The organism is Halomonas sp. HNIBRBA4712 (assembly GCF_043558675.1).
Classification (GTDB): domain Bacteria; phylum Pseudomonadota; class Gammaproteobacteria; order Pseudomonadales; family Halomonadaceae; genus Vreelandella.
In genome coordinates this window covers 57,433-255,207 of the sequence record NZ_JBIFXR010000006.1, presented here as the reverse complement: position 1 = coordinate 255,207, position 197,775 = coordinate 57,433, and the positions used below count along the sequence as shown (strand labels likewise).

The window sequence follows — 197,775 nt, the reverse complement described above, 5'->3', positions numbered from 1 at the left end:
TGCGAAAAGTTTGATCAGCCGAACGAAAGGCTATAAGCCGCCGATGAAAACGAAAACCGGCAGCTCGAACTGCCGGTCGTAAGGTTAGCGGTAGCGTAGCGCTTGGGCTTAGATCTCGAAGCCCAGGCCGAAGTCGTCGCTCGAGATCGCCATCAGGCTCGAAGCGCCGGCCTGGATCATTTGGGCGTGCGCTCGGGTGCGCGGCAAGAGACGCTGATAGTAGAAACGCGCGGTATCGATCTTCGCCTGGTAGAACGCCTTGTCGTCACCTTCGAGCCCGGCTGCCGCAGTTTTGGCGGCGCGGGCGAAGAGGTACGCCAGCGCCACGTAGCCCGAGTACATCAGATAATCCACGCTGGCAGCCCCCACCTCTTCACGGTCCTGCATCGCCTTCATGCCCACGCCCATGGTGAGCTCGCCCCACTCAGCGTTGAGTTTGGCAAGCGGCTCGATGAATTCCGCAAGCGCCGGGTTGTCCGCCTCGGTTTTGCAGAACCTGTGAATCTCTTTAGTGAAGACCTTAAGCGACTCGCCCTGGCTCATCAGCACCTTGCGGCCCAGCAGATCGAGGGCCTGGATACCGGTGGTGCCTTCGTAGAGCCGCGTGATGCGCGCATCGCGCACCAGTTGCTCCATGCCCCACTCTCTGATAAAACCGTGGCCACCAAAGATTTGCACGCCTTCGTTGGTGCTTTCGAACCCTACCTCGGTGAGAAACGCCTTGACGATAGGGGTCAAAAGCCCAAGCAGCGTATCGGCGCGCTCACGCTCTTCACCCGCTGCCCCGTGCTCCACCTGGTCGAGCAGCTGGGCAGCGTAAAGCACCAGCATACGCCCGCCTTCGGCGAAGGCCTTCTGGGTCAGCAGCATGCGGCGTACATCCGGGTGCACGATGATCGGGTCGGCGGGCTTTTCCGGCGCTTTCTTGCCGGAGAGCCCGCGCATCTGCAGCCGGTCACGAGCGTAGGCCAGCGAGTTCTGAAAGCTCGCCTCGATCAATCCAAGGCCCTGAATGCCGACGCCGAGGCGCGCGGCGTTCATCATCGTGAACATGCAGGCAAGGCCCTTGTGGGGCGGGCCGACCAAATAACCCGTGGCATCGTCGAAGTTCATTACGCAGGTGGCGTTGCCGTGAATGCCCATCTTGTGTTCGAGCGAGCCGCAGACCACGCCGTTGCGCTCGCCGGCGTTGCCTTCGGCGTTCGGCAGGAACTTCGGCACCACGAACAGCGAAATGCCCTTCGAGCCTTCCGGAGCGTCCGGCAGCTTCGCCAGCACCAGGTGCACGATGTTCTCGGCAAGATCGTGCTCGCCTGCGGAAATGAAGATCTTGGTGCCGGTGATGCGGTAGGCGTTTTCTACCGCCGGCACGGCGCGGGTCTTGATCAGGCCAAGATCCGTGCCGCAGTGGGGCTCGGTCAAACACATGGTGCCGGTCCACACGCCTTCGACCAGTTTGGAGAGATACGTCGCCTTCTGCTCGTCGGTACCATGATGGCGCAGCGCATCGACGGCGCCGTGAGAGAGCCCGGGGTACATCCCCCAGGCCAGGTTACCGGCGCAGATCATCTCGGAAAGCGCCATCCCCAACGAATGCGGAAGACCCTGACCGCCGTGCTCGACCTCGGCAGATAGCCCGGGCCAGCCGCCTTCGACGTACTGCAGGTAGGCTTCGCGAAAACCGTCCGGCGCCTTGACGTCGCCGTTCTCCAGCCGCGTACAGCCCTGGGCGTCGCCAGTCTGATTGAGCGGCAAAAGCACCTCACGAGCGAAGCGCCCGCCCTCCTCCAGAATGGCGCCCACCACGTCCGGCGAGGCGTCGTCGCCCTTGCCGATCGCGGCGTAGTGCGCCGGGTAGTCGAGCATTTCGTCCATGACGAAACGCAAATCACGCAGGGGGGCTTGATAGCTTGGCATCGCGGGTCTCCTCAACCGTGATCGAAAGCCGCAGAGACAGGGCTTTCAAACGATTGTTTGAAATTAACGCCCAGGCACACGCGCGTCAAGCGGACGTTTGAATTTCCTCGAGCGTCAGAGGTTCTCTTTAGTCGAAGGCTTTATAAAGGGTAAAAGCGGCAGGCAGTAAAAAGCCCGCGGCGAAGGCCGCGGGCTCAGGCAGGTTCGCCTTCACTGCATACGGATTCCGCCATCGAGTCGAATCACCTCACCGTTGAGCATCGGGTTGGTGATGATCTGCTCGGCGAGCCGAGCGAACTCCTCGGCGCGGCCAAGGCGTTTGGGAAACGGCACGGCGGCGACCAGGGCGTCATAAGCATCGCGCGGAATCTCGCTCATCATTGGCGTTTCGAATACGCCCGGGGCGATGGCCATGACCCGCACCGCGTGGCGCGAAAGCTCGCGGGCGGCGGGCAGGCTCATGCCGACCACGCCGGCTTTCGAGGCGCTGTAAGCGCACTGCCCTATCTGGCCGTCGAAGGCGGCCACGGAGGCGGTATTGACGATCACCCCGCGCTCACCGGACTCAGCGGGCGCATTCTTCGCCATCGCCGCGGCGGCCAGGCGCATTACGTTGAAGGTGCCGACCAGGTTGATCTGAACCGTTCGCGCGTAGGCGTCGAGATCCGCCGGGTTGCCCTCGCGGTCGACGAGCTTGGCAACGCTCACCACGCCGGCGCAGTGAACCACCCCCGCAAGCCCCCGCTCGCCGCCGAGGGCAACGGCGGCCTCGACCACGCTTGCCATCTCCTCGCTCGAGGTAATATCCGCGGTCAAGGCGCGGGCGCGCTCGCCAAGCACTTTCGCCTGCTCGACCACGCGCTCGCTGACGTCGCACAAAAGCACGCTCGCCCCCAAGCCAATGAGACGCTCGGCGGTCGCCGCCCCCAGCCCGGAGGCGGCGCCGGTGACCAGAAACGTGCGCTGTTTGATCTCCATTTCACTGATCCTTCTTGAGGTTATCGCTCGCGCCATCCGCCTGGGCGCGCAGCTTGAAGCGCTGAATCTTGCCGCTGGGCGTTTTCGGCAGCTCATCGACGAATTCGATCTCGCGCGGGAAGGCGTGGGTCGACAGACGCTCGCGCACCAGCGTGCGAATTTCATCGGCCAGCGCTTCGCTCGGCTCGAACCCTTCCCGTAGCACCACGAAGGATTTGATGATCTCGCCGCGAATCTCGTCAGGCTTACCCACCGCCGCGGATTCTGCCACGCCCGGATGGGTCATGACGCTATTTTCAACGTCGGTCGGGCCGACCCGGTAGCCTGCGGTGGTAATGATATCGTCGTCACGCCCGGCGAACTGGAAGGTACCGTCCTTATTGCGGATGACCACATCCCCGGTCAGGTAGTAACCCTCAACGAAGGGGTCCTTCTCCTGCCAGGTGTAGCCCTGGAAAAAGTGCGCCGGCGAATGGGCGATATCCACCGCCAGCACGCCAGGCTCGCCTGGAGGGAGTTCGTTGTACTCGGCGTCGAGGATCGCCAGCCGGTAGCCCGGTAGTGGAACGCCCATGCCGCCGGCGTGCTTCGGATGCTCGAGCGCGTGGTGGCAGTTGCAGGTCATGCCGGTTTCGGTCTGGCCGTAGTGGTCCATCACCACGCAGCCCAGCGACTTTTTCACCCAGTTGACCACTTCGGTGTTGAGCGGCTCCCCCGCCGAGCTCGCCGCGCGCAGATTGAGCGTCTGGTGAGCATCGTCAAACAGGCCAGACGCCTTCATCAGGCGGTAGGCGGTGGGCGCGGCGGCGAAGTTGGTAATGTCGTGGCGCTTCATGAACGCAAGCGCGCCCTCGGCGCTAAAGCCCGCCTCGCAGAAGTGCGTGGTCGTGCCGAGCAGTAGCGGCCCGGCGATGGCGTAGTAAAGCCCGTAGGCCCAGCCCGGGTCGGCCATGTTCCAGAAGCGGTCCTCACGCTTCAAATCGACGGCGAGCTCCATGTAGAGCGCAAACGCCGTCATCGCCTTCAGCGGCACCGCCACGCCCTTGGGCTTGCCCACGGTGCCCGAGGTGAACATCTGTAGAAACGGCGCCTCAGGCTCGAGCCTCGGCGGCTCGCCATGCACCGGCGCATGCTCGAGCGCGGCCGCCCAGTCGTGATCGCTTTCGTGGTGCTTGCTCGGCCCGCCCACCGCCAGCACCGGCGGACAGTAGTTGAGCCCCTCGAACTTGTGACGATTGGCGTGATCGGTGACCACCAGCCGAGTGTCGGCGCGAGCCAACCGGTAGTCCACCGCGTCGGCACCGAAGGCGGTAAAAAGCGGCTGATACACTGCCCCCAGCCGCCAGCAGGCGAGCACGGTGATCAGAAGCGCCGCGGATCGCGGCAGCATGCAGGCGATACGATCGCCAGGCGCGATGCCCTGTTCGCTCAGCCAGCCGGCAAGCCTTGCGCTTTGTTCGTCGAGCTCACGATAGGTGAGCGTATGGGTCTGCCCGCGGGTGTCTTCATGAATCAGGGCGAGCGACTCGCCGCGCCCTTCCCTCAGGTGGCGCGCGCAGCACGCTTCGAACGCGTTGAGCTTGCCGTCCTGGTGGGTATCGAGTCCGGCGCTCACCTCACTGGTCGAGAAGCGTTCGAGATAGTCGGTGTAGGCGGGAAGCGAAGATGAAACGGTCATGGCGGCTCTCTTTTGTTATTGGAAGGAGCATTGGTTTACGTTAACGTAAACCCGACGTTTCAAGAGCGCAAGCGGGCAGCGAAGCCGCGAGCTTAGACGATGGTCGAGCGCGGCGCAGCGGCCAGAACGCCATCATCGGAACCGATAGCCAGTCTCCATAACAACGAACGCGCCAAACGCGTGAGGAGCCTTATCATGAGTAGCGCAAGCGACATCGTCTTTCTATCCGCCACCCGGACCCCCATGGGGGCGATGACCGGCTCCCTTGCAAGCCAGAGCGCCCCCGAGCTTGCCGCGGTGGCGATTCGCGCCGCCCTCGAGCGCGCCCATCTCGCGCCCGAGGAGATCGAAGAGGGTATTCTCGGCTGCGTGCTGCCCGCCGGGGTCAAACAGGGCCCCGCCCGCCAGGCGATGCGCCAGGCCGGTATTCCCGACGCGATCGGCGCCACCACCATCAACAAGCTCTGCGGCTCAGGGATGAAAGCGGCGATGCTGTGTCATGATCTGATCAAGGCGGGGACGAACTCGGTGATGCTCGCCGGCGGCATGGAGTCGATGTCCAATGCCCCGCACCTTTTGACCAAAGCGCGCAGCGGCTACCGGCTGGGTCACGGCGAGCTCAAGGACCACATGTTTTACGACGGCCTGGAGGACGCGGAGACCGGCAAGCTGATGGGCGTGTTCGCCCAGGAGATCGCCACCGAGCGCGGCTATACCCGCGAGCGCCTCGACGACTTCGCCATCGCCTCGCTCGAGCGGGCGATGAAGGCCAATGAGGACGGCTCCTTGAGTGCCGAAATGGCGCCGGTCACGGTCACTACCCGCCAGGGCGAACAGGTCGTCGACAAGGATGAGCAGCCCTTCCAGGCCAACCTCGACAAGATTCGCACCCTGCGCCCGGCCTTTACCAGGGACGGTACCATCACCGCCGCGAACGCCAGCTCCATCTCCGACGGCGCCTCGGCGCTGATCATCGCAAGCCGGGAAGCCGCCGATCGCTTGGGCGCAAAACCGCTGGCACGCATGCTCGGCCACGCCACCCACTCGCGCCATCCGAGCGAGTTCACCATCGCCCCAGTGGGCGCGATCGAGTCGCTTCTGAAAAAGGTCGGCTGGAGCGTGAACGACGTCGATCTGTTCGAGATCAACGAGGCCTTCGCCGTGGTCACGCTGATGGCCATCGACGATCTGGGTCTCGATCACGCCAAAGTGAACGTCTTCGGCGGCGCCTGCGCCCAGGGGCACCCGGTGGGCTCGACGGGTTCTCGCATCATCGCCACACTGATTCACGCGCTGCGTACCACCGGCGGCAAGCGCGGCGTGGCGAGTCTGTGTATCGGCGGCGGCGAGGCCACGGCGGTAGCGGTCGAGCTGATCGACTAGCCGAAACGCCCGGTGATGTAGTCGTGGGTGCGCTGATCCTGCGGGTTGGTGAAGATGTTGTCGGTGGTGTCGACCTCGGCGAGATCGCCCATGTGGAAAAACGCAGTGCGATCAGCCACGCGGGCGGCCTGCTGCATGTTGTGGGTCACCATGACGATGGTGTAGCTCTCGCTGAGCTCGTCGATCAGCTGCTCCACCTTCGCCGTGGCGATCGGGTCGAGCGCCGAGCAGGGCTCGTCCATCAGGATCACGTCCGGGCTCACCGCCACGGTGCGCGCGATGCAAAGCCGCTGCTGCTGACCGCCGGATAAGCCGGTACCGGGCTTGTCCAGGCGATCCTTGACCTCGTCCCAGAGCCCGGCGCGGCGCAGGCTGCTCTCGACGATGTCATCGAGCTCCGCCTTGCGCCGGGCAAGGCCGTGCAGGCGCGGCCCGTAGGCGATGTTTTCGTAGATCGACTTCGGGAACGGGTTGGGCTTTTGAAACACGATGCCCACCTGGGCGCGCAGCAGCACCACGTCGCGCTCCGGCGCATAGATATCCTTGTCGTCGAGGGTGATCCTGCCCTCGACCCGGCAGATGTCGATGGTGTCGTTCATGCGGTTCAGGCAGCGCAGAAACGTCGACTTGCCGCAGCCCGAGGGGCCGATGAAGGCCAGCACTTCGTTCTCGAAAATATCCAGATCGATCCCCTTGATCGCTTGGGTGTCGCCGTAGAAGACGTTGACCCCTTCGGCCTTGAGCTTGACCTTGTCTTTCGCCTTGCTGACCCGGCTTTCGCCGTTACCGACGCTGACGCTGGGTACGGCGGTGGCGCTGGTGCGCTCGGAGGAGTGTGTCGACGTATCCATTTACCACCTCGTTTCGAATTTTTTACGCAGCCAGATGGCCAGCGCGTTCAGGCTGAGCATCAGGCCCAATAGCACGATGATCGCGGCGGACGTGCGCGCCTCGAAGAAGTTGCGCAGCTCATTGCCCTGCCACAGGTAGATCTGGACCGGCAGCGCCGTGGATTGATCCATGGGCGTGGCCGGCACGTTGGCCACGAACGCGTTCATGCCGATCAAGAGAAGCGGCGCGGTTTCACCCAGCGCCTGGGCCACGCCCAGAATCGAGCCGGTCAGAATGCCCGGCAGCGCCAGCGGCAGCACGTGGTGGAACACGGTCTGCACGCGGGAGGCGCCGATACCCAGCGCGGCTTGGCGAATCGACGGGGGAATCGAGCGCAGTGAGGCGCGCGTGGCGATGATGATAGTGGGCAGCGTCATCAGCGTCAGCACCAGCCCCCCGACCAGCGGCGCCGACAGCGGCAGGCGCAGGTAGCCGATGAAGATCGAGGCACCCAGCAGGCCGAAGACGATCGACGGCACCGCGGCCAGGTTGTTGATGTTGATCTCTATGAGATCGGTCAGGCGATTTTTCGGCGCGAACTCCTCAAGATAGATAGCGCTCGACACGCCGATCGGTACCGACAGCGCGATCACCACCATCATCATGAACAGCGACCCCATGAAGGCGCCGGCCAGCCCCGCCGAGGCCAGCGAGCTTCGTGAGTCGGTATTGGTGAAAAGCGACGTGCTGAAGGATTGGCGCAGCACGTCCTGTTCTTGCAGCACGTCGATCCAGGCGCGGGACTGGGGGCTCAACTGCAGGCGCGCGTCCGGCAGATCGCGGTCGATGTTGCCTTTCACCCAGACATCGACATCGGCGCTGGCGAGCATTTTGAGCGACATCGTCTGGCCCAGAAGCGAGGGGTCTTCGGTGAAGCGGTCGCGCAGCGCGTAGCGCTCGCCGGAGGCGACCAGCGCGCGCAGATCGCGAAGCGCTCGTGGCTCGACTTCTTCGCCCAGCGCCTGTTCGAGCGAATAGTCGATCAGCGACTGCCAGTTCACCAGCCCCGCCTGGGTCAGCCACTGGGTCATGCGCTCGTCAAAAGCGAACTGGCTTTCGCCCGCTTCGCGCTCGGGTTTGGGCGGCAGGTCGATCACCTCCGGGTCAAACGTGACCTCGGTGTAGAGCGTGGCCTGCCAGAACGCCGGTATCCCCTTGCTCAGAATGCTGGCGAACAGGATGGCGACCAGTGTCAGTCCGGTCAGTACCGCCACCAGGCCCAGGCGGCGAAAACCGTTCTCCTTGCGGTGGCGTTTGGAGAGCGACTTCTCGATCGTCTCGAGGCGATGCTGGCGGCGCTGCTCAATCGTTGAGGACATGGTCACTTACTCGTATTGCTGACGATATTTGCGCACCACGATCAGTGCGATGACGTTGAGCCCCAGCGTGATCACGAACAGCGTCAAGCCCAGCGCAAAGGCGACCAGCGACTGCGGGCTGGCGAAATCCATGTCGCCGGTGAGCTGGTTGACGATGGTCACGGTGATCGTGGAGACCGCTTCGAAGGGATTGGCGTGCAGCACCGGGTTGTTGCCCGCCGCCAGCACCACGATCATGGTCTCGCCGATCGCCCGGCTCGCCGCGAGCAAAAACGCACCCACGATGCCGGGGAGTGCGGCGGGCAGCACCACCTGGCGCACGGTTTCCGATTTGGTCGCACCGAGCCCCAGTGCCCCATCGCGCAGCGATTTCGGCACCTGGGTGATGATATCGTCGGACAGCGACGAGACGAACGGGATGATCATGATGCCCATGGCGATGCCCGCGGTCATGGCGCTGGTGGTGCGAATGTTGATCCCCACCAGATCGCCGAGCATCGACAGAAACGGGCCGATTACCGTCAGCGCGAAAAAGCCGTACACGATGGTCGGAATCCCGGCCAGAATCTCGATGATCGGCTTGGCGATGCTTCGAAGCCAGGGCGAGGCGTACTCGGCCATGTAGATCGCGGTCATCAGCCCCACGGGGATAGCGACCAGAAGCGCAATAGCGCTGACCATCAGCGTGCCCCATAAAAGCGGCAGCAGGCCGAACTCGCCCTGGGCGCTGGATCCTGCGGTGCTGAATCGCGGATTCCACACCGTGCCGAAGAAGAAATCCGCCGGATGGATGAAGCTGAAAAAGCGCAGCGCTTCGCCGAGCATCGAGAGCACGATGCCGATGGTGGTGAAGATCGCCACCGCGGAGCTTGCGGCCAGGGCAAAGGTGATCACCCGCTCGACCTGGTTGCGCGCCCGCCAGGTCGGCGAAATGCGCCGGCGGGCCAGCACCAGCCCCGCCACGGCCAATACCGCCATCACGGCGATCAGCGCGACATGCTGCAGCGTTTGCAGCCGCGCCATGTGATCCGCTGCGGCCAGCTCCTCGGGGCTTGGGCCGCCGGCCACGCCGCGCCCGTCGGCCAGTGCCGCGATACGGCGCATCAGGGTTTGCATTTCCCGGTCGCCGAGCCCGCTGACCAGTTCCGGCGGCAGCTGCGAGCTGACCAGGGTATCGATCAGCTGCGGAGCAAGAAACGACCAGAGAAGAAAAATGGCCAGCGCGGGTAGACCGCACCAGAGGGCGACCAGGCTGCCGTAGTAGCCGGGGCGCGAGTGCAGCCGCACATCGTGGCTTGCCGCCACCGCGCGACTGCGCGTGAGTCCGAGGTGATATGCCAGGGCCATCAGCATCAAGAGCGTGGCTATCAAGGCAAAATTGCTCATTGGTTCGTCGCCTTTAACTTTCTACGTTTAAGCGCCGACATCGAAGCTTCGATGTCGGCGCCATCCGTTACTGCATCACCGCGGCAACCAGGCGGTGGTTACTCAGCGCTTACCACGGTGCGAGCTTCGAACGCATCGAGCTGCTCCTGACGCTCGCCTTCGTCCATCGGAATCAGGCCTGCGTCTTCCAGCGGGCTGCCGTAGCCGGAGGTCATGTCGTTGAGGAAGAACTCGGTGTACTCGGCCAGACCCGGAATGACGTCCAGGTGCTCGCCTTTCACGTAGAAGTAGAGCGGGCGTGATACCGGGTACTCGCCGGAACCGATGGTCTCGAGGCTCGGCTCGATGCCGTCCATGGTCGCCACCTGCAGACGGTCACGGTTCTGGTCGTAGAAGCTCAGGCCAAACACGCCCACAGCATTCTGCTGGGCGTCCAGGCGCGCCAGAGTTTCGGTGTAGTCACCGGCGATTTCGACGATACGGCCGTCGCCGCGAAGATTGTTACAGGCGTCCTCTTCCACTTCGGCGACCGCTTCGCAGCCGGCGTGCAGAACGCGCTCTTCGAACACTTCACGGGTACCGTGGTTGGAGGCCGGGATCACCAGCGTGATCTCCTGATCCGGCAGGCTATCGTCGATGTCGGACCAGTTGGTGTAGGGGTTGTCGACCAGCTCGCCGTCTTGCGGCACCTGGGCGGCGGCGGCCTTGAAGACGAACTCCGGCGTCAGCTCGAAGGCGTTCTGATCGAGACGCGAGGCGAAGACGATACCGTCGTAGCCGAATTTCACCTCGAGGATTTCATTGACGCCGTTCTGGCCACAGCTTTCGACTTCGCCTTGACGGATCGGGCGCGAGGCGTTGGCGATGTCGATGGTGTTTTCACCCACGCCCTGGCAGAACTGGCGCAGACCGCCGCTGGAGCCGCCGGAGCCGACGACCGGAGTGTTGAACTGGGAGTAAGTGTTACCGAACTCCTCCGCGACGATACTGGCAAACGGCAGTACGGTGGAAGAACCCGCAATCTGGATGGTATCGCGGGCCATGGCCGCGGTGGCTACGCCGGCACTCAGAGCGGCTACTACGGCAACACTTAGCGTCTTTCTGGTTACGTTCATCGTCGCGTTCCCCTTGGTGTGACATCCAGCGTGGCGCTGGAAAAATGGCTCTTGGCCTTCAACACCGAGGAGTCTGACGCGCTTTCATTGCAGTTATATGACAATAATGTCTTCTCGCGATCTTTTTGATTTTTTGAGCGCTTTAGCCCTTCCCCGCCTGGGCGGCGGGCTGTTTGGAAGGACGTGAGGTGAGCACGCGCACGCCCACGTTACCCAGGAGCGCCGCCGCCAGCATGGTCAGCACCATGGGCCAGAGATGGGCGACTTCGAAAAGCCCCACCATGACCCCGGCCAGCGCCCCGCAGGTAAACTGGATACCGCCCAGCAGCGCCGTCGCGGTGGCGCTGATATGGCCGAAGTGATCCAGCACCGAGGTGATCGCGTTGGGCGCGATCAACCCGATCATGCCGGTGAAGACCATGACCAGCGCCACGACCACCCAGAGCGACCCAAGCCCCAGCGCGTTGGCCAGCACCAACGCAAGCGCCGCCGCCAGCTGAACGGCCAGCCCCAGGCGCAGGTTCTGCTGCGGCGTGCGGTAGCGCAGTAGATGAATATTGACCCGGTTGGAGAGCGCGATGACCACCACGTTGACGCCGAACACCAGAGGATAAACGCTCGGCGACAGCGAAAAGTACTCCAGATAAACGAACGGCGAAGCGGTCACAAACGCAAAGAGCCCGGCGAAGGAGGCCGCCACGGCGAAGATGTAGCCCATCGCCTCGCGGTGGCACAGCACGCTCTTGTAGTTGTCGAGCACCTGACGCGGCGACGCCGCCGGCAGGCTCATATCTCGGGTCTCCGGCAGCTTCGTGCCCAGCAGCCAGAGCAAAAACCCGGCGTAGACGGCCAGAAACACGAAGATCAGCCACCAGTCGGCCACATGCAGCAGAAGGCTCCCCACCGCCGGTGCCACCAGCGGCGCCAGCATCATGATCATCGCCATGGTCGACATCACCTTCGCCGCCTCGCGCCCGCTGAAGCAGTCGCGCACGATCGCCGCCGAGTTCACCACGCACGCCCCACCGCCCAGCGCCTGCACGAAACGCCAGCCGAGCAGCGCTGTCAGGCTATCGACGGTGGTGATCAGAAGGCTCGAGAGTAAAAAGATCACCAGCCCGCCCATCAGCACCGGCTTGCGCCCGACCCGATCGGAAAGCGGCCCGAAGCAGAGCTGGCCGAAGGCAAAGCCGAACAGAAAGACGCTGATCGAAAGCTCGGTGCGGTGAATGCTCTCGTCGATCGCCTCGGCCAGCGTGCCGATCGCCGGCAGGTAGGCGTCGATGGCAAACGGCGCAAGCGCGGTGTTGGCGGCGACCAGAAGCGCCACCCGGCGTGAGTCGAGTTGCATAAAACTCCCGGAAAAAACGAAGAATCGATGACCCATGATACTGCACGCGCTCGCCCGCCGGCGTCGAAAAACCGTAACAAACCTTGCTTAAGCTGGGCGCCACTACCCCCGCGTTCGGAACTCTCATGACCCTAAAGGCGCTCAACCACCTTTCGCTACGCACGCTGGCGCTCGCCGCGCTCTCGCTCATCACGCTTTGCGTTCTGGCATTAGCGCTGCTGGCCTGGAGCGTGATCAAACAGGGCCAGAGCGACCTGGCACTGCTCGAACGGCTTAACGTTCAGCAGGCCTCATCGCTCAATCGCCTTCACATTGCCGGGCTCGAAGGGCTTCACCGCTTGGACCGGGCGCTGGAGCGCCAGCTCAGACCTTCGCTGGGCGACCCGGTCGCCGCACTCGAGGCGGTCGAGGGCGAAATCGACGTGATGGAGAGCGCCCGCACTGCGTTCGTCGCCGCCAGCGCCGATGTCACCGTGCGGGCGGCGCTGGATGAGGCCGCTCAAGCGCTGATTCAGGCAATGAACCAGCAGCTCGACGCGGTGCGCGCGGGCGATCGCGGCGGCTACCGCCAGCTTACCCTTGAGGCGCTTTCCCTGAGCGAAGCGTTCAGCGAGCAGGCACGCGCCTTCTACGCGCAGGTCGACCGCCAGGGAACGGCGCTCTTGAATCACGCCGAGCAGCGCGCCGCCACCCTGGGGCGAGCGCTTCTGATCGGGGCGGCGGTTACGCTGGCCATACTGATGGTGATCGCCGCCATCGGCCAGCACTACTGTCTTTCGCCGATCAAACAGCTCGTGGCCTACCTGCGCAGGCTCGCCGAGGGCGACCTGAGCGGCGAGATCGAGCGCCGGGGGCGCAACGAAATCGGCCAGCTCTACCGCGAGCTTGACGTCATGCGCCGGGCGTTCATCGATACCGTCGCCGAGCTGCATACCCAGAGCCGCTCGATGTTCGAAAGCGCCCAACGCCTGGCGCTCGGTAGCGAGGCGCTTGCGGTACGTAGCCGCCAGCAGCGCGCCTTTCACGATACCACCACCGCCAATCTCGGTGAGCTGACCACCCATACCGCCGCCACCGTGGAGTTTGCCTTCGAGGCAGAGCGCCTGACCGCCTCGACCCAATCGCACACCGCCAACGGCAGCGAGGTGATGCGCGACTTTCTAGGCGCCATGGAGAGCATCCAGACCCGCGCCCGCGAAGTCGACGGCATCGTTGCAACGATCGACGCCATCGCCTTCCAAACCCGCCTGTTGGCGCTGAACGCCTCGGTCGAGGCGGCGCGCGCCGGCGCAGAAGGCAAGGGCTTTGCGGTGGTGGCGGACGAGGTGCGCACGCTTGCCACCAAAAGCGCCGATGCCGCCCGGGAGATCAGCACCCTGCTGGCGGACTCATCCCGGCAGATCGACCAGGGCCATGCGCTTTCTCGCCGGGCGGGCGATACCCTGCGCGACGCCGCCGCCACTAGCGAGCAGGCCAACCGCTTGATGGCCCAAATCACCGACGCGGCCAAACAGCAGCACCGACATATCGAAACGCTCAACGAGGCGCTTTTTGAGCAGAGCCAGGTGACCCGGGCGAACGCCGAGCAGGTCGAGCAAGGCGCCAGGGATGCGCTGACCCTCGAGAGCATCGCCGATGCGCTGCGCGACGCCGCCGCCGGCTTCACGATTGCCACGGACCATCCGCAAAGGCTTGCCTTTGCGCCGCAGGAGAACCGCCTACACCCAGCGAACAATATTCACAGCCCCGAAGCCTTGCTAGAGTAGAGCTCATTCAACGAGAAGGAGCCTTACATGAATAACAGCTTACTGGCGCAGCTCAAGGAGATGACCAAGGTGGTCGCTGACACCGGCGATCTCGAGGCGATCCGCCGCTTTCGTCCGGAAGACGCCACCACCAACCCGTCGCTGATTCTGCAGGCGGCGCAGCAGGAGGACCGCCGCGAGCGGCTGGCCGTGATCGCCCGTGAAAGTGCCGACATCGACGAAGCGGTGGACCGGGTAGCGGTGGAGATCGGCACGGAGATCAGCGAGCTGGTGCCCGGTTTTGTCTCCACCGAGGTGAGCTCACGACTCTCCTTCGATCGCGACGCCACGATCAAAAAGGCGCATTCACTGATCGAGCGCTACGCCCGTAACGGCGTAGGCGCCGAGCGCATCCTGATCAAGACCGCCTCCACCTGGGAGGGCATTCAAGCCGCGCGGCAGCTCGAGCGTGATGGCATCCGCACCAACCTGACGCTACTCTTTGGCTTCGCCCAGGCGCGCGCCTGCGCCGACGCCGGCGCTACCCTGATCTCGCCTTTCGTCGGGCGCATTCTCGACTGGCATAAGGCGCAAAACCCGGACGGCGATTTCAGCGGCGAAAACGACCCGGGCGTGGCCTCGGTCAAGCGTATTTTCGAGTACTACAAGGCGCACGGCTACGCCACCATTGTCATGGGCGCGAGCTTTCGAAACCTCGACGAAATCAAGCATCTTGCCGGCTGCGACCGCCTGACCATTTCACCGGCGCTGCTCAACGAGCTCGACGAGCAGCAAGGCCATCTCGAGCGCCAGCTGAATGCGGCCGCGGCCAGCGAAAGCGCGGCTTCGCCGCTTGGTGAGCCGGATTTCCGCTGGGCGATGAACGACGACGAGATGGCCAATGACAAGCTCGCCGAAGGGATCCGCAAGTTCATGGCCGATCAGAAGAAGCTCGAGGAGCTTTTGGGCAAACTACGCCAGCAGTGATCGGCACGCGTCGGGTAATCCGGCGGCCATGAAAAAACCCCGCCGCGTTCATCGACGCGGTGGGGTTTTTCATGTTCGATCGCGCTGGCTCAGTGAACCGGCGTGCCCTGGGATTCGAGCATCTCGACCAGCGACTGGAACTGTTCGCGGTTGTGCTCGCTCATGTGCATGAGCAGGCGGTGCGCTTCGAGAATCCGGTCGCGCAGGCCCTCTTCGTCGGACGGCACTTCGGGAAGCTCGGTGAGTACCGCGTCGAGCGCATCGGCATCCTTTAACGGCGCGCCGACCAGGGTAAAAAAGCGCTCGAAACCCATGACGTCGAGCATCTTCTGGATATCCGGGTTATCGACGACGATGGTCGGCGGATGCTCCAGGCGCCCTTTTACCGCCATTGCCACCTTGGCCAGAAACCCCAGCGCGCTCGAATCGACGTTGGTCGCCTCGCGCAGGTCGATGATCACCGAGCGAAGCCCCGGCGTGTCGGCCAGCCGCTTCGCCTGGACATCGAGCGTGGCGCAGAGCGTCAAGCGCACGTCGCCGCAGAGTTTTAGAATAAAAACCCCGGAATCGAACGCCGCCTTGATGCGGCCTTCCTCAATCAGCATGACCAAATCCGCTCACCATCATGATTGTCAGATCGTCGGGTAACGCGCTGCGCTCATCGTCTGACGCCTGTGCCGCTTCGCCCGCCATCATCGGGGCGGCGCAGCGCACCAGCCGCTCGCGCAACTGCTCGAGTGTGTCACTGTCGCTTACTAATTGCTCAAGCTCCGTGAGCCGCGTGTCGAGCGTCTTACCCGGCAAGCATTCCAATACGCCGTCTGAACAGAGCCACAGGCGAAAGTCAGGCGGTAGTTCACAGCGAAGCGACGGGTAGTCGATATCGGGGAAAAGTCCGACCGGCATGCCCTCCCCCTCGAGGCGGGAAAGCGTATTTCCCGCCACCAGAATCGGCATTGGCAGCTGTGCACCGAGCGAATAGTGAAGCGTCCGGGTCTCGTGGTCAATCACTCCGACGAAAAGCGTCGCGTGCTTGCCGATATCGGTATCCTGAAGCTCACGGTTGAGTGCCTTGAGCGATTTGGCCGCCCAACGTTCCGGGTGGGTGCCGTCCCACTCGTTGAGCCAGCGGTTGAACAGGTACTTCAAGAGCACCGTGACGAACGCCGAGGAAGCGCCGTGGCCGGCGACATCGGCGAAGTAGAACGCGCTGAAGCGCGCGCTGTAGCGCTGATAGTCGAGAAAGTCGCCGGAAAGATAGAGCGATGGCGCAAACAAGTAGTCGAACCGAACATCATTGAGCGTGCGCGGGTGCGCCGGCAGCAGGCGCCGCTGGATATGGCCCCCGCTTTGCTGGTCCATGCGCAGAAGCGCCAGATGGGTCTCGAGACTCTCGTTGAGCTCCTCGAGACGCACCCGGTCGCGCTCGCGCTCGCGGGCCAGCGCATTGAGCTCTACCGCCTTGCGGATCATGCGGCGCAAGAGCTCGGCGTGGCGCAGCGGATCGATGATGTGATCGAGCAAGCCGCTGTCGACCGCCTGGATCAGCGCCGCATCTTCGCGCGAGTTAGTGACCACCAGGGTCGGCACGCGCGCGGCAAGCTCGGCCCAGAGCGTGCGCGGCACCACCCCGGCGCGTGCCACCACCAGCGCGGTACTTTCCGGCAGCTGCTCGATATCCGTGGCCGCCAGAACCGCCATGTCATGGCAGGTGATCGCCCGGGTGAGCGCGTCGCGCTCCTGCCCCGGCGCATCGATGACCGCGATCAGGTGTTTTTTGGCCTTCATGTCAGGGCTCAATCGGCGACGCGGTCGTCGCTAAAGTCGTCGTCGTTGAAGTCGTCGTCGCTGAAGTCGTCATCGCTGAAATCGTCGTCGCCAAAGTCCGCGTCATCGAACTCGAAGCTGTCCATGGCGAAGGGGTCGTCGCCGAGCTCGCCGTCATTGATCAGGAACTGGCGGCGCTGCAGGTAGGCATCGCGAATGAACTGGTAGCGGTCACCGCTGATCAGCGACTCCTGATCCAGAAGCCCTGCGCGGGTATCGACGATGTTGAGCGCCGTCAAACCGATGCGCCAGGCATCGTCCTCGACATAGGTATTCGGATGCGCGGCAATATCCGCCGGCAGGCCGGCAGAGTCGCGCAGCGTGCTCGGCCCCAGAAGCGGCAGCACCAGATAGCGCGAATCGGTCCAGCCCCAGGTCGCGAGCGTCTGGCCGAAGTCCTCCTCGTCGGCGGTGATCTGCATGTGCGTGGCGTAGTCCAGAAGTCCGCCAATGCCCACCGTCGAGTTGATCAGAAAGCGCGAGGTGGCAAGGCCCGCGTTGGCCGGCTTGCCCTGCAAAAGGCTATTGATCGCGGTGCGAATCTCGGTCAGGTTGGAGAAAAAATTGCCCACGCCGGTCTGTACCGGGCCGGGCGTCACGGTGCGATAGCCGGTGGCAACGGGCTTGAGCGCATAGCGGTCGAGCACGTCGTTGAAGGCGAACACGCGCCGGTTGAAGGTCTCCCAGGGGTCGTCCGGATTCGTGGGCTGGGATGTCTGCGTGCTGGCACAGCCGGACATGGCAAGCGTCGCCAGCAGTACGACCGGCACCGCGCGCTTGAGTCCACAGGCGTTGAAAGTGTTTGCCCTGGACGCAGTTGATAACCCTGACATGATGATTCCCTCGATTACAGGTCTGTCCCGCTTTTGATGTTTTGGTACCGCGCTTATTGGCAGCGTCGTTACTGGCAACCGGTTACTGGCAACCCGTTATTGACAACGTAGTACGACGCTACCGGCGCTATAGCCCGCTCCGAAAGAGCAGATCAGGCCAATCTCTCCCGCCTTGAGATCGTTGCGATGCAGATGGAACGCGATGATCGAACCGGCGGAGCTTGTATTAGCGTAGCGATCAAGAATGATTGGTGCCTGGGTTTCGCTCGGTTCATGGCCCAGCACCTTGCGCGCGATCAGGTCATTCATGTGCTGATTGGCCTGATGCAGCCACATCCGCGACAGATCCTCGCCAGCAAGCTGAAGCGACTCAAGGTGCGCGGTAATGAGGCTTGCCACCATCGGGCACACCTCCTTGAACACCTGGCGCCCCTGCTGAACGAAAAGTTTGTCGACCCCCAACGGGTCGCTGTCGGTCACGCGGTTCAAGAAGCCGGAGTTGTTGCGAATGGCGTTGGAGAACCGGGTGACCAGCCGCGTGCCCAGCACTTCGAAGCGCTGCTCTGCTACGGCGAGATCGGCGCGTTCGAGCACCATCGCGGTACAGGCATCGCCGAAGATGAAGTGGCTGTCGCGGTCGGTGAAATTCAGATGCGCCGAACAGATCTCGGGGCTGACGACCAGCGCCCGCGATACGCGGCCAGCGGCGATGGCGTTGGCCGCGGTTTCGATGGCAAAGGTCGCCGAGCTGCAGGCCACGTTCATGTCGAAGCCGTAACCGGCGGTGCCCAGCGCGTCTTGAATTTCCACCGCGACCGCCGGGTAGGCGCGCTCCAGATTCGAGCAGGCGACGATCACAAGCTCGATGTCGCTGGCAGCGACGCGAGCGCGCTCCAGTGCCTCACCAGCGGCCTGTACGGCCATTTCGCACTGGATCGAGGGCTCGTCATTGGCGCGCGCGGGCAGCTTCGGGCGCATCCGCTCCGGGTCGAGAATGCCGTCTGCGTTGAGCACGTAGCGGCTCTTGATGCCCGAGGCCTTCTCGATGAACTCCCGGCTCGAGTGGCCCAGCGCCTGGCGGCTGCCCGCTTCGATCTCGGCACTGTGGCGCGCATTAAAACGGTCCACGTAGGTGTTGAAGGCCTTCACCAGCGCTTCGTTGTCGATGGCGTGCGGCGGCGTGTAGAGGCCGGTGCCGGTAATCACCACGTTGTTCATGCGGGTTCTCCTGTTGGCGGCGCCTGAAGGCTTCATTGTCGGCCGTTTTAGTCTGAATTGGCTCAGGGGCGCGTGATTTCTTCCCAGTGCTTCTCGAGCCGCTTGACCGAGACAGGCATCTGCGTGCCGAGCTGCTGGGCAAAAAGAGATACGCGAAGCTCCTGAATCCACCAGCCGAAGCCGACCAGCGCCGGATCCTCGACCCGACCGCGGCGCTCGCTTTCGCGCCTTGAGTCGAACTTCGCCTCCAGCGCCTGGAGGTCGTTCATCATCATCTGGTCGCGGCCACGCTCGCGCCCGGCCTTCTCCAGGCGGATCAGCGCGGCCTCGAAATAGCGAGGGTACTCCGAAAGCCACGCCCCCGCATCCCGGATGAAACCGGGGTAGACCAGCCGCTGCATCTGGGCGCGCACGTCGCTATAGACCAGCGCCTGGGAGAAGTCGAGGTTGCCCTTGAGCCGCTTGGCAAGCTCCAGATGCCCCTTGAGCGCGGCTTCCACGTCCTTGAGCAGCGCCTGAGCGTGCGTTACGAGCTCGCCTTTGACCTGCGCCAGGCGCGTTTCGAGCTCCCCCGCCGAGCGCGGCAGTGGATCGATCGCCACTATCTGGGTAAACACCGCCAGCAATACGTCGTTGATGAAAGCGGACTTCGCGCCGACGTTGGTAAACAGCAGCGCGCTCTTCTCGAGCGCGGGCAGCTCGCGAATCGCCTTCACCTGCTCGCCGGACTTGGTGATTGCAAGGCGCGCCACGCCCTCGCGGTGCGCCGCCTCGGCCTTCGCCGGGTGATCGAAAAGCGCCACCTTGAAGGCGTCACTTTCGCTGGTCAGCGCCGGGTACGCCTCGACGCGGATGCCCGCTTGAGTCGTCACCCGGGACTCGGGCAGCGGCGTTTCGGGCAGCTCGTCGAGGCTCGGCGCCTGGGTCGCCTCCTTCGCCAGCGCCTGGGCCCCGAGACTGGCCGCCTGTTCGAAGCGCTTTTCCAGCGCGCGCACGTCGCGCCCCTGGCCCAGGGTCTTGCCGGCGTGGTCGACCACGCGCACGTTCATGATCAGGTGCGCCTCGAGCTGGTCGAGGCGCCAGTCATCCGGGTGTACCCGCGTGCCGGTGCGCTGGCGCAAAAACTCGCCCAGCGCCTCAGTGAGCGGGCGCTCGTCCGGGTGCAGCGTTTGCAGCGCGGCGTCGACCCAGTCCGGAATCGGCACCACCTGGCGGCGAAGGCTCTTGGGCAGCGACTTCAAAAGCGCGATGCACTTCTCGCGCAGAAGCCCTGGCACCAGCCAGTCGAGGGCGTGCACCGGCAGCTGCGAGAGCATCGCCGCGGGCACGGTCAGGGTGACGCCGTCATTCTCGGCGCGCGGCTCGAAATGGTAGCTCACCGGGTAGGCCACGCCGCCCAACGTCAAATAATCCGGGTACTGAGCGCGGGTGACGTCCTCGGTGTCGCGCGCCTTGAGCGAGGCGATATCGAACTTCAAGAGCTCAGGCGTTTCGCGCTCGGCCTGCTTTCGCCAGTGCTCGAAGCCCTTGCCGTTGACCACGTCACCCGGGATGCGCTCGTCGTAGAAGGCGTAAAGCGTCTCTTCGTCGACCAGAATGTCGCGGCGCCGGGCGCGATCCTCGAGCGCCTCGACCTCCTCGATCAGCGCGCGATTATGGGCAAAAAACGCGCCCTGGGTCTGAAACTCGCCTTCGACCAGCGCGCGGCGGATGAATATCTCGCGCGACTCTTTTGGCTCGATAGCGCCATAGTTGACCCGGCGCCGGGCAACGATCGGCAGGCCGAACAGCGTCACCTGCTCGAAGGCCACCACCTGAGCGCGCTTTTTCTCCCAGTGAGGCTCGCTGTAGCTGCGCTTGACCAGGTGCTCGGCCAGGGGCTCGATCCAGGTCGGGTCGATTTTGGCCACGGTGCGGGCATAGAGTTTGGTGGTCTCAACCAGCTCAAACGCCATCACCCACTTGGGGCTCTTTTTGGCCAGCCCCGAACCCGGGTGAATGAAGAACTTGCGGTTGCGCGCGCCGAGATACTCGCGATTCTCGAGCAAATTACCCAGATTCGACAAAAGCCCCGAAAGCAGCGACTGGTGCAGGCGCCCGGAGGTCTTGCGCCGCGCCTGGCGCGCCTGCTCTTCGCTCTGCTCCTCGTTGTCAGGCTGCGGCCCGGGCACCTCGATCTCCATATCGCGCAGAAGCTGGCGAAGCTGGCGGAAGGTGTCGTGCCACTCGCGCATGCGAAGGTAGTTGATGTAGTGCTCGCGACACCAGCGGCGCAATTGATTGCCCGAGAGCGCGCCGCGGGCGTTTTCGATGCCGTGCCACAAATTCAAAAGCGCCACGAAGTCGGAGTCCGGGTCGTGCCAGCGTTGATGGGCCTGGTCGGCAGCCTGGCGTTTGTCCGCCGGGCGCTCGCGCGGATCCTGAATCGCCAGCGCCGAGACCACCACAAGCACGTCGCGAAGGCACTGGCGGCTGGCGCCTTCGAGCACCATGCGGGCCAGGCGCGGATCGATGGGAAGCCTTGCGAGCTTGCGACCGAGCCCGCTGATCTGCTCCTTGTGATCCACCGCGCCAAGCTCGAACAGCAGCCGAAAGCCATCCTTGACGAAGCGGCTATCCGGCGGGTCGACGAAGGGAAACGCCTCGATGTTGCCAAGTTTCAGGGAGAGCATCGAGAGGATCACCGAGGCGAGATTGGTGCGCTGGATCTCCGGGTCGGTGAACGCCGGCCGGGCGAGAAAATCTTCCTCGTCGTAAAGGCGGATGCACACGCCTTCGGCGACGCGCCCACAGCGGCCCTTGCGCTGGTTGGCGCTGGCCTGGCTGATCGGCTCGATGGGCAGGCGCTGAATTTTCGCCCGGTAGCTGTAGCGGCTGATGCGCACAAGCCCTGGATCGATCACGTAGCGAATACCGGGCACGGTGAGCGAGGTTTCCGCCACGTTGGTGGCCAGCACGATACGCCGCCCGCGGTGCGGGGCGAACACGCGGTTCTGCTCCTCGTTGGAGAGCCTGGCGTAGAGCGGCAGCACCTCGGTGCCCTTGAAATCGGCGCGGCGCAGGGTATCCGCGGTTTCACGGATCTCCCGCTCGCCGGGTAGAAAGATCAGCACGTCTCGCGGGCCGTGCAGCCAGCCGCGCTGGCGCTCGAGCGTTTCGATCTCGGCCACCGCCTGAAGGATGCCCTCCTGGAGGGTGCGATCCTCTTCGTCGTCGTCGTTTCTGACCAGCGGGCGGTAGAGCACGTCGACATCAAACGCCCGCCCGGAGACCTCGACCACCGGCGCGGGGGTTGCCCCATCACTGAAGTGGGCGGCGAAGCGCTCAACGTCGATGGTCGCCGAGGTGATGATGACCTTGAGGTCCGGGCGTTTGGGTAAAAGGCGCTTCAAATAGCCGAGCAGAAAGTCGATGTTGAGGCTGCGCTCGTGGGCCTCGTCGATGATGATCGTATCGTAGCGCCAGAGCATCGGGTCGTGCTGGGTTTCGGCCAGCAGAATACCGTCGGTCATCAGTTTGACCAGCGTGGTCGGCGCGCTTTGATCAAAAAAGCGGACCTGGTAGCCCACCTGCTCGCCCAGGGTCACCCCGAGCTCTTCGGAGATGCGGGTGGCGACGCTGCGCGCGGCGAGCCGCCGCGGCTGGGTATGGCCAATCAGGCCGCGGCGCCCGCGCCCCAGCTCCAGGCAGATCTTGGGCAGCTGGGTGGTCTTGCCCGAGCCGGTTTCACCGGCCACCACTACGACCTGATGATCGCGTATCGCCTCCAGAATGTCCTCGCGGCGCTCGACCACGGGCAGCCCCGCCGGATAGTCGATCGCAACCGGCGTGGCGGCCCGGCGCTCGGCGTGGCGGCGCGCCTTGTCGATCTCGCCGGCCAGTTCGTCCACGCCGCGATCGATCGGCTTACCCTCTTTCAAACGCCGCTTGAGCCCGCCCACTCTTCGCGCCAGCCGGTGGCTATCGCGAAGGGTCAACTCGTCGAGCGTGCGCTCGAACTGCGTCACCTGTTGGGCCGGGGTCAAGGGGGGCGTCTGGCTGGTCACGTTAGGCTCGGCTTCCATCTGGAGAAACAAAAAATCGGCCCGCCTGAAAAAGCGGGCCGAACAGTATAGCGCTTTCAATTGCGACAGGGCTAACCCGGCGGGCCGTCAGCGGCTAGCCCTCAGGCGTTCTCTTTCGAGGCGTCGGACTTCTCCTCGTCGCGCAGCTCGCGGCGCAGCACCTTGCCGACGTTGGTCTTGGGCAGCTCGTCACGAAACTCGATGTACTTGGGCACCTTGTAAGCGGTCAGCTCCTTCTTGCACCAGGCGCGCAGCGTTTCGGCGTCGAGATTGGCGTTTTTGGCCACCACGAAAAGTTTGATCGCCTCGCCGGCGTTGTCGTCGGGCACGCCGACCGCTGCCGCTTCGACGATATCCGGGTGGCCGGCCACCACGTCCTCGATCTCGTTGGGATACACGTTGAAGCCCGAAATCAGGATCATGTCCTTCTTACGATCGACGATGCGAATGTAGCCGTCCTCCTCGAGCACGGCGATGTCGCCGGTGTGGAACCAGCCGCCGTCGTCGATGGACTTTTTCGTCTCCTCGTCCTGATTCCAGTAGCCCTTCATCACCTGAGGGCCCTTGACGCAGAGCTCACCGGGCTCGCCGAGTGCCACGTCGTTACCGTCGGCGTCGACGGTCTTCACCGCGGTACCGGCCACCGGCTTGCCGATGGTACCCAGGCGGATGTCGTCGGTGGGGTTGAAGCTCACCACCGGCGAGGTTTCGGTCAGCCCGTACCCTTCCGCTACCGGGCAGCCGGTCACCTCTTCCCAGCGCTTGGCCACGGGTTTGGTCAACGCCATGCCGCCAGAGATGGTGAGCTTGAGATGCGAGAAGTCGAGCGCCTTGAAATCATCGCGCTGGCAAAGGGCGTTGAACAGCGTGTTGAGCCCGATGAACGCCGAAAACTTGAGCTTCGAAAGCTCCTTGACGAAGGCGGGCAGATCCCGCGGGTTGGTGATCAGCACCGAATGGTTGCCGGTCTCCATCAGAAACAGGCAGTTCACCGTAAACGTATAGATGTGATAGACCGGCAGCGGTGCGATGACGGTTTCGCTGCCGTTTTCCAGATGCGTGCCGATCGCCGCCCGCGCCTGGAGCATGTTGGCGATCAGGTTGGTATGGGTCAGCATCGCGCCCTTGGGCCGGCCGGTGGTGCCGCCGGTGTACTGCAGGGCGGCAACGTCGTCCGGCGCGCGCGTGACCGGCGTGAAGCCATCTTCGCTTGCTTTCATCACCAGGCGAAAGCCAACTGCCCCGGGCAGCCGATAGGTGGGCACCATCTTCTTGACGTACTTGACCACGGCGTTGATCAGCCAGCGCTTGGGAGCGCCGTGGAGATCGGCAAGTTCGGTGACCACGACGTGCTCGATATCGGTTTGCCCCAGCACCTTGTCGAGCTTGTGCGCCATGTTGGCCAGAATCAGGATCGCTTTGGCGCCGGAGTCCTTGAACTGGTGCGCCATTTCACGCTCGGTGTAGAGCGGATTGGTGTTGACCACTACAAGCCCCGCGCGCAGCGCGCCAAACACCGCCACCGGAAACTGCAGCACGTTGGGCAACTGGATGGCGATGCGATCGCCGGGCTCGAGATTCGTCTCGTTCTGAACCCAGCTGGCGAACCGGGCGGCGTGGCGGTCGAGCTCGGCAAAGCTCAGGGTCTGCCCCATGCAGCTGAACGCGGGCCTGTCGGGGTAGCGCTTGACCGCCTGATTAAAGACGTCGACGACCGAATCGTACTGATCCAACCCTTCAAGCTCCGGGCCGTTGAGAATGTAAGCATCGGCGTGTTCGCTCATGGTGCTATCTCCGCTATCCGTGTCGATAAGTGAACCGACCTTGTTATTGTGAACCTTGTTATTGTGGACCTTGCGATTTTGAAACGTGCCATTGTGGGTCTGACTAACCAGGCCCAGGGTGCGTTTTTCCACACAGTGACTGATCGCCACGATATACGAGGGGGTCAAGGCTGTAAAACGCTCGCTTGAAACTACTGTTTCAACGCTGCCCGCCAACTCCGGGAACACGCCCCGTCGATCTGACACTCTTGAGTATGAGGCCCCGGGCTTCATTATGGTTCGTAACGCGCCATTATGCTGCCCCGCTGCCAGACCAGAAGCTCGCCCGGCACCATCGGGGTCCACACTTCGTTGTGGGTCAGCGGCGCGGTGGCGATCACCGACACCACGTCAAGCTCGGTGGTGTGCTCGCGAAAGTTCACCGTCATGTCCGCGTCGGAAAGCTCCGCCTCGCCAAACGGCGCCTTACGCGTGATATGAGCCAGTTTGGTCGAGCAGTAGCAGAAAAGCGACTCGCCGTCGGATAGCAGCAGGTTGAAAACGCCAAGACACCGCAGGCGTTCGCAGAGCGTGTGCAAAAGCTCGCCCACCGGCTCGAAAGAGTCTGGCGGGGTAGGAAAGGCGCGGCGAAGCTCGCCGAGTAGCCAGCAAAAGGCGTGCTCGCTATCGGTGCTACCCACTGGGGTGTAGACATCCAGCGGCAGCGTTTGCCACCCCTCGAGCTGGCCGTTATGGGCGTAGCACCAGGGGCGGCCCCACATTTCGCGGGTGAACGGATGGGTGTTGGAAAGACGCACGCCGCCGACATTGGCCTGGCGAATATGGCTGATAACCACGTGGGACTTGATCGGATAGTCGCAGATCAGCCGCGCGATAGGAGAATCCACCGACGGGTGCGGGTCGCGAAACTCGCGGTACCCGCCCTGCTCGTAGAAGGCGATGCCCCAGCCGTCGCGGTGGGGCCCGGTGCCGCCGCCGCGGTGCAGAAAGCCCGAAAAGCTGAAGCAGATATCCGTCGGCACGTTGGCGCTCATGCCCAGAAGCTCGCACATGGGGCTCTCCTTGCCAGTGACCTGCTAGTTGATCACCGGCTCGCGGCGGCGCGGCTCGCCGCTCGCGCCGCGCGATGCCCCACGCCGGGCCGTGGCACTACGCTTGTCGCGCGGCGGGCGCGGTGCATCGTCGCCGCCGCGGTCGCCGTCATCACGGCGCGCGGTGGCGCGCCTGGCCGGCGCGCGCTCGACCGGGCGGCGCAGCCGCCACAGCGCCACGCCCGCCAGCGCCCCCAGCGCCATGCCGATCAGAAGCCACACCAGTCCGCCCCACATGGCCGAGGCGCTACGCTCGAGAAAGCCCACCGCCGAGACCATCGCCGCCGGTGCCCAGCCGGTGTAGAACTCGTTCTCTTCGATCAGCGGCAGACTAAAGCGCGCCGGCGCCCACATCGCCCCGGCGATCGCCAACGTCAGCACCAGCCGTGGCAGGCGCGGCAAAAACATAAGCGCGAAGTAAACCGCCACCAGTACGACCAGCGAAACCCCGTAATAACTCAGCCATAGAAGTGACATCGAGCCTGTAAACAGCATAATACCCTCGTGTGGGTGAACGCACCCGCGGTTGATTTCCCGTTATGGTACCTGTCAATTTATGAAAGCACAGCCTGGCTTGCGCAAAGACTCGCCCGTGGCGCGCCACTACCTCGCCGACGACCCCCACTGGCACTGGCTCGAGCAGCGCGACGCTCACGCGGTCGAAGCCTTTCTCGAGGATGCCAACGAGGAGCACGCCCGCTGGTTTGCCCCGCTCGCCCCGCTTGCCGAGTCGCTCTACCAGGAGAACCTCGAGCGGCGCGAGCTGGCCGTCAAGAGTCTTGAGACAGCGCTCGACGTGTTTACGTTCTGGAGTGAAACCGGCGCCGACGACGACTACCCGCGCTGGTGGCGCGCGGCGCTGGACGCCTCGAGCGAGCCGGAGTGCTTTTTCGACGTCGTAGAAAGAGCCCGCGGGCACGCCTTTTTCGAGATCGGCGACATGGCCCTCACCCCGGACGAACAGTGGCTCGCCTGGAGCGAGGACACCCAGGGCGACGAGCGCTACACGCTGTGGCTGAAGGCATTGCCCAACGGCGAGCCGCGAAAGCTTGCAAGCGACGTCGGCCCGGCGCTGTGCTGGGCCGAGGATCAGACGCTCAAAGGCGCAACGCTTCTGTTCACCCGTTTTGACGCCACCCAGCGTCCGGACAGCCTGTGGCGCTGCGAAGTGGATTTCGCCCACCCGCAAGAGGACGCGCTGGCGACGCTGGTGCTGCGCGAAGAGGACCCGGAGTTTTGGCTCGGGGTGGGCAAGACCCGCTCGAAGGCGTGGCTTCTGATCGAAACCAGCGCCAAGGACACTAGCGAGATTCTCGCCCTGCCCGCCGACGCCCCGGCCACGGCGCCGCGCGTACTGCACCGCCGGGTGAAAGGCGTGGAGGCGAGTATCGACCACCGCCCGGGCACCTTCTACCGGCTACAAAATCAGGCCGGGCCCCACTTCGCCCTCGACGCGCTGGCAGAAGACGCCGACGAAGGCGCCGAGTGGCAAACGCTGATCCCCCACCGCGACGAGCAGACGCTTGAAGGCATCGACGCCTTCGCCTGGGGGCTGATGATCGCCGAGCGCAGCCACTTTGAAGCGCAAACGAGGCTCCGGCGGTTAGTGCTCGACGATAGCGGTGCCATTGAGCGCGATGACCCGATTGCGCTTACGCAAACGCCCTCCTCCCAGCTGATGGAGGACGCGCCGCACTTCGATACCACCGTGGTGACGCTGCGCGAGGAGTCGTTCACGCGCCCGGTGAGCTGGTACGAGTTGAACCTTGAGACCGGCGAACGTCGGCTCTTGAAGCGCTTGCCGGTACATGGACGCCTGGCACCCGAACAGCTCGCCAGCCGGCGCATCTGGGCGACCGCCTCGGACGGCACGCGCGTGCCGGTGTCGATCGTCGCCCGGGCGGATCTGATCGACCAACCGCTGCCGACGCTGCTGTATGGCTACGGCGCCTATGGCGAGCCGCTCGATCCCTGGTTTTCGATCGCCAGGCTTTCGCTTTTAGAGCGCGGGGTGGCGTTCGCCGTAGCCCACGTGCGCGGCGGCGGCGAGCGCGGCGAGCCCTGGTATCTGGAGGGTAAGATGGCGCACAAGGAGAATAGCTTCGGCGATTTTCTCGCCGCCCGCCAGGCGCTGGTCGACCAGGGCGCGAGCCTTGCCGATAAAATCGTCGCCTGCGGCGCCAGCGCCGGCGGGCTATTGGTGGGCGCCTGCGTCAACCGCGCCCCGGAGGCGTTCTGCGCTGCGGTCCTCGACGTGCCGTTTCTCGACGTGCTGCGCACCATGCAGAACCCGGACCTGCCGCTGACCACCGCGGAGTACAGCGAGTGGGGCAACCCGGAGGCGCCCGAGGTGTACGCCCGCATTCAGGCCTACTCGCCGGTGGACAACATCACGCCCCAGGCCTACCCGGCGCTCTGGATCGAGGGGAGCTGGTTCGACACCCGGGTAAGCTACTGGGAGCCCGCCAAGTTCTATGCCGGCGTTCGCCAGTGCCAGACCAACGACGCCCCGGTGCTGCTCTACACCGACATGGACAGCGGCCACGGCGGCGCCTCCGGGCGCTTCAAGGCGTGGAAGGATGCCGCCCGCCAGGACGCCTTCATTCTATGGGCGCTGGGGCTCACCGAGCGAACCGACTGAACACTGCTCTTGAATGCATTGATATCCAACGCAGACAGCACCCGCGGGCCGCCGCAGGGTGCTTTTTTAATTTTGAAAAGGCAGTGAATGGACGTGCGCAATATAATTTAATGAAAAAGGTTTCCACAAAACCTTTTCAACGCGTCGCGCCTGGATCATAATAGCCGTTAGTCGTATAGACGAACGTCTAATCCATGATCGCGCGAAAGCGCAGGAGACCGCATGAAATATCAGGAACAGTTCTTGACGATTTGGGACACCCCGACACTGGCCGGCGAAAAAAACGCCAAAAAGCGCACCTCGCTTTTCAAGAGCCTTGCACTGATGCTGGTGGCGCTCAAGCGTTAAGCTCAGCGAATGGGCAGCACGGCAATGATGTGCTCGTCCCATTCGCGCTCGGGCACGTCGTCCTGAGAGACGGCGAAGCCCCGCACGCTCACCCCTTTTCGGTGCACGCGCTCGGCGTCGTTGCTCAACAGCGGGTGCCAGCCGGCGAGCTTTCGCCTCTCCGCCACCCGGCGATAGCCGCAGGTCGCAGGCAGCCAGGTGAACTCACGCACCAGCGCCGGCGTTAGCTGGGTACAATCCGGCACGCTATCGAAGCGGTGTTCATAATCGCTGCACTGGCAGCTGTGGGTGTCCAGCAGCCGGCATGCTACGTTCAAAACGGCGAGCTCGTTGGTGTCGTCGTCATGAAATTTCAAAAGGCAGCACTGGCCGCAGCCGTCGCACAGCGCCTCCCACTCCTCGGCGGTCAGCTCCTCGAGGGGGTATCGTTCCCAGAAGCGTTCGCGCATATCAACCTCGTCGTTCATCAAATCCTGCCGCGACTTTGTAGCGCGCCGAGACAGTCGGGCCACAGGCCATCGAAATTTTCCGCGAGCCATTCGTAGTCGCGGGCAAGCCAGGGCGTAAGCTCCGCCAACCGATTGGGGCCGGAGAGGCGCTGGCCAAGCCCCGCGATCGCCCGGCAGGTAAAGTCGAAGTTGGCGTAGCCGCGCAGCCAATCGTGCTCGATCATCGAAGGCACCATCCGCCCGAGCCGGTTCGGCGCACCCTCGCTAGCCAGCAGTGCGTAAACGCGGGGCACCAGGGTTTCGAACGCCTCGGTGCGGCCAAGCCGCCGGGCCAGAAAGTGATCCCACAGAATATCCAGCGCGATACCGGCGAAGCGGCGCTGGCCCATCGGCGCGCGCGCTTTGGCGGCAAGCGCCAGCGGATGAGCGTCGACGAAGGCGTCTACCCGGCGGTGGTGGCGAATACCCGCCGCGACCAATGCAGGCCAGGCGGAAAGGTCGCTCCCCTTGACGCCGTCGGCGATGACGTTACCGAGCAGAAAGCCGTCGGCGGCCTCCCTGACAAGCCAGGCGTGGGCGAGAAAGTTCACGCCTGGCGGTCGAGCTGGGCGCGGTGAATGTCGAGCAGGTAGTCCTCTTTGGCCGGCGGCATCTGCAGGTAGAAGCCCTGCTCCTCGATCGCCGCGAGCACGTCGGCGACGTTGACCCGGGCGAGCTTCTTGTCTTCTGTCAGAATCATGGTCAGCACCGACACGGGTTTGCCGAAGGTCGCCATCAGCGCCTCGGGCACCGGCGCCAGGCCCTGGCGCTTGTCCACGTAGAGATACATTTCGTCCTTGCGCGAGCTCTTGAAGATCTCGCACACCAGCTTGTCGCTCATGATCCACTCTCCTCGAGGGCGTGACGCAGCGCCTCAGCTAAACACTCACCGCGCCAGCCGCCTGGCAGCGTCGGGGTTTCACCGGCCTGGGCCTGCATCACCAGCGCTTCGATATCGCGCCGGCGCATCAGCATTTCCGGGGCCATTTCAAGCGCTTCGGCCCTGGCGGTGACCGCTTTCTTGAGCGCCTTGAAGCGGCGCTTGAAGCCGGCTTCCATCGGGTCCGGCCAGGTGCTAGGCAGCGCCTCTTCCGGGCAGGCCCGGGCCTCTTTCACCAGCGCCAGCAGCGTATCGCCCTCCCTCTTGACCAGCGCCGGCTTGATGCCATCGACCGCGGCGAGTTCAAAGCGGTTTTTTGGCATCGCTTCGGCCACGGCGAATAGCAGCTTGTCGGCGGCGAGCCAGTTGCGCGGCAGATCGCGCCGGCGGGTTTCGCCTTCACGCCAGATGGTCATGCGCCGATAGGCTTCGAGCTTTCGCGCATCGAGCCGCCAGAGCTGGCGCTGGCGCGTGTACCAGAGGGCATCGCTTTCGCTGCCGCGCTCGGTCTGGGCAAGCTGTGCGGCGCACTCCTCGGCAAGCCACTCCCGGCGCCCGAGCGTTTCAAGACGGCCCGCCTGCAACGCCCAGACCCGCAGCAGGTAAATCACATCGAGCGCGGCGTAGTCGCACTGGCTCGGCGTCAGCGGCCGGGTCAGCCAGTTCGAACGCGTCTCTTCCTTGGGCAGCGTCTCCCCGACCCAGTGCTCGACGAGCTTCTGATAGCCCATCGCCGGCACCTCGCCCAGAAACGCCTGGGCGATCTGGGTGTCGATCAATGGCGCGGGCAGCACGCCGGCCCAGAGCTGAAACACTTCGAGATCTTCGCTACAGGCGTGCAGAAGTTTCAGCGCCTGATTTTGTAAAAGCGTTCGGAACGCCTCGGTACAGGGTACCGCTAGCGGGTCGATCAGGTAGGCCAGATCACCAGCGGCGAACTGGATCAGCGCCGGCACCGGAAAGAAGGTGTTCTCGCGGAAAAACTCCGTATCCAGGGCGATGACGCTCGCGCCTTCGACGTCGCGGCAGGCGGCGTCGAGCTGCTCGGCGGTCTCGATCCAGCGGTAAGAGGGGGAGGTTAAAGCGGACACGGTAGACTTCCCTGTAAAACCGCAGCGCTGGGCTGCGGCGATGGTGGTGAAACGTGAGGCAACGAAATGCGGCGCGGCTAATCGAGCCCGAAAGGCAGGCGGCCGTTGAAGGCGCGGCTCAGGGTGCCGCCGTCGACGTACTCGAGCTCGCCGCCCATGGGTACGCCGTAGGCAAGCCGCGAAAACGCGACGCCGTACTGCGAAAGCTGCGAGGCGATGTAGTGCGCGGTGGCCTCTCCTTCGACGGTCGGATTGGTCGCCAGCACGATCTCGCGGACCTGACCGTCGCTAACGCGGCTTTCAAGCAGATCGAGTCCGATCGCTTCCGGGCCGATGCCGTCGAGCGGCGAAAGGTGGCCGTGCAGCACGAAGTAGCGCCCGTTGAAGCCCCCCGCCTCCTCGATGGCGAGCTGGTCGGCGGGCGACTCCACCACGCACAGCAAGGAGTCGTCACGCCGCGGGCTTTCACAAAGCGCGCACACCTCGGCTTCGGTCAGCGTACGGCAGCTGCGACAGTAGCCGACCTCGTCGATGGCGCGCTCGATCACCTCGGAAAGGCGCTTTCCACCGTCGCGCTCGCGCTCGAGCAGGTGCATGGCCATGCGCTGGGCCGTCTTGGGCCCCACGCCTGGCAACACGCGAAACGCCTCGATGAGCTGTTCGATCAGCGGAGAGAAGCGCATCGCTTAAAACGGCATCTTGAAGCCGGGCGGCAGGTTCAGCCCCTGAGTGGCTTCTTCCATTTTCGCTTTGGAGTTGGCCTCTACCTTGCGCACCGCGTCGTTGACCGCCGCAGCCAGCAGGTCTTCCAAAAGCTCCTTGTCCTCTTCGAGCACGCTCGGGTCGATGGTGACGTCGCTGACGTCGTGACGGCCGTTCATGGTGATCTTGACCATACCGGCACCGGCTTCACCAAACACCTCGGCCTTGGCCACCTCTTCCTGGACCTGCTGCATCTTTTCCTGCATTTCCTGGGCCTGCTTCATCAGGTTGCCCATTCCGCCTTTAAACATGCTCTTCACTCCCGGGTATAGGTGGTGCGACTTTTCGATGGTACGACTTTAGGTGGTACGACGTTGAAGCGTCAGCCGCGAACGTGCGGCTATCGTGACGCATTCGTGGGGGTCGGCTTGACGCTCTCTTCATTGAGCGTAGCGCCAAACGCCCGCTGTAGCTTCTGTATATTGGGGTCGCGCTTGAGTAGATCAACGGCTTGGGCGTGGCGCTCGCGCTGAAAACGCAGCTCCTGGTCGCGCGGGGTCTCGCGCGAGGTGTCGAGCTCGCCGACTTCGAAACGCACCGTGCGCGAAAGCCCCTGCTCGCCCAGCGCCTTCTCGATGCGCACGTTGTGCACCTCGGCCTGCATGGCCGATTGGCTGGGATCCAGTTTGAGTACCAGCACGCGGCTATCGTCGCTTTCGAGCTGACAGTGCGCCGCCAGACTGCGGGTCAACCCGCCAAGCCCCAGGGCGTCGAAGATCGCAAGCCAGCGGGCGTGATCGAGACGCTCGCCTGGTGCAAGCGCGGCGGTCTCGCCGGGCGCATCGGCGGCGCTCGGCGCCGGCTCGTTCGGCGCGGCTTCCGGCACGCTTTCGGGAATGGCCACCACGGGAGCATCATCGGGCTCGGGCTCGGGCTGGTCAGCGTAGCGCGGTGCATCGATAGGCGCCGCCGGGATATCCTCTTCTGCCCAGGGCGGCGGCTCCGGCGCGGGGCTCTCCTGCACCGGCGCGGGCGCAGCCGGTGCAGGCTCAGGCTTTTTTGCCGGCGCCGCCGGTTCAGATGGCGCCTGGGCCGGCTCGGCGTTTGCTTCAGCGTTTGACTGAGCGGGCTCCGGGCGCAGCGGCAGCGGCGTTTTCGGCGGTTTTGGCACCCCCTGGGGGCGAAACGCCAGCATGCGCAAAAGCGTCATTTCCAGCGCGCTGCGCAAATCCGGCGCGTGCTCCATGTCACCGCGGCCCTGAATACCGATCTGGTAGTAGAGCTGGATGTCCTCGGCGGTAAAACGCCCGGCGAGTTCGAGAATGGCGTCGCGGTCGCCGTGACTGTTGTCTACCGCACCAGGCACCATCTGCGCGACGGCAAGGCGATGAAGAATGCCGGCCAGCTCGTCGAGCACCGCAGCGAAGTCCGGCCCCTGCTCGGCGAGCGTGGCGACCTCGGCGAGCAGCGCCTGAACGTCGACGTCGGCGAGTGCCTGGGCCAGCGCCATGATATGGCGGTGATCGAGGGTGCCCAGCATCGCGGCCACGTCGGCGTGACGCACCGCGCCCTGGCCGAAGGCGATCGCCTGGTCGGTCAGGCTCATGGCGTCGCGCATCGAGCCTTCGGCGGCCTTGCCCAGAAGCCACAGCGCGCTTTCGTCGAACTCGACGTTCTCTTCGCCCAGCACATACGTGAGATGCTCGACCACCCGCTCCGGCGGCATGTGCTTGAGCGTGAACTGCAAGCAGCGAGAAAGCACCGTGGGCGGCAGCTTTTGCGGGTCGGTGGTAGCGAGCAGGAACTTGACGTGGGGCGGCGGCTCTTCGAGGGTTTTCAGCAGCGCATTGAAACTGCTGGTCGAGAGCATGTGTACTTCGTCGATCAGATAGACCTTGTAGCGCCCCTGGGTAGGCGCGTACTGGACGTTGTCCAGAAGCTCGCGCGTATCCTCGACCTTGGTGCGCGAGGCGGCGTCGACCTCGATCAGGTCAACGAAGCGGCCCTCGTCGATGGCGCGGCAGCTGTCGCACTGCCCGCAGGGTGTAGAAGTAATGCCCTCGTCGCCCGTACCCCTGGCGGTGCAGTTCAGGCACTTGGCGAGTATACGCGCAAGCGTCGTTTTACCCACACCGCGGGTACCGGTGAACAGATAAGCGTGGTGAAGCCGCCCCTGGTCGAGGGCGTTGACCAGCGCGCGCTGAACATGGGTCTGCCCCACCAGCTCGTGAAACGTGCGCGGGCGCCATTTGCGGGCCAGAACCTGATAGCTCATTGAGCGGAATTTCCTTTGGCGGGCCAGCACCCCCGGCGCGCGCCGGGGGTGCAAACGTCGTACTGCCTTGATCGAAAAGGCGTCATTCTAGCGGCTGGGTCGCTGCCCGCCAACCGCGGGCCGGGCTTACTCGCTCGGCGCGTCGCTACCTTCAGCGGCGCTGGCGCGCTGACCGGCATCCTTGATCAGCTTTTCGAGCTCGCCGTTTTGATGCATCTCCATCACGATGTCGCAGCCGCCGACCAGCTCGCCTTCGACCCACAGCTGGGGAAAGGTCGGCCAGTTGGCGACCTTGGGCAGCTCGCTTCTGATATCCGGGTTGTCCAGCACGTTGACGAAGGCGAAGCGCTCGCCGCAGCTCATCAGCGCCTGAACGGTCTGGGCGGAGAAGCCACACTGCGGCAGCTGGGGCGTGCCTTTCATGTAGATGAGGATCGGGTTTTCGCTGATCTGGCGCTGGATGTTCTCAACCGTGGTGCTCATGATTTGCTCCTTCAATCGGGGTGCGGTCGTCAAAGGTAAGTGTACGCCACTCGTCAAGGCTTAAACTCGTCAAGGCTTAAAAAGAGTGCCGTTTCAAGGCGTACCGCAACCGAGGCGATACCCGAGCAAACCACTCGGGCTTTTTCGAACCCACCATTCTACGCGTGCCGGTGGCGTTGCGCATCCCCTGCGCCGTCGCTAGGATGGTGTATTTAAGAGGAGAGACATTGCCATGGCGACCCGCCATTTTCTGACCCTGCTGGACTTGAGCCCGGACGAGCTCGCCTACCTGATCGACCGCGCCATCACCATCAAGACCGAGCTCAAGGCCCAGGGCCCGGTCTATACGCCGTTCAAGAACCGCACATTGGCGATGATTTTCGAAAAATCCTCGACCCGCACCCGCGTCTCTTTCGAAACCGGCATGACCCAGTTTGGCGGCCACGCTCTGTTTCTCTCGCCCCGCGACAGCCAGCTTGGCCGCGGTGAGCCGATCGAGGACACCGCGCGGGTGCTCTCGGAAATGGTCGACGCGGTGATGATCCGCACCTTCTCTCACGCGGGGCTGGAAACCTTCGCCGGGGCCAGCACCGTGCCGGTGATTAACGCACTCAGCGACGACTACCATCCCTGCCAGCTACTCGCCGACGTGATGACGTGGACCGAGCAGCGCGGTAGCGTCAAGGGTCGCACGGCGGTCTGGGTAGGCGACGGCAACAACATGTGCCACTCCTGGATCAACGCCGCGCGCCAGTTCGGCTTCAATCTGCACGTCTGCTGCCCCGAAGGGTACGAGCCGCGGGCGGACATTCTCGAAGCCGCGGGCGAGTGCGTGACACTGTTCCACGACCCGATCGAGGCGACGCGCGGCGTCGATTTGATCACTACCGACGTTTGGGCCTCGATGGGTCAGGAAGAGGAGCAGGCCAAGCGCGAAGCGGACTTTGCCGGCTTTCAGGTCACTGAGGCGATGCTGGACAACGCCAAAGCTGATGCGCTGTTTCTACACTGCCTGCCCGCCCACCGCGGTGAAGAGATCAGCGAAACGCTGCTCGACGACCCGCGCGCGGTGGTTTGGCAGGAAGCCGGCAACCGGCTGCACGCCCAAAAGGCGCTGATGGAGTTTCTGCTGCTCGGGCGCGTCGAGTAGCGCCACCGGCGCCCAGGCTAAGCCAGGGCGCCGTCGCTTTGGTCGCAGTAAATCCCGTGATGGCGGGATAAACACAAGGCATAAAAAAAGCTCCGTGGTCGACGGAGCTTTTTTTGAAATTGGTGGAGCCTAGCGGGATCGAACCGCTGACCTCAACACTGCCAGTGTTGCGCTCTCCCAGCTGAGCTAAGGCCCCTGACCCGGCAATGTCTGCCTGAGTGAGGGGCGAATACTAAGTCAGAAATTGAGCCGGGTCAAGCCCAGACCTCAATTTGAAGCTACTAATTCTCCTTTGGCCTGAGCTATGGCACTCTAGGCGACATGCAGCCGATGCCCACGCATGTGTGCGCATGTTTACAGGAGCAACTCGCATGATCAACGTTCTCATCGCCGATGACCATCACCTGGTACGGACCAGTATCGCGCACTTTCTGGGCGAAGAGCACGACATCACCATCGTCGGCGAAGCCACCGACGGCGAGAATGCGGTGGCGCTTTGTCGTCAGCACAAGCCGAACCTGGTGCTCATGGACATCCGCATGCCCGGCATCGGCGGGCTCGAGGCGACACGGCGCATCTGCCGCAGCATGAAAAGCGTGCACGTGCTGATTCTGACCGCCTACATGGAAGACAGCATTCTGCGCCGCCTGCTCGACGCCGGCGCCTCCGGCTTTTTGAGCAAGAGCGCTGACGCTTACGAGATGATCGAGGCGATCCGCCAGGTCGCCGACGGGCGGCGCTACGTCAGCCAGGAGATCGCCCAACGCCTGGCGCTGGCTCATTTCACCGAGGAAGAGAATCCCTTTAGCCAGCTCTCCGCCCGAGAGCTTCAGATCGCGCTGATGATCGTCAACTGCCAGCGCGTTCAGGATATCTCCGATCGTCTGCACCTGAGCCCCAAAACGGTGAACACCTACCGCTATCGGCTGTTCGACAAACTGGCGGTGGCAAGTGACGTGGAGCTGACCCATTTGGCGCTTCGCTACGGGCTGGTCGATGGTTTTGACGCGCGCCTGGGATCGGCCTAACATCCTCTTCCCGCCCACGCAGAACCAAGCGCTTTATGACTTTCGACGCCAAGCAGTTTTTAAGCTCGGTGAGCACCTCGCCCGGTGTTTATCGCATGCTCGACGACCAGCAAAACACGCTCTACGTTGGCAAGGCGAAGCGGCTCAAGGCGCGCCTGGCGAGCTATTTTCGCGGCCAGTTGAACGCCAAGACCCAGGCGATGGTGGCACGTATCGCCGATGTGCAAGTCACCGTTACCCGCACCGAAACCGAGGCGCTGCTGCTCGAACAGACGCTGATCAAGGAGCTGCGCCCGCCCTACAACACTCTGCTGCGCGACGATAAATCCTACCCGTTCGTGTTCGTTACCGACCGCCACGCCTACCCGGCGCTGGAGTACAAGCGCGCGCGCCAGCGCCGCGAAGGCGGGCGCTACCTGGGCCCCTACCCGAGCAGCGGCGCGGTCAAGGAGAGCCTGGCGCTGATGCAGAAGATCTTTCGCATTCGCAACTGCGAGGACAGCGTGTTCGCCCACCGCACCCGGCCCTGCCTGCAGTACCAGATCGACCGCTGCAGCGCGCCCTGCGTGGGCTACATCTCCCAGGAGGAATACCACCGCGATGTCGAGCACGCGGTGATGTGTCTTGAGGGCAAGAGCGACAGCGTCACCGAGGCGCTCAGCCGCGATATGGAAACGGCGAGCCAGGCGCTCGACTTCGAGGAAGCCGGGCGGCTTCGCGACCAGATCTCGAGGCTCAGACAGCTTCAGCAGCGCCAATTCGTCGACAACGAAAGCGGCGACGCCGACATCTTCGCCCTCGCCCACCGCCCCGGCGCCCAGGGCGTGTCGATCATGAGCATTCGCGACGGCCGGCTTTTGGGCGCGCGCCACCACACGCCGAAAAACGACCTGGAGCTTTCCGATGAAATGCTGCTGACCGAGGTCGTCAGCCAGTACTACTTCGGCCAGCCGCACAACGTACCCGCCGAAGTCATCACCAGCCACGCGCTGGACGACAGCCAGCTGATCGCTAACGCCCTCAGCGAAAAGGCGGGAAAAAAAGTGCGGGTGGCCCACCAGGTACGCGGCCACCGGGCCCAGTGGCAAAAGCTCGCCATGACCAACGCCGAACAGCAGCTCGCCGCGCAGCTGGCCAGCAAGACGCAGCTCATGGCGCGCTTCGAGTCGCTGCAGAAGGCGCTGGGGCTCGAGCACCCGCCCGAACGGCTCGAGTGTTTCGACATCAGCCACAGCCAGGGCGAGGCGACCGTCGCGTCCTGCGTAGTATTCGACCAGCAAGGACCGCGCAAGGGCGACTACCGTCATTTCAAGATCGAGGGAGTGGCGGCTGGAGACGATTACGCTGCCATGCAGCAGGCGCTGACCCGACGCTTGAAGCGGGTCAAAAGCGGCGAGGCGCGCGCACCGGACATCCTGATCGTCGACGGCGGCAAGGGGCAGCTCAATATGGCCCGCGGCGTGATCGCAGAACTCGAGGTCGAAGGCATCGCCTTATTGGGCGTGGCCAAGGGCACCACGCGCAAAGCGGGGCTTGAAACGTTGTTTCTTGAAACCAGCGACAACCCACTGCCGTTGGACCCGGCCTCGCCGGCGCTACACCTGATCCAGCACATTCGCGACGAGTCGCACCGCTTCGCTATCGCCGGCCACCGCGCTCAGCGCGACAAGGCCCGTCGCACATCGACCCTGCAGGATATTCCCGGCGTAGGCCCCAAACGTCGCCGCGAGCTTTTGCGCTTTTTCGGCGGACTTCAGGGCGTATTGAAAGCGAGCCAGGACGAGCTTGCGCGCGTACCGGGGATCAGCGCCACCATGGCTGCCACGATTCATCAGGCGCTCAATGGATAAAGGCGTTTGCGGCATGGATGCCGCGCCTCAAGGCGGATAGAATAGTCCCGCACACGTTTGACTTTCTGATTCTCCGGCAAGGATCGCGCCCTGCGATGAATATACCCAACATATTGACTCTGGCTAGAATCGTGTTCATTCCGCTTCTGGTGCTCCTTTTCTACCTGCCCTATAGCTGGAGCATGCCGCTGGCGGCGGGGCTTTTCGCGCTGGCGTCGATCACCGACTGGTTGGACGGCTACCTGGCGCGTCTGTGGAACCAGTCGACGCCCTTCGGCGCCTTTCTCGACCCGGTGGCGGACAAGCTGATGGTGGCGGTGGCGCTGGCGCTTCTGATCGAGCGCTTCGATACCGCCCTGCTAACGCTGCCGGCGCTGGTGATCATCGGGCGCGAGATCGTGATTTCGGCGCTGCGTGAGTGGATGGCGGAAATGGGCAAGCGGGGCATGGTCGCGGTCTCCTGGATCGGTAAGCTCAAGACCACGCTGCAGATGGTGGCCCTTCTGGTACTGCTCGCCTTTCCTCCGGGTAACGCGGCGTCGCTCATTGGTGTGGTGATTCTCTATGTAGCGGCGATTCTGACGCTCTGGTCGATGTTTCAGTACCTGCGCGCCGCTTGGCCGCACCTTAGCCGGTCGATGTAAGCCTGTGTCGGGTACCGTTTGAGCAATTGAGGTATCTTATTGTACGCGCTGGCCATTTCGTCATTGACAAGCCCGCGCCAGTGCGTATAATTCGGCCTCGAGTCAAGCGGGAATAGCTCAGTGGTAGAGCATCGCCTTGCCAAGGCGAGGGTCGGGAGTTCGAATCTCCTTTCCCGCTCCATTATGACTTGTGAGATAGGCAGCAGGATCAGTCAGTGGGTCGTGAGCTGGAACGCCAGTCCGATCAAATCTCCTTTCCCGCTCCATCGACTCTTAGGCTGGATGGCAGAGTGGTTATGCAGCGGACTGCAACTCCGTGTACGCCGGTTCGATTCCGACTCCAGCCTCCATATTTCAAGGCCGCGCTCAATGCACTTCCTCTCGAGCGCCGCTTTTTGCCCGGATGGCGAAATCGGTAGACGCAAGAGACTTAAAATCTCTCGGGGGTAACCCCGTGCCGGTTCAAGTCCGGCTCCGGGCACCATTCGTTTCCCTCGCTTCTCCCCTGCCAGGCACTCAGGCCGAATTTCTCGAGCTCACGATGCCACCGTTCAATTTTTCCAATTCCTCGTGATTTGCTTAGCGGCCCGGCCGGTGTAGCCGTCGGCGCAGCTCGCGGTGCATCTCGTCCGGCAGGCTATCCGGCCAGAGCCAGACTCTTCTCGACCCGATCTCGAGCCCCAGAAGCCAAGGGCCCAGGTAGTGACAGCGCACCGGCAATTCATCCCCCGGATCACTCATAGGGTGCTGCCAGCGCGCGAAAAGCGCTTCTCCTTTTTGCTGTACCACGAGCGTGCCCGTGGGCTGGCGCCAACACTGCCGCGCGATCAGCAAAAGCGCGGCGGGTAACAGCACCAAGAGCCACCCCGCTGCCAGAAAGGAGAGACTGACCAGTATCAGCCCCGCCGCCAACAGGGCCTGGATCACGCAGGGGTAGCTAGAGCGTGCGATAGGCACTGTTATCGGTGGTTTCGGCATGCTCGACGATCATCTTGACCAGACGACGAAGGTCCGGGTCACTGGGCCACTCGCGGTGCATCAGCCACACGAACAGATCCTGGTCCTCCTCCTCGATCAGGCGTTGATAGAGCACCTGATCTTCTTGTGAGAGCGTATCGAAGCGCTGCTCCAGAAAAGGAATCAAGAGCAGATCCAGCTCCCACATGCCGCGGCGTGAGTGCCAGTAAAGCCGTTTACGGAGTATGGCCTCCGGGGAAGTGTCGTCGCGCAACGTGAACCTCGGGAAATTCGTAAATGAAAAGTCAGTATACCTGAGCGAAACAGTCGCGCCACAGCCCCGCTTCGCCTATGCTGTTATTCGTGCTAGGACCTTGTTTTCTATAAATTGTTTTATCACGCAATGCGCAGTATGCTGACGTGGATGTTATTTCGGCCGTTAGCCCACACGACCTTTAACGTTTGCAGGGAGCCAACCGATGACCAAATCTGAATTAATCGAACAAATCGCGATGCGTCAACCGGAGCTGTCCGCCAAGGAAGTCGAAACGGCGGTGCGCATTATCCTGGACGATATGACCGACGCTCTCTCCAGCGGCGGGCGGGTCGAGATCCGCGGCTTCGGCAGCTTTTCGCTGCACTACCGCGAGCCGCGCGTAGGGCGCAATCCCAAGACCGGCGACCCGGTGGATCTCGAGGGCAAGTACGTGCCCCACTTCAAGCCGGGCAAGGAGCTTCGCGAGCAGGTCGACGCCAGCCGGGCGCTGGGATATTGATCGAGCCGAAACGAACACCGGGCGCGGTAACCGATTGATCGCGCGACGCCGGGGGTGACGTCGCGGCCCGACTCATACACAATAGAGCCATCTTTTACGTCACGAATCGGGACATGCTCATGCGTTGGATCAAAGGGCTTTTACTAGCCATTGTGTTACTGGTGGTGCTGCTGGTCGGTATCCTGTTCGCCGTGAACAACCAGCAGGCCGTGGCCCTGAATCTGATCTGGACCGAACTGCCGCCGGTGTCGCTCTCGGTATGGCTGCTGGCCACGCTGACCTTCGGCGTGATTCTGGGGATGCTGGCGATGCTGGGAGTGTACATCCGATTGAAAACGCGCCTGGCGCGTAGCGAGCGCCATAACCGGCATCAGCAAAAAGAGCTCGATCGGCTACGCACCCAGGAGTTCAAGGAACTGGCGTAAATGCACGACGCCGCGCTGCTGCTGGGACTACTGCTGGCCGCTGTCGTTATCGGTTTCGGGCTGGGCGTGCGCTATCGCGCCAAACGCTGGCCCTACCGCCCCGCCGCCAAAGCGCCGGCGCTCTCCAAAGAGTACTTCGTCGGGCTCAACTACCTGCTCAACGAGCAGCCCGATGAAGCGATCAACACCTTCATCAACGCCCTCGACGTCAACAGCGATACCGTCGAGACGCATATTGCGCTAGGCAAGCTCTTTCGCGCCCGCGGCGAGGCCACCAAGGCCGTCAGCATCCATCAGAACCTGCTCGCCCGCCCTGCACTCTCTACTGCGATCAACGAACACATCCAGCTCGAACTCGCTCAGGATTTCATCGCCCTCGGCGTTCACGACCGCGCCCAGCGGCTGTTGAAAACCCTGCTGGCTCAAAGTTCGGACGAAGCTCGTCGACTGGCCGCCAAGCGCCTGCTGCTCGATCTGCTCGACCGCGAGCGCGAGTGGCAGGAGGCGCTGGATATCGTCGGCCCGTTCATCAAGCAGCAGCCCGCCATGCGCCACCCCGCCGCCCACTGGCTGTGCGAACTCGCCGCCGAGGAGATTGCGCAGTCGAGCCGGCCGCTGGCTAGGCGCCATTTGAAAAAAGCGCTGCAGATGGACGAGAGCTGCGTTCGCGCCACGCTGATGCTGGCCGAACTCGAGATGGAAAACGGCCACTACCCCCGCGCCATCGAGTGGTTGGAGCGCATTCCCGGGCAGGATATCGCCCATATCCCGACCATGCTTTCGGCGCTCAGGCGCGCCTTCGAGCGCTCGGACAATCCGGACGCTTTCGAGGCCCATCTCGAACGGCTTCTCTTTCAGGCACCCTACACCAGCGTGATCATCGCGCTGGGCGAGGTGATTCACCGCCGCGACGGCGTCGATCGCGCCATCGAGCGCACCGGGCATTGGCTTCGCGAAGCCCCGAGTCTGGGCGGGCTCGACTACCTGGTCGATCTGTACCTGCAAAGCGAACGCCTGACGGGCAAGACCACGCCGGATACCCGCCTTTTACTGCTCAAGCACCATACCGGTGCCCTGCTGGAGGGGCGCCCGCGCCACCGCTGCCGCCACTGCGGCTTCACCAGCGACCAATTGGTGTGGCAGTGCCCCAGCTGCCGCCGCTGGGGCACGGTCAAGCCGATCACCGGCGTCGAGGGCGAGTAGCCTCGGCGATCTCCGCTTCGATTTTCGCCAGCGCGTCCATCGGGTCCTGTGCCTGAGTCACCGGGCGTCCGATGACCAGGTGCGTGCTGCCCGACTCCAATGCCTTGCGCGGCGTCATGATGCGCTGCTGGTCGTTACTCGCGGCAAAGTGCGGGCGGATACCCGGTGTCACTTTCAGAAACGCCTCGCCCAGCGACTCTTCGAGTGTCGAGGCTTCGCGCGCCGAGCACACCACGCCGCTCAAACCGCTCTCTTGCGTCAGCGTGGCCAGTCGCAGCACCTGCTCATCGAGCTCGCCGATCACACCGGTACGGGTAAGCGCCTCCTGGGTCATGCTGGTCAGCACTGTGACTGCGATCAGGTGGGTGGCAAGACGGTGCTCCTCGAGGCGTGCCTTGGCGGCGCGCATCATCTCGCCTCCACCCGAAGCGTGAACGTTGACCATCCACACCCCCTGCTCGGCAGCGGCCTGCACGGCGCTGGCCACGGTGTTGGGGATGTCGTGGAATTTGAGATCGAGAAACACCTCGAAGCCGCGCCCGTGAAGTGCTTCGAGCACCGCCGGGCCGCTGCGGGTGAAAAGCTCCTTGCCCACCTTGACCCGGCAGCGGGTTGGGTCGAGCTGGTCCGCCATGCAGAGCGCCTGGTCGAGCGAAGGGTAGTCGAGGGCGATGATAAGGGGGGAATCTGTGGCCACGAGCGCGCTCCTTGTTTGAACCGCGCCATTATATCAGCCTTGCAACGCGCTTTCGTGTAAGCGATCTCTGCGCCCAACCTGAGTCATCTCATACGACCCATGTCGCCGTAGGCGCACGGCAGCCGCTCTTTTGGCCCACTAGCTTGAGAAGTACCGGAGGAAAACCAGGCATTCTTCGGCAGGCATCAGCAATAACGACTCCATATCAATAACGACTCATATTGAAAAGAGGTTTGACTATGCAGCGGATGGTAAAAGGGATACTGACGGCAGCGCTATTGAGCATCGGTTTGAGCCTTGGCGGCGGCGCGCTTGCCCAATCGATGGCGCCGATCAACGTCAACACCGCCGACGAGGAGCTGCTCGCGGAGCTTCCGGGTGTGGGGCCCAGCCGGGCGGCAGCGATCGTCGAAGAGCGCAACGCCAACGGCGAATTCACGAGCGCCGACGACCTGACGCGCGTCAGCGGTATCGGCTCGGCCACGGTCGAAGGCATGGAAGATCAGATCATCTTCGAAGATTGATCCGCTGCCCCTCGGCTTCGCCACCGAGGGGCATAATGCCGTTCAGTTAAGGCATGTACTTACCAAAAGGGGCCACAAATCTCATGTGGGAGGCCGCTTCAGCGGGCGAATGGCGCCGTCAGGTGCCTTGGCTTGGCCGCCCGTCGCGAGCTGAAGCTCCCTCCCACAACCCCCAACCAAGCCTAACTGAACGGCATTAACCGAGGGGCACGCTTTTTATATCGTTGCGTTCTACCGCTGCGACGCTCTACGGCTCCAACGGCACGAACACCCGCCCTTCCATCAATACCCGCGCGCTGCGGCTCATCACCGCCCGGTCGATCTGCCAGCGCCCTTCCACTAAACTCGCCCTGGCGCCCACCTGCAGCGTACCCGACGGGTGGCCGAAGGTCACCGACTCACGCTCTGCCCCGCCGCCGGCAGCCAGGTTGACCAGCGTGCCTTCGATGGCCGCCGCTGAGGCGATCGCTACCGCCGCAGTGCCCATCATGGCGTGGTGCAGCTTGCCCATGGAAAGCGCCCGCACCAGCAGATCGATTTGCTGCGCCTCGACCGGCCGACCGCTCGAGGCGGTATAGCCCGCCGGCGGCGCCACGAAGGCCACTTTTGGCGTGTGCTGGCGCGCGCTGGCCGACTCGATGTTTTCGGCAAGGCCCATCCTGATCGAGGCGTGAACGCGGATCGCTTCGAAGCGGGCCAGCGCCTCGGCGTCCGCGTTGATCGCCGCCTGAAGCTCGGTGCCGGTATAGCCGATATCCTTTGCGTTGATGAACACCGTGGGGATGCCCGCGTTGATCATTGTCGCCTCGAGCGTACCCACGCCCGGCACCTCGAGCGAATCGACCCGATTTCCGGTGGGGAAGATCGCGCCCTCGCCGTCGGCGGGGTCGACGAAGGCAACGGGAATCTCGGCGGCGGGAAAGGTCACGCCGTCGAGCTCGAAGTCGCCGGTCTCCTGCACCCGACCGGCGCTGATCGGCACCCGGGCGATGATCGTCTTTTCGATATTCGCCTGCCAGATGCGCACCTCGACCGCGCCGTTCTCGGGAATTCGTGCGGGGTCGATCAGCCCGGCGCGAATCGCGAACGGGCCGACCGCGGCGGAGAGGTTGCCGCAGTTGCCGCTCCAGTCGACGAAGGGTCGGTCGATGGCGACCTGACCGAAGAGATAATCGACGTCGTGCTCGGGGGACGCACTTTTCGAAAGAATCACCGCCTTGCTGGTGCTCGATGTCGCCCCGCCCATGCCGTCGATCTGTTTCTCGTACGGGTCCGGGCTTCCCATCAGGCGCAGCAGCAATTGGTCGCGGGCGGGGCCCGGCGCACGCGCCGCCTCGGGCAAGTCATCGAGCGTGAAGAACACGCCCTTGCTGGTGCCGCCACGCATGTAGGTGGCGGGAATCTCGATTTGCGGGCTCATGATGGGATCGCTCCTGAAACGCCCGGCGTTGGGCCGGGCGTGAGTGATGAGGGTATATACGCCAAATCAGGCCGGCGTTGCCTCGAGAAAGTCCTTGGCAAAGCGCTGCAGCACGCCACCGGCGGAGTAAATGGAAACCTCCTCGGCGGTATCGAGCCGGCAGATCACCGGCACCCGATCGGTGCCCCCGGCGCGGTGGATCACAAGCGAAAGCGTCGCCCCCGGGGCGGCCTCGCCCTTCACGTCGTACACTTCGGTGCCGTCGAGTGCCAGGGTCTTGCGCGTGGTGCCGGGCTCGAACTGCAGCGGCATCACCCCCATGCCCACCAGGTTGGTGCGGTGGATGCGCTCGAAGCCCTCGGCGACGATCGCCTCGACCCCGGCGAGCGCCACGCCCTTGGCCGCCCAGTCCCGCGAGGAGCCCTGGCCGTAGTCGTTACCGGCGATGATGATCAAGGGCTGCCTGCGCGCCATGTAGGTCTCGATCGCCTCCCACATGCGTACCACCTTGCCCTCGGGCTCCAGACGAGCAAGCGAGCCCTGCCGCACGTGGCCTTCATCATCAAGGGCCATTTCGTTGTAGAGCTTGGGGTTGGCGAAGGTCGCCCGCTGGGCGGTCAAATGATCACCCCGGTGGGTGGCGTAGGAGTTGAAGTCCTCCTCCGGCAGGCCCATGTGCAAAAGATACTCGCCCGCCGCGCTATCCGGCAGGATGGCATTCGACGGCGACAGGTGGTCGGTGGTGATGTTGTCCGGCAGGATCGCCAGCGGCCGCATGCCCTTGAGCGCCCGGGCCGCTGCCATATTACCCTCCCAGTAGGGAGGCCGGCGGATATAGGTACTCTGCGGGCGCCACTCGTAGAGCGGGTCGACCGGGGCACGGCCACTCTTGTCGAGATCGAACATCGGGATGTAGGTTTGACGAAACTGCTCCGGCTTGACCGATGCCTTGACGATGGCGTCGATCTCGCTGTCGTCGGGCCAGATATCCTTGAGCGTGATCGGGTGGCCGCGGTCGTCCACCCCGAGCACGTCCTTCTCGATATCGAAGCGGATGGTGCCGGCGATGGCGTAGGCCACCACCAGCGGCGGCGAGGCCAGAAACGCCTGCTTGGCGTAGGGGTGAATACGCCCGTCGAAGTTGCGATTGCCGGAGAGCACCGCCGTGGCGTACAGATCGCGCTCGACGACCTCCTGCTGAATGGCCGGATCAAGAGAGCCGGACATGCCGTTGCAGGTGGTGCAGGCGTAGCCCACCACGCCAAAACCCAGCGCCTCGAGCTCCGCCATCAGCCCGGCGTCCTCTAGATACATCTTCACCGTTTTCGAGCCCGGCGCCAGCGACGATTTCACCCAGGGCTTGCGTAGTAGCCCCAGCCGGTTGGCGTTGCGGGCGATCAGCCCCGCCGCCACCATATTGCGCGGGTTGGAGGTGTTGGTGCAGCTGGTGATCGCGGCGATGATCACCGCGCCGTCGGGCAGTCTTCCCGCCTGCTCATCTTCCTGAGCCGCTTTGTAGTCCACCGCGATACCGCGGCTGGCAAGCTCCGAGGTCGGCAGGTGTGCGTGGGGGTTAGACGGCCCGGCAAGCGTCCGGGTCACGCTCGAGAGATCGAAGCGCAGCGTCCGCTCGTACTCGGCGCTTTTGAGATCATCGGCCCAAAGGCCGGTGTGCTTGGCGTAGGCCTCCACCAGCGCTACCTGCTCATCGTCGCGGCCGGTGAGTTTCAAGTACTCGATGGTCTGGTCGTCGATGTAGAACATCGCCGCGCTTGCCCCGTACTCCGGCGTCATGTTGGAAATCGTCGCCCGGTCGCCGATGCTGAGTGCGTCCGCCCCTTCGCCGAAGAACTCGAGATACGCCCCGACCACCCGCTCGCGGCGCAGAAATTCGGTAATCGCCAGCACCATGTCGGTGCCGGTGACGCCGGGAGCAAGCCGGCCTGACAGCTCGACGCCGACGATATCCGGCAAGCGCATCATCGAGGCACGCCCGAGCATCACGCTCTCCGCCTCGAGCCCGCCTACACCCACCGAGATCACCCCGAGGGCATCGACCATCGGCGTGTGGCTGTCGGTGCCCACGCAGGTATCCGGAAAGGCCACCTTTGCGCCGGAATCGATTTGGCGACACTGCACCACCGGCGACATCTTCTCCAGATTGATCTGGTGCATGATGCCGTTGCCCGGCGGAATCACATCGACGTTTTCGAAGGCGAGCTTCGTCCAGTTGATGAAGTGAAAGCGGTCGTCGTTTCGCCGCTCTTCGACCTCGCGGTTCTTCTCGAAGGCGTTAGCGTCGTCGCCGTTATGCTCCACGGCGAGCGAGTGATCGACGATCAATTGGGTCGGCACCACCGGGTTGACCTGGGCCGGGTCGCCGCCGCGCTCGGCGATGGCATCCCGTAGCCCGGCGAGATCGACCAGGGCGGTCTGGCCGAGAATGTCGTGGCATACCACCCGCGCCGGGTACCAGGGAAAGTCGAGATCGCGCCGGCGCTCGATGAGCTGGGAAAGCGCATCAACCAGAAGCGCCGGCTCGCAGCGGCGTACCAGCTGCTCGGCGAGTACGCGGGAGGTATAGGGCAGTTTTTCGTAGGCGCCGGGCGTTATATCCTCGATTGCCTGACGGGCGTCGAAGAAATCGACCGGCTCGCCTCCCATCGAGGCGTCGGGCAGTGCCTTGCGATAGTCGCTGTTCATGAAAGCCTCCTACGCGCGCTTCTCGATCGGCACCCACTCGCTCTTCTCCGGGCCGGTGTAGTCGGCGCTCGGGCGAATGATGCGGTTGTTGGCGCGCTGTTCGAATACGTGGGCCGCCCAGCCGGTCAGCCGCGACATGACGAAGATCGGCGTGAACAGCTTGGTCGGAATATCCATGAAGTGGTAGGCGCTGGCGTGGAAGAAGTCCGCATTGCAGAAGAGCTTCTTCTCCCGCCACATGACCTCCTCGCAGCGCTCGGAGACCGCGTAGAGCCGAGTGTCGCCGACGTCCTCGGAGAGCTTCTTCGACCACTTTTTAATGATCGCGTTGCGCGGGTCCGACTCGCGGTAGATCGCGTGGCCAAAGCCCATGATCTTCTCCTTGCGCTCGAGCTTGCCCAGCATCTCGCGCTCCGCCTCGTCAGGGGAGGACCAGTTTTCGATCATCGCCATCGCCGCCTCGTTGGCGCCGCCGTGCAGCGGGCCTCGCAGCGAGCCGATGGCCCCGGTGATGCAGGAGTGCATGTCGGAGAGCGTCGAAGCGCAGACCCGAGCGGTGAAGGTCGAAGCGTTGAACTCGTGCTCGGCGTAGAGGATGAGCGAGACGTTCATCACCCGGGCGTGCAGATCGGATGCCGGCTCGCCGCGCAGCATGTTGAGAAAGTGCCCGCCGATGGAGTCGTCGTCGGTTTCAGTATCGATACGCACGCCGTCGTGGCTGAAGCAGTACCAGTAGCAGATGATCGACGGCAGCACCGCAAGCAGCCGGTCCGCCACGTCCTGCTGCTCGTCGAAGCTCTCCTCGGTTTCGAGATTACCCAGCATCGAGGTGCCGGTGCGCATCACGTCCATCGGGTGAGCGTCCGCCGGGATCTCCTCGAGCACGGTCTTGAGCGCCGAGGGCAAGCCGCGCAGGCTTTTCAGCGTTTCGATGTAGTGGTCGAGCTCGGCCTGGTTGGGCAGCTTGCCTTTCAACAGTAGATAAGCGACCTCCTCGAACTTCGCCTTTTCAGCCAGTTCCTTGATGTCGAAGCCCCGGTAGGTGAGCCCGGAGCCGGTTTTGCCAACGGTGCAAAGGGCGGTGCTGCCCGCGCTCTGCCCGCGAAGTCCAGCGCCTGCCAGCGGTTTGTCAGCCATGGTGTGTCTCCTTCACATTGTTATAGATATTTTTATGAATCGGTGTCGCGGTGATGAAAAAGCGTCTTCGGCTCAGCGTGGCGTCTGCTCGCTGAACAGCGCGTCGAGCTTCTGCTCGAAGTCGTGGTAGTTGAGAAAGTCGTAGAGCTCGTCGCGGGTCTGCATGGTATCGACGACCTCCTTCTGATGGCCGTTATCCAGAATACTCTGATAGACCTTGAGCGCCGCGGCGTTCATGGCGCGAAACGCCGAGAGCGGGTAGAGCACCATCGCGCAGCCCGCCTCACCCAGCTCGGCCTGGGTGAACAAGGGCGTGGCGCCGAACTCGGTGATATTGGCCAGAATCGGCGCGTCGATGCGCGAGCAGAACGCCCGGTAGTCGTCGAGGCTATGTACGGCCTCGGCGAAGATGGCGTCGGCGCCGGCCTCGATACAGGCGTTGGCACGCTCGATGGCGGCGTCCAGCCCCTCTTTCTGGAAGGCATCGGTGCGCGCGATCAGGTAGAAATCCGGGTCACGCTTGGCGTCCGCCGCCGCCTTGATACGATCGACCATCTCGCCTTGCGAGACGATCGCCTTGTTCGGCCGGTGGCCACAGCGCTTCTGGGCGATCTGATCCTCAATATGCACCGCAGCAACGCCTGCGCGCTCCATCTCCCTGATCGTGCGAGCGATGTTGAACGCCCCGCCCCAGCCGGTATCGATATCCACCAGCAGCGGAAGGTCAGTGGCGCCGCAGATGCGGTGGGCGTCCTCGACTACGTCGTTCATGGTGGTCATGCCCAGATCCGGCAGCCCGAAGGAGGCGTTGGCCACTCCGCCGCCGGAAAGATAGATCGCCTGGTGCCCCACCCGCTCGGCCATCAGCGCGGTATAAGCGTTAATGGTGCCGAGAATCGGCAGCGGCGAGTGGGACTTCAGCGCCTGGCGAAAGCGGGCGCCGGGAGTGAGCGAGGAAGCGGCGTGCGTGGCCATGGTTTCTCCTGTAAATCCTGTCATGAGTCGGGCTGGTCGTGTGCCAGCATCGCGGCGTAGCGGTCGGCGACGTTCTCGCGGGAGGCGCTGACGTGGCGGCGCATCAAGAGCTCGGAGAGCTCGGCGTCTCCCGCCTCGATGGCATCGACGATGCGGTGGTGCTCCACGAAGGCACGCTGGGGCCGGGCCCCGCTGGCGCTGAACTGGGTGCGGTAGAGCCGAACCAGATAGTAAAGATCGTCGCAAAGCAGGTTCATCAGCATCCTGTTGTGGCTGCCCTGCACGATCAGGTAGTGAAAGTCGAGATCGCCTTCGCGCTGGTAGTAGGCCTCGCCGCGCTGTAGATCGCTTTGGCCCTCGTGCACCGCGAGCACGTCGCGCAGCCCCTGGATTTCCTTTGGCCCCATGTGCTCGGCGGCGAGCCGCGCGGCCATGCTCTCGAGCGCCTCGCGCACGTCGAAAAGCTCCAGAAGCTCCTTCATCGAGAGCTTGACCACCCGGGCGCCGACGTGGGGGACGCGCTCGATCAGCCGGTGCGCCTCGAGCCGGCGCATCGCTTCTCTCAGCGGCCCCCGGGAGATACCGTAGGTTTTCGAAAGCCCGGGCTCGGTGATCTTGCTACCCGGCGCCAGCTCGCCGCGCACGATGGCGCTCTGCAGCTGGTGGAATACCCGCTCGGCGAGGGTGCGCACTTCCGGCGCGGCTGGCTCGGCCGGGCGCTCGAGCGGATGGGAAGCGGCTGGGGTGATTGAACGCATGGCTAATTGTCGACAATGAAAAGGGGATAACGGCACTTTAGCCCGCAGGCTATTGTGCGTCAACCGCTCCACTTTGCCATTTCCCTGGCGCTTTAGTGGAAGCGCTTTAGTGCAAGTTCCGATGAGGATTCCTGACGACTGTCTACAATCAGCGCAAACGACCTGATACCTGCGATGCGCCCAGCGTGGAAAAGATGTTGAGTCGCCGCTGGCCTCTCACGAACGCGCTCACTAGAATGTTCGCCCCACCCGGCAAGGCATGGATTCATGAGCACGGCGATCACCGCAACCGCCCTTCCCTACGTCCAGGACCCGCTGGCGCTCTTCGAAGCGCTGAAACACCGCCCGGGCGCGACGCTTCTCGACAGCGGACGCCCGCGCGCCGTTAGCGGGCGCTTCGACATTCTAACCAGCGACCCGGTTGCGACACTCGAGATCGACACAAACGGCGCGGTGCGCTTTGACTCCGCCACGCTCACCCCGCCCGCCGACCTGCTCGACGACCCCTTCGCGCTGAAACGGTGGCTGCTCGAGCAGCTGTCCCGGCCTGCGTGGGAAAGCGAACTCCCTTTTCTCGGCGGGCTTATGGGCTACTGGAGCTACGAGTTCGGCCGCGACCAGCTGGGCATCGAGAGCCGCCACCCAAGCGCCACCGGGCTTCCCGCTGCGCGCCTGGGGCTCTTCGACTGGTGCATCACGCTCGATCATCACACCCAAACGGCCTGGCTCGTGGCAGGCGAGGCTCGGCGCGCAGAGGCCCAGCGCTGGCTCGAGGCAGCGCCGAATGAAACAAGCGCCTTTCGCCTGACCGGCGCCTTCGAGGCCGAGCTCGATCAGGCGGCCTACACCGAACGTTTTGATGCGGTGCAGCGCTATATTCGCGCCGGCGACTGCTATCAGATCAACCTGGCCCAGCGCCTGCGCGCGCCCTTCGAAGGTGACCCCTGGCAGGCCTACCGGCGCCTGCGCGACGCCACCCCGACCCCGTTTGCCGGATACATGGCCTGGGGCGAGCAGGCGGTACTGTCGCTTTCGCCGGAGCGCTTTATTCAGGTGCGCAGTGGCGAGGTCGAAACCCGCCCGATCAAGGGCACGCGAGCCCGGGGCGAAACGCCCGAAGAGGACGCGCGACTTGCCAGGGCGCTTCAGGCAAGCCTCAAGGATCGCGCCGAGAACGTGATGATCGTGGATCTTTTGCGCAACGACCTGGGCCGCGTCTGCCGGCCCGGTAGCATTCACGTGCCCGCGCTCTGCGCGCTCGAAAGCTACCCCAACGTGCACCATCTGGTGAGCGTGGTCCAGGGCACGCTAGCCGAGGGGCATTCGGCGCTGTCGCTGTTGGCGGCGGCGTTTCCCGGCGGCTCGATCACCGGTGCGCCGAAGATTCGCGCCATGCAGATCATCGACGAGCTCGAGCCCTGCCAGCGCAGCGTCTACTGCGGAAGCCTTGGCTATGTCGACGTACGCGGCCACATGGACACCTCGATCGCCATTCGCTCGATGGTGGCAGACCGGGGCGAGCTTCACGTCTGGGGCGGCGGCGGCCTGGTGGCGGACTCTGAAGCCTTCGAGGAGTACACCGAAACGCTCGACAAGATCCGCCATCTGATCAAGGCGCTGGCGTGATCCGAGCAGAAACGCCCCAAAAGCAGCATATAAGTCAAACCAAACGGTATTGGGGCCAGGCCCTCACGGTTTGGTATGTTGGGCCCAGAACTCATCCACCCGGGAGACGGCATGACCAGCAAACTGGAAGAGATCAATCGCGCTAACGCCAACGACCCGAAGGCGCTGATCGAGTGGGCGTTCGGCCAGGGCGAGCGGCCGATCTGCACCACCAACTTTCGCCCCTTCGAGGCGGTCATTCTGCACATGGTGACCCAGGTGCGCCCGGACATCCCGATCGTCTGGATGGACAGCGGCTACAACACCGAGGCGACCTATCGCTGCGCCGACGAGATCATCACGCGGCTCGATCTGAATATCGTGAGCTTTCTGCCCAGGCGTACCCGCGCCCACCGCGAGGCGCTCGAAGGCCCCGTGCCGGGCATCGACGACCCGCGCCACGCAGCGTTCACCCAGGAAGTGAAGATCGAACCCTTCGAGCGAGCGCTTGCCGAAATGCGCCCGGATGTCTGGTTCACCGCGCTTCGCGCGGAGGACACGCCGGAGCGCGCCAAAATGCAGCCGCTGAGCCAAAGCGCCGACGGCCTGCTGAAAGTGGCGCCGCTTCTGCACTGGAGCGCCAAGCAGATGTACGAGTACCTGCAAGCGCATGACCTGCCCAACAACTTCGACTACTTCGACCCCACCAAGGTGGAAGAGAAACGCGAGTGCGGGCTGCACCTGCAGCACTAGCGCAAGCGGCAGAGACATGGCGGATACGAAAAAGGCGCCGCGGTCGGCGTAATGCCAGTCAGCTAAGGAATCTGACTGCCCATTGAGCTTGGTTAGTCTACCGTGGGAGGCCGCTCCAGCGGGCGAATGGCACCGTCAGGTGCCTTGGCTTGGCCACCCGTCGCGAGCTGAAGCTCCCTCCCACAAGCACTATCCATGGTTAACTGAACGGCATTACGCGGTCGGCGCCTTTTGGCTTTGCGGGGGCCTAATACTCGGGAAGTTCGACGCCGTCGAACAGTACCTGCTCCTGGCGCGGGCCGATGATCAGCGCCTCGTCGACCCGCTCCCGGGTCAGATGCGGCGCGAAGCGGGCGAGAAAATCGTACATGTAGCCGCGCATGAAGGTGCCCCGGCGGATGCCGATCTTGGTGGTAGAGCTTTCGAATAGATGGCTTGCATCGAGCGCGACCAGGTCGCTGTCGAGCTCGGGGTCCACCGCCATGTGCGCGACGATGCCCACGCCCATGCCAAGACGCACGTAGGTCTTGATCACGTCGGCGTCGGCGGCGGTGAGCACCACGTTGGGCACAAGCCCCTGGGCCTTGAAAGCGTCGTCGAGCTGGGAGCGGCCGGTGAATCCGAACACGTAGGTCACCAGCGGGTGTTCAGCCAACGTCTCGAGGGTCAGCGGCCCCTCGAGTTCGGCCAGCGGGTGCGCTTTGGGCACCAGCACGCAGCGGTTCCAGCGGTAGCACGGCAGCAGAATCAAATCAGTGAAAAGCTCAAGCGACTCGGTAGCGATGGCGAAATCCGCCTGCCCCTCGCTGACCATCTGGGCGATCTGCTTGGGCGTGCCCTGCTGCATGTGAAGCGCGACTTCCGGGTATTTCTGGGTGAACGCACCGATCACCGGCGGCAGCGCGTAGCGCGCCTGGGTGTGGGTGGTAGCGATCGAAAGACTGCCGCGGCGCTCGTCGCTATGCTCCTGGGCGACCTGTTTGATGTTGTCGGTCAGCTTCAAGACCTGGCCTGCGAGGGCAATGATCGACTCCCCCGCCGGCGTGACCCGGGTCAGGTGCTTGCCGCTTCGCGCAAAGATCTCCACGCCCAGCTCGTCCTCGAGCAGACGAATTTGTTTGGAGATGCCGGGCTGAGACGTGAAGAGGCTTTGAGCCGTGGCCGAGACGTTGAGGTTGTGCCGGTTCACTTCCCAGATATAACGAAGTTGCTGTAGCTTCATGGTTCCACCTTCCGTCTCGAAGAGACCGCTCGGGGCGCCTCTTCCTGTGATACATGAGCGCTAACATCCCTGTGCGCTGCAAAGGGTATTGCGTATTAATTGAATAAAAAAACCATCTATAATACCCATATAGTATAAGAAAGCGGGAGGTGAGGCACCCTATTATTTCGCTCACGCCGTGCACAAGTACCTGGACGAATTTGCCAGCTCACGCCGCGAGCGCTAACATCGGGCCACCTGGCGCGATGAAAATGCGCTATTATATCGCGTAATAGCCGTTGCTCAGTCAAAGGCAACGAATTCGCAAGAGCAACGTAATCAGGAGATGTAAATGGCTAGCAATGTGGATGTCACCAACGCCAATTTCGAGCAGGAAGTTCTCAACGCCGAGCAGCCCGTACTGCTGAAATTCTGGGCACCCTGGTGCGGTCCGTGCAAGGTCATGGCCCCGGTGGTCGACGAAGTGGCCGCCGAGCGCGGTGACGGGCTCAAGGTGGTCAGCGTCAACGTCGACGACGCGCCGGAAATCGCCGCCGAGCAGGGCGTGCGCGGTGTGCCCACCGTGATGCTTTTCAAATCCGGTACCAAGGTCGCCTCGCTGGTAGGCGCCCAGTCCAAGTCCCAGCTGACGCAGTTCATCGACCAGAACGCCTGAAGCGTTTCTCGCAGTTCCCGATGGGCAAATCAACAACGGGGCGGCCGCGCAAGCGGTCGCCCCGTTCTATTATCAGACGCCCGAGTATTGGCTCTACTCGGGCTGTTCCGGCTTCTTGATCAGCGGCTCTGCCTCGGGCTTCTTTCGCCGCCAGGGCGGCATTCTCGGGTTGCCGCCGTGATTGGCGCTTCGCCTTAGCTGGCGCCTGCCCGGCCCCAGCAGATGAGCGATCCAACGCGTCTGCGGGTGGCTATCGAGAGCGATCTTGAGCGTCATGGTCAGCACTACCGAGAGCAGCATGCCCGCCGCGCCGAATATCCAGCCCCATACCACCAGCGATAAAAACGCCACAAAGGTCGAAAGCCCCAGCGCCTGGCCCATGACCCTCGGCTCGATCAAATTCCCCATGACGAAGTTGATCACCAGGTACGCAGAAGCCAGCAATAGCGCCTGAAGCACCCCGCCATCCTGAGCGACCAATAGAAGCAAAACCGGAGGTACCGCCGCCAGCGCCGAGCCGATGTTGGGTATGAAGTTGAGCGCAAACGCCAGCACCCCCCACAACAGCGGGAACTCCACGCCGACCATCAAACACGCCAGCCACACAAGTACACCGGTCGCCAAACTGATCACGGTTTTCACCGCCAAGTAGCGTTTGAGCGTCAGGCTGAACTCGCCAAAGCGCTTGAGACTCGGCGCCGGATTTTCCAGCGCGCGAGACACCTTGGCGCGAAAGTTGAGCGTTTCGAACAGCATGAACACGACCAGCAGCGATACGATACTGCCCTGCATCACGATCGCCCCGATTTCGCTGAGCAGCATCGCCACCCATGAGCCGTCATCTTCCATGTCGAAAGCGCTCGAAAGCTGATCCGGGTCGATGGCGAAGCCCTGGGCCGCAAGGCTATTGAGCAGGCTCCAGTAGTGCTCGTAAAGCCGCGCTTCGATATCCGGCAGCGCGTCGATGAAGGTACTGAAGCTGTTGACCACCAGTACCCCGAGCAGCAGGAAAAACACCACCAGCACGAGAATCGTGATGAACGCCGCCATGCGCATGCCAACCCCGTGGCGATGCAGCCACTGCACCGGCGACGTGCATACCACGGCGATGAACACCGCCAGCAAAAGCGGCACCAGTAAATCCGAACCAAGCTTCATGCCCGTGACGATGATCACCAGCGCGGCGATCGCGAGCGTCGCGTTCATGGGAATACTGCGATAATCCTTATCCGACAACTTCTGCATGATTCGATCCTTGGTAAATCATCACTACATAATGGTCGTTTGCAGCGTAATTCACAAACGATGCAAACAATAAGCAACTGTTTTACGACTACTCTTGATAAGTGAACTTATTGTTGAAACGGTCTTCAAAATCGTGTTCGTCTCGCGGCCTTCGAACAGCACCTCAAAGGCCCTTTCTGCTCAGCGTCAAAACAAGGAATCGTTCAATGAATCTAAACCCTTACGCTCGTTCGATGATGAAGCTGCGCACCCACGCCGCCGCCACGGCGCTGGCCGCCCTGCTCTGCGCCGGCACCGCCCAGGCGGCCTCGCCGATGCCCACCCCGGCGCCAGGGCTCAGCGTGCAGGCGCAATCCTTCGTTGAGGTCGAGCCGGACAAGGCGAGTCTCTCCGCGCGGCTCTGGGAGAATACCCCGGCGGTATCGTCACTCGATGATAGCGAACAGGGCGCGCTTCGCGAGGCGCGTCAGCGCCTTGAGGAGCGTTCGCGCCAGCTGATCGAGGCGATGGAAGCGGCCGGCGTCGACGAGCGCGCGATCAGCGCCGGCTCGCTCAACGTCTATCAGGAGCAGATGAACCAGCCGCAAGGCCAGGGCGGTGAGCAGGAGATGATGGTGCGCACGCGGGTCGAGCGCCCCTTCAACGTGGAGCTGACCGACATCGACCGGCTCAACGACGTGCTCGACGCGCTGGTCGAGGCCGGGGTCAACGCCCTCGACGGCGTCCAGTTCGACCTACAGGACCGCGAAGCGGCCGCCGACGAAGCGCTCGTAATGGCGCTGGAGAAAGCGCAGCGTAAGGCCGAGCTGATGGCCCAGACGCTCGGCACCGAGCTTGGCGAGGTACAGCATATCGCCGAAACCCAGGCGCCGGTCTTCCAACCGCGCATGATGGCCATGCGCGCCGCCGAAAGCGGCTCCGCTTCCAGCGATGAAGCCAGTGCCGAGTACCGTCCCGGCATCATTCGCATCGATGCCGGGGTGAACGTCGAGTGGGCGCTGGACGGTCAAAATGACGGCGAGCGCGGCAGTGAGCAGCAAGACGCTAGAGCGCGAGACGCTCAAGACCGCCCAGATACGAACGCAGCGGCGCGGGAACAGTGATCGACCCATCCGCCTGCTGATGATTTTCGAGCACCGCTAGAAGACAACGCCCCACTGCCAGCCCCGAGCCGTTCAGGGTATGCAGCAGCTGGGGCTTTTTCATCTCCGGCTTGCGGTAGCGCGCCTGCATGCGCCGAGCCTGAAACTCTTCGCAGTTGGAGACCGACGAAATTTCCCGGTAGGTTGCCTGGCTTGGCAGCCACACTTCAAGGTCATAGGTCTTCGCCGCGCCAAAGCCCATGTCGCCGGTGCATAGCGTCACCACGCGATACGGCAGCTCCAGCGCCTGAAGAAGCGCCTCGGCGTGGCCGCGCATCTCTTCGAGCGCCTCGTAACTCTTCTCCGGCTCGACGATCTGCACCATCTCGACCTTGTCGAACTGGTGCTGGCGAATCATGCCGCGGGTATCGCGCCCGTGAGAGCCCGCCTCGCTACGAAAGCACGGCGTGTGCGCGGTCAGCTTCATGGGAAGCGCGTCGTGCTCGACGATTTCATCGCGCACGAAGTTGGTCAGCGGCACTTCCGAAGTGGGGATCAGGTGGTACTCGCGCTCGTCGTCGAGTTTGAACAGATCCTCGCCGAACTTCGGCAGCTGCCCGGTGCCCATCAGCGACTCCCGGTTGACCATGTAGGGCACGTAGCACTCTTCGTAGCCGTGCTGCTCGGTCTGGGTATCGAGCATGAACTGCGCCAGCGCCCGGTGAAGCCGCGCAATCGGCCCGCGCATCACCGCAAAACGCGCGCCGGTGATTTTGGAGGCGAGCTCGAAATCGAGATAACCGGACTTCTTGCCCAGATCGACGTGATCGAGCACATCGAAGTCGAACTCCCGCGGCGTGCCCCATCGGTGCAGTTCGACATTGTCGTCTTCACTTTTACCCTCCGGCACGCTCTCGTGGGGTAGGTTGGGAATGCCGCTGACCGCGTCGTCCCACTCGGCCTGCACCGTCGCAAGCGTTTGCTTGGCGGCGTTGAGCCGCTCGCCCAGGTCGTCGACCTCGGCCAGCAGCGGCGTTATATCCTCGCCCTGGGCCTTGGCCTTGCCGATCGCTTTCGAGCGCGTATTGCGCTCGCTTTGCAGCTGCTCGGTCTGGCTCTGCAGCTCGCGGCGGCGTGACTCGAGCGCCTGCAGCGCCTGCGTGTCCAGCACAAAGCCCCGCCGGGCCAGCGTTTGCGCCACCGCGTCCAGATCGGTGCGCAGCAGTTTCGGATCGAGCATGAGGACTCCCTTGACTGATTTCTATCGTGACGGCTTGGAACCGTGGAAAGCGCTCTATTGTAGGCAAAAGCGCGGCGAGGGGCTATGACGCTAGCTCTGGATCCCTTGAAACCACCTGCCCGAACGGGGCTTGCCTGAAAAGTGGTAAAGTAGCCGCCGGTCCGAGCCCCCAGGGCGCGTTTCAGATTTCACGAGAGGAGCGACACACCGTGCAGAAGAAGGTCACTCAAGGAGCGCTCGCCGGATGGCGGCGCATTGCTTTATGGAAAAAGATTCTTTCCGGTCTGGCGCTGGGCATCCTGGCGGGCGCCTTGCTGGGCGAGACTGCCAGCATTTTCAAGCCGTTGGGCGATATCTTCATCAACGCCATCATGATGCTCATCGTGCCGCTGGTATTCTCGACGCTGATCGTGGGCATCACGTCCATGCGCGACCCACAGAAAATGGGGCGTATCGGGGTTCGCACCATCACGCTCTACCTGTTCAGTACGGCCTTTGCCATTACGATAGGGCTGGTGCTCTCCACGCTGCTGCAGCCGGGCGTGGGCGTAGAGCTCAGCTTCGATGGCGAGGTGGCGCCCAACGAGGCGCCGTCGCTGGTCTCCATCCTCGTGGATCTGGTGCCGCGCAATCCGCTCGATGCTTTGGCCAATGGCAACATCATGCAGATCATCGTTTTCGCCATCGGTCTGGGCATTTCGCTGACCCTGATCGGTGACAAGGGCGAGCCCGTGATGCGAGTGTTCGACAGCTTCGCCGAAGCGATGTACAAGCTCACCGCGATCGTGATGGCGTTTGCACCGTTCGGTGTGTTCGGGTTGATTGCCCACGTGTCAGGGCAATATGGGTTGGAGATACTGCTGCCATTGGCCAAGCTCATCGGTGTGGTTTACCTGGCTTGCCTCGTTCACGTGCTGGTGATCTATTCAGGTTTCATTTCGCTGCTGGGCCGACTGAACCCGATGCGCTACCTGCAGGGTAGTCTGGATGCCATCGTAGTGGCGTTCTCCTCGGCCTCCTCAGCAGGCACTTTGCCGGTTTCCATTCGCTGTGCTCAGAAGAATCTGGGTATTTCCGAAGGGGTTTCCGGCTTCGTGCTGCCGGTGGGTGCGACCATCAACATGGACGGCACGGCCCTTTACCAGGGCGTGGTGGTGCTGTTCATCGCCCAGATGACCGGGGTCGAACTCGGCATGACGGAGTACGCCATGATCATCGCCACCGGCACTCTGGCGTCGATCGGCACCGCGGGCGTTCCCGGGGCCGGGCTGATCATGCTGTCGATCGTGATGGCGCAGATCGGCCTGCCGCTTGAAGCAATCGCCGTGGTCGCGGGTATCGATCGCCTCTTGGACATGGCGCGCACCAGCGTCAACGTGGCGGGAGACCTGATGGTGACCACCCTGGTCGGCAAGAGCGAGGGCGAGCTCGATGAGACCATCTACGACGGCGCGAACCGCGCCAAGACTGTCCGGGCCTAGCGGTGCAAACCAGGCGGCAAGGTTGTGATTCGCCTCATCTCTGGGCACTCTGATGAATACCGTTCATCCGCTACCGAGATCCGCCACCATGCCCGATGCCTCTAACCGCACGCTAAGTGCCATCGACGCCCTGCACGCCCAGGATCCACGCTCGGCGCGTCAGGCCGATGGCACCGCCCTGCCCCAGGAGCTCGCCTACGCCGAGCGCATGAGCGCGTGGCTTTTGAAACTCGAGCGCGCGCCGAGCGCGCTTTTGCAGCTGGCGGTGCGCGCCCAGCACCTGCAGCGTTGGAAAGTGCCGCGGGGCGACTACCCGGAGGGGCGGGTGGGCTATTTGACCTGGCGGCGCGATCAGGGGCTGCGCGCCGGGGGCACCGTGGCGTCGCTGATGCGCGAGGCGGGCTTCGATGACGCAAGCGCCGAGCGGGTCTCCGACATGATCGCCAAGAAGGGGCTTGGGCGCGACCCCGAGGTGCAGACGCTGGAGGACTGCGCGTGCCTGGTGTTTCTGGAAAACTACTTCGCCGACTTTTCGCGTAAGGTCGAGCACGATCATCTGGTGCGCATCGTGCAGAAAACCTGGCGCAAGATGTCGGCGCAGGCGCAGACGCTGGCGCTGTCGATTCCCATGTCGCCGGCAAGCGCCGCCATCGTCGAGGAGGCGCTGGCCGCCGGTCAGTCCTGAGCCCGCTGGAAGATGCAGTCGGGCCGCCGCTCGGGTAAAGTAGAGCGCCTTTCAATTGCTTTGCAGTGATGGCTCGACCGACCATGATAGCTTCGCTTGATACGCGCAGAATTGCGCTTTCCGGCCTTGCCGGGCGCTACGTCCGCTTTCTCGAGGCGCTCAGGGCGCGCGGCTTCGAAGGTGAGATCGCCCCGGACTACGCCAGCCGAACGGTGCTCGCCACCGACAACTCGATCTACCAGCGCCTGCCTCAGGCCGCGGTATTCCCCCGCCACGCCGAGGATCTCGAACGCCTGGCGCGGCTTGCCGCCGAGATGCCCCACCGCGACGTGGTGCTGGCCCCGCGCGGCGGTGGCACCGGCACCAACGGTCAGTCGCTGACCGACGGGCTGGTGGTCGACGTCTCGCGCCACATGAACCGGATTCTCGAGATCGACGTCGAAAACCGGCGGGTGCGCGTTCAGGCCGGCGTGGTGAAGGATCAGCTCAACGCCGCGCTCAAGCCCCACGGGCTTTTCTTCGCGCCCGAGCTTTCGACCTCGAATCGTGCCACGATCGGCGGCATGATCGCCACCGATGCCAGTGGCCAGGGCAGCTGCGTTTACGGCAAGACCCGCGATCACGTGCTCGAGCTCGATACCGTGCTGATCGGCGGCGCCCACCTGCATAGCCGCCCGCTCGGCGTCGATGAAGAAGCCCTTGCGCGCGAAGAACCCGGCGTACTGGGCCGCGTCCACCGCGAAGCCACCGCGATCATCGACGAGCAGCGCGACCTGATCGAAGCGACCTTCCCGCCGCTCAACCGCTGCCTGACCGGTTATGACCTCGCCCATTTACGCGATGAGCAAGGAAGACTGAACCTCAACAGCCTGCTCTGCGGTGCCGAAGGCTCTCTTGGTCTGGTCAGCGAGGCAGTGCTCAACGTGCTGCCGATCCCCAAGTACTCCACACTGGTGAACGTGCGCTACCCGGGCTTCATGGAGGCGCTGCGCGACGCCAAGGCGCTGATGGCCAGCGCCCAGCCGACCTCCATCGAAACCATCGACGACACGGTATTGAAGCTCGCCATGGAGGATTTCGTCTGGGACGGCGTGGCCACCTTCTTTCCGGAAAGCGATACGCCCACCGGTGGCATCAACCTGGTCGAGTTCAGCGACGACGACGAGGACGCACTGGCCAGCCGCGTGGCGGCGTTCACCGAGCACCTCGGCCGCGACAAGACCGTCACGCGACTGGGCTATACCGAGGCGCGCGGCCGCGCGCAGATTACGTCGGTCTACGGTATGCGCAAGCGCTCGGTGGGCCTTCTGGGCAACGTACAGGGCGAAAAGCGCCCGCTGCCCTTCGTGGAGGATACCGCGGTGCCGCCGGAGCACCTGGCGGACTACATCGCCGAGTTTCGCGCCGCGCTCGACGCCCGCGGGCTCGATTACGGCATGTTCGGCCACGTCGATGCCGGCGTTTTGCACGTGCGCCCGGCGCTGGACATGAAAGACCCGGCCCAGCAGGCGCTGGTGCGCGAGCTCTCCGACGAGGTCGCTGCGCTCACGCAAAAGTACGGCGGCCTGTTCTGGGGCGAGCACGGTAAGGGCATCCGCTCGGAGTACTCGCCCAAATTCTTCGGCGAGCTCTACCCGAGCCTGCAACGGGTCAAGGCGGCTTTCGATCCGCACAACCAGCTCAACCCCGGCAAGATCGCCACGCCCTTGAGCGACACCAAACGAGCGGATCAGCTGATCGCCGTCGACCGCGACCCGGATCTTTTAAGCATTGACGGCGTAACGTTTCGCGGCGCGCTCGATCGTACCATCGACGAGCGCGCCTGGCAGGCGTTTGAGGCCGCGGTCTACTGCAACGGCAACGGCGCCTGCTACAACTACGACGTCGACGACCCCATGTGCCCCTCCTGGAAGGCGACCCGCGATCGCGTTCACTCGCCCAAGGGCCGGGCGAGTTTGATTCGCGAGTGGCTGCGCCTGCAGTCCCACGCCGGCATCGACGTGGTCGAGGAGTCGCGCAAGAAAAAGGCCGAAACGGGCTTTGGCTTCGTCAAGAGCCTGCCCAAGCGCATCATGAACTCGCTCAGCCGCGAGCAGCACCACGACTTTTCACACCAGGTGTATGACGCCATGGCCGGGTGCCTGTCGTGCAAGTCCTGCGCCGGGCAGTGCCCGGTGAAGGTCAACGTGCCGCAGTTTCGTTCGCAGTTTCTCGAGGTCTACCACGGGCGCTACCTGCGCCCGCTGCGCGACTACGTGATCGGCGCCACCGAGTGGACCCTGCCCTGGCTTGCCAAAGCAGCGCCGCTTTACAACGCGGTGATCGAAAAGCGCTGGATGGAGCGCCTGATGCGCCGTGGCATCGGCATGAGCGATTCGCCGACGCTTTCAAGGGCGAGCGTGAAAAAGCAGCTGCGCGCCTGGGGCGTGGCCGAGGCCACGCCCACCGCGCTGGCCCTTTTGACCGAGCGCCAGCGGGCAAAAAGCGTGATTCTGGTGCAGGACGCCTTCACCACCCACATGGAGGCGGACCTGGTGCTCGATGTGGTCGAGCTACTGACCCGGCTCGAGTACCGGGTGTTCGTGCTGCCCTATGCCGCCAACGGCAAGCCGCTGCAGGTGCAGGGGTTTCTCGGCGCCTTCGAGCGTACCGCCGAGAAGCAGGCCAGCCGCCTGCGCGCGCTGACGGAGTTCGGTATCGCGATGGTCGGCATCGACCCGGCGATGACGCTGACCTACCGCCAGGAGTACGTAAAGGCGCTCGGCCCGGACGCGGTGCCCCAGGTGCTGATGCTGCAGGAGTGGCTCGCCACCCAGTCCCACGCGCTTTCGCCGTTCAAGGGCCGGCTGACGGATCCGGGTTACCGGCTGCTCTCACACTGCACCGAGCAGACCAACGCACCGGGCAGCCCCAAAGCCTGGCAGCAGGTGTTCGCCGCCCTGGGTCTCGAGCTCGAATTAGTCGCCACCGGCTGCTGCGGCATGTCCGGCACGTACGGTCACGAAACCCGCAACGTCGCCACTTCGAAAGCGATCTACGCCCAGTCCTGGCAGCCCGAAGTCGAAGCACCCGAGAACAGCGCACGGCTGCTGGCCACCGGCTATTCGTGTCGAAGCCAGGTCAAGCGCTACTCGCGCGAGACGCTCGCCCACCCGCTGCAGGCGCTGCTCGACCGGCTCAAGAGCGCGCCACCGGCCTGATGGCGCTCTTAAAATGACAAGGCCCCGGGCGATGTACGCCCGGGGCCCTAATGCCGTTCAGTTAGGCTTGTTGGGGGTTGTGGGAGGGAGCTTCAGCTCGCGACGGGTGGCCAAGCCAAGGCACCTGACGGCGCCATTCGCCCGCTGAAGCGGCCTCCCACATGAGATTTGTGGACTCTCTTGGTACGAATATGTCTTAACTGAACTGCATTACGCCCGGGGCCCTATCATTTTCTTGCACGAACGCGTCCGCGTTAGAAGAAGAGCTCGGAGAGCGCCCTTCCCGGCTCGGGCTGGCGCATGAACGCCTCGCCCACCAGAAAACCGTTGATGCGGTTGTCGCGCATGCGGGCAACGTTCTCGCGGGTCAGAATGCCGGACTCGGTGATCACCGTGACGCCCTGCGGGATGCGCGGCAAGAGCGAAAGCGTCGTTTCAAGATCGGTCTCGAAGGTGTGCAGGTTGCGGTTGTTGATGCCCACCAGCTTGAGATCCAGCGCCAGCGCCCGGTCGAGCTCGGCGGCGTCGTGTACTTCCACCAGCACGTCCATGCCGAGCTCCGTTGCCCTGGCGTGAAGCGCCTTGAGCGTGGCGTCATCCAGCGCCGCCACGATCAGAAGGATACAGTCCGCACCGATCGCGCGGGCTTCAATCACCTGGTAGGGGTGGGTGATAAAATCCTTGCGAATCACCGGAAGCTGGCAGGCGTTTCTCGCCGCGATCAGGTCGTCCTCGTGGCCCTGGAAGAAGTCGGCATCGGTAAGTACCGACAGGCACGCCGCGCCGCCGGCTTCGTAGCTTTGGGCGATGGCCGCCGGGTCGAAGGCCTCCCGGATCACCCCGCGCGAGGGCGAGGCCTTCTTGACCTCGGCGATGACCGCCGGGTCGCCAGCGGCGATGCGCCGGTCGAGCGCTGCGATGAAGCCGCGCGGCGCGCTCTGCTGCTCGGCAAGGGCGAGCAGGTCGCGCTCGGGCACCGCCTTTTCGCGCGTGGCGACCTCCTCCTCCTTGCGCGCCAGAATGCGGGTCAGGATGGTCGGAGTGGCTTGGCTTGGCATGGCGGTTATCCCTTGAACACGCTGGTGAAGTGCGAAAGCTCACGGAGCTTTTCGAGCGGAAGTTTGGACGCCTGAGCGTCCTGGGCGACGGCAACGCCCTCCTCGAGCGTGTCCGCCACGCCGGAGCAGTAAAGCGCAGCGCCGGCGTTGAGCGCGACGATATCCGCCTCCGGGCCGTCGCCGACGAGCGCGGCCTTGACCAGCCGCAGGCTCTCCTCGGCGGTCGCCGCCTTCAAGGCGGAGAGGCTCTGGCGCTCGATGCCGAGCGCTTCCGGGGTCACGGTGTACTCGGTGATCTCGCCCTCCTTGAGCTCGGCGACCTTCGTCGGCGCGGCCAGGGATATCTCATCCAGCCCGTCTTCGGAGTGGACCACCATGGCGTGGCGGCTGCCGAGCTTTCTGAGCGCCTCGGCCATCAACGGCACCAGCTCTGGCGCGTAGACGCCCAGCACCTGGTTCGGGGCGCTGGCCGGGTTGGTCAGAGGCCCCAGAATGTTGAACAGCGTACGTACGCCCATTTCGCGGCGCGGGCCGATGGCGTAGCGCATCGCCGGGTGGTGGTTGGGGGCGAACATGAAGCCGACGCCGACCTGCTCGATGCAGCGCGCTACCTGCTCCGGGGTGAGGTCGAGATAAATCCCGGCAATATCGAAAAGATCGGCGCTGCCCGACGACGACGATACGCTGCGGTTACCGTGCTTGGCCACGTGAGCGCCAGCGGCGGCGGCGACGAAGCTCGAGGCAGTGGAGACGTTGAACAGGTTCGCGCCGTCGCCACCGGTACCGACGATATCCACCACGTTCTCGGCGTGGAGGGTGACCGGGCGCATCAGATCGCGCATCGCCTGAGCGGCGGCGCTGATCTCGACGGCGCTTTCGCCTTTCATCGAGAGCCCGACCAGTAAACCGCCGATCTGGGCGTCGGAGGCTTCGCCGGTCATGATCTGGTGCATCAGGGCGCGCATGGTGTCGAAGGATAGATCGTCGCGGCGCATGACCGCGTTGATGGCGTCTCGCATTTGCATGAACCCAAAAGCCTCTATACGTGAAAAGTCAGCGGTCAGCCGCGCTCGGTCAGCCGCCCTGTAAAAAATTGGCCAACAGCGCGTGGCCATGGCGGGTCAGAATCGATTCAGGATGAAACTGCACGCCCTCGAGATCAAGGCTTCGGTGGCGAATGCCCATGATCAGCCCCGGCGTCTCGTCGCTCTCCGACGTCCAGGCGGTGACCTCGAAGCATTCGGGCAGCGTCTCGCGCTCGAGCACCAGCGAGTGGTAGCGGGTCACCTCGAGCGGCGCCTCGAGCGCCTGAAACGCGCCCAACCCCGCGTGCTCGATACGTGACGTCTTGCCGTGCATCACCTTCGGCGCGCGCACCACCCGCGCGCCGAAGGCCTGGCCGATCGCCTGGTGGCCAAGGCACACGCCGAGCACAGGCAACTCACCAGCGAAGTGCTCGATAGCGGCCAGTGAAATCCCCGCCTCGTTGGGGGTGCACGGCCCTGGCGAAATCATTAGATGCGTCGGCGCGAGCGCGCGCATACGCTCGAGGCTGATGGCATCGTGGCGATAGGTCATCACCTCGGCGCCCAGCTCGAGAAGGTACTGCACCAGGTTGAACGTGAAGCTGTCGTAGTTATCGATCATCAGCACGCGCGGTTTCTGCTGCGCAATTGTCACGCTTACCCCATCCCACTGATCAAACGGCTAAAAACGATGATACCCTAACCCGGCGGCGCGTTGCAGTGGCGCGGCGGTCGAGACCGCCGCAAAACGGGCAAGCCCTGCGCGTACTCCTTAATTCGGCGTTTTAACGAGGTACCCAGCAATGAAGCAGCGAGTCACCCTCTGGAGCCTTTTGCTGGTCGGTTTACTCACGCTGGCGCTGCCCGTACAGGCCGCGCCTTCGTACAAGGTGATCGCCTCGTTTTCGGTACTGGGGGATCTTGTGCGCCGTATCGCCGGTGATGACGTCAGCGTGGTGACCATCGTGCCACGCGGCCAGGACGTTCACCGCTGGGAGCTGACGCCACCCAATGTGCTGGCGATCGAAGAGGCGGATATCGTGTTCTACAACGGCTACGGGCTCGAGCCCTGGCTTCGGCACGTCGAGGCGATGGCCGACCACGAGCTGCGCTTGAAGGCCGTGGCCGAGCGCGCCGACTTCGATACGCTGCCACTCACCGCTGGGCTTTTTGAAGGCAACGTCAATCCGCACCTGTGGATGGACCCGGCCGGCGCCAGCGCCTACGTCGATGTCATCGCGCGCACGCTATCAGAGCACTACCCGGAAAAGCGGGCGCTGTTCGAGGCCCGCGCCGATAAGAGCCGCGAGTCGCTGGCGCTTTTGAGCGCGCGCTTGCAGGAGCGCCTTCAAGGGGTTCCGCGCATCAACCGCGTGCTCTACACCAGCGAAGCCGGTATGGCCTATTTCGCCCGGGCTTTCGATTTCGACGACGCCGCCATCTGGGGCAACAACAGTGAGCGTCTGGGCAGCGCCTTCGATATGGCCATCATGAGCGAACGGCTGACCGAAACCCGCCCGCCGGCGCTTTTTTATGAAAGCACCACGCCCTGGATTCACATGGACGCGCTCTCACGCGAGAGCAACATCGCCCTGGCCGGGCCGCTCTACGTCGATACCCTGAGCGATTCGGACAAACCCGCCTACAACTATCCGGGCATGCTCAACTACAACGCCGAACTCATTCATCGAGCGCTCGGCGGCGCCAGACCCTGACCCGGCGCGCTACTCGATGAGCGCGCTGAGCCTTTCCAGGCACACGTCCGGGCGGCTCGCTTCGATCGGCTCGCCGTGGTTGTAGCCGTAAGGCAGCGCCACGGTGGCAAACCCCGCCGCCCGCCCCGCCTCGATGTCATGGCGCGAGTCTCCCACCATCACGCAGCGCGAAGGCGCAAGATCGAAGGCGCCAGCGGCGTGCAGAAGCGGCGCCGGGCTTGGTTTTTTCTCGGCCAGCGTATCGCCGCCCAGACACAGCGCGAAGTGCCGATACAGGTCGAAGTGCTCGAGAATCGGCGCGATGAAGCGCTCGGGCTTGTTGGTGATCAGCACAAGCGTGAACCCCGCCGCTTCCAGCGCCGCCAAAGTGTCGGCCGCGCCCTCGAAGAGCCGGGTTCGATCGAACGGCGCCTGGCCGTAGTGGTGTAGAAAGGCCTCGAAGGCGCGCTCCAGAAGCGCCTCATCAGGCGGTGCATCGAGCGCCCAGCCCAGCGCGCGCTCGACCAGCACCCGCGCGCCGTTGCCGACCCAGTCGCGCACCAACACCTCACTGGGTGAGCGCACGCCAACCTCCTCGAGCGCGTTGGCGACCGCCACGGCGAGATCCGGCACGGAGTCGATCAGCGTGCCGTCGAGATCGAAAGCGATCAGCCGCTTACCGGTTAATACGTCATGCATCGCTTGTCTTCCTTTTTGGGAGTGTTGAAGCTCAGAAACGTCATCGCGCCTGGTAAAATGCACCTGTGGCTTAAGGTTACGGTAACGAACCAGGCCGACAATAGCGCTGGGGGCATTCGTCATATCCCCCGTTACCCTCTATGCTGAAGCGAATTTTATACACAAGCGAAATTTGCCAAGGAGAAGCCAGTGACTGTACCAAGGATTGTCATCGTCGGCGGCGGCGCGGGGGGCCTGGCGCTGGCCACGCGCCTGGGACGCACGCTTGGCAAGAAAAAGCGCGCTGAAATCGTGTTACTGGACCGAAACGCCACTCACGTCTGGAAGCCGCTTTTACACGAGCTTGCCACCGGTGTCCTCAACTCCACCATGGACGAAGTCGACTTTCGCGGCCACTCAAGCGCCCACGGCTACCGCTATCAGCGCGGCTCACTATGCGGGCTCGACCGCGAAAGCAAGACGCTTAATCTGGCGCCGATCCTCGACGAGGACGGCCGCCAGGTACTGCCCGAGCGCACGCTCACCTACGACTACCTGGTACTGTCGCTCGGCAGCGTTTCCAACGACTTTGGCACCCCGGGTGTGGCCGAGCACTGCCACTTCATCGACTCGCCGGGCCAGGCGAAGATGTTCCAGCGCGACATGATCAATACCTTTCTACGCTACACCGACCCGGCGCTTCGAACCCACACAACGCTGAGCGTGGGCATCGTGGGCGGCGGCGCCACCGGGGTCGAGCTCGCCGCCGAGCTTCTCGACGTCACTCGCCTGCTCAACGCCTACGGCGTGACCAACGTCGATGACAACCAGGTCAGCGTGCATCTGATCGAAGCCGCGCCACGCATTCTGCCCGCACTCTCCGAGCGCATCAGCCAGACCGTTCACAAGGAGCTCGAAAGCCTGGGAGTCAACGTTCACGTCAATACCGCGATCAAGGAGGCCAGGGAGGATGCGCTGGTCACCGGCGACGACGAGGTGATCGAAACCGATCTGAACGTCTGGGCCGCGGGGATCAAGGCGCCGGATTTCCTCGCCGAGCTGGGGCTGACGGTCAACAAGAAAAACCAGGTGTGCCTCGAGCAGACCATGCAGAGTGTCGACGACCCGAGCATCTTCGCCATGGGCGACTGCGCCAGCTGCCCGCAAGGCGAGAATTCGACGGTGCCGCCCCGGGCCCAAGCGGTGCGCCAGCAGGCCGGCGTGCTGGCCGACAACCTGGGCCGGGCGCTCGAGGGCAAGGAACTCAAGCCTTTCAAATACAAGGACAACGGTTCGCTCGTGTCGCTCGCCCGCTACGACGCGGTGGGTAACCTGATGCGCGGCGGCGCCTCGCGCGGGCTGTTTCTGGAAGGCTGGATGGCGCGCAACGCTTACGCCTCGCTCTACCGCATGCACCAGGTCTCCATTCACGGTGTGCCCAAGACCGGGCTCACTTGGGTAGTAGACAAGCTCAACCGCTACCTGAAACCGCGCATGAAGCTGCACTGATCACCTCACGCCGTAAAAGCGATCAGCGACCCGCCAGCGCCTCACGCAGCGAACCGATCACGCTGTCGTAGCCGTTGGGGTCGCGTTGGCTGTGCGCGTTGAAGATCGCCGAGCCGGCCACGAAGGTGTCAGCGCCGGCGTCCTTGATCGCCTTGATATTGTCCGCCTTGACGCCGCCGTCGACCTCCAGGCGAATGGGGTGCGGCGCGGCGTCGATGCGCGCGCGCGCCTCTTTCAGCTTGTCGAGCGTGGCCGGGATGAACGACTGACCGCCAAAGCCCGGGTTGACGCTCATCAACAGCACCATGTCGATCCTGTCCATCACGTAGTCGAGATATGAAAGCGGCGTGGCCGGGTTGAACACCAGCCCCGCCTTACAGCCGCCGTCGCGGATCAGCTGCAGCGAGCGGTCGATGTGCTCCGAGGCTTCCGGATGGAAGGTGATGTAGCTGGCACCGGCCTCGATGAAATCACCGATCATGCGATCCACCGGCTTGACCATAAGATGCACATCGATCGGCGCGGTGACGCCGTGATTCCTGAGCGCCTTGCAGACCATCGGGCCGATGGTCAGGTTCGGCACGTAGTGGTTGTCCATCACATCGAAGTGAACGATATCGGCGCCGGAGGCGAGGACGTTGTCGACCTCCTCTCCCAGGCGGGCGAAGTTGGCGGACAGAATCGAGGGGGCGATGAGGAAATCTTGCGCGGCGGTCATGAAACGCTCCAGAACGAGGCGGGCTCTGCGCCCGAGGCGGACGCTGCTAGCGGCGTATGGTAACAGAGCGGGCGGTTGAGCTCAGGTATTCCAGACACCAGTATTCCAGACACGTGGTTGAATCCAGCATATTCCTCAATTGAATATCAGACACGATTGTAATTCCCTAAATGGAGGGCTACTCTAGGGCCATACACTCAAGGTCTGGCCTACGCGATGTCGCTTCTGACGTTCGTCCTGGTTCGGCCGGCCCCAATTTCGATGAGGAAGACTCGATGCGTTTGACCTCTGTTGTAGCCGCTCCCGTTACCCGCACCGCGCTGGCCCTGGCACTCGGCACCGCTGCCGCCGGAGCAACCGGCACCGCCATGGCCCAGGAGCGCGAGCTTCTGAACTCCTCCTACGATATTGCTCGCGAGCTGTTCGTCGCCATCAATCCGGATTTCATCGCCTGGTGGCAGGAAGAGCACGACGAAACCGTCAGCGTCAGCCAGTCCCACGGTGGCTCTTCTGCCCAGGCGCGCGCCATCATGCAGGGCCTGCGCGCGGATGTAGTCACCTTCAACCAGGTGACCGACGTGGACGTGCTGGCAGACGCCGGCCTGGTCGACGAAGACTGGCAGAACGCGTTCGAGAACAACGCCTCGCCCTACTACTCCACCACCGCGTTTCTGGTGCGCAAGGATAACCCCAAGGGCATCGAAAGCTGGGACGACCTGGTGCAGGACGATGTCGAGCTGGTCTTCCCCAATCCCAAGACCTCGGGCAACGCGCGCTACACCTATCTCGCCGCCTGGGGCTTCGCTGACCGTGAGTTCGACGGCGACGAAGAGCAGATTCAGGACTTCATGCGCAAACTGTTGGCCAACGTGGCGGTGTTCGATACCGGCGGCCGCGGTGCGACCACGAGCTTTATCGAGCGCGGCATCGGCGACGTGTTGATCAGCTTCGAGTCCGAAGTCAACAACATCCGCCGCGAGTACGGCAGCGACGACTACGAAGTCGTGGTGCCGCCGATGAGCGTGCTGGCAGAGTTCCCCGTGGCGGTGGTGTCCGAAAACGCCGAGCGTAACGGCAACGAAGACCTTGCCCAGGGGTATCTCGAGTACCTCTACACCGAAGAAGCCCAGCGCACGCTCGCCGGCTTCAACTACCGCGTTCATAATGACACCGTGGTGGAGGAGTTCGCCGACGACTTCCCGGAAACCGAGCTGTTCAACGTTGACGATGTGTTCGGCAGCTGGGACGAGATCATGGAAACCCATTTCGAGAGCGGCGCCATGCTCGACCAGCTCCAGCGTCGCTAACGGCAAGCCATGCGTTCGCTAACCTTACGCCGATCCGGCAGCACCCGCGTGCTGCCGGGTTTTGGTTTGTCCATGGGAATCAGCGTCACTTTCATTTCGCTGGTGCTGCTTTTGCCTATTACCGGCCTTTTCGGCCAGCTGGCAGGGTTGAGCCTCGCCCAGTACTGGTCGATCATCACTGAAGGCCGGGTAGTGGCAAGCTACATGGTCACGGTGGGCGCGGCAGCGGTAGCGGCGCTAGTCAATGCCGTGTTCGGCCTGCTGCTGGCTTGGGTGCTGGTGCGCTACGAGTTTCCCGGCAAGCGTCTGCTCGATGCATTGATGGACCTGCCCTTCGCGCTGCCCACCGCCGTGGCGGGCATAACGCTTGCCACGCTCTACGCTGGCAACGGCTGGATGGGCGAGCTTCTGGCGCCGCTCGGCATTCAGGTCGCCTACACCTGGGTCGGGATTGCGCTGGCCATGGCGTTCACCAGTATTCCCTTCGTGGTGCGCACGGTGCAGCCGGTGCTCGAGGATCTGCCCGGCGAGATCGACGAAGCGGCGATGTCGCTTGGCGCCACCGACGCCGTGGCCTTTCGCCGGGTGATCATGCCGCACCTGTGGCCGGCGCTGGTGACCGGCACCGGACTTGCCTTCGTGCGCTCGCTCGGGGAGTTCGGCGCGATCATCTTCATTGCCGGCAACATGCCCTACGAAACCGAGATCACCGCGCTGATGATCTTCGTGCGCCTGCAGGAGTACGACTACGCCGGCGCCTCGGCGATCGCCTCGGTGGTGCTGTTCACCTCGCTTGCACTACTGCTGGCGATCAACGTCTGGCAAGGGCGCTTTGTGCGCCGCCTGCATGGAGGGTCCAGCTAATGCGTCGTGTCGGAGACGCGCCGGCCGTTCGGCGCCTTCTCATTACCGCTGCGGTGCTGCTGTCGGCGCTTTTTCTACTGCTGCCGCTGGTCGCCATCTTCGCCCAGGCGTTTAGCCAGGGTGTAGCGGTGTTCTGGGCCAACGTCAGTAACGTCTACACCCTGCACGCCATTGGGCTCACGCTTGTAATCGCGCTAATGACCATTCCGGTGTGTCTGGTGTTCGGCGTGGCGCTGGCCTGGCTGGTCACCCGCTTTCGCTTTCCCGGGCGGCGTATCCTGCAAACGCTGATCGATATTCCGTTTGCGGTATCGCCGGTGGTGGCGGGTCTGGTGTACCTGCTGCTTTACGGGCGTAACGGCTGGATTGGAAGCTTTCTCGACGGCTACGACATTCAGCTGATGTTCGCCTGGCCGGGCATCCTGATGGTGACGATCTTCGTTACCTGCCCCTTCGTTGCCCGCGAGCTGATTCCGCTGATGCAGGCCCAGGGCACCCGCGAGGAGGAAGCGGCGGTGACCCTCGGCGCTTCGGGGTTTACCACCTTTCGGCGGGTGACGCTGCCCAATATCAAGTGGGCGCTGTTGTACGGAGTGATTCTGACCAACGCTCGGGCGGTCGGCGAGTTCGGCGCGGTGTCGGTGGTGTCCGGCGCCATTCGCGGCCAGACCAACACGCTGCCGCTTCACCTTGAACAGCTTTACCAGGATTACAATGCGGTCGGGGCGTTTTCGAGCGCGGCGCTTTTAGCGCTGATCGCGCTTCTGACGCTGGCGGCCAAGGCCGCACTTCAATGGCGCGCCACCCGCCGCGAGGCCTTCTCATGAGCATTCAACTGCACCATATCGCCAAACACTTCGGCAAGACCCAGGCGCTCGAGCCGATCGACTTGGACATTCACGACGGTGAACTGGTGGGCCTTTTGGGGCCCTCCGGCTCCGGCAAGACGACGCTCTTGCGCATCATCGCCGGGCTCGAAAGCGCCGATACTGCCCCCAAAGCGGGCCGAATCCTGTTCGGCGAGCGTGACGTGACCCAGGTGCACGTGCGTGACCGGCGGATCGGCTTCGTGTTTCAGCACTACGCGCTGTTTCGCCACATGAGCGTCTTCGATAACGTCGCCTTTGGCCTGACGGTGATGCCGCGCAGCCAGCGCCCATCGAAAAGCGAGATTCGCGCCCGGGTGTATCGGCTTCTGGAAATGGTCAAGCTCGAGGCGTTCGCCAATCGCCTGCCCGCCCAGCTCTCCGGCGGCCAGCAGCAGCGCGTGTCGCTGGCCCGGGCACTTGCGGTCGAGCCGGACGTGCTGCTGCTCGACGAACCCTTTGGCGCGCTCGACGCCAAGGTGCGCCAGGATTTGCGCCGCTGGCTGCGCCGGCTGCACGAGGAGCTCGGCTTCACCAGCGTGTTCGTCACCCACGACCAGGAGGAAGCGCTGGAGCTTTCCGACCGAGTGGTGGTGATGAGCAACGGCCGTATCGAGCAGATCGACACGCCCGAGGCGCTCTACCGTGCGCCGAAGAACCGCTTCGTGTTCGAGTTTCTCGGCGACGTCAATCATCTCGAAGGGCGCGTGCGAAACGGCGTACTGACCTGCGGCGACGCCCAGCTCAAGATCGATTTGCCCAACGGCGACGAGGAGCTTCTGCTGCGCCCCCATGAGGTGCGCCTGGCGGAAACCTTCGAGTCCGGCGTTCACCTGCCGATGACCGTCACCGCGTTCTCGCTGGTCGGCGCCGAGGTGCGGGTCGAACTCGAAGCCGACTGGCTCGCCGAGCCCTGGCTTGCCACGGTGCGCCACGCCGATTTCGAGCGCCTGAAGATTCACCGCGGCCAGCGTCTTTACGCTCACCCCCGCCGCTGGCACCGCTTCAAGGACGAAGCGCAGAAGAGCCACCAGCCCCACTGACGCACCGCGCCGCTTGAAAGCGGCGCGTGTGTTTCATGTACCCTCGTTTGAGTCACGGCGCAGCTGACGAAAGGTAAGATTCACCCGTGGAGCGACCCGTTTTCTGGTTTTGGGCAGACTGTGCCACCAGTGGGTCTGGGTCGCGCCCTGCATGACCAGCAGGCTACCGTGGTCGAGCAAAAGCGACACCCGTTCGCCGCTGCCCTTGTGCTTGAACGAAAAGCGCCGCTCGCCGCCCAGGCTCAGCGAGGCGATCACGCCGTCAGGAGCAAGTTCGCGCTCGTCGTCGCTGTGCCAGCCCATGCCTTCATCGCCGCCGTGGTAGAGATTGCACAGGCACGAATCGAAGCGCGCGCCGCAGGCGCTTTCCACTCGCTCCTTCAAATCACTCAATAGCGCCGGCCAGGCGCGTGCTTGCTTCGTCTGGCCAGAGTAGGTGTAGGTCGCCGGCGTATCCGCGTACCAGGCGACCTTGCGCCGAGTGACGATCTCGCGGCCGAACATCGTCACCCGCTCGTGCGCCCAGCCGAGTTCCTCGAGACAGCGACCCAGGTAGCGGGCCGCGTCGTCGCGTTCCAGCACGCGTTTGATGTAAAACGCCTCGCCGTCAAAAGGCAGCAAATTGGCAGGGTTAGCGAAGTCGTCGAATAGCGGTGTCTGATTCACTTGCCTTCCCTTGTAGCGGCGCTGGTAGGCGTGGCGGCGTCCATATACCCGATGGCAAATCGCAGGCTATACTGGCGTTTTTCAATCACCTCGGAGAATTCCCATGCTTCGGCGTTCCTTTCTGACGCTCTCTACGGCGCTCGTTGCAAGCGTTTGGCTTGCCGGCTGCGCCAGCCCTCAATATCTACAGCTGAGCCCGGAGCGCACCGCCGAGGTGCCCCAGGCGGGGTCGGGTCAGCAGGTCAGCGTGGCGGCGGTCGACGCCCGCGAAAGCGAAGTGATCGGCACCCGCGCTGGCGGCAGCATGTCCACCGCCCAGATCACCGTGAACAGTCACGAAGTCATCCCGCGCCTTCAGGCCGAAGCCGAGCGCGCCGTGCGCGAAATGGGCTTCAATCCGACCAGCGGCCCCGGCCAGGGCGGCCCGAGCCTGACGCTGGAGCTTGCAAGCTTGAACTACACCCAGGGCGACAGCGGCCAGCCGCTGGTGGACGAAGCGCGCATCGAAGCGGTCTTTCGCGCCATCGCGCAAAACCGCGGCACCACCTACACCGGCACCTACACATCACGGCGCACTCAGGGCTACGCCATCAAGCCCGGCGAGGCGACCAACACGCGCATGATCAACGACCTTCTCAGCGACGGCCTGAACCGCGTGTTCAGCGACCCGGAGCTTGCCCGCCTGCTGGCACGCTGATCAAACGGCGCGGGTCACGCCGGCCCGCGCCGCTTGAGCGCGTACACCTGTTCGCGCACGCCGCGTTCATCACTCTCCCCGCTTTCCAGACGCTCGAGGGCAAAATTGGGCGTGAAAAGCGCCCGAATCTCCGCCTCGTCGACGCTATAGGGCGGGCCGTCGGCGCCGTTATCGTGGGTAGTGCCGACCAGCAGCCCGCGGGCGCCGGGCGGCATCAGCTGGGCCAGATGAAATGCGTAGCGCGCCCGGGTGGCCGGCGGCAGCGCGATCAGCGCGGCGCGGTCGTAAAAGGCGTCGAGCTCGAAAGCCTGGCGGATGGTCAGATGAAAAAAATCGCCGCACCAGAGCTCTATACTGCCCTGGCGAGCGATCTCGAACACCCCCTGACGATAGCGTGACACCCCGACCGGGCGCTGAGCGACGAACTGCGCGATCGCCTCCGGCGCCAGCTCCACCCCCAGCACCGCATGGCCCTGCCCTGCCAGCCAGCGCATATCGAGGCTCTTGCCACATAGCGGTACGAGCACCTTGGCGCCCGGCGCCACGCCGATGCGCGGCCAGTACTCGTCAAGCGCCGGGTGCGTCTGCGCCTGGTGAAAGCCGATCCGCCCTTCCTGCCAGCGCTTGCGCCACGCGTTTTCCATCGCCACCTCGTCGACTGGGGGTAAAACGCCGCCTAGAACCAGCGGTCGCGCTTTTTACGCCGACGCGGCAGGTGCGGCACGATCAGCCCGACCAGAAGCCCGGCACCGGCGACGCCGCCGCCATACATGAAGTAGCGCATCAACAGATCTTCCTCCTGGGTGTCCAGACGCGCCTGTAGCGCCCGTACCTGCTGGCGGGAGTGATCGGTTTCGCTGTCGAGCTCACGATTACGCGCCTCGAGCTCGGCGATACGCTGTTCGCGCACTTCGAGCGTCTCGCGCATGGAGGCGACGCGCTCCTCCCAGGTATCGTTGATGCCATCGAGCTCATCGGTCAGCGCCTCGACCTGCTCTTCGAGCTCGGGAAGCTGCTCGCGAGCGCTCTGGGTCTGCTGTAGTTCGCTGCTTAGCACCCAAACGGCGTCGCCGCCGCTACCGCGAACGCGGGTGTAGTTGCCGCTCTCTTCGAGCACTTCGACCTGTTCGCCGGCATCGAGCGTGCCAACGATGCGGTACCCATCGGTGGGACCGCTGCGCACGTATGTGCTCAGCTCTTCGCTGACCCAGGCCTGACTATCGCTCTGGGCGAGCGCTGGAACGCTTGCCGTACTCATGAGTAAGGCCGTCGCCACATACCCCGTAAGACGCGTTTTTTTTACTTGCATGACTCAATCCTGATCATAAACACAAACGCCCAGCGCCGCTTTCGCCAGCGCTTGAACGTTTACCCTTCGCCGCGTGGTGGTAGCGGGAAGGGACGAGTGAATTCCGTAACACGGCTTTCGCTTTTGACGACCTTCAGCGGGCCTTCGCGCTCGACTTCGTCGATCCGCACGATCGCGTTCAGCGGCAGGTAGCTGCGCTTCACCCCCTCGAACGTGCGCTGCAGTTTTTCCGCGCCGGGATCCACCACCACGCGTGAAACATCGTCAAAGACAAACTCCTCGACTTCAAGAAACCCCCAGAGTTCGCTTTGAAAGATCTCTCTGACGTATAAATCCCACACTTCACCCTGCTGGTGAACCACTACGCGGTAGATCGGCCTGGCCGCCATTCTGGGCTCGTCCTCTTGGCTCTGAAGGTCAAAAACTCGATCCTAGACTATCATACCTGTGGGCCTGCCCTTTACTGCCGCGTGCACGTTTCGCTCTTTGAAGCCCTGAAAACGGGCCGTCGGCTCGGCTTTTTTCCGGGTGACCGAGGGGTGTATGGTGGCGTCATCGCAGGCAATTTGTACCCCACAGGAGTAACCGGCATGGATAAGGACAAGAGCAAAGGTTATATCGCCCTTCTGGGCTGGAGCCTCAACGCCATCGAAGCGGCGGAGAAGTTCGACCGTCGCTATATCGTCGTGGCGCCGGACTGGGCCGAAGAGTACTGCCAACAGCACAATATTCCTCACGTCGCCTGGAATTTCGAGCGTTTGAACGACCGCTCGCTGGAAATCGCCGAAACGCTCAAGGAGAAAGGCGTCGATGTAGCCATTCCACTGTTCGAGGAGACCGTGGAGTGGGCCGGTGCCATCAACTCGCTGCTGCTCGACAATCCACGCCTGTACGGTCAGTCGCTACTGCTGCGTGACAAGGCGCTGATGAAGCGCCGCGCGCAGCTCGGCGGTATTCGTGTGGGTATCTTCGAGGAAGCCCATGACCGCGACGACGTGATTCGCTTTCTCAAACGCGTCAACCAGACCCTGCTCAAGCTCGACGGCGACCCCAACGACCCGATTCACTTGAAGGCCTTCGACAAGGCCGGGTGCCTTGGCCACCGCGTGATTCGAACCCCGGACGAGGTCGATACCATCCCGGAAGAGGAGTTTCCGGTATTGATGGAGTCGCACCTGGACGGCTGGGAATTCGCCGTCGAGGCGTGGATCCATAACGGCAAGATCGCCTTTCTGAACATCTCCGAGTACGTGACCTTGGGCTATTCGGTGTTCGTGCCCGCATCGCCGGAGCTCGAGAAGTACCGTCCCCAGATCACCGCCCAGATCGAAAAGCTGATCAAGACCTTCGATATCGAATTCGGTCTGATTCACCCGGAATACTTCGTCACCAGCGACGGTGAGATGTACTTCGGCGAAGTCGCCTACCGCCCGCCGGGCTTCAAGGTGTTCGAGCTGCTCGAGCGGGTCTACGGCTTCAACGCCTATCAGGCCTCGATGCTGGTCTTCGACCCGAAAAGCACCGCAGAGGAAGTCGCCGCATTCTTCCCGAAGGAAGTGGTCGACGCCGACGGTTTTGCCGGCTGCTTCGGGGTCTACCCGCGCCGCCGCGTGGTCAGCCGTCTGGAGATCCCGGAAGAGACCGAGGATCACCCCTACTTCGAGTCCCACGAGCTCACCTCGCCGCTCGAGGAAACCGTCACCAAACGCACCGCCTTCGGCACCCACTGGGGGCTTATCTACTTTCGCGGCGACGACGCGCACAAGCTGCGCGATCTGCTAAAACATCAGGAAGACCTCGACTTCTATGTATAATCCCCGCGACTGCAGGGAAAAGGAGTCGTTGTGACGATTGGCCGTGAAGCATCACCGCCCCCGCTCGAGGGGCTTTTGAAAAAATTGGACGACGCGCTGGAGCGCTTGAAGCAAGCGCCCGCGTTCGCCCGCCCGACCAAGCTACCTCGCGTACTGGACACGGCCCGCCGTGTCCTCCTTCAGGAGGGGGGCTGTCAGGCCATCGAAGCCCGCGCCGCGGATCTTGAATCCGCCGCGGTATTCGAAGGCTCCGACTGGCACACCCCGCAGCACCTGCAGCCCTGCCTGGCCGCTTTTTCGCTAAAAAGCGCAGACCCCAACACCCTGGTGATCGAAGCGCTCAGCGAGCTGCGGCTTCTGGCCGTCGCCCGCGGCGAGATCACGCACCCATCGATCTCGGCGCAGGGCGCCCACGACTACCTCACCCAGGTCATGGCGCTCAACCTGACGCTGCTGTTCAGCGCGCCCACCGAGGCCGAGCGCGAAACCCAGGGGCGGATGGCCGCCCTGCCCCGCACGCTCTTTGCGCACCTGGCAAGCCGTATCGGGTTCGAACACATCATCGACCAGCTGATCGATGAAATCTGGCGCATCCTGCAGCAGCGCCCGGTGCAGGTCGACGGTATCAAGCAGATGATCGGCCATATCGCCCAGTGTCAGGCCAACCCGGCGATCGACCTGGGTGCCAGCGGCCAGGGCGCCGACCGGCTGGTCAGCTCGCTGTTCGGCCCCACCCAGGGCTGCCGCGAGGACCCGGGCGTCGAGACCTACCAGACGCGCCTGGCGGGAATGGATAGCGCCGCACTTCAGGCCGAAGCCACCGGTTTCGCCCGCGCCATGCACGACACCGGCCTGGTCTCGCCCTATCACGCGGTGCTGCTGCGCTTTTGTCTTGATGACAGCGACCACGTGCTGAGCGAGGCGCTGGGGCTCTCCTCGACCGGGCGCGACTGCCTGCTCTGCTACCGCGAGCTGGTCCACAGCCTGATTCGCCAAAGCGTCTACCCGGCTACCGCCCAGGCCGCCTACGGTCTTGCGCTGATGCTCGAGCGCGGCATTCTTTACCAGCCGCCGGTAGCGCCGGCGATGTGGCGCCAGCTCAACCTGGCGCTGTCGCCCTGGGCCATCGCGCGTCTTGAAAGCGCCTACGGCCGGGAGGTCCCGCCCCAGGCGCGGCTGATGGAGGGCGTGCTCTGCCTTCTGGGGCTGCCGCTGGGCGTGGGCCAGGGCAACAACCCCACCTGTCAGTCGGCGCGAGCGCTTTCGATGTGGGCTTACAACGACCCGGACTACCTGCTGCAGATGGTCGCCTGGGCGACCCGCGATGATGAGATCATCATGCACTTCGAGGGCCAGCCGATCTCCTCTCGTGAGAGCGGCGCGGGCGTGGCCGCCACGCTTCCCATGGATCTCGACCCGGTATCGCTGATCGTGGTGCCGCATCTGGATCGCATCTACGCCGAAATGGGGCGGCGCTGCATCGAGCGCGACGGCGACCCGCACCGCTGGGTCAACCCGGAGTTTCACGGCTGGTGGTCCGGGCGCGGCTTTCGGATCAACGTCGACGTGCCGACCGGCAAACTGACCGATGTCGAGCACTTCATTCGCCACTTCTACGCCAGCTACCACCCGTACTACAACGGCAACCAGCCCCTGATTCACCCGCAGCCGGCGGGGATCGCGGTGACCGATAGCGCCGGGCGCTTCGTGGGCTGGCACGCGATCACCATTCTGCGCGCCTCTTTAGACCCGACCGATACCATGCGCCTTTACTTCTTCAATCCCAACAACGACAGTGGTCAGGACTGGGGCAAGGGGGTCAAGGTCAGTACCGCCGGCTGCGGCGAGCGCTTCGGCGAGTCGTCGCTGCCCTTCGATCAGTTCGTCTCGCGCCTTTACATCTACCACTACGATCCGCTGGAGCGCGGCGAGCCGGCGAACGTCTCTTTGGAGGAGCTCGAGCGCGTGCAGGAGTATCTGTACCAAAGCTGGGGGGCGGCGCGCCTGCCGGCCATCAACTCGACCCGTTCACCAAACGCCTGACGCCCCTTCAACAAGCCATTCCGATTTCACATGATTCGACTCGACCAACTGCTGGCAAGCCAGGGGCTTGCCAGCTCCCGCACCCGCGCCCAGCGCCTGATCAGAAACGCCCGGGTAAAACTTGAAGACGGCACCGTACTCACGCGCGCCTCGGAGAAGTGGCCGCAAGAGACACGCTTTGTGATCGACGACGACCCGGAGGAGCGTTACGTTTCTCGCGCCGGGCTCAAGCTCGAAAGCGTGCTCGAAACGCTCGCACTTCGCCTGGACGACCTGAACGTGCTCGATATCGGCCAGTCCACCGGCGGCTTCACCGACTGCGCGCTGCGCTTCGGCGCGCGCCACGTGATCGGCGTCGAGGTTGGCCACGGCCAGCTCGACTCGAGCCTTCGAACGGATCCCCGCGTGACCTGCCTGGAAGGGTTGAACGCCCGCGCAATGAGCCAATCGAGCGCGCTTCAAGAGGCGCTTTCTGCGCACCCGGCAAACCTTGCGGTAATGGACGTGTCGTTCATTTCCCAGACGCTGATCCTGCCCGAGATCGCTTCGCTGCTGCCGACCGGGGGGCGGCTGCTGTCACTGGTGAAGCCGCAGTTCGAGCTCGACCCGGGGGCGTTGGACAAGCGCGGGATGGTCCGCGACGCGGCGCGCTTCGAGGATGTGAAAGCGCGCATACTCGCGTGCTGTACCGAGCACGGCCTGACGGTCAGCCACTGGCAGCCAAGCCCGATCACCGGCGGCGACGGCAATCGGGAGTTTCTGCTGCTGGCGAGCAGGGCATGAACTAGCCCAGCGTAGGCGGCGGCAAGGCACTGGCCGACTGCACCTTGACCGGCTCGGACTCATCGCGGTGAAGCCACACGTCCATCTGTTCGAAGGCCACTCGAATGCCCGCCTCGCGAAACAGCGCGTCGACCCGGCAGTTGACCTCGTCGGCGGCGAAGAGCCGGTCAACCAGGTCGTTGACGAAAATCCGCAGCTCGAAGTTGAGGCTATGCGGGCCATAGCTTATGCAGAACACCTGAGGCTCCGGGTCGGTCAGGATGCGCGCGTTCTCATCGGCGGCCTGGCGCAAAAGCTTATGCACCTGATCGAGATCCGAGCCGTGGGAGACGCCGAAGGTAAGCACTACCCGGGTCACGTTGTCGGACAGCGACCAGTTGATCAGCTGGTCGGTAACGAAGGTCTTGTTGGGAATGATGATCTCCTTACGATCGAAATCCGTGACCGTGGTGGCGCGAATACGGATACGGCTGACGGTGCCGTGCAGGTTCCCAAGCGTAATGGTGTCGCCGATACGAATCGGGCGCTCGAAGAGAATGATCAACCCCGAGATGAAGTTGGCGAATATCTCCTGTAGGCCAAAGCCCAACCCCACGCTGAGCGCGGCCACCAGCCACTGCAGCTTGTCCCAGGAGACACCGAGCGTGGCGAGCCCCATGACGATCCCGGTACCCACGATGGTATAGGAGAGAAGCGAGGTGATGGCGTAGGCGCTGCCCTGCTTGAGCGACAGCCGCGAGAGCACCATCACCTCTAAAAGCCCGGGCAGGTTGCCCGCCATGATGACCGTGATCGCCACCACTAAAAGCGCGGTAAAGAGATCGGCGATCGACAGCGTATCGCCGACCAGATCGTCTTCGCCGGCATCCCAGAGCGACACCTGATCGAGATAGCCCAGCACCTCGAGCAGATCCGACCAGACCAGGTAAAGAAGTGCTAGAAAGCCGATCAGCAGAATCAGCTTCGAAAGGCGCAGCGACTGGCTGTTGATCTGGTGCATGTCCAGCGGCGGCTCCTCGACCACCTCGAGCCCGCCTTCGGCGCCCTCCTGCACTTGGGCGCGGCGACGCGCCAGCGCCCGGCGGTAGGCAAGCCTGCGCGCCGCTACGGCCAGGCTTCGCACCACCGTGGCCTCGACGATGATCCAGAGCCCGAGAATATAGAGCGACATGGCGAAACGCCCGACCAGACGCAGCGCGGTGTACTCATAGCCCCAGGCCACCAGGCCGAACAGCACCAGCGGCACCGCTGCGATGCCGAGCCCCAACAGAAGGCGGAACAAGCGCACGCCGAAAAACGGCACGTGGGCGAGAATCAGCTGGGCGAGCCACCAACTCATGGTGGCCAGCGCCACGAACATCAGCCCCAGCGCGATCGGGCGCTGGGCGAGCGGGGTCTGCATGGGCTCGGAGAGCGTGGCGATCACCAGTACCATCGACAGCGCCACGCCCAGCCCACCGAGCAGCCGACGCAGCCTGGCGCTGTAGCCCGCCGACCAGGTGAAGTGGCGCTCGGCAACTCCATCGGGAACCAGAAGCCGCCGCCCCCAGGCGATCGCCCCCCAGCTCAGCGCCAGCTGCAGGAATGCCCAAGCCAGGCTCTGCATCGCCGGCGCCTGCATGGTCTTGATCCCCAGACTGATACCGGCGAGCACCAGCGGCCCTGGGATAGCGAGCAGCGCGTTGAGCAGCACCGCCTTGGGCGTATGGCCCTGGGTGTCGCTCTTGAGCCGGCCGATCTGCGAATGAATCAGCGCCAGGCGAGCCTTGATGCGCGGCCTGAGCGCCGCCAGCAGCAGGCTGATCGCGACCAGCGGTGCGCCGACGAGCAGCTGCCAGGAGAGCCCTTCCCAGCGGGTCGGCAGCAGGTTTCGCCACTCGCCTTCGCGCCACTCGGTGCGAAGGTTCTGAGGCAGTTGCCGGAGCCAGGCGATATCCAGCGGGCGGCTGCTGGCGACCCAGAAAAGCTGCTCGTCGATGGTAGCGCGAAGGCTGCCACCGATCTCCAGAAGCTGCTGCTGGTTGAGCTGCAGCTCGATCGCCGCGCTCAAGAGCTCGCCGTAGGCCTGCTCCAACTGGTCGACCAGCTCGCGCCGGGACTGGTAGAGCCTGGAGAGCGAATCGACCAGCCCCGGTGTCACCTCGACGCCGGCCTCCTCCAGCCGCTGGTTGGCCAGCCGCTCGCCCTGGCGGAGCTGGTCGCGCTGGCGCACCAGGTCGAACTGCTTCAGGCGCAGATCGGCGATCTCGTCCTGCAGGTCACGCCGCGGAGTGATTGCTGGCAGCGACTGGCGCTGCTCGACGAGAATGCGCGACAGAAGCTGGCTTCCGCGAATGGCGTCGAGCTGCTCGTTGAGACTGCGCTGCATCTGGCGGACGTGATCGAGCTGGCGCTGCGCCTCGATGTTCTCCCGCACGACGCCGTTGGTCCGATCGGTCGCTCGCAGAAGCTCGAGGCTCAGGTTCTGATTGATCTGCTGGGCGCGCAGCACCACCGGGTGCCCCTCGGCCACCAGCGGGTCGTCGCGGGCGGCGTCGGCGATCGCCTGCTCCGAGGCGAGTCGGCGCTGGCGGTCGATCACGCCCTGGAGCAGATTGAGCTGCTGCTCCTGTTCGTCGATCTGCATCGAGAGCAGGTCGCGGCGCTGCTGGGCAAGTTCGCGCAGCCGGCTATTGGCGCTGAGTTCGCGCTGATTCAGGCTTATCTCGCGCTCGGCCAGCGCGCGATTGATGCGTAGCTGAATCAAGGCGGGGTCGCTTTGGGCGGAAAGCTGGCGGTCATCGAGCAGCGCTTCGCGCTCGTCGATGTCACGGCGCAGGCGCTCACTGCGGGTGAGCGCATCGGAAATCGCCTGCTGGGCCCGCTCGGGCAGGGTTTGCGCTGCCAGAAGCTGCGAGCTCGCTTCGGCGAGCTGGCTTTGCAGCTGCTGAAGCGCGGCCACCGCATCGGCCTGGCGGCTCTCGAGCGTGGTCAGCGCCACGTCACTCAAATCCTCGGCGCTGAGCTGCTCGCGGGCGCGCTCGGCCTGTTCGAGCTCGCGCTCGAGGCGCGAGAGCGTAGCCGGCGCATCGTCCATACGCTGCTCGAGCGTCGTCAGGCGCTCCTCCATCGAAGAGAGCCGGTCGAGGCCATCGAGTGCCGCCTCCAGCGCCTGCTGTTCATCCTGCTGCACAGCACTGAGCTCGCCTTCGGTGTTCTCTAGCGCCGTTAGCCGTTCTTCGATCTCTTCTCTGGGCGGTACGCCCTCGAGTTCGACGGCCACGGCGCCGCTTATGCCCCAAAGCCCTAAAAGCGTCGCTAGCAGAGCGCCGCTTGCCCACCTGATCACCGCCCGTTTCACCACGTTGTACATGCCTCGTTGACATATCGACCCGCGCTGGGCGGGCAAGGGCGCCATTGTCCAGGGTAATCGCGGCTTTCGCAATCGTGAGCAGTTGACTTAAACGTCGAGGCTGTATAGAAAGCCCTGTTGAATCTTTTTTCTCCAGCTTTGCGAGCCCTCCCCCCATGGTCCATCGATACCGGTTAGTTGCAGCTTCTGCTGTATTCATTGGCGCCGCCGCCCTTGCGCCAAACGCCATGGCGCAAAGCCAGGAGGAGATCGAGGCTCGCATTCGCGCGCTCAATACCGAACTCTACCAACTGCGCCAACAGCTCCAGCAGGTCGAAGCCCCTGACGAGCGCGCCGCCGGTATCGAACCGGAGCCGCTGCCCGAAGAGGCCGCGCTCGAAGATCTGAGCGAGCGGCGCATGCTCGAGCAGGAGTCCACGCGCAATCCTTTCGCGATCACCACGCACCGCACCAACTACCTGTTCCCGTTCAGCTACAACAACAAGACCAACCCTACCGATTTTCGCGAAATCACCGACGAGAACGGCCCGGACAACGTCGAGGTGAAGTTTCAGTTCAGCGCCAAGTTCAATCTGGCGGAGGATCTGTTCGGCGACGTGGGCGACGTCTACTTCGGCTACACCCAGCGTAGCTGGTGGCAGGCGTACAACACCGACGCCTCCTCGCCGTTTCGCGAGACCAACTACGAGCCGGAAATTTTCATCGACTTCGACAACGCCTGGACGGCGCTTGGCTGGGTCAATACGCGTAACCGGGTATCGTTCAACCACCAGTCCAACGGCCGCTCGGACCCGCTGTCGCGCAGCTGGAACCGGGTCTATCTGGAGAGCACCTTCCAGCGCGGTGACTGGGCGCTCACCCTGGCCCCGCACTGGCGCGTGCCCGAGTCGGAAAGCAGCGACGACAACCCGGATATCGAGCGCTTCATGGGCTACGGCGACATTCGCCTGGCCAAGCGGCTCAACGGCAACCACGAAGTCGCCACTCAGCTGCGCGGCAACCCCTCCGCCGGCAATTACGGCACCCAGGTGGACTACAGCTGGCCCGCATTCACCAATTTGCGCGCCCATCTGCAGTACTACTACGGCTACGGCGAGAGCATGATCGATTATGACAACCGGGTGCACCGTTTGAGCATTGGTTTCAGCCTCAACCCGATGTTCAGCGCCACCGGACTCGACCGCTGAGCGAGGTTGTCTATTCGATAGAGGCTGCTATGCTGAAAGCGGTTCTTGTTTCATTCACACGTCAAAGGAAGACATCATGGCCAAGCGTAATTCAGATAGCTCTGCACGTGCCGATCAGCTCAAGAACGACCTTCGCTACCTGAGCGAAACCGTCGAAGAGCTGGTCAGCGCCACCTCCAAGGACGCCAGCGGTGAGATGCGCGGCCTGCGCGAGCGTGCCGAGCGTCGCTTGAAAGAGACCCGTTCACGTCTGGAAAGCGCCGGTGAGCACCTGTACGAAGACACCCGCGAGTCACTCTCCAACCAGGTCGACTGCTGCGATCGTTACGTGCGTGAAAACCCCTGGACCAGCATGGGCATCGGTGCCGCTGCGGGTCTGGTAGCCGGACTGTTACTCGGTCGTCGCTAATGGCGCTGGGGCCATCCCAACGCGTCTTCTCTGCCGTCAAACGCCTGCTGGGCTCGCTGGTAGCCAATAGCGAAACCCGCCTGCGTTTGGCGGTTCTCGAACTCGAGGAAGAACGCGCACGTATCGTCGTCCTTTTCATGCTGGCAGGCGCGAGCCTGCTTTTGCTGCTTTTAGGTGTTGCCACGCTAACCGCTCTGGTGATCATCCTGTTCTGGGATACCTACCGTATTACCGCCATCGTGGTGAGTGCCGGCACGCTGATCTTCTTGAGCCTGCTGTTTGCTCTGATTGCCATACGTCAGGCAAAACGGCACACCTTGTTGAAGGAGACGCTGAAGCAGCTGTCAGCGGATCGAGCGCTTCTGGAGGCCAACCAGTATGACCAAGCCGACGCAAGACGCTAAGCCCGTTCCCCCACCGAGCCGCGCCGAGCGTAAGGCTCTTCTGCTTGCTGAACTCGAGCAGCAGCGTGTCGATATCATCGTCAACAGCGACTATTTGCTCAACGTTGCCGAACCGCTGGAGCGCAATCTGAAGAGCTTCAAACTGCCGCTGTACGCCTTGGGCGGCATCGCCGCGTGGCGCCTGGTTCGCCACCCGGGCGGCGCCGTGGCGGCAGGCCGAAAGGCGCTGGCGGGTTACATGCTGTTTCGCAAGCTCAAGCTGCTGGCGAAAATCGCTACGTGATTGTCGCCTCGCTTCCCTGCTTGAAAAACCTTTCAAAAAAACGCGTGCTCTGACACGCGTTTTTTGTTCGTGGTCAGGTGAATCCCAGCGCTTCGTCGCATCAAAGCGCCTGGGCGCAGGCCACACCGCTGGCCCAGGCCCATTGGAAATTGTAGCCGCCAAGACGCCCGGTCACGTCCAGCACCTCGCCAATGAAGCGTAGCTGCGGCATGCCCTTGACCTCGAAGGTTTTCGAGGACACGGCGTCGGTGCTCACACCGCCCATGGTCACTTCGGCGGTGCGCCACCCTTCCGTGCCCGAGGGCTTGAGCGTGAATCGGTTGAGCCGCTCGGCCCAGGCCTCTAATGCCTCGTTGGAGATCTCGGCAAGCGGCGCCTGGGTCTGCGCTTGCGGATACCACTCGACCAGCGCCTGAGCAAGGCGCTTGGGAAGGTGCTCGCCGAGCCAGCTCGAAAGCAGGCGTTTGGGTGTACTCGCGCGTGCCTCCCGCAGCAGATCAAACGCGGCGCACCGGGGTAGAAGGTCGATTTCAAGCGCCTCACCCGGCTCCCAGACGCTTGATATCTGCAGCATCGACGGCCCGGAGAGCCCGCGGTGGGTAAAGAGCATCGGCTCCTCGAAGCGGTAGCCGCCGTGCTCGACGGCGACCGGTAGGCTGACGCCGGAAAGCGCTCCGGCGCGCTCCTTCCAGCTACCGCTCAAGGTCAACGGTACCAGTCCCGGGCGCGTGGGCAGCACCTCGAGGCCGAACTGGCGGGCGATCTCGTAGCCAAAGCCGCTCGCCCCGAGTGTGGGAATCGAAAGCCCACCGGTGGCGATTACCACGGCGCCGGCGTCGATGCGCCCGCGCGAGGTTTCAAGACGCATGCTCTCCCCTTCACGCTCCACGCTATCGATGCGAGTGGAGAGCGAAATCTCGGCGCCGGCCCACTCGCACTCGGTCAGAAGCAGGCGCACCATTTCCTTCGAGGAGTCGGCGCAGAAGAGCTGGCCCGGCGCCTTCTCGACGTACTCGACGCCATGACGCTCGACCAGCTCGACGAAGTGCTCCGGACGGTAGCGCTTGAGTGCGGAAATGCAGAAATGCGGGTTCTGCGAATAAAAATGCCCCGGCGCGGCATCCATATTGGTAAAGTTACAGCGGCCGCCGCCAGACATCAGAATCTTCTTGCCGGCCTTGTTGGCGTGATCCAGCACCAGCACGCGCTTGCCCGCATAGCCGGCCTGGGCGGCGCACATCAGCCCCGCCGCGCCCGCACCAATGATCACGACATCCACCGCCATACCCGATATCCTCAAGCCTGCCCAAAGCCGGCCATTCTAACAGGTATGGAGCAGCTTATTGCTTAGGGTGGCGTTTTGCCCTGTGGCCGGGTGTCAGGCGTTGCATTAAACGCCGCGCTCGAAGACTCTGCGCATTCACCGCGCGGCAGTGACCATGGCTCAACCAGCGAGACCCGCATGCCAGTGACACACCGTTTTATCCATCGGCTAAGCGCTGCGATCCTGATGATCGCGCTGGCGCCCCAGGCGCTTGCCCAGCCGCTGCCCGGCGTTATCGCCAGCCGCGCCGAACTAACCACCTGGTCGGATCCGCTCGAGGCGCTGGGCACGCTCAGCGCCGATGAAAGCGTGACCCTGGCCGCCACCGTGACCGAGCGGGTGGCCGAGATCCATTTCGAGGATGGCGAGCAGGTCGAGCGCGGGCGGCTCTTGATTCGTCTCGACGACAGCGAGGAGCAGGCGCTTTTACGCGCAGCCCGGGCGCTCGGCGCCGAACGCGGTAACGCCTTCGACCGCGCTCAGCAGCTTCAAAACCGTAACCTTGCCGCCCGCGCCGATGTCGAGGATAGCCAGGCACGGCTCGACCAGGCCCGCGCCCAGGCCCAGGCGATCGAAGCACAGCTTGCCAACTACCGCCTTTACGCGCCCTTCGATGGCCGGATCGGCTTTCGTGACGTGAGCGTTGGCGCGCTGGTTACGCCAGGCATGGCGCTGGCCACACTCGACAAGCTCGATGTCATGAAGCTCGACTTCAGCGTGCCCGAGGTGTTTCTTGGCCGCCTCTCGCCGGGGCTGACCCTTACGGCCACCACCGCCGCCTACCCGGACGACGTATTCAGCGGTGAGATCGCCACCATCGGTACCCGCGTCGACCCGGTGACGCGAAGCGTCGAGGTGCGCGCCAGGCTTGATAACCCCGAGTCGCGCCTGCGCCCGGGCATGCTGATGGAGGTCACCGTACGCCAGCGCCTGCGCGACGCCGTGGTCATCCCCGAGGCGGCGCTGGAGCCCAGCGGCGACCGCCACGCCGTCATGCTGCTCGAAGGTGATACCGAGCCGTATCGCCTCGTACAGCGCCCGGTCGTGATCGGCGAGCGCCGCTACGGCGAAGTCGAGATTCTGGAGGGGGTCAGCGAGGGCGACCTGGTCGTGGTCCACGGGCTGCAGCTTGCCCGCGACGGGCTCGAGGTGCAGCTTTTGGGCGTGGTCGACGACGACACCGGCGTGCGCGCAATACTCCAGGAAGGCCGCCGATGAAGCTTTCCGACATTTCGGTTCAGCGCCCGGTGCTCGCCATGGTGATCGCCGCGCTGATCATCGCCTTTGGCGTGTTGGCGCTCGAGCGGCTGCCGCTTCAGGAGTACCCCACCGTCGACCCGCCGATCGTGAGCATCGACACCCGCTACCCCGGCGCCTCGGCGAGCGTGGTGGAAACCCGCATCACCCAGATTCTCGAGGACCGCATCGCCGGGGTCGAAGGAATCGAGCTGATCACCTCGCAAAGCGAGGATGGCCGCTCGCGCATCGAGATCGAGTTCGCCCTCACCATGGATATCGACGCCGCGGCCAACGATATCCGCGACCGTATTTCCGGGGCGCTGCGCAATCTGCCCGACGACGCCGACAACCCGGAGGTCACCAAGGCCGACAGCAGCGAGGAGATCGTCGTCTGGCTGAGCCTCTCCGGCGCCGACTACTCGATCACCGAGCTGACCGACTACGCCAACCGCCAGCTGGTCGACAGCCTCTCGGTGCAGCCCGGCGTTGCGCGCATTCGCGTGGGCGGCGGGCGCGACTACGCCATGCGCGTGTGGCTCGACCGCAACGCCTTGGCCGCCCGCGGTTTGACCGTCGGCGATATCGAAAACGCCCTGCGCGCCGAGAACGTCGAGCTGCCCGCGGGCTCGCTGGAATCCGCCGACCGCCAATTCATCGTGCGCTTGCCGCGCGCTTTCGCCACCGCCGACGACTTCAAGCGCCTGGCCGTCGACCAGGGCGAAAACGGCTACCTGGTACGTTTGGCCGACGTTGCCCGGGTCGAGGTCGGCTCGGTGGAGGACCGCTCGGTGTTTCGCGCCAACGGCGTGCCGATGGTGGGCCTTGGGGTGATCATGCAGTCCACTGCCAACGTGCTGGCGCTTTCTGAAGCGGTGCAGGCGGAGCTCGAGCGGCTTCAAACCACCCTGCCCGACGGCATGGAGCTGAGCCTTAACTACGACGCCTCTACGTTCGTCTCTGGCGCTATCGAGCAGGTGGTATCGACGCTGTTCATCGCCATGGGACTGGTGGTCGTGGTGATCTTTCTGTTTCTGGGCAATCTACGCACGACGCTGGTACCGGCGGTGACCGTACCGATTGCGGTCATCGGTGCCTTTACCGCGCTTGCGGTCATGAACTTCTCGATCAACCTGCTCACGCTGCTGGCGCTGGTGCTGGCGATCGGCCTGATCGTCGACGACGCCATCGTGGTGCTCGAAAACATCAACCGGCGCATGCACGACTACGGCGAGACGCCGCTGGTCGCCGCCTACCGCGGCACTCGCCAGATCGGCTTTGCAGTGATCGCGACGACTCTCGTGCTGGTGGCGGTGTTTCTACCCTTGAGCATGCTCCAGGGCGACATCGGCCGGCTGTTCTCGGAGTTCGCCCTGACCATGGCCGCAGCGGTCGTGTTCTCGACGCTTTTGGCGCTGACGCTCACGCCGATGATGGCCTCGAAGATCTTGAAGCCCGGCATGCACGATAGCCGCGTCGGTCGCGCCGTACAGCGGCTCTTGAACGCCAACCAGCGCCTTTACCGGCGCGTGCTGCTGGCCACGCTGCGCCTTCGCTGGCTGGTGGTCGCCCTGTTTCTGGGGCTGATCGCGGCGACCGTCTGGCTTGCCGCGATGCTGCCAAGCGAGTACACCCCCCAGGAGGATCGCGGCAACTTCATCGTGCTGGTCAACGGCCCCGAAGGCGCCACCTTCGATTACATGATGGACTACATGGACGAGATCGAAGCGCGCCTCGACCCGTTTCTGGAAAGCGGCGAGTTCGAGCGGGTGGTGGTGCGCGCCCCGCGCGGCTTCGGCAACATCGAAAACTTCAACAGCGGCTTTCTGATCATCGACATGGCGGATTGGGGCGCGCGGCGAAGCGCCTGGGAGGTCATGGGTGAGGTGCGCGAAACGCTTTCGACCCTGCCCGGCGTACAGGCGTTTCCGGTAATGCGCCAGGGCTTTGGCCAGCGCACCGAGAAGCCACTGCAGTTCGTGCTCGGCGGCGGCTCGTTCGATCAGATCGCCGAGTGGCGCGATACCCTGATCGAGCACGTGCGCCAGGACAACCCGCGCCTGACGGCGCTTGAGAGCAATTATGACGAGACCCAGCCTCAGCTGCGGGTGGATATCGACTACGCTCGCGCCTCGGCGCTTGGCGTCACGGTCAGCGAGATTGGTCGCACCCTCGAGGTGCTGCTCGGCGGGCGCAACGTGACCCGCTACGTGGATGATGGCGAGGAGTACGACGTGATTCTCGAAGGCGATCGGGCGCGACAGAATAGCCCGCGGGCGCTGGACAGCATTCAGGTACGCTCGAGCCGAAGCGGGGAATTGATTGCGCTTTCGAGCCTGGTGACGCTGTCGGACTTCGCCGGTGCCAGCACGCTCAACCGCTTCGATCGGGTACGCGCGATCACCATAGAGGCCAACCTGGCCGACGGCTACACCCTCGGCGAGGCGATCGATTACATGCAGCAAAGCGCCGATGCGCTCTTGCCCGAGGCCGCCCAGACCAACCTGGCCGGCCCCTCGCGTGATTATCAGCAGGCCAGCGGCGCCACCACGTTCCTGCTGGTACTCGGCGCGGTGGTGGTGTTTTTAGTACTGGCGGCGCAGTTCGAGAGTTTGATCCACCCTTTCGTGATCATGCTGACCGTGCCGCTGGCCATGAGCGGGGCGCTTCTGGCGCTGCTTCTGACCGGCCAGTCGCTCAATATCTACAGCCAGGTGGGATTGGTGCTGCTGATCGGGCTGGCGGCGAAAAACGGCATTCTGATCGTCGAGTTCGCCAACCAGCTGCGCGACGACGGCGCGGCGTTTCGCGACGCGCTCATCGAGGCCTCGGTGACGCGGCTTCGCCCGATCCTGATGACTGCGATCACCACCATGGCCGGCGCGGTGCCCCTGATTCTCTCGACCGGGCCAGGCGCCGAGTCGCGGCTGGTGATCGGCACGGTGATCATGGCCGGCGTCGGCGCGGCGACGATCTTCACGCTGCTGGTGGTGCCGGTGGCGTATGACCTGCTCGCCCGCCACACCGGCTCGCCCAATGCGGTCAAACGACGCCTGGAGGCCGAGATCGACGCCTTCGAGCGCTCGAAGTAACCCTGCGCGCTACGAAAAAAGGCGCCTGAAAAGGCGCCTTGTTCGATCACGTCAGGCGTATCAGCCGCACTCGCCGACCCGCTCGCCTTCGATCACGGTGTCCATGGTCAGCGCGCCCATCGGCGACTCGGTGAGAATCGTTACCGTGCCGTCGATCTGCTCACCCATAAAGCGCATCTCGCCGTCGATGCTCGCCTGGCCGCCGTCGGCGCTGCAGGCCATGCTGTAGGTGATGCCATCGGCATTCATATCCTGGTCGAGCAGCTCACAGCCCTGCTCCTCCTGGATCAAACCAAACTCGGCGCTATCGAGCTCTTCCTGGGTGATGCACTGGCGCTCGGTTTCGGTTTGATCCGGAATGTCCATGTCACCGCTGACGCTGGTCACGCTGGTGAATTCCCACTCGCCCGGTGTCACGTTCGGCGTCTCGGCCAGCGCACTCATCGGGAAGGCCAGGGCGGCCGCTACTGCCATGTAACGTATCATCATCGTCCTCTCACTCGGTTGATTCATAAACGCCACCATCCTAACCGATTCGCCGCGCGGATGCGCGCCTGCGCTCTGCTACACTGAAGGCACTCTCACCTACCGACGTCAGGAGCCCGCCATGGACGATGAAGCGCTCATCGAACACGCCTTCGACTGCCCCTACTGCGGCACGTCGCTCACTTTCATCATCGACACCTCCCAGGGCAGCCACACCACCTGGGAGGATTGCCACCGCTGCTGCGCGCCGATTCAGGTGCAGGTGGTGATGTCGCCGATGACCGGCGAGGTCGAGGCGATCACCACCGGGCGCGACGACGACGTCCTCTGATCAAAACGCGCCTTATTCGCCGCCCTGAGCCTTTCGATTCAGCGCCAGGCGGCGCTTTTCGCTTCGGCGCATGACGAACCAGGCTAAAAGCGTCGCCAGCGACACCACCAGAATGATCAGCGTGGCCAGCGCGTTGATCTTCGGCGACACCCCCAGACGCACCGAGGAGAACACCACCATCGGCAGCGTGTTGGCCCCGGGGCCAGAGACGAAGCTTGCTATCACCAGGTCATCCAGCGACAGCGTAAAGGCGAGCAGCCACCCGGCGACCAGCGCCGGCGAGATCACCGGCAGCGTGATGCTGAAAAACGTCTTCAGCGGCGGCGAACCCAGATCCATCGCCGCTTCCTCGATCGAACGGTCCATCTCGCGCAGCCGTGCCGCGACCACCACCGCTACATAAGCGCTGCAGAACGTGGTGTGGGCGATCCAGATCGTCGCCATACCGCGGTCCGCCGGCCAGCCGGTGAGCTGGGCCATCTGCACGAACAAAAGCAGAAGCGAGAGCCCGGTGATCACCTCGGGCATTACCAGCGGTGCCGTGACCATGCTCGAAAGCGCGGTCTTGCCACGAAAGCGCCCGAAGCGGGTCATCACGAAAGCCGCCACCGTGCCCAGGCACACCGCCATGCTGGCGGCGAAAAAGGCGATTTCCAAGCTGGTCCACACCGCGGCTAGAATCTGGCGGTCGCGAAACAGTGCCCCGTACCACTCGGTGGAGAATCCTGCCCACACGGTGACCAGACGCGAGGCGTTGAAGGAGTAGACCACCAGCACCAGCATCGGCAGGTAGAGAAACACGAGCCCCAAAACGAGCATCACAGTGGTGAACGACGGTACGCGCGACGTCTTCATTGTTCGAGCTCCCGGGACTGGTAGCGGTGAAACCACACGATGGGCACGAGCAGCAGCGCCAACATCACCATGGCGAGCGCCGAGGCGACGGGCCAGTCGCGGTTCAAGAAGAACTCCTCCCACAATACCTTGCCGATCATCAGCGTATCCGGGCCGCCGAGAAGCTCCGGAATCACGAACTCTCCTACCGCCGGAATGAACACCAGCATCGAGCCTGCGATGATGCCGCCCATGGAGAGCGGCAGCGTCACCTTGATAAAGGTATTGAGCTTGCGCGAACCGAGATCCGCCGCCGCCTCCAAAAGCGCGTTATCGAGCCTTGTCAGGTGCGCGTAGAGCGGCAGCACCATGAACGGCAGATAGGCGTACACGATACCGATCACCACGGCGAACTGGGTGTTCATCATGCGAAGCGGCGCGTCGATCAGCCCCAGGCCCAACAGCAGGTTGTTGATCAGCCCGCTATTGCTGAGAATGCCCATCCAGGCGTAGACACGGATCAGAAACGACGTCCAGGAGGGCAGCATCACCAGCAGCACCAGCACCAGTTGCCAGCGAAGTGGCGCCCGCGCCATGGCGTAGGCCATCGGGTAGCCAATCAGCAAACACGCCACCGTCGAAATGAACGCGGTCTTGATCGAGCCCCAATAGGCCGCAACGTAAAGCGAATCCGACAACAGAAACAGATAGTTGCCCAGGTTCAGAAAGACGTGCAGAGTCTGGTTGGTGTACTCGAGAAGCGGCCCGAAGGGCGGGATCGCCACCATCGACTCCGACAGACTGATTTTGAGCACCAGCGCAAAGGGCAAAAGAAAAAACAGCGTCAGCCATAAAAGCGGCAGCGCGATGACCGCGCGCCGACCCAATTGCAAACGCTTCATGCGCGCGGCGAACGTAAGCGACTTCATCAAGGGCGCTCTCCTGACTCCACGCTCATCGATTGAGCACGATGGCGCTGTGATCTTCCCAGTACACGTAAACGTCGTCCTCCCAGGTGGGGCGGTCGCCGCGACGCTCGACGTTGGCCATGCTCGCTTTCACCATCTGGCCTGAGGCGGTACGCACGTAGTAGAGCGAGTAGCCGCCGAGGTAGGCGATATCGTCGACCTTGCCCGCCTCCCAGTTGTAGGCGCCTTCGGGCTTCTCGCGGGAGAGCCAGATCTTCTCCGGACGCAGCGCCGCCCACACCCGCCGGTCCACCGCCTGGGTGGTGATGCCGTGGTCGATGTAGATCGGCCGCGACAGCGCCGGCGTTTCGATGGTGCAATGATCCGCCGCGTCCTCGACGATCTCGCCTTCGAACAGATTTACCGTGCCGACGAACTCCGCCACCATGCGACTCGCCGGGCTCTCGTAGATATCTACCGGCGAGCCCACCTGCTCGATCCAGCCGTCGGCCATGATCGCCACGCGGTCTGCCATGGTCATCGCCTCCTCCTGGTCGTGGGTGACCATGATGCAGGTCACGCCGACCTGCTCGATGATCTCGACCACCTCGAGCTGCATCTCGGTACGAAGCTTCTTGTCCAGCGCCCCCATCGGCTCGTCGAGCAGCAAGAGCTTGGGCCGCTTGGCCAGCGAGCGCGCCAGCGCTACCCGCTGGCGCTGGCCACCGGAGAGCTGGTGCGGTTTGCGCTTAGCGAAGCGCTCCATGTGCACGAGCTTCAACATCTGTGCCACGCGCGCGTCGATATCCGCCTTCGAGAGCCTGTCCTGCTTCAACCCAAAGGCGATGTTCTGCGCCACGTTCATGTGCGGAAACAGTGCATAGGACTGAAACATCATGTTGATCGCGCGCTTGTGCGGCGGGGTCCGGGTAATGTCTTCGCCACCAAGCAGAATGCGGCCCTCAGAAGGCGTCTCGAAACCCGCCAGCATGCGTAACAGCGTCGACTTGCCGGAGCCGGAGCCGCCCAGCAGCGCGAAGATCTCGCCACGCTTGACCTGAAGGTTGACCGTATCCACCGCCAGCGCGTCGTCGAAGCGCTTGCTCAGGCGCTTGACCTCGAGCACGACGTCTTCGGCAAAGCGCGGGGTCTTGCCCGGCGCGCGGGTGGCACCCGGCACCAATGAGGCGTCATTCGACTGAGGCGTCGTGACCATGCACCACTCCCATCAATGGCCCGAGGGTACGGGCCTGAAACGAAAAGAGCGGGCAGCCAGGCTGCCCGCCGCTCTGGGCGTCTTATCGGCCGGATTTGACGCGGTTCCAGATACGCGTGCGCACGCGCTGGAACGGCTGGGGCATGTCGCGGGCAACGTAGAGATTCTGCATGACCTCGGTTTCCGGATAGATCGCCGGGTCGCCCAGGATCTCTTCATCGAGGTAGGCGTCGGCCGCCGAGTTGGGGTTGGCGTAGCTGACGTAGTCGGTGATCTCGGCGGCGATTTCCGGGTCGAGAATGAAGTCGATGAAGGCGTGGGCGTTATCCACGTTCGGCGCATCGGCGGGAATCGCCATGACATCGAACCAGAGCGCGGCGCCCTCTTTGGGAATGCTGTAGCCGATGGTGAAGTCGCGGCCCGCTTCCTCGGCGCGCTCGGCGGCCTGGAATACGTCGCCGGAGTAGCCGCCGGCCACGCAGATGTCGCCGTTGGCGAGATCGGAAATATAGCGGGAGGAGTGGAAATAGGTGATGTCGTCACGCACTGCGGCGATCGCTTCGCCGGCGGCTTCGAGATCGTCGGTATTGTCGCTGATCGGGCTCAGGCCCAGATATGCCATCGCTGCGGGTAGCATCTCTTCGCCAGAGTCGAGCATCGAGATCCCGCAGCCAGCCTCCTTCAGCGCGCCGGTGATCTCCGGGTCGAAGAGCAGCGCCCAGCTGTTCACCGGAGCGTCGTCGCCCAGAATCTCCGTGACCCGATCGACGTTGTAGCCGATACCGTTGGTACCCCACATGTACGGCACCATGAACTCGGTGGTCGCATCGATGGTCTCGAGATTCGCCATCAGCTCCGGATTGAGGTTATCAAGGTTGGAGAGCTTCGACGCGTCGAGCGCCTGGTAGACGCCGGCTTGGCGCTGGCGCAGGAAGAAGTGGGACGAGGGCACCACTACGTCGTAACCGGAGCGGCCGGCGAGTAGCGCAGCGTCGAGGGTTTCGTTGCTATCGTAAACGTCGTAGACGACGTCGATGCCGGTACGCTCGGTGAACTTGGCCAGCGTTTCCGGCGCGATGTAGTCGGACCAGTTGTAGATCCGCACTTCATCAGCGTGGGCGTTCGCCGCTACGACACAAGAAAGCGCCGTAACGGCCGCTGCGAGTTTGTGGATGTGCCCCATCAGGTTTGCTCCTCGTTCCAATCGTGATAACCCCTGCATTCGCGTCAAGTAGCGCCATTAAAGGCGCCACTCCTCAAATTAGCACCTGCGCGCCGTCAAACAATTTTCGAGCGAAGAATTTTGCGCGGGCGGCCATCCCATCGCAAGGGCTAAAGGGGAAAATTGTTGCAATGCGCCACCCACGCCCCCACTTAAGCGGTGCGTCTCGCTGTGGCAGGTACGGCGGGCGGGCGGCGAATGTCACTGCGCAAGCGACAGCTCAATGATAGGAGATCGCTATAGATTGAATGTTTTTTCTCAATTTTAGCTATCAGGCATTCGCCGTTAGTATAATACCTGTCTTTTCAAGTCATCATCCATCCGATACGGAGACGAGCTCAATGTCCATGATCAACACCGAAGTAAAACCCTTCAAAGCAACCGCTTACCACAATGGTGAGTTCATCGACGTTACCGACGCCGACCTGAAAGGTCAGTGGTCCGTATTCTTCTTCTACCCGGCCGACTTCACCTTCGTCTGCCCGACCGAGCTTGGCGACTTGGCCGATAACTACGACGCGTTCAAGAAGCTGGGTGTGGAAATCTACAGCGTTTCCACCGACACCCACTTCACCCACAAGGCATGGCACGACAGCTCCGAGACCATCGGCAAGCTCCAGTACCCGATGATCGCCGACCCGACGCTGAAAATTTCGCGCAACTTCGAAGTACTGATCGAAGAAGACGGCCTTGCCGAGCGCGGCACCTTCGTTGTCGACCCGGATGGCAAGGTTCAAATCGTCGAAATCAACGCCGGCAACATCGGCCGTAATGCCGAAGAGCTGCTGCGCAAAGTGAAGGCCGCTCAATACGTTCGTGAAAACCCGAACGAAGTGTGCCCGGCCAAGTGGAAGGAAGGCGAAGAGACCCTCGCCCCGTCACTGGATCTCGTCGGCAAGATCTAACGCTTGGCGTGTTCACGCTAACCGCTTAGAGGTTACCGATGGACCAGCCCTGCACCCGGGCGTATGCCCGGGTGCCTCGTTTCAAGGGTCTCCGAACGCGCGAAGCCCACTTCCCTGACACGACACCCTTCTCCCGCTCGCCCTTTTCATGGTGAGTCGGTCGAGACATTTTCAAGCCGATTGCGAGGAACCACGGTCATGTTGGACGCGAATTTAAAAAATCAGTTGAAGGCTTATCTGGAAAAGGTGACTCAACCGTTCGAGATCGTTGCGTCCCTCGATGACGGTGCCAAATCCAAGGAGCTGCTCGGTCTGCTCGAAGACATCAAGAGCCTGACCGACAAGATCACTCTGCACACCGACGGCCGCGACGAGCGCACCCCGTCGTTTGCCATCAACCGCCCCGGCGAAGAGACCGGCGTGGTGTTCGCCGGCATCCCCATGGGCCACGAGTTCACGTCCCTGGTGCTGGCCCTTCTGCAGGTCGGTGGTCATCCACCCAAGACCTCCCAGGAGACGCTGGACCAGATCAAGGCGCTCGACGGCGAGATGCGCTTTGAGACCTACTACTCGCTTTCATGCCAGAACTGCCCGGACGTGGTCCAGGCGCTGAACCTGATGGCGATCTTCAACCCCAATATCCAGCACGTAGCCATCGACGGCGCGCTGTTCCAGGACGAGGTCGAAGCGCGCGAAATCATGTCGGTGCCGAGCGTTTATCTCAACGGCAAGCCCTTCGATCAGGGCCGCATGACGATCGAACAGATTCTCGCCAGGGTGGACACCGGGGCCGCCGAGCGCGACGCCAAGAAGCTCAGCGAAAAGGCAGCGTTCGATTCGCTGATCATCGGCGGGGGCCCCGCCGGCGCCTCGGCGGCGATCTACTCGGCGCGCAAGGGCATCAATACCGGCATCGCCGCCGAGCGCTTCGGCGGTCAGGTGGTCGATACCCTGGGTATCGAGAACTTCATCTCGGTCTCCTACACCGAAGGGCCGAAGCTGGTCGCGGCACTCGAGCAGCACGTCAACGACTACGAAGTCGACGTGATGAACCTGCAGCGCGCAAGCCACTTCAAGGCCGCCGAGGTCGAGGGTGGGCTTCATGAAGTGACGTTCGAGTCCGGCGCCACGCTCAAGAGCAAGACTTTGGTACTGGCCACCGGCGCGCGCTGGCGCGAAATGAACGTGCCCGGCGAGCGCGAGTACCGCAACAAGGGCGTGGCCTACTGCCCCCACTGCGACGGCCCGCTGTTCAAGGGCAAGCACGTGGCAGTCATCGGCGGCGGCAACTCCGGCGTCGAGGCGGCGATCGATCTCGCCGGTATCGTTGGCCACGTCACGCTGGTCGAGTTCATGGGCGAAATGCGCGCCGACGCGGTGCTGCAGAAAAAGCTCAAGAGCCTGCCCAACGTTGATATCATCCTGAACGCCCAGTCCACCGAGGTGACCGGCGACGGCAGCCGCGTGAATGGCCTGACCTACAAGGACCGCAACACCGACGAGACCAAACACGTCGCACTCGAGGGCATTTTCGTCCAGATCGGCCTGGTGCCGAACACCGAGTGGCTAAAAGGCTCGCCGATCGAAATGTCGCCCCGCGGTGAAATCATCGTCGACGCCCACGGCATGACTTCAGTGCCTGGCGTATTCGCCGCGGGTGATGCCACCACCGTGCCTTACAAGCAGATCGTCATCGCCATGGGCGAAGGCGCGAAGGCCTCGCTCGGCGCGTTTGATTATCTGATTCGCAACTGATCTGACTGGCAACCATGTAGTTCAGGGGGCGTTGCGCCCCCTGCATTTTATCAACGTCAAGGACCGTGACGTTCTGCCCGCTCTGCGGGCTTTTTTTTGCACACGTGTAGTCATGCAATGAAACGGTTGTTGCCTGCCCTGGTTAGACGTCACCCGGCATCGAGCTGGCATCGCCTTGCGCTTTCGTTTCTGGCGTCAAATAGTGCAACAAATACGCCACGAACCCGGAAAGATAGTGCTCGACGTCGTCGATGCGCGCGCGAAAGCTGTGGTGGCGAATGAAGAAGCTGCCTTCGATGCGCTCCGGGCGCTTGAAGAACATCGCGAACTCGGGCCAGAAATGGCCGTTGAGCAGGTAGTGAGCGCGCGTCTCAAGCGCCCGGTAGAAGTGCTCGAGATCGATCAGTTCCAGCAGATGGCGGTGCCCGGGTGCGGCTTGTAGGCGTTTGATCATCTTGTGCGCCGCCATCATCAGCTCGAGAAGCGTCGGGAAGGTGGTGATCCGCTGTTCCACGAAGTCGAGATACCCCGCCACGTTCTGCAGCCCGAAGCGGTAGTAGCGCTCGTCCGGGCGGTAGAGAGTGAGCTCGTTGACGCAGTAGCTCAGCCAGTGGTCGTGGGCGCGCCAGTGCTCCTTTTCGATGAAGTACTCGAAGGCGCGCTCGACCACGGCGAGCCAGCGGGCGTCCTTCGTTAAACCGTACAGGCGCATCAGCCCGAACGCCGCTTCGCCGTCGTAGTAGATGATGCGAAACGCTTCCTTGACGCTCAAATCAGTGGCGTTGAGGACGTGGTTGAAACCGCCGCTTTCGAGCTGGCACTGGCGGATGCCCAGCGCCACCGCTTCCATCAGCGCCAAATACTGCCGGTCGCCGGTGAGCTCGGTGTATTTCGACAGGGCCAGCAGCGTGACGCCGCTGCCGCCGACCTTGATCTCGCCGTTGTCTTCCAGAAGATACGCCACCTGCTCGCCGCGGTGCTCGAAACGTTTCAAAAGCCGCTGGGTGAGGTGCGAAAGCGCCGCGTCGATGGCGCGCTTGAGCGTCTCGCTTTGGGTTACCTCCCAGGCCTCGAGCATACTGTAGATACTGCTGGCATGTCGCAGGGTGTTGTAACCGTTCACCTGGCGGTCGAAACAGGGGTGCAAACCGTAGATGAAACGCCCGCTGGGCTCGACCTGGTCGGCAAGAAAACGGCTTGCGCGCTCGATCAGCGTGCGCGTGATCTCCGGCGTCAGCCGCTCGATGAGTCGCCGGCCGGTATCGCGCCCTTCCCGGCCGCCGCTGTAGCCGTGCAGGCGCTGGGTGGGCTCGTCCGCCGCGACCAGAAGCGCCGCGGTGGTGAAGGTATAAACCGGCCTGTCGGCGCTAAAATCGAGCCCGATGTCAGCACCGAAGCGCTCGCGGGCGTAGCGCCGGAAGTTCTTTTGATTGAGCTCGGCGTGGGGCACCTTGACGCCCTGGTAGAGCATGGCGTTGGCGTTTAGCTCCTGCTCGAGAAAGGCGCGCTCGCAGCCGTCATCCAGCGCGATGCCGCGGCGAAAGTAGTTACGCTTGTGTTTCTTGAGCTCGGCGGCCAGCCCTTGCCAGGTGTACTCAACGAGCTCGCGGGTCCAGTCCAGGCGCAGCCAGCGCACCGGGGCCGCTTCACTCAACCGTTTGGAAAGCGCTTCGCTCAGCCGCTGCCAGTGCTCGCCGTCGGCCACCCCTGCGGCGTTGACCACGACCGCGCGATGGGTGGCGTCGGTGACGGAAACGAACAGATGAAGCGGCGCCGGCGGCGAGCCGCCTAACGCCTCGTCGAGTGCGGCACGGGCGCGCTGGAGCGCCTCGCTCAGCGCCACCGCTGGGGCATCGCCCCGCTCGGAGGGCGCTTTTACTACCGGCACTCTGAACGCCGGCGCCGCCGTTTTCTTCTTTTGCGCGCGCTGGGCGCGCCGGGCCTGACCGAGGCTTTTCGAGCGGGAGGATTTCGCCATGGTTCACCTGTTGTCGTTATACAAGCGCATGTTGCCGTAGGCGCCGCTTCAGTTATCGCGGCCCGCAGACCGGGCAGGCCGGGTCGCGCGGCACCTGAAAATGGCGCCAGGTACCGCTGAGCGCGTCAAAGGTAGAGAGCCCGCAGTGCACCTGGCCGGCGCCGCTCAAGAGCTTGAGCGCCTCCAGCGCCTGAAACGTGCCGATCACGCCGACCAGCGGCGCGATGACGCCGCTTTCGGCACAGCTTAACGCCTCGTCGTCGCCATCACCGGGCGGGTAGAGACAAGCGTAGCAGGGGCTCTGCTCATCGCGCGGGTCGAACACGGCGAGCTGGCCGGAAAAGCGAATCGCCGCGCCGGAGACCAGCGGCACGCCGGCTCGCTGGCAGGCAGCGTTGATCGCGTAGCGGCTGGAGAAGCGGTCGGTGCAGTCGAGCACCACGTCACACTGGGTGGCGAGCGTGGCGAGCTCGGCGTCGTTCAGGTGGCGCTCGATCGCGGTGATCTGGCACGCGGGGTTGAGCGCGGCCATGCTGTCGCGCGCCGAGGCCGCCTTGTTGCGGCCAAGGTCCGCGCTCTGATGAGCGATCTGGCGCTGAAGATTGGAAAGCTCGACGCTGTCGGCATCGGCGACGGTGATCCGCCCCACCCCTGCGGCGGCAAGATACAGCGCCACTGGCGAGCCAAGCCCGCCGGCGCCAACGATCAGCGCGCGGGCGTCGAGCAGGCGCTGCTGGCCCTCGATATCGACCTCATCGAGCATGATCTGGCGGCTGTAGCGCAAAAGCGCCTGGTCATCCATCATGAAAAGCGCTCCTCGAATTCGCCAGGCTCCGGCACGTGCAGCCCAGCGCCTGGCTTGACCTCTTCCATCACGACGTAGCTCTTGGACTCCTTGACCCCGGGGAGCTTGAGCACCACGTCGCCCAGCAGTTGCCGGTACGACGCCATTTCCGGAATCCGGCACTTCAGAATGTAGTCGAACTGACCTGACACCAGGTGGCACTCCTGAATCTGCGGCAGCGTTTGTACGGCGCGACGAAACTCGTCGAACACCGTCGGCGACTGGCTCTCGAGGCTGATCTCGACGAACACCACCAGATTCGCCCGCAGCGCCTGAGGGTCGAGCAGCGCCTGGTAGCCGCGAATCACCCCGGCGCGCTCCAGCCGTTTGACCCGCTCGAGGCACGGCGTGGTCGAAAGCCCGACTTCGGCGGCGAGATCGACGTAGGAGATGCGCGCGTTATCCTGCAATACGCGCAGAATGCGCAGATCGATGCGGTCCAGTGCTCTGCTTCTGGCCCTCATGTTTGCTTCACTCGTTGCACCCTCTCTTCCACCCACGCTGCCTCTACCGCCCGGCCGAGCGTCACCCGCTCATGCTCGCCCAGATCCTTCAGGCTCTCGACCTCCGTATAGCCCGCCTCGATCAGCGCCTGGCGCACCAGCGGCGCCTGGCGGTAGCCGTGCTCGAGCATCAGCCAGCCGCGATCGAAAAGATAGTCACGGGCCTGGCGCACCAGGTGGAGCAGATCCGCCAAGCCCTCATCAGCGGCCACCAGCGCCGAACGCGGCTCGAAGCGCACGTCGCCTTGTGCCAGGTGCGGGTCCGCCGCATCGATATAGGGCGGGTTGCTGACGATGAGATCGAAGCGGGAGGCAGGCTCGACCGGCGCCAGGGCGTCGAACCAGTCGCTCTGGGCGAAGGTGGCGTTATCAAGCCCCAGCCGCGCGGCGTTGCGGGCGGCGAGCGCCACTGCCTCATCACGCAGATCGAGCCCGCTCACCTGCCAGCCCGGGCGCTCGCTTGCGAAGGCAAGCGCAATCGCGCCGGTGCCGGTGCCGAGATCGAGAAAGCGCCCACTTTTGCCTGCGCGCGCAAGCGCCGCCTCGACCAGGGTTTCGGTGTCGGCGCGGGGAATCAGCGTGTGGCGCGAGGTCAAAAGCGAAAGCCCCCAGAAGGCGCGCTCGCCGGTCAGGTACGCCACCGGCTCGCCCTGGGCGCGAGCAGCGATCAACGCCTCGAAGCGAGCGCGCTCCCAGCCGACGCAGTCGCGATCGCCCCAGGTGTAGAGCCAGGCGCGCTCGCGGCCGGTGGCGTGGGTCATCAAAAGCTCGGCGTCGATTCGGGGCGTGGGCGAGCCGGCAAGCTCCAGGCGCTGCGCGGCCGCACGGAGCAGCGCATCGAAGGTCATCACGCGTCCTGAAGTGCCGAGAGCTGCTCGGCCTGGTACTCATGAATCAACGGCTCGACCACCTCATCGAGCTGCTCGCCGCTGACCACATCCAGCAGTTTGTAGAGCGTCAGGTTGATGCGGTGGTCGGTGACGCGCCCTTGGGGGAAGTTGTAGGTGCGAATGCGCTCGCTGCGATCGCCGGAGCCCACCAGCGAGCGGCGGGCGTCCGCCTGCTCCTGGCGCTGGGAGTCCACGGCGTTGCGTTTGAGTTTGGCGGCGAGCAGCGACATCGCCTTGGCGCGGTTCTTGTGCTGGCTGCGCTCCTCCTGGCACTCGACCACCACGCCGGTGGGCAGGTGGGTGATGCGGATCGCAGAGTCGGTGGTGTTGACGTGCTGGCCGCCGGCGCCGCTGGAGCGGTAGGTGTCCACGCGAAGATCAGAGGGGTTGATGTCGATGTCGCCGACATCCTCGACCTCGGGCATCACCGCCACGGTGCAGGCGGAAGTGTGAATGCGCCCCTGGGACTCGGTGGCGGGCACGCGCTGCACGCGATGCGCGCCGGACTCGAACTTGAGCCGGGCGTAGACGCCCTCGCCCTTGACCCTGGAGATCACCTCTTTATAGCCGCCCTGTTCGCCGTGGCTGGCGCTGACCACTTCCACCCGCCAGCCGCGCTTTTCGGCGTAGCGGGAATACATGCGAAACAGGTCGCCGGCGAAGATCGCCGCCTCGTCGCCGCCGGTGCCGGCACGCACTTCCAGAAACACGCCGCGCCCGTCGTCCGGGTCCTTCGGCACCAGCAGGCGCTTGAGCTCGACCTCGAGCGTTTCCAGCTGCTCGCGGCCATCAAGAAGCTCCATCTCGGCCAGCTCGCGCATCTCCGGGTCGCTGTCGCCGCTCAAGGCCTCGGCGGTGGCGATGTTCTCCTCGACCTCGCGGTAGCGCTGCCAGGCCGCGACCAGCGCTTCGAGTTCGGCGTACTCGCGGGAGTAGTCGCGAAAACGCGGCTGGTCGATGATCACGTCGGGGTCGGAAAGCAGCATGGCCAGCTCTTCAAAACGGTCGGCAAAGCTGTCCAGCCGTTGGCGCAACGTCTCTTTCATGCGGGCGAATCATCCTTCTGGCGTTTAGCCGAGGGCGCAGGCTTCTCAAACGCGGGTTTTGGGGGAAGCAGAACGCGCGGCGCCGCACTCAGCACTTCATGGTTTTCTCGGGAGGCCGCTTCACGCAGCGCAAGCGTGGGCTGGTGCATGAAGCGGTTGGCCAGCTGGTGGGCCAGGCGCTCGACGACCTTCGCCGGATCCTCGCCGCGGGCAAGGCGCTCGAGGGCCTGGTCGCGGCTTTCGTCGCGCATCGCCTCGCCGTGACGGCGGTAGTCGCGAATCAGCTCACCGCCGTCGCGCACCCGGCGCTCCTGCTCCCAGCTGACCACGCCGTGCTCGATCAGCGACTCGGCTTGGTCGGCGGCGACCTGGCGATGGCGACGGTTCTCCTCGATCACCTCCTCGAGGTCATCGACGGTGTAAAGGAACACGTCGGCAAGCTCGCCCACCTCGGGTTCGATATCGCGCGGCACGGCGATATCGACCATGAACACCGGGCGGTGGCGGCGTTTTTTCAGCGCTCGCTCGACCATGCCCTTGCCCAGAATCGGCAGCGGCGCGGCGGTCGAGGAGATGACGATATCGGCGCGCTCCAGCGCGTCGGGAATTTCCGGCAGTGTGATCGCCTCGCCGCCCAGCGGCCCGGCGAGTGCCTGAGCGCGCTCGCGAGTACGGTTGGCCACGGTCAGCTTGCGCACGCCGGCCTCGCTCAGGTGGCGCGCTACCAGCTCGATGGTTTCGCCGGCGCCGATCAAAAGCGCGCTCGCCCGGCCGAAGTCGTCAAAGATCCGGCTGGCCATGCTCACCGCGGCGTAGGCGACCGACACCGGGTTCTTGCCGATGCCGGTTTCGGTGCGCACCTGTTTGGCCACGGCAAAGGTGTGCTGGAAAAGTCGCTCGAGCTCGCCGCCCAGGCCCTTCGCGCTGCGCGACTGCTGGTAGGCTTCCTTCAACTGACCGAGAATCTGGGGCTCGCCCAGCACCATAGAATCGAGCCCCACGGCCACCCGCATCAGGTGGCGGGCGGCGGCGGCGTCGATATAGTGGTAGGCGCAGCGCGAAATCTCCTCGACCGCCAGGCCGTGAAAGCGGCCGAGCCAGTCGAGCACCGTCCTTTCACCGGCTTCGTCGGTGACGCAGTAAAGCTCGGTGCGGTTACAGGTGGAAAGCACCGCCGCTTCGCTCACGTGCGGCAGGCAGCGAAGCTCGCCCAACGCACTTTCGAACTGCGCGGGGGTAAAGGCTACCTGCTCACGTACGGCCACGCTGGCGGTACGGTGATTGATTCCCAGGGCAAGAAGCGTCATGCGTTAGGCGTCTTCGCTAGTGATTCGGTCGTCAATGAACATTGGCTCGACTCTCTGGCGGGCGAGTCCGTTTCTCGAAAGATTCGAGTCTCGAGAAGGCCGGTCAGCGTCTTGGAAATTGCGCTGACACGTATCGTTTTCAAGGTGTAGCATTCTACCACAAATCGCCCTGTTCGGGTGTCACCACTTTGCCGCAGGCCAGCAAGCCGCTATGCTGACAATTCGGCCACTTGATTGAGATACGCATGCCCTTTCGCGCGACATTACCGGGGTTACCCCACTGGCCTCTGGCGCTGACGCTGCTGATAAGCGGCTGCCAGGCGACGCCCCAGGGCTCGTATAGCGGCCTGCCGATCTTCGTAGACGACTCGATGGCTTCCGCCCCGCCCATTACCCGGGGGCTCGACGCCGAGGGTCTGCGCACGCTCTTGACCGCGGAGATGGCCGGCCAGCGCGGTGACTTCACTCGCGCAAGCCAGGGGTATCTGGCTGCCTCACAGCGCTACCCGGTAGCGGCACTGGCCGAACGCGCGACCTTCGCCGCGCGCTTTGGCAACGACACCGCGCTGATGGAGACCTCGGCGCTTCGCTGGCGCGAGCTCGCCCCCAGCGCTCAGGGGCCGAATCAGTTCCTCGCGACCCTGTCGCTTCAGCGCGGCGACTGGCTCGATAGCCTGGAGCAGCGCTTGGCCATCGCTGCCGCCGGTGGCAATGCCGATATCGCCACCTTCGCCGAGCTCGCCGTAGCCGAACAGGCGCCGCTGGGCCTGCTGGTGCGCCCATTACGCGACTATCTCGACGACAACGTCATGATCGCCCCGACCGAAGCCGAGCTCGAAACGCACACCGACGTGCTGCTCGGCACGGCGCTCATGGAGGCGGCGCTTGGTAACACCGCTCAGGCCCGCGCGCGGCTCGACCAGGTCGCCGATCAGGCGCCAGCGTCCGAGGCGCTATGGCTCGCCCGCGCCCGGCTAGCGCTGGAAACCGGCGACCACCAGGCCGCCCGCAGCGCCGCCCGCCAGGGACTGCTGCTCGCCCCAAACGACGTGCGCTTCATCCTGATGCTGACCCAGGCCAATATTCGCCTTGGCAACATCACCGCGGCCGAGGAGCAGACCGACGCACTGCTCGAGCGCCACGGCGGCGGGCTCGAACTGCGCGTGGCGCTGGCCCAGCTCTACCTGGAAGAGGGTCATCCGGCACCCGCCTACCGGTTATTGCAGCCGCTGATCGGCGAGGAGGACATTCCGGATCTCGCTTACTACCTGCTCGGCGCGATTGCCCGGGCCGAAGGCGACATCGACGACGCCCTGCTTTACTACCGCCAGGTACGTGAAGGCAGCGAGTTCCTGCCCGCCCGCGCCAGCGCCGCGCAGATGCTGATCGAACAGGACCGGTTGCTCGACGCCCGCGCCTTCTTGCGCATCGAGCGCATGCGCCACGACACCTACTTTAGCGACCTGGTGCTGCTGGAGGTCCAGCTGCTCGACGGTCTCGGCCTGAGCGGCGAAGCCGAAGCGCTGATCGACCGGGAACTTGCGCGCACTCCCGCCGACACCACCCTTCGCTACCTGCGGGCGATGCGCGCCTTCGAGCGCGGCAATCTTGACGCCATGGAGCGCGACCTGCGCGAAGTCATTCGCTTGGAGCCCAACAACGCCAACGCGCTCAACGCGCTGGGCTACACCCTGGCCGACGCCTTCCCACCGGCCAGGCTTTCCGAGGCGCGCGAACTCATCGAGCGCGCCTACCAAATCGAGCCAGGCAACCCGGCGATTCTGGACAGCATGGGCTGGGCCTACTTCAAGCAGGGCGAACCGGAAGAGGCACTCGCCTGGCTCGAAAGTGCCTTTGCCCAGATGCCGGACCAGGAGGTCGCCGCCCACCTGGCCGAGGTGCTGCACGCACTTGGCCGCACCGAGGAGGCCCGGGGAATTCTTCGCCGCTTTCAAACCGGGCCTGGCGGCACCCCGGCCATCGACGAGCTGCTAAGCCGCCACCCGGAGCTAGGCGCTCTTTAGATCAGCGCAACGCTACCTTACCCCTTCCATTCTGAAGGAATCAGTCTGAAGGAATCAGAATGCACCACCGACACGGAGTTTCATCATGTTGACCCACCGCTTGAACGGCTCATTTTTCGAAGGCTGCGCCCGCCCGGCGCGTGCCCTGCTCGCCGGCGCCGCACTCATGGCGCTGGCCGGTTGCGCCACCCAAAGTGCAATGATGGACGAAAGCGGCCGCCAGGCCGGCCAATGGGAGCGCCAACAGCAGGCCGTCGAAGCGTTCGACAGCTGGACACTGGTGGGCAAGGCGGGTCTGCGCACGCCCCAGGAAACCACCAGCGCCAACCTCGACTGGAATCAGACGCCTTTCTATTTCCGTATGCTGATCAGCGGCCCCTTCGGCGGCGGGCGCAGTGTGCTCGAAGGCCGCGAAGGCCGCTTCTCGCTCACCACCGGCGAAGGCCGCTTCGAGGCCGAAACACCGGAGGCGCTGATGCAGGAGCAGCTTGGCTGGTCGCTGCCGGTACGTGCCATGCCGGACTGGGTACGGGGGCTTCCGGGCAGCGACTCCGACTACGCGCTCGACACCGACGAGCTCGGCTTTCCCACGCGTCTCGAGCAGGATGGCTGGGAAGTCGTCTACCGCGACTGGGAAGAGGTCGATGACCTGTGGCTGCCGCGGCGTTTGGTCATGAATTATGACGACGTGCGCATCACGCTCATCGTCAACCAGTGGCGCCCGCGCGACGAGCAGGAGTAAGCGGTGAGTAACGCACCCACACCGGGGCCGCTCACCCTTCTGGCGCCGGCCAAGCTCAACCGCCTGCTACACATTACCGGGCGCCGCGAGGATGGCTACCATACGCTGCAAACGCTGTTTCAGCTCGTCGACCTGACTGATTCGATCACGCTCACGCTGCGCGACGATGGCGAGATCACCCTGAGCAAGCCGGTCGAAGGCGTTCCCTTCGATGACAACCTGATGGTGCGCGCCGCGCGCAAGCTTTACCCCTACCGCCGGGATTCACGACTCGGGGTCACTCTTGCCATCGACAAGTGCCTGCCGATGGGCGGAGGCCTGGGCGGCGGCAGCTCCAACGCCGCCACGGTGCTTTTGGGGCTCAATCGGCTTTGGGGGCTTGGGCTTTCCAACGAGCGGCTGGCCGACATCGGGCTTGCGCTTGGTGCCGACGTGCCGGTGTTCGTCCACGGTCACAGCGCCTGGGCCGAGGGCGTGGGAGAACGGCTTACGCCGGTCACTCTGGACACACCTTGGTTTGTGGTGATTCACCCGGGGGTGAGCGTGTCGACCCCGGCGATATTCCAGGACCCGGAATTGACACGCGCAAGCCGCCCCATTACTATGGCGCGCGCACTGCAGGGGGGAGCGGCTACGTGGCGTAACGACTGTGAAGACACGGTCAAAAAACGCTATCCGCCGATCGCTTGTGCGCTCGAGTGGCTGGAGCAGTTCGCACCCGCTCGCGTGACCGGCACCGGGGCATGTCTGTTTGCAACCTTTGCAAACGAGGATGCCGCCAGATCGGTCGCCGACCAGGCGGGGCAGCGCTACAAGACGTGGGTAGCGCGCGGGCTCAACACCTCTCCTCTACACGATGCGCTGGGCCGCTAACCGCGCCCCATCATACGTTGGGTCATTGCTGGGGTATCGCCAAGTGGTAAGGCACCGGTTTTTGGTATCGGCATTCCCAGGTTCGAATCCTGGTACCCCAGCCAGCCCGATGATCTATCGTTTTCTCCCCTGACTCCCCAACACTGCAAAGGTGGCTGCACGTGTCAAAATTGATGGTTTTCACCGGGAACGCCAATCCCGAACTCGCTCACAAGATTGCTGAAAGCCTGGACAGCCGGATGGGCAACGCAACGGTGGGTCAGTTCAGCGATGGCGAGATCGCCGTCGAGATCAATGAGAACGTGCGCGGCAAGGATGTCTTCATTCTTCAGTCCACCTGTGCCCCGACCAACGACAACCTGATGGAATTGATCCTGATGGTGGATGCGCTGCGCCGCGCCTCGGCGACGCGCATCACGGCGGTCGTGCCCTACTTCGGCTATGCTCGTCAGGATCGCCGCGTACGCTCCGCCCGCGTTCCCATCTCGGCCAAGGTCGTGGCCGACATGATGGTGAAAGCCGGCGTCGACCGCGTTATGACGATGGACCTGCACGCCGACCAGATTCAGGGCTTTTTCGACGTGCCGGTGGACAACGTCTACGGCTCGCCGATTCTGCTCGACGACATCGAGCGCCAGAACTACGACGACCTGGTCGTAGTGTCGCCGGACGTCGGCGGCGTGGTGCGCGCGCGCGCCATCGCCAAGCAGCTCAATGCCGATCTCGCCATTATCGACAAGCGTCGCCCCCAGGCCAACCAGGCCCAGGTGATGCACATCATCGGTGAGATCGAAGGCCGCACCTGCGTGGTGGTCGACGACATGATCGATACCGCCGGTACGCTGTGCAAGGCCGGCGAAGCGCTCAAGGATCACGGCGCCGCCCGCGTGGTGGCCTACGCCACCCACCCGATCCTGTCGGGCCCGGCGATCGATAACATCACCAACTCCGTGCTCGACGAAGTGGTCGTGGCCGACACCATTCCGCTGGCCGAGCACGCGCGGCGCAGCGGCAAGATTCGTCAGCTCAGCGTTGCCGGGCTGATCGCGGAAGCGATTCGCCGGGTCAGCAACGAAGAATCCGTCAGCGCGATGTTCCACTAATCGCTCTCGCGAATGCGGACACTGCCTGACGCTATAGCCCCCATCCGGGGCCCTGAAAGCGTCGTCGACTGGTCGCGGTCGGCGGGGCTTTCCTACTTAAACCACGAGGGACCAACATGTCCGATTTTACCTTGAAAGCCGACGTTCGTAACGACCTGGGGAAAGGTGCGAGCCGCCGCCTGCGTCGTGCGAACCAGCAAGTACCCGCCGTGATCTACGGTGGCGAAAAAGCGCCGCAGTCCATCGCCGTCGAAAAGACCGCCTTCTACAAGGCGATCGAAGACGAGTCCTTCTTCTCCTCGGTCATCACGCTTGACGTGGCCGGCCAGCAGGAGCAGGTTGTAGTACGTGACCTTCAGCGTCACCCCTACAAGCCGCTTCTGACCCACGCCGACTTCATGCGCGTTGACGCGACTCACGAAATCACCATGAACGTGCCGCTGCACGTCGTGGGCGAAGAACAGTGTGTCGGCATCAAGGAGCAAGGCGGCGAACTGCACGTACTGAACACCGAAGTGGCGATCAGCTGCTTGCCGAAGGATCTGCCGGACTACCTGGAAATCGACATCAGCAAGGTCGAGCTGGGTACTACCCTGCACCTGTCCGATCTGACCCTGCCGGCCGGCGTGACCTCCGTCGACCTGGCCCACGGTGAAGAGCACGACCACGCCATCCTCAACATCACCGCGATCAAGGATCGTGTTGAAGAAGAGGACGAAGGCGAAGCGGGCGAAGGTGAAAGCGAAGAAGGCAGCGCCGAATAAGCGCCGCCCGACCCGCTACCCGTGCAGATTGGGCCATGCCCGCATGGCCCATGAATGCTAAAATCAAGCGCTTCGGCGCTTGATTTTTTTTGTCCGGCGAGCGGCCGAGTTCATATCGAACGAAGATCATGTCGAACGATGGAGGGGACCATGAGCCAGGTAACGGCGATCATTGGGCTGGGCAATCCCGGCCCCGAATACGACGCGACGCGCCACAACGCAGGCTTCTGGCTGGTGGACGCACTGGCGCGGCGCGCCCACACCGAGCTGCGCCCGGAAAAGAAGTTTCTTGGCCTCTACGCCAAAGCGCGCTTGGGTGATCACGAGCTGCACCTTCTGAATCCCACCACCTTCATGAATCGAAGCGGCGCCGCCGTGGCCGCACTTTGCCAGTTCTATAAACTCGCCCCGGACAACCTGCTCGTGGTGCACGACGAGCTCGACCTGCCCCCCGGCCAGGCGCGCTATAAAACCGGCGGCGGCCACGGCGGCCACAACGGCCTGCGCGATATCATCAGCGCACTCGGCAACCAGAACGCCTTTCATCGCCTGCGTATCGGCATCGGCCATCCCGGCGAGGCGCGCCAAGTGGTTCACTACGTGCTGAACCGCCCGGGCAAGGCCGAGCAGGAGGCGATCGAGCGCGCACTCGATGCCTGCGAAACGACGCTTCCCCTGGCGCTTGCCGGCGACTGGGCGAAAGCCATGAACCAGCTACATAGCGTAAAATAGCCAGACGTTTTCACTTCAAGGCGGCTTTAGCAAAGCCCCCGGTCAGGACACTCTTATGGGTTTTAACTGCGGTATCGTTGGCCTACCCAACGTAGGCAAATCCACGCTCTTCAACGCGCTCACCAAGTCCGGCATCGATGCGGAGAACTTCCCCTTCTGCACCATCGAGCCCAACGTCGGCATCGTGCCGATGCCCGACCCGCGCCTGGACAAGCTCGCCGAGATCGTCAAACCCCAGAAGGTGCTGCCCACTACCATGGAGTTCGTCGACATCGCCGGCCTGGTGGCCGGCGCCTCCAAGGGCGAGGGGCTGGGCAACAAGTTTCTGGCCAACATCCGCGAAACCCAGGCGATCGCCCACGTGGTGCGCTGCTTCGATAACGACAACGTGATCCACGTCGCCAACCAGGTCGACCCGCGCGCGGATATCGAGACCATCAACCTGGAGCTTGCGCTGGCCGATCTCGACACCGTCGAGAAGGCGAGCCAGCGGCTGGTGCGCTCGGTGAAAGGTGGCGACAAGGACGCCACGGCGACCAAGGCCATTCTGGACAAGATCCAGCCGCACCTGGCCGAAGGCATGCCGCTTCGAAGCTTCGGGCTTTCCGACGACGAAAAGCAGCAGGTGAAAAGCTTCGGCTTTCTAACCCTGAAGCCGACCATGTACATCGCCAACGTCAACGAGGACGGCTTCGAGAACAACCCGTATCTCGATATCGTCAATCAGATCGCCGAGGAAGAAGGCGCGGTGGTGGTGCCGGTGTGCAACCAGCTCGAAGCCGAAATCGCCGAGCTCGACGACGAAGAGCGCAGCGTCTTTCTCGAAGAGATGGGCATGGAGGAGCCGGGACTCGATCGCGTGATTCGCGCCGGCTACGCTCTTCTGGGCCTGCAGACCTACTTCACCGCCGGCGTCAAGGAAGTGCGCGCCTGGACCGTGAAACAGGGCGCCACTGCCCCGGAAGGTGCCGGCGTCATCCATACCGACTTCCAGAAAGGCTTCATCCGCGCCGAGGTCATCGCCTATGACGACTTCGTGGCACTTGGCGGCGAGCAGGGCGCCAAGGATGCCGGCAAGTGGCGCCTGGAAGGCAAGGAGTACATCGTCAAGGATGGCGACGTGATTCACTTCCGCTTCAACGTCTAACGTTTTCGAGCGCAAGGGGAAAATCACTTGACGGGCGGCGGCGCGCTTTGTAATATTCGCCCCCGTTGAACGGCTACATAGCTCAGCTGGTTAGAGCACATCACTCATAATGATGGGGTCCCCTGTTCAAATCAGGGTGTAGCCACCAGCTTCAAAAAAACCCGCTAACCTCGGTTAGCGGGTTTTTTGTGCGCCGGTAGAAAGTACTCGCCTCAATAAAGCGTCGGACGGTTCAGAAACGCTACCAATGCCCGGGTCAGGTGCTCGACGTCACGGGTGCCGGCGGTTTCACGAATCGAGTGCATCGCCCACTGCGGTACGCCCACGTCGATGGTCGGCACGCCGATTTCGGTGGCCGTGATGGGGCCGATGGTGCTGCCGCAGCCCATATCGGCGCGGGTGACAAACGACTGCACCGGCACGTCCGCCTCACGGCACACGTCGCGAAACAGCGCCCCGGTCACGCTGTTGGTCGCGTAGCGCTGGCTGGCGTTGACCTTGATCACCGGGCCGCCGTTGATGGCCGGGCCGTGGCGCTCGTCGTGCTTGTCGCGAAAATTGGGGTGCAGCGCGTGGGCGTTGTCGCAAGAGATCATCAGCGACGACTGAATCAGCTGAATCAGCGCCTCCTCGCCGCCCTTCCCGACCTGAGCGTTGATGCGCCGGAGCACGTCGCCCAAAAACGGCCCCTGAGCGCCGCAGGCGCTGGCACTACCCACTTCCTCGTGATCGTTGGCGACCAGCAGCGCGCCCTGCTCGCCGTCGCATTCCAAAAGCGCCTCCAACCCGATGAAACAGGAGAGCAGGTTATCGAGCCGGGCGCTGGCCACCAGCTCGCGCCCTACCCCCACCAGCGACGGCGGCTGTAGATCGTAAAAGCCGAGCTCGAAATCGACGATCTCGATCTCTTTCAAGCCGTGCTCTTTGGCAAGCCAATCCTTCAACAGGGAGTCGAGCGTGGCGTCGCCGCTTTGCATCAGTACGGGGGCCATCTGGGTCTGCGGGTTGACCGCTCGGCCGGCGTTGACATCACGATCCAAATGGATCGCCAGGCTCGGGATCATGGCCACCGGGTCCGCCACGTTGAGCAGCACGCTTTCGAGCCGGCCGTTGGCGTGGCGAACGTGCACCCGCCCGGCCAGGCCCAGGTCTCGGTCGAACCAGGGCGCGAGCAGCACGCCGCCGTAGACCTGCACGCCAAGCTGTAGCCAGCCCGCCGAACGCTGGGTCGCCTCGGGCTTCAACCTCAACCCGGGGCTGTCGGTGTGCGCGCCGATCATGCGAAAGCTTTCAATACCGGTTGTATTGCCGGCGGGCAACTGAAAAGCGATGATCGAAGAGTCGTTACGGGTCACGACGTAGCGCTTGCCCGGCTCGAGCGCCCAGTCGGCTCGCTCGTCCAGGCGGATGAAGCCATTTTCCTCCAACCGGCGGGCCATCGAGCGGGTCGCGTGCCAGGGCGTGGGCGAGCTCGCCAGAAAATCGCATAGCCGCGCCAAACGCGGCGCGTCAAAAGAAGTGTCGAGCGCGGTCAAATCAATGCCCTCTATCAGAAAATCAGTGAGTATCACAGAGTAGATGACCTGCTACAATGTTCCTGGCCTGCGCAACTCATGGGCTGACTGAATGTCCAGAGGACACGAGTGACCATAAATTCCGGGAGAGCCTGACTGATGAGCTTGTTTGTAACGCTTACGCGCTCGGCCGCTGCTGCCGTGATGCTGGTAATCACCAGCCCGGCAATGGCGCAACTCGCGCCGACCGACGAGCAGCGCCAAGCGGCAGTCGAAATAGGAGACGCACTGCGCTACGGCCACTACGCCAACATCGACTTCGACGCCCAGTGGTCTCAGGAGGCCTTCCAGCGTTATCTGGATATTCTGGACAACCAGCGAAGCTATTTACTCAGACGCGACATCGAACCGTACCGCCACCTCGAAGGGGATATGGATCAGGTGCTGTTCGAAGGCGAGCTCGACGAGGTGTTCAAGCTCTACAACCTTCTAAGCGAGCGTCACACCGACCGCCTCGAGTGGCTTCTGAGCCGTCTCGACGAGGGCCTGTCGTTCGATTTCGAAAGCGACGAGCGTCTCGAAGTGGACCGCGAAGAGGCGCCCTGGGCTTCACGTGAAAGCGAGCTCGACGAGCTCTGGCGCAAGCGCCTGGAGAACGACGCCCTGACGCTTTCGCTGACCGACCAAGACGACGAGCAGATCGTGGAGAATCTGCGCCAGCGCTACGAAGGCCAGCTCACGCGCTTGGAGCAGACCGAGTCCGAGGACGTGTTCGGCATCGTCATGGCGGCGATTTCGAGCACCATCGACCCGCACACCGGCTACCTGTCACCGCGCCAGAGCGAATCCTTCGACATTCAGATGAGCCTGTCGCTGGAAGGCATCGGTGCACTACTGCAGGCCGAAGGCGAGTACGTCAAGGTGTCGAGCCTGGTGCCCGGCGGCCCGGCGGAGCGCGCCGGCGTACTCGAGCCCGCCGACCGCATCATTGCCGTGGGCCAGGAAGAGGGCGAAATGGTCAACGTGGTCGGCATGCGCCTGGACAACGTGGTCGACCTGATCCGCGGGCCGAAGGGCTCCACCGTGCGCCTGGACGTCGTGCCCGCTCAGGCCGTCGACATGACCCGCTCGCACATCGTCGAGATCACCCGCGATACCGTCAGCCTCGAGGATCAGGCCGCCCATAGCGAAGTCATCGAGGTCGAGCGCGACGGCGAGCCGCACAAGATCGGCGTGATCGACGTGCCCACCTTCTACGTCGACTTCGACGCCTGGCAGGCCGGCGAAGAGGAGTACCGCAGCACTACCCGTGACGTCTCCCGTGAAATCGAGTCGCTCAAGGAGCAGGAGGTAGAGGGCATCGTGCTCGATCTGCGCAACAACGGCGGCGGCGCACTGCAGGAAGCCAACTCGTTGATCGGGCTTTTCATCGACCGCGGCCCCACCGTGCAGGTGCGCGACGCTCAGGGCCGTATCCAGCTCTACGGCGACACCGACGCTGGCACGCTCTACGACGGCCCGCTCACCGTGCTCACCAACCGCCTTTCGGCATCGGCCTCGGAAATTTTCGCCGGTGCGATCCAGGACTACGGTCGCGGGCTGGTGGTCGGCGCCAACACCTTTGGCAAGGGCACGGTACAGACGCTCAACGACCTGAGCCACGGCCAGATCAAGCTGACCCGCGCCAAGTTCTACCGCATCTCCGGCGAGAGTACGCAAAACCGCGGCGTGGAGCCGGATATCGCCTTCCCGAGCCTGATCGACCCGGAGCGTATCGGCGAAAGCAGTCTCGATAACGCCCTGGCCTGGGATACGGTGCAAAACGTTCAGTACCGCCGCTACGGCAACCCGGAAGACTTCATCCCGGCGCTGGCCACCCGCCACGAGCAGCGTGCGGCCGATAACCCGAACTTCCGCTACCTGGAGCGCCAGTCGACGCTGGCCCGCCAGCTTCGCGAGCAGCACACCACCGTGAGCCTGAACCGCGAGCAGCGCCAGCGCGAGCTGGAAGCTCAGGAAGCCGAGCAGCTCTCGCTCGAAAACCAGCGCCGTCGCGCCCTTGGCCTGCCGGAGCTAGACGAATGGCTCGACGCACGGCTGGATAACGCCAGCGGCGAACCCGTCGAAGAAGCCGATGAAGACGACGAGGAGATGCCGGTGGACCGCGCCCACGTGCTCGAAGCCGCCGAGATCATGCTCGACTACACCCATATGAAAAACGCTCAGCGCATGGCACAGCGCTAAGCCGCCATCGCAAGCACTCTTACGCCGCGCTCTATTCGGGCGCGGTTTTTAAATGCGCGAACGATAAGGTGAATCGTGAATCGTGAATCGTGAATCGTGAATCGTGAATCGTGAATCGTGAATCGTGAGCGAGGATACCGGCTTTTGGCGGACGTGCGAAACTGGGCGCGACTGTGGCCTGAGCACATACCGGGTATTTGAATACGATTACATGGAGTGAACAAAAAGAGAGGGTAAAACCGGAAGGCCGTCATATAGCGACGTAATTGGCTCCCCGAACAGGACTCGAACCTGTGACCCAATGATTAACAGTCATTTGCTCTACCAACTGAGCTATCGGGGAACATCTTTAAATCGGTGCTTAGCGGCGGTTGGCTCCTCGAACAGGACTCGAACCTGTGACCCAATGATTAACAGTCATTTGCTCTACCAACTGAGCTATCGAGGAACTGTCTATGCTACCGCTATTGCTAAGGCGTTTGAGGCGAGCCAGATGTTGGCTCCTCGAGCAGGACTCGAACCTGCGACCCAATGATTAACAGTCATTTGCTCTACCAACTGAGCTATCGAGGAACTGCTCAAACACGGTGCGTAGTATACTCATGAAAACGCTCGGGTCAAGTCTCGATTACCGCCAGCGCTAGCCGCTGGTTTGTTGTATCCGTATAATGGCCCTACTTTACGGCATCGAGCGAACGCCAATTGGCACCCATTGTCCGGCGCGCGCTAACCGACCGATATTTCATTCATTTTCGTCCCAGACGACTCATAGACGACAGGTACCGATGGCGAAGAAGCTCTTCATCAAAACGCACGGCTGCCAGATGAACGAATACGACTCTTCTCGTATGGCGGATCTGCTCGGCGAGTCCCATCAGATGGAGCTCACCGACGACGAGAAAGAAGCCGATGTAATCCTGCTGAACACCTGCTCCATTCGCGAGAAAGCCCAGGAGAAGGTGTTCCATCAGCTGGGCCGCTGGAAAAAGCTCAAGGACGCCAACCCGGATCTGGTGATCGGGGTTGGCGGCTGCGTGGCAAGCCAGGAAGGCGAGGCGCTGAGAAAGCGCGCGCCCCACGTCGACATGGTGTTCGGCCCGCAAACCCTGCACCGCATTCCGGCGATGATGGATGCGCGCAGTGGTGCGGCCGCCTCTGGCGGCAACATGATCGCCGCGGTAGACGTCACCTTCCCGGAGATCGAGAAGTTCGACCACCTGCCCAAGCCCTCCTCCGACGGTGCCACGGCATTTGTTTCGATCATGGAAGGCTGCTCGAAGTACTGCACCTTCTGCGTGGTGCCCTACACCCGCGGTGAGGAGGTCTCGCGGCCTTTTGAAGCGGTGATGGACGAAGTCATTCACCTGGCCGATCAGGGCGTGCGCGAAATCAACCTATTGGGCCAGAACGTCAACGCCTACCGTGGCGACAACCAGCTTGGCGAGGAGATCGATCTTGCCGAGCTGATCGCCTGCGTGGCGGCGGTGGAAGGCATCGACCGGGTGCGCTTCACCACCTCCCACCCGGTGGAGTTCACCGAGAGCCTGGTCGAGGCCTATGCCGAGATTCCGGAGCTGGTCAGCCACCTGCACCTGCCGGTGCAGTCCGGATCCAACGCGATTCTTTCGGCGATGAAGCGCGGCCACACCCGCGAAGAGTATATCGCCAAGATGGAGCGCATCCGCGCCAACCGTCCGGACATCAGCTTCTCCTCGGACTTCATCATTGGCTTTCCCGGCGAAACCGAGCAGGACTTCGAGGATACGATGGATCTGATCCATCGCATCGGCTTCGACCACTCCTTCAGCTTCGTCTACTCGGCGCGCCCGGGCACGCCGGCGTCTGGTCTCGAGGATGACACGCCGGAGTCTACCAAGAAGCAGCGCCTGAAGATTCTGCAGGATCGTATTCTGCAGCAGGCCGCCGGAATCAGCCGGCGCATGGTGGGTTCCACCCAGCGCATTCTGGTCACCGGCTTCTCGCCGAAGGACCCGGGTCAGCTCTCCGGGCGTACCGAAAACAACCGCGTGGTCAACTTCCGCGCCGCCAACCCCACCGAGCTGATCGGCTACTTCGTCGATGTCGAGATCACCGAAGCGCTGCCCAATTCGCTGCGCGGCGAACTCGCCTCTCCCGAGCGCTATTGAGCCCGATTTAGCCCAGGTAATTGCCCAGGCCCCGCCTGGGCATTAAGCTCTGAGTTACACACATCAACGAACGGGTCCACCACTTTTGAGCCAGCCATCCTCTCAGGCCAACCGTATCATCACCTTGAGTCTTGAACCCAACGATCCGCAGCGGCTGGCGAGCCTTTGCGGTCAGCGCGACGAGCACCTGAAACTGATCGAAGACCGGCTGGACGTCACGCTTCGAAACCGCGGCAATATCTTCCAGCTGGCCGGGGCGGCCAACCGGATCAAGGCCGCCTCGAACGTGCTGGAGCACCTCTACCGCGAAGCCGCAGCCAGCGAACTCACGCCGGATACCGTGCACCTGTTCTTGCAGGAGTCGGGGCTTGAAGCGCTCGACGAGGACGAAGAGGGTGAAGAAGGCGAAGTGATCATGCGCACCCCGCGCACCATGATCAAACCGCGCGGCCTGAATCAGCAGCGCTACGTCACCAGCATCCGCGAGCACGACATCAACTTCGGTATCGGGCCGGCGGGTACCGGCAAGACCTACCTTGCCGTGGCCGCGGCGGTCGAGGCGCTCAACCAGCAGGAAGTACGTCGTATCCTGCTCGTGCGCCCGGCCGTCGAAGCCGGCGAAAAGCTCGGCTTTCTGCCCGGTGATCTGGCCCAGAAGATCGACCCTTACCTGCGCCCGCTGTATGACGCGCTGTACGAGATGATCGGCTTCGAGCAGGTCGCCAAGCTGATCGAGCGTCAGGTGATCGAGATTGCGCCTTTGGCCTACATGCGCGGGCGCACGCTCAACAACGCCTACATCATTCTCGACGAGAGCCAGAACACCACGCCGGAGCAGATGAAAATGTTCCTGACCCGGATCGGTTTCGGCTCTACCGCGGTGATCACCGGCGACGTGACCCAAGTCGACCTGCCCAAGGGCCAGCGCTCGGGGCTCATCCAGGTGCTGGACGTACTGAAGGACACCCCTGGCATCGGCGTGACCCACTTCGCCGCCAAGGACGTGGTGCGCCACCCGCTGGTTCAGCGCATCATCGAAGCCTATGACGCCTTCGAGTCCCAGCAGGAAGCCGAGGAGCGCGCCGAGCGCAAAGCGCGAAAGCAGGAGCGCGAAGCGCGCCTGGCCGCCCGCGACAGCGCCCCACGCTGGGACGGCGAACGATGACCGATATCGTCATCGACCGCCAAGTGGCGGTCAGCGCCGATGATCTTCCCACGCTTTCACAGCTCACCCACTGGGTGGGCTGTGTGTTTTCCGAGCACCCGGAGGATTCACGCCACGAGCTGACCATTCGCTTCGTCGAAGAGAGTGAGAGCCAGGCGCTCAACCGCGACTACCGCGGCAAGGACAAGCCGACCAACGTGCTGTCGTTTCCCTTCGAGGCGCCGCCGGGCATCGAGCTTCCACTTTTAGGGGATCTGGTCATCTGCCACGCAGTGGTCGACGCCGAGGCCCGCGAGCAGCAAAAATCGCTCAGTGATCACTACGCGCACATGGTGATCCACGGCACGCTGCATTTGATGGGGTATGATCACATCGACGATGACGAGGCCGAACAGATGGAGGCGTTGGAGCGCACTTTGCTGGCACGTCTTGATATCGCCGACCCGTATCGCGTATAGCGCGTTTCACTACCGACACCGTTTCACCCTTCGCCCGTAACCAAGAGATTTGACGCAATGAGCGACGATTCATCGAGCACGAATCAGAAATCCTGGCTCGAGAAACTCTTCGGCGCCCTCACCGGCGACTCCGATGAGCCCAGCTCCCGCGACGAGCTGCTCACTTTTCTGCGCCACACCGCCGGAAAGCTCAAGCTCGACCAGGACGCCATCATGATCATCGAAGGCGCGCTCGAAATCAGCGACCAGCAGGTTCGCGAAATCCTCATTCCCCGCTCCCAGGTCTCGGCGATCACTATTGATCAAACCAGCGATGGCTACCTGCCCCTGATTCAGGAAACCGGGCACTCGCGCTACCCGGTCATCGGTGAAAACCTCGACGACGTCAAGGGCATCCTGCTGGTCAAGGATCTTTTGCCGCTGCTTTCCCAGCCTCAGGAGCGCCGCGACGCCTTCGTGCTCGAGGACGTGCTGCGCCCGGCGATGTTCATTCCCGAATCCAAGCGGCTCAACAGCCTGCTCAAGGAGTTTCGCGATACCCACAACCACATGGCGATCGTGGTCGACGAGTACGGCGGCACCGCGGGCATCGTCACCATCGAGGATATCCTCGAGCAGATCGTCGGCGACATCGAGGACGAGCACGATACCGATGAAGAGGATGCCATCCGCCGCCTCGACAATGGTCACTACGCCATTCGCGCGCTCACTCCGATCGAGGACTTCAACGAGCGCTTCGACACCGATTTCTCCGACGACGAGTTCGACACCGTGGGCGGGCTGGTCATGCAGCAGTTCGGCCACCTGCCCGGGCGCGGCGAGTACACCAGCTTCGGCGGCTGGCGCTTCACCGTGCTGAACGCCGACAACCGGCGCATCCGTCTGCTCGAAGCCCATCCGGACGACAGCGATAGCGCCGGCACGGCGAACATCGACTAGCCCCGGCCTCTTTCGCTCACAGGATTTCACTATGGGATGGATGTCCCCTTTCGCGCTTCAACTGCTCGCCGCGCTCGTCGCCGGTGGCTTCACTACGTTGACGGCATCGCCCTTCGGCCTCTGGTGGCTCGGGCCGGTCGCCGTGGGCCTGCTGTTTGCCGGCTTGAACCAGCTCACGCCGCGCCAGGCCGCGCTCAAGGGCTGGGCGTATGGCGTGGCGCTATTTGCGACCGGCGCCTCCTGGGTGTACGTTTCGATTCACGACTACGGCTACACCGGCGTGCCGCTGGCGGTGTTTCTCACCGCGCTGTTCGTGGTGGCGCTGGCGCTTTTCTACGCGCTGCCGTTCTGGCTGTTTCGCCGCTTTCTGGGCCACCGCCTGACGTTTTTAAGCTTTGCCGGCCTCTGGGTGCTCGGCGAGGTACTGCGTACTTACCTCTTCACCGGCTTTCCCTGGCTTCTGCTGGGGTCGGGCTTCGTCGACTCGCCTCTGGCTCGCTTTGCGCCGCTGGGTGGGGTGTACCTTCTATCACTGCTGGTCGCGCTTAGCGGCACGCTCGGCGTGTGTGTGCTGCGCCGGCGCTTCTGGGCGGCGCTACCGCTGGCGGCGATCTGGCTGGTGCCGCTGGCCCTGCCGAATCAGTGGACCACGCCCGCCGCCGACCCGACCCGCGTGGCGCTTTTGCAGGGCAATCTTTCCCAGCTGATCAAGTGGACGCCAGAGGGCCAGCGCGCCGCCGCCAACATCTACAGCGAGCTGACCCGCCAGGTGCCGGACGACGTCGATCTGATCATCTGGCCGGAAACCGCGGTGCCGATGTTCGAGTACCAGGCGCGGCCGGTGCTCGAGCGCATCCAGACCACGCTGTCACCGGAGACGGCGCTTCTGACCGGGATCGTCCAGCTCGACGAGCAGAACCGCTACTTCAACAGCGTGATTGGCGTAGGCGACGTTAGCGGCAGCTACCAGAAGGAGCACCTGGTGCCCTTTGGCGAGTACCTGCCGCTGGAGAGCGTGCTGCGCGGGGCGATCGACTTTTTCGATCTGCCCATGTCGAGCTTTACCAAGGGCGACACGGTTCAGGCGCCAATGCAGGCGAGCGGGCTACGCATCGGTAACGCCATCTGTTACGAAATCATTTATCCACAGCTGGTCGCCAGCCGCGCGGTAGAGAGCGATGTGATCGTCACGGTGTCCAATGACACCTGGTTCGGCGCCTCGATCGGCCCGCACCAGCACCTGCAAATGGCGCGCCTGCGGGCGCTGGAAAACGGCCGCTATGTGCTGCGCGCCACGAGCAATGGCATCACTGCCATCATCGACGCCCAGGGCCGCGTACTCGAGCGCGCCCCGCAGTTCGAGGCAGCAACGTTACTCGGCGAGTTTCATGCCATGCAGGGCCAGACGCCCTTCACCCGACTGGGCAGCTGGCCGGCCTGGCTGCTGGCGGCGCTTTTCAGCGTGGCCGGCGTGATCAGAAAACGCTCATCCGGCAAGACGCTCTTGTAGCGCCGGGGTGCGGCATTGTGGACCAGTCGGAGCGCTTGACGCTCCCTGGGCCGCTGGCATAATGAAGCCATGACGACATCTCGCCCTTTCCTACTGCTGGTCGCCGCCCCGCTCGCCTTTACGGCGGTGGTTGGGGCGGCCATTTTCGGTCACCAGGCGCTGTCCGCCAACCAGATGGATAGCGACATTCAACAGGCGATTGCCGCCGAGCTCGGCACGTCTTCCAGCGTGGAGCTTTCCCAGCTCCAGGAAGTTCAGTACGGCTACGGCGTGTGCGGGCTTTATCAGACCGCCGACTCCGACAAGGGCCTCGCCTCGTTTTTCTACGACACCACCAACCGCCGGCTGGTGCTGGACGTCAACTCCCGCGCGTATACGTCCAACTGTGGATTGTCGTCGGTCTGCTGATGCATTGGCGCTTGCCGCTTTGCAAATGAAAAACGAAAAAAGCGCCTTTTTTGAGGCGCTTTTTTTGTCGGACGCAAGGCGCCTCAGCTTTCGTCGATCACGCTACGCAGATCGGCGAGCACGTCCTGGTCCGAGTGGGGGTCGCGTACCAGAAAGCGCGGCTCGCCCTCTTCGTTGAAGGCAAACACGGCGCTGGAATGATTGACGATGTAGTCACCGCGCTCGTTGGGCTCTTCGAAGCTGTAGGCGATGCGGTAGCGGTTGGTCAGCGCGTCGATCTCTTCCCTGTCGCCGGTCAGGCCGGTGAACTCGGGCCCGAAGGCGTCGGTGTAGCGCTTGAGTACCTCCGGCGTGTCGCGGTTCGGGTCCACCGAGATCAGCAGCATCTGAACGTCGTCGCGCTCGGCCTCGGAAAGCTCGTTGAAGATCGAGGCAAAGCGCGCCAGCGTCAGCGGGCAAACGTCCGGACACTGGGTGTAACCGAAGTAGACCAGCGTAGTCTTGCCCCGGTAATCCTCGGCCTGGGCGGGTTCACCGTCGTCGTTGGTCAGCGAAAACGCCAGCGGCGGCATGATCTCTTCGATATCGGTGGTGCGAAACTCTTCGCCGCTGCACCCGGCCAACAGGGCCACGGCCAGCAGCGGCCAAACGACTTTTTGCATACTCGGTATTCTCACAGCCATCTGAGCGCGTTAGAGCGAAGTGGGCGACACCACCTCGAAGGTCACCGGAAGCGTCTCGCCATCGAACTCGAGCGTCACCTCGACATCATCGCCAACGTCCAGCGCCTCGACGCGCTCCATGAACATCAGGTGGTGGCCGCGCGGGGCGAAGCTGAACGTCTCGCCGGGCGCGATATCGACGCTCTCGACGCCGTGCATGTGCGCCATGCCGTCCTGCTCCATGCTTTCATGCATCTCGACGCTTTCGAAGGCATCGGTGTCGGCGCCGGTCAGTGTGATCGTCGCGTCACCGGCGTTCTCGATTTCGAAGTAACCGGCGCCGGGGGTGTCGCCGGGCAGCAGGCTCAGGCGCGCGTTGGAAACATTGATATCGCTTGCCTGGGCGCTGGCAGCCCCCAGCAGCATGGCGGCACCAAGGAGGGTCGGCATGACGTGACGACGGGCATTGGACAGTGCATTCAGCATGGCGTGACTCCGAAAAGCATGTGACTCCAAAAAGCATAGGGGCCGAAATCGGCAGCGCCGAAGGCGCTTTCATGCTGCCTACCTTAGCGCTCTTTTAAGCCACTGCCAGCACGATGCGACAATTTGTCCGCTGAACGCGCCCATGAAAAAAGCCCGGCAGCGCCGGGCCTCTGGAGGGGCAAGGATTTACTCGGATGACGCTCCCTTGAGCGCCTCGCCCAACACCTCCGGAATACTCTGGCGCACGTAGCGCCCCGGGGCGTCTTCGATCACGCTGAGCGCACCGCTGCCCGGCGTTCTGGCGGCCACCTTTTTTTGCGTGTCCGCGTAGCCGTTTTGGGTCATCCACGCCTGCCAGTGCGGCCACCAGGAGCCTTCCTGGGCCTTGGCGCCCTCAAGCCACTTTTCTGGCGTGGCGGGCAGCGCCTCGTTGGTCCAGTAGCCGTACTTGTTCTTGTGCGGCGGATTGACGATGCCGGCAATATGACCGGAGCCGCCCAGCACGAAGGTGACCGGCCCCTTGGGCAAAAGCGCCCCGTAATAGGTGCTGTTCCACTTGGCGATATGGTCCTCCTTCGTCGAAACGAAGTAGCTCGGCGTGGAGACCTTGGCAAGGTCGATTTTGACGCCGTCGAGCTCGATACCGCCGGGCTCGACCAGCCGGTTTTCCAGGTACATATGGCGCAGGTACCAGCCGTGGGTCGCCGCGGGCAGGTTGGTACCGTCGGTGTTCCAGTAGAGCAGATCGAAGGCGGCGGGCACGTCACCTTTCAAGTAGTTGTTGACGAAAAACGACCAGAACAGGTCGTTTTCGCGCAGCAGATTGAAGGTGTAGGCCATGGAGCGCCCATCCAGGTAGCCCTTGAGCTGCATCGAGCGCTCGATGCCCTGCACCACGCTCTCGCTCAGGAATACGCCGATGTCGCCGGGATCGCGAAAATCCTGAAGCGTGGCCATGTAGGTGACGGATTTGACCTTGCGCGCGCGCCGGGTGCTGGTCAGGTACGCCACCGTCGAGGCGATGAGCGTGCCGCCCACGCAGTAGCTCATCAGGTTCACCGACTTCTCGCCGCAGGCTTTTTCGATCGCCTCCATGGCGCCGATCACCCCCATCTGCATGTAGTCCGCCCAGGTGATGTCGTGCTGCTCGGGGCCGGGGTTGCGCCAGGAGATTAGAAACACCGAATGGCCCTGATCGACGAGCCACTTGACCAGCGAGTTGTCCTCGCGCAGATCGAGAATGTAGTACTTGTTGATCCAGGGCGGCACGATCAGAAGCGGCGTCTTGAACACCGTCTCGGTAGTGGGCGTGTACTGGATCAGCTGCATCAGCTCGTTTTCATACACCACCGCCCCTGGCGTGACGGCGATGTTATCGCCGATACCGAACGCCTGGCGGTCGGTCATGCGCACGTTGATGCCTTCGGCGGAGTTGGCGAGGTCCTCGCGCAGCCTTGAGAGCCCGTCGACCAGGTTCTGGCCTTTGGTTTCCAGCGTGCGCCGCACCACTTCCGGGTTGGTGGAGATGAAGTTCGACGGCGACATGGCGCTGACCAGCTGGCGGGCGTAGAAGGTCAGGTTGCGCTTGCTGTTGCCCTCGAGCCCGTCGAGGCTCGTGATCAGCTCGTCGACGGATTGCGAAAACAGCAGGTATTGCTGCATCAGGGCAAGGTAGAACGGCTCGCTGGTCCAGGCCTCGTCCTTGAAGCGGCGATCGCTTTTGGCGGGCTGGATCAGCGGCGTGACCGCCTCACCGGCGAGGCTGCGCATGCCCTGCTGCCACAAAAGCCATTGATCCTGCATCAGCCGCGTCTGGGTTTCCCACACCAGCGTCGGGTTATTGACCAGCGCCTGGGCGGCGGTCTCGAAGCTTTGGCGCATGTCGCTGTAAACCGAGTCGGCGGCTTCGCTGGGCGCCATTTTGCCCAGAAGCTCCTCCATCAAAGCCTGATACTGCTCGCCGACACGGTCGAGCGCGGCCTTCCAAGCGGTCATCTCCTGCGGGCTCAAACCCTCCGGCGGCACGTTCCACGCTGACTGCATACTCCCCTCCCCCTTTCGCAAGCACTGGCAATGTTCCCGCACCCGGCGCACGTGCCGGGACCACCCCGCTGATTAAAAAAAACGGCGCCCGAAGGCGCCGTTGCATCAGCGTTTATTTTTTACGCGTGGACTGGCTGCTGGCCTGGCCGCTTTGGTTACCCTGGGTGGCGGCGTTGGCCTGCTCGCGCATCTGGTTGCCCGCGGCGTTGGCTTGGTCACGCATCTGCTGGCCGGCGGCGCTGGCCTGCTCGCTCATCTGGCGACCGGTTTCGCTGAAGAGTTTTTCCATTTCGGATTTGAACTCAACGCCCATCTCGCTCATGGTGCGGGCGTCTTCCTGCATCTGCTCGGCCAGCTTTTTCATCATTTCGGCCTGCTGAGTGCCGAAATCGCGCAGGCTCTCTGCATCCTTGACGTCGGTCGCCTGGCGCAGGCGGTCGGTGCCCATCTGGCTGTAGCGCTGCATCGCTTCGAGCTGGTAGTGGGTCAGCTTTTCCATGTTGTCGAGCATCAGCGAGTTCATCTTGCGCATCGGCTCGAACATCTGGCGGGTCTGGTTGTTGAACGTATCGAACATTTTATCCTGCATGGTCCTGTCTCCTTTAAAGGCAATGAGGCCGCTTGGTCCCACGTCTCAGCGTACCTCGCTCCATTATCGCTATTCTTGTTACAGGTCATGCTGCGCGAAACGCGTGCCTGCCCTTGACGTTCACCGCTCAGCCCACCGCCCCGTTTTCCAAGAAAAGCGCCGCTTCACCGTTGTACCGCAAAAAGCGCGTCAGGCGCTACCAAAAGCGTAGTGAGCGCCCGAGCGCTTGGCAACGCCGCTACCCCTTGGCGCGCGAGCGCGACGAGGCGCTGGCACGCTTTTTGGGCGCTGCGTCACTCGCCGCCGGCTCGGGCTCGGCGGTGGTTTTCGAGGCGTCGCTTTTGCCCATGCTGCCCGCCTGCTTGAGCATATCGAGCATCATCTGCTGGTAGGTGCCGAAGTGCGCAAGCCCTTGAGAAAGCCCCTGCTGCATCATCGGCTGCTGCAAAAACGGGCGCATCAGGCTCATCGGGTCGTAGCCCTCCACGCCGGACTCCATTTGTCGCTGAATATTGTCCAATAGATGCTGCTGAAAGGCCTCGACATCGGGCAGCCCCAGCGACTGGCGAAACTCTTCCGGCGTCAGATCGAACTCGACGTTGATTTTCATGGCCGACTCCCCTGTTGGTGGTCGTTGATCCTGGCATCCTGTTTTCGAGTGTAGCAGCGCGTTTCAGCGCTGGCCGAGCCTTGGCGTGCTCACCGAGACATCGCCGTTCTGGCCACGATGGCGCAGAAAGTGATCGAGCAGCGTAATCGCCATCATCGCCTCGGCGATGGGCGTGGCGCGAATGCCGACGCAGGGGTCGTGGCGCCCCTTGGTGATCACCTCGACCGGCGCGCCGTGCACGTCGATCGAGCGCCCCGGCGTGGTGATGCTGGAAGTCGGCTTGAGCGCGATGCGCGCAACGATCGGCTGGCCGCTCGAAATTCCGCCGAGGATGCCGCCGGCCTGGTTGGAGAGAAAGCCTTCCGGCGTCAGCTCATCGCGGTGTTCGCTGCCGCGCTGAGTGACGCTTTGAAAGCCTGCCCCGATCTCGATGCCCTTCACCGCGTTGATACTCATCAGGGCGTGGGCGAGCTCGGCATCGAGCCGGTCGAACACCGGCTCGCCAAGGCCCACCGGTACGCCGTCGGCGATCACGGTGATTTCGGCACCGATCGAGTCCTGGTCGCGGCGCAGCTGATCCATGTAGGCCTCGAGCTCGGCGACCCGCGCCGGGTCCGGGCAGAAAAAGGCGTTCTGTTCGACGCTCTCCCAACCCTTGAAGTCGATTTTAATGGGGCCGAGCTGGCTCATGTAGCCGCGCACCTGAATGCCCTGGGCGGCGAGCACCTTCCTGGCGATGGCGCCGGCGGCGACGCGCATGGCGGTTTCCCGGGCGCTGGAGCGCCCGCCGCCGCGGTAGTCGCGGTGGCCGTACTTGTGGTGGTAGGTGTAGTCGGCGTGGGCCGGGCGGAACTGGTCCTTGATTTTGGAGTAGTCCTTCGAGCGCTGGTCGGTGTTCTCGATCAGAAGGCCAATCGAGGTACCGGTGGTCTTGCCCTCGAACACGCCGGAGAGAATTCGGACCTCGTCGGCTTCCTTGCGCTGGGTGGTGTGGCGCGAGCTGCCCGGGCGGCGGCGGTCGAGTTCGACCTGCAGCTCCTGCTCGCTGATCTCGATTCCTGGCGGGCAGCCGTCGACGATGGCGCCGAGCGCCACGCCGTGGCTCTCGCCAAAGGTGGTCACGCTGAAGAGTTTGCCAAACGTATTGCCAGACATGGAGGCTTTTTCCTTACGCAAAAGACGCCGCGTGGGCGTCGAGTTCCGCGGCGCTGATGGCAAAGACGCCCTGGCCGCCGTGCTCGAATTCAAGCCACACGAAGCCGACCTCGGGGAAGGCCGCCTCGACGTGGCGATCGGAGTTGCCGACCTCGACGATCAGCCAGCCGTCGTCGGTCAGGTGATCCCGCGCCTCGCGCAGGATACGGCGCACGATATCCAGCCCGTCGCTGCCTGCGCCGAGTGCAAGCGAAGGCTCGTGGCGATACTCCGCAGGCATGGTGGCGAGATCGCGGGCGTCGACGTAGGGCGGGTTGGAGACGATCAGATCGAAGCGCTGGCCTTCGAGGCCATCGAAGACGTCGGACTCGACCGCGCGTACCCGGTCGCCGACGTCGTGGCGGGTGATGTTCTGTTTCGCTACCGCCAGCGCATCCAAGCTCAGATCCGAAAGCGTTACGTGGCAGGTCGGCAGCGACAGCGCGGTGGCGATACCGATACAGCCGGAGCCAGTGCAGAGATCGAGCACGTGCGCCGGTGGTTCATGATCGAACCAGGCGCCGAAGCCGTCGAGAATCAGCTCGGCGATCGGCGAGCGCGGAATCAGTACGCGCTCGTCGACGTCAAACGGAAAACCGGCGAAGAACGCCTCGCCCAGCAGATACGGCAGCGGCGCGCGAGTAGTGATCCGCCGGCGCACCAGTTCGATGATGCGCTGACGCTCCACCGGCAGAAGCCGTGCATCCTGCACGCCCGGGTCGACGTTCCAGGGCAGGTGCAGCGCGCCCAGGCACAGCGCTACCGCTTCATCCCAAGGCGAGTCGGTGCCGTGACCGTAGTGAAGCCCCGCCACGTAAAACTCGCTGGTCGCCCAGCGCAGGTAGTCGCGCAGCGTAATCAAATCGCTTGCCAGCGCCGATTCCGGCAGGCCAAGCGTTGAGGGGGAGGTCTCGGCATTGAGGTGCGTGGTCACAAAGGCTCCAGGGCTTACGAGCGCGGCGGCATCGCGTGGGTTGAACGTCGGGAAATGATTGTACCTTCGACGCCGCCCGGTTCACAGCGCCGCCAGGCCCGCTATACTGTGCGCTTTCACGCCGCCGCCAGCGGGCGGCCCACCCTGTCAGCCTGTGAGAGCCTCATGTCGCGCCGCCGCCCCGCCCCCGATGAAGAGATCAGCGCCTTTCGCCAGGCGCTCGAACAGGCTGGCGTGCGCCGTATCGCGCACAACCAGGCGGATCCGGGCAAGCCCAAACCCGAGCGCGACGCCCAGGCCGCGCGCCGCCAGGCGGCGGTCACCCGCGATACCGTGCAGGCGACCGGGCGTACCTCCGATGGCCGGGTCGAGGCGGTGCGCCCGTCGGAGTATCTCGAGTTCAGCGTGGTAGATCTGCCCTACCGCACCTTCAGCCAGCTAAAGCGTGGGCAAACGCCCTGGCAGGCGGGGCTCGACCTTCACGGCTACACCCTGGAAGAGGCGCGCATCGAGCTCGAGAGCTTTCTGACCGATGCCGCCGCCGAGCGCCTTCAGTGCGTGCTGGTGGTCCACGGCAAGGCCTGGGGGGCGACGGCGGATTTTCCGGTATTGAAAAGCCATACCAACGCCTGGCTTCGAGAGTGGCCGGGGGTGCTGGCGTTCTGCTCGGCGGTGGACGCCGATGGCGGCACCGGCGCGGTCTACGTACTGCTGCAAAAGCGCGGCCGCTAGGGTTACTCGGTCGCGTCAGAGGCCACACTCGGCATGCGCCGCTCGAGCGCTTCGTCGGCCAGGTGGCGTCCCAGGCGAATCAGATCCCGGGCGCGGTGGAACTCGTAGGTGCTGCACACCGTTTTCGGCACTTCGATCAGCACGTCCGGCGGGTAGCCCGCCACCTTGTACTTGGCAAGCGCGGCCTGGGTGATATCGAAGGACTCCAGAATCATGTCGAGCTTGCCCCACTCGCGCTGCCCGCGCGCCTCGACGCTCTCCTGTTCGTCCTGCTCGTCGGCCTGGGCGCCGAGGCCGCTCCACAGGCGCTTGGTCGCCGCGCGCACGCCGTCCATCCAGCCGCCCAAGTGGGCGTCACGGTCGCGCTCCTGGCGGGTTCGCTCATCCTGCTCATCGACGGGCAGAAGCTCTTCGAGGCTGACGGGCTGCGGGCTCTGGGCGGTGACGTTGACCGCGACCACCAGGTCCGCCTCGTGGGCGGAGAGGGTGGGCATCACCGGCAGCGGGTTCAACAGCCCGCCGTCGACCAGCACCTGGTCGCCCAAGTGCACCGGCGTGATGACCCCGGGCACGGCGATCGAGGCGCGAATGGCGCGCAAAAGCGGGCCGCGCTGAAACCAGACCTCGCGCTGGCGCACGAGATCCGTGGCCACGGTAGTCACCGGAATCGGCAGATCCTCGATCAACGTATCGCCGATCAGGGCTTCGAGCTTGCTCATCACCTTGCTCGCGCGCATCGCGCCCATCGGGCTCCAGGTCACGTCGACCAGCTTCAGCACGTCCAGATAATCCAGGTGGCAGACCCACTCGCGGTATTCGGAGAGCTTGCCGGAGGCGTAGATACCGCCGATCAACGCCCCCATGGAGCAGCCGGCGACCGAGATGATCTCGAAGCCGCGCGCCTCGAGCGCCTCGATCACGCCGATATGGGCGTAGCCGCGGGCGCCGCCGCTGCCGAGCACCAGCGCGACCTTCGTGCCGTGGCCGTCACTTACGGGATGAAGGGGGCGTAACGCTTGTGTGGTTGACTGGCTCATTCGACGTTCCGACGTTCGTTTATACGTTCCCGGGGCGCTGGCAATACGCCTCGATCGCAGCGGCGACCGCCTCGACGGCCGCCGCCTCCAAATGTAAATGGTGGCCGCCGGGCAGCACGCGCCGGGTCAGCTTTCGCACCTGTTGGCGGGCTTCCTGCGGCCAGGCGCGCGCGCCCAGAATGCCGCTTTCGCCTTCGACGAGCAGCACCGGCGCCTGAATCTCGGCCAGAAGCGCCAGCACCTGGGCCGGGGTAAAGCGCACCAGCGACGGCTTCAACAGCCGCGGGTCGGTGCGCATTTCGAGATCCCCTGCCGCCCTTGCCCGGGTGTTGCGCTCGACCACCGGCGTGATCGTGGCCGCGCTGACCGGCGTGACCCCGCCGGCCACGCGGGCGGCCACCGCGCGCTCGATATCCGCGTAGCGCGGCGTGCGCTTGCTTTCACGACGATGCGCCAGTATTCCCTTGCGCAGCTGCTCGGCGCTTTGGCTCGCCTCGGTGTTGAGCGCCCCAAGCCCGTCGATCAGTAAAAGCCGCTCGAGTCGCTCCGGCAGCGCGGCGGCCAGCAGGCAACTGACCGCCGCGCCCATCGAGTGCGCCAGCAGCGTGGCGCGCTCGATTTCAAGCGCGTCCAGCGCATCGAGCACATCAAACGCGTAGTCCCAAAGCGCGTAGTCGGTTCCCGCCGGGGCGTGGTCGGAGTGGCCGTGGCCGCGAAAATCGAGCGCCACGATGCGCACATCGAGCGCGCGTGCAAGTCTTGGCGCTAGCCGGGTAAAGCTTGCCGCGTTATCCAGCCAGCCGTGCAGGGCAAGCCAGGTCGGCGCATCATGGCGCCCCCAGACAAGCGCAGCCAGGCGGTTGCCGGCCAGAGAAAGCGGTTGGGCGGCCTCGTTCATAAGCGGTGTCTCATCAGGGTGGAGCGGAGCGTTCCTGCGCGGCTGGCCGGATGACGCCTGATCGCGTAAACGGTACCATGCCCGGCCCGACTCCTGGGCCGCCTTGCGCGCCCGATTTCAAAAAAACCGCGTTCAATGAGTACCGTTATGAAACCTCGCCGTGATACCCGCGTTCGCAATACCGTCTTTTTCATCGCCGTGATCAGCGCCATCGTGGTAGGGCTGTGGCTCGCCCGTTGAACGCATGAGGCCGCGTGCGCCTTGCAATTTTCTCCTCGCCACCAAATACTGTACATACATACACTATTTGATGATTTTTAGAGGACGTCACGATGCCGTCTCAACCCGCCCACGTTGCGACAGCTTGGCCGTTGACCTTCCAACCGCTGGCGTTTCCCGCGCTCTACGCCCGCGCCGGCTTTAGCGGCTTTCCCTCGCCGGCCCAGGATTACGAGCAGCGCACGCTCGATCTCAATACGCGGCTGATCAAGAATCCGACGCAGACGTTCTACCTGACGGCGACCGGCGACAGCATGGAAGGCTGGGGCATTTTCCACAACGACCTGCTGGTGGTGGACCGCAGCCTCGAGCCGCGCCTGGGCCACATTCTGGTGGCGATGTTCGACGGCGAAGTGTTGATCAAGCGCTACGCGCTCTACCAGGGCCGCCCGCACCTGTGCTCCGCTCACCCGCTCTACCCGCCGCTGGCGCTGGCAAACACCGACTGCCAGCTGTGGGGGGTGGTGCGCGCGGTGATTCACGAGTACGTGTCGTGATTGGCCTGATCGACGCCAACAACTTCTACGTCAGCTGCGAGCGCGTCTTCCAGCCCGAGCTCGAGGGCCTGCCGGTCGGGGTGATGAGCAACAACGACGGCTGCATCATCGCCCGCTCCCAAGAGCTTAAAGCGATGGAGATTCCCATGGGCGTGCCGGCGTTCAAGCTCGAGGGGCTGCGCCGCGCGGGGCGCATTCACCTGAAGTCGTCCAACTACGAGCTTTACGGCGACATGTCGGCAAGGCTCTGCCAGCTTCTACGCGACGCCTGCCCGGCGGTGGCGCCCTACTCCATCGACGAAATGTTCGTCTACCTGGACGGGCTCGAGCCGGCGCGCTGCCAGGCCCTGGGCGCTTGGCTTCGGCGGCGTATTCGCCGTCACCTGGGCCTGCCGGTGTGCGTCGGGCTCGCCCCGACCCATACGCTGGCCAAACTCGCCAATTACTCCGCCAAGAAGCACGCGCGTTACCAGGGCGTCTGCCTGCTGGACGCCGCCTCCAGGGAAACGGCGGCGCTATTGAAAGAGCTTCCGGTCGGTGAGGTGTGGGGCATCGGCCGGCGGCTGGCCGAGCGGCTGGCGGTGCAGCGCATCCACACCGCCTGGGATCTGCGCGAGTGCGATCACCACGATCTGCGTCGGCGCTTCTCCGTGGTGCTGGCGCGCACGGCGCTCGAGCTTCGCGGCACGCCGTGTCTTTCCATGAACGCGGTAAACGAGCCGCGCCAACGCATCATGACCTCGCGCTCCTTCGGCACGCCGACCGGAGCGCGGGCCGATCTTTACAGCGCGCTGAGCCGCCACGCCCAGCGCAGCGCCGAAAAGCTGCGCGAGCAGCGAAGTCTGACCCGAGCGGTGATGATCTTTCTCGCCACCAACCGCCACCGCCAGGACCAGCCGCAGTACTTTCCCCACGCCATGATCCCGCTGCCCGCCCCGAGCGACGACACCCGTGTGGTGCTGGCGGCGGTGCGCGAAGGGCTCGAGCAGATCTACCGCCCGGATCACCGCTTCATGAAAGCCGGCGTCATGCTGCTGGACCTGGTCGACGCCGAGCAGTATCAGCTTTCGCTTCTGCACCAGCCGCCGCGCCATCGCCACCACCCGGCGCTGATGGCCACCATCGACGACATCAACCGGCGCATGGGTCAGAACAAGGTGCGCTTTGGCATCGAGCCGGAAAAGGCGCCCTGGCATCTGCGCTGTGCCCATCGCTCCAACCGCTTCACCACCCGCTGGGGCGAGCTGATGAGAGCGGGCACCCATCCGGGCGCAATCCAGGCGTGTAAGGATCGACCGTAACCGCTACCCTAAGAGACCCCACTCCCAACCCCTTTTGAGCCTCATGCCGCTGACTCGCCCCGACACGGAATTCGCCCCCTCTCCGGATCGCATCCAGCGTTTCGCCAGTCGCCATATCGCCCGCCGCCTGGCCCGCAAGCCGGCACTGGCCAAGCCCGACCCGGCCGCGCTCAAGAAGAGCCGGCGCTTCGTCATTCTGTGGGCGGCGCTGGCGGGCATCGTCTCGGGCACGCTGATCGGCGGCTCGGAGTGGTGGATGCGCCAGGTGCTGGTCGACGACTGGCAGGCGCTTTCATTCCAGGAGCAGCTGCCTTTTTGGGCCGGCTACATGGCGTTTGCAGGAGTGGTGACGCTGCTCGAGATCGGCTTTCTGTACTGGAATTCGCTGCGCGGCGTGGCGCGCATGGCCTACTTTTCGGGGCTCGATTACACCCAAAAGGCTACCCAGCCACCGGCGGTGGCGCTCACGGTTCAAGGAGCGGCGCGCGTGGCGCTGGAGTACCCAAGCCCCGGCAGCCTGATCTACGGCGTCGACCCTCACGCTTATCTGCACGGCTGGCAGCTGACCCTGCGCGCGATGCTCTACCGGCTCAAGGTCAGCCTGAGCAGCTTTCTACTGCGCATGGTGATGCGCCGCTTGCTCGGGCGGCTGACGCTGCGCGGCTTTCTGCCCATGCTGATGGCCCCACTCTACGCGGTGTGGAACGCCTGGATCGCCGCGCGGGTCACACAGGAGGCCTGCCTGCTCGCCGCCGGGCCTGCCCGAGTCGAGGCGATCATGGCGCGCGTCGAGCAAGCCCCGAAGCGAACGCGGCGCCTGCTCGCTCAGGGGGTGGGCGAGACCATCATGCGCAACCAGCACCCGCACCCGAACCTGGTGCTGTTGCTATCGAAACTGCTGGCCACCCTGCCGGGCCAATCCGACACGCTGGAAGTCGACTGGCCCGAAGCGCTACGCGAAATCGCCGCACTCGAGGCGGACGAGCGCGGCGATCTATTGAAGTACCTGACCCAGGCGGTGCTGTTGAGCGGCGACTACCGCGGCGCGCGGCGAACACTTTTGCAGGAGGCATTTGCCCGCTGCCAGACGCCGCTTTCGCGCGATTTCATCGACGCGCAGCTGGCCGCCACCTGAGACCGCTCAACGTGGCGCCAGGCTCGTACGCAGGCGCGGGCTCAAGAATTCGCCCACCGCGATCATGGCGACCAGAATCATCAAAAGCCAGGGCCAGTGCTGGGCGAAGGAGACGGTGAAAAGCGCCAGTTGGTCGGCAAAGATCACCAGGATCCCCAGGGGGCTGACGTAGCGCGCCATCAACAGCCACAGCGTGTAGAGCGTCGGCGAAAGATCCAGCTCATCGCGCATCACGTGCTTATCGAGCAGGAAGCCTGCGAGAATTACGGTGCCAAGGCCCCCCAGCGGCATCATCCAGCGCGAAGTCAGGTAATCCAGCCAGTCGAAGAAGGTCCGGCCCGCCAGCGTCCAGTCCGCGCCGAGGTTGAACGAGAGCATCGCCGCGGTGCTGACCAGCCACAGCACGATGCCGGTACTCCAGGCCGCCGAGCGGCGCGTAAAGCCCTTGCTATCGCAAAGCCAGGAGACCGTCGCCTCGACCATCGAAATCGATGAGGTGAGCGCAGCCATCGAGAGCATGACGAAGAACAGCACCTCGAACAGCGTGCCCAGCGGCATCGCCTGAAACGCGACCGGCAGGCTCATGAAAATCAGCCCCGGCCCGCTCGCCGGGTCCATACCGTTGGCAAAGATCACCGGGAATATCGCCAGCCCGGCCATCAGCGCCACGACCGTATCCGCCAGCGCCACGGCAAGCGTCGTGCGCCCGATCGAGGCACTTTTGGGCAGGTAGCTGCCGTAGGTCAGAATGGCGCCGGCGGCGAGCGACAGGGTAAAGAAGGCGTGGCCGAGCGCGGCGAGCATGCCAGCGCTCGACAAACTCCCGGCATTGAACGAGAACAGAAACGCCAACGCCTCCCCGAAGCCGCCGGAGAATGCGCCAAAGCCGATCAACAGCACCAACATCAGCACCAATCCCGGCATCATCCAGCGCACGTTCTTCTCGATGCCTTCCTGCACGCCCTTGCCGACGATCACCATGGTGGCCAGCGTCACCAGCGTGCTCCAGAACCCCAGATTCCAGGGGCTGGCGTTATTGGCATCGAACACCGCGGCGAGCGCCTCGACGCTGCCCGCGTTCAGGCCGCCGCTGAGCGTCTTCCACAGGTAGGAGAACGACCAGCCCGCCACCACCACGTAGAACGACAGGATCATGAAGCCGGCCAGCATCGACATCCAGCCCAGAAGCGACCACACCGGCGAGCGGCCGGACTCCGTGGCCATGCGGCGAAAGGCATCGATGGGGCTACCGCGCCCGCGCCGGCCAAAGGCGATCTCGGCCATCATCACCGGCACGCCGACCGCCAGAATGCAGATCAGATAGACCAGCACGAAGGCGCCGCCGCCGTACTCGCCGGTCATGTAGGGAAATTTCCAGATATTGCCAAGCCCGACCGCCGACCCGGTGGCGGCGAGCATGAATCCCCAGCGCCCCAGCCACTGCGCCCGCGGTTGATCAGAAGACGCCATGCCTTCTCCCCTTGCCTCGAAAAAAGGCGTTATCCTGGAGGATTTGCCGTTAAAAGCCCAGGACTTTTGGCGCCTAGAGCGCGCGGGCGTCGGCGTCCAGCCGTTTGGCGGTATGATCCACTCGCCGCAGCGCCAGCAGCAGCACCGCGCCGAGGGCAACCAGCGCCGCGGCGAGCCACAGCGCCACCTGATACTCCCCGGTGGTTTCGACCAGTATCCCGGTCAGCGCCGGGGCGACGATTTGCGCCGCGCCGTAGGCCAGCGTCATGCGTCCCATCATGCGCGCCGGGTTATCCGGGTAGAGTCGCCCGGCCATGGTCAGCACCAGACACACACAGCCCAGAAACGTGCCGCCGTAAAGAGTGGCGCTCAACAGCAGCGCGGCCAGGCTCGTGCTCAGCACCAGAAGCGCGATGCCCACCACCTGAATGCCCATGGCGAGCCCCAGCGCACCGAGATACCCCACGCGCCGAGCGATCAAATCCCACACGATCACCGTCAGCGCCGCCGAAAGCCCCACCAGCGCGAACGCCCAGTTGCCCATGCCGGCAAGCGTGGGTTCGCGCTCGACGATGGCGACCAGATAGGTCGCGTTCACCACGTAGCCGTACCCGGCGCAGAAGTAGGCCGGTAGCAGCAGGCGCATGAAAGTCGCGCTCGCGGGTGGTGTAGCGCCGGGGCGCGCGGGCGCCGCCGCCGCCGCAAGCACCGGTGGCGGCAGCCAGCGCCAGGCGGGGATCGCAAGCAAAGCGCTCAGCGCCGCAAGCCACAGCCACTGGCCGCGCCAGTCGACCCCGAGCGAGAGCAAAAGCTCCACCGCCAACGCCGCCATCACGATGCCCAAGCCCAGCCCGGCAAAGTGGATACCCAGCTCGCCGCGGCGCTTGTGCGCGATCAGCCAGTGCAGAATCAGCCCCGAGGCCAAGAGCATCGAGGCGCTGCTGGAGAGCCCCGCCACAAAGCGCAGCCCTGCCCAGAGCCAGACGTTGTCGGTCAATGCCATGCCAAGCGTGGTCGCCACCGCCAGCAGCAGCCCCGCGCGGTAGAGCCGATCCTTGAGCACCAGGCTCCCGGTCGACGCCGCCAGCACCGCGCCCAGCATATAGCCCGCGTAGTTGAGCGCAGCGAGCCACCCTCCCTCGGCGTCGCTCAAAAGCTCGCCGCCCTGCATCACCGGCAGAAGCGGCGTATAGGCAAAGCGCGCTACCCCCACGCACAGAAGCTGGCTGAAAATACCGGCGAGCAGCACCTTATAGCGCTGCAGGGAGATCGAGGCGGTCAAGGGCGGCTCCGTTACCTTATATGCATTATTGTTGAACCATCAACGCATGATAAGGCGTTCGCCGCCAGCCGTCATGACCACCTAAGTCGAGTCAGCGCCTGATATTCACGCCGAGCAGCAGAAAGGAGAGCGTCTTGCCGTGGCCGTCCAGATTGAGCGCGCCGTTGACCCCGCCCTGGAGCACGTCGTCGATGACGAAATTCATGCCGCCCAAGTGAGGCAGCAGGTAGCGGCGAACGCGGCTGGCGCCGCGATGCTGGAAAAGCGCCAGCACCCGCGCCTCGTCGAGTTCACTTACGAGCAGGTCGTAATCCTCCGGCTGATAAGCGAACAGCGCGATGTTGAGCCGGTCGCCTTTGTCCCCGGCTCTGGCGTGAGCCAGCTGATGAAGCGGCGTCGTCTTCGTGGCGCGCGCCTGAAGCGATGTATCAGTCTGCAGCATGGGAAATTACTCTCTGATCCTGGGCGTTTGGCGAGCGGGCGTCGAACAAACGAGCGTAGTCGTGAACGTCGTCGCGGTGCACCAGGTAAGAGGCGGTAAACACCCGCCGCTGGAACTGCCGCCGCACGCCGCCCCCGCCTGCCGGTCCTGCGCAGTAAAGCGCCAGCAGCTCCTGGGTTGCGCGCGCCACCCAGCGCCGCTCCGGGTGCTCGGCGGCCAAGCGCAGACGGTAGTCGCCGTCGGGATTGGCTGGCGCTGCCAAACGCCCAAGCTCGCCATCGTCGCTGTCGAACACGCTCGCAAGGCCGATAATGTCGAAGCGCGTACGAAGCTTGACCGGGGCACGAAACGCCAGCCGCTCGCGCAGCACCCGGGCAGCGAGCCGCGCGCGCTCCAGCGCGTTGGGCCCGGCATAGGAGATCTCCGCCTCGCTCTGCCAGCCGCCGTCGTAGCACACGGTGGTCTTCAAACGCGCAGGCGCCGGCTTGCCGCGAATGCCGCTCACCTCCACGCAATCCGGGCCGAGCTGGCGCACGGTCGCGTTGGATAAATCGACCACCACGTCCGGCGTCAAATAGTTGGCCGGGTCGTGGACCTCGTAAAGAAGTTGCTCCTTGACGGTCTGCTCGGTGACGAGCCCGCCGCTACCTTCGGGTTTGGTCACCAGGAGACGCCCGTCCTCTTCCACCTCGATGATGGGGTAGCCGACGGTGGCCAAACCCGGCACGTCCTTGACCCCCGGGTCGGCGAAATAGCCGCCGCTGACCTGGGCGCCGCACTCGGCCAGGTGCCCGGCCATCATGCCGCAGGCGAGCCGGTCCCAATCATCCCAGCGCCACTGGAAATGATGCATCAATGGCGCCAGAAAGAGCGCGGGGTCGGCGACGCGTCCGGTGACGACGATATCGGCCTCGAGCGCGAGCGCTTCGACCAGCGCCTTGGCACCAAGGTAGACGTTGGCCGAAATGAGCGCGCTGTCGTCGGGCAGCGCCTGGCGTTCCGCCTCCCAGGGCGTGAGATCGAGTGAGCGTAGCCGGTCGCGAATGTCGTCGCCGTGCACCTGGGCGATGGCGATATCCGGACATCCCACATCCTCTGCAAGCTTTTTGACCAGCGCACAGGCGCCCTCCGGGTTGGCGGCGCCGAAATTGCCCAGAATGGTGATACCGTGGTCGACGCAGTCGCGCAGCACCGGCGGCAAAAATTCTTCGATCAGCGGCTCGAACCCCTGCGCCGGGTCTTCGCGCAGGGCGCGGTGCGCGGCGGCGAGCGTGCGCTCACCCAGCGTTTCGAAGGCCAGGGCGGCCGGTTTTCGACGGCGGATGAGTTCGGCCACGACCGCCTCGGCTGCGTCGGTACGATCGCCGGAGAACCCCGCACCGCTGCCCAGTAGAAAGCTCATGAGGTGTGCTCCTTTAAAGATTGGGGCGCGGGCGTGATCGGGGCTGCTTCGCGATCGAGCAGCTGGCGACGACGCCAGAAAAGCCCCAAAATGATCACCAGCGCGCTAAGGGTGGTCAGCCACCCGGGAGTGAGCGCCAGGCCAATCACCAGCACCAGAGCCAGCGCATCCACCGCGCGGTAGCCGGTCATCATGGCGCGCGACATGAGGGCGGCGAAGGCGACGACAAACACGATGCCCTGAGAGCTTGCCAGCACGATATCCCAGACCGAGCCAAAGCCCGCCAGCGCCGGATAGATCAGAAGCAGAAACGGGATGACGTAGATCGCGGCGGCCAGGCGTACCGCTTCCACCGCCGAGGGCAGCCAGTTGGTGCCGGCGATGCCCGAGGCGACGAAGACCGCGATGCAGACCGGCGGCGTGATCACCGAAAGTGTAGCGAAATAGAACACGAACAGGTGCGCGATGAGCGGCTCGACGCCGATGGTGGTCAGCGCCGGCGCCAGCACCGAGGCGACCAGCACGTAGGCTGCGGTGGTGGGAATGCCCATGCCGAGGATCAGGCAGACCCCACCGACGATCAGTGCCACGAGAAACAGCGACTCGCCGCCCACGTTGACGATGAGACTCGCCAGCGTCACGCCGATCCCGGTCATGCCGATCATGGCAACCAGAATCTGTGCGCCGGCCAACAGTACGCCGATGATGACCATGCCCTTGCCCGCATCGACCAGCCCGCCCACGAGCTTGCCGACGATTTCTCTGAGCGGCATGCGCGCGATCAGCGCAAAGGGCACGAAGGTCAGCACCGTCATCAGGATGCCGTAGAACGCCGACATCTGAATCGAGCGCCCGCTCAGCACCCCGTAGAAGAGCCCGCCGAGCGCAGCCAGAATCGGGATGATCCGCTCGGGCCGGCGAATTTCCGCCCAGGGCGGCAGCTCGTCCTCGGGCACCACCTTGAGCTCGCGGCGCTTGGCCACCAGATGGATCGTCAAAAACACGCCCAGATAGAAAAGTACTGCCGGCAGCAGCGCCGCCAAAGCGATACGCAGGTAACTCTCGCCGATGATCTCGGCCATGATGAAGGCCGCAGCACCCAGAATCGGCGGCGCGATCTGTCCGCCGGTGGATGCCACCGCTTCCACACCCGCCGCGAAGGGTCGCGGGTAGTTCAGCCGTTTCATCATGGGAATGGTGAAATTGCCGGTGGTGGCCACGTTGGCCACAGCGCTGCCGCTGACCATGCCGAAAAGCCCGGAGGCAACGGTCGCCACCTTGGCCGCGCCGCCCGGCGATCGCCCGCTGATGCGTAGCGCCAAGTCCATGAAGGTGTTACCGCCACCGGTGTGCAGCAGCAGACAGCCAAACAGTACGAACGCGGCAATGGTGGTGGCGGCGACGCCCACCAGCATGCCCCAGACGCCCAGATCGCCCAGGTAGATCGTTTCGGTCATGTAGTAAAGATCGAACCCGCGATGCCCCAGCGGCCCGGGAATCATCGAGCCGAACCAGGCGTAGGCGAGGCCGACCACCACCAGCAGCGGAAAGATCCAGCCAATTGCCCGGCGGGAAAGCTCCAGAATAGCGACCAGCAGCACCCCGGTCAGCGCCATGTCCCGCGGTGTGGCCCAGGGTAGCTCGACCAGGATTCGTTCGTGATTGAGCGCCACGTAGCCGCAGGCGATCACCACGCCCACCGCCAGCACCGCATCGATGGCGATACCGATCGGGCGCCAGCGCTTACCGTCGCCCAGCGGGTAGACGGCAAGCCCTAGCAGAATCACCAGCGCCAGGAAGATACTCCGCTGAATCAAGCTCTCGAAGGGCCCCGTGGCGGAGGTGAAAAGGATCAGGCCACCGAGCGTCAGCGCCAGCCCTTTGACGAGTAGATCACGCATGACGTTCTTCCTCATTCAACGACTACTGGACCGGCTGGAGCGCCTCGGGAATCTCGAGCCCCTGCTCTTCGAAGTAGCGGGCGGCGCCGGCGTGCAGCGGTACCGTCCCCACTTCGAGGGTCATCTGGGCGATATCCGCGCCGTCCATGGCGGAGAAAGCGTTCACCTGCGGCTCCGGATTTTCCATGATCGCCTTGACGATGTCGTAGGCGGTCTCTTCGCTCATGTCCGGGCTTGCGTGAACGGCGACGCCGAACGCCCAGGTGGTGTAGGCGGGAATACCGTCGGCGGCACCTTCCGGTACGTCGACGATAGCGATATCGGGCATTTCATCGCGCAGAGTTTGAGCCTGCTCGCCATCGAGCGACAGCACGCTGATCGGCGTGAACGTGGCGATATCCATGGTGGAGCCGTCGAGGCGATTGCCCACGCCGGACTTAACCGAGCCCATGACGCGGCCATCCTTCATCGAGTCAACGATATCGGTGGTCGAGCCGCGTACGTAGTCGGGCGCGATGCCTAGCGTCTCCATGACCGCTTCGGTGGTCTGCTCCGTGGCGGAGCCGGTGATCCCCGGGTTGAAACGCACGCCGTCCAGCTCCGCGAAAGAGGTGACGCCAGCATCTTCACGCATCACGGCGTTCTGCGGCGCGACGGTATAGACCCACAGCAGACGGCTATCTACCGGACGCCCTTCGAACTCCTGCTCGCCAGCGTAAGCGTGGTAGCCGATATTAGTCGTCACCAGGCCCATGTCGATCTGGTGGCGCCCAAGGCGGCGAAGGTTATCCACCGCCGCGCCGGTTTCCGCCACCGACGAGCTGATGCCTTCGACCTGATTGTTGATGATCTGATTGACGGCGACGAAATAGCTGTAGTGACTCGACGAACTGGAGGTGGACCCGATCAGCAGGCGCTCGTTGGCGCTGCTGGTGACGGCTGCCATAAGGGCAGTACTGGCGGCGACGGCGGTGAGTAGCGTTTTCATGTTGGCTCCTGGCCCATGACGACAAGGGCGTTCTTGTTGTGAGACGAAAGTATAAGTACCTATACTGCAACGCTTTTTAAGCGATACCCCAAGATGAAAGACAGCCTTAATTTTGTATATTAAATTGTTTTTAAATTTTGTTTTATTTATTAAAACATTTTCACGACCTTGCTTAGATACTGATATCGCAGAATTTTTGCGATAAAGCATCACCGTTCAATTCTGCTGGATTGCGTTGATATCAACTAAAGACCAGGTTCGTGAACGACAGCGCCGCGCCTTTGAAGGCGCGGCGCTGATCTCCCAGTGTACGAAGTGGGATGACGGATGTTCATGGCTGCGCCAGCTAGTCGGGCACCACCACACGCCCCTGATCGACGCGGACGATATCCGCCTCGCGCGGGTTCAGAGCGATCGAAGGCAGGTGCGCACCGCGTAGCGTTTCATCGGGCTCTCGAGCCGGTGCCGCGCGTACGACCTGGCTTAGGGGAAGCGCCTCCCCTTCGCGCAGGTGCCGGTACATCAACTCCAGCGCCTCGATATGGTAAGGCTGGATCGGCACGAAATGATCGCTAAAGCCTGGAAAGCGGGCGCCGAAGTGCTCCACGTTGGTCAGCTCGTAGTAGTGAAGCGCCGGGGCGGCATCGTTGAGCGAGTTGAGGGCCAGATACGGGCGCGATGTGAAACCGACGGGGACACGCGCATCCGCGCGCCCGTGCAGGATGATCGTGCTCACACCGTGCAGGTTGGCATCTCCTTGTACCTCGGCCATTCCGGCCTGCACGCGGCGCGCATTCTGCGAGTCACCGGTGACCAGCTCGCGCAAGCACATCGCCCCGTCCAGATTGTAATCCTCACGCCCACTCTCTGGTGAGGCCGACAAGCTATCCTTGCGCGGCCCGCCCGGGTTCCGGTCATTGACGATATCGATCGACCCCGCTGGCGCGCCGCCCGGGGCGGTGGCGAAAATGACGGCCAGCTCTGCCTCGGGGGCCGGCTGCGGATGGCCCTGCTCATCGACCGAGGCGAAGCTGTATCCGCACAGGCGCTCCTCGACACCGAAGCGGCCGTGGGAGCTTGCATACTTGACCGCCGTGGCCGTGGGCGCGATCGCGTAGTGCGAGGCGTGCAGCAAGTCCGACTCGGGCTCCCAGCCGTAGTCGCGAAGCCTCTGAAGCGACTCCTCGCCCTGGGCTTTCAGACTGTCGGCCTCCAGTAACCCACGCGCTTTCAGACTGACGCAGCGCTGCTCGGCGCGATCGATACGGTCACGCATGGGCGCGTCGGGCGTCGCCACGGCGGCACAGGGCTGATAGAGAATCGCTTGGGTGAAGTAATCCATCAGCGATCGCCCGGCGCCGCGCCGGGTTCGATCACCGCGCGTCACCGTGACCCGCTCGTCGGGTGTCAACTGCACCTGGGGCTGGGCGGCCACGATCCCATCGATCAAGCCAGCCGTGTCGGCTTCTCCGGCATAGAGTGCCGCGCCGCCGCCGTTAGAATTGCCGGTCACCATGACGAGCGTGTTGGCGCTATCCAACGACGTTGTGTCCGCTGGACGAGTGAGATTGAGTTGATAGAAGGCGAAGTCGATCGAGCGCAGAACGCTTTCTCCCCAGCGGGCGTCAGGGTTCTGCTGCGAGTGGGCGTGCTTGAAGGCAATACGGTGGGGGTACTCGTCAAGAAAGCGCTGGCGCTGTTCAGCGTCGAGATCCGCCGTGAACAGCGACGCCGATGACGCCTGCGCCGCCGGCTGACGCACGCCGTCGAAGCGCGTCACCGTATCGCGCTCGAGATCGTGAAAGCCGTTGCCCAACCCTTTGTCGGTATAGGTCACGGCGCAGTTTTTCTGCAATCCCCAGTAGCCGATAGTAGCAATATCGCTGAAGAGGCTAGAGGAGCCGGCCACCGGAACGGCCAGCACACAGGGAGACTGCCAATCGAAATCGTCGGGTATCTGGAGCAGCAGCGAGACGTTGTCCTCGTCACTGCTGGCCAGTGCGATCAGCTCCGTGCCCGCGATGCCCGTATGCGAGCGTTCGCCGCTGGCTGCATCGACATTAGGCCCGTAGCGCTCACCAAAGCCGGCGGTGGCACGTGTGAACAAGGCGTTGCGTCGCAGCTCTTCGACGCTCGGGCGCAGGGGATCGACATACCCCGGTGCTTCACCGGCGCGCATCGCATCGACACCGATACCAGCGGTTGCAAGGTCGTTTTCCAGGCCGTCGTAGGCACGCTCGCTGACCACTGTCAGCCAAGCGGGCTTATCCATTTCGTCACCCAGAACCTGGCCGCTGACGCCGATCAGTGGAATCAGCAGGCAAGCACTCAGCGTTTTCAGACCAAACGCCTGTAGATCATCGGTTCTCAAATGTGTCACCTCATTATTGTTGTGTCGATCGAGACGGGCGTGCTGTTGACCGGCAAGAAGATCATGGCTTTTTAGACCCTTCATCAACCCTATCCACGCTGCGCCCTTTTGTGTATTGAATAGTTTCTAACCTGTGTTTTAATTTTTAAATGAATACAAGTATCAAGCAGCTTAAAGTGTTCGTGGCAGTGGCCCAATCGCGCAGCTTCGCCGAGGCCAGCGAGCGCGTTCACCTCTCACAGCCCGCCATTTCCATTGCGCTGAAAAGGCTCGAGGAGAGCGTGGGCGGGGCGCTGTTTGCCCGCACCAGTCGCCAGCTCACCTTGACGCCGGAAGGCGAAGCATTTTTGCCCGTTGCGCTGCGCCTTCTCAGCGACTGGAACGAGGCTTTCGAGGATCTCGGTGAACAGTTCTCCAAGCAACGCGGCAAGGTAGCGGTCGCCGCCCTTCCCACATTGGCCGCGGGCGTTTTGCCGGACGTGTTCAAGTGCTTCCACGAAACCTACCCACGCATCAACCTGAGCCTGCACGACGTGCTGGCCGAGCAGATCAACCAGATGGTGCGCGAGGGACGGGCCGATTTCGGTCTTTCCGTCGATCCTCAGCAGACAGACGATCTGAGCTTCGAGCCCATCTGGGTCGATCGCTATGTGGCGGTTTTTCCCGAGGGCCACGTGTTCGGACTGCAAACGCACATAGAGTGGGCACAACTGGGCGATCATCCATTCATCGGCATCAACCGCTTGTCGAGCTCGCGTCAGGATATCGACCGCACGATGGCGAGCGTCGGCGTCACGCTCGATATTCTGTGCGATGCCAGTCAGATCGCTACGGTAGGTCGCATGGTGGCGGCTGGGCTCGGTATCAGCGTGCTTCCCGCGCTGAGTTTTCGTCAGATCGCCGCCGCCGGCATCGATCATCGGCCGCTGATCAGCCCGGATCTTCCGCGCGAGCTCGGCATCGTTGTGAGTCGACGCCACCCTCTTTCCAGCGCGGCCCGCACGCTGTTCGAACTGATTCACGCCGGTGATGACGATTCATGGCAGGCGAGCGACACACGCTTTCACTAGATTTATGCCAAACTGGATAGCCTACTCACGAGTCAACATGGAGAGTTTTTATGAGCGAGAGCGCCAAACCCTGGACGCAGCCGATGCCCGAGGCGCAGTTCGATTTGATGCGCAATATCATTGCCGCCCCCAGCCCGGTGGGCCTTGAAGGCGCCATGACCTACGGCGTGCTCAAGCCCTACTTCGAGAGCTTCGCTCCGGAGAGCTGGAAGCTGCATCAGTATCGTGGCAACGCCGGCGTGGTGCTGGACACCCACCCCGGTCAGGACGACATGTTCAAGATCATGCTGGTGGGCCATGCCGACAAGATCCGCATGCAAGTGCGCTCGATCGGCGAGGACGGCAAGATCTGGATCAACACCGACTCGTTTTTGCCGACGGTGCTGATCGGTCACGAGGTGATCCTGTTCAGCGAGGACCCGGAGGCGCCGGGCAGCTACCGCCGCCTGGAAGGCGGCACCATCGAGGCGCTCGGCGCGATTCACTTCTCCGATCCTGGCGTTAGAAGCGGCGAAAAAGGCATCAAGAAAGAGCAGATCTACCTGGATCTGCAGATTCACGGCGAAAACAAGAAGCAGCAGGTGCTCAACCTGGGCGTGCGCCCGGGGGATTCGATCATCTTCAACCGCCCGATCAAGAAAGGCTTCAGCCCCGACACCTTCTACGGGGCGTATCTCGACAACGGCCTGGGCTGCTTTGTCACCGCGGAAGTGGCGCGCCTGGTGGCCGAGGCCGGCGGTACCAGCAACGTGCGCGTGCTGTTCGCCATCGCAAGCTACGAGGAGATCGGGCGCTTTGGCAGCCGCGTGCTGGCAGGTGATTTGAAACCCGACGCGCTGATCGGCATCGACGTCAACCACGACTACGTGGCCGCCCCCGGCATCGGCGACAAGCGCATGCAGACGCTGGAAATGGGCAAGGGCTTCACGCTCTCCGTCGGCTCGATCGCGAGCGAACAGCTCAACCGCATCATCGCCGAAACCGCGCGCCAAAAGGACATCCCCATGCAGCGCGACATCGTCGGCGTGGACACCGGTACCGACGGCATGGCGGGCGTGCTCGCCTCGATCGACAGCGCCGCGACCTCGCTGGGCTTTCCGACGCGTAACATGCACACCATTTCGGAAACCGGCAACACCCAGGACGTGCTCGCCGCGATCCACGTGCTGGTCGAGGCGATCAAGCTGCTCGACGAGGTCGACGACATCGACAACCTGTTCTACGACCACCACCCGCGTCTGGATCAGGCCAGTGCCCTGGATCATCGGGGTAGCGACAAACCCGACGACGAAAAAAGCGACGATAAATAGCTTCCCCACCCCCGGCCACGCCGGGGGTTTTTCCTGCCCGCCTGATCACCTATCGCGGCTCGCCTCCCCCTGTTTTACACGCCCCTCCTCGACGCACACGACTAAAGTCTTAGGTCTTAGACCAACGTTTTATAGACGTAAGTGGTAGCATCCAGCCGCCAACGCTATCGCCAAGCGATCTGTTCTTTTTTGTCCGGGAGTCAAGCATGAGTTCATTAACCGACCAGTGGCGCCGGTGGGTGCCGCTGCTGGCGGGGCCGTTATTGTTCGTCCTTCTTCAGTTCGCCATGCCCGCTACGCTGATCGATCCGATACCGCGCATCGTGCTGGCGCTGACGGTATGGATGGCGGTATGGTGGGTCACCGAGCCGGTGCCGATTCCAGTCACCTCGTTTCTACCCATGATTCTACTGCCGTTGACCGGCGTGATGAGCATGGACGAGGCGGTCGTGGGCTACGCCAACCCGGTCATCTACATGTACATGGGCGGCTTCATTCTGGCGATCGCCATCGAGCGCTGGAATCTGCATCGGCGCATTGCGCTCTCCATCGTCAACCGCATTGGCAACAGCCTGCGCAGCATCGTGCTGGGGGTGATGATCGCCTCGGCGTTTCTCTCCATGTGGATCTCCAACGCGGCGACGGCGCTGATGATGCTGCCCATCGCCGTGGCGCTGCTGAGTGAGCTCGACGAGCGCGACCAGTTCGAGAAGAACCAGCGCGACGCCTTCGCCCGCACGCTGCTTCTAACCGTGGCTTACGCCTCCTCGATTGGCGGGCTTGCCACCATCATCGGCTCGGTGCCCAACGCCATCGTAGTGGCGATGATTCCGCAGTTCTTCGATGTCGAGATCAGCTTTCTGCAGTGGATGATCTTTGCGCTGCCGCTGACCCTTCTGCTGTTGGCCTTTCTCTACGCCTACCTGACCCGCGTCTACTCGAAAGTGCCCAACACGCGTTTGGAAGTGAACTTCGTCGCTCAGGAGCTTAAAGCACTCGGCCCGATCACCCGCGACGAGAAGCGCGTGCTCGGCGTGTTCGTGCTTACCGCACTCGCCTGGGCGCTGCGCGGCTGGCTGGCGCCGTTTTTCGAGCTGCCGATCAACGATACGCTGATCGCGGTGATCGCGGCGGTATCGCTGTTCATCATTCCCGCGCATAGCGAAAAGCGCAGCCTCTTGATCTGGGATGACATGAAGCACCTGCCCTGGGGGCTTTTCATTTTATGGGGTGGCGGCATGTCGCTGGCGGCGGCGTTCAGCGCCAGCGACCTGACCGGCTGGATCAGTGAACAGCTTCAGCTGCTCGACGGGGTGAGCTACTTCTGGCTGCTGCTGTTCATGGTGCTGTTGATGCTCTTTCTCACCGAGATCATCTCCAACACCGCCACGGCCAACATGGCGATTCCGATTACCGCCGGCCTGGCCTCGGCGATCACCACCGGTAATCCGCTGGGGCTGATGATCGCGGTGGCACTGGCCACTACCTGCGCCTTCATGATGCCGATCTCGACGCCGCCCAACGCCGCGGTGTTCTCGAGCGGGCGCATCTCGATCAAGCAGATGGCCAAGGCGGGCTTTGCCATGAACCTGGTCAGCGCCCTGGTGATCACGGTGTTCGTCTACTTCATCGTGCCGCTGCTGCTGCCCTCACCGCTGTGAGGTAAAAAGCGGCCAAAAAAATACCCGGCCTGCGGGCCGAGTATCAGTACGAGCATTTCCTCCCTGACATCCTTTGCGATCTCCCTTCGCACCTTTCTGATTGCATCGGCGTCCTGCCCGCTCTCTTTACACCCTCCTGGTGCTCGTCATCACCCTACACGTCGAGTGTGACACCCGTATGACCAACGTCACGAGTCGGTCTTTAACCCATGTCAATGGCGAAATCCGTACGCGCCACTTATGCTTAAAAGGCATCAAGGGCCAAGGGAATTGAGCCTTCTCTGCGCAAACCTTCCATTTCAATAGCGCCATCGATAACAGCTGGAGGTTAACGTGCGTGAAATCATGATCAGCCACACCGTCACCGGGTTGGACGTAATGTGCCGCCACTGCGGCAACGCGGAAACCGCCACCACCACCTACCTGAAGCATTTCCGTCTGGAAGGCACGAGCAAGGATAGCGTGACGCTGCGCTGTCTTTGCTGCCATACCGCCATGAGCACGCCCCTTGGTCAGCTCAGCTCGCTTTACCATCACCGCGCAAGCTGATGTGCTCGCTTTGGTAGCGGGTCTAAAACGTAGCTAACACAAAAAAGCCCCAGCCGTTGCCGGCCGGGGCTTCGTCGTCTCTTCCGTGATCCTTCACCATGAGGGTCCCGTTCATGCATCCCTGTGAGTGCGAACCTACCTGTTCACCTCTCCTTCTGGCTCCTTCCCTGAGCAGTGCGCACACAGTGGACCCTTTGAAGCCCAAACGACTTATCCTGGGTTAACCAATACCAAAATCGACTCTCTTTATTGACCTGGAGCAGCTTACTGTAGAAATTCGGCCTCAATCCTGGACAACATGGCCTTTTCCTCTACCAGAATCATTTCGGTACTAGGCAGGTACAACAAAAATACAATTTTATCTTGTACATGGATTGGAGCTGCTCTATAGTCTGTAGTGTTCGCGGTAAGGAAACCGCTTCGCGAAGGATCGCTCGTTCAGGAAGAACGAAATCATTCAAGGAGTGAACGTACTCAGGATGAGTACACAGTGTTCATGGACGATCAAGACTCAGGGTTGAGCGCTACGTCTCAAGGAAATGAGAAGCTCAGGAAGAGCAGGCAAAACACACGGAAGGCCAGCAGAGGCAACGAAAAAGCACCCTTTCACAGGGTGCTTTTTCGTATCCATCTTTCACGCTCAGCAAACCATTCTCAAGAAAATCGCTGGCATCACCGATGTTTCCAACCGGTACCGTACGAGCGCCCCGGGCTGCGTAAATAATGGACAAATAGCAATTACATAACACTCCCCCTTCCAACTAGGCTAACGGTGTCCACTAAAGGAGGTAGATCATGTCTGACCAACAGTGTGCATGCCCCAAATGTGATTGCGCCGTGAACGCCGACTCGATCGAGAAAAACGGCCAGCGTTTCTGCTCACAATCCTGTGCAATCGGCCACACCGACGGTACTACCGACTGCGGCCACAACTGCAAGTGCGGCTAATGTAGCCATCGCTCAAACGCTAGCGAGACAACATGCCCGGCCGTTCATGCGGCCGGGCATTTTTTTGCCTACACGCACCTTGTTACCAGCCGTGCGTAATACGATGGCGTGCACTAGACTTTCAGAGTTAACCCACGGATCAGGGAAAGAAAATGCCATCGACTACTGCCATCGTTGTTATCATTGTCATCATTGCCGTACTGGGCATTGGCTTTAGCGGCGCACTACCCTTTTAATTAGCGCTCACGCTGCTGACGCCCTCTCGAATGCCTGACTTTGCCGGGCATTCGTGTCGGCTAGTGTCTCGCCGCTCATGCCTTTTTTCACCGATGACTTCAAGGAGCCCCCATGCCCCTACTCGATAGTTTTACCGTCGATCATACGATCATGAACGCCCCGGCGGTCCGCGTAGCGAAGACCATGACCTCGCCCTCTGGCGATACCATCACCGTGTTCGACCTGCGCTTCAACAAACCCAACGAAGCGATGATGGGCGAGAAAGGCATTCACACGTTGGAACACCTGTTTGCCGGTTTCATGCGCAACCACTTGAACGGCGAGCGCGTGGAGATCATCGATATCTCCCCTATGGGCTGCCGTACCGGCTTTTACATGAGTTTGTTGGGTAGTCCGTCGGAAAAAGAAGTAAGCGATGCATGGCTTGCATCCATGCACGACGTGCTGAAACTCAACCGCATGGATGAGATTCCCGAGCTCAACGAGTACCAGTGCGGCACCTACGTGATGCACTCACTCGATGACGCGAAGAGCATCGCTCAAACCATCATCGACCAAGGCATCGGCGTAAACAAGAACGACGATATCGCTCTGAGCGCCGACCGTCTGGCCGCCTTGGGTAACGACGTCAACCACGCCTGAATTTTAGGTTGTGGTCATTAAAAAGCCCCGCCGTTCATGGCGGGGCTTTTGCTTGTGCGCTCAAGGTTTGAAAGGCGAAGGCCTCAAAGATGCGCGTCGAGCCACTTCTTGACCGCGAACTGATCCCGCGTATCGGTGGGCAGCTCGTCGCGGATCAGCTCCTCGCCCTTGTGCAGCGCGGTGATCGGCGCCGAGGCAGAGAGTACCGTGTTGAGCATGTAAAGTACTTCATTGCCCTGCTTCGGGTCGAACGAGGTGGCTTCTTCCGGCTCGCCGCTTACGCGCGGGTCGTTGCTCGGGATGTCGTCCCAGCTGTAGTGGTCCAGGCTCAGATTAATGCGCTGAAAGTCTGCCATGTGTTACCTCGGTCATCCAATGAGTGTCGTTGCTCCGTAAAGCCGCCGGCCTGGCGCCGGCGGCCCTTTCAGGGTAGCAAAGATGCGCGATTTCGCGGGAGCAAAGCGGTCATTAGCAGACCACGGACAAGCGCTTTAATTTATGTAAAGAGACGATCGCCGCCAGACGGTCACTCGCGCACCCGCGGCGGCGTTTCCGGCCATTCGGACAGGGCGATTTCGCCTTCGATGGCGTCGATCACTTCATCGAACTGATCCGGGCAGTGCTTGACGCCGCACTCCCACACTTTGATGACCCGCCATCCCAACGCCTCGAGCTCGGCGCGCTTTCGCGCATCGCGCGCCACGTTTTCCCCCAACTTGTCTTGCCAGAACGCTTTCTGACTCGCCGGGGTCGTGGCGTAGAAACAGCCCGCGTGGCGGTGCCAGAAGCAGCCGTTGACGAACAGCGCCACCTGATAGAGCGGCAGCACCAGATCGGGCTTACCGGGAAGCGACGCCGCGTGGGCCTCGAACGAGAGATGGCGCTTTTCGAGTTCGGTTTGAACGAAGCGCTCGGGCGCAGTGTTCTTGCCCTTGATGGAGGCCATCATTTTCGAGCGCGTAGAAGGGTCGACGATGTCCGTCATGCGGCTACCCGGCGGGAGAGATGCTTGAAGAGTAGCACGCCCCACCGCCTCCCGCTGGCTAGTTCGCCAGCGGCATTTCGAGCTGGAGGCGCTCGGTTTCGCGGCGCCGGTCGGCGTCGATGCGGGTCGCGGCCAGGATGCGCGGCTTCATCAGCCGGGCGACGGCTTCGAACACCGGCACCACCACCGAATTGCCGAACTGGCGATACGCCTGGGTGTCGGAAACCGGGATGACGAAGCGGCTTTCACCGGGGGCATCGAACCCCATCAGCCGCGCGCACTCCTGCGGCGTCAACCGGCGCGGGCGATGGCGCTGGTTGTGCTCGCCGTAGAAATCCCGCGTGTCGTCGAAGCCGCGGTCGACGAGAATCTCTGAGCCATCCTTGTGGTAGCGCGCCGACAGCGTACGCGCCACATCACGCTCACGGGTCAAGCCAAAACCGAATCCGTTACCCTTTTCGCGGTGCTTCTGCGCGTACCGGTACAGGTATTCCCAGAGTTTGGGCGTCAGGATGTACTTGTCGGCCACCTGAGCGTCGAGCAGCTCGCCAAAGCGCGGTGCAGCCTTGGGGTAGAGCGACTCGATCGCCTTCAGGCTGAAGCCTTCGTGAACGTCGAGATCGCGCCGGAACCCGACCAGCACGATACGCTCACGATGCTGGGGAACGAAGTGGCGGGCATCGATGACCTTGGGGTCGCGCCCTTTCGGCGCGTCGACATCGGCTACCTCGTAACCCAGCTCGTCCAGCGCCTCGCAGATCACGCGAAAGGTCTTGCCCTTGTCATGGCTCTTGAGGTTCTTGACGTTCTCCAGCACGAACGCTGCTGGCCGCTTGGCCGCAAGAATGCGCGCCACGTCGAAAAAGAGCGTGCCTTGGGCGTCGCACTCGAATCCGTGCTTGCGCCCCAGCGAGTTCTTTTTCGACACCCCCGCCAGCGAAAACGGCTGGCAGGGAAAGCCCGCCAGCAGCACCTCATGGTCCGGCACGTGGCGGTCGATATGGTGGTAAGCCGCCTCTTCATCGATGGAGAGATCCGCGCTCAGGGTCAGCTCGCGAATGTCCTCATTGAAGCGGTGTTTGAGCGGGTCGCAGTAGTGGTTGGCCTTGTAGGTACGCACCGCGTACTTGTTCCACTCGGAGGTCAACACGCACTCGCCGCCGATCGCCTCGAACCCCTTGCGAATGCCGCCGATGCCGGCAAAAAGATCCACAAAGCGAAAGGCCGGCTTCAGATCATTGGATTTGGGCGTCGGCAGCATGTCCATCATGCGTTGGTGGGCGGCGCGAGTCACTCTGGGTGCGGCCTTGCCCTTCGCCCAGCGGTTGACGGTCTCACGACACCAGCTGCCCTTTTCCACCTCGGAAAGCGCCTGGGCGATGGCACCCTGGTCATAAATTTCCAGCAGCTTATCGAGCAGCGCTTTTTCATCGAGCGCCTCGTAAGGCGAAGCAGGAGCTTCGCCTCGCGGCTGAGCGGCGGGGAACGCGGTGTCAGGGTGAACATCGAATAGCTGCGCCATGGAGCTCTCTGGGTCAAAGGTGTGACGAGATAGCACGATTATAGGGCGCTTTATCGCGCAGCGCGAGGGGGTTCACGAGACAATACGGCAGCGCTTGAGCATATCGTCGTAGGCGGATCGGTCGAGCGTGCCCGCCGCTGCGCGGTGAATGTTGCCCGCGATCTCCTCGACCGGATCGGCGAAACTACCCAGCAGCTGAAACTGCGCGGGGCAGACGTAGCGCGCTTTCTGCTGGTGGCGGCCGGTGAAGGATTGCTCGCGCCCGGTGGCCCGGGATGGGCGCTGAATGATGGCATCGAGCGTCGGCGCATCCATCAGTTTGGCCAGCATCAGCACGTTCTTGCGCAGGCCGACCCGGTTGAGCAGGTAACCCGTGCCCAAATTCTTGTCCCACACCGGCTTGACCATGATCATGTACAGCGTCTTGATGATCTTACCCAGCAATAGTGGACACTGGTTTAAGCAATCATTCGGGCTTCAAAGACCTCTGGGCTGATCATCCCTATGGCACTGTGCCGCCGTTGCTGATTGTAGTCCAGTTCGATGTATTCAAACACCTGGCGTCTCATCGTATCCCGCGTTTTAAATTGCTCTCCGTGGATCGCTTCAACCTTGAGACTGTGGAAGAAGCTTTCGGCACAAGCATTATCATGGCAGTTACCTTTGGCGCTCATGCTGCACTAAAGCTCATGCCGGGTAAGCAGCGATTGGTAAAGCGTGGAACAGTACTGACTGCCCCTATCCGAATGGACTATCACGCCTTTGGGCATTTTGCGTTTCCATAGCGCCATTTGTAGCGCATCACAGACAAGATCGGCTGTCATACGCTCACTTATCGCCCAACCGATCACTTTTCGGGTGTACAGGTCAATGAGCACTGCCAGATAAAGCCAGCCTTCACCCGTCGCTAAATAGGCGATGTCCCCCACCCACTTTTGATGGGGAGCTGTGGCCGTGAAGTTTTGCGCCAGCAGATTCGGCGCTACTGGCAGGGAATGTCGAGAGTTGGTGGTGGTCTTGAACTTGCGGGCTGCTTTCGCGCGCAAGCCCTGACGCTGCATGCTGGCAGCCACCGTCTTACGGTTGATCGGTAGCCCATCATCTCGAAGGTCTAGTGCTAATCTCGGGGCGCCTGAGCGCCCTTTACGTTGGTGATAAGCCTTCGCCACGCGCTGATCGATAATGGCTTGCTGGCTGCGTTTTGGGAACGAAGCTCCTTTGCGCTGCCGCCAAGCGTAGTAGCCACTCCGAGCGACGCCAACAACATGGCACATGCGCTGAACACTGAAAGCCTGGCAATGACGATGGATAAAGGCGTACTTCACTTCAGGCTCTTCGCAAAGTACACCGCGGCCTTTTTTGTGATGGCCAACTCTTCATTTGCTTCGGCTAATTGGCGCTTCAAGCGGGCGTTTTCTTCTGCCAACGACTGCTCTCGTTCAGAGGTATCTTGCTGAAGCTGCGCTTTAGAGCGCCACTGATAAAGCTGGCTCGCATGCATGCCCAGTTCACGAGCCGCTGCTGCCACACCAATGCGATCAGTCAGCGCTAACGCTTCTTGGCGGTAGGCATCCGAGTAACGGGTATAAGATTTTTTCTTCATTGATGTCGTCGATATTGCCATGGTTCACCTCATCGTAGCGTATTACATTCTTGAGGTGTCCACTGTTACTGGGCAAGATCAGTTTAATGCTTGTTCGCGTTTACAAGCGCTTCGATTCTTTGCTGAATGCGATGCTCTTCTAGAATGAAGTCTCTGAAAAAAATTGGTGGTATCGCTGTTTCGTCGTCTACAAGCGTCCAGCGCCCTTCTACACGCAAAAGAGGGGCTTTGAAGTAGTCGCCCTGCTCTACTCGAAGTAGAGCGCTTATGAAAGCTTCTAACTCGCTCTCAGCGACTTCTAGAAGCTCAGCTATCTGTACAGTTTCATGACGATCTAGCGCGAATTCAGCGATGAATCTGCATAGCGTGTAAGCTTTCAAAATCTCCCCTCTTCAATACCTTAAATAAAATTTGACTTGATGCGGTCATTGAGCTTACATATCTGCTTCATTCAAAAACAGGGAACAGCTCGATGCTACATAAACTATCAAAAAATATACTTGCACTGCTAACGCTAGTCTTTCTTGCCGGATGTACAGTAACAGGAGAACCACATAGTAGCGATGTTGTTTTTAGCGGTGAAGGATTCACTGCCCAGAATGAATACAGAAACTCGATTAAAATTGGTGAAGTCTCTAATTTCCCTGGAACCAGTAACTTTACTTATTCAGGGAAGTTAGCCCCTAATTTCAGTGACGAAAGCTTTAAATCGGTTCTTTTTGATAGTTTAAAAAATGCTAATTTAATAGGCTCAAGTTATACCCTAGACGCTAAATTAGTAGACGGTGGAGATTGGGGTAATTGGGAACATAGCTTAGGAAGAAAAACCAGAAACGTAAAAATACAATATACACTAAAAGATAATGAGAGAATAATATTTGATGAGGTTATTGAAAGTGAAATTTATGTAACTAGTCATAATTTCATGAAACCTCATTATATTCACCAGAGACATGTAGCTGAGCTAAACTATGCTGACAACATAGAACAACTAATAAACAAGATAAATGAACTGTAAATTATCTCCATTTTAAAAGCGCTCTTTCGAGCGCTTTTTTGGTTATTGAATAAGCGAATTAAGCTACTGCTTGCAAAGTATTAAGTCTTTCTTGAACTAACTCTGTAATCTCGTACAGCGTGTAATTTACAACATCATTCATAACACTTTAATTCAAACTGCTATTATTTAAATCAAAGCAAATACTCGTTACAGCTACAATAAAAGCTTTATTATCTGCTGTAAATGTTTTCGCGCTTAGCGACATATCGTAGTGAGAATTGTCATAGCAATAAAGTTCTATATCATTTTTACTGACTTTGTAAGCGCTAAAAATCACATTGCATTCAACATTATTGAATTCAATTCAAACTTTCACAGCTTTTTCATTTCTATCAGCTAACGCATTTTGTAGCTACCCAATTTTATATCAGTAATAACAATGCTCGCTAAAATCTCTCCAGTAAGTGCTTGTTCAAAATTAATCGAGTGCTCAGCTCCGTAGCTATCGAGTAGGCGATAGACCTCGTTGCAGAGGCAACCAAACGAGTGAAGTGACCCGCTTCTGAGCTGCACAGGCTAAAGTGCGGCCATCAGGAGGACAGAATGAGTGACGATAACCCCATCAAGCGATGGACTGCCAAGCGCAAGGCCGCTGTGGTCATGGGCATTTTCAAGGGTAACACCACGGTCGCCGAGGTGGCTCGCGAGTACGACCTTACTGTCTCCGAGGTCGAGGGCTGGATTGATGAGGCCCAGCGCAACATGGAGAACGGGTTCAAAGCCCGCCCCAAGGACATCCGTGAGCAGTACGAGTCCAAGCTTCGGGAGACCAAGGAGGCACTGGGCGAGGCCCACTTGCAGATCTATGAAGTGACCCCCTTCTGGCTTCGCGAAGATGGCTTGATTGATCTGGAAACGTGGATGATCGACTTAACCGCCGTTCGTGCAACACGAGCCTCCGCTGGCGGAGGTAAAAAGGGGGATCTGACGAACCCGAGCATCACGCGTTAGGCCGAAGTCGTGGCGGCATCACGACCAGGATTCATCTTGTCTGTGATCGTTTGGGCTGGCCCATCGCCTTCACGCTTTCTGCAGGGCAAGAGGCGGATACACGCTACTTCATGCCAACTCTGGAGAAAGTCAGCTTGCCGGGTAAGTGCGGTCGACCACGTTAACGTTGTCGCTATATCGTGGCTGATAAAGGCTACGATAGTGAAGAACTTCGCCGTTACTGCGACCGCGTTCGGATAAAACCTGCCATCGCTCAACGGAAGATGAAATGCAAACCGCGACCGGGGCTTCCTCGCGGCTTCGATAAACCCAAATATCGCCAAAGAAATATCGTGGAACGCCTGTTCAGCTGGCTCAAGGAGTGCCGTCGTATCGCGACTCGTTAGGAGAAGCTGGCCCGCAGCTTTTATGCGATGGTATGCTTGGCTTGCATACGCCGATGCCTGCGAGCCGACTTTTCGTACACAGCCTAGTCAAGGTAGTGATTGCTTTTGTAGCGAACGCTCGCTAGAAGGGCTTACAGAAGGCTCATTGAGGTACAGATTGTTGGTACAGATTCCAAAAACAAAAACGCCGTAACTTCTTTAAGTTACGGCGTTTTTTAATTCTGGCGGAGGGGGAGGGATTCGAACCCTCGAAGCCTTTCGACTTACACACTTTCCAGGCGTGCTCCTTCGACCACTCGGACACCCCTCCGCATTTTCGCCTGCAGGCAAGGCGTTGCCTTTCCCAACAGAACGGCGCGTATTCTAGGGGTTAAGGTGTTCAATAGCAAGTCTTTTCGCCATTCAGGGTAAAACGGCGTAGGTGCCGGTGGCTTCGAGGCAGACCACGTCGCGGCAGTAGAGCGTTTGAACCAGCGCGATACGGCCCTTGCCGCGGCTTTCGAGCCGAGCGGCCAGCGCTTCGGGGCCGTTGGGGTCGGCGGGCTGGCAGACCAGCCGGTAGTCGTCGGTGACCGGTGCCAGAAAGCGTTGGCTGGCCTCGGCGACGACCACGTCGCGGGCAAGACCCCGCTTGCGCAGCCAGAGCGTGACCCAGCACCAGCCCAGTAGCGTGGTCTGGGCGGTGAGCGCGCCGCCAAAGCCGGTGCCCTTGTCGTTAAGCGAGGGTGCAAGCGCAAGCTCCCAGGCAAGGTGGTCGTTGCTCTGGCTCATCTTCTGAAGGCCGAGCGCGGCGACCATGGGAATCGCCTCTTCCAGCCAGCGCTGGAACGCGTCCAGGTCGTCCTGCCCCTTTTCAGGTAGCGGTAGCCGCGGGTGGGCCGTGCCGGGTTTTCGAGACGTCGCCATACGTTCCCCTTACGCTAGCTCCAGCGCTCCACGAACGCGCTCGCATCGTGCTGGGCTACCGGCTTGTGGCGCCCGCCGAGCGCCCCCAGATAGATGAACGCGACGACCTCGTCGTCATCTGCCAGGCTCAGGCCCTTGCGCACCACCGGGTCGAAGGCGTACTTGCCGCTTCGCCACATCGCGCCGAGCCCCAGGGCGTGGGCGGCGAGCAGGATGCCGTGGGCGGCGCAGCCGGCGGAGATCACCTGCTCTATCCTGGGCACCTTGGGAAGATCCGGCGTGACGCGCGCGATGACCGCGATGATCATCGGCGCGCGAAGCGGCTTTTGGCGCGCGGCGTTTAGCGTATCATCAGAAGCGCTGGGGTCTTCCTGAAACTCCGCCTCGGCGAACAGCTCGCCCAGGCGCTCGCGCCCTTCCCCGCTGAACTCGATGAACCGCCAGGGGCGCAATTCCTTGTGATCCGGCGCGCGCAGCGCCGCCTGGTAGATCGACTCGAGCTGCTCGGCGCTGGGCGCGGGCTCGGTGAGCTTGCCCATGGAGCTTCGTTGATGAAGAAGCGTCAGTGCATCCATACTGCGTCCTTTGGTTAAGCCGGCGTTAAGTGGCCTTCCACTTTAGCGCAAGGCCTTACTGCCTTGCCAGACGCAGCGACCCCGGCGGCGCCATGCCCACAGTCGCCCGCCAGGGGCTGATATCGAGCCCGCCCCGGCGCACGTAGCGGGCCAGCACCAGAAGCTCTGCGGGTGCGGCTTCGCGCATCAGATCCATGAAGATGTGCTCGACGCAGTGCTCGTGAAAATCCTGATGCTGGCGAAAGCCGATCAGATAGCGCAAGAGCCCTTCGCGGTCGATCTTCGGCCCCTTGTAGCGAATCATCACGCTGCCCCAGTCCGGCTGGCCAGTGACCGGGCAGTTGGATTTCAACAGGTGCGAATAAAGCGTCTCTTCGACCATATCGCCTTTAGCGCTCAGGTGCGCGGCGCTCGGCGTGTAGTCATCCACGGCGATATCGAGGCTATCCAGACACTCGCCAGGCAGGCGCACGGGAGCGAGCGCCTGGTCATCCACGTCGAACACCTCGACCCCGACCGCAGCGCCGGCCACGCGCGAGAGATCACGCTCGAGCACCTCGACCACCGCTTCGCGGCTTTCAAAGCGGGTCTGGTTGAAGCTGTTGAGGTAGAGCTTCCAGGACTTGGACTCAATCAGGTTCGGCGAGCTTGCCGGCAGCGTAAAGCGCGCCACCGCTACCTCGGGCTTGCCCCGGGCGCCAAGCCAGGAGAGCTCGAAGGCGTGCCACTCGTCCTCGCCGATGAAGGGCAGCGCGCCCTGCTCGATACCGAGCGGTGCGCGGTTGGCGGCGCGGGGGATGGCAAAGAGCAGCGACGCATCGTACTGCTCCGGGTAGGCGGAATCGCGCCCGAGAGGCGCGTGTTCCAGGGTATCCGGACGGTGTGCCATGACGGCCTCCTTTAGCTGCGTATGCCGTGGCCGCGCTCGAGCATGGTCAAGGCAGCGGCGAACAGCACGACGATGAAGGCGAACACCGCGGCCAGCGCCCAGCCCACGGGGATATCCGACACGCCCAGAAAGCCGTAGCGGAACACGTTCACCATGTAGAGAATGGGGTTGAGCATCGATACGCCCTGCCAGAAGTTCGGCAGCATCGAGATCGAGTAGAACACCCCGCCCAGGTAGGTCAGCGGTGTCAGCACGAAGGTCGGGACGATCGAAATATCGTCGAACTTGTTGGCCAGCAGTGCGTTGATGAACCCACCAATGGAGAACAGCGCCGAGGTCAACACCACCACCAGTACGGTCAAAAACGGATGCTCCACGGAGAGCTGAGTAAAGAACAGCGAAACGACCGTCACGATCAGCCCCACGCCCAGCCCGCGCGCCATGCCGCCCAGAATGAAGCCGGAAAGGATCACCCAGTTGGGCATCGGCGAGACCATCATCTCCTCGACCGAGCGCTGGAACTTGTTGGAGAAGAAGCTCGAGGCGACGTTGGAGTAGCTGTTGGTGATCACCGACATCATGATCAGCCCGGGGACGATGAAGTCCATGTAGCTGAAGCCGTCCATCGCGCCGATGCGCGAGCCGATCAGGTTGCCGAAGATGATGAAGTACATCGCCATGGTGATCGACGGCGGCAAAAGCGTCTGCGGCCAGATACGCGTGAAGCGCTTGATCTCCTTGATCACCAGCGTCCAGAGCGCGATCAGGGTTTGGGTGGCGTTCATGCGTTGGCCTCCTTGGCGCTCGGCTCGTCGATCGGTTTCTGGCCCTGCTCGACCATGGAGACGAACATCTCCTCCAGCCGGTTGGCGCGGTTGCGCATCGAGACCACCTGGATGCCCTGCTCGCTCAGCGCCTGGAATACGGTATTGAGTTCCTGGCCCCGGTGAATGGCAAGCGCCAGCTGAGTCGGCTCGATTTGCTGGAGTTCGAAGCCTTCGATCTCGGGCACGCGTTCAACGGGCGCGGCGAGATCGAGCAGGAAGGTTTCGGTATCGAGCTCGGCGAGCAGCTCGCGGATGCTGGTATCGCGCACGATTTCGCCGTTATTGATGATGGCGATGTTACGACACAGGCTCTCCGCCTCTTCCAGGTAGTGCGTGGTAAGGATGATGGTCGTGCCCTCGTCGCGGTTGAGCCGACGCATGTACTCCCACATGCTGCGTCGAAGCTCGATATCGACCCCGGCGGTGGGCTCGTCGAGAATCAGGAGCTTCGGGCGGTGCATCAAGGCGCGGGCGATCATCAGACGCCGCTTCATGCCGCCGGAGAGCATCCGCGCGCTGCCGTTACGCTTGTCCCAGAGGCCAAGGTCGGTGAGAAGCTGTTTGGCCCGGGGCAGCGCCTCGCTTCGCTTCATGCCGTAGTAGCCCGCCTGGGCCATGACGATATCCAGCACTTTTTCGAACTGGCTGAAGTTGAACTCCTGGGGCACCACGCCAAGCTGGTACTTGGCCTTCGCGAAGTCCTTGTCGATATCGATGCCGAAGATCGAGACTTGGCCTTCGGTTTTTTGCACCAGCGAACACACCACGCCCAGGGTGGTCGACTTGCCCGCCCCGTTGGGGCCCAGCAGCGCAAAAAAATCGCCCTGCTGGACGTCGAGATCGATCCCCTTCAGGGCGTGAAAGCCGTTGCCATACACCTTGGTCAGGCCACGGATAGACAATGCCGGTTCGGCCATGGAAATGTCCTGTCAGCAAAAGAAGGTAAACAGTATAGAGCGCCTATAGATGGGGGCAGCCGGAATCGTTTTCAAGCTAATGGCTGGGCGCGTCTGGATATGGGAGACGACAAAGCCGCCGCTACCGTGTAATAGCGAACCAATCGAAGGTATGGAGAAAAAACTGGAGCGGGAAAAGAGATTCGACGGGGCGGCCTACCGCCGGGCTGGCGTTCCAGCTCTCGACCGGCACTTGCTTTACAACGCTACTGAACTGGAGCGGGAAAAGAGATTCGAACTCTCGACCCTCGCCTTGGCAAGGCGATGCTCTACCACTGAGCTATTCCCGCTTATCAGAAAGGTTGGCGGCGAGAATGGCGTCCCATAAGGGGTTCGAACCCTTGTTACCGCCGTGAAAGGGCGGTGTCCTGGACCACTAGACGAATGGGACGCATAAGCAACTTAATGCTTGGAGCGGGAAAAGAGATTCGAACTCTCGACCCTCGCCTTGGCAAGGCGATGCTCTACCACTGAGCTATTCCCGCTTATCAATTTCTCGCGTTCGGAGTGGCGTCCCATAAGGGGTTCGAACCCTTGTTACCGCCGTGAAAGGGCGGTGTCCTGGACCACTAGACGAATGGGACGTTTTGGAGCGGGAAAAGAGATTCGATCGGACTGGCGTTCCAGCTCTTGACCTGCACTTGCTTTGCCACACACCCAAATTGGAGCGGGAAAAGAGATTCGAACTCTCGACCCTCGCCTTGGCAAGGCGATGCTCTACCACTGAGCTATTCCCGCACTCCGACACCTTGACGATGAAGTGGCGTCCCATAAGGGGTTCGAACCCTTGTTACCGCCGTGAAAGGGCGGTGTCCTGGACCACTAGACGAATGGGACGTTTCATTGCCTCGTCGAGGTGGCGCGTATATTACTCAGCCAAGGTTTTACTGTCAAGCCACTGATTTCAGGATTGAGTGTTTACTTGCTCTTGCGCACCTTGAGTCACGCACGGCGCACTTCATACAAAGGAGGCAACCGGTATACCGGGTACCGGTTTGGGCACGCGGCAGCGGGTGGCCTAAACTGAACCTCAGGTCGACAGCGTCGGTCTCAATTAATCATTCAATGCCACTAGGGAGACGCCCATGGCCAAAATCGAAAAATCCCCGGATCAGTGGCGCAGCCAGCTTAACGATGAGCAGTACCGGGTAACGCGGGAAAAGGGCACCGAGCGCCCGTTCACCGGCGACTACCAGGTGCGCGATGAGCAAGGCATCTACCACTGCGTGTGCTGCCACGCGCCGCTGTTCGAAAACGAGCACAAGTTCGACGCTGGCTGCGGCTGGCCGAGCTTCGACCGGCCGCTGGGTCGTCAAAGTGTGGAAGAGCACCGCGACTCGAGTCACGGCATGGAGCGCACCGAGGTGGTTTGCTCGCACTGCGACGCCCATCTTGGACACGTCTTCCCGGACGGCCCGCCCCAGACCACCGGGCTTCGCTACTGCATCAACTCGGTGTCACTGGAGTTTCACCCGAACGAGTGAGCCACACTGCGGCAACCGCCCCACGGGCTGGCATTCTGATAGAATGGCAGCCCGTTTTTTTGCCCCACGTTTGCGCTTGCAGGAGAGTCCCATGCTCGGCTGGTTTCCCGGACACATGAACAAGGCCCGTCGCCAGATCAAGGAGGCGCTGCCGGAGATCGACGTGGTGATCGAGGTGCTCGATGCGCGCCTGCCCTACTCCAGCGCCAATCCGATGCTGGCCGAGCTGACCCGCCACAAACCGGTGCTGAAGATTCTGACCCGCGCAGACCTGGCGGACCCGGAGCGCACGAAAGAGTGGGTCGCCCACTTCGACGCCCAAGTCGATACCCGGGCGCTTTCGGTCACCACCACCCAAAGCCGCGAGCTCAAAAAGATCCCGAAGCTCTGTCACGAGCTGGCCGGCGCGGTGCGGGCGGATCGTGACGTGCGCGTGATGGTGATGGGCATTCCCAACGTGGGTAAATCCACTCTGATCAACGGCCTGGCCGGGCGCAAGATCGCCAAGACCGGCAACGAGCCGGCGGTCACCAAGCGCCAGCAGAAGGTGCGCATCGATGGGCGCGTGGCGCTGATCGACACCCCCGGGGTGCTGTGGCCCAAGATCGAGGATCAGGCGAGCGCCTACCGCCTGGCGGCCAGCGGCGCCATTCGCGATACCGCGATCGAATACACCGATGTGGCCATCGTCGCCAGCGCCGAGCTCGCCAGGCGCTACCCCGAGGCGCTGAGTGAGCGCTACAAGCTCAAGGCGCTGCCGGTATACGAAGCGCCCAGGCAGGCCCAGGAGATCGACGCCGACGGCCCGGCGCGGCCGGACTTTCTCGCCCTGGCGGGGTTTGACGGTCACGCGATCTTGAAAGAGATCGCCGCCAAGCGCGGCGGTCTGCGCCCCGGCGGCGAGGTGGACCTGCACCGCGGCGCCGAGGTGCTGCTTCACGAGCTGCGCGACGGCAAGCTCGGGCGCATCACCCTCGAAACCCCGGCCGATATTCCTGAAGCCTGCGCACCCGAGGCGTTAGAAAACGACCAAGCGCCGGATAATAACGCGCCCGAAAGCGCAGACAGCGAAAGCCCTCACGCGCATAATGGTGAACAATAACGTCGCTTAGCGACCCGCCGACTAATAAGGGTATTTTGGAAATATCATGGATACGCCGCACCCCGTTGAATCGCCGCTCTCGGAGCCTCAAACGCTGCATAAATCGCACAAGCTGCACAACGTCTGCTACGACATCCGTGGCCCGGTGCTGGACCACGCCAAACGGCTCGAGGACGAAGGCCACCGCATTCTGAAACTCAACATCGGCAACCCTGCCCCCTTCGGGTTCGAAGCGCCCGAGGAGATTCTTCAGGACGTGATGCGCAACCTGCCCACCGCCCAGGGCTACTGCGACTCCAAGGGGCTCTACTCGGCGCGCAAGGCGATCATGCAGGAGTGTCAGCGCAAGCAGATTCCCGGTGTCGGCATCGAGGATATCTACATCGGCAACGGCGTTTCCGAGCTGATCGTGATGTGCATGCAGGCGCTTTTGAACGACGGCGACGAAGTGCTGATTCCCGCGCCGGACTATCCGCTCTGGACCGCCGCGGCGCACCTTTCCGGCGGCCACGCCGTGCACTACCGCTGCGATGAGCAGGCCGACTGGGCACCGGACATCGCCGACATTCGCGCCAGGGTCACCAGCCGCACCCGGGCGATCGTGCTGATCAACCCCAACAACCCCACCGGCGCCGTCTACCCGCCGGAGGTGGTCAGGCAGGTGTTGAAGGTCGCGCAAGAGCACCAGTTGGTGGTGTTTTCCGACGAGATCTACGACAAGATTCTCTATGACGGCGTCGAACATACCGCCACCGGGGCCCTTGCCGACGACGACCAGCTCGTGATCACCATGAACGGGCTCTCCAAGAGCTACCGCTGCGCCGGCTTTCGCTCCGGTTGGATGACCATTTCCGGGACGCTGGCCAAAAAGCGCGCCAGCGACTACATCCAGGGGCTGACCATGCTCGCCTCGATGCGCCTTTGCGCCAACGTGCCGGCCCAGCACGCGATCCAGACCGCGCTCGGCGGCTACCAGTCGATCAACGATCTGATTCTGCCCGGCGGGCGGCTTCTGGCCCAGCGCGATATTACCGTGGAGAAGCTCAACGCTATTCCTGGCGTATCATGCGTGACGCCCAAGGGGGCGCTCTATGCGTTTCCGCGCCTGGACCCGGCGATGTACAGCATCAAGAATGACCAGCAGCTGGTGCTCGACCTGCTTCTTCAGGAGAAGATTCTGCTGGTCCAGGGCAGCGCCTTCAATATGCCGGACACCCATCACGTGCGCATCGTAACGCTACCCTGGGCAGATCAGCTCGGCGATGCGCTGGACCGCTTCGCCAACTTTTTATCGCGCTACCGCCAGTAGCGGTGTGAAACTGCCGGCCCGTCGCCGACTCTAATCACCGGATTCGATACCGTTTAAAGACCTTGAAGGGAGATCACCACCATGATGCGTATTTTGCTGTTTCTGGCCACCAACCTCGCGGTGGTGCTGGTTGCAAGCTTTACGCTGCGCCTGTTCGGCGTGGAAGGCTACCTGCGAAGTCAGGGCATCAACTTCACCGGCCTGTTGCTGTTCTGCTTCATCATCGGCATGGCGGGATCGCTGATTTCGCTTTTGATGTCGAAGTGGCTGGCCAAGCGCTCCACCGGCACCGTGCTGATCGAGGCGCCCTCCAACTCCACCGAGCAGTGGCTGGTGGACACCGTGGCCGAGCTCTCCCGCGAGGCGGGTATCAAGACCCCGGAAGTGGGTATCTTCCCCGCCCAGCAGTCCAACGCCTTCGCCACCGGCTGGAACAAGAACGATGCGCTGGTGGCCGTCTCGGCGGGGCTACTCAACCGCATGCGCCCGGATGAAGTGCGCGCGGTGCTGGCCCATGAGATCGGCCACGTGGCCAACGGCGACATGGTGACGCTGGCGCTGATTCAGGGCGTGGTCAACACCTTCGTCATGTTCTTCGCCCGGGCCGTGGCGCACCTGCTCGACGGCTTCCTGAAAAGCCGCGGCAGCGAAGGAGGACTCGGCTTCATGGGCTATTTCGCCGTGGTGATGGTCGCAGAGATCGTCTTCGGCATCATTGCCTCGATGATCGTCGCCTGGTTCTCGCGCTTTCGTGAATACCGCGCCGATGAAGCCGGCGCGCGCCTGGCCGGCACCAGCGCCATGGTCAACGCCCTGGCACGACTGAAGGCCGAAACCGAAATGCCGGATCAGATGCCGGATACCATGCGCGCCATGGCGATCACCAAGGGCCAGACTCGCTCGCTCATGGAAAAGCTCTTCGCCAGCCACCCGCCTCTGGATGAGCGTATTCGCGCGCTGAAAGAAGCCGCCTACCGCCAGTAATCCGACCAGGGATAGCGGTGGTCCCGCCGCCGCTATCGTTCCTTCCTCACACGCACTCGACCTTGAACCCAGCCCCGCGCAGCACGCCTTCGAGCGCTTGCGCCCTTGGCCCGAGCGTGACCTCGAGCGTTGCGAACTCGCGGCGCAGCGGGTAGTTCGCGCGGCAGGTGTCGAAGCCCTTCGCTACCCCCAAACGGCGCGTTTCTCGCGCCAGCGTATCGTGGTCGCGGCGCGGGTCGTATACCGCTGTGCTGCATAAACGTAGCGCATCATTTACGGGTAGCGCCTCCTGTAAATGCAGCGAGGCCAACGCTGGCGCGGGGCAGATCGCGTCGAACGCGGGCCCACACGGCGCCTGAAGGTGTTTCGTCAGCGCCTGCTGGATCATCCAGGTGCCGCGCAGCTTGCCATCCAGGCTATGCCCGGCGATGTGGGGCGTGGCCAGAAACGCGCGCTCCCTTAGCGCGGCGTCGATGGCGGGCTCGTTTTCCCACACATCCAGCACAGCGGTGATGTCGCCTTTCTCTTTCAGCCGCCGGTAGAGCGCGCCGCCGTCGACACAGTCACCGCGCCCGGCGCTGATCAGCAGCGTACCGGGTTTGAGCGCCTCGATACGTCGGGCGTCGAGCAGGTGCCGGGTGGCGTGTTCGCCGTCTCGTACCAGCGGCGTATGCAGGCAGATGACGTCGCAGCGCGCAATCACCTCATCGAGCGAGGCGAAGCCGTCGTCGCCTTCCCGCGCGGCGCGGGGCGAGTCGCAGGCCAGCACCTCGAGCCCCAGCGCTTTCAACCGCGCAACCAGCCGACCGCCCACGCTGCCAACGCCGACCACGCCCACGGTGCGCGCAAGCGCGTCGCCACCTTCGCGCTCGGAAGCGTCCAAAAGACTTGCCAGCACGTAATCCACTACCGCCTCGGCGTTGCAGCCCGGGGCGCTGGCAAAGCCGATACTGCGAGCCGCCAGGTAGTCGAGGTCGACATGATCGACCCCGATGGTGCAGCTACCCACGAAGGAGAGCGCGCTGCCCTCGAGCAGCGCCGCGTCGACGCGGGTGATCGAGCGCACGATCAGCGCGTCGGCGTCCTTCACATCGTTGGGCGTGATTTCGCGACCGGGTAGGCAGGTGATCTCGCCCAGATGGCCAAGGCAGGCATCGGCGGCGGGAATGTTGGCATCGATGACGAGTTTCATAGGCGTTTCTATATCCGGGCTTTACAATACGCCCGGCGCGCAGCCAGGCGTGACAAGAGTAATTCAAGGAGAACAGGTTTTGAGGAGACCACAGTGATCGTACGCTGGGAAACCGACCATGACTATGTGCTGGTACACATTCACCAGGACATGTTCGGCGACTGGATATTCAGCCGCGCCTGGGGCCAGATCGGCACCCAGTTCGGCGGGCTGAAGCACCAGCTGGCCGATACCCGCGAGCAGGCCCAGATGTGGCTCGAGGACGAGAGCACGATCCAGGCCTCGCGCGGGTTCGAGAAAGTGCTGGAAGCCGACGACCACGCGCCGGAAGCCCAGGACGCCATGCGCCAGCTCTCGCTTCTGGACGCCCTGTGAAGCGCTCGATTACCGGTGGCGCAGCGTGAACACGTGGTGTGCATTCGCCCTGCGCTGAAAGTCGGGGTCGAAGGTTCTGGCGGTGATCTCCTCGACGTCAAAGCGCTCGGTAAGCGCCTCGTCGAACGTGAAGCGGCGCTGGTTGTTGGAGAACACCAGGGTGCCACCGGGCGCCAGACGCGCCATGGCAAGCTCGATCAGGCGCGGATGGTCGCGCTGAATGTCCAGGGTGTCGCGCATCTTCTTGGAGTTGGAGAAGGTCGGCGGGTCCATGAAGATCAGATCGAATTGGCTCTCGGCGCGCTCGAGCCAGCGAAAGCAGTCCTCGCGCTCCACCCGGTGGCGACGTGCATCCAGGCCGTTGAGCGCGAAGTTCTCCTTCGCCCACTCAAGGTACGTATTGGACATGTCCACGCTGACGCTGTCGCTCGCCCCGCCGAGCGCGGCCTGCACCGTGGCGGTCGCGGTGTAGCAGAATAGATTCAAAAAGCGCTTGTTCGTACTCATTTCACCCAACATGCGCCGTACCGGGCGGTGGTCGAGAAATAGCCCGGTATCGAGGTAGTCGCGCAGGTTCACCCAGAGCCTGGCCTGGCCTTCGCGCACCTCGAAGCGCTCGTTGCTGCTGCCGCGCTTCTGGTACTGGGCGTGGCCGGCCTGACGCTCGCGACGCTTGACGTGAATGGCGCTGGCGCGCACGCCAAGCGCCTCGGGCAGCACCTCGAGCGCGTCGAACAGCCGCTTTTGCGCCTGAGCGGCGTTGACCGACTTCGGCGCGGCGTACTCCTGAACGTGTATCTGATCGCCGTAGCGGTCGATCGCCAGGGCGAACTCCGGCATGTCGGCATCATAAATCCGGTAGCAGGTTTCGCCGCTCTGCTTGAGCCACTTCTTCAAGCGTTTCTGGTTCTTGGCCAGCCGGTTGGCGAACATCTGCGCGTTCTCGGAGAGCTGGCGCTCGCCGGCCTTCGCCGGTGCGGTAGCGCTGCGCTTTCCCTCTTCAGGGCCGTTTCCCTTCCCGGAGCCGGCCCCTGCGTCAGAGCCTTCGCCAGAAGCGTTCTCGCCGGGCGTTTCGTCGATCGCCATCAACAGCAGCTTGGCGTCGAGGGCGGCGTTTTTCAGCGCGTACTGCTTGTGGGCGCGAAGCCCCAGCCGGTGGCCCAGGTCCGGGTTGCCGGTAAAGACCGCCAGCGTCCAGCCGGGAAACAGCGCGCGAGCCTTGTCGCCCAGGGTGGCGTAGAGCTCGACCAGCTCGGGCAGCTCGCCCAATCGCTCGCCGTAGGGTGGGTTGGTGATGATCACCCCCCGCGCGTTCTCCAGCGCCGCCGGGCGCTCGAGGCGTGAAAGGCTCTGGCCGGCCAGCTCGATCAGCGCAGGCACACCGGCGCGCATGGCGTTGGCGCGCGCGGCTGAGAGCGCCGTGGGGCTTTGATCGAAACCGTAGAGCGCGCTCTTGCAGCGCTTGCGACCGATCGAGGCGCGCGCCTGGGCCTCACGCTTGAGCTCGGCCCACACCGCCGTATCGTGGCCCGCCCAGCCTTCGAAGCCAAAGCGCGGGCGATGCAGGTTGGGCGCCTGGTCGGCGGCCATGAGCGCGGCCTCGATCAATAGCGTGCCCGAGCCACACAGCGGATCGACCAGCGCCTCGCCTTGCTTGGCGCGCTCGGGCCAGTTGGCGCGCACCAAAAGCGCGGCGGCCAGGTTCTCCTTGAGCGGCGCGTGGCCGACCTCCTTGCGGTAGCCGCGCCGATGCAGGCTATCGCCGGAAAGGTCGATCCCCAGGGTCAGGTTCGAACGATGAAGGTGGGCGTAAAGGCGCAGATCCGGCGCCTTGATATCGACATTCGGGCGCGCCCTACCGGCGAGCGCCAGCGAGTCCACCACCGCATCCTTGACCGTTTGCGCGCCGAAGCGGGTATGGCGAATCTGCTCGCTGCGCCCATGAAAGTCGACCGCCAGCGTCCTGTTCGCGGCGATGTGCGCCGGCCAGTCGACGCCGAGCGCGGCCTGGTGAAGTTCGGCGGCGCTTTCGACCATCGTCGCACGCTTGAGAATCAGCACGACCCGGTTGGCCAGCCGCGACCAGAGACAGGCGCGGTAGGCGCTTTCAAGGTCGGCGCTGAAATAGACGCCCGCCACCGTCGCCTTGCCAGGCGTGGCGCCGAGGGCGGCCAGCTCCTCGATCAGCAGGCTTTCGATTCCCTTAGGGCAGGTCGCTAAAAATTCCAACGGGGCGTTCTGACTGGGCTCGGTCATAAGCATCGGCGCGTAACCGCGCAATTTTCCTGTATATGGCAAATGTGTTTACGTTCGATGACAATTTGGGGGTCGACAACGGCCCATATCATGGGCTAACAATAAGAGAGTAGCTACTGAAACGCATGCGTACTCTGTCAGGGTTTAACGCCGAGCGACACGTCATTGAAAGGCGCCGGCTGCAACCCTTGGCTAGTCGAGTCGAGAAGGCCATTTCGCACGTGAGTGCCGAGTTCATGGTCCGAATCGTCTCGCTCTTGAAGTAAGCTCCGAGGCGGCTGGCGGCCCTACTGTCTTTTATGTCGACCACCGCCTCTTCCCAAGGCTTTATTGAAGCCCAAAGCTTTACATAAGAGAGGTCAGCCAATGAAACGACAAAAGCGTGATCGCTTTCAGCGGGCATACGTTCACGGCTACAAAGCGGGTGTTACGGGTCGCTCTCGTGACGATTGCCCAAGCCAGGACATCAATTTACGCGAGTACTGGATGAGCGGTTGGCGTGAAGGTCGCGGCGACCAGTGGGACGGCATGACCGGCGTCTCTGGTATCCATAAGAATCCGATGGTCATGACCTGACCCGGGCCCTTCAAAAGCTGATTGAACCGACCAAGCCCGCTTCCTTCGAGCGGGCTTTTTCGTGTCCGCACTTTTTTCACCGTTTTGTATCTTTCCCACTCCCGCGTCACCCGCGCCCTTCTACTTCCGCCTCACGCTTTTGAAGCCTTCAGCGCGCTTCGCCGGCCTGCTCTGCCAACGCTTTGGCGCAGTGACGCGCTAGCCCCGGCCCTTCATAGATCAATCCCGAATAGAGCTGTACCAGATCGGCCCCGGCTTCGATCTTTGCTCGCGCCTTGGCGGGGCTGTCGATACCGCCCACACCAATGATCGGAAGATCGGGCAGCTTCTGGCGCAGCGCGCGAATGATGCGATTCGACGGCTCGAACACCGGGCGCCCGGAGAGCCCGCCCGCCTCCTCGGCGTGAGCGTGGCCGGCCACCGCCTCGCGCTCCACGGTGGTGTTGGTGGCGATCACGCCGTCGAAGCCGTTTTGGGTGATGCTTTGCGCTACCAGGGCGATCTCTTCATCGCTCATGTCCGGGGCAATCTTGATCAAAAGCGGCACTCGGCGCCCGGCGCTTTCATCCAGCGCCGTGCAGCGCTCGCGAAGCGGTGCCAGAAGTGCGTCGAGCTGGGCGCCGAACTGCAGCGTTCTGAGCCCCGGCGTATTGGGCGAGGAGACGTTGACGGTGACGTAGTCCGCCACGCCGTGCACCGCTTCCAGGCAGGTCAGGTAATCGCTGAGCGCGTCGTCCACCGAGGTACTCAGGTTCTTGCCGATATTGATTCCGACGAGCCCGGCGTAGCGCCGACGTTTGACGTTCTCGACCAGGTGCGCCACGCCCTGGTTGTTGAACCCGAAGCGGTTGATGATCGCGCCGTGTTTGGCGAGGCGAAAAAGCCGCGGCTTGGCGTTCCCGGGCTGGGCTTTGGGTGTGACCGTGCCCACCTCGACGAAGCCAAAGCCCAAAGCGCCCAGCGCGTCCAGGTGGTCGGCGTTCTTGTCGAGCCCCGCGGCCAGGCCCACGCGATTGGGAAAGCGCAGCCCCATCAGCTCGACCGGGTCGCTCACCGCTGGCCCAAAAAGCCGCTCGACCCCGCCGGCCCGGTGCAGCGACTCGAGCGCGCGTAGCGACACGCCGTGGGCGGTTTCCGGGTCGAGGTTGAACAGCAGCGAGCGGGCAAGCGAATACATCGAAGGCTCCAGGCAGTGGCGGGCGGCGGGCGATTATACCTCAAAGCGCTGCGCTGCGCCGAACGCTTGCGTGGACGCGGCAGGCACAAAAAAACGCGCCCCGCAGAGCGGGGCGCGATACAAGCGAGAATACCCGGCGGTTAGCCTTCGCTGCCACTTTCGGCCAGGTCCACCAGTTCGCGCACCGCCACGGCGAACAGCGCAAAGCCGCCGTCGGTGCCGCCGCGCACTTCGTCGATCAGCCGGCGCCAGCGGCGATGCAGATCACCGTGCTGCTCGAGCCACTGCTCGACCAGTTCCTGGGTATCGCGGCTGCCGGCGTCGAGCTTCAACACGCTGACGGTCAGCGCCAGCTGCTGGCGGTCGATGTCGTCGCGGAAGGTTTCCCGCGCCTGGGCCTGCCAGGCGTCGCGCACCTCGAGCTGGGTCACCTGGTGCGTCATCCAGGGAAGCTCCAGCCGGCTGCCGATTTCGTAGTACACCTCGGCCACGCGCTGGGGTTTCTCGTTGGTGGTGCGCGCCGCGTGAATGATACCGAGCCCCGCGTAGAGACTCGGCGCCCCGGCCACGCTCGAGGCCAGCGCCTCGGGCACGCCCTGCTCGACGAGCTCATCGCGGCGCGCCTGCCACTGGGCCTGCTCTTCGCCGCTGAGCAGATCGCCAATGCTTTCCTGCAGCTGGGCCAAGCGTGGCCCGAAGTACTCGATGGCGTCCTGGGTCGAAAGGCCCATGTGCTGGCGTACGAACCAGCGCGTGGCGCGGCGCGTCAGACGCATCACATCGAGCATCATCGAGTACTGAACGCGGCTGGGTACCTGGTTGTCCAGCGCCTCGATCTCGCTCCAGATCTGCTTGAGGTTGAACGCGTCGCGGGCGATGACGTAGGCGCGGGCGATATCCGCACGACCCGCGCCGGTCGAGTCCATCAGCCGGCGCACGAAGACGATGCCCATGCGATCGACCAGATCGCACGCCACCTGGGTGGCCACGATTTCGCGCTTCAAGCGGTGCTCGTACATTTCGGTCGGGTAGCGCTCGACCAGCACTGAAGGGAAGAGATTCTCCAGGTGGCGGTCGATGTAGGGGTCGTCCGGCACGTCGGATTTGATCAAATCGCCCTTGAGCGTGCTCTTGGCGTAGGAGATCAGCACCGAAAGCTCCGGCAAGCGCATACCTTCGCTGTTGCTGGCGCGCTCCTTGAGTACCTCGTCCGAGGGCAGAAACTCGAGTTCGCGATCGATCTGGCCGGCGCTTTCGAGCTCGCTGATGAAGCGCCGATACGGCCCGGAGCCCTGGCGCGACAGAAGCTCGGAAAGATCGATCGACTGGGTCTGGCGGTAGTTGTCGCGAATGACGAGCTCGGCGACCTCGTCGGTCATCTCGGCCAGCAGTTCGTTGCGCTGCTTTTCGGTCATGTCGCCGCGCTTGACCACTTCGTCGATCAATATCTTGATGTTGACCTCGTGGTCGGAGCAGTTCACCCCGCCGGCGTTGTCGATGAAGTCGGTGTAAACGCGCACACCTCTGGCCGCCGCTTCCATGCGCCCGCGCTGGGTAAGGCCGAGGTTACCGCCCTCGCCTACCACGCGGCAGTTGAGCTCGCGACCGTCGATGCGCAGCGCATCGTTGGCCTTGTCGCCGACGTCGGCATCGGACTCCTCGAAGCTCTTGACGTAGGTGCCGATGCCGCCGTTCCAGATCAGATCGACGTGGGCCTTGAGCATGGCGTTGATCAAATCGGCAGGCGATAGCCTGTCGGCCTCGATGCCGAAGACCTCGCGCATCTCGTCGGTGATGGTGATCGACTTCGCGCTGCGGCTGAACACGCCGCCGCCTTGGGAGATCAGTTCCTGGCTGTAGTCTTCCCAGCTCGAGCGGCCCATGTCGAACAGGCGCTTTCGCTCGGCGAAGGAGGCGTCGGTATCCGGGTGCGGATCGATGAAGATGTGCAGGTGGTTGAACGCGCCCACCAGCTTTATCTTGTCCGAGAGCAGCATGCCGTTGCCGAACACGTCGCCGGCCATGTCGCCGATGCCGACCACGGTGAACGGGTCGCGCTGGGTGTCGAGATCCAGGTTCTTGAAGTGGCGCTTGACCGACTCCCAGGCGCCGCGCGCGGTGATCGCCATCTTCTTGTGGTCGTAGCCGTTGGCACCGCCGGAAGCGAAGGCGTCGCCGAGCCAGTGGCCGTACTCGAGCGAAATGGCGTTGGCGTAGTCGGAAAACGACGCGGTGCCCTTGTCCGCTGCCACCACCATGTAGGTGTCGTCATCGTCGTGGCGTACCACGTCCTTGGGTGGCACCACGCGGCTGCCGTCGAGGTTGTCGGTCAAATCGAGCAGCGAGCGGATGAACGTCTGGTAGCAGGCGATGCCCTCGTTCTGGGTCGTTTCGCGGTCGGCGTTTTCCGGCATGCGCTTGCACACGAAGCCGCCTTTCGCCCCTACCGGCACGATCACCGAGTTCTTCACCTGCTGCGCCTTGACCAGCCCCAGCACCTCGGTGCGGTAATCCTCCAGCCGGTCGGACCAGCGTAGCCCGCCGCGGGCAACCTTGCCGCCGCGCAGGTGCACGCCTTCGACCCGCGGCGAGCACATGAATATCTCGAACGCCGGGCGCGGCTTGGGAATGCCGGTGACTTTCGAGGGGTCGAGCTTGTAGGCGATGTACTCCTTGTACTCGCCCTGCGCGTTTTTCTGATAGTAGTTGGTGCGAAGCGTCGCCTTGATCAGCTCCATGAGACGCCGCAGCAGCTGGTCGTCGCTCAAGCTCGCCACGCCGTCGAGATACTCGCTCAGGCGCTCTTCGCAGGCCCGGGTGTCGTGGGAGTCGGCGGCCGGGTCGAAGCGCTGCTTGAACAGCTCCACCAGGGCCTGGGTGATCATCGGGTAGTTGGCAAGGGTCGCGGCGATATAGTCCTGAGACATGCCAAAGCGAATCTGCTTGAGATAGCGAGCGTAGCCTCGCAGCATCGCGACTTCGCGCCAGTCCAGGCCCGCGCTCAGCACCAGCCGGTTGTAGGTGTCGTTGTCCGCTTCGCCGGTCCAGATACGCGTAAAGGCCTCGGTGAAGATCTCGCGCATCTGGCTCATGTCGACGCCGCTGCGCACGTGCTCGAGCTCGAAGTCGTGAATCCAGTAGCGCGATTTGGGGCCATGGATGTCGTAGGGGCGCTCGCCCAGCACGCGAAGCCCCAAGTTCTCCATCATCGGCAGCACATCGGAGAGCGGGATCTGATGATCGCGGTGATAAAGCTTCAGGTTCATGCCGCCGGCGTGCTCGTCCATCGGACGATAGAGCGACAGCGACAGCTTGCGCTCGCCGCTGAGCGCCAGCAGGTGCTGCATGTCGAACACCGCGGTGCGCGCGCTGAAGTCCTCACGGTAGCTGGCGGAAAACGCCTGCTGGAAGTGCTCCATCAGCGCGTTGGTGCGCTCCTCGCCGAAACCTTCGATCATCGCCTCATGAAGCTCGTCGCGCCAGCTGCGCGAAAGCCGGGCCACCTTGTTCTCGAGCCGCTTGGGATCGAAACGGCTCGGCTCGTCGCCCTTGAAGCGCAGAATCAGCTGAATCCGCGCCAGCACCGACTCCGACAGGTAGGTGTTGAAGTCGCCAAAGCGAGCGTCGAGCTCCTCGCAGAGCATGGTCTGAATACGCTGGCGAAGGTCGGTGGAGAAGACGTCGCGCGGCACGAACACCAGGCATGAGTAGAACTTGCCGCTAACGTCGGTGCGGATGAACAGGCGCACCTGGCGGCGCTCGCGAATGTTGAGAATGCCCTGGGCCGTTTCGGCAAGCTGCACGGTGTCGATCTGGAACAGATCGTCACGCGGGAAGACTTCGAGAATCTGTAAAAGCTGCTTGCCGTTATGCCCGCGCGGGTTGAAGCCGGCGATATCCATCACCGCCTTGAGCTTGCGGCGCAGAAGCGGAATGTTGCGCGGCGACTCGTTGTAGACCGTGGCGGTGAACAGGCCGAAAAAGCGCCGCTCGCCGATCACGTTACCATCGTCGTCGTAACGGTCGACGGTGATGTAGTCCGGGTAGGTCGGGCGGTGCACGCGGCTGTGATGGGCGCTCTTGGCAAACGATAAAAGCTGCGGCACCAGTACGAAGCCGCTTTCATCGACCCCCTCCTTGGTGCGGATACGCTCGCGATAGCGCGCCTGATTGAGGCGGAAAACGCCCAGCACGCTGTCCGGGTCGCGCTCGAGCTCCCCGCCGCTGAGTCGGTACTCGTCGTAACCCAGGAAGGTGAAGTTGTCCTTCAAAAGCCACTCGAGAAAGGCGATGGCCTCTTCGTGGTCGTCCGGGTCGATCTGCGGCGGGCAGTTCTTCTCGAGCTCCGCAATCGCTTCGGTAATCTGATCACGCATGGGGTCGAAGTCGGCCACCGCGGTGCGCACGTCGCGCAGCACGTTGTTGAGCTTCTCTTCCATGCTCGCCAGCGCCTCGCGGTCGGTCTGGCGATCCACCTCGATCACGATCAGCGACTCGCGCGCCTCCGGGGCGTTCTCCGCGCGCGGCGTGGTCAGGTTCTCGAGCCGGTCGTGGCCGTCGCGGGCCACGGCGAACACCGCGTTCTGGATCGCGTGAACGGTCAAGCCTCGGCGATTGAGTTCGATGCGCACCGAGTCGACCAGAAACGGCATGTCCTCGTGCAGTACGGCCACGAAGGTGTGGTGGGACTGCCAGCCATCCTCTTCGAAATCCGGGTTGAAGATGCGCACCTTCGGACTTTCCGGGTCGTGGTGCTGGAGAAACTGCCAGATCGAAAGCGTGGCGCCGTAAAGATCGTCCGGCCGACGGTCGACGAGATCCTCGAAGGGCACGGTGGCGTAGAAGTGGCGGGCAAACGCCTTGATGTATTCCGCGCGCTCCGGCCCCAGCTGCGCCTCCAGGCGTTCCTGCAGCTGTTTTAAAAGATCCTGCCGACTTTCGTCACTCGCAACGTTGTGCATCCATCACCTCGTCTGCCTCGGCCGGTAAGGCCAAAAAAATGAACAATAATGGGCCTTTGGGCCGCCATGCCGGCAAGCTTACGCTAACCAGGCGCGGCTCACTAACCATCTGCCAACTTGCTTATGGAGTATGTCGTTTTCGCATCGCCCTACTTGCGCCGCGTCAGCATCACGCCACATTCACAGTGGTGGGTAAACGGAAACTGGTCAAATAGCGCAAAGCGCTGAATGTCGTGGGTCTTCGTCAGCACCGACAGGTTGTCGGCAAGCGTTGCCGGGTTGCATGAAATATAGACGATCCGCTCGTACTCGCTGATCTGCGCGCAGCTCTGCTCGTCGAGCCCCGCCCGCGGCGGGTCCACCAGCACGGTCGAAAAGTCGTAGCCATCAAGCGCCATCTCGGCGACCCGGCGCCCGCTCTTCTCGCCTTTCAGCGCCAGCGAAAACTCCTCGGCAGACATCCGCGCCACGACCGCGTTGTCGATGCCGTTGGCTTCTACATTAACGTTAGCACTTGCCACCGAGGTGCGAGAAATTTCCGTGGCGAGCACCTGACGAAAGTTGCCGGCAAGCGCCATGGTGAAGTTGCCGTTGCCGCAGTAAAGCTCGACTAGGTCGCGCGCGCGCTGGTTAGCGGTAACGTCCTGGGCCCACGCGAGCATCGACTGGCAGATATGCGCGTTGGGCTGGGTAAAGCTGTTCTCGACCTGCTGGTAGTCGAGCGTACGCCCGTTCACCGTGAGACGCTCCCAGACGTGGTCGCGGGTCAACACCAGCCGCTGCTTACGCGAGCGGCCGATGATCATGATGCCAAGCGCGGTTTCCAGTTCGAGCGCCTCGCGCTCCCAGGCCTCGTCCAGCGGCCGATGGTAAATAAGCGTCACCAGCGCCTCGCCGGAGAGCGTGGTCAGAAACTCCACTTGGAAAAGCCGCCGCCTTAGCGTATCGCTTTGCAAAAACGCCTCGCGCAGTTGGGGCATCAGCTCGTTGATGCGCGGGCTCGCCACCGCGTACTGATCCAGCCGCACGACCTTTTTATCCTTCGGGTCATCCGGGTTGACCTCGAACATGGCGTAGAAGAGATCGTCGCCGTCGTGCCAGATACGAAACTCGCAGCGCTGGCGGTACTGCTCGGGCGGTGAAGGATACACCTCGAGCGCGGGGGGCGAGAACGGCGTAAAAAGCTCTTCGACGAACGCGCGCTTCTCGGCGAGCTGCTCGTCGTAGCGGTGCGGGTCGACAGCGGGAATGGCCAAAGCGGCTCCTTGTGAAATCAGACGCAACGCCCCAAATTCAGGGCAGAAGCAGAGGTTGCGGGGGCTCGAAGCCGAAGTCATTGAACGCACGGCGCAGATGCCGGGCATCTGCGGTAGTAAAGCAGCGCCCATCCGCCGGTCCGGTGCCGGGCGGTGCGACGTCGACCACGCGGCGGGCAATGGCGTCGCCGGAGTCGATCCAGCCAAGCGGTTTGGGGGCCAGGCGCGCGAGCACGGGCTTCAAGAGCGGAAAATGGGTACAGCCGAGCACCACGGTATCGAGCGGGCAAGGCGCCTGCGCGGCCTGCCAGAGCGGCGCGAGCGCGGCGTTCAGGCGTGTTTCATCGACCCCTCTGCCGCCAAGCCAAGCCTCGGCCTCGGTCACCAGCGCATCGGCGGCCACGCGGGTCACCAGGCAATCGCCGGCGAAGCGCTCGATCAGATCCTGGGTGTAGGGGCGATGAACCGTAGCGCGGGTCGCCAGAAGCCCGATATGCCGAGTACGGCTGGCAAGTGCAGCGGGTTTGATGGCAGGCACCGTGCCGATGACAGGAATGTCCAGCGCCTGGCGAAGCCCTTCGAGCGCCAGGGTGCTGGCGGTATTGCAGGCCACCACCAGCATGCTCGCTTGGCAGGCGCGTACCGCCGCCTGGCACACCGTCAGAATGCGAGCGGCGAGCGTGACGTCATCGCGCAGACCGTAAGGCAGCCAGGCGTTGTCGCAGGCGTAGCAAAGGGCGATATCGGGGTAGCTCGTCGCAAGCGAGCGGGCCACCGAAAGCCCGCCCACGCCGGAGTCGAAAATCAGCACGGGGCCGCTCATGGCACCCCGCTCGGGCCTTGAAGTGAGTTGACCACGAACGCCCTCCGGGTGAAAAAGGCGTCAGTTTAACACGCCCGAACGCATCGAGCGCGACAGCGATCAGACGTTCGGAACCTCGGCGTTGTTGAGCTCGGCGTAGAGCTCCGGGTAGTCGTCCTGAAGCCGCTGGAGCTCCTGCTGCGCCTTGTCCGGCAGCGCTTGGCGAAGCTCTTCCATGTCCTCGGCGGTGAAGTATTTGTCGATCAGCGGAAAGAGGTGTTCGCGCTCGTGGCGAAGATAGGTGCGGTGGGCCTCGAGGTAGGCGCTCAAGTCCTGGGCGAAGCGATCCATCGGTAGCACGTTGTCCATCAGGATCATGTCGATATCGTCGGAGAGTTGTGCAAGCGTTGGCTTGAGCTGGCGGTAGTCCTCGGCCATTTTCTCCATGAAGGGCAGATCCTCCGGCGCCTTCTGCTCGAGGCGCTCGACACAGATCTTCTCCAGCGGCATGGCGAATTCGTCCATGTAGGCAAGAATGTAGTCCACCACTTCACGCATGAGCTTGAAATTGGGTCGCTCGCCCTGGTCCAGCGTTTTCTTCTTGAGCTGCAGCACGTGAAGCATGCGCGCCATGTTGGCGTGATCCATACGCAGTTGAGTTAACATGACAAACTCCTCAAGTGGTTGTCGAGCCTTGCGCCTTGAGCGACTGGCCAGCGCTATCTACTAAATGGATGACCTGCAGTGATGATGCCACCGAACACGTAGCGAGTTTCAGGCCAAACGTATTTCAAAAAAGCGCCCTTCAGAAATAACATGATCTCAAAAGAGGGTGTACTCAAAAGAGCCTGTTGCAACCAGAATGTTTCAAACAGGCGTACGTCCAAAGGTAGCCTGCTACTACGCGCTTTACCATAGCATGGCGTTCTGGCGCAAAACGCCGGATCTACTAACGCCCACCGACCACGGAAGTGAACATGGACCTTTTTGACAGTGCCCCAGCGCTTGGCGAAGGCGCACCGCTGGCCTTTCGCATGCGCCCTCGCCACCTCGATGACTACGTGGGCCAGCAGGCGCTGGTCGGCCCCGGAAAACCGCTCAAGCAGATGGCCGAGTCGCAAACGGTGCGCTCGATGATCCTGTGGGGCCCGCCGGGCGTGGGCAAGACCACCCTGGCCGAGCTTCTGGCGCGCGCCTCCGGCGCCCAGCTCGAACAGCTAAGCGCGGTGATGGCCGGAGTCAAGGAGATTCGCGCGGTGGTCGAGCGCGCCCGCCAGATCAAAACGCAGACACTGTTGTTTCTCGACGAGATCCACCGGCTCAACAAGAGCCAGCAGGATGCGCTTCTGCCCCACGTCGAATCCGGGCTTGTGACCCTGATCGGCGCGACCACCGAGAACCCCTCCTTCGAGGTCAATTCGGCGCTTTTGTCGCGCACGCGGGTCTACGTGTTGAAGTCGCTCACCGACGACGAGCTGATCGACGTGATGCGCCAGGCACTGGAAGACAGCGAGCGCGGGCTTGGCCGCCGCGCCATCGAGACCGCACCCGGCGTGCTTGAAGCGCTGGCCCGCGCCGCCGCGGGGGACGCCCGGCGGGCGCTTGGACTACTCGAAACCGCCTGCGACTTCACCCAGCGTGAAGGCGAGCGCGAGGTGCTCTATAAAGAGGCGCTTTGGGATGTGATCGGCCACCAGTCCAGCGCTTTCGACAAGCAGGGCGACGCCTATTACGACCTGCTTTCGGCGATTCACAAGTCGATTCGCTCCTCGCGCCCGGACGCCGCGCTTTTGTACATGGCGCGCTTCATTCAGGGCGGCGGCGACCCGCTGGACGTGGTGCGAAGACTTTGCGCCATCGCCTCGGAAGACGTGGGTAACGCCGACCCGCGGGCGCTGCCGCTGGTGATCGCCGCCTGGGACGCTTACCTGCGCCTGGGCGACTACGAGGGCCAGCGGGCGATTGCCCACGCCGCTATCCACCTGGCGGTAGCGCCCAAGAGCAACCGTATCGAACGCGCCTGGAAGGCGGCGCAGTCGTTTGTCAAAAGCCAGCCCCAGGTAGACGTGCCCAACTACCTGCGCAACGCCCCGACCAAACTGATGGAGGAGCTCGGCCACGGCGACGGCTACCGCTACGCCCACAGCGAACCCGACGGCTACCCGGCCGGTGACGCCCACGACTGCTGGCCAGCCGAGCTACCCAAGGCGCGCTTTTTCGAACCCAGCCCGTTTGGCCAGGAGAAGCGCTTTGCCGAGATCATGGCCTGGCGGGCGGCCAAAGACGAAGAAGCCAATCAGGCGCCGGGCAGCGCCTGATTGGCTCTAAAAGAGAAGACTCGCGGTCTCTGAACGGGGGCGCCCCGGCCTTCCGGGGCGTGGGCTCAATAGGTTTCGCGGATGACGTCGGTACCGTCCGGAATCTCGAAATCGAACAGGCTGCGATCGATGCGGCCATTCTGGACGATGTCATTAAAGGTGATCAGCGTGCGCTGGCCGGTGCTGTCGGTCATCATCAGCTCGCTCAGGGTCTCGCCTTCGAACACCATGGAGAGCTCCTCGAACAGCGTGTCGTTGGAGGTCGGCACCAGGGTGAAGACATCTTCGCGGCCTTCCTGGGCGTAGGAAACGTCGAAGTTTTCGGTCAGATCATAAGCGCTTCCCGAGAGTAGCAGCGCCGGGGTGTGGGAGACGCGGTTGTCCATCGCCTGCACCGTGACCTGCTCGAGGTCCGGGTCATAGAGATAGACCTCGCTGCCGTCGGACACCACCACCTGGGAGTACGGCGCTTCCACTTCCCAGCGCAGCATCCCCGGACGCGACAGCCACATTTCACCGCGGGCGTCCTGAAGGCGCTCGCCGCCGCTGCCGCTGATCATCTGCTCGAAGGAAGCCTGGTAGCTCTGGAGCGGTTCCAGCCGTTCGGTGAGCCGCTCGGCGGCGTCGTTGGCAAACGCCATCGGTGCGGTGAACGTGAGCCCCAGAGCGCTTGCAGCCAGCGCCAGTGAAGAACCACGTCGCGTATCGGTTTCGCTCATTACCTTACTCCCCAAACAGTGTTGCCAAATGGCGGCACATCAACATGCCGCGATCGTATTCGATGAATGGTATTCGATATTTGGACCGGAACGTCCCTGTGTCCACACTCAGACGCCGGTCGCGCCGCGGGGTTTCACCCTGGGCGCGACTTTCACGCTTGTTGCACGATTGAAACGCTATTACCCCACCGGTGGCGGCGCGAGCACTTCCCGCGAACCGTTGCCGCCCATCGAGGAGACTACGCCGGCGCCTTCCATTGCCTCGACCAGCCGCGCGGCGCGGTTGTAACCGATCTTGAAGCGGCGCTGCACCGAGGAGATCGACGCCTTGCGCGTCTCGGTGACGAACTGCACCGCCTCGTCGTAAAGCGCGTCCTGCTCGGCGTCATCACCGTCGCCGCCTTCCGCCTCGAGCCCGGCGAGCGCGTCCGCCGACACGCCACCGGAAAGAATTTCGTCGATGTAGTCGGGCTCGCCGCGGCGCTTCCAATCCTCGACCACACGGTGCACCTCGTCGTCATCGACGAAGGCGCCGTGGACGCGGTTGGGCGGCCCGGAGCCCGCCGGCAGGTAGAGCATGTCGCCGTGACCCAAAAGGCTCTCGGCGCCGCCCTGGTCGAGAATCGTGCGCGAGTCGATGCGCGAGGAGACCTGGAACGCCATGCGCGAGGGAATGTTCGCCTTGATCAGGCCGGTCACCACGTCCACCGACGGGCGCTGGGTCGCGAGAATCAGGTGGATACCGGCGGCGCGGGCTTTTTGAGCCAGGCGAGCGATCAGCTCCTCGACCTTCTTGCCCACGATCATGAACATGTCGGCGAACTCGTCGATCACCACCACGATATAGGGCAGCTTTTCGAGTACTGGCGGCGTCTGGTGCATCTCCCAGGGCTGCGGCTCCCAGAGCGGGTCCGCCACCTGGGCGCCGGCGCGCTCGGCCTCGTCCAGACGCGAGTTGAAGCCGGCGATGTTGCGCACGCCCATCGCCGCCATCAGCTTGTAGCGCCGCTCCATTTCCGCCACGCACCAGCGCAGGCTGTTGGCGGCCTCCTTCATGTCGGTGACCACCGGCGCCAGCAGGTGGGGAATGCCGTCATACACCGAAAGCTCGAGCATTTTCGGATCGACCATGATCAGCTTGAGCTCGTCCGGCGTTGCCTTCAACAGCATCGAAATCAGCATGGCGTTGACCCCGACCGACTTGCCCGAACCGGTGGTGCCGGCCACCAGAAGGTGCGGCATCTTGCCCAGATTCGCCACCACCGGGCCGCCGCCGATGTCCTGGCCCAGCGCCATGGTGAGCGGCGAACTCTCCTGCTGGTAGCGGTCGGAGTCGATCACTTCGCGCAGGCGGATCATTGCCCGGTGCGGGTTGGGAATCTCGATGCCGACCGTGGGCCGCCCGGGAATCACCTCGACCACGCGCACGCTCTTGACCATCAGCGAGCGCGCCAGGTCCTTGGCCAGGTTGCTGATCTTGGAGACCTTCACGCCGGGTGCCGGCTTGATTTCAAAGCGCGTGATCACCGGGCCAGGCCAAGTGTCGACCACGTCCGCCTTGACGCCGTAATCGCGCAGGCGCACCTCCAGAAGCTCGGCCATATTGGCCAGCTCCTCGTCGGTGTAGTTGGGCTGGTAGGGCTCCGGCGGCGTCAGCAGTTGAAGGCTCGGCACCGTGCCCTCGGGCTCATCGAAGGTTTCGAACGCCGGACGCTGGTTCTGAAGATGCTCCACGGTCCAGAGCGTAGGGCCGCTTTCCGGCTCCGGCTCGACCGGGTCGGCAAAGGTCGGCTCCTGACGCGCCTCGCGCGGGGCTGCCGGCGCAGGGGTGGGGGCTGGTGCCGGCTCGATCTCCTCGTCCTCTTCCCAGACCGGCTCGGGCACCACTTCCGGCACGCGCCTGGGTGTCTCGAACGCCGGCACGCCGGCACTGGCTTGCTCGCGGGAAGCCACCGCCGCGCGCGCGGCGCTATCAGACTCGCTCGGCGCTTCGTCCTGCTCGGGCTCGTCGATGAAAAAGCGCGTCTCTGAGGTCGGCTCCTCGTCGCGCCTTGAGGCGCGAAGCGCCAGCGGCGCCTCCTCGGTTTGGGCCGCTGCGTGCCAGGGCGTGGCCTGCTCGGCTGGCGCTTCGGGCTCGGGCTCGGGCTCGGTCGCTGAGGTATCGCGCTCGACGGAGGGCTGAACCGGCGCCCAGGGAGTGGGCTCGGCCGCTACCGGGCGCGGCGGCTCGTCGTTCTCGGGCTCTTCAGGCTGCTGCGAGCTCTGGCTGAACGCGGGTTCGACCGACGCCTGCTCTTTCTCGCTGTCTTCTTCCGGGGCCGGTTCTTTCTGGAAACGTTCCTCAGAGGGCTTTTCTTCCAGAGTATCGTCGAGCGCAGCCGACTCTTTCGGCGCCTGGCTTACCGGCACTTGCTCGGCGGGCATCTCCTCCGGGGAAGCCTCTTTCACCGGCGTCTGTTCTACCGAAGTCTGCTCTACCGGCGCGTCTTCTACCGGCGTTTTTCCCACGGCTGGAGTCTGATCGGCCGGACGCTTGTCGGCCGGCGTTTCGACAGCCTGGTCTGCGTTCTCGGCTTCGAACGCGCCGGAGAGCGTCGGCTCGGCGCGAGCGGCTCTGGCGGGCGCGGGTTCGGCGCGGGATGTCGCCTTCTCCGGCGCCGCTGGCTGGGCTTTTTCCGGCGGCGTATAGCGCTTTGCCGTGGCCTCCCAGGGGATCGAAGTATCGGTGGTCTCGGCGGCGCTCTCGGGCTCGTCGAACGCGGCCATCATGCGCGGCTCGCGGCGCCCGCCTTCGCGGGGCTGGGCGCTCTGGGGCTCGGGCGCGCGTTCGGCGTCTCGCTGTGCCTCGAACTCGGCGGCCTCGCGATCCTGTTCGGCTTCGCGCTCGCGGCGGGTGCGCTCCTTGAACTTGCGCGTCGCCTCCCTGGAGGCGGCCTTGATCGAGGCGCGCTCTTCACGCTTTTGTTTGGCCTTCGCGCGGCGCGCGCGAAAGCCAGCGCCAATCCGGCAGAAGCGTTTACCGAGCTCGTCGGCCACGTTCAGCCAGGAGAGCCCGGTAAACAGCGGAAAGCCAATCAGAATCAGCGCGGCGGCGATTAGCCCCACCCCGCCGCTGCCCACCAGCGGGCGCAGGGTGCCGACCAGCCCTTCACCCAGGATGCCGCCGGAGGCGTAGGGCAGAATGCTTTGCGGGTGATAAAAGTGAAGTGCGCCGAGCATGGTAGTGCCGAACATCAAGAGTACCAGGCCCCCGGCGTGCACCGCGATGGCGACCGCGTCGATCTCGAAGCGCACCTGGCGCGAGCGCATCAGCCACCAGGCGGCGAAGCCGAACATGCCCGGCCACCACAAGGCGCTTGCCCCCAGAAGCGAGTAGAGCACATCGGCAAGCCAGGCGCCGACCGGGCCCATCCAGTTGCGCACGTCGGTTTCCGGCCCCTGGTAGGACCAGCCCGGGTCTTCCGGTTGATAGCTGAAAAGGGCCAACAATAAAAATACGCACACCGCCAGCAGTACCACCACCACGCCTTCACGCATGGAGCCTTGTAGGCGCAGCCCGAAACGCCGCGCCTTGTCCCTGGCGGCCTTGACGCGAGCCGACTGGGCCGACGATGAAGGTCGACGCGAACCGCCCTGCGTTCGCTTGTCTACCGTCTTGTTTACTTTCAAGCGATTCTCCCTTTACACCTGGTGGCGTCGTTAATCCACTTGCGAGTTTGCATCATACCGAGCATCCTTTCGCCATCACAGCGCTTGTCGTTTGCCGTTGACTAAAAAGTGGCCAGGCGCTGCCCATTTTGAATTCGAGGAGTCTGCCATGCTGGCCTGGCTTTCATCGCCCCTGCCCGCCTTTCCGGATACGGCCAGCGCGCTGGAAACCCCCAACGGCCTGCTCGCCGCCGGCGACGAGCTCACCCCCGCCTGGCTCGTCGAGGCCTATCGCCTGGGTATATTTCCCTGGTACAGCGACGACGACCCGGTGCTCTGGTGGAGCCCCGACCCGCGCATGGTGCTCGAACCCGAGCGCTTCAAACTGCGGCGAAGCCTTGCCAAGCGGCTGCGCAATGGTGGCTTTCGCGTGACGCTGAATCAACACTTCGATGCGGTGATCGACGCCTGCGCCGCGCCGCGCCAGGGCGAGCCGGAGACCTGGATCAACCCGGAGATGCGCGCCGCCTACCAGCGGCTGCACCGCCTGGGGGTTGCCCACAGCATCGAGGTACACCGCGAAGGCGAACTGGTCGGCGGGCTCTATGGCCTGGCCATGGGGCCGGTGTTTTTTGGCGAGTCGATGTTCTCACGCGCGGCGGACGCCTCCAAGGTCGCCCTGGCGCACCTGGCGCGCGCCATGGCGGAAAACGGCGGCAAGCTGATCGACTGCCAGATGCACACGCCGCATCTCGAGCGGCTGGGCGCCGCGTCCATCGCCCGCAGGACATTCGTAAGCTATCTTGAACAGTGGCTGCCGACGAATGCGTTCGGCTTCTACGAAGATGACCCGGCCCGGCCCATCGTTCCCGCCGCGCCCTGGCTCGGGGCCATTTCCATCCAGGAGAGCCGGTAGCGTTTCTCGCTTTACCAGCGCCTTACAAGGAGAGAGCCGTGAGCAGCAGCGCCTCGCGCACCCCGGTCCACGATCTACGCTTTTTCCTGACCGTGCCCCACGGCTGCAGCTACCTGCCCGGCCAACAAGCGACCACGCTGTTCCTCGACCCGAAACAGGCGCCGGCGAGCGGCGTTTACGATGCGCTGTCGCTGTTGGGCTTTCGCCGCAGCGGCCGTCATCTTTACCGCCCGCACTGTGACGGCTGCCAGGCGTGCCGCTCGGTGCGCATTCCGGTGGCGCAGTTCACACCCAACCGCACCCAGCGCAAGATCCTGCGGCGTAACGCCGAGATCACCACGCGCATCGTACCCGCGCGCTTTGAGCCTTCGCACTACGCGCTTTACGCGCGCTATATTCGCGAGCGCCACAGCGACGGCGACATGTACCCGCCAAGCCAGGAGCAGTACCGCACCTTCCTGACCCTCGACGAGCCCTACGCCCATTTCATGGAGATGTACTGGGAGTCGACGCTGATCGGCGTCGCCGCTTTTGATCGCTTGGAACACGGGCTTTCAGCGATCTACACCTTCTTTGGTGTGGACGAGGCGCTCGACAAACGATCGCTCGGGACACTCGCCATCCTGCGCCTGATCGCGCTGTGCCAGGAAGAGGGGCTTGGCCATCTTTATCTCGGCTATTGGATCGAAGAGTGTCGAAAGATGCGCTACAAGCAGGCGTTTTCACCGCTCGAGGTGCTCGACGGACGCCGCTGGCGCCCGTTGATCGTGTAAATCGACGCGCTTTTTTGCCTTGACGCCAGCCTTGCGGCACAATATAGCGCTGATTACGCAGCACTTGTAAACTGCATGGCCCCTGTCACCCGCGGGCTGGCTCAAATCATGTGCGCCGCCCCACCAATCGGGCCGGCCACCGACGATGTTCAATAAGTGAGGATTTGCCTATATGGCACGCGAAGACCATATCGAAATGGAAGGCGTCATTGTTGATACCCTTCCCAACACCATGTTTCGTGTCGAGCTCGAAAACGGCCACGTCGTGACCGCGCATATCTCCGGCAAGATGCGCAAGAACTACATCCGCATTCTGACCGGCGACAAGGTCAAGGTCGAGCTGACCCCCTACGATCTTTCCAAGGGTCGTATCGTTTACCGTTCGCGTTAAACGCCCAGTCTCGGTACCTCGTGTCCTTGAGGTAACGAGTTCCCTTCTACGGCGCCTTTAAACGACAACGCCCCGTCAATGACAGGGCGCTGTAACGAGTCGTATGCGTCGTCTCAAGCGTCAGGGTGCATCGGCCAGCTCAGCTTCGGTCGAAAGCGAAAGCTCCCCGGCTTCCAGACTCACATGTACCGTGCCGCCGTGCTCGGCCAGCTCGCCGAACAGGATCATTTCGGCCAGCGGCTTTTTCAGCTTTTCCTGAATCAGGCGGGCCATGGGGCGCGCGCCCATATCCGGGTCGTAGCCCTTGTCCGCTAGCCAGTCGCGGGCCGAGTCGTCCACGTCGAGCTGCACGCGCTTCTCGTCGAGCTGCGCCTGCAGTTCGATCAGGAACTTGTCGACCACGTTGCGTACGATCGATACCGGCAGCGACTGGAACTGGATGATGCCGTCCAGGCGGTTTCTGAACTCCGGTGAGAAGGTGCGGCGAATCACTTCCATGGCGTCCGTCGAGTGATCCTGCGTCTGGAAACCGATCGAGCGGCGCGACGCCTGTTCGGCACCGGCGTTCGACGTCATGATCAGAATCACGTGGCGGAAGTCCGCTTCGCGACCGTTATTGTCGGTCAGACGGCCGTGATCCATCACCTGCAGCAGCAGGTTGAACACTTCCGGGTGCGCCTTCTCGATCTCGTCGAGCAGCAGCACGCAGTGCGGCTGCTTGTTGACCGCCTCGGTCAGAAGCCCGCCCTGGTCGTAGCCGACGTAGCCGGGCGGCGCGCCGATCAGCCGTGACACCGTGTGGCGCTCCATGTACTCGGACATGTCGAAGCGCACGAGATCAATACCCATGATGTGCGAAAGCTGCTTGGCCACTTCGGTCTTGCCCACCCCGGTGGGGCCGGCGAACAGGAAGCTTCCCACCGGCTTGTCCGGCGCCTTGAGACCGGCGCGGGAGAGCTTGATGGCGGCGGACAGCGAGTCGATCGCCTCGTCCTGACCGAACACCAGCATCTTGAGGTCACGATCGAGCTTCTCGAGCAGCTTGCGATCCGAGCTCGATACGCTCTTCGGCGGAATGCGCGCGATCGAGGCGACGACCGCTTCGACCTGATCGACATCGATGGTGTCGACGCGCATCTCGGAAGGCAGCATACGCTGGTGCGCGCCGGCTTCGTCGATCACGTCGATCGCCTTGTCCGGCAGGTGGCGGTCGTTGATGTAGCGATCCGCCAGCCGCGCGGCGCTTTCGAGCGCTCCGTCGGTGTACTTGAGCTCGTGATGCTCCTCGAAGCGCGAGCGCAAGCCCTTGAGAATCTTGATGGTGTCGTCCACCGACGGCGCCGGCACGTCGACCTTCTGGAAGCGCCGTGCAAGCGCCCGATCCTTTTCGAAGATGCCGCGAAACTCCTGGAACGTGGTCGAGCCGATGCAGCGAAGCTCGCCAGAGGAGAGCAGCGGTTTCAGCAGGTTCGAGGCGTCCATGACGCCGCCGGAGGCGGCACCCGCGCCGATCACGGTATGAATCTCGTCGATGAAGAGAATCGCGTTGGGCTGCTTTTTCAACTCGCCCAGCAGGCTTTTCAGGCGCTTTTCGAAATCGCCGCGGTACTTGGTACCGGCGAGCAGCGCGCCCATATCGAGGGAGTAAACGACGCCGTCGGCGATGACGTCCGGCACATCCTCTTCGACGATGCGCTTGGCCAGGCCCTCGGCGATCGCTGTCTTGCCCACGCCGGCTTCACCCACCAGCAGCGGGTTGTTCTTGCGCCGGCGCGCCAGAATTTGCACCACGCGCTCGAGCTCATGATCGCGCCCGATCAGCGGGTCGATCTTGCCAAGGCGCGCCTGCTCGTTGAGGTTGGTCGCGTAGCCGGTCAGAGGATGGGCACCGCCTTCGGCGCTGGCTTCTTCCACGTCGTCACCCTCCTGCTGAGAAGAGGCGTTGGAGGGATTGTGACCTGATACCTTGGAAATACCGTGGGCGATATAGTTGACGGCGTCGACTCGCGCCACGTTTTGCTGCTTGAGGAAGTAGACGGCCTGGCTCTCCTGCTCGGAGAAAATGGCCACCAGCACGTTGGCGCCGCTGACTTCGCTTTTACCCGACGACTGAACGTGGAAAACCGCGCGCTGAAGAACGCGCTGAAAGCCGAGCGTGGGCTGCGTTTCGCGCTCGCTCTGGCCTTCGGGAATCAGGGGGGTCGTCGAATTGATGAAATCCTGCAGATCGGACCGCAGCTTGTCGAGGTTGGCCCCGCACGCCTTGAGCACATCGATCGCCGAAGCGTTATCCAGAAGTGCTAAAAGCAGGTGTTCGACGGTCATGAACTCGTGGCGCTTCGAGCGAGCCACGGTAAACGCCGTGTTCAGGGTCAGTTCAAGTTCTTTGCTCAGCATGGCAGTCCCCTTTTCGCTACTTTCCAGGGCGGTGATTGACACCCGGGACTTGCGTCGGATCAGTTTAATCGACCGGCACTTTCAACATCGGGTACAAATGCCCCGCTTGCAAGCCCACCTGCCACTTTTTTTCAACGCGGCCGCGCGGCTCGCGGCGGGCGCTAATCAGTTGGCGGCTTCGATGTCGCTCATCAGCGGATGCTCGCATTCGCGGGCGTATTCATTGACCTGATGACTCTTGGTTTCAGCGATGTCGCGCGTAAAAATACCGCAGGTTCCTTTGCCCTGGGTGTGCACGGCGAGCATGATTTCGACGGCTTTTTCGTTGTTCATGTTGAAAAAGCCTTGCAGTACTTCGATGACGAACTCCATCGGCGTGTAGTCGTCGTTATGCAGCACGACCTTATAAAGCGGCGGCTGGGCGAGCTCGGGTTTGGCCGTCTGCACGTCCAGGTCGTCGTCATGCTCGGGCATCCCCGGGCGCGTCGTGCCCGAACTCAGCGTATTCAGGCAAGGGCTTTCAAAGTTGGGTTCGACATTGAGCATCTCGAAATTGGGCATGGTGCGTCGCGTTACGTCTCTGTGCTGACAGGCGAATGATATGGCAAGCAGGCTTGCTTTAAGACGCCCGAGTTCAGCAAGGGTTCATGGAAAAGACAAAATTATCATACCGGGGCACACAAAAAACCCCCGCCCGCCGAGCGGACGAGGGTATGCGCTTTAAGGATGAGCGTTAGCCCTTGGCGACCAGCGCCAGCGCGTCGTTGAACGTAGAGCTCGGACGCATCGCTTTACTTGCCAACTCACGGTCCGGGTGGAAGTAACCCTTGAGCTCGACCGACTTGCCCTGGGCGCCGTTGAGTTCGCCCATGATGGCGGCCTCCTTGTCGCGCAGGGTCTTCGCCAGATCGGTGAAGAGCTTTTTAAGCTCCGCATCCTGGTCCTGGGCGGCGAGCGCCTCGGCCCAGTACAGCGCCAGATAGAAGTGGCTGCCGCGGTTGTCGATCTCGCCGGTCTTGCGCGACGGCGACTTGTTGCTGTCGAGGAACTTGCCGTTGGCCTCGTCGAGGGCATTCGCCAGCACCGTGGCGCGCTGGTTGTCGAAGGTGCGGCCCAGGTGCTCGAGCGACGCGGCCAGCGCCAGAAACTCACCGAGTGAGTCCCAGCGCAGGTGGTTCTCCTCGACCAGCTGCTCGACGTGCTTGGGAGCGGAGCCGCCGGCGCCGGTTTCGAACAGGCCGCCGCCGTTCATCAGCGGCACGATCGACAGCATCTTGGCGCTGGTACCCAGCTCCATGATCGGGAACAGGTCGGTCAGATAGTCGCGCAGCACGTTACCGGTGACCGAAATGGTGTCTTCGCCCTTGCGAATGCGCTCGAGCGACACCTGCATCGCGTCGACCGGCGCCAGGATGCGAATGTCCAGGCCTTCGGTGTCGTGATCCTTGAGGTAGGTTTCGACCTTCTCGATCAGCTTGGCATCGTGGGCGCGGTTGGCGTCGAGCCAGAACAGCGCCGGAGTGTCGCTTTCGCGCGCGCGGTTGACGGCGAGTTTGACCCAATCCTTGATCGGCGCGTCCTTGGTCTGGCACATGCGCCAGATGTCGCCGGCTTCCACATCGTGGCTGAACAGTGTCTGGCCGTTTTCGTCGGTCACCACGACGGTGCCGTCAGCAGGAATGTGGAAGGTCTTGTCGTGAGAGCCGTACTCCTCGGCCTTCTGCGCCATCAGGCCGACGTTGGGCACCGAGCCCATGGTGGTCGGATCGAAGGCGCCGTGCTTCTTGCAGTCCTCGATCACGCTCTGGTAGATCGTAGCGTAGCAGCGATCCGGAATCACCGCCTTGGCGTCCTGCAGCTCATCGTTTGCGTTCCACATCTTGCCGGAGTCGCGAATCATCGCCGGCATGGAGGCGTCGATGATCACGTCCGACGGCACGTGCAGGTTGGTAATGCCCTTGTGGGAGTTGACCATCGCCATCGGCGGGCGCTCTTGATACAGCGCGTCGATATCGGACTTGATCGCCTCACTCTGCTCGGAAGGCAGCTTTTCGATCGAGCTGTAAAGATCGCCCAGGCCCGAGGCCGGGTTGAAGCCGGCTTTTTTCAGGGCATCGGCGTGCTTGTCGAGCACGTCCTTGTAAAACTCCTCGACCACGATACCGAACATGATCGGGTCGGATACCTTCATCATGGTGGCCTTCAGATGCAGCGAGAAAAGAATGCCGCGCTTTTTGGCATCCTTGATTTCGCTGTCGATGAAGTTACGCAGCTTGCGGCTGCTCATGAAAGCAGCGTCGACCACCTCGCCTTCCTTCACCGCCAGACCTTCTTTCAAAACGGTGCTGTTACCGTCTTTTTGCTTGAGCTCGATCTTGAGCTTGCCGTCGGCCTTGATGATTGCGGACTGCTCGCTGCCGTAGAAGTCGCCTTCACTCATGTGGGCCACGTGGGAGTCGGACTCCTTGCTCCACTCGCCCATACGGTGCGGGTACTTGCGCGCGTAGTTCTTGACCGACTTCGGCGCGCGACGATCCGAGTTGCCTTCACGCAGCACCGGGTTCACCGCGCTGCCCTTGGCCTTGTCGTAGGCCGCCTTGATCGCTTTTTCTTCGTCGTTTTGCGGCTCGTCCGGGTAGTCCGGAAGGTCATACCCCTGACTCTTGAGCTCCTTGATCGTGGCCTTCAGCTGCGGCCCGGAGGCGCTGATGTTGGGCAGCTTGATGATGTTGGCTTCCGGCGTGGTGGCAAGCGTACCCAGCTCGGCGAGATCGTCGCTGACGCGCTGCTCACTGCTCAAGCGGTCGGGAAATTGCGCCAGCACGCGCGCCGCCAGGGAGATATCGCGGGTTTCGACGACGATACCGGCGGAGTCGGTGAACGCATCGATAATAGGCAGCAGCGAATAGGTTGCAAGCGCGGGGGCTTCGTCGGTCAGCGTATAGATGATCTTCGGCGTTTCGGACATTGTGCGTTAACCTCGTTTCTCGCGGTGACTAAAAATTTCCAGGCGGCTCGATGGTGCAAAGCCAGAACAAAGCTTGGCGCTTGGCCACGAATCAAAGCGCTTCATGCAAGCGACGCCATGACGATAGTGTCATCATAACGTTTAGTATTTGTGTAATTCAGCGCAGCACTTTACTCCTTTATGCGATTGTCGACAAATTCACCCCGCCACGCGAGACCCCGATGAGCACGCTGTATCTTTTGCACAAGCCCTACCGGATGCTGTCCCAGTTCACCGATCATGAAGGGCGCGCCACGCTCGCTGACGTCATCGACGTGCCGGGCGTCTACGCCGCGGGCCGGCTCGACTACGACTCCGAAGGGCTTCTGCTTTTATGCGATGACGGCGCGCTCATTCACCAGATCGCCCACCCGCGCCACAAACAGTCCAAGACCTACTGGGTCCAGCTCGAAGGCGAGATCGACGACGCCGCACTCGAAGCGCTGCGAAAAGGCATTACGCTCAAGGATGGCCCGACCCGGCCTGCCAAAGCGCGGCGCATCGCAACCCCGCCGATCGTCGAACGAACGCCGCCGGTGGACCCCAAACGCCACCCGCACACCAGCTGGCTCGAGCTCACCATTACCGAGGGGCGCAACCGCCAGGTACGGCGCATGACCGCCCACGTCGGCTTTCCCACGCTGCGGCTGGTGCGCGCCGCCATCGGTGCCTGGCGCCTCGACACCCTGGCACCGGGGCAGTGGCGCAGCGAAACCCTGCACGCCCCGCAAACACCCGCTCCCCGCTCGGCCCGGCCGCGGGCAAAACGAGCGCCGCGCCGTGGAGGCCGCTCATGAAAATACTGCGCACCACCGCCGCCTGCGTGATCAAGCAGCGCGGGCGCTTTCTGATGGTCGAGGAGGCGCGCGGCGGCCCGCACACGCTGTTCAACCAGCCGGCGGGACATATCGAGCCCGGCGAAGGCCCGATGGCGGCGATTCTGCGCGAGGTAGAAGAGGAGACCGCTTGGCGGGTGCGGTTGACCCACTACCTGGGCCTCGAGGTGTTTCACACCCCGGAGAAGACCTTTCACAGCCACGGTTTCATCGCCACGCCGGAGACCTGGCTTGGCACCGCGCTCGATGCCGACATCGTGGCCACGCACTGGCTCACCCTCGATGAGATCGTATCCCTTGAGTGCCAAAGCCGGCTGCGTAGCCCACTGGTGCGAAAGCGTATCGACGACGCGCTTGCCGGCCGCCACTACCCGCTTGGTGTGATCCGCGAGTGAACCACTCGAAGCGCCTGGCCCGCATCGTGTATAATCGCGGCCAACTGAACACCACTTTACGAGGATGGCGATGACATCCACACCCAATACCGCAACCGGCGCGCCGACCAAAGTGATCGTCGGCATGTCCGGTGGCGTCGACTCGTCGGTCTCGGCGCTTCTGCTATTGCAACAGGGTTATGAGGTCGAAGGCCTGTTCATGAAGAACTGGGACGAGGACGACGGCACCGAGTACTGCACCGCTAAAGAAGACCTGGCCGACGCCCAGGCCGTATGCGAGAAGCTCGGTATCAAGCTTCATACCGCCAATTTTGCCGCCGAGTAC

Annotated in this window: 172 protein-coding genes, 16 tRNA genes and 3 pseudogenes (1 of these 191 only partly in view); 84 read left to right on the top strand and 107 right to left on the bottom strand. The window is 63.1% G+C overall.

All coding sequences use genetic code 11. From position 1 onward, the window contains the following. Positions 1-108 precede the first annotated feature (108 nt). The 3 genes from ACGK9R_RS13435 to ACGK9R_RS13425 form a co-directional block, all read right to left on the bottom strand. Positions 109-1,917, bottom strand: coding sequence for an acyl-CoA dehydrogenase C-terminal domain-containing protein (locus tag ACGK9R_RS13435; RefSeq protein ID WP_394582029.1), 1,809 nt, complete (start codon positions 1,915-1,917; stop codon positions 109-111). A gap of 210 nt (positions 1,918-2,127) precedes the next feature. Further along, on the bottom strand, positions 2,128-2,895 hold the full coding sequence (locus ACGK9R_RS13430; RefSeq protein WP_394582028.1) for an SDR family NAD(P)-dependent oxidoreductase: 768 nt from the start codon (positions 2,893-2,895) through the stop codon (positions 2,128-2,130). Between the two features lies 1 nt (position 2,896). Beyond that, a complete protein-coding gene (locus ACGK9R_RS13425) occupies positions 2,897-4,573 on the bottom strand; it encodes an AMP-binding protein (protein WP_394582026.1) in 1,677 nt (558 codons plus the stop codon). A gap of 195 nt (positions 4,574-4,768) precedes the next feature. On the opposite strand from ACGK9R_RS13425, the gene ACGK9R_RS13420 reads away from it, so the two are divergent. Then, positions 4,769-5,956: an acetyl-CoA C-acyltransferase gene (locus ACGK9R_RS13420; protein ID WP_394582025.1), complete on the top strand. Its 1,188-nt coding sequence runs from the start codon at positions 4,769-4,771 to the stop codon at positions 5,954-5,956. Here ACGK9R_RS13420 and pstB read toward each other — a convergent pair. The 5 genes from pstB to ACGK9R_RS13395 all read right to left on the bottom strand — a co-directional run bounded on the left by pstB (position 5,953) and on the right by ACGK9R_RS13395 (position 12,018). Continuing rightward, the gene (pstB, locus tag ACGK9R_RS13415) at positions 5,953-6,807 is read right to left on the bottom strand and encodes a phosphate ABC transporter ATP-binding protein PstB (RefSeq protein WP_394582023.1); all 855 of its coding nucleotides are present in this window, start codon (positions 6,805-6,807) and stop codon (positions 5,953-5,955) included. The genes ACGK9R_RS13420 and pstB overlap by 4 nt on opposite strands. Next, positions 6,808-8,166, bottom strand: a complete 1,359-nt coding sequence (gene pstA / locus ACGK9R_RS13410; RefSeq protein WP_394582022.1) for a phosphate ABC transporter permease PstA — start codon at positions 8,164-8,166, stop codon at positions 6,808-6,810. 6 nt (positions 8,167-8,172) lie between these two features. Then, positions 8,173-9,552: a phosphate ABC transporter permease subunit PstC gene (gene pstC / locus ACGK9R_RS13405; RefSeq protein WP_394582020.1), complete on the bottom strand. Its 1,380-nt coding sequence runs from the start codon at positions 9,550-9,552 to the stop codon at positions 8,173-8,175. Between the two features lie 98 nt (positions 9,553-9,650). Beyond that, entirely contained in the window at positions 9,651-10,667 is a 1,017-nt protein-coding gene (locus ACGK9R_RS13400) for a substrate-binding domain-containing protein (protein ID WP_394582018.1), read from the bottom strand. A gap of 142 nt (positions 10,668-10,809) precedes the next feature. Next, positions 10,810-12,018 (bottom strand): multidrug effflux MFS transporter, encoded by a 1,209-nt coding sequence (locus ACGK9R_RS13395; protein WP_394582016.1) that lies wholly within the window; start codon positions 12,016-12,018, stop codon positions 10,810-10,812. 125 nt (positions 12,019-12,143) lie between these two features. On the opposite strand from ACGK9R_RS13395, the gene ACGK9R_RS13390 reads away from it, so the two are divergent. Together ACGK9R_RS13390 and tal are read left to right on the top strand one after the other, a co-directional pair. Continuing rightward, entirely contained in the window at positions 12,144-13,784 is a 1,641-nt protein-coding gene (locus tag ACGK9R_RS13390; protein ID WP_394582014.1) for a methyl-accepting chemotaxis protein, read from the top strand. Between the two features lie 27 nt (positions 13,785-13,811). Further along, entirely contained in the window at positions 13,812-14,750 is a 939-nt protein-coding gene (tal, locus tag ACGK9R_RS13385; protein ID WP_394582012.1) for a transaldolase, read from the top strand. A gap of 89 nt (positions 14,751-14,839) precedes the next feature. Here the strand turns inward: tal and ACGK9R_RS13380 are convergent, their stop codons facing one another. The 8 genes from ACGK9R_RS13380 to ACGK9R_RS13345 form a co-directional block, all read right to left on the bottom strand. Next, a complete protein-coding gene (locus ACGK9R_RS13380) occupies positions 14,840-15,355 on the bottom strand; it encodes an STAS domain-containing protein (RefSeq protein ID WP_394582010.1) in 516 nt (171 codons plus the stop codon). Beyond that, the gene (locus ACGK9R_RS13375) at positions 15,345-16,538 is read right to left on the bottom strand and encodes a PP2C family protein-serine/threonine phosphatase (RefSeq protein ID WP_394582008.1); all 1,194 of its coding nucleotides are present in this window, start codon (positions 16,536-16,538) and stop codon (positions 15,345-15,347) included. The genes ACGK9R_RS13380 and ACGK9R_RS13375 overlap by 11 nt, the downstream gene beginning before the upstream one ends. 8 nt (positions 16,539-16,546) lie before the next feature. Beyond that, positions 16,547-17,317: a VacJ family lipoprotein gene (locus tag ACGK9R_RS13370; RefSeq protein ID WP_394582042.1), complete on the bottom strand. Its 771-nt coding sequence runs from the start codon at positions 17,315-17,317 to the stop codon at positions 16,547-16,549. A gap of 189 nt (positions 17,318-17,506) precedes the next feature. Continuing rightward, the gene (locus tag ACGK9R_RS13365; RefSeq protein WP_394582007.1) at positions 17,507-18,628 is read right to left on the bottom strand and encodes a beta-ketoacyl-ACP synthase III; all 1,122 of its coding nucleotides are present in this window, start codon (positions 18,626-18,628) and stop codon (positions 17,507-17,509) included. A 62-nt stretch (positions 18,629-18,690) separates the two neighbouring features. Further along, complete coding sequence (gene hrpA / locus ACGK9R_RS13360; RefSeq protein ID WP_394582006.1) at positions 18,691-22,674, bottom strand: ATP-dependent RNA helicase HrpA; 3,984 nt, start codon at positions 22,672-22,674, stop codon at positions 18,691-18,693. Between the two features lie 119 nt (positions 22,675-22,793). Next, positions 22,794-24,476 (bottom strand): AMP-binding protein, encoded by a 1,683-nt coding sequence (locus ACGK9R_RS13355; RefSeq protein WP_394582005.1) that lies wholly within the window; start codon positions 24,474-24,476, stop codon positions 22,794-22,796. Positions 24,477-24,748: 272 nt separating this feature from the next. Then, on the bottom strand, positions 24,749-25,528 hold the full coding sequence (locus ACGK9R_RS13350; protein WP_394582003.1) for a class II glutamine amidotransferase: 780 nt from the start codon (positions 25,526-25,528) through the stop codon (positions 24,749-24,751). A 24-nt stretch (positions 25,529-25,552) separates the two neighbouring features. Then, a complete protein-coding gene (locus tag ACGK9R_RS13345; RefSeq protein ID WP_394582002.1) occupies positions 25,553-26,062 on the bottom strand; it encodes a hypothetical protein in 510 nt (169 codons plus the stop codon). A 61-nt stretch (positions 26,063-26,123) separates the two neighbouring features. Here ACGK9R_RS13345 and ACGK9R_RS13340 point away from each other — a divergent pair, with 61 nt between their 5' ends. Together ACGK9R_RS13340 and ACGK9R_RS13335 are read left to right on the top strand one after the other, a co-directional pair. Beyond that, positions 26,124-28,208: a S9 family peptidase gene (locus ACGK9R_RS13340; RefSeq protein WP_394582000.1), complete on the top strand. Its 2,085-nt coding sequence runs from the start codon at positions 26,124-26,126 to the stop codon at positions 28,206-28,208. A gap of 222 nt (positions 28,209-28,430) precedes the next feature. Next, entirely contained in the window at positions 28,431-28,556 is a 126-nt protein-coding gene (locus ACGK9R_RS13335; RefSeq protein ID WP_394581999.1) for a hypothetical protein, read from the top strand. A gap of 2 nt (positions 28,557-28,558) precedes the next feature. Here the strand turns inward: ACGK9R_RS13335 and ACGK9R_RS13330 are convergent, their stop codons facing one another. The 8 genes from ACGK9R_RS13330 to grxD all read right to left on the bottom strand — a co-directional run bounded on the left by ACGK9R_RS13330 (position 28,559) and on the right by grxD (position 34,475). Continuing rightward, the gene (locus ACGK9R_RS13330; protein ID WP_394581997.1) at positions 28,559-29,023 is read right to left on the bottom strand and encodes a YcgN family cysteine cluster protein; all 465 of its coding nucleotides are present in this window, start codon (positions 29,021-29,023) and stop codon (positions 28,559-28,561) included. Further along, on the bottom strand, positions 29,023-29,595 hold the full coding sequence (locus tag ACGK9R_RS13325) for an ACP phosphodiesterase (protein WP_394581995.1): 573 nt from the start codon (positions 29,593-29,595) through the stop codon (positions 29,023-29,025). Before ACGK9R_RS13325 ends, ACGK9R_RS13330 begins: the two co-directional genes overlap by 1 nt. Continuing rightward, on the bottom strand, positions 29,592-29,885 hold the full coding sequence (locus ACGK9R_RS13320) for a YcgL domain-containing protein (protein WP_394581993.1): 294 nt from the start codon (positions 29,883-29,885) through the stop codon (positions 29,592-29,594). Before ACGK9R_RS13320 ends, ACGK9R_RS13325 begins: the two co-directional genes overlap by 4 nt. Further along, the gene (gene rnd, locus ACGK9R_RS13315; protein WP_394581991.1) at positions 29,882-31,015 is read right to left on the bottom strand and encodes a ribonuclease D; all 1,134 of its coding nucleotides are present in this window, start codon (positions 31,013-31,015) and stop codon (positions 29,882-29,884) included. Before rnd ends, ACGK9R_RS13320 begins: the two co-directional genes overlap by 4 nt. Before the next feature lie 77 nt (positions 31,016-31,092). Then, entirely contained in the window at positions 31,093-31,698 is a 606-nt protein-coding gene (gene recR / locus ACGK9R_RS13310) for a recombination mediator RecR (RefSeq protein ID WP_394581990.1), read from the bottom strand. Positions 31,699-31,701: 3 nt separating this feature from the next. Further along, entirely contained in the window at positions 31,702-32,028 is a 327-nt protein-coding gene (locus ACGK9R_RS13305; RefSeq protein ID WP_394581988.1) for a YbaB/EbfC family nucleoid-associated protein, read from the bottom strand. 89 nt (positions 32,029-32,117) lie between these two features. Next, on the bottom strand, positions 32,118-33,992 hold the full coding sequence (gene dnaX / locus ACGK9R_RS13300) for a DNA polymerase III subunit gamma/tau (RefSeq protein ID WP_394581986.1): 1,875 nt from the start codon (positions 33,990-33,992) through the stop codon (positions 32,118-32,120). Between the two features lie 126 nt (positions 33,993-34,118). Continuing rightward, positions 34,119-34,475 (bottom strand): Grx4 family monothiol glutaredoxin, encoded by a 357-nt coding sequence (grxD, locus tag ACGK9R_RS13295; protein ID WP_394581984.1) that lies wholly within the window; start codon positions 34,473-34,475, stop codon positions 34,119-34,121. 232 nt (positions 34,476-34,707) lie between these two features. Here grxD and argF point away from each other — a divergent pair, with 232 nt between their 5' ends. Next, positions 34,708-35,625, top strand: coding sequence for an ornithine carbamoyltransferase (argF, locus tag ACGK9R_RS13290; protein WP_394581982.1), 918 nt, complete (start codon positions 34,708-34,710; stop codon positions 35,623-35,625). Between the two features lie 120 nt (positions 35,626-35,745). On the opposite strand, the gene ACGK9R_RS13285 is transcribed toward argF, so the two are convergent. After that, positions 35,746-35,821, bottom strand: a tRNA-Ala gene (locus ACGK9R_RS13285). Between the two features lie 175 nt (positions 35,822-35,996). Between ACGK9R_RS13285 and uvrY the strand changes: the two genes are divergently transcribed. The 6 genes from uvrY to ACGK9R_RS13255 all read left to right on the top strand — a co-directional run bounded on the left by uvrY (position 35,997) and on the right by ACGK9R_RS13255 (position 39,631). Beyond that, the gene (gene uvrY / locus ACGK9R_RS13280; RefSeq protein ID WP_394581980.1) at positions 35,997-36,653 is read left to right on the top strand and encodes a UvrY/SirA/GacA family response regulator transcription factor; all 657 of its coding nucleotides are present in this window, start codon (positions 35,997-35,999) and stop codon (positions 36,651-36,653) included. 35 nt (positions 36,654-36,688) lie between these two features. Then, a complete protein-coding gene (gene uvrC, locus ACGK9R_RS13275; RefSeq protein WP_394581978.1) occupies positions 36,689-38,503 on the top strand; it encodes an excinuclease ABC subunit UvrC in 1,815 nt (604 codons plus the stop codon). Between the two features lie 95 nt (positions 38,504-38,598). Continuing rightward, a complete protein-coding gene (gene pgsA, locus ACGK9R_RS13270; protein WP_394581976.1) occupies positions 38,599-39,147 on the top strand; it encodes a CDP-diacylglycerol--glycerol-3-phosphate 3-phosphatidyltransferase in 549 nt (182 codons plus the stop codon). Positions 39,148-39,253: 106 nt separating this feature from the next. After that, positions 39,254-39,328, top strand: a tRNA-Gly gene (locus ACGK9R_RS13265). A 95-nt stretch (positions 39,329-39,423) separates the two neighbouring features. After that, positions 39,424-39,497 (top strand) — tRNA-Cys (locus ACGK9R_RS13260). 47 nt (positions 39,498-39,544) lie between these two features. After that, positions 39,545-39,631 (top strand) — tRNA-Leu (locus ACGK9R_RS13255). 95 nt (positions 39,632-39,726) lie between these two features. Here ACGK9R_RS13255 and ACGK9R_RS13250 read toward each other — a convergent pair. Together ACGK9R_RS13250 and ACGK9R_RS13245 are read right to left on the bottom strand one after the other, a co-directional pair. Next, a complete protein-coding gene (locus ACGK9R_RS13250) occupies positions 39,727-40,104 on the bottom strand; it encodes a hypothetical protein (RefSeq protein ID WP_394581974.1) in 378 nt (125 codons plus the stop codon). Beyond that, positions 40,085-40,378: a succinate dehydrogenase assembly factor 2 gene (locus tag ACGK9R_RS13245; protein ID WP_394581972.1), complete on the bottom strand. Its 294-nt coding sequence runs from the start codon at positions 40,376-40,378 to the stop codon at positions 40,085-40,087. Before ACGK9R_RS13245 ends, ACGK9R_RS13250 begins: the two co-directional genes overlap by 20 nt. A gap of 205 nt (positions 40,379-40,583) precedes the next feature. Between ACGK9R_RS13245 and ACGK9R_RS13240 the strand changes: the two genes are divergently transcribed. From ACGK9R_RS13240 to lapB, 3 genes are all read left to right on the top strand, one after another. Further along, the gene (locus tag ACGK9R_RS13240) at positions 40,584-40,880 is read left to right on the top strand and encodes an integration host factor subunit beta (RefSeq protein ID WP_227389250.1); all 297 of its coding nucleotides are present in this window, start codon (positions 40,584-40,586) and stop codon (positions 40,878-40,880) included. 119 nt (positions 40,881-40,999) lie between these two features. Continuing rightward, positions 41,000-41,305: a lipopolysaccharide assembly protein LapA domain-containing protein gene (locus ACGK9R_RS13235; protein WP_394581970.1), complete on the top strand. Its 306-nt coding sequence runs from the start codon at positions 41,000-41,002 to the stop codon at positions 41,303-41,305. Next, the gene (gene lapB, locus ACGK9R_RS13230; protein ID WP_394581968.1) at positions 41,306-42,508 is read left to right on the top strand and encodes a lipopolysaccharide assembly protein LapB; all 1,203 of its coding nucleotides are present in this window, start codon (positions 41,306-41,308) and stop codon (positions 42,506-42,508) included. It abuts the gene before it with no gap. Here the strand turns inward: lapB and pyrF are convergent. Next, positions 42,486-43,205 carry an orotidine-5'-phosphate decarboxylase gene (pyrF, locus tag ACGK9R_RS13225; protein ID WP_394581965.1) on the bottom strand — a complete coding sequence of 240 codons (720 nt, stop codon included), beginning with the start codon at positions 43,203-43,205 and terminating at the stop codon, positions 42,486-42,488. The genes lapB and pyrF overlap by 23 nt on opposite strands. 239 nt (positions 43,206-43,444) lie before the next feature. Here pyrF and ACGK9R_RS13220 point away from each other — a divergent pair, with 239 nt between their 5' ends. Then, positions 43,445-43,729, top strand: coding sequence for a ComEA family DNA-binding protein (locus ACGK9R_RS13220; protein WP_394581963.1), 285 nt, complete (start codon positions 43,445-43,447; stop codon positions 43,727-43,729). Between the two features lie 247 nt (positions 43,730-43,976). On the opposite strand, the gene prpF is transcribed toward ACGK9R_RS13220, so the two are convergent. From prpF to ACGK9R_RS13195, 5 genes are all read right to left on the bottom strand, one after another. Then, positions 43,977-45,149 carry a 2-methylaconitate cis-trans isomerase PrpF gene (gene prpF, locus ACGK9R_RS13215; RefSeq protein WP_394581961.1) on the bottom strand — a complete coding sequence of 391 codons (1,173 nt, stop codon included), beginning with the start codon at positions 45,147-45,149 and terminating at the stop codon, positions 43,977-43,979. Between the two features lie 66 nt (positions 45,150-45,215). After that, positions 45,216-47,852, bottom strand: coding sequence for a Fe/S-dependent 2-methylisocitrate dehydratase AcnD (gene acnD / locus ACGK9R_RS13210; RefSeq protein ID WP_394581959.1), 2,637 nt, complete (start codon positions 47,850-47,852; stop codon positions 45,216-45,218). A 9-nt stretch (positions 47,853-47,861) separates the two neighbouring features. Then, positions 47,862-48,989 (bottom strand): 2-methylcitrate synthase, encoded by a 1,128-nt coding sequence (gene prpC, locus ACGK9R_RS13205; RefSeq protein ID WP_394581957.1) that lies wholly within the window; start codon positions 48,987-48,989, stop codon positions 47,862-47,864. A gap of 72 nt (positions 48,990-49,061) precedes the next feature. Further along, positions 49,062-49,964 (bottom strand): methylisocitrate lyase, encoded by a 903-nt coding sequence (prpB, locus tag ACGK9R_RS13200; protein WP_394581955.1) that lies wholly within the window; start codon positions 49,962-49,964, stop codon positions 49,062-49,064. Between the two features lie 20 nt (positions 49,965-49,984). Then, positions 49,985-50,722 (bottom strand): GntR family transcriptional regulator, encoded by a 738-nt coding sequence (locus ACGK9R_RS13195; RefSeq protein WP_394581954.1) that lies wholly within the window; start codon positions 50,720-50,722, stop codon positions 49,985-49,987. Positions 50,723-50,989: 267 nt separating this feature from the next. On the opposite strand from ACGK9R_RS13195, the gene pabB reads away from it, so the two are divergent. Beyond that, the gene (gene pabB / locus ACGK9R_RS13190; protein WP_394581952.1) at positions 50,990-52,348 is read left to right on the top strand and encodes an aminodeoxychorismate synthase component I; all 1,359 of its coding nucleotides are present in this window, start codon (positions 50,990-50,992) and stop codon (positions 52,346-52,348) included. Between the two features lie 111 nt (positions 52,349-52,459). Then, positions 52,460-53,080, top strand: a complete 621-nt coding sequence (locus ACGK9R_RS13185) for a phosphoadenosine phosphosulfate reductase family protein (protein ID WP_394581949.1) — start codon at positions 52,460-52,462, stop codon at positions 53,078-53,080. 247 nt (positions 53,081-53,327) lie between these two features. On the opposite strand, the gene cysB is transcribed toward ACGK9R_RS13185, so the two are convergent. Beyond that, positions 53,328-54,302: an HTH-type transcriptional regulator CysB gene (gene cysB / locus ACGK9R_RS13180; RefSeq protein WP_394581947.1), complete on the bottom strand. Its 975-nt coding sequence runs from the start codon at positions 54,300-54,302 to the stop codon at positions 53,328-53,330. A gap of 331 nt (positions 54,303-54,633) precedes the next feature. Here cysB and trxA point away from each other — a divergent pair, with 331 nt between their 5' ends. Continuing rightward, positions 54,634-54,957 (top strand): thioredoxin, encoded by a 324-nt coding sequence (trxA, locus tag ACGK9R_RS13175; RefSeq protein ID WP_394581945.1) that lies wholly within the window; start codon positions 54,634-54,636, stop codon positions 54,955-54,957. Positions 54,958-55,050: 93 nt separating this feature from the next. Here the strand turns inward: trxA and ACGK9R_RS13170 are convergent, their stop codons facing one another. Next, positions 55,051-56,202, bottom strand: coding sequence for an AI-2E family transporter (locus tag ACGK9R_RS13170; RefSeq protein ID WP_394581943.1), 1,152 nt, complete (start codon positions 56,200-56,202; stop codon positions 55,051-55,053). A 206-nt stretch (positions 56,203-56,408) separates the two neighbouring features. On the opposite strand from ACGK9R_RS13170, the gene ACGK9R_RS13165 reads away from it, so the two are divergent. Beyond that, positions 56,409-57,305, top strand: a complete 897-nt coding sequence (locus tag ACGK9R_RS13165; RefSeq protein ID WP_394581941.1) for an SIMPL domain-containing protein — start codon at positions 56,409-56,411, stop codon at positions 57,303-57,305. Here the strand turns inward: ACGK9R_RS13165 and serS are convergent. Further along, a complete protein-coding gene (gene serS / locus ACGK9R_RS13160; protein ID WP_394581940.1) occupies positions 57,247-58,524 on the bottom strand; it encodes a serine--tRNA ligase in 1,278 nt (425 codons plus the stop codon). The genes ACGK9R_RS13165 and serS overlap by 59 nt on opposite strands. 209 nt (positions 58,525-58,733) lie before the next feature. Between serS and ACGK9R_RS13155 the strand changes: the two genes are divergently transcribed. The 3 genes from ACGK9R_RS13155 (at position 58,734) to ACGK9R_RS13145 (ending at position 63,890) form a co-directional block, all read left to right on the top strand. After that, on the top strand, positions 58,734-60,005 hold the full coding sequence (locus tag ACGK9R_RS13155) for a dicarboxylate/amino acid:cation symporter (RefSeq protein ID WP_394581936.1): 1,272 nt from the start codon (positions 58,734-58,736) through the stop codon (positions 60,003-60,005). Positions 60,006-60,093: 88 nt separating this feature from the next. Further along, positions 60,094-60,690, top strand: a complete 597-nt coding sequence (locus ACGK9R_RS13150) for a DUF4202 domain-containing protein (protein ID WP_394581934.1) — start codon at positions 60,094-60,096, stop codon at positions 60,688-60,690. A gap of 83 nt (positions 60,691-60,773) precedes the next feature. After that, entirely contained in the window at positions 60,774-63,890 is a 3,117-nt protein-coding gene (locus ACGK9R_RS13145; RefSeq protein WP_394581932.1) for an FAD-binding and (Fe-S)-binding domain-containing protein, read from the top strand. Positions 63,891-64,144: 254 nt separating this feature from the next. On the opposite strand, the gene trpC is transcribed toward ACGK9R_RS13145, so the two are convergent. The 3 genes from trpC to ACGK9R_RS13130 are packed head-to-tail and all read right to left on the bottom strand — an operon-like array spanning position 64,145 to position 66,595. Beyond that, a complete protein-coding gene (gene trpC, locus ACGK9R_RS13140; RefSeq protein ID WP_394581930.1) occupies positions 64,145-64,948 on the bottom strand; it encodes an indole-3-glycerol phosphate synthase TrpC in 804 nt (267 codons plus the stop codon). Positions 64,949-64,953: 5 nt separating this feature from the next. Further along, a complete protein-coding gene (trpD, locus tag ACGK9R_RS13135; RefSeq protein ID WP_394581928.1) occupies positions 64,954-65,973 on the bottom strand; it encodes an anthranilate phosphoribosyltransferase in 1,020 nt (339 codons plus the stop codon). Between the two features lie 49 nt (positions 65,974-66,022). After that, positions 66,023-66,595 carry an anthranilate synthase component II gene (locus tag ACGK9R_RS13130; protein ID WP_394582040.1) on the bottom strand — a complete coding sequence of 191 codons (573 nt, stop codon included), beginning with the start codon at positions 66,593-66,595 and terminating at the stop codon, positions 66,023-66,025. Between the two features lie 181 nt (positions 66,596-66,776). On the opposite strand from ACGK9R_RS13130, the gene ACGK9R_RS13125 reads away from it, so the two are divergent. Beyond that, positions 66,777-67,688 (top strand): metal ABC transporter solute-binding protein, Zn/Mn family, encoded by a 912-nt coding sequence (locus tag ACGK9R_RS13125; protein WP_394581926.1) that lies wholly within the window; start codon positions 66,777-66,779, stop codon positions 67,686-67,688. Positions 67,689-67,697: 9 nt separating this feature from the next. On the opposite strand, the gene ACGK9R_RS13120 is transcribed toward ACGK9R_RS13125, so the two are convergent. After that, the gene (locus tag ACGK9R_RS13120) at positions 67,698-68,366 is read right to left on the bottom strand and encodes a phosphoglycolate phosphatase (protein WP_394581925.1); all 669 of its coding nucleotides are present in this window, start codon (positions 68,364-68,366) and stop codon (positions 67,698-67,700) included. Positions 68,367-68,555: 189 nt separating this feature from the next. Between ACGK9R_RS13120 and ACGK9R_RS13115 the strand changes: the two genes are divergently transcribed. Then, positions 68,556-69,854, top strand: coding sequence for an NAD(P)/FAD-dependent oxidoreductase (locus tag ACGK9R_RS13115; RefSeq protein ID WP_394581923.1), 1,299 nt, complete (start codon positions 68,556-68,558; stop codon positions 69,852-69,854). A gap of 22 nt (positions 69,855-69,876) precedes the next feature. On the opposite strand, the gene rpe is transcribed toward ACGK9R_RS13115, so the two are convergent. Beyond that, entirely contained in the window at positions 69,877-70,572 is a 696-nt protein-coding gene (gene rpe / locus ACGK9R_RS13110; protein ID WP_394581921.1) for a ribulose-phosphate 3-epimerase, read from the bottom strand. A gap of 275 nt (positions 70,573-70,847) precedes the next feature. Here rpe and cysP point away from each other — a divergent pair, with 275 nt between their 5' ends. From cysP to ACGK9R_RS13090, 4 genes are read left to right on the top strand one after another with little or no spacing between them, the layout of a single operon-like run. Continuing rightward, on the top strand, positions 70,848-71,879 hold the full coding sequence (gene cysP, locus ACGK9R_RS13105) for a thiosulfate ABC transporter substrate-binding protein CysP (RefSeq protein WP_394581919.1): 1,032 nt from the start codon (positions 70,848-70,850) through the stop codon (positions 71,877-71,879). A 9-nt stretch (positions 71,880-71,888) separates the two neighbouring features. Then, the gene (gene cysT / locus ACGK9R_RS13100; protein ID WP_394581917.1) at positions 71,889-72,743 is read left to right on the top strand and encodes a sulfate ABC transporter permease subunit CysT; all 855 of its coding nucleotides are present in this window, start codon (positions 71,889-71,891) and stop codon (positions 72,741-72,743) included. Continuing rightward, the gene (cysW, locus tag ACGK9R_RS13095; RefSeq protein ID WP_394581915.1) at positions 72,743-73,570 is read left to right on the top strand and encodes a sulfate ABC transporter permease subunit CysW; all 828 of its coding nucleotides are present in this window, start codon (positions 72,743-72,745) and stop codon (positions 73,568-73,570) included. The genes cysT and cysW overlap by 1 nt, the downstream gene beginning before the upstream one ends. Further along, on the top strand, positions 73,567-74,652 hold the full coding sequence (locus tag ACGK9R_RS13090) for a sulfate/molybdate ABC transporter ATP-binding protein (protein ID WP_394581914.1): 1,086 nt from the start codon (positions 73,567-73,569) through the stop codon (positions 74,650-74,652). The genes cysW and ACGK9R_RS13090 overlap by 4 nt, the downstream gene beginning before the upstream one ends. A 33-nt stretch (positions 74,653-74,685) precedes the next feature. Here ACGK9R_RS13090 and ACGK9R_RS13085 read toward each other — a convergent pair whose 3' ends face one another. After that, positions 74,686-75,318, bottom strand: coding sequence for an alpha-ketoglutarate-dependent dioxygenase AlkB family protein (locus tag ACGK9R_RS13085; protein WP_394581912.1), 633 nt, complete (start codon positions 75,316-75,318; stop codon positions 74,686-74,688). Positions 75,319-75,421: 103 nt separating this feature from the next. On the opposite strand from ACGK9R_RS13085, the gene ACGK9R_RS13080 reads away from it, so the two are divergent. Next, the gene (locus ACGK9R_RS13080) at positions 75,422-76,015 is read left to right on the top strand and encodes a YajG family lipoprotein (RefSeq protein ID WP_394581910.1); all 594 of its coding nucleotides are present in this window, start codon (positions 75,422-75,424) and stop codon (positions 76,013-76,015) included. A gap of 14 nt (positions 76,016-76,029) precedes the next feature. On the opposite strand, the gene ACGK9R_RS13075 is transcribed toward ACGK9R_RS13080, so the two are convergent. From ACGK9R_RS13075 to ACGK9R_RS13065, 3 genes are read right to left on the bottom strand one after another with little or no spacing between them, the layout of a single operon-like run. Next, complete coding sequence (locus ACGK9R_RS13075) at positions 76,030-76,659, bottom strand: thiopurine S-methyltransferase (RefSeq protein ID WP_394581907.1); 630 nt, start codon at positions 76,657-76,659, stop codon at positions 76,030-76,032. Between the two features lie 32 nt (positions 76,660-76,691). Further along, positions 76,692-77,324 (bottom strand): TIGR04211 family SH3 domain-containing protein, encoded by a 633-nt coding sequence (locus ACGK9R_RS13070; RefSeq protein WP_394581905.1) that lies wholly within the window; start codon positions 77,322-77,324, stop codon positions 76,692-76,694. Between the two features lie 59 nt (positions 77,325-77,383). Further along, positions 77,384-77,713 carry a DUF1820 family protein gene (locus ACGK9R_RS13065; protein WP_394581903.1) on the bottom strand — a complete coding sequence of 110 codons (330 nt, stop codon included), beginning with the start codon at positions 77,711-77,713 and terminating at the stop codon, positions 77,384-77,386. A gap of 201 nt (positions 77,714-77,914) precedes the next feature. Between ACGK9R_RS13065 and ACGK9R_RS13060 the strand changes: the two genes are divergently transcribed. From ACGK9R_RS13060 to ACGK9R_RS13050, 3 genes are read left to right on the top strand one after another with little or no spacing between them, the layout of a single operon-like run. Then, positions 77,915-79,138 carry an acetyl-CoA carboxylase biotin carboxylase subunit family protein gene (locus tag ACGK9R_RS13060; RefSeq protein ID WP_394581901.1) on the top strand — a complete coding sequence of 408 codons (1,224 nt, stop codon included), beginning with the start codon at positions 77,915-77,917 and terminating at the stop codon, positions 79,136-79,138. A gap of 30 nt (positions 79,139-79,168) precedes the next feature. Beyond that, on the top strand, positions 79,169-81,181 hold the full coding sequence (locus tag ACGK9R_RS13055) for a hypothetical protein (RefSeq protein WP_394581900.1): 2,013 nt from the start codon (positions 79,169-79,171) through the stop codon (positions 81,179-81,181). A gap of 30 nt (positions 81,182-81,211) precedes the next feature. Further along, on the top strand, positions 81,212-81,964 hold the full coding sequence (locus ACGK9R_RS13050) for a TlyA family RNA methyltransferase (protein ID WP_394581898.1): 753 nt from the start codon (positions 81,212-81,214) through the stop codon (positions 81,962-81,964). A 1-nt stretch (position 81,965) separates the two neighbouring features. Here ACGK9R_RS13050 and mscK read toward each other — a convergent pair whose 3' ends face one another. Continuing rightward, a complete protein-coding gene (gene mscK / locus ACGK9R_RS13045) occupies positions 81,966-85,316 on the bottom strand; it encodes a mechanosensitive channel MscK (RefSeq protein WP_394581896.1) in 3,351 nt (1,116 codons plus the stop codon). A gap of 155 nt (positions 85,317-85,471) precedes the next feature. On the opposite strand from mscK, the gene ACGK9R_RS13040 reads away from it, so the two are divergent. The 4 genes from ACGK9R_RS13040 to ACGK9R_RS13025 all read left to right on the top strand — a co-directional run bounded on the left by ACGK9R_RS13040 (position 85,472) and on the right by ACGK9R_RS13025 (position 87,599). After that, positions 85,472-86,503: a phospholipase A gene (locus ACGK9R_RS13040; RefSeq protein ID WP_394581894.1), complete on the top strand. Its 1,032-nt coding sequence runs from the start codon at positions 85,472-85,474 to the stop codon at positions 86,501-86,503. A gap of 76 nt (positions 86,504-86,579) precedes the next feature. Beyond that, positions 86,580-86,912 (top strand): YqjD family protein, encoded by a 333-nt coding sequence (locus ACGK9R_RS13035; protein ID WP_252109116.1) that lies wholly within the window; start codon positions 86,580-86,582, stop codon positions 86,910-86,912. Further along, complete coding sequence (locus ACGK9R_RS13030; protein ID WP_394581893.1) at positions 86,912-87,316, top strand: phage holin family protein; 405 nt, start codon at positions 86,912-86,914, stop codon at positions 87,314-87,316. The genes ACGK9R_RS13035 and ACGK9R_RS13030 overlap by 1 nt, the downstream gene beginning before the upstream one ends. After that, positions 87,291-87,599 carry a hypothetical protein gene (locus ACGK9R_RS13025; RefSeq protein ID WP_394581892.1) on the top strand — a complete coding sequence of 103 codons (309 nt, stop codon included), beginning with the start codon at positions 87,291-87,293 and terminating at the stop codon, positions 87,597-87,599. The genes ACGK9R_RS13030 and ACGK9R_RS13025 overlap by 26 nt, the downstream gene beginning before the upstream one ends. Positions 87,600-87,699: 100 nt before the next feature. On the opposite strand, the gene ACGK9R_RS13020 is transcribed toward ACGK9R_RS13025, so the two are convergent. Continuing rightward, positions 87,700-88,884 carry an NAD(P)/FAD-dependent oxidoreductase gene (locus ACGK9R_RS13020; RefSeq protein WP_394581890.1) on the bottom strand — a complete coding sequence of 395 codons (1,185 nt, stop codon included), beginning with the start codon at positions 88,882-88,884 and terminating at the stop codon, positions 87,700-87,702. A 225-nt stretch (positions 88,885-89,109) separates the two neighbouring features. Here ACGK9R_RS13020 and ACGK9R_RS13015 point away from each other — a divergent pair, with 225 nt between their 5' ends. Next, entirely contained in the window at positions 89,110-90,141 is a 1,032-nt protein-coding gene (locus ACGK9R_RS13015) for an efflux RND transporter periplasmic adaptor subunit (protein WP_394582038.1), read from the top strand. Further along, the gene (locus tag ACGK9R_RS13010; RefSeq protein WP_394581888.1) at positions 90,138-93,251 is read left to right on the top strand and encodes an efflux RND transporter permease subunit; all 3,114 of its coding nucleotides are present in this window, start codon (positions 90,138-90,140) and stop codon (positions 93,249-93,251) included. The genes ACGK9R_RS13015 and ACGK9R_RS13010 overlap by 4 nt, the downstream gene beginning before the upstream one ends. 60 nt (positions 93,252-93,311) lie before the next feature. Here the strand turns inward: ACGK9R_RS13010 and ACGK9R_RS13005 are convergent, their stop codons facing one another. Further along, positions 93,312-93,740 carry a DUF3617 domain-containing protein gene (locus ACGK9R_RS13005; protein WP_394581887.1) on the bottom strand — a complete coding sequence of 143 codons (429 nt, stop codon included), beginning with the start codon at positions 93,738-93,740 and terminating at the stop codon, positions 93,312-93,314. Positions 93,741-93,858: 118 nt separating this feature from the next. On the opposite strand from ACGK9R_RS13005, the gene ACGK9R_RS13000 reads away from it, so the two are divergent. Beyond that, complete coding sequence (locus tag ACGK9R_RS13000; RefSeq protein WP_394581886.1) at positions 93,859-94,068, top strand: CPXCG motif-containing cysteine-rich protein; 210 nt, start codon at positions 93,859-93,861, stop codon at positions 94,066-94,068. 12 nt (positions 94,069-94,080) lie between these two features. On the opposite strand, the gene ACGK9R_RS12995 is transcribed toward ACGK9R_RS13000, so the two are convergent. The 4 genes from ACGK9R_RS12995 to ACGK9R_RS12980 form a co-directional block, all read right to left on the bottom strand. Then, a complete protein-coding gene (locus ACGK9R_RS12995; RefSeq protein ID WP_394581884.1) occupies positions 94,081-94,923 on the bottom strand; it encodes an ABC transporter permease subunit in 843 nt (280 codons plus the stop codon). Continuing rightward, positions 94,920-95,831 (bottom strand): ABC transporter permease subunit, encoded by a 912-nt coding sequence (locus ACGK9R_RS12990; RefSeq protein WP_394581882.1) that lies wholly within the window; start codon positions 95,829-95,831, stop codon positions 94,920-94,922. Before ACGK9R_RS12990 ends, ACGK9R_RS12995 begins: the two co-directional genes overlap by 4 nt. Before the next feature lie 25 nt (positions 95,832-95,856). Next, on the bottom strand, positions 95,857-97,026 hold the full coding sequence (locus tag ACGK9R_RS12985) for an ABC transporter ATP-binding protein (RefSeq protein WP_394581880.1): 1,170 nt from the start codon (positions 97,024-97,026) through the stop codon (positions 95,857-95,859). 82 nt (positions 97,027-97,108) lie between these two features. Then, positions 97,109-98,209 (bottom strand): polyamine ABC transporter substrate-binding protein, encoded by a 1,101-nt coding sequence (locus ACGK9R_RS12980; protein WP_394581878.1) that lies wholly within the window; start codon positions 98,207-98,209, stop codon positions 97,109-97,111. Between the two features lie 380 nt (positions 98,210-98,589). Here ACGK9R_RS12980 and ahpC point away from each other — a divergent pair, with 380 nt between their 5' ends. Both ahpC and ahpF read left to right on the top strand, forming a co-directional pair. Further along, positions 98,590-99,153 carry an alkyl hydroperoxide reductase subunit C gene (gene ahpC, locus ACGK9R_RS12975; RefSeq protein WP_394581876.1) on the top strand — a complete coding sequence of 188 codons (564 nt, stop codon included), beginning with the start codon at positions 98,590-98,592 and terminating at the stop codon, positions 99,151-99,153. 198 nt (positions 99,154-99,351) lie between these two features. After that, positions 99,352-100,908 carry an alkyl hydroperoxide reductase subunit F gene (gene ahpF, locus ACGK9R_RS12970; RefSeq protein WP_394581874.1) on the top strand — a complete coding sequence of 519 codons (1,557 nt, stop codon included), beginning with the start codon at positions 99,352-99,354 and terminating at the stop codon, positions 100,906-100,908. Positions 100,909-101,050: 142 nt separating this feature from the next. Here ahpF and ACGK9R_RS12965 read toward each other — a convergent pair whose 3' ends face one another. The 6 genes from ACGK9R_RS12965 to hemA are packed head-to-tail and all read right to left on the bottom strand — an operon-like array spanning position 101,051 to position 107,476. Then, a complete protein-coding gene (locus ACGK9R_RS12965) occupies positions 101,051-102,886 on the bottom strand; it encodes a hypothetical protein (protein ID WP_394581873.1) in 1,836 nt (611 codons plus the stop codon). A gap of 52 nt (positions 102,887-102,938) precedes the next feature. Next, positions 102,939-103,691: a HesA/MoeB/ThiF family protein gene (locus ACGK9R_RS12960; protein ID WP_394581871.1), complete on the bottom strand. Its 753-nt coding sequence runs from the start codon at positions 103,689-103,691 to the stop codon at positions 102,939-102,941. Continuing rightward, positions 103,688-104,194 (bottom strand): Lrp/AsnC ligand binding domain-containing protein, encoded by a 507-nt coding sequence (locus tag ACGK9R_RS12955; RefSeq protein WP_394581869.1) that lies wholly within the window; start codon positions 104,192-104,194, stop codon positions 103,688-103,690. The genes ACGK9R_RS12960 and ACGK9R_RS12955 overlap by 4 nt, the downstream gene beginning before the upstream one ends. After that, entirely contained in the window at positions 104,191-105,081 is an 891-nt protein-coding gene (gene prmC / locus ACGK9R_RS12950; protein ID WP_394581867.1) for a peptide chain release factor N(5)-glutamine methyltransferase, read from the bottom strand. Before prmC ends, ACGK9R_RS12955 begins: the two co-directional genes overlap by 4 nt. Further along, the gene (gene prfA, locus ACGK9R_RS12945; RefSeq protein ID WP_394581865.1) at positions 105,081-106,169 is read right to left on the bottom strand and encodes a peptide chain release factor 1; all 1,089 of its coding nucleotides are present in this window, start codon (positions 106,167-106,169) and stop codon (positions 105,081-105,083) included. Before prfA ends, prmC begins: the two co-directional genes overlap by 1 nt. After that, positions 106,166-107,476 carry a glutamyl-tRNA reductase gene (hemA, locus tag ACGK9R_RS12940; protein WP_394581863.1) on the bottom strand — a complete coding sequence of 437 codons (1,311 nt, stop codon included), beginning with the start codon at positions 107,474-107,476 and terminating at the stop codon, positions 106,166-106,168. Before hemA ends, prfA begins: the two co-directional genes overlap by 4 nt. Before the next feature lie 245 nt (positions 107,477-107,721). Here hemA and ACGK9R_RS12935 point away from each other — a divergent pair, with 245 nt between their 5' ends. The 9 genes from ACGK9R_RS12935 (at position 107,722) to ACGK9R_RS12895 (ending at position 115,009) form a co-directional block, all read left to right on the top strand. After that, positions 107,722-109,500 carry a tetratricopeptide repeat protein gene (locus ACGK9R_RS12935; protein ID WP_394581862.1) on the top strand — a complete coding sequence of 593 codons (1,779 nt, stop codon included), beginning with the start codon at positions 107,722-107,724 and terminating at the stop codon, positions 109,498-109,500. Between the two features lie 85 nt (positions 109,501-109,585). After that, positions 109,586-110,242 (top strand): lipoprotein insertase outer membrane protein LolB, encoded by a 657-nt coding sequence (gene lolB / locus ACGK9R_RS12930; RefSeq protein WP_394581860.1) that lies wholly within the window; start codon positions 109,586-109,588, stop codon positions 110,240-110,242. A gap of 3 nt (positions 110,243-110,245) precedes the next feature. After that, positions 110,246-111,115, top strand: a complete 870-nt coding sequence (gene ispE, locus ACGK9R_RS12925; RefSeq protein WP_394581858.1) for a 4-(cytidine 5'-diphospho)-2-C-methyl-D-erythritol kinase — start codon at positions 110,246-110,248, stop codon at positions 111,113-111,115. Between the two features lie 29 nt (positions 111,116-111,144). Then, a tRNA-Gln gene (locus ACGK9R_RS12920) sits at positions 111,145-111,219 on the top strand. A 57-nt stretch (positions 111,220-111,276) separates the two neighbouring features. Beyond that, positions 111,277-112,218, top strand: a complete 942-nt coding sequence (locus ACGK9R_RS12915) for a ribose-phosphate pyrophosphokinase (protein WP_394581856.1) — start codon at positions 111,277-111,279, stop codon at positions 112,216-112,218. A gap of 116 nt (positions 112,219-112,334) precedes the next feature. Further along, on the top strand, positions 112,335-112,982 hold the full coding sequence (locus tag ACGK9R_RS12910) for a 50S ribosomal protein L25/general stress protein Ctc (protein WP_394581854.1): 648 nt from the start codon (positions 112,335-112,337) through the stop codon (positions 112,980-112,982). A 150-nt stretch (positions 112,983-113,132) separates the two neighbouring features. Next, positions 113,133-113,714 (top strand): aminoacyl-tRNA hydrolase, encoded by a 582-nt coding sequence (pth, locus tag ACGK9R_RS12905; RefSeq protein WP_394581852.1) that lies wholly within the window; start codon positions 113,133-113,135, stop codon positions 113,712-113,714. A 55-nt stretch (positions 113,715-113,769) separates the two neighbouring features. After that, positions 113,770-114,861, top strand: coding sequence for a redox-regulated ATPase YchF (ychF, locus tag ACGK9R_RS12900; protein ID WP_394581850.1), 1,092 nt, complete (start codon positions 113,770-113,772; stop codon positions 114,859-114,861). 71 nt (positions 114,862-114,932) lie between these two features. Then, a tRNA-Met gene (locus tag ACGK9R_RS12895) sits at positions 114,933-115,009 on the top strand. 64 nt (positions 115,010-115,073) lie between these two features. On the opposite strand, the gene ACGK9R_RS12890 is transcribed toward ACGK9R_RS12895, so the two are convergent. Further along, on the bottom strand, positions 115,074-116,396 hold the full coding sequence (locus tag ACGK9R_RS12890; protein WP_394582036.1) for a M18 family aminopeptidase: 1,323 nt from the start codon (positions 116,394-116,396) through the stop codon (positions 115,074-115,076). Positions 116,397-116,534: 138 nt separating this feature from the next. Here ACGK9R_RS12890 and ACGK9R_RS12885 point away from each other — a divergent pair, with 138 nt between their 5' ends. After that, positions 116,535-118,619, top strand: a complete 2,085-nt coding sequence (locus tag ACGK9R_RS12885; RefSeq protein ID WP_394581848.1) for a carboxy terminal-processing peptidase — start codon at positions 116,535-116,537, stop codon at positions 118,617-118,619. 267 nt (positions 118,620-118,886) lie between these two features. On the opposite strand, the gene ACGK9R_RS12880 is transcribed toward ACGK9R_RS12885, so the two are convergent. The 3 genes from ACGK9R_RS12880 to ACGK9R_RS12870 form a co-directional block, all read right to left on the bottom strand. Beyond that, positions 118,887-118,962 (bottom strand) — tRNA-Asn (locus ACGK9R_RS12880). A 29-nt stretch (positions 118,963-118,991) separates the two neighbouring features. Beyond that, positions 118,992-119,067: transfer RNA gene (locus ACGK9R_RS12875), tRNA-Asn, on the bottom strand. A gap of 49 nt (positions 119,068-119,116) precedes the next feature. Beyond that, a tRNA-Asn gene (locus ACGK9R_RS12870) sits at positions 119,117-119,192 on the bottom strand. A gap of 212 nt (positions 119,193-119,404) precedes the next feature. Between ACGK9R_RS12870 and miaB the strand changes: the two genes are divergently transcribed. The 6 genes from miaB (at position 119,405) to ACGK9R_RS12840 (ending at position 125,246) form a co-directional block, all read left to right on the top strand. Further along, a complete protein-coding gene (miaB, locus tag ACGK9R_RS12865; protein ID WP_394581846.1) occupies positions 119,405-120,766 on the top strand; it encodes a tRNA (N6-isopentenyl adenosine(37)-C2)-methylthiotransferase MiaB in 1,362 nt (453 codons plus the stop codon). Positions 120,767-120,851: 85 nt separating this feature from the next. Beyond that, entirely contained in the window at positions 120,852-121,931 is a 1,080-nt protein-coding gene (locus ACGK9R_RS12860; RefSeq protein WP_394581844.1) for a PhoH family protein, read from the top strand. Then, positions 121,928-122,389, top strand: coding sequence for an rRNA maturation RNase YbeY (ybeY, locus tag ACGK9R_RS12855; RefSeq protein WP_394581842.1), 462 nt, complete (start codon positions 121,928-121,930; stop codon positions 122,387-122,389). Before ACGK9R_RS12860 ends, ybeY begins: the two co-directional genes overlap by 4 nt. A gap of 57 nt (positions 122,390-122,446) precedes the next feature. Next, positions 122,447-123,328 carry an HlyC/CorC family transporter gene (locus ACGK9R_RS12850; RefSeq protein ID WP_394581839.1) on the top strand — a complete coding sequence of 294 codons (882 nt, stop codon included), beginning with the start codon at positions 122,447-122,449 and terminating at the stop codon, positions 123,326-123,328. Positions 123,329-123,359: 31 nt separating this feature from the next. Further along, complete coding sequence (gene lnt / locus ACGK9R_RS12845) at positions 123,360-124,838, top strand: apolipoprotein N-acyltransferase (RefSeq protein WP_394581837.1); 1,479 nt, start codon at positions 123,360-123,362, stop codon at positions 124,836-124,838. A 69-nt stretch (positions 124,839-124,907) separates the two neighbouring features. Next, entirely contained in the window at positions 124,908-125,246 is a 339-nt protein-coding gene (locus ACGK9R_RS12840) for a hypothetical protein (protein WP_394581835.1), read from the top strand. Between the two features lie 83 nt (positions 125,247-125,329). Here the strand turns inward: ACGK9R_RS12840 and ACGK9R_RS12835 are convergent, their stop codons facing one another. From ACGK9R_RS12835 to prmB, 7 genes are all read right to left on the bottom strand, one after another. After that, positions 125,330-125,908, bottom strand: coding sequence for an SCO family protein (locus tag ACGK9R_RS12835; RefSeq protein ID WP_394581833.1), 579 nt, complete (start codon positions 125,906-125,908; stop codon positions 125,330-125,332). Positions 125,909-125,938: 30 nt separating this feature from the next. Further along, positions 125,939-126,394, bottom strand: coding sequence for a copper chaperone PCu(A)C (locus ACGK9R_RS12830; protein WP_394581831.1), 456 nt, complete (start codon positions 126,392-126,394; stop codon positions 125,939-125,941). Between the two features lie 186 nt (positions 126,395-126,580). Beyond that, on the bottom strand, positions 126,581-128,437 hold the full coding sequence (gene phaC, locus ACGK9R_RS12825) for a class I poly(R)-hydroxyalkanoic acid synthase (RefSeq protein ID WP_394581829.1): 1,857 nt from the start codon (positions 128,435-128,437) through the stop codon (positions 126,581-126,583). A gap of 112 nt (positions 128,438-128,549) precedes the next feature. Next, positions 128,550-129,026, bottom strand: a complete 477-nt coding sequence (locus tag ACGK9R_RS12820) for a phasin family protein (protein ID WP_394581827.1) — start codon at positions 129,024-129,026, stop codon at positions 128,550-128,552. Positions 129,027-129,264: 238 nt separating this feature from the next. Beyond that, positions 129,265-129,636 carry a hypothetical protein gene (locus tag ACGK9R_RS12815; RefSeq protein ID WP_394581825.1) on the bottom strand — a complete coding sequence of 124 codons (372 nt, stop codon included), beginning with the start codon at positions 129,634-129,636 and terminating at the stop codon, positions 129,265-129,267. 63 nt (positions 129,637-129,699) lie between these two features. Beyond that, a complete protein-coding gene (gene aroC, locus ACGK9R_RS12810) occupies positions 129,700-130,791 on the bottom strand; it encodes a chorismate synthase (RefSeq protein WP_394581823.1) in 1,092 nt (363 codons plus the stop codon). A 13-nt stretch (positions 130,792-130,804) separates the two neighbouring features. After that, positions 130,805-131,764, bottom strand: a complete 960-nt coding sequence (gene prmB / locus ACGK9R_RS12805; protein ID WP_394581821.1) for a 50S ribosomal protein L3 N(5)-glutamine methyltransferase — start codon at positions 131,762-131,764, stop codon at positions 130,805-130,807. Between the two features lie 165 nt (positions 131,765-131,929). Here prmB and ACGK9R_RS12800 point away from each other — a divergent pair, with 165 nt between their 5' ends. After that, positions 131,930-132,496: a Smr/MutS family protein gene (locus ACGK9R_RS12800; protein ID WP_394582034.1), complete on the top strand. Its 567-nt coding sequence runs from the start codon at positions 131,930-131,932 to the stop codon at positions 132,494-132,496. Positions 132,497-132,498: 2 nt separating this feature from the next. Here the strand turns inward: ACGK9R_RS12800 and ACGK9R_RS12795 are convergent, their stop codons facing one another. Together ACGK9R_RS12795 and ACGK9R_RS12790 are read right to left on the bottom strand one after the other, a co-directional pair. After that, positions 132,499-133,533: a patatin-like phospholipase family protein gene (locus ACGK9R_RS12795; protein WP_394581819.1), complete on the bottom strand. Its 1,035-nt coding sequence runs from the start codon at positions 133,531-133,533 to the stop codon at positions 132,499-132,501. A 19-nt stretch (positions 133,534-133,552) separates the two neighbouring features. Further along, complete coding sequence (locus ACGK9R_RS12790; RefSeq protein ID WP_394581817.1) at positions 133,553-134,431, bottom strand: alpha/beta fold hydrolase; 879 nt, start codon at positions 134,429-134,431, stop codon at positions 133,553-133,555. Between the two features lie 332 nt (positions 134,432-134,763). Between ACGK9R_RS12790 and ACGK9R_RS12785 the strand changes: the two genes are divergently transcribed. Genes ACGK9R_RS12785 through ACGK9R_RS12775 form a run of 3 tightly spaced genes read left to right on the top strand, consistent with a single transcriptional unit; the run spans position 134,764 to position 137,643 of the window. After that, a complete protein-coding gene (locus tag ACGK9R_RS12785; protein ID WP_394581816.1) occupies positions 134,764-135,207 on the top strand; it encodes a LexA family protein in 444 nt (147 codons plus the stop codon). Then, entirely contained in the window at positions 135,204-136,508 is a 1,305-nt protein-coding gene (locus tag ACGK9R_RS12780) for a Y-family DNA polymerase (protein ID WP_394581814.1), read from the top strand. The genes ACGK9R_RS12785 and ACGK9R_RS12780 overlap by 4 nt, the downstream gene beginning before the upstream one ends. 43 nt (positions 136,509-136,551) lie before the next feature. After that, positions 136,552-137,643, top strand: coding sequence for a hypothetical protein (locus tag ACGK9R_RS12775; RefSeq protein ID WP_394581812.1), 1,092 nt, complete (start codon positions 136,552-136,554; stop codon positions 137,641-137,643). A gap of 6 nt (positions 137,644-137,649) precedes the next feature. On the opposite strand, the gene ACGK9R_RS12770 is transcribed toward ACGK9R_RS12775, so the two are convergent. The 7 genes from ACGK9R_RS12770 to ACGK9R_RS12740 all read right to left on the bottom strand — a co-directional run bounded on the left by ACGK9R_RS12770 (position 137,650) and on the right by ACGK9R_RS12740 (position 147,499). Beyond that, a complete protein-coding gene (locus ACGK9R_RS12770; RefSeq protein ID WP_394581810.1) occupies positions 137,650-139,113 on the bottom strand; it encodes a sodium-dependent transporter in 1,464 nt (487 codons plus the stop codon). Between the two features lie 73 nt (positions 139,114-139,186). After that, positions 139,187-140,395 carry a YbfB/YjiJ family MFS transporter gene (locus ACGK9R_RS12765; RefSeq protein WP_394581808.1) on the bottom strand — a complete coding sequence of 403 codons (1,209 nt, stop codon included), beginning with the start codon at positions 140,393-140,395 and terminating at the stop codon, positions 139,187-139,189. A 91-nt stretch (positions 140,396-140,486) separates the two neighbouring features. Further along, positions 140,487-140,837, bottom strand: a complete 351-nt coding sequence (locus tag ACGK9R_RS12760; protein WP_394581806.1) for a hypothetical protein — start codon at positions 140,835-140,837, stop codon at positions 140,487-140,489. Then, positions 140,824-142,239 carry an acyclic terpene utilization AtuA family protein gene (locus ACGK9R_RS12755; protein WP_394581805.1) on the bottom strand — a complete coding sequence of 472 codons (1,416 nt, stop codon included), beginning with the start codon at positions 142,237-142,239 and terminating at the stop codon, positions 140,824-140,826. The genes ACGK9R_RS12760 and ACGK9R_RS12755 overlap by 14 nt, the downstream gene beginning before the upstream one ends. Then, entirely contained in the window at positions 142,236-144,140 is a 1,905-nt protein-coding gene (locus tag ACGK9R_RS12750; RefSeq protein ID WP_394581803.1) for a TRAP transporter permease, read from the bottom strand. Before ACGK9R_RS12750 ends, ACGK9R_RS12755 begins: the two co-directional genes overlap by 4 nt. Before the next feature lie 22 nt (positions 144,141-144,162). Then, on the bottom strand, positions 144,163-145,128 hold the full coding sequence (locus tag ACGK9R_RS12745) for a TAXI family TRAP transporter solute-binding subunit (RefSeq protein WP_394581800.1): 966 nt from the start codon (positions 145,126-145,128) through the stop codon (positions 144,163-144,165). A gap of 346 nt (positions 145,129-145,474) precedes the next feature. Beyond that, positions 145,475-147,499: a 3-hydroxybutyrate oligomer hydrolase family protein gene (locus ACGK9R_RS12740; RefSeq protein WP_394581798.1), complete on the bottom strand. Its 2,025-nt coding sequence runs from the start codon at positions 147,497-147,499 to the stop codon at positions 145,475-145,477. A 149-nt stretch (positions 147,500-147,648) separates the two neighbouring features. Between ACGK9R_RS12740 and ACGK9R_RS12735 the strand changes: the two genes are divergently transcribed. The 6 genes from ACGK9R_RS12735 (at position 147,649) to luxS (ending at position 153,916) form a co-directional block, all read left to right on the top strand. Continuing rightward, positions 147,649-148,569 carry a LysR family transcriptional regulator gene (locus tag ACGK9R_RS12735; protein WP_394581796.1) on the top strand — a complete coding sequence of 307 codons (921 nt, stop codon included), beginning with the start codon at positions 147,649-147,651 and terminating at the stop codon, positions 148,567-148,569. Positions 148,570-148,619: 50 nt separating this feature from the next. Then, positions 148,620-149,879, top strand: a complete 1,260-nt coding sequence (locus ACGK9R_RS12730; protein WP_394581794.1) for a M20/M25/M40 family metallo-hydrolase — start codon at positions 148,620-148,622, stop codon at positions 149,877-149,879. A 206-nt stretch (positions 149,880-150,085) separates the two neighbouring features. Further along, positions 150,086-151,540, top strand: coding sequence for an SLC13 family permease (locus ACGK9R_RS12725; RefSeq protein ID WP_394581792.1), 1,455 nt, complete (start codon positions 150,086-150,088; stop codon positions 151,538-151,540). A gap of 333 nt (positions 151,541-151,873) precedes the next feature. Beyond that, the gene (locus tag ACGK9R_RS12720; protein ID WP_394581790.1) at positions 151,874-152,089 is read left to right on the top strand and encodes a hypothetical protein; all 216 of its coding nucleotides are present in this window, start codon (positions 151,874-151,876) and stop codon (positions 152,087-152,089) included. A gap of 795 nt (positions 152,090-152,884) precedes the next feature. Next, the gene (locus ACGK9R_RS12715) at positions 152,885-153,037 is read left to right on the top strand and encodes a metallothionein (protein ID WP_394581788.1); all 153 of its coding nucleotides are present in this window, start codon (positions 152,885-152,887) and stop codon (positions 153,035-153,037) included. A 348-nt stretch (positions 153,038-153,385) separates the two neighbouring features. Continuing rightward, the gene (gene luxS, locus ACGK9R_RS12710) at positions 153,386-153,916 is read left to right on the top strand and encodes an S-ribosylhomocysteine lyase (RefSeq protein WP_394581787.1); all 531 of its coding nucleotides are present in this window, start codon (positions 153,386-153,388) and stop codon (positions 153,914-153,916) included. Between the two features lie 83 nt (positions 153,917-153,999). Here luxS and ACGK9R_RS12705 read toward each other — a convergent pair whose 3' ends face one another. The 5 genes and pseudogenes from ACGK9R_RS12705 to ACGK9R_RS12685 form a co-directional block, all read right to left on the bottom strand. Beyond that, entirely contained in the window at positions 154,000-154,272 is a 273-nt protein-coding gene (locus ACGK9R_RS12705) for a hypothetical protein (protein ID WP_394581786.1), read from the bottom strand. Between the two features lie 170 nt (positions 154,273-154,442). Further along, positions 154,443-154,901: a very short patch repair endonuclease gene (locus tag ACGK9R_RS12700; RefSeq protein WP_394581785.1), complete on the bottom strand. Its 459-nt coding sequence runs from the start codon at positions 154,899-154,901 to the stop codon at positions 154,443-154,445. A 58-nt stretch (positions 154,902-154,959) separates the two neighbouring features. Further along, a complete protein-coding gene (dcm, locus tag ACGK9R_RS12695) occupies positions 154,960-156,423 on the bottom strand; it encodes a DNA (cytosine-5-)-methyltransferase (RefSeq protein WP_394581783.1) in 1,464 nt (487 codons plus the stop codon). A 72-nt stretch (positions 156,424-156,495) separates the two neighbouring features. Further along, positions 156,496-156,837 carry a hypothetical protein gene (locus ACGK9R_RS12690; RefSeq protein WP_394581781.1) on the bottom strand — a complete coding sequence of 114 codons (342 nt, stop codon included), beginning with the start codon at positions 156,835-156,837 and terminating at the stop codon, positions 156,496-156,498. A gap of 44 nt (positions 156,838-156,881) precedes the next feature. Continuing rightward, positions 156,882-158,047 (bottom strand): annotated as a pseudogene (locus ACGK9R_RS12685) (IS3 family transposase). A 451-nt stretch (positions 158,048-158,498) separates the two neighbouring features. Between ACGK9R_RS12685 and ACGK9R_RS12680 the strand changes: the two are divergent. The 3 genes and pseudogenes from ACGK9R_RS12680 to ACGK9R_RS12670 form a co-directional block, all read left to right on the top strand. Next, a complete protein-coding gene (locus ACGK9R_RS12680) occupies positions 158,499-159,044 on the top strand; it encodes a hypothetical protein (protein WP_394581779.1) in 546 nt (181 codons plus the stop codon). A gap of 585 nt (positions 159,045-159,629) precedes the next feature. Further along, positions 159,630-159,797: pseudogene (locus ACGK9R_RS12675) on the top strand (DUF1153 domain-containing protein); the annotation flags it as partial. Between the two features lie 114 nt (positions 159,798-159,911). After that, positions 159,912-160,510, top strand: a pseudogene (locus ACGK9R_RS12670) (IS5 family transposase); the annotation flags it as partial. Positions 160,511-160,645: 135 nt separating this feature from the next. Here the strand turns inward: ACGK9R_RS12670 and ACGK9R_RS12665 are convergent. From ACGK9R_RS12665 to ACGK9R_RS12610, 12 genes are all read right to left on the bottom strand, one after another. Beyond that, positions 160,646-160,733: transfer RNA gene (locus ACGK9R_RS12665), tRNA-Ser, on the bottom strand. Positions 160,734-160,825: 92 nt separating this feature from the next. Beyond that, a complete protein-coding gene (locus tag ACGK9R_RS12660) occupies positions 160,826-161,329 on the bottom strand; it encodes a YiiD C-terminal domain-containing protein (protein ID WP_394581777.1) in 504 nt (167 codons plus the stop codon). Between the two features lie 14 nt (positions 161,330-161,343). Continuing rightward, on the bottom strand, positions 161,344-161,904 hold the full coding sequence (locus tag ACGK9R_RS12655) for a nitroreductase family protein (protein WP_394581776.1): 561 nt from the start codon (positions 161,902-161,904) through the stop codon (positions 161,344-161,346). A gap of 55 nt (positions 161,905-161,959) precedes the next feature. Beyond that, entirely contained in the window at positions 161,960-162,793 is an 834-nt protein-coding gene (queF, locus tag ACGK9R_RS12650; protein ID WP_394581774.1) for an NADPH-dependent 7-cyano-7-deazaguanine reductase QueF, read from the bottom strand. Positions 162,794-162,804: 11 nt separating this feature from the next. Then, the gene (locus ACGK9R_RS12645) at positions 162,805-163,578 is read right to left on the bottom strand and encodes an ABC transporter permease (protein ID WP_394581772.1); all 774 of its coding nucleotides are present in this window, start codon (positions 163,576-163,578) and stop codon (positions 162,805-162,807) included. Then, positions 163,575-164,537, bottom strand: coding sequence for an ABC transporter ATP-binding protein (locus ACGK9R_RS12640; protein WP_394581770.1), 963 nt, complete (start codon positions 164,535-164,537; stop codon positions 163,575-163,577). The genes ACGK9R_RS12645 and ACGK9R_RS12640 overlap by 4 nt, the downstream gene beginning before the upstream one ends. Before the next feature lie 254 nt (positions 164,538-164,791). Next, a tRNA-Gly gene (locus ACGK9R_RS12635) sits at positions 164,792-164,866 on the bottom strand. 25 nt (positions 164,867-164,891) lie between these two features. Continuing rightward, positions 164,892-164,967, bottom strand: a tRNA-Glu gene (locus ACGK9R_RS12630). Positions 164,968-164,986: 19 nt separating this feature from the next. Further along, a tRNA-Gly gene (locus ACGK9R_RS12625) sits at positions 164,987-165,061 on the bottom strand. Positions 165,062-165,084: 23 nt separating this feature from the next. After that, a tRNA-Glu gene (locus tag ACGK9R_RS12620) sits at positions 165,085-165,160 on the bottom strand. A gap of 79 nt (positions 165,161-165,239) precedes the next feature. Then, positions 165,240-165,314 (bottom strand) — tRNA-Gly (locus ACGK9R_RS12615). Positions 165,315-165,337: 23 nt separating this feature from the next. Then, positions 165,338-165,413 (bottom strand) — tRNA-Glu (locus ACGK9R_RS12610). Between the two features lie 248 nt (positions 165,414-165,661). On the opposite strand from ACGK9R_RS12610, the gene msrB reads away from it, so the two are divergent. The 4 genes from msrB to htpX all read left to right on the top strand — a co-directional run bounded on the left by msrB (position 165,662) and on the right by htpX (position 169,455). After that, complete coding sequence (gene msrB, locus ACGK9R_RS12605) at positions 165,662-166,060, top strand: peptide-methionine (R)-S-oxide reductase MsrB (protein ID WP_394581769.1); 399 nt, start codon at positions 165,662-165,664, stop codon at positions 166,058-166,060. 91 nt (positions 166,061-166,151) lie between these two features. Next, the gene (gene ylqF / locus ACGK9R_RS12600) at positions 166,152-167,162 is read left to right on the top strand and encodes a ribosome biogenesis GTPase YlqF (protein WP_394581768.1); all 1,011 of its coding nucleotides are present in this window, start codon (positions 166,152-166,154) and stop codon (positions 167,160-167,162) included. Between the two features lie 46 nt (positions 167,163-167,208). Then, positions 167,209-168,471 (top strand): pyridoxal phosphate-dependent aminotransferase, encoded by a 1,263-nt coding sequence (locus ACGK9R_RS12595; RefSeq protein WP_394581767.1) that lies wholly within the window; start codon positions 167,209-167,211, stop codon positions 168,469-168,471. An 81-nt stretch (positions 168,472-168,552) separates the two neighbouring features. Next, positions 168,553-169,455: a protease HtpX gene (gene htpX / locus ACGK9R_RS12590; RefSeq protein WP_394581765.1), complete on the top strand. Its 903-nt coding sequence runs from the start codon at positions 168,553-168,555 to the stop codon at positions 169,453-169,455. Positions 169,456-169,501: 46 nt separating this feature from the next. On the opposite strand, the gene pdxB is transcribed toward htpX, so the two are convergent. After that, positions 169,502-170,647: a 4-phosphoerythronate dehydrogenase PdxB gene (pdxB, locus tag ACGK9R_RS12585; protein WP_394581763.1), complete on the bottom strand. Its 1,146-nt coding sequence runs from the start codon at positions 170,645-170,647 to the stop codon at positions 169,502-169,504. Between the two features lie 93 nt (positions 170,648-170,740). On the opposite strand from pdxB, the gene ACGK9R_RS12580 reads away from it, so the two are divergent. Continuing rightward, positions 170,741-171,022 (top strand): hypothetical protein, encoded by a 282-nt coding sequence (locus ACGK9R_RS12580; protein ID WP_394581761.1) that lies wholly within the window; start codon positions 170,741-170,743, stop codon positions 171,020-171,022. Between the two features lie 9 nt (positions 171,023-171,031). On the opposite strand, the gene rlmKL is transcribed toward ACGK9R_RS12580, so the two are convergent. After that, on the bottom strand, positions 171,032-173,278 hold the full coding sequence (gene rlmKL / locus ACGK9R_RS12575; protein ID WP_394581759.1) for a bifunctional 23S rRNA (guanine(2069)-N(7))-methyltransferase RlmK/23S rRNA (guanine(2445)-N(2))-methyltransferase RlmL: 2,247 nt from the start codon (positions 173,276-173,278) through the stop codon (positions 171,032-171,034). A 366-nt stretch (positions 173,279-173,644) separates the two neighbouring features. Between rlmKL and rmf the strand changes: the two genes are divergently transcribed. Next, complete coding sequence (gene rmf / locus ACGK9R_RS12570; RefSeq protein WP_227388219.1) at positions 173,645-173,854, top strand: ribosome modulation factor; 210 nt, start codon at positions 173,645-173,647, stop codon at positions 173,852-173,854. A gap of 148 nt (positions 173,855-174,002) precedes the next feature. On the opposite strand, the gene ACGK9R_RS12565 is transcribed toward rmf, so the two are convergent. The 5 genes from ACGK9R_RS12565 to ACGK9R_RS12545 form a co-directional block, all read right to left on the bottom strand. Then, entirely contained in the window at positions 174,003-175,031 is a 1,029-nt protein-coding gene (locus tag ACGK9R_RS12565) for a quinone-dependent dihydroorotate dehydrogenase (RefSeq protein WP_394581756.1), read from the bottom strand. Between the two features lie 140 nt (positions 175,032-175,171). Next, a complete protein-coding gene (locus tag ACGK9R_RS12560) occupies positions 175,172-179,992 on the bottom strand; it encodes an NAD-glutamate dehydrogenase (protein ID WP_394581754.1) in 4,821 nt (1,606 codons plus the stop codon). Positions 179,993-180,141: 149 nt separating this feature from the next. Beyond that, positions 180,142-181,248, bottom strand: coding sequence for a tRNA (uridine(54)-C5)-methyltransferase TrmA (gene trmA / locus ACGK9R_RS12555; protein ID WP_394581752.1), 1,107 nt, complete (start codon positions 181,246-181,248; stop codon positions 180,142-180,144). Positions 181,249-181,285: 37 nt separating this feature from the next. Continuing rightward, a complete protein-coding gene (murI, locus tag ACGK9R_RS12550; protein ID WP_394581749.1) occupies positions 181,286-182,071 on the bottom strand; it encodes a glutamate racemase in 786 nt (261 codons plus the stop codon). 99 nt (positions 182,072-182,170) lie between these two features. Next, positions 182,171-182,716, bottom strand: coding sequence for a hemerythrin domain-containing protein (locus tag ACGK9R_RS12545; RefSeq protein WP_394581747.1), 546 nt, complete (start codon positions 182,714-182,716; stop codon positions 182,171-182,173). 311 nt (positions 182,717-183,027) lie between these two features. Between ACGK9R_RS12545 and ACGK9R_RS12540 the strand changes: the two genes are divergently transcribed. Further along, a complete protein-coding gene (locus tag ACGK9R_RS12540) occupies positions 183,028-184,368 on the top strand; it encodes a replication-associated recombination protein A (protein ID WP_394581745.1) in 1,341 nt (446 codons plus the stop codon). Between the two features lie 65 nt (positions 184,369-184,433). Here ACGK9R_RS12540 and lolA read toward each other — a convergent pair whose 3' ends face one another. Then, a complete protein-coding gene (gene lolA / locus ACGK9R_RS12535; protein WP_394581743.1) occupies positions 184,434-185,087 on the bottom strand; it encodes an outer membrane lipoprotein chaperone LolA in 654 nt (217 codons plus the stop codon). Positions 185,088-185,267: 180 nt separating this feature from the next. Then, on the bottom strand, positions 185,268-188,756 hold the full coding sequence (locus ACGK9R_RS12530) for a DNA translocase FtsK 4TM domain-containing protein (protein ID WP_394581741.1): 3,489 nt from the start codon (positions 188,754-188,756) through the stop codon (positions 185,268-185,270). A gap of 148 nt (positions 188,757-188,904) precedes the next feature. Here ACGK9R_RS12530 and aat point away from each other — a divergent pair, with 148 nt between their 5' ends. The 3 genes from aat (at position 188,905) to infA (ending at position 190,815) form a co-directional block, all read left to right on the top strand. Further along, on the top strand, positions 188,905-189,651 hold the full coding sequence (gene aat, locus ACGK9R_RS12525; RefSeq protein ID WP_394581739.1) for a leucyl/phenylalanyl-tRNA--protein transferase: 747 nt from the start codon (positions 188,905-188,907) through the stop codon (positions 189,649-189,651). Between the two features lie 38 nt (positions 189,652-189,689). Further along, positions 189,690-190,424 (top strand): arginyltransferase, encoded by a 735-nt coding sequence (locus ACGK9R_RS12520; protein ID WP_394581737.1) that lies wholly within the window; start codon positions 189,690-189,692, stop codon positions 190,422-190,424. A 172-nt stretch (positions 190,425-190,596) separates the two neighbouring features. Then, on the top strand, positions 190,597-190,815 hold the full coding sequence (gene infA, locus ACGK9R_RS12515) for a translation initiation factor IF-1 (protein ID WP_007111068.1): 219 nt from the start codon (positions 190,597-190,599) through the stop codon (positions 190,813-190,815). A gap of 120 nt (positions 190,816-190,935) precedes the next feature. On the opposite strand, the gene clpA is transcribed toward infA, so the two are convergent. The 3 genes from clpA to ACGK9R_RS12500 all read right to left on the bottom strand — a co-directional run bounded on the left by clpA (position 190,936) and on the right by ACGK9R_RS12500 (position 196,180). Then, positions 190,936-193,212 (bottom strand): ATP-dependent Clp protease ATP-binding subunit ClpA, encoded by a 2,277-nt coding sequence (clpA, locus tag ACGK9R_RS12510; RefSeq protein ID WP_394581734.1) that lies wholly within the window; start codon positions 193,210-193,212, stop codon positions 190,936-190,938. Between the two features lie 165 nt (positions 193,213-193,377). Further along, entirely contained in the window at positions 193,378-193,686 is a 309-nt protein-coding gene (gene clpS / locus ACGK9R_RS12505) for an ATP-dependent Clp protease adapter ClpS (RefSeq protein ID WP_394582032.1), read from the bottom strand. A gap of 259 nt (positions 193,687-193,945) precedes the next feature. Then, complete coding sequence (locus tag ACGK9R_RS12500; RefSeq protein ID WP_394581732.1) at positions 193,946-196,180, bottom strand: NADP-dependent isocitrate dehydrogenase; 2,235 nt, start codon at positions 196,178-196,180, stop codon at positions 193,946-193,948. Positions 196,181-196,401: 221 nt separating this feature from the next. On the opposite strand from ACGK9R_RS12500, the gene ACGK9R_RS12495 reads away from it, so the two are divergent. From ACGK9R_RS12495 to mnmA, 3 genes are all read left to right on the top strand, one after another. Further along, entirely contained in the window at positions 196,402-197,016 is a 615-nt protein-coding gene (locus tag ACGK9R_RS12495) for a pseudouridine synthase (RefSeq protein WP_394581730.1), read from the top strand. Beyond that, a complete protein-coding gene (locus ACGK9R_RS12490; protein WP_394581728.1) occupies positions 197,013-197,450 on the top strand; it encodes an NUDIX domain-containing protein in 438 nt (145 codons plus the stop codon). The genes ACGK9R_RS12495 and ACGK9R_RS12490 overlap by 4 nt, the downstream gene beginning before the upstream one ends. A 70-nt stretch (positions 197,451-197,520) precedes the next feature. Beyond that, positions 197,521-197,775 carry the start of a tRNA 2-thiouridine(34) synthase MnmA gene (gene mnmA, locus ACGK9R_RS12485; RefSeq protein ID WP_394581726.1) on the top strand. The gene runs 879 nt beyond the window's last position, so the window shows 255 of its 1,134 coding nt (coding positions 1-255); it begins with the start codon at positions 197,521-197,523; the stop codon falls past the right edge of the window.

What these genes read in the sequence shown, in the direction of transcription:
- ACGK9R_RS13435 (WP_394582029.1), bottom strand. Translation starts at nt 1,917, where the DNA reads ATGCCAAGCTATCAAGCCCCCCTGCGTGATTTGCGTTTCGTCATGGAC.
- ACGK9R_RS13430 (WP_394582028.1), bottom strand. Translation starts at nt 2,895, where the DNA reads ATGGAGATCAAACAGCGCACGTTTCTGGTCACCGGCGCCGCCTCCGGG.
- ACGK9R_RS13425 (WP_394582026.1), bottom strand. Translation starts at nt 4,573, where the DNA reads ATGACCGTTTCATCTTCGCTTCCCGCCTACACCGACTATCTCGAACGC.
- ACGK9R_RS13420 (WP_394582025.1), top strand. Translation starts at nt 4,769, where the DNA reads ATGAGTAGCGCAAGCGACATCGTCTTTCTATCCGCCACCCGGACCCCC.
- pstB (WP_394582023.1), bottom strand. Translation starts at nt 6,807, where the DNA reads ATGGATACGTCGACACACTCCTCCGAGCGCACCAGCGCCACCGCCGTA.
- pstA (WP_394582022.1), bottom strand. Translation starts at nt 8,166, where the DNA reads ATGTCCTCAACGATTGAGCAGCGCCGCCAGCATCGCCTCGAGACGATC.
- pstC (WP_394582020.1), bottom strand. Translation starts at nt 9,552, where the DNA reads ATGAGCAATTTTGCCTTGATAGCCACGCTCTTGATGCTGATGGCCCTG.
- ACGK9R_RS13400 (WP_394582018.1), bottom strand. Translation starts at nt 10,667, where the DNA reads ATGAACGTAACCAGAAAGACGCTAAGTGTTGCCGTAGTAGCCGCTCTG.
- ACGK9R_RS13395 (WP_394582016.1), bottom strand. Translation starts at nt 12,018, where the DNA reads ATGCAACTCGACTCACGCCGGGTGGCGCTTCTGGTCGCCGCCAACACC.
- ACGK9R_RS13390 (WP_394582014.1), top strand. Translation starts at nt 12,144, where the DNA reads ATGACCCTAAAGGCGCTCAACCACCTTTCGCTACGCACGCTGGCGCTC.
- tal (WP_394582012.1), top strand. Translation starts at nt 13,812, where the DNA reads ATGAATAACAGCTTACTGGCGCAGCTCAAGGAGATGACCAAGGTGGTC.
- ACGK9R_RS13380 (WP_394582010.1), bottom strand. Translation starts at nt 15,355, where the DNA reads ATGCTGATTGAGGAAGGCCGCATCAAGGCGGCGTTCGATTCCGGGGTT.
- ACGK9R_RS13375 (WP_394582008.1), bottom strand. Translation starts at nt 16,538, where the DNA reads ATGAAGGCCAAAAAACACCTGATCGCGGTCATCGATGCGCCGGGGCAG.
- ACGK9R_RS13370 (WP_394582042.1), bottom strand. Translation starts at nt 17,317, where the DNA reads ATGTCCGGCTGTGCCAGCACGCAGACATCCCAGCCCACGAATCCGGAC.
- ACGK9R_RS13365 (WP_394582007.1), bottom strand. Translation starts at nt 18,628, where the DNA reads ATGAACAACGTGGTGATTACCGGCACCGGCCTCTACACGCCGCCGCAC.
- ACGK9R_RS13355 (WP_394582005.1), bottom strand. Translation starts at nt 24,476, where the DNA reads ATGAGCGAACACGCCGATGCTTACATTCTCAACGGCCCGGAGCTTGAA.
- ACGK9R_RS13350 (WP_394582003.1), bottom strand. Translation starts at nt 25,528, where the DNA reads ATGTGCGAGCTTCTGGGCATGAGCGCCAACGTGCCGACGGATATCTGC.
- ACGK9R_RS13345 (WP_394582002.1), bottom strand. Translation starts at nt 26,062, where the DNA reads ATGCTGTTTACAGGCTCGATGTCACTTCTATGGCTGAGTTATTACGGG.
- ACGK9R_RS13340 (WP_394582000.1), top strand. Translation starts at nt 26,124, where the DNA reads ATGAAAGCACAGCCTGGCTTGCGCAAAGACTCGCCCGTGGCGCGCCAC.
- ACGK9R_RS13335 (WP_394581999.1), top strand. Translation starts at nt 28,431, where the DNA reads ATGAAATATCAGGAACAGTTCTTGACGATTTGGGACACCCCGACACTG.
- ACGK9R_RS13330 (WP_394581997.1), bottom strand. Translation starts at nt 29,023, where the DNA reads ATGAACGACGAGGTTGATATGCGCGAACGCTTCTGGGAACGATACCCC.
- ACGK9R_RS13320 (WP_394581993.1), bottom strand. Translation starts at nt 29,885, where the DNA reads ATGAGCGACAAGCTGGTGTGCGAGATCTTCAAGAGCTCGCGCAAGGAC.
- recR (WP_394581990.1), bottom strand. Translation starts at nt 31,698, where the DNA reads ATGCGCTTCTCTCCGCTGATCGAACAGCTCATCGAGGCGTTTCGCGTG.
- ACGK9R_RS13305 (WP_394581988.1), bottom strand. Translation starts at nt 32,028, where the DNA reads ATGTTTAAAGGCGGAATGGGCAACCTGATGAAGCAGGCCCAGGAAATG.
- dnaX (WP_394581986.1), bottom strand. Translation starts at nt 33,992, where the DNA reads ATGAGCTATCAGGTTCTGGCCCGCAAATGGCGCCCGCGCACGTTTCAC.
- grxD (WP_394581984.1), bottom strand. Translation starts at nt 34,475, where the DNA reads ATGAGCACCACGGTTGAGAACATCCAGCGCCAGATCAGCGAAAACCCG.
- argF (WP_394581982.1), top strand. Translation starts at nt 34,708, where the DNA reads ATGGCGACCCGCCATTTTCTGACCCTGCTGGACTTGAGCCCGGACGAG.
- uvrY (WP_394581980.1), top strand. Translation starts at nt 35,997, where the DNA reads ATGATCAACGTTCTCATCGCCGATGACCATCACCTGGTACGGACCAGT.
- uvrC (WP_394581978.1), top strand. Translation starts at nt 36,689, where the DNA reads ATGACTTTCGACGCCAAGCAGTTTTTAAGCTCGGTGAGCACCTCGCCC.
- pgsA (WP_394581976.1), top strand. Translation starts at nt 38,599, where the DNA reads ATGAATATACCCAACATATTGACTCTGGCTAGAATCGTGTTCATTCCG.
- ACGK9R_RS13240 (WP_227389250.1), top strand. Translation starts at nt 40,584, where the DNA reads ATGACCAAATCTGAATTAATCGAACAAATCGCGATGCGTCAACCGGAG.
- ACGK9R_RS13235 (WP_394581970.1), top strand. Translation starts at nt 41,000, where the DNA reads ATGCGTTGGATCAAAGGGCTTTTACTAGCCATTGTGTTACTGGTGGTG.
- lapB (WP_394581968.1), top strand. Translation starts at nt 41,306, where the DNA reads ATGCACGACGCCGCGCTGCTGCTGGGACTACTGCTGGCCGCTGTCGTT.
- ACGK9R_RS13220 (WP_394581963.1), top strand. Translation starts at nt 43,445, where the DNA reads ATGCAGCGGATGGTAAAAGGGATACTGACGGCAGCGCTATTGAGCATC.
- prpF (WP_394581961.1), bottom strand. Translation starts at nt 45,149, where the DNA reads ATGAGCCCGCAAATCGAGATTCCCGCCACCTACATGCGTGGCGGCACC.
- acnD (WP_394581959.1), bottom strand. Translation starts at nt 47,852, where the DNA reads ATGAACAGCGACTATCGCAAGGCACTGCCCGACGCCTCGATGGGAGGC.
- prpC (WP_394581957.1), bottom strand. Translation starts at nt 48,989, where the DNA reads ATGGCTGACAAACCGCTGGCAGGCGCTGGACTTCGCGGGCAGAGCGCG.
- prpB (WP_394581955.1), bottom strand. Translation starts at nt 49,964, where the DNA reads ATGGCCACGCACGCCGCTTCCTCGCTCACTCCCGGCGCCCGCTTTCGC.
- ACGK9R_RS13195 (WP_394581954.1), bottom strand. Translation starts at nt 50,722, where the DNA reads ATGCGTTCAATCACCCCAGCCGCTTCCCATCCGCTCGAGCGCCCGGCC.
- pabB (WP_394581952.1), top strand. Translation starts at nt 50,990, where the DNA reads ATGAGCACGGCGATCACCGCAACCGCCCTTCCCTACGTCCAGGACCCG.
- ACGK9R_RS13185 (WP_394581949.1), top strand. Translation starts at nt 52,460, where the DNA reads ATGACCAGCAAACTGGAAGAGATCAATCGCGCTAACGCCAACGACCCG.
- cysB (WP_394581947.1), bottom strand. Translation starts at nt 54,302, where the DNA reads ATGAAGCTACAGCAACTTCGTTATATCTGGGAAGTGAACCGGCACAAC.
- trxA (WP_394581945.1), top strand. Translation starts at nt 54,634, where the DNA reads ATGGCTAGCAATGTGGATGTCACCAACGCCAATTTCGAGCAGGAAGTT.
- ACGK9R_RS13170 (WP_394581943.1), bottom strand. Translation starts at nt 56,202, where the DNA reads ATGCAGAAGTTGTCGGATAAGGATTATCGCAGTATTCCCATGAACGCG.
- ACGK9R_RS13165 (WP_394581941.1), top strand. Translation starts at nt 56,409, where the DNA reads ATGAATCTAAACCCTTACGCTCGTTCGATGATGAAGCTGCGCACCCAC.
- serS (WP_394581940.1), bottom strand. Translation starts at nt 58,524, where the DNA reads ATGCTCGATCCGAAACTGCTGCGCACCGATCTGGACGCGGTGGCGCAA.
- ACGK9R_RS13150 (WP_394581934.1), top strand. Translation starts at nt 60,094, where the DNA reads ATGCCCGATGCCTCTAACCGCACGCTAAGTGCCATCGACGCCCTGCAC.
- ACGK9R_RS13145 (WP_394581932.1), top strand. Translation starts at nt 60,774, where the DNA reads ATGATAGCTTCGCTTGATACGCGCAGAATTGCGCTTTCCGGCCTTGCC.
- trpC (WP_394581930.1), bottom strand. Translation starts at nt 64,948, where the DNA reads ATGCCAAGCCAAGCCACTCCGACCATCCTGACCCGCATTCTGGCGCGC.
- trpD (WP_394581928.1), bottom strand. Translation starts at nt 65,973, where the DNA reads ATGCAAATGCGAGACGCCATCAACGCGGTCATGCGCCGCGACGATCTA.
- ACGK9R_RS13130 (WP_394582040.1), bottom strand. Translation starts at nt 66,595, where the DNA reads ATGATCGATAACTACGACAGCTTCACGTTCAACCTGGTGCAGTACCTT.
- ACGK9R_RS13125 (WP_394581926.1), top strand. Translation starts at nt 66,777, where the DNA reads ATGAAGCAGCGAGTCACCCTCTGGAGCCTTTTGCTGGTCGGTTTACTC.
- ACGK9R_RS13120 (WP_394581925.1), bottom strand. Translation starts at nt 68,366, where the DNA reads ATGCATGACGTATTAACCGGTAAGCGGCTGATCGCTTTCGATCTCGAC.
- rpe (WP_394581921.1), bottom strand. Translation starts at nt 70,572, where the DNA reads ATGACCGCCGCGCAAGATTTCCTCATCGCCCCCTCGATTCTGTCCGCC.
- cysP (WP_394581919.1), top strand. Translation starts at nt 70,848, where the DNA reads ATGCGTTTGACCTCTGTTGTAGCCGCTCCCGTTACCCGCACCGCGCTG.
- cysT (WP_394581917.1), top strand. Translation starts at nt 71,889, where the DNA reads ATGCGTTCGCTAACCTTACGCCGATCCGGCAGCACCCGCGTGCTGCCG.
- cysW (WP_394581915.1), top strand. Translation starts at nt 72,743, where the DNA reads ATGCGTCGTGTCGGAGACGCGCCGGCCGTTCGGCGCCTTCTCATTACC.
- ACGK9R_RS13090 (WP_394581914.1), top strand. Translation starts at nt 73,567, where the DNA reads ATGAGCATTCAACTGCACCATATCGCCAAACACTTCGGCAAGACCCAG.
- ACGK9R_RS13080 (WP_394581910.1), top strand. Translation starts at nt 75,422, where the DNA reads ATGCTTCGGCGTTCCTTTCTGACGCTCTCTACGGCGCTCGTTGCAAGC.
- ACGK9R_RS13075 (WP_394581907.1), bottom strand. Translation starts at nt 76,659, where the DNA reads ATGGAAAACGCGTGGCGCAAGCGCTGGCAGGAAGGGCGGATCGGCTTT.
- ACGK9R_RS13070 (WP_394581905.1), bottom strand. Translation starts at nt 77,324, where the DNA reads ATGCAAGTAAAAAAAACGCGTCTTACGGGGTATGTGGCGACGGCCTTA.
- ACGK9R_RS13065 (WP_394581903.1), bottom strand. Translation starts at nt 77,713, where the DNA reads ATGGCGGCCAGGCCGATCTACCGCGTAGTGGTTCACCAGCAGGGTGAA.
- ACGK9R_RS13060 (WP_394581901.1), top strand. Translation starts at nt 77,915, where the DNA reads ATGGATAAGGACAAGAGCAAAGGTTATATCGCCCTTCTGGGCTGGAGC.
- ACGK9R_RS13050 (WP_394581898.1), top strand. Translation starts at nt 81,212, where the DNA reads ATGATTCGACTCGACCAACTGCTGGCAAGCCAGGGGCTTGCCAGCTCC.
- mscK (WP_394581896.1), bottom strand. Translation starts at nt 85,316, where the DNA reads ATGTACAACGTGGTGAAACGGGCGGTGATCAGGTGGGCAAGCGGCGCT.
- ACGK9R_RS13040 (WP_394581894.1), top strand. Translation starts at nt 85,472, where the DNA reads ATGGTCCATCGATACCGGTTAGTTGCAGCTTCTGCTGTATTCATTGGC.
- ACGK9R_RS13035 (WP_252109116.1), top strand. Translation starts at nt 86,580, where the DNA reads ATGGCCAAGCGTAATTCAGATAGCTCTGCACGTGCCGATCAGCTCAAG.
- ACGK9R_RS13030 (WP_394581893.1), top strand. Translation starts at nt 86,912, where the DNA reads ATGGCGCTGGGGCCATCCCAACGCGTCTTCTCTGCCGTCAAACGCCTG.
- ACGK9R_RS13025 (WP_394581892.1), top strand. Translation starts at nt 87,291, where the DNA reads ATGACCAAGCCGACGCAAGACGCTAAGCCCGTTCCCCCACCGAGCCGC.
- ACGK9R_RS13020 (WP_394581890.1), bottom strand. Translation starts at nt 88,884, where the DNA reads ATGGCGGTGGATGTCGTGATCATTGGTGCGGGCGCGGCGGGGCTGATG.
- ACGK9R_RS13015 (WP_394582038.1), top strand. Translation starts at nt 89,110, where the DNA reads ATGATCGCGCTGGCGCCCCAGGCGCTTGCCCAGCCGCTGCCCGGCGTT.
- ACGK9R_RS13010 (WP_394581888.1), top strand. Translation starts at nt 90,138, where the DNA reads ATGAAGCTTTCCGACATTTCGGTTCAGCGCCCGGTGCTCGCCATGGTG.
- ACGK9R_RS13005 (WP_394581887.1), bottom strand. Translation starts at nt 93,740, where the DNA reads ATGATGATACGTTACATGGCAGTAGCGGCCGCCCTGGCCTTCCCGATG.
- ACGK9R_RS13000 (WP_394581886.1), top strand. Translation starts at nt 93,859, where the DNA reads ATGGACGATGAAGCGCTCATCGAACACGCCTTCGACTGCCCCTACTGC.
- ACGK9R_RS12995 (WP_394581884.1), bottom strand. Translation starts at nt 94,923, where the DNA reads ATGAAGACGTCGCGCGTACCGTCGTTCACCACTGTGATGCTCGTTTTG.
- ACGK9R_RS12990 (WP_394581882.1), bottom strand. Translation starts at nt 95,831, where the DNA reads ATGAAGTCGCTTACGTTCGCCGCGCGCATGAAGCGTTTGCAATTGGGT.
- ACGK9R_RS12985 (WP_394581880.1), bottom strand. Translation starts at nt 97,026, where the DNA reads ATGGTCACGACGCCTCAGTCGAATGACGCCTCATTGGTGCCGGGTGCC.
- ACGK9R_RS12980 (WP_394581878.1), bottom strand. Translation starts at nt 98,209, where the DNA reads ATGGGGCACATCCACAAACTCGCAGCGGCCGTTACGGCGCTTTCTTGT.
- ahpC (WP_394581876.1), top strand. Translation starts at nt 98,590, where the DNA reads ATGTCCATGATCAACACCGAAGTAAAACCCTTCAAAGCAACCGCTTAC.
- ahpF (WP_394581874.1), top strand. Translation starts at nt 99,352, where the DNA reads ATGTTGGACGCGAATTTAAAAAATCAGTTGAAGGCTTATCTGGAAAAG.
- ACGK9R_RS12965 (WP_394581873.1), bottom strand. Translation starts at nt 102,886, where the DNA reads ATGGCGAAATCCTCCCGCTCGAAAAGCCTCGGTCAGGCCCGGCGCGCC.
- ACGK9R_RS12960 (WP_394581871.1), bottom strand. Translation starts at nt 103,691, where the DNA reads ATGATGGATGACCAGGCGCTTTTGCGCTACAGCCGCCAGATCATGCTC.
- ACGK9R_RS12955 (WP_394581869.1), bottom strand. Translation starts at nt 104,194, where the DNA reads ATGAGGGCCAGAAGCAGAGCACTGGACCGCATCGATCTGCGCATTCTG.
- prmC (WP_394581867.1), bottom strand. Translation starts at nt 105,081, where the DNA reads ATGACCTTCGATGCGCTGCTCCGTGCGGCCGCGCAGCGCCTGGAGCTT.
- prfA (WP_394581865.1), bottom strand. Translation starts at nt 106,169, where the DNA reads ATGAAAGAGACGTTGCGCCAACGGCTGGACAGCTTTGCCGACCGTTTT.
- hemA (WP_394581863.1), bottom strand. Translation starts at nt 107,476, where the DNA reads ATGACGCTTCTTGCCCTGGGAATCAATCACCGTACCGCCAGCGTGGCC.
- ACGK9R_RS12935 (WP_394581862.1), top strand. Translation starts at nt 107,722, where the DNA reads ATGCCCTTTCGCGCGACATTACCGGGGTTACCCCACTGGCCTCTGGCG.
- lolB (WP_394581860.1), top strand. Translation starts at nt 109,586, where the DNA reads ATGTTGACCCACCGCTTGAACGGCTCATTTTTCGAAGGCTGCGCCCGC.
- ACGK9R_RS12910 (WP_394581854.1), top strand. Translation starts at nt 112,335, where the DNA reads ATGTCCGATTTTACCTTGAAAGCCGACGTTCGTAACGACCTGGGGAAA.
- pth (WP_394581852.1), top strand. Translation starts at nt 113,133, where the DNA reads ATGAGCCAGGTAACGGCGATCATTGGGCTGGGCAATCCCGGCCCCGAA.
- ychF (WP_394581850.1), top strand. Translation starts at nt 113,770, where the DNA reads ATGGGTTTTAACTGCGGTATCGTTGGCCTACCCAACGTAGGCAAATCC.
- ACGK9R_RS12885 (WP_394581848.1), top strand. Translation starts at nt 116,535, where the DNA reads ATGAGCTTGTTTGTAACGCTTACGCGCTCGGCCGCTGCTGCCGTGATG.
- miaB (WP_394581846.1), top strand. Translation starts at nt 119,405, where the DNA reads ATGGCGAAGAAGCTCTTCATCAAAACGCACGGCTGCCAGATGAACGAA.
- ybeY (WP_394581842.1), top strand. Translation starts at nt 121,928, where the DNA reads ATGACCGATATCGTCATCGACCGCCAAGTGGCGGTCAGCGCCGATGAT.
- ACGK9R_RS12850 (WP_394581839.1), top strand. Translation starts at nt 122,447, where the DNA reads ATGAGCGACGATTCATCGAGCACGAATCAGAAATCCTGGCTCGAGAAA.
- lnt (WP_394581837.1), top strand. Translation starts at nt 123,360, where the DNA reads ATGGGATGGATGTCCCCTTTCGCGCTTCAACTGCTCGCCGCGCTCGTC.
- ACGK9R_RS12840 (WP_394581835.1), top strand. Translation starts at nt 124,908, where the DNA reads ATGACGACATCTCGCCCTTTCCTACTGCTGGTCGCCGCCCCGCTCGCC.
- ACGK9R_RS12835 (WP_394581833.1), bottom strand. Translation starts at nt 125,908, where the DNA reads ATGCAAAAAGTCGTTTGGCCGCTGCTGGCCGTGGCCCTGTTGGCCGGG.
- ACGK9R_RS12830 (WP_394581831.1), bottom strand. Translation starts at nt 126,394, where the DNA reads ATGCTGAATGCACTGTCCAATGCCCGTCGTCACGTCATGCCGACCCTC.
- phaC (WP_394581829.1), bottom strand. Translation starts at nt 128,437, where the DNA reads ATGCAGTCAGCGTGGAACGTGCCGCCGGAGGGTTTGAGCCCGCAGGAG.
- ACGK9R_RS12820 (WP_394581827.1), bottom strand. Translation starts at nt 129,026, where the DNA reads ATGCAGGATAAAATGTTCGATACGTTCAACAACCAGACCCGCCAGATG.
- ACGK9R_RS12815 (WP_394581825.1), bottom strand. Translation starts at nt 129,636, where the DNA reads ATGAAAATCAACGTCGAGTTCGATCTGACGCCGGAAGAGTTTCGCCAG.
- aroC (WP_394581823.1), bottom strand. Translation starts at nt 130,791, where the DNA reads ATGTCTGGCAATACGTTTGGCAAACTCTTCAGCGTGACCACCTTTGGC.
- ACGK9R_RS12800 (WP_394582034.1), top strand. Translation starts at nt 131,930, where the DNA reads ATGTCGCGCCGCCGCCCCGCCCCCGATGAAGAGATCAGCGCCTTTCGC.
- ACGK9R_RS12795 (WP_394581819.1), bottom strand. Translation starts at nt 133,533, where the DNA reads ATGAGCCAGTCAACCACACAAGCGTTACGCCCCCTTCATCCCGTAAGT.
- ACGK9R_RS12790 (WP_394581817.1), bottom strand. Translation starts at nt 134,431, where the DNA reads ATGAACGAGGCCGCCCAACCGCTTTCTCTGGCCGGCAACCGCCTGGCT.
- ACGK9R_RS12785 (WP_394581816.1), top strand. Translation starts at nt 134,764, where the DNA reads ATGCCGTCTCAACCCGCCCACGTTGCGACAGCTTGGCCGTTGACCTTC.
- ACGK9R_RS12775 (WP_394581812.1), top strand. Translation starts at nt 136,552, where the DNA reads ATGCCGCTGACTCGCCCCGACACGGAATTCGCCCCCTCTCCGGATCGC.
- ACGK9R_RS12770 (WP_394581810.1), bottom strand. Translation starts at nt 139,113, where the DNA reads ATGGCGTCTTCTGATCAACCGCGGGCGCAGTGGCTGGGGCGCTGGGGA.
- ACGK9R_RS12760 (WP_394581806.1), bottom strand. Translation starts at nt 140,837, where the DNA reads ATGCTGCAGACTGATACATCGCTTCAGGCGCGCGCCACGAAGACGACG.
- ACGK9R_RS12755 (WP_394581805.1), bottom strand. Translation starts at nt 142,239, where the DNA reads ATGAGCTTTCTACTGGGCAGCGGTGCGGGGTTCTCCGGCGATCGTACC.
- ACGK9R_RS12750 (WP_394581803.1), bottom strand. Translation starts at nt 144,140, where the DNA reads ATGCGTGATCTACTCGTCAAAGGGCTGGCGCTGACGCTCGGTGGCCTG.
- ACGK9R_RS12745 (WP_394581800.1), bottom strand. Translation starts at nt 145,128, where the DNA reads ATGAAAACGCTACTCACCGCCGTCGCCGCCAGTACTGCCCTTATGGCA.
- ACGK9R_RS12735 (WP_394581796.1), top strand. Translation starts at nt 147,649, where the DNA reads ATGAATACAAGTATCAAGCAGCTTAAAGTGTTCGTGGCAGTGGCCCAA.
- ACGK9R_RS12730 (WP_394581794.1), top strand. Translation starts at nt 148,620, where the DNA reads ATGAGCGAGAGCGCCAAACCCTGGACGCAGCCGATGCCCGAGGCGCAG.
- ACGK9R_RS12725 (WP_394581792.1), top strand. Translation starts at nt 150,086, where the DNA reads ATGAGTTCATTAACCGACCAGTGGCGCCGGTGGGTGCCGCTGCTGGCG.
- ACGK9R_RS12715 (WP_394581788.1), top strand. Translation starts at nt 152,885, where the DNA reads ATGTCTGACCAACAGTGTGCATGCCCCAAATGTGATTGCGCCGTGAAC.
- luxS (WP_394581787.1), top strand. Translation starts at nt 153,386, where the DNA reads ATGCCCCTACTCGATAGTTTTACCGTCGATCATACGATCATGAACGCC.
- ACGK9R_RS12705 (WP_394581786.1), bottom strand. Translation starts at nt 154,272, where the DNA reads ATGGCAGACTTTCAGCGCATTAATCTGAGCCTGGACCACTACAGCTGG.
- ACGK9R_RS12700 (WP_394581785.1), bottom strand. Translation starts at nt 154,901, where the DNA reads ATGACGGACATCGTCGACCCTTCTACGCGCTCGAAAATGATGGCCTCC.
- dcm (WP_394581783.1), bottom strand. Translation starts at nt 156,423, where the DNA reads ATGGCGCAGCTATTCGATGTTCACCCTGACACCGCGTTCCCCGCCGCT.
- ACGK9R_RS12690 (WP_394581781.1), bottom strand. Translation starts at nt 156,837, where the DNA reads ATGATCATGGTCAAGCCGGTGTGGGACAAGAATTTGGGCACGGGTTAC.
- ACGK9R_RS12680 (WP_394581779.1), top strand. Translation starts at nt 158,499, where the DNA reads ATGCTACATAAACTATCAAAAAATATACTTGCACTGCTAACGCTAGTC.
- ACGK9R_RS12660 (WP_394581777.1), bottom strand. Translation starts at nt 161,329, where the DNA reads ATGGCGACGTCTCGAAAACCCGGCACGGCCCACCCGCGGCTACCGCTA.
- ACGK9R_RS12655 (WP_394581776.1), bottom strand. Translation starts at nt 161,904, where the DNA reads ATGGATGCACTGACGCTTCTTCATCAACGAAGCTCCATGGGCAAGCTC.
- queF (WP_394581774.1), bottom strand. Translation starts at nt 162,793, where the DNA reads ATGGCACACCGTCCGGATACCCTGGAACACGCGCCTCTCGGGCGCGAT.
- ACGK9R_RS12645 (WP_394581772.1), bottom strand. Translation starts at nt 163,578, where the DNA reads ATGAACGCCACCCAAACCCTGATCGCGCTCTGGACGCTGGTGATCAAG.
- ACGK9R_RS12640 (WP_394581770.1), bottom strand. Translation starts at nt 164,537, where the DNA reads ATGGCCGAACCGGCATTGTCTATCCGTGGCCTGACCAAGGTGTATGGC.
- msrB (WP_394581769.1), top strand. Translation starts at nt 165,662, where the DNA reads ATGGCCAAAATCGAAAAATCCCCGGATCAGTGGCGCAGCCAGCTTAAC.
- ylqF (WP_394581768.1), top strand. Translation starts at nt 166,152, where the DNA reads ATGCTCGGCTGGTTTCCCGGACACATGAACAAGGCCCGTCGCCAGATC.
- ACGK9R_RS12595 (WP_394581767.1), top strand. Translation starts at nt 167,209, where the DNA reads ATGGATACGCCGCACCCCGTTGAATCGCCGCTCTCGGAGCCTCAAACG.
- htpX (WP_394581765.1), top strand. Translation starts at nt 168,553, where the DNA reads ATGATGCGTATTTTGCTGTTTCTGGCCACCAACCTCGCGGTGGTGCTG.
- pdxB (WP_394581763.1), bottom strand. Translation starts at nt 170,647, where the DNA reads ATGAAACTCGTCATCGATGCCAACATTCCCGCCGCCGATGCCTGCCTT.
- rlmKL (WP_394581759.1), bottom strand. Translation starts at nt 173,278, where the DNA reads ATGACCGAGCCCAGTCAGAACGCCCCGTTGGAATTTTTAGCGACCTGC.
- rmf (WP_227388219.1), top strand. Translation starts at nt 173,645, where the DNA reads ATGAAACGACAAAAGCGTGATCGCTTTCAGCGGGCATACGTTCACGGC.
- ACGK9R_RS12565 (WP_394581756.1), bottom strand. Translation starts at nt 175,031, where the DNA reads ATGTATTCGCTTGCCCGCTCGCTGCTGTTCAACCTCGACCCGGAAACC.
- ACGK9R_RS12560 (WP_394581754.1), bottom strand. Translation starts at nt 179,992, where the DNA reads ATGCACAACGTTGCGAGTGACGAAAGTCGGCAGGATCTTTTAAAACAG.
- murI (WP_394581749.1), bottom strand. Translation starts at nt 182,071, where the DNA reads ATGAGCGGCCCCGTGCTGATTTTCGACTCCGGCGTGGGCGGGCTTTCG.
- ACGK9R_RS12545 (WP_394581747.1), bottom strand. Translation starts at nt 182,716, where the DNA reads ATGTTAACTCAACTGCGTATGGATCACGCCAACATGGCGCGCATGCTT.
- ACGK9R_RS12540 (WP_394581745.1), top strand. Translation starts at nt 183,028, where the DNA reads ATGGACCTTTTTGACAGTGCCCCAGCGCTTGGCGAAGGCGCACCGCTG.
- lolA (WP_394581743.1), bottom strand. Translation starts at nt 185,087, where the DNA reads ATGAGCGAAACCGATACGCGACGTGGTTCTTCACTGGCGCTGGCTGCA.
- aat (WP_394581739.1), top strand. Translation starts at nt 188,905, where the DNA reads ATGCTGGCCTGGCTTTCATCGCCCCTGCCCGCCTTTCCGGATACGGCC.
- infA (WP_007111068.1), top strand. Translation starts at nt 190,597, where the DNA reads ATGGCACGCGAAGACCATATCGAAATGGAAGGCGTCATTGTTGATACC.
- clpA (WP_394581734.1), bottom strand. Translation starts at nt 193,212, where the DNA reads ATGCTGAGCAAAGAACTTGAACTGACCCTGAACACGGCGTTTACCGTG.
- clpS (WP_394582032.1), bottom strand. Translation starts at nt 193,686, where the DNA reads ATGCCCGAGCATGACGACGACCTGGACGTGCAGACGGCCAAACCCGAG.
- ACGK9R_RS12500 (WP_394581732.1), bottom strand. Translation starts at nt 196,180, where the DNA reads ATGTCCGAAACGCCGAAGATCATCTATACGCTGACCGACGAAGCCCCC.
- ACGK9R_RS12495 (WP_394581730.1), top strand. Translation starts at nt 196,402, where the DNA reads ATGAGCACGCTGTATCTTTTGCACAAGCCCTACCGGATGCTGTCCCAG.
- ACGK9R_RS12490 (WP_394581728.1), top strand. Translation starts at nt 197,013, where the DNA reads ATGAAAATACTGCGCACCACCGCCGCCTGCGTGATCAAGCAGCGCGGG.